At 72.2% G+C, this 205,721-nt stretch carries 180 protein-coding genes; 85 read left to right on the top strand and 95 right to left on the bottom strand.

What is annotated here, in order from left to right; translation table 11 throughout:
* Positions 1–178: 178 nt before the first annotated feature.
* Positions 179–1,417 (top strand): cytochrome P450, encoded by a 1,239-nt coding sequence (locus ACFYL4_RS05450; RefSeq protein WP_387516594.1) that lies wholly within the window; start codon positions 179–181, stop codon positions 1,415–1,417.
* A 43-nt stretch (positions 1,418–1,460) separates the two neighbouring features.
* Here the strand turns inward: ACFYL4_RS05450 and ACFYL4_RS05445 are convergent, their stop codons facing one another.
* Positions 1,461–2,219 (bottom strand): methyltransferase domain-containing protein, encoded by a 759-nt coding sequence (locus tag ACFYL4_RS05445; RefSeq protein ID WP_357761032.1) that lies wholly within the window; start codon positions 2,217–2,219, stop codon positions 1,461–1,463.
* A 298-nt stretch (positions 2,220–2,517) separates the two neighbouring features.
* On the opposite strand from ACFYL4_RS05445, the gene ACFYL4_RS05440 reads away from it, so the two are divergent.
* Both ACFYL4_RS05440 and ACFYL4_RS05435 read left to right on the top strand, forming a co-directional pair.
* The gene (locus tag ACFYL4_RS05440) at positions 2,518–3,129 is read left to right on the top strand and encodes a hypothetical protein (RefSeq protein ID WP_387516592.1); all 612 of its coding nucleotides are present in this window, start codon (positions 2,518–2,520) and stop codon (positions 3,127–3,129) included.
* 100 nt (positions 3,130–3,229) lie between these two features.
* Complete coding sequence (locus ACFYL4_RS05435; RefSeq protein WP_357761027.1) at positions 3,230–4,117, top strand: dihydrodipicolinate synthase family protein; 888 nt, start codon at positions 3,230–3,232, stop codon at positions 4,115–4,117.
* On the opposite strand, the gene ACFYL4_RS05430 is transcribed toward ACFYL4_RS05435, so the two are convergent.
* Both ACFYL4_RS05430 and ACFYL4_RS05425 read right to left on the bottom strand, forming a co-directional pair.
* Positions 4,118–4,693 carry an NADPH-dependent FMN reductase gene (locus tag ACFYL4_RS05430; protein WP_387516590.1) on the bottom strand — a complete coding sequence of 192 codons (576 nt, stop codon included), beginning with the start codon at positions 4,691–4,693 and terminating at the stop codon, positions 4,118–4,120.
* Positions 4,694–4,786: 93 nt separating this feature from the next.
* Positions 4,787–5,755, bottom strand: a complete 969-nt coding sequence (locus tag ACFYL4_RS05425) for a TIGR03557 family F420-dependent LLM class oxidoreductase (RefSeq protein ID WP_387516589.1) — start codon at positions 5,753–5,755, stop codon at positions 4,787–4,789.
* A gap of 217 nt (positions 5,756–5,972) precedes the next feature.
* On the opposite strand from ACFYL4_RS05425, the gene ACFYL4_RS05420 reads away from it, so the two are divergent.
* The 4 genes from ACFYL4_RS05420 to nrfD are packed head-to-tail and all read left to right on the top strand — an operon-like array spanning position 5,973 to position 12,190.
* On the top strand, positions 5,973–6,827 hold the full coding sequence (locus ACFYL4_RS05420) for an SDR family oxidoreductase (protein WP_387516587.1): 855 nt from the start codon (positions 5,973–5,975) through the stop codon (positions 6,825–6,827).
* Between the two features lie 52 nt (positions 6,828–6,879).
* The gene (gene fdh, locus ACFYL4_RS05415; protein ID WP_387516585.1) at positions 6,880–10,134 is read left to right on the top strand and encodes a formate dehydrogenase; all 3,255 of its coding nucleotides are present in this window, start codon (positions 6,880–6,882) and stop codon (positions 10,132–10,134) included.
* Positions 10,134–11,060, top strand: coding sequence for a 4Fe-4S dicluster domain-containing protein (locus ACFYL4_RS05410; protein ID WP_387516583.1), 927 nt, complete (start codon positions 10,134–10,136; stop codon positions 11,058–11,060). Before fdh ends, ACFYL4_RS05410 begins: the two co-directional genes overlap by 1 nt.
* Entirely contained in the window at positions 11,057–12,190 is a 1,134-nt protein-coding gene (gene nrfD, locus ACFYL4_RS05405) for an NrfD/PsrC family molybdoenzyme membrane anchor subunit (RefSeq protein WP_387516580.1), read from the top strand. Before ACFYL4_RS05410 ends, nrfD begins: the two co-directional genes overlap by 4 nt.
* Positions 12,191–12,408: 218 nt before the next feature.
* Here nrfD and ACFYL4_RS05400 read toward each other — a convergent pair whose 3' ends face one another.
* From ACFYL4_RS05400 to ACFYL4_RS05390, 3 genes are all read right to left on the bottom strand, one after another.
* On the bottom strand, positions 12,409–14,217 hold the full coding sequence (locus tag ACFYL4_RS05400; RefSeq protein ID WP_387516578.1) for a thiamine pyrophosphate-requiring protein: 1,809 nt from the start codon (positions 14,215–14,217) through the stop codon (positions 12,409–12,411).
* Between the two features lie 64 nt (positions 14,218–14,281).
* Positions 14,282–14,719 (bottom strand): ChaB family protein, encoded by a 438-nt coding sequence (locus ACFYL4_RS05395; protein WP_357761004.1) that lies wholly within the window; start codon positions 14,717–14,719, stop codon positions 14,282–14,284.
* Between the two features lie 136 nt (positions 14,720–14,855).
* Positions 14,856–15,254: a winged helix-turn-helix transcriptional regulator gene (locus tag ACFYL4_RS05390; RefSeq protein ID WP_387516576.1), complete on the bottom strand. Its 399-nt coding sequence runs from the start codon at positions 15,252–15,254 to the stop codon at positions 14,856–14,858.
* Positions 15,255–15,327: 73 nt separating this feature from the next.
* On the opposite strand from ACFYL4_RS05390, the gene ACFYL4_RS05385 reads away from it, so the two are divergent.
* Entirely contained in the window at positions 15,328–16,215 is an 888-nt protein-coding gene (locus tag ACFYL4_RS05385) for an SDR family NAD(P)-dependent oxidoreductase (RefSeq protein ID WP_387516574.1), read from the top strand.
* Positions 16,216–16,362: 147 nt separating this feature from the next.
* On the opposite strand, the gene ACFYL4_RS05380 is transcribed toward ACFYL4_RS05385, so the two are convergent.
* From ACFYL4_RS05380 to ACFYL4_RS05370, 3 genes are all read right to left on the bottom strand, one after another.
* The gene (locus tag ACFYL4_RS05380) at positions 16,363–16,971 is read right to left on the bottom strand and encodes a CPBP family intramembrane glutamic endopeptidase (RefSeq protein WP_387516572.1); all 609 of its coding nucleotides are present in this window, start codon (positions 16,969–16,971) and stop codon (positions 16,363–16,365) included.
* 65 nt (positions 16,972–17,036) lie between these two features.
* Positions 17,037–17,756 (bottom strand): ABC transporter permease, encoded by a 720-nt coding sequence (locus ACFYL4_RS05375; RefSeq protein ID WP_357760993.1) that lies wholly within the window; start codon positions 17,754–17,756, stop codon positions 17,037–17,039.
* Between the two features lie 57 nt (positions 17,757–17,813).
* On the bottom strand, positions 17,814–18,707 hold the full coding sequence (locus tag ACFYL4_RS05370) for an ABC transporter ATP-binding protein (protein WP_387516570.1): 894 nt from the start codon (positions 18,705–18,707) through the stop codon (positions 17,814–17,816).
* A 162-nt stretch (positions 18,708–18,869) separates the two neighbouring features.
* On the opposite strand from ACFYL4_RS05370, the gene ACFYL4_RS05365 reads away from it, so the two are divergent.
* The 4 genes from ACFYL4_RS05365 to ACFYL4_RS05350 all read left to right on the top strand — a co-directional run bounded on the left by ACFYL4_RS05365 (position 18,870) and on the right by ACFYL4_RS05350 (position 24,290).
* Positions 18,870–19,994, top strand: a complete 1,125-nt coding sequence (locus ACFYL4_RS05365; protein WP_387516568.1) for a sensor histidine kinase — start codon at positions 18,870–18,872, stop codon at positions 19,992–19,994.
* Positions 19,991–20,593 carry a DNA-binding response regulator gene (locus tag ACFYL4_RS05360; protein WP_387516566.1) on the top strand — a complete coding sequence of 201 codons (603 nt, stop codon included), beginning with the start codon at positions 19,991–19,993 and terminating at the stop codon, positions 20,591–20,593. The genes ACFYL4_RS05365 and ACFYL4_RS05360 overlap by 4 nt, the downstream gene beginning before the upstream one ends.
* A gap of 96 nt (positions 20,594–20,689) precedes the next feature.
* The gene (locus ACFYL4_RS05355) at positions 20,690–23,593 is read left to right on the top strand and encodes a protein kinase (protein ID WP_387516564.1); all 2,904 of its coding nucleotides are present in this window, start codon (positions 20,690–20,692) and stop codon (positions 23,591–23,593) included.
* Between the two features lie 10 nt (positions 23,594–23,603).
* Positions 23,604–24,290, top strand: coding sequence for a haloacid dehalogenase-like hydrolase (locus ACFYL4_RS05350; RefSeq protein WP_387516562.1), 687 nt, complete (start codon positions 23,604–23,606; stop codon positions 24,288–24,290).
* Positions 24,291–24,384: 94 nt separating this feature from the next.
* On the opposite strand, the gene katG is transcribed toward ACFYL4_RS05350, so the two are convergent.
* From katG to argG, 3 genes are all read right to left on the bottom strand, one after another.
* Positions 24,385–26,580: a catalase/peroxidase HPI gene (katG, locus tag ACFYL4_RS05345; RefSeq protein WP_357760977.1), complete on the bottom strand. Its 2,196-nt coding sequence runs from the start codon at positions 26,578–26,580 to the stop codon at positions 24,385–24,387.
* Positions 26,581–26,613: 33 nt separating this feature from the next.
* Positions 26,614–27,045: a Fur family transcriptional regulator gene (locus ACFYL4_RS05340; protein WP_357760974.1), complete on the bottom strand. Its 432-nt coding sequence runs from the start codon at positions 27,043–27,045 to the stop codon at positions 26,614–26,616.
* A gap of 446 nt (positions 27,046–27,491) precedes the next feature.
* Positions 27,492–28,940, bottom strand: coding sequence for an argininosuccinate synthase (argG, locus tag ACFYL4_RS05335; protein ID WP_357760969.1), 1,449 nt, complete (start codon positions 28,938–28,940; stop codon positions 27,492–27,494).
* Between the two features lie 172 nt (positions 28,941–29,112).
* Here argG and ACFYL4_RS05330 point away from each other — a divergent pair, with 172 nt between their 5' ends.
* Complete coding sequence (locus ACFYL4_RS05330) at positions 29,113–30,315, top strand: anhydro-N-acetylmuramic acid kinase (protein ID WP_387516560.1); 1,203 nt, start codon at positions 29,113–29,115, stop codon at positions 30,313–30,315.
* Positions 30,316–30,362: 47 nt separating this feature from the next.
* Complete coding sequence (locus ACFYL4_RS05325; RefSeq protein WP_387516558.1) at positions 30,363–31,919, top strand: sodium:solute symporter; 1,557 nt, start codon at positions 30,363–30,365, stop codon at positions 31,917–31,919.
* Between the two features lie 40 nt (positions 31,920–31,959).
* Here the strand turns inward: ACFYL4_RS05325 and ACFYL4_RS05320 are convergent, their stop codons facing one another.
* Positions 31,960–33,039, bottom strand: coding sequence for an RNA ligase (ATP) (locus ACFYL4_RS05320; RefSeq protein ID WP_357760960.1), 1,080 nt, complete (start codon positions 33,037–33,039; stop codon positions 31,960–31,962).
* Between the two features lie 167 nt (positions 33,040–33,206).
* The gene (soxR, locus tag ACFYL4_RS05315; RefSeq protein ID WP_357760958.1) at positions 33,207–33,656 is read right to left on the bottom strand and encodes a redox-sensitive transcriptional activator SoxR; all 450 of its coding nucleotides are present in this window, start codon (positions 33,654–33,656) and stop codon (positions 33,207–33,209) included.
* A 91-nt stretch (positions 33,657–33,747) separates the two neighbouring features.
* Here soxR and ACFYL4_RS05310 point away from each other — a divergent pair, with 91 nt between their 5' ends.
* On the top strand, positions 33,748–34,380 hold the full coding sequence (locus ACFYL4_RS05310) for a DsbA family oxidoreductase (RefSeq protein WP_357760955.1): 633 nt from the start codon (positions 33,748–33,750) through the stop codon (positions 34,378–34,380).
* Between the two features lie 211 nt (positions 34,381–34,591).
* On the opposite strand, the gene ACFYL4_RS05305 is transcribed toward ACFYL4_RS05310, so the two are convergent.
* Complete coding sequence (locus ACFYL4_RS05305) at positions 34,592–35,530, bottom strand: TauD/TfdA family dioxygenase (RefSeq protein ID WP_357760952.1); 939 nt, start codon at positions 35,528–35,530, stop codon at positions 34,592–34,594.
* A 373-nt stretch (positions 35,531–35,903) separates the two neighbouring features.
* Between ACFYL4_RS05305 and ACFYL4_RS05300 the strand changes: the two genes are divergently transcribed.
* The 7 genes from ACFYL4_RS05300 to ACFYL4_RS05270 all read left to right on the top strand — a co-directional run bounded on the left by ACFYL4_RS05300 (position 35,904) and on the right by ACFYL4_RS05270 (position 42,905).
* A complete protein-coding gene (locus ACFYL4_RS05300) occupies positions 35,904–36,899 on the top strand; it encodes an ABC transporter substrate-binding protein (protein ID WP_357760949.1) in 996 nt (331 codons plus the stop codon).
* 158 nt (positions 36,900–37,057) lie between these two features.
* Positions 37,058–37,624 (top strand): type I-E CRISPR-associated protein Cas6/Cse3/CasE, encoded by a 567-nt coding sequence (locus tag ACFYL4_RS05295; protein WP_357760946.1) that lies wholly within the window; start codon positions 37,058–37,060, stop codon positions 37,622–37,624.
* Between the two features lie 246 nt (positions 37,625–37,870).
* The gene (locus ACFYL4_RS05290; protein WP_387516554.1) at positions 37,871–39,514 is read left to right on the top strand and encodes a glycoside hydrolase family 10 protein; all 1,644 of its coding nucleotides are present in this window, start codon (positions 37,871–37,873) and stop codon (positions 39,512–39,514) included.
* 117 nt (positions 39,515–39,631) lie between these two features.
* A complete protein-coding gene (locus ACFYL4_RS05285; protein ID WP_387516551.1) occupies positions 39,632–40,159 on the top strand; it encodes a hypothetical protein in 528 nt (175 codons plus the stop codon).
* A 114-nt stretch (positions 40,160–40,273) separates the two neighbouring features.
* Positions 40,274–40,939: a DUF305 domain-containing protein gene (locus ACFYL4_RS05280; protein ID WP_357760938.1), complete on the top strand. Its 666-nt coding sequence runs from the start codon at positions 40,274–40,276 to the stop codon at positions 40,937–40,939.
* A gap of 86 nt (positions 40,940–41,025) precedes the next feature.
* Positions 41,026–41,928 carry a F510_1955 family glycosylhydrolase gene (locus tag ACFYL4_RS05275; RefSeq protein WP_357760935.1) on the top strand — a complete coding sequence of 301 codons (903 nt, stop codon included), beginning with the start codon at positions 41,026–41,028 and terminating at the stop codon, positions 41,926–41,928.
* A gap of 128 nt (positions 41,929–42,056) precedes the next feature.
* Positions 42,057–42,905 carry an alpha/beta fold hydrolase gene (locus ACFYL4_RS05270; RefSeq protein ID WP_387516548.1) on the top strand — a complete coding sequence of 283 codons (849 nt, stop codon included), beginning with the start codon at positions 42,057–42,059 and terminating at the stop codon, positions 42,903–42,905.
* 32 nt (positions 42,906–42,937) lie between these two features.
* Here ACFYL4_RS05270 and ACFYL4_RS05265 read toward each other — a convergent pair whose 3' ends face one another.
* On the bottom strand, positions 42,938–43,786 hold the full coding sequence (locus ACFYL4_RS05265) for a MetQ/NlpA family ABC transporter substrate-binding protein (RefSeq protein ID WP_387516546.1): 849 nt from the start codon (positions 43,784–43,786) through the stop codon (positions 42,938–42,940).
* A 224-nt stretch (positions 43,787–44,010) separates the two neighbouring features.
* Positions 44,011–45,009 (bottom strand): GNAT family N-acetyltransferase, encoded by a 999-nt coding sequence (locus tag ACFYL4_RS05260; RefSeq protein ID WP_387516544.1) that lies wholly within the window; start codon positions 45,007–45,009, stop codon positions 44,011–44,013.
* 215 nt (positions 45,010–45,224) lie between these two features.
* Here ACFYL4_RS05260 and ACFYL4_RS05255 point away from each other — a divergent pair, with 215 nt between their 5' ends.
* Both ACFYL4_RS05255 and ACFYL4_RS05250 read left to right on the top strand, forming a co-directional pair.
* Positions 45,225–45,533 (top strand): hypothetical protein, encoded by a 309-nt coding sequence (locus tag ACFYL4_RS05255; protein WP_357760923.1) that lies wholly within the window; start codon positions 45,225–45,227, stop codon positions 45,531–45,533.
* Between the two features lie 113 nt (positions 45,534–45,646).
* Entirely contained in the window at positions 45,647–46,861 is a 1,215-nt protein-coding gene (locus ACFYL4_RS05250) for a hypothetical protein (protein WP_387516542.1), read from the top strand.
* A 23-nt stretch (positions 46,862–46,884) separates the two neighbouring features.
* On the opposite strand, the gene ACFYL4_RS05245 is transcribed toward ACFYL4_RS05250, so the two are convergent.
* Positions 46,885–47,247, bottom strand: coding sequence for a GNAT family N-acetyltransferase (locus ACFYL4_RS05245; RefSeq protein ID WP_357760917.1), 363 nt, complete (start codon positions 47,245–47,247; stop codon positions 46,885–46,887).
* Positions 47,248–47,420: 173 nt separating this feature from the next.
* Positions 47,421–47,693 (bottom strand): SDR family oxidoreductase, encoded by a 273-nt coding sequence (locus ACFYL4_RS05240; protein ID WP_387516540.1) that lies wholly within the window; start codon positions 47,691–47,693, stop codon positions 47,421–47,423.
* 32 nt (positions 47,694–47,725) lie between these two features.
* Between ACFYL4_RS05240 and ACFYL4_RS05235 the strand changes: the two genes are divergently transcribed.
* The 3 genes from ACFYL4_RS05235 to ACFYL4_RS05225 all read left to right on the top strand — a co-directional run bounded on the left by ACFYL4_RS05235 (position 47,726) and on the right by ACFYL4_RS05225 (position 49,480).
* Positions 47,726–48,142 (top strand): hypothetical protein, encoded by a 417-nt coding sequence (locus ACFYL4_RS05235; protein ID WP_387516538.1) that lies wholly within the window; start codon positions 47,726–47,728, stop codon positions 48,140–48,142.
* 68 nt (positions 48,143–48,210) lie between these two features.
* Positions 48,211–49,017 carry an SDR family oxidoreductase gene (locus ACFYL4_RS05230; RefSeq protein WP_387516536.1) on the top strand — a complete coding sequence of 269 codons (807 nt, stop codon included), beginning with the start codon at positions 48,211–48,213 and terminating at the stop codon, positions 49,015–49,017.
* 112 nt (positions 49,018–49,129) lie between these two features.
* Positions 49,130–49,480, top strand: a complete 351-nt coding sequence (locus ACFYL4_RS05225; protein ID WP_357760909.1) for an antibiotic biosynthesis monooxygenase — start codon at positions 49,130–49,132, stop codon at positions 49,478–49,480.
* Positions 49,481–49,570: 90 nt separating this feature from the next.
* Here ACFYL4_RS05225 and ACFYL4_RS05220 read toward each other — a convergent pair whose 3' ends face one another.
* Positions 49,571–50,344, bottom strand: coding sequence for a class I SAM-dependent methyltransferase (locus tag ACFYL4_RS05220; RefSeq protein WP_357760906.1), 774 nt, complete (start codon positions 50,342–50,344; stop codon positions 49,571–49,573).
* A gap of 280 nt (positions 50,345–50,624) precedes the next feature.
* On the opposite strand from ACFYL4_RS05220, the gene ACFYL4_RS05215 reads away from it, so the two are divergent.
* A complete protein-coding gene (locus tag ACFYL4_RS05215) occupies positions 50,625–51,599 on the top strand; it encodes a GNAT family N-acetyltransferase (RefSeq protein WP_387516533.1) in 975 nt (324 codons plus the stop codon).
* Between the two features lie 46 nt (positions 51,600–51,645).
* Here ACFYL4_RS05215 and ACFYL4_RS05210 read toward each other — a convergent pair whose 3' ends face one another.
* From ACFYL4_RS05210 to ACFYL4_RS05200, 3 genes are all read right to left on the bottom strand, one after another.
* A complete protein-coding gene (locus ACFYL4_RS05210) occupies positions 51,646–52,290 on the bottom strand; it encodes a TetR/AcrR family transcriptional regulator (RefSeq protein ID WP_387516531.1) in 645 nt (214 codons plus the stop codon).
* A gap of 10 nt (positions 52,291–52,300) precedes the next feature.
* A complete protein-coding gene (locus ACFYL4_RS05205; protein WP_387516529.1) occupies positions 52,301–52,897 on the bottom strand; it encodes a hypothetical protein in 597 nt (198 codons plus the stop codon).
* A gap of 86 nt (positions 52,898–52,983) precedes the next feature.
* Positions 52,984–53,748, bottom strand: a complete 765-nt coding sequence (locus ACFYL4_RS05200; protein WP_387516527.1) for a nucleotidyltransferase domain-containing protein — start codon at positions 53,746–53,748, stop codon at positions 52,984–52,986.
* 100 nt (positions 53,749–53,848) lie between these two features.
* On the opposite strand from ACFYL4_RS05200, the gene ACFYL4_RS05195 reads away from it, so the two are divergent.
* Entirely contained in the window at positions 53,849–54,688 is an 840-nt protein-coding gene (locus ACFYL4_RS05195; protein WP_387516525.1) for a phosphotransferase, read from the top strand.
* Positions 54,689–54,699: 11 nt separating this feature from the next.
* Here ACFYL4_RS05195 and ACFYL4_RS05190 read toward each other — a convergent pair whose 3' ends face one another.
* Positions 54,700–56,391, bottom strand: a complete 1,692-nt coding sequence (locus tag ACFYL4_RS05190) for a BCCT family transporter (protein WP_387516523.1) — start codon at positions 56,389–56,391, stop codon at positions 54,700–54,702.
* A 387-nt stretch (positions 56,392–56,778) separates the two neighbouring features.
* Between ACFYL4_RS05190 and ACFYL4_RS05185 the strand changes: the two genes are divergently transcribed.
* Positions 56,779–57,378 carry an HAD family phosphatase gene (locus ACFYL4_RS05185; protein WP_357760884.1) on the top strand — a complete coding sequence of 200 codons (600 nt, stop codon included), beginning with the start codon at positions 56,779–56,781 and terminating at the stop codon, positions 57,376–57,378.
* 60 nt (positions 57,379–57,438) lie between these two features.
* Here ACFYL4_RS05185 and ACFYL4_RS05180 read toward each other — a convergent pair whose 3' ends face one another.
* Positions 57,439–58,326: an alpha/beta fold hydrolase gene (locus tag ACFYL4_RS05180; RefSeq protein WP_387516521.1), complete on the bottom strand. Its 888-nt coding sequence runs from the start codon at positions 58,324–58,326 to the stop codon at positions 57,439–57,441.
* On the opposite strand from ACFYL4_RS05180, the gene ACFYL4_RS05175 reads away from it, so the two are divergent.
* Together ACFYL4_RS05175 and ACFYL4_RS05170 are read left to right on the top strand one after the other, a co-directional pair.
* Positions 58,325–59,140, top strand: a complete 816-nt coding sequence (locus tag ACFYL4_RS05175) for an endonuclease/exonuclease/phosphatase family protein (protein WP_387516519.1) — start codon at positions 58,325–58,327, stop codon at positions 59,138–59,140. The two genes, ACFYL4_RS05180 and ACFYL4_RS05175, sit on opposite strands and share 2 nt — an antisense overlap.
* Before the next feature lie 90 nt (positions 59,141–59,230).
* Complete coding sequence (locus ACFYL4_RS05170) at positions 59,231–60,055, top strand: TIGR03619 family F420-dependent LLM class oxidoreductase (RefSeq protein ID WP_387516517.1); 825 nt, start codon at positions 59,231–59,233, stop codon at positions 60,053–60,055.
* A gap of 16 nt (positions 60,056–60,071) precedes the next feature.
* On the opposite strand, the gene ACFYL4_RS05165 is transcribed toward ACFYL4_RS05170, so the two are convergent.
* Entirely contained in the window at positions 60,072–60,308 is a 237-nt protein-coding gene (locus tag ACFYL4_RS05165; protein WP_357760873.1) for a hypothetical protein, read from the bottom strand.
* Between the two features lie 108 nt (positions 60,309–60,416).
* Between ACFYL4_RS05165 and ACFYL4_RS05160 the strand changes: the two genes are divergently transcribed.
* Positions 60,417–60,866 (top strand): GNAT family N-acetyltransferase, encoded by a 450-nt coding sequence (locus tag ACFYL4_RS05160; RefSeq protein WP_357760870.1) that lies wholly within the window; start codon positions 60,417–60,419, stop codon positions 60,864–60,866.
* Between the two features lie 105 nt (positions 60,867–60,971).
* Here ACFYL4_RS05160 and ACFYL4_RS05155 read toward each other — a convergent pair whose 3' ends face one another.
* Entirely contained in the window at positions 60,972–62,477 is a 1,506-nt protein-coding gene (locus ACFYL4_RS05155) for an MFS transporter (protein WP_387516514.1), read from the bottom strand.
* A gap of 100 nt (positions 62,478–62,577) precedes the next feature.
* Between ACFYL4_RS05155 and ACFYL4_RS05150 the strand changes: the two genes are divergently transcribed.
* Entirely contained in the window at positions 62,578–63,330 is a 753-nt protein-coding gene (locus ACFYL4_RS05150) for a TetR/AcrR family transcriptional regulator (RefSeq protein WP_357760865.1), read from the top strand.
* Between the two features lie 44 nt (positions 63,331–63,374).
* Here ACFYL4_RS05150 and ACFYL4_RS05145 read toward each other — a convergent pair whose 3' ends face one another.
* The 3 genes from ACFYL4_RS05145 to ACFYL4_RS05135 all read right to left on the bottom strand — a co-directional run bounded on the left by ACFYL4_RS05145 (position 63,375) and on the right by ACFYL4_RS05135 (position 66,807).
* Entirely contained in the window at positions 63,375–65,177 is a 1,803-nt protein-coding gene (locus ACFYL4_RS05145; RefSeq protein WP_387516512.1) for an alkyl/aryl-sulfatase, read from the bottom strand.
* A gap of 135 nt (positions 65,178–65,312) precedes the next feature.
* Positions 65,313–65,798, bottom strand: a complete 486-nt coding sequence (locus ACFYL4_RS05140) for a DUF1269 domain-containing protein (RefSeq protein ID WP_387516510.1) — start codon at positions 65,796–65,798, stop codon at positions 65,313–65,315.
* Positions 65,799–65,994: 196 nt separating this feature from the next.
* Entirely contained in the window at positions 65,995–66,807 is an 813-nt protein-coding gene (locus ACFYL4_RS05135; RefSeq protein WP_387516508.1) for a class I SAM-dependent methyltransferase, read from the bottom strand.
* Positions 66,808–67,624: 817 nt separating this feature from the next.
* Between ACFYL4_RS05135 and ACFYL4_RS05130 the strand changes: the two genes are divergently transcribed.
* The 3 genes from ACFYL4_RS05130 to ACFYL4_RS05120 all read left to right on the top strand — a co-directional run bounded on the left by ACFYL4_RS05130 (position 67,625) and on the right by ACFYL4_RS05120 (position 71,294).
* Positions 67,625–68,260 carry a TetR/AcrR family transcriptional regulator gene (locus ACFYL4_RS05130; protein WP_387516506.1) on the top strand — a complete coding sequence of 212 codons (636 nt, stop codon included), beginning with the start codon at positions 67,625–67,627 and terminating at the stop codon, positions 68,258–68,260.
* Positions 68,257–70,488 carry a glycoside hydrolase family 3 C-terminal domain-containing protein gene (locus tag ACFYL4_RS05125; protein ID WP_357760851.1) on the top strand — a complete coding sequence of 744 codons (2,232 nt, stop codon included), beginning with the start codon at positions 68,257–68,259 and terminating at the stop codon, positions 70,486–70,488. Before ACFYL4_RS05130 ends, ACFYL4_RS05125 begins: the two co-directional genes overlap by 4 nt.
* Positions 70,489–70,667: 179 nt before the next feature.
* Entirely contained in the window at positions 70,668–71,294 is a 627-nt protein-coding gene (locus ACFYL4_RS05120) for a hypothetical protein (protein ID WP_387516504.1), read from the top strand.
* 21 nt (positions 71,295–71,315) lie between these two features.
* Here ACFYL4_RS05120 and ACFYL4_RS05115 read toward each other — a convergent pair whose 3' ends face one another.
* Both ACFYL4_RS05115 and ACFYL4_RS05110 read right to left on the bottom strand, forming a co-directional pair.
* Positions 71,316–72,005 (bottom strand): response regulator, encoded by a 690-nt coding sequence (locus ACFYL4_RS05115; RefSeq protein WP_387516502.1) that lies wholly within the window; start codon positions 72,003–72,005, stop codon positions 71,316–71,318.
* A complete protein-coding gene (locus ACFYL4_RS05110; protein ID WP_387516500.1) occupies positions 71,998–73,302 on the bottom strand; it encodes a sensor histidine kinase in 1,305 nt (434 codons plus the stop codon). The genes ACFYL4_RS05115 and ACFYL4_RS05110 overlap by 8 nt, the downstream gene beginning before the upstream one ends.
* Positions 73,303–73,470: 168 nt before the next feature.
* Here ACFYL4_RS05110 and ACFYL4_RS05105 point away from each other — a divergent pair, with 168 nt between their 5' ends.
* Together ACFYL4_RS05105 and ACFYL4_RS05100 are read left to right on the top strand one after the other, a co-directional pair.
* Positions 73,471–74,568: an ABC transporter permease gene (locus ACFYL4_RS05105; RefSeq protein ID WP_387516498.1), complete on the top strand. Its 1,098-nt coding sequence runs from the start codon at positions 73,471–73,473 to the stop codon at positions 74,566–74,568.
* On the top strand, positions 74,565–75,257 hold the full coding sequence (locus ACFYL4_RS05100; protein WP_357760836.1) for an ABC transporter ATP-binding protein: 693 nt from the start codon (positions 74,565–74,567) through the stop codon (positions 75,255–75,257). Before ACFYL4_RS05105 ends, ACFYL4_RS05100 begins: the two co-directional genes overlap by 4 nt.
* 8 nt (positions 75,258–75,265) lie before the next feature.
* On the opposite strand, the gene ACFYL4_RS05095 is transcribed toward ACFYL4_RS05100, so the two are convergent.
* The 5 genes from ACFYL4_RS05095 to ACFYL4_RS05075 form a co-directional block, all read right to left on the bottom strand.
* Positions 75,266–76,081 carry a putative hydro-lyase gene (locus tag ACFYL4_RS05095; protein WP_357760834.1) on the bottom strand — a complete coding sequence of 272 codons (816 nt, stop codon included), beginning with the start codon at positions 76,079–76,081 and terminating at the stop codon, positions 75,266–75,268.
* Positions 76,082–76,131: 50 nt separating this feature from the next.
* A complete protein-coding gene (locus ACFYL4_RS05090) occupies positions 76,132–77,010 on the bottom strand; it encodes a biotin-dependent carboxyltransferase family protein (protein ID WP_387516495.1) in 879 nt (292 codons plus the stop codon).
* Complete coding sequence (locus ACFYL4_RS05085) at positions 77,007–77,618, bottom strand: allophanate hydrolase subunit 1 (RefSeq protein ID WP_357760828.1); 612 nt, start codon at positions 77,616–77,618, stop codon at positions 77,007–77,009. The genes ACFYL4_RS05090 and ACFYL4_RS05085 overlap by 4 nt, the downstream gene beginning before the upstream one ends.
* A gap of 28 nt (positions 77,619–77,646) precedes the next feature.
* Positions 77,647–78,414, bottom strand: coding sequence for a LamB/YcsF family protein (locus tag ACFYL4_RS05080; RefSeq protein WP_387516493.1), 768 nt, complete (start codon positions 78,412–78,414; stop codon positions 77,647–77,649).
* Positions 78,415–78,487: 73 nt separating this feature from the next.
* Positions 78,488–79,741, bottom strand: a complete 1,254-nt coding sequence (locus ACFYL4_RS05075; RefSeq protein ID WP_387516491.1) for an NRAMP family divalent metal transporter — start codon at positions 79,739–79,741, stop codon at positions 78,488–78,490.
* Positions 79,742–79,923: 182 nt separating this feature from the next.
* On the opposite strand from ACFYL4_RS05075, the gene ACFYL4_RS05070 reads away from it, so the two are divergent.
* Together ACFYL4_RS05070 and ACFYL4_RS05065 are read left to right on the top strand one after the other, a co-directional pair.
* Positions 79,924–80,646 (top strand): GntR family transcriptional regulator, encoded by a 723-nt coding sequence (locus ACFYL4_RS05070; protein ID WP_387516489.1) that lies wholly within the window; start codon positions 79,924–79,926, stop codon positions 80,644–80,646.
* Between the two features lie 61 nt (positions 80,647–80,707).
* Positions 80,708–81,493, top strand: coding sequence for an aminotransferase class IV (locus ACFYL4_RS05065; protein ID WP_387516487.1), 786 nt, complete (start codon positions 80,708–80,710; stop codon positions 81,491–81,493).
* 230 nt (positions 81,494–81,723) lie between these two features.
* On the opposite strand, the gene ACFYL4_RS05060 is transcribed toward ACFYL4_RS05065, so the two are convergent.
* The 3 genes from ACFYL4_RS05060 to ACFYL4_RS05050 form a co-directional block, all read right to left on the bottom strand.
* The gene (locus ACFYL4_RS05060; RefSeq protein WP_387516485.1) at positions 81,724–83,877 is read right to left on the bottom strand and encodes an MMPL family transporter; all 2,154 of its coding nucleotides are present in this window, start codon (positions 83,875–83,877) and stop codon (positions 81,724–81,726) included.
* Positions 83,878–84,005: 128 nt separating this feature from the next.
* Positions 84,006–85,520 (bottom strand): SDR family oxidoreductase, encoded by a 1,515-nt coding sequence (locus tag ACFYL4_RS05055; RefSeq protein WP_387516483.1) that lies wholly within the window; start codon positions 85,518–85,520, stop codon positions 84,006–84,008.
* Complete coding sequence (locus ACFYL4_RS05050) at positions 85,517–86,098, bottom strand: DUF4383 domain-containing protein (protein ID WP_387516482.1); 582 nt, start codon at positions 86,096–86,098, stop codon at positions 85,517–85,519. Before ACFYL4_RS05050 ends, ACFYL4_RS05055 begins: the two co-directional genes overlap by 4 nt.
* A gap of 93 nt (positions 86,099–86,191) precedes the next feature.
* Between ACFYL4_RS05050 and ACFYL4_RS05045 the strand changes: the two genes are divergently transcribed.
* On the top strand, positions 86,192–87,121 hold the full coding sequence (locus ACFYL4_RS05045; protein WP_387516480.1) for a MerR family transcriptional regulator: 930 nt from the start codon (positions 86,192–86,194) through the stop codon (positions 87,119–87,121).
* Here the strand turns inward: ACFYL4_RS05045 and ACFYL4_RS05040 are convergent.
* Complete coding sequence (locus tag ACFYL4_RS05040; RefSeq protein ID WP_387516478.1) at positions 87,090–88,346, bottom strand: lycopene cyclase family protein; 1,257 nt, start codon at positions 88,344–88,346, stop codon at positions 87,090–87,092. The two genes, ACFYL4_RS05045 and ACFYL4_RS05040, sit on opposite strands and share 32 nt — an antisense overlap.
* Before the next feature lie 64 nt (positions 88,347–88,410).
* Between ACFYL4_RS05040 and ACFYL4_RS05035 the strand changes: the two genes are divergently transcribed.
* Both ACFYL4_RS05035 and ACFYL4_RS05030 read left to right on the top strand, forming a co-directional pair.
* Positions 88,411–89,145, top strand: coding sequence for a class I SAM-dependent methyltransferase (locus ACFYL4_RS05035; protein ID WP_387516476.1), 735 nt, complete (start codon positions 88,411–88,413; stop codon positions 89,143–89,145).
* 8 nt (positions 89,146–89,153) lie between these two features.
* Positions 89,154–90,728, top strand: a complete 1,575-nt coding sequence (locus tag ACFYL4_RS05030) for an FAD-dependent oxidoreductase (protein WP_387516474.1) — start codon at positions 89,154–89,156, stop codon at positions 90,726–90,728.
* Here ACFYL4_RS05030 and ACFYL4_RS05025 read toward each other — a convergent pair.
* The 4 genes from ACFYL4_RS05025 to ACFYL4_RS05010 are packed head-to-tail and all read right to left on the bottom strand — an operon-like array spanning position 90,692 to position 95,333.
* Positions 90,692–91,699, bottom strand: coding sequence for a DUF5914 domain-containing protein (locus ACFYL4_RS05025; RefSeq protein ID WP_387516472.1), 1,008 nt, complete (start codon positions 91,697–91,699; stop codon positions 90,692–90,694). The two genes, ACFYL4_RS05030 and ACFYL4_RS05025, sit on opposite strands and share 37 nt — an antisense overlap.
* Positions 91,700–91,747: 48 nt before the next feature.
* A complete protein-coding gene (locus ACFYL4_RS05020) occupies positions 91,748–92,704 on the bottom strand; it encodes a phytoene/squalene synthase family protein (RefSeq protein ID WP_387516470.1) in 957 nt (318 codons plus the stop codon).
* Positions 92,701–94,167 (bottom strand): phytoene desaturase family protein, encoded by a 1,467-nt coding sequence (gene crtI, locus ACFYL4_RS05015; RefSeq protein ID WP_387516632.1) that lies wholly within the window; start codon positions 94,165–94,167, stop codon positions 92,701–92,703. The genes ACFYL4_RS05020 and crtI overlap by 4 nt, the downstream gene beginning before the upstream one ends.
* Positions 94,168–94,220: 53 nt before the next feature.
* Positions 94,221–95,333, bottom strand: a complete 1,113-nt coding sequence (locus ACFYL4_RS05010) for a polyprenyl synthetase family protein (RefSeq protein WP_387516630.1) — start codon at positions 95,331–95,333, stop codon at positions 94,221–94,223.
* Positions 95,334–95,504: 171 nt separating this feature from the next.
* Here ACFYL4_RS05010 and ACFYL4_RS05005 point away from each other — a divergent pair, with 171 nt between their 5' ends.
* The 3 genes from ACFYL4_RS05005 (at position 95,505) to ACFYL4_RS04995 (ending at position 98,418) form a co-directional block, all read left to right on the top strand.
* Positions 95,505–96,014: a MarR family winged helix-turn-helix transcriptional regulator gene (locus tag ACFYL4_RS05005; protein ID WP_387516468.1), complete on the top strand. Its 510-nt coding sequence runs from the start codon at positions 95,505–95,507 to the stop codon at positions 96,012–96,014.
* 247 nt (positions 96,015–96,261) lie between these two features.
* Positions 96,262–97,887, top strand: a complete 1,626-nt coding sequence (locus ACFYL4_RS05000; protein ID WP_387516628.1) for a BCCT family transporter — start codon at positions 96,262–96,264, stop codon at positions 97,885–97,887.
* Positions 97,888–97,932: 45 nt separating this feature from the next.
* On the top strand, positions 97,933–98,418 hold the full coding sequence (locus ACFYL4_RS04995; protein WP_357762441.1) for an Hsp20/alpha crystallin family protein: 486 nt from the start codon (positions 97,933–97,935) through the stop codon (positions 98,416–98,418).
* A gap of 94 nt (positions 98,419–98,512) precedes the next feature.
* Here the strand turns inward: ACFYL4_RS04995 and ACFYL4_RS04990 are convergent, their stop codons facing one another.
* From ACFYL4_RS04990 to ACFYL4_RS04975, 4 genes are all read right to left on the bottom strand, one after another.
* On the bottom strand, positions 98,513–99,847 hold the full coding sequence (locus ACFYL4_RS04990; RefSeq protein WP_387516466.1) for a M16 family metallopeptidase: 1,335 nt from the start codon (positions 99,845–99,847) through the stop codon (positions 98,513–98,515).
* A gap of 113 nt (positions 99,848–99,960) precedes the next feature.
* A complete protein-coding gene (locus ACFYL4_RS04985) occupies positions 99,961–102,273 on the bottom strand; it encodes a polyribonucleotide nucleotidyltransferase (RefSeq protein WP_357762436.1) in 2,313 nt (770 codons plus the stop codon).
* Positions 102,274–102,558: 285 nt separating this feature from the next.
* Positions 102,559–102,828, bottom strand: coding sequence for a 30S ribosomal protein S15 (gene rpsO, locus ACFYL4_RS04980; RefSeq protein WP_017542637.1), 270 nt, complete (start codon positions 102,826–102,828; stop codon positions 102,559–102,561).
* 252 nt (positions 102,829–103,080) lie between these two features.
* On the bottom strand, positions 103,081–104,028 hold the full coding sequence (locus ACFYL4_RS04975; protein WP_357762432.1) for a bifunctional riboflavin kinase/FAD synthetase: 948 nt from the start codon (positions 104,026–104,028) through the stop codon (positions 103,081–103,083).
* Positions 104,029–104,335: 307 nt separating this feature from the next.
* Between ACFYL4_RS04975 and ACFYL4_RS04970 the strand changes: the two genes are divergently transcribed.
* Positions 104,336–104,596, top strand: a complete 261-nt coding sequence (locus tag ACFYL4_RS04970) for a CopG family transcriptional regulator (protein ID WP_387516463.1) — start codon at positions 104,336–104,338, stop codon at positions 104,594–104,596.
* Complete coding sequence (locus ACFYL4_RS04965) at positions 104,597–105,010, top strand: type II toxin-antitoxin system VapC family toxin (protein ID WP_387516461.1); 414 nt, start codon at positions 104,597–104,599, stop codon at positions 105,008–105,010. It abuts the gene before it with no gap.
* Here ACFYL4_RS04965 and truB read toward each other — a convergent pair whose 3' ends face one another.
* From truB to rimP, 7 genes are all read right to left on the bottom strand, one after another.
* On the bottom strand, positions 105,011–105,889 hold the full coding sequence (gene truB / locus ACFYL4_RS04960) for a tRNA pseudouridine(55) synthase TruB (RefSeq protein ID WP_387516459.1): 879 nt from the start codon (positions 105,887–105,889) through the stop codon (positions 105,011–105,013).
* Positions 105,890–105,951: 62 nt separating this feature from the next.
* Complete coding sequence (gene rbfA, locus ACFYL4_RS04955; protein ID WP_357762422.1) at positions 105,952–106,392, bottom strand: 30S ribosome-binding factor RbfA; 441 nt, start codon at positions 106,390–106,392, stop codon at positions 105,952–105,954.
* 2 nt (positions 106,393–106,394) lie between these two features.
* Positions 106,395–106,691, bottom strand: a complete 297-nt coding sequence (locus tag ACFYL4_RS04950; RefSeq protein ID WP_357762419.1) for a DUF503 domain-containing protein — start codon at positions 106,689–106,691, stop codon at positions 106,395–106,397.
* An 86-nt stretch (positions 106,692–106,777) separates the two neighbouring features.
* On the bottom strand, positions 106,778–109,846 hold the full coding sequence (gene infB, locus ACFYL4_RS04945; RefSeq protein WP_387516457.1) for a translation initiation factor IF-2: 3,069 nt from the start codon (positions 109,844–109,846) through the stop codon (positions 106,778–106,780).
* A gap of 212 nt (positions 109,847–110,058) precedes the next feature.
* Positions 110,059–110,388: a YlxR family protein gene (locus ACFYL4_RS04940; RefSeq protein ID WP_357762413.1), complete on the bottom strand. Its 330-nt coding sequence runs from the start codon at positions 110,386–110,388 to the stop codon at positions 110,059–110,061.
* Between the two features lie 13 nt (positions 110,389–110,401).
* Positions 110,402–111,424, bottom strand: a complete 1,023-nt coding sequence (nusA, locus tag ACFYL4_RS04935; RefSeq protein WP_357762497.1) for a transcription termination factor NusA — start codon at positions 111,422–111,424, stop codon at positions 110,402–110,404.
* Between the two features lie 24 nt (positions 111,425–111,448).
* Positions 111,449–111,931 (bottom strand): ribosome maturation factor RimP, encoded by a 483-nt coding sequence (gene rimP / locus ACFYL4_RS04930; protein ID WP_357762410.1) that lies wholly within the window; start codon positions 111,929–111,931, stop codon positions 111,449–111,451.
* Positions 111,932–112,286: 355 nt separating this feature from the next.
* Between rimP and ACFYL4_RS04925 the strand changes: the two genes are divergently transcribed.
* Positions 112,287–112,850 (top strand): hypothetical protein, encoded by a 564-nt coding sequence (locus tag ACFYL4_RS04925; protein ID WP_387516454.1) that lies wholly within the window; start codon positions 112,287–112,289, stop codon positions 112,848–112,850.
* A gap of 75 nt (positions 112,851–112,925) precedes the next feature.
* Positions 112,926–113,411 (top strand): ferritin-like domain-containing protein, encoded by a 486-nt coding sequence (locus tag ACFYL4_RS04920; protein WP_387516452.1) that lies wholly within the window; start codon positions 112,926–112,928, stop codon positions 113,409–113,411.
* A gap of 81 nt (positions 113,412–113,492) precedes the next feature.
* Here ACFYL4_RS04920 and ACFYL4_RS04915 read toward each other — a convergent pair whose 3' ends face one another.
* Positions 113,493–115,226, bottom strand: a complete 1,734-nt coding sequence (locus ACFYL4_RS04915; RefSeq protein WP_357762494.1) for a proline--tRNA ligase — start codon at positions 115,224–115,226, stop codon at positions 113,493–113,495.
* A 165-nt stretch (positions 115,227–115,391) separates the two neighbouring features.
* On the opposite strand from ACFYL4_RS04915, the gene ACFYL4_RS04910 reads away from it, so the two are divergent.
* The 6 genes from ACFYL4_RS04910 (at position 115,392) to ACFYL4_RS04885 (ending at position 121,707) form a co-directional block, all read left to right on the top strand.
* Entirely contained in the window at positions 115,392–116,243 is an 852-nt protein-coding gene (locus ACFYL4_RS04910; RefSeq protein ID WP_357762402.1) for a fused MFS/spermidine synthase, read from the top strand.
* A 136-nt stretch (positions 116,244–116,379) separates the two neighbouring features.
* Positions 116,380–117,573: a sensor histidine kinase gene (locus ACFYL4_RS04905; protein WP_357762399.1), complete on the top strand. Its 1,194-nt coding sequence runs from the start codon at positions 116,380–116,382 to the stop codon at positions 117,571–117,573.
* Positions 117,570–118,244, top strand: coding sequence for a response regulator (locus ACFYL4_RS04900; RefSeq protein WP_387516450.1), 675 nt, complete (start codon positions 117,570–117,572; stop codon positions 118,242–118,244). Before ACFYL4_RS04905 ends, ACFYL4_RS04900 begins: the two co-directional genes overlap by 4 nt.
* Positions 118,245–118,460: 216 nt before the next feature.
* The gene (locus ACFYL4_RS04895; RefSeq protein ID WP_357762395.1) at positions 118,461–119,828 is read left to right on the top strand and encodes a cytochrome ubiquinol oxidase subunit I; all 1,368 of its coding nucleotides are present in this window, start codon (positions 118,461–118,463) and stop codon (positions 119,826–119,828) included.
* A gap of 60 nt (positions 119,829–119,888) precedes the next feature.
* Positions 119,889–120,812, top strand: coding sequence for a cytochrome d ubiquinol oxidase subunit II (locus tag ACFYL4_RS04890; RefSeq protein WP_387516447.1), 924 nt, complete (start codon positions 119,889–119,891; stop codon positions 120,810–120,812).
* Positions 120,813–121,434: 622 nt separating this feature from the next.
* Complete coding sequence (locus ACFYL4_RS04885) at positions 121,435–121,707, top strand: hypothetical protein (RefSeq protein WP_357762389.1); 273 nt, start codon at positions 121,435–121,437, stop codon at positions 121,705–121,707.
* Positions 121,708–122,254: 547 nt separating this feature from the next.
* Here ACFYL4_RS04885 and ACFYL4_RS04880 read toward each other — a convergent pair.
* The 3 genes from ACFYL4_RS04880 to ACFYL4_RS04870 form a co-directional block, all read right to left on the bottom strand.
* A complete protein-coding gene (locus ACFYL4_RS04880; protein WP_357762386.1) occupies positions 122,255–122,524 on the bottom strand; it encodes a DUF6406 domain-containing protein in 270 nt (89 codons plus the stop codon).
* 180 nt (positions 122,525–122,704) lie between these two features.
* On the bottom strand, positions 122,705–125,011 hold the full coding sequence (secA2, locus tag ACFYL4_RS04875) for an accessory Sec system translocase SecA2 (RefSeq protein ID WP_357762383.1): 2,307 nt from the start codon (positions 125,009–125,011) through the stop codon (positions 122,705–122,707).
* Between the two features lie 132 nt (positions 125,012–125,143).
* Positions 125,144–125,779 carry an ATP/GTP-binding protein gene (locus ACFYL4_RS04870; protein WP_357762380.1) on the bottom strand — a complete coding sequence of 212 codons (636 nt, stop codon included), beginning with the start codon at positions 125,777–125,779 and terminating at the stop codon, positions 125,144–125,146.
* A gap of 818 nt (positions 125,780–126,597) precedes the next feature.
* Between ACFYL4_RS04870 and hisS the strand changes: the two genes are divergently transcribed.
* The 4 genes from hisS to ACFYL4_RS04850 all read left to right on the top strand — a co-directional run bounded on the left by hisS (position 126,598) and on the right by ACFYL4_RS04850 (position 134,456).
* Positions 126,598–127,911 (top strand): histidine--tRNA ligase, encoded by a 1,314-nt coding sequence (hisS, locus tag ACFYL4_RS04865; RefSeq protein ID WP_387516444.1) that lies wholly within the window; start codon positions 126,598–126,600, stop codon positions 127,909–127,911.
* 151 nt (positions 127,912–128,062) lie between these two features.
* Entirely contained in the window at positions 128,063–130,513 is a 2,451-nt protein-coding gene (locus ACFYL4_RS04860; RefSeq protein ID WP_387516442.1) for an ATP-binding protein, read from the top strand.
* A gap of 164 nt (positions 130,514–130,677) precedes the next feature.
* Positions 130,678–133,194, top strand: coding sequence for a LuxR C-terminal-related transcriptional regulator (locus tag ACFYL4_RS04855; RefSeq protein ID WP_357762491.1), 2,517 nt, complete (start codon positions 130,678–130,680; stop codon positions 133,192–133,194).
* 413 nt (positions 133,195–133,607) lie between these two features.
* On the top strand, positions 133,608–134,456 hold the full coding sequence (locus ACFYL4_RS04850) for an AMP-binding protein (RefSeq protein ID WP_357762372.1): 849 nt from the start codon (positions 133,608–133,610) through the stop codon (positions 134,454–134,456).
* 72 nt (positions 134,457–134,528) lie between these two features.
* Here the strand turns inward: ACFYL4_RS04850 and ACFYL4_RS04845 are convergent, their stop codons facing one another.
* Complete coding sequence (locus ACFYL4_RS04845; RefSeq protein WP_357762369.1) at positions 134,529–135,065, bottom strand: ATP-binding protein; 537 nt, start codon at positions 135,063–135,065, stop codon at positions 134,529–134,531.
* 715 nt (positions 135,066–135,780) lie between these two features.
* On the opposite strand from ACFYL4_RS04845, the gene ACFYL4_RS04840 reads away from it, so the two are divergent.
* From ACFYL4_RS04840 to ACFYL4_RS04825, 4 genes are all read left to right on the top strand, one after another.
* The gene (locus tag ACFYL4_RS04840) at positions 135,781–137,385 is read left to right on the top strand and encodes an ABC transporter substrate-binding protein (protein ID WP_387516439.1); all 1,605 of its coding nucleotides are present in this window, start codon (positions 135,781–135,783) and stop codon (positions 137,383–137,385) included.
* Between the two features lie 46 nt (positions 137,386–137,431).
* Positions 137,432–138,367: an ABC transporter permease gene (locus tag ACFYL4_RS04835; protein WP_357762363.1), complete on the top strand. Its 936-nt coding sequence runs from the start codon at positions 137,432–137,434 to the stop codon at positions 138,365–138,367.
* Positions 138,364–139,248 carry an ABC transporter permease gene (locus tag ACFYL4_RS04830; RefSeq protein WP_357762360.1) on the top strand — a complete coding sequence of 295 codons (885 nt, stop codon included), beginning with the start codon at positions 138,364–138,366 and terminating at the stop codon, positions 139,246–139,248. The genes ACFYL4_RS04835 and ACFYL4_RS04830 overlap by 4 nt, the downstream gene beginning before the upstream one ends.
* Positions 139,249–139,316: 68 nt before the next feature.
* Entirely contained in the window at positions 139,317–140,927 is a 1,611-nt protein-coding gene (locus tag ACFYL4_RS04825) for an ABC transporter ATP-binding protein (protein ID WP_357762488.1), read from the top strand.
* 66 nt (positions 140,928–140,993) lie between these two features.
* Here the strand turns inward: ACFYL4_RS04825 and ACFYL4_RS04820 are convergent, their stop codons facing one another.
* From ACFYL4_RS04820 to ACFYL4_RS04810, 3 genes are all read right to left on the bottom strand, one after another.
* A complete protein-coding gene (locus ACFYL4_RS04820) occupies positions 140,994–142,223 on the bottom strand; it encodes a multidrug effflux MFS transporter (protein ID WP_357762357.1) in 1,230 nt (409 codons plus the stop codon).
* Between the two features lie 112 nt (positions 142,224–142,335).
* Positions 142,336–143,175, bottom strand: coding sequence for a GNAT family N-acetyltransferase (locus ACFYL4_RS04815; RefSeq protein WP_357762354.1), 840 nt, complete (start codon positions 143,173–143,175; stop codon positions 142,336–142,338).
* A 107-nt stretch (positions 143,176–143,282) separates the two neighbouring features.
* Positions 143,283–144,959: an alpha/beta hydrolase gene (locus tag ACFYL4_RS04810; RefSeq protein WP_357762352.1), complete on the bottom strand. Its 1,677-nt coding sequence runs from the start codon at positions 144,957–144,959 to the stop codon at positions 143,283–143,285.
* Between the two features lie 104 nt (positions 144,960–145,063).
* Here ACFYL4_RS04810 and ACFYL4_RS04805 point away from each other — a divergent pair, with 104 nt between their 5' ends.
* Positions 145,064–145,558: an Lrp/AsnC family transcriptional regulator gene (locus ACFYL4_RS04805; protein WP_357762349.1), complete on the top strand. Its 495-nt coding sequence runs from the start codon at positions 145,064–145,066 to the stop codon at positions 145,556–145,558.
* Positions 145,559–145,573: 15 nt separating this feature from the next.
* On the opposite strand, the gene ACFYL4_RS04800 is transcribed toward ACFYL4_RS04805, so the two are convergent.
* The 7 genes from ACFYL4_RS04800 to dxr form a co-directional block, all read right to left on the bottom strand.
* A complete protein-coding gene (locus ACFYL4_RS04800) occupies positions 145,574–146,176 on the bottom strand; it encodes a hypothetical protein (RefSeq protein WP_357762346.1) in 603 nt (200 codons plus the stop codon).
* 174 nt (positions 146,177–146,350) lie between these two features.
* Positions 146,351–148,072 carry a flavin monoamine oxidase family protein gene (locus ACFYL4_RS04795; RefSeq protein WP_387516435.1) on the bottom strand — a complete coding sequence of 574 codons (1,722 nt, stop codon included), beginning with the start codon at positions 148,070–148,072 and terminating at the stop codon, positions 146,351–146,353.
* Between the two features lie 82 nt (positions 148,073–148,154).
* Positions 148,155–148,961 (bottom strand): carbon-nitrogen hydrolase family protein, encoded by an 807-nt coding sequence (locus tag ACFYL4_RS04790; protein ID WP_357762341.1) that lies wholly within the window; start codon positions 148,959–148,961, stop codon positions 148,155–148,157.
* A gap of 277 nt (positions 148,962–149,238) precedes the next feature.
* Complete coding sequence (locus ACFYL4_RS04785; protein WP_387516433.1) at positions 149,239–150,699, bottom strand: amino acid permease; 1,461 nt, start codon at positions 150,697–150,699, stop codon at positions 149,239–149,241.
* A 410-nt stretch (positions 150,700–151,109) separates the two neighbouring features.
* On the bottom strand, positions 151,110–152,264 hold the full coding sequence (gene ispG / locus ACFYL4_RS04780) for a flavodoxin-dependent (E)-4-hydroxy-3-methylbut-2-enyl-diphosphate synthase (protein WP_357762335.1): 1,155 nt from the start codon (positions 152,262–152,264) through the stop codon (positions 151,110–151,112).
* Between the two features lie 273 nt (positions 152,265–152,537).
* Positions 152,538–153,893 (bottom strand): M50 family metallopeptidase, encoded by a 1,356-nt coding sequence (locus ACFYL4_RS04775; RefSeq protein WP_387516431.1) that lies wholly within the window; start codon positions 153,891–153,893, stop codon positions 152,538–152,540.
* Between the two features lie 28 nt (positions 153,894–153,921).
* Entirely contained in the window at positions 153,922–155,124 is a 1,203-nt protein-coding gene (gene dxr, locus ACFYL4_RS04770) for a 1-deoxy-D-xylulose-5-phosphate reductoisomerase (RefSeq protein ID WP_387516624.1), read from the bottom strand.
* Between the two features lie 337 nt (positions 155,125–155,461).
* Between dxr and ACFYL4_RS04765 the strand changes: the two genes are divergently transcribed.
* The 4 genes from ACFYL4_RS04765 (at position 155,462) to ACFYL4_RS04750 (ending at position 160,911) form a co-directional block, all read left to right on the top strand.
* Entirely contained in the window at positions 155,462–157,132 is a 1,671-nt protein-coding gene (locus tag ACFYL4_RS04765) for a CocE/NonD family hydrolase (protein WP_387516429.1), read from the top strand.
* A 192-nt stretch (positions 157,133–157,324) separates the two neighbouring features.
* Positions 157,325–158,401: a trypsin-like serine peptidase gene (locus ACFYL4_RS04760; protein WP_387516427.1), complete on the top strand. Its 1,077-nt coding sequence runs from the start codon at positions 157,325–157,327 to the stop codon at positions 158,399–158,401.
* Between the two features lie 249 nt (positions 158,402–158,650).
* Positions 158,651–159,073: a hypothetical protein gene (locus ACFYL4_RS04755; RefSeq protein WP_357762324.1), complete on the top strand. Its 423-nt coding sequence runs from the start codon at positions 158,651–158,653 to the stop codon at positions 159,071–159,073.
* 47 nt (positions 159,074–159,120) lie between these two features.
* Positions 159,121–160,911, top strand: a complete 1,791-nt coding sequence (locus tag ACFYL4_RS04750) for a hypothetical protein (protein ID WP_387516622.1) — start codon at positions 159,121–159,123, stop codon at positions 160,909–160,911.
* 24 nt (positions 160,912–160,935) lie between these two features.
* On the opposite strand, the gene ACFYL4_RS04745 is transcribed toward ACFYL4_RS04750, so the two are convergent.
* Positions 160,936–161,532 (bottom strand): HD domain-containing protein, encoded by a 597-nt coding sequence (locus ACFYL4_RS04745; RefSeq protein WP_357762321.1) that lies wholly within the window; start codon positions 161,530–161,532, stop codon positions 160,936–160,938.
* 51 nt (positions 161,533–161,583) lie between these two features.
* Between ACFYL4_RS04745 and ACFYL4_RS04740 the strand changes: the two genes are divergently transcribed.
* Entirely contained in the window at positions 161,584–162,468 is an 885-nt protein-coding gene (locus ACFYL4_RS04740; protein WP_387516425.1) for a 3-methyladenine DNA glycosylase, read from the top strand.
* A 2-nt stretch (positions 162,469–162,470) separates the two neighbouring features.
* Here ACFYL4_RS04740 and ACFYL4_RS04735 read toward each other — a convergent pair whose 3' ends face one another.
* Both ACFYL4_RS04735 and ACFYL4_RS04730 read right to left on the bottom strand, forming a co-directional pair.
* Positions 162,471–162,911, bottom strand: coding sequence for an SdpI family protein (locus ACFYL4_RS04735; protein ID WP_387516423.1), 441 nt, complete (start codon positions 162,909–162,911; stop codon positions 162,471–162,473).
* A gap of 10 nt (positions 162,912–162,921) precedes the next feature.
* Positions 162,922–163,341, bottom strand: coding sequence for a thiol-disulfide oxidoreductase DCC family protein (locus ACFYL4_RS04730; protein WP_387516421.1), 420 nt, complete (start codon positions 163,339–163,341; stop codon positions 162,922–162,924).
* Between the two features lie 105 nt (positions 163,342–163,446).
* Between ACFYL4_RS04730 and ACFYL4_RS04725 the strand changes: the two genes are divergently transcribed.
* Both ACFYL4_RS04725 and ACFYL4_RS04720 read left to right on the top strand, forming a co-directional pair.
* On the top strand, positions 163,447–164,733 hold the full coding sequence (locus ACFYL4_RS04725) for a sensor histidine kinase (protein ID WP_387516419.1): 1,287 nt from the start codon (positions 163,447–163,449) through the stop codon (positions 164,731–164,733).
* Positions 164,733–165,476, top strand: a complete 744-nt coding sequence (locus ACFYL4_RS04720; protein WP_387516417.1) for a response regulator — start codon at positions 164,733–164,735, stop codon at positions 165,474–165,476. Before ACFYL4_RS04725 ends, ACFYL4_RS04720 begins: the two co-directional genes overlap by 1 nt.
* Positions 165,477–165,481: 5 nt before the next feature.
* On the opposite strand, the gene ACFYL4_RS04715 is transcribed toward ACFYL4_RS04720, so the two are convergent.
* Positions 165,482–167,104 (bottom strand): serine hydrolase, encoded by a 1,623-nt coding sequence (locus ACFYL4_RS04715; protein ID WP_387516415.1) that lies wholly within the window; start codon positions 167,102–167,104, stop codon positions 165,482–165,484.
* 140 nt (positions 167,105–167,244) lie between these two features.
* Here ACFYL4_RS04715 and ACFYL4_RS04710 point away from each other — a divergent pair, with 140 nt between their 5' ends.
* The 3 genes from ACFYL4_RS04710 (at position 167,245) to ACFYL4_RS04700 (ending at position 169,632) form a co-directional block, all read left to right on the top strand.
* The gene (locus tag ACFYL4_RS04710) at positions 167,245–167,835 is read left to right on the top strand and encodes a GNAT family N-acetyltransferase (protein ID WP_387516413.1); all 591 of its coding nucleotides are present in this window, start codon (positions 167,245–167,247) and stop codon (positions 167,833–167,835) included.
* 115 nt (positions 167,836–167,950) lie between these two features.
* Entirely contained in the window at positions 167,951–169,078 is a 1,128-nt protein-coding gene (locus tag ACFYL4_RS04705; RefSeq protein WP_387516411.1) for a helix-turn-helix domain-containing protein, read from the top strand.
* Positions 169,075–169,632: a hypothetical protein gene (locus ACFYL4_RS04700; RefSeq protein WP_357762298.1), complete on the top strand. Its 558-nt coding sequence runs from the start codon at positions 169,075–169,077 to the stop codon at positions 169,630–169,632. Before ACFYL4_RS04705 ends, ACFYL4_RS04700 begins: the two co-directional genes overlap by 4 nt.
* A 117-nt stretch (positions 169,633–169,749) precedes the next feature.
* Here ACFYL4_RS04700 and ACFYL4_RS04695 read toward each other — a convergent pair whose 3' ends face one another.
* The 5 genes from ACFYL4_RS04695 to ACFYL4_RS04675 all read right to left on the bottom strand — a co-directional run bounded on the left by ACFYL4_RS04695 (position 169,750) and on the right by ACFYL4_RS04675 (position 175,878).
* Entirely contained in the window at positions 169,750–170,856 is a 1,107-nt protein-coding gene (locus tag ACFYL4_RS04695; RefSeq protein WP_357762295.1) for an oligopeptide/dipeptide ABC transporter ATP-binding protein, read from the bottom strand.
* Positions 170,853–171,941, bottom strand: coding sequence for an ABC transporter ATP-binding protein (locus tag ACFYL4_RS04690; RefSeq protein ID WP_387516408.1), 1,089 nt, complete (start codon positions 171,939–171,941; stop codon positions 170,853–170,855). The genes ACFYL4_RS04695 and ACFYL4_RS04690 overlap by 4 nt, the downstream gene beginning before the upstream one ends.
* A 2-nt stretch (positions 171,942–171,943) precedes the next feature.
* Entirely contained in the window at positions 171,944–172,972 is a 1,029-nt protein-coding gene (locus ACFYL4_RS04685; protein ID WP_387516406.1) for an ABC transporter permease, read from the bottom strand.
* Entirely contained in the window at positions 172,972–173,976 is a 1,005-nt protein-coding gene (locus tag ACFYL4_RS04680) for an ABC transporter permease (RefSeq protein ID WP_387516404.1), read from the bottom strand. The genes ACFYL4_RS04685 and ACFYL4_RS04680 overlap by 1 nt, the downstream gene beginning before the upstream one ends.
* 234 nt (positions 173,977–174,210) lie before the next feature.
* Positions 174,211–175,878: an ABC transporter substrate-binding protein gene (locus tag ACFYL4_RS04675; protein WP_387516402.1), complete on the bottom strand. Its 1,668-nt coding sequence runs from the start codon at positions 175,876–175,878 to the stop codon at positions 174,211–174,213.
* Positions 175,879–176,235: 357 nt separating this feature from the next.
* Here ACFYL4_RS04675 and ACFYL4_RS04670 point away from each other — a divergent pair, with 357 nt between their 5' ends.
* Entirely contained in the window at positions 176,236–176,640 is a 405-nt protein-coding gene (locus ACFYL4_RS04670) for a hypothetical protein (protein ID WP_387516400.1), read from the top strand.
* Positions 176,641–176,730: 90 nt separating this feature from the next.
* On the opposite strand, the gene ACFYL4_RS04665 is transcribed toward ACFYL4_RS04670, so the two are convergent.
* A complete protein-coding gene (locus ACFYL4_RS04665; RefSeq protein ID WP_387516398.1) occupies positions 176,731–177,225 on the bottom strand; it encodes a hypothetical protein in 495 nt (164 codons plus the stop codon).
* A 262-nt stretch (positions 177,226–177,487) separates the two neighbouring features.
* On the opposite strand from ACFYL4_RS04665, the gene ACFYL4_RS04660 reads away from it, so the two are divergent.
* Positions 177,488–177,898 carry a hypothetical protein gene (locus tag ACFYL4_RS04660; protein WP_387516396.1) on the top strand — a complete coding sequence of 137 codons (411 nt, stop codon included), beginning with the start codon at positions 177,488–177,490 and terminating at the stop codon, positions 177,896–177,898.
* 55 nt (positions 177,899–177,953) lie between these two features.
* Here ACFYL4_RS04660 and ACFYL4_RS04655 read toward each other — a convergent pair whose 3' ends face one another.
* A complete protein-coding gene (locus tag ACFYL4_RS04655; RefSeq protein ID WP_387516393.1) occupies positions 177,954–178,469 on the bottom strand; it encodes a gluconokinase in 516 nt (171 codons plus the stop codon).
* Between the two features lie 130 nt (positions 178,470–178,599).
* On the opposite strand from ACFYL4_RS04655, the gene ACFYL4_RS04650 reads away from it, so the two are divergent.
* Complete coding sequence (locus tag ACFYL4_RS04650) at positions 178,600–179,307, top strand: FCD domain-containing protein (protein WP_357762270.1); 708 nt, start codon at positions 178,600–178,602, stop codon at positions 179,305–179,307.
* Positions 179,308–179,311: 4 nt separating this feature from the next.
* Here ACFYL4_RS04650 and ACFYL4_RS04645 read toward each other — a convergent pair whose 3' ends face one another.
* Positions 179,312–180,688, bottom strand: coding sequence for a GntP family permease (locus ACFYL4_RS04645; RefSeq protein WP_387516391.1), 1,377 nt, complete (start codon positions 180,686–180,688; stop codon positions 179,312–179,314).
* 317 nt (positions 180,689–181,005) lie between these two features.
* On the opposite strand from ACFYL4_RS04645, the gene ACFYL4_RS04640 reads away from it, so the two are divergent.
* The 5 genes from ACFYL4_RS04640 (at position 181,006) to ACFYL4_RS04620 (ending at position 186,493) form a co-directional block, all read left to right on the top strand.
* On the top strand, positions 181,006–181,638 hold the full coding sequence (locus ACFYL4_RS04640; RefSeq protein WP_357762264.1) for a DJ-1/PfpI family protein: 633 nt from the start codon (positions 181,006–181,008) through the stop codon (positions 181,636–181,638).
* A 93-nt stretch (positions 181,639–181,731) separates the two neighbouring features.
* Positions 181,732–182,736, top strand: coding sequence for a threonine aldolase family protein (locus tag ACFYL4_RS04635; protein WP_387516389.1), 1,005 nt, complete (start codon positions 181,732–181,734; stop codon positions 182,734–182,736).
* Between the two features lie 149 nt (positions 182,737–182,885).
* Positions 182,886–183,674: an IclR family transcriptional regulator gene (locus ACFYL4_RS04630; protein ID WP_387516387.1), complete on the top strand. Its 789-nt coding sequence runs from the start codon at positions 182,886–182,888 to the stop codon at positions 183,672–183,674.
* A 377-nt stretch (positions 183,675–184,051) separates the two neighbouring features.
* Positions 184,052–185,551 (top strand): glycerol kinase GlpK, encoded by a 1,500-nt coding sequence (gene glpK, locus ACFYL4_RS04625; protein ID WP_357762255.1) that lies wholly within the window; start codon positions 184,052–184,054, stop codon positions 185,549–185,551.
* Between the two features lie 180 nt (positions 185,552–185,731).
* Complete coding sequence (locus ACFYL4_RS04620) at positions 185,732–186,493, top strand: MIP/aquaporin family protein (RefSeq protein WP_357762252.1); 762 nt, start codon at positions 185,732–185,734, stop codon at positions 186,491–186,493.
* A gap of 71 nt (positions 186,494–186,564) precedes the next feature.
* Here the strand turns inward: ACFYL4_RS04620 and ACFYL4_RS04615 are convergent, their stop codons facing one another.
* Positions 186,565–187,419 carry a helix-turn-helix domain-containing protein gene (locus tag ACFYL4_RS04615; RefSeq protein WP_387516385.1) on the bottom strand — a complete coding sequence of 285 codons (855 nt, stop codon included), beginning with the start codon at positions 187,417–187,419 and terminating at the stop codon, positions 186,565–186,567.
* A gap of 457 nt (positions 187,420–187,876) precedes the next feature.
* Here ACFYL4_RS04615 and ACFYL4_RS04610 point away from each other — a divergent pair, with 457 nt between their 5' ends.
* Positions 187,877–189,445 (top strand): glycerol-3-phosphate dehydrogenase/oxidase, encoded by a 1,569-nt coding sequence (locus ACFYL4_RS04610; RefSeq protein ID WP_387516383.1) that lies wholly within the window; start codon positions 187,877–187,879, stop codon positions 189,443–189,445.
* A 255-nt stretch (positions 189,446–189,700) separates the two neighbouring features.
* Here ACFYL4_RS04610 and ACFYL4_RS04605 read toward each other — a convergent pair whose 3' ends face one another.
* The 11 genes from ACFYL4_RS04605 to ACFYL4_RS04555 form a co-directional block, all read right to left on the bottom strand.
* Positions 189,701–189,904: a cold-shock protein gene (locus ACFYL4_RS04605; RefSeq protein WP_014912876.1), complete on the bottom strand. Its 204-nt coding sequence runs from the start codon at positions 189,902–189,904 to the stop codon at positions 189,701–189,703.
* A gap of 279 nt (positions 189,905–190,183) precedes the next feature.
* The gene (locus ACFYL4_RS04600) at positions 190,184–192,697 is read right to left on the bottom strand and encodes a glycoside hydrolase family 2 protein (RefSeq protein WP_387516380.1); all 2,514 of its coding nucleotides are present in this window, start codon (positions 192,695–192,697) and stop codon (positions 190,184–190,186) included.
* Positions 192,698–192,776: 79 nt separating this feature from the next.
* Positions 192,777–193,685 carry an ATP-binding cassette domain-containing protein gene (locus ACFYL4_RS04595; RefSeq protein ID WP_387516378.1) on the bottom strand — a complete coding sequence of 303 codons (909 nt, stop codon included), beginning with the start codon at positions 193,683–193,685 and terminating at the stop codon, positions 192,777–192,779.
* A 4-nt stretch (positions 193,686–193,689) separates the two neighbouring features.
* The gene (locus tag ACFYL4_RS04590) at positions 193,690–194,643 is read right to left on the bottom strand and encodes an ABC transporter ATP-binding protein (protein WP_387516376.1); all 954 of its coding nucleotides are present in this window, start codon (positions 194,641–194,643) and stop codon (positions 193,690–193,692) included.
* Positions 194,643–195,554 (bottom strand): ABC transporter permease, encoded by a 912-nt coding sequence (locus ACFYL4_RS04585; protein WP_387516374.1) that lies wholly within the window; start codon positions 195,552–195,554, stop codon positions 194,643–194,645. The genes ACFYL4_RS04590 and ACFYL4_RS04585 overlap by 1 nt, the downstream gene beginning before the upstream one ends.
* Positions 195,551–196,546: an ABC transporter permease gene (locus tag ACFYL4_RS04580; protein ID WP_387516372.1), complete on the bottom strand. Its 996-nt coding sequence runs from the start codon at positions 196,544–196,546 to the stop codon at positions 195,551–195,553. Before ACFYL4_RS04580 ends, ACFYL4_RS04585 begins: the two co-directional genes overlap by 4 nt.
* Before the next feature lie 67 nt (positions 196,547–196,613).
* On the bottom strand, positions 196,614–198,314 hold the full coding sequence (locus tag ACFYL4_RS04575; RefSeq protein ID WP_387516370.1) for an ABC transporter substrate-binding protein: 1,701 nt from the start codon (positions 198,312–198,314) through the stop codon (positions 196,614–196,616).
* Between the two features lie 174 nt (positions 198,315–198,488).
* On the bottom strand, positions 198,489–199,535 hold the full coding sequence (locus ACFYL4_RS04570; RefSeq protein WP_387516620.1) for a LacI family DNA-binding transcriptional regulator: 1,047 nt from the start codon (positions 199,533–199,535) through the stop codon (positions 198,489–198,491).
* 189 nt (positions 199,536–199,724) lie between these two features.
* Complete coding sequence (locus ACFYL4_RS04565; RefSeq protein WP_387516368.1) at positions 199,725–200,603, bottom strand: Fpg/Nei family DNA glycosylase; 879 nt, start codon at positions 200,601–200,603, stop codon at positions 199,725–199,727.
* A 115-nt stretch (positions 200,604–200,718) separates the two neighbouring features.
* Positions 200,719–203,817, bottom strand: a complete 3,099-nt coding sequence (locus ACFYL4_RS04560) for a DNA helicase (RefSeq protein WP_387516366.1) — start codon at positions 203,815–203,817, stop codon at positions 200,719–200,721.
* A gap of 189 nt (positions 203,818–204,006) precedes the next feature.
* Positions 204,007–205,611 carry a PucR family transcriptional regulator gene (locus ACFYL4_RS04555; RefSeq protein ID WP_387516364.1) on the bottom strand — a complete coding sequence of 535 codons (1,605 nt, stop codon included), beginning with the start codon at positions 205,609–205,611 and terminating at the stop codon, positions 204,007–204,009.
* Positions 205,612–205,721 lie beyond the last annotated feature (110 nt).

Below are 205,721 nucleotides of genomic sequence, written 5' to 3'. Positions count from 1 at the left end.
GGCCTCCACCTTCCTGGCCATGCTCGGCATCGCCTGCATCCTCATCTGCTACAAGCACCTGGCCAAGCATGCCGATGGCTTTTGAGATGAGCTCTAAGGGCGTCGGTATTTCATCGCGCTTCGGGCCCGTACACCCCTGCCGGGGGTACGGGCCCCCTCCCGGAACGGACCTCACGCGGTGACGGCCACGCACCCGGCCCCGCCCGGCCCCCACGGCGGACGCGGCACCTCCAACGTGGCGGACTTCGCACTCGACCCTCTCGCCTTCCTCACCCGGGCGGCCCGCGAGTACGGCGACGTCGTCTCCCTCACCCCGACCAACGTGCTCCTGGCCCACCCCGACGACGTCCACCGGGTTCTGACGGACCGGGGCGGGAACGTCGTCAAGGTCAGCGAGGCGGTACGGCGCGGGCCCACCGGATTCCCTCTCGCCATGATGAACAGCGAGGGCGCGGACTGGGAACGCAAGCGCGCCCGACTCCGGCCGGCCTTCCGCAGCGACCGTCTGGGACACCTGGAACGCGCGGCCCGGGAGGGGGTCGCCCGTACCGTGGACGCCTGGACCGACGGGCAGGTCGTCGACGTGCACCGGGAGATGTCGCTGCTGGCCATGCGGATCGGTGCCGAGCACATCGCCGGACGCGAACTCGGTGAACGGGGGGAGGACCTGGCCGCCGCCGTGGCCGCGATCATGCGGCTGACCTCCCAGCCGCGCCTGCCGGCCTGGGTACCGACGCGCGTGAACCGGAAGCTCCGCCGGTCCCTGCGGACGCTCGACACGGCGCTGGCGGCGCTGATCCGCGAGCACCGGCCCAAGGGCGGGGATACGGCGCTTGACCGGTTGCTGTCCGACGACCCCCCGTTCGAAGAGGTCAGAGACGAGCTCGCCACCCTGCTGATGTCGGGCTACGAGACCACGGCCGATGCCCTCACTTGGCTCTTCTTCGCCTTGGGCGAACACGGCTCGGCCGACGGGCGGATGGCGGACGACGGCTACGCCCTCGCGGCGGCCAAGGAGTCCCTGCGCCTGTACCCGCCTGCCTGGGTCATCAGCCGCGAGACCGTGCGCCCCTTCGAGGCGGGCGGGTACGTACTTCCACCCAGGACGGTCCTGGGGCTCAGCCAGTGGGTCACCCACCGCGACGTGCGATGGTTCCCGGACCCGGAGGAGTTCCGTCCCGAACGTTGGTTCGGTCGTGGTCCGGCCCACCGCAACGCCTACTTCCCGTTCGGGGCGGGGCCGAGGGGGTGTGTGGGGGCGTCGATGGCCCTGCGCGAGACGGAGGTCATCGCCAGGGAGCTGCGTGCGCGCGTACGGCTGGAGCTCGTCGATCCGCGGGCCGTCCGGCCGCACCCGGCGCTGGCCCTCCAGCCCCGGGGTGTGCGAGCGATCGTGCGCAGGGAACGCCAGGTATGAGCCTCCCGGTGGAGCGTGCGTACGTCCGGGGACGGGGCCCGGTTCAGGGCCGGACGGCGCTGACCACGATGAAGGGGACAGCGGCGAAGAGTCTCCCCGTCCTGGCCCGTTCGCGCTGGTCCCCGACCCACGACGCGGCCTGCCGGTCGGTGATCGCGCCTGCCTGCTCCGCCGCCTCGGCCATGGCCGTGAGCATCGGCAGGACCTCCGCGTCCGTGAACGCGAGCACGCTCCCCTCCACCGCGACGCGGGTGAACCCCGCGTCGAGCAGTAGCGCCCGCTGCCGTCGGGGCGCGCGGGGGTCGGGCATCCGGTCCGCGTAGGACCGGAGAACGGCTCGGGTGACCTCCGGTTCGTCCGCGTCCACCATGTAGGCGTCCCAGTCCTGGCCGGTGAGGACGACGCGGCCGCCGGGCGCCAGGACCCGGCGCGCCTCCACCAGCGCGCGGGCGGGGTCGTGCAGTGAGTGGTAGACCTTCTCCGCCCGATAGCCCTGGGCACTGGCGTCCGCGAGAGGAAGGGCGTAGGCGTCGCCCGATCGGTAGTCCGCCCCGGGGTGGCGTGCCCGCGCGACGTCGAGCATCCGCTGGTCGAGGTCGACGCCCACGGCGCGCACGCCCTCAGCGGCGAGCTCGGCCACGGCCAGGCCACCGCCACAGCCGACGTCGACGACCGTGTCGCCGGGGTCGCAGCGCAACAGGGCTCGCACCCGCGCGCGGAGTCCGCGAGCGAAGGGGCCGCGGTCGAAGTGGTCCAGCCGTGCGAGGAGGTGGTCCGTGTCAGTGGTCCGGGGGGTCTGCATAGGGGATTCCTGCCCTCCGCGCCGGGGGTTCAACACCGGTCGTCTTCGGCCCGGTCCCCGCTTTCGTGCACGGGCCTGGCGCGAGGCGCTTTCGCTCCGTCCCGACGGGCGCGCGGGAGACGGCTCCGGGGCCACATGCGGCCAGATCTCCGGGAGGCGGATGCGCTCCGTGGGCGCTAGGCTTCGCCAAGGAGATCCGGCCCCGTGGAGACCACCGCTCCGGGGCCCGGCGCACGCCCGTGGCGAGACTCCTCGCCGAGCGGTCTCCCGCACCCCTTCCCCCTTCGCAGAGGCAAAGATGCACCCTCCCTTCTCCCCGCCGGGTCCGATCACCGACCTGGGGCGGCCGCCCGGACCGGTGCGCGGACTGGCCGTGACCCTCTGGATCGCCGTCGGTCTCTCCTCGCTCCTGGTCGCCTTCTCCATGTTCGTGGCGGCGATGGTCGGGGGCTCCCCCGCCTACGCGTTCGGCTACACCCTCCCCCGCGCTCTCCCCGGCCTGCTCCTGGCCGTGGCCGCCACCCCCATGACACGCGGGCGCCCGTGGGCGCGCATGATGGTCAAGGTGCTGCTCATCGTCCAGATCGTCTTCCAGTCGTTGATGTTCCTGGGCGGGAACAGTCTCATGGCGCTGCTCCTCATCCCGCTGGCGATCACCGGCTTGGTCCTCCTGCACCGGCCGATGTCCGTCTGGTTCTTCACGGTCCACAGGCAGATCGCCAGAGGGGAGTACGCGGGGCAGCCGTACGCAGCCCACCACCCCCAGACGGGCTACGGACACCAGGATTACCAGGGACATTACGGACATCAGGGATACCACCCTCACCAGCAGTCTCCGCAGCATCCGCCGCAGTCCCACGGGCAACAGCAGCAGGACGGTTCCTGGGGCCAGGGGCCGCACCCTCGGTAGTCGCCCGCCGCGCTCCGCGTGGTGACGCCACCCCGGGCGGAGGTCCGCCCGGGGTGCTGTGCGAGTCTGGTGCGCCGACGCGGACGAACGGGAGTGGACCATGGGTGACCTGATGAGAGCCGGTGTGTGGGGCGTGCTGGCCACGCCGTTCCGGGGCGGGGCCCTGGAGGTCGACACGGCGGGCATCAGGCGGTTGGTCGAGCACGCCGAGGGTGCCGGGGTCACCGGGTTCACCGTGCTGGGGGTGTTCGGCGAGGCCGCGCAGCTCAGCCGGCAGGAGCGCCGACTGGTCCTGGAGACCGTCCTGGCCGCCACCGACCTGCCGTTGGTCGTGGGCTGCACGGGGCTGGGCACCGCACCGACCATCGAGGAGGCGGCGCTGGCCGTCGAACTGGTCGGCGACCGGCTCGCGGGCGCCATGGTCCAGGTCAACAGCGCCGACCCGGAGGTGCTCGGAGCCCACCTGAACGCCGTGCACGAGGCCACCGGCGCCGATCTGGTGGTCCAGGACTACCCCGTCGTGAGCGGTGTCCGGATCTCCTCCGCGGTGCTCGGCGACCTCGTGGCGCGGACGCCCTTCGTCAGCGCGGTCAAGGCCGAGGCGCCGCCGACCCCCGCCGCCGTCGCGGAGCTGACGGCCCGGTGCGACGTGCCCGTCTTCGGCGGGCTCGGCGGGATCAACCTCCTCGACGAACTCGCCTGCGGGGCGGCGGGCGCGATGACGGGTTTCTCCTACCCCGAGGCCCTGGTGGCGTGTGTCGGGGCCTGGGACCCCGCCGACCCGGGCCGCAGTCGCGCCGCTCTGCTGGAGTACCTGCCTCTCATCACCTTCGAACAGCAGGTGGGGATCGCCCTGGCCATCCGTAAGGAGTGCCTGCGCCAGCGCGGCCTGATCGACGAGTCGGGCGTGCGCGCCCCGGCCCGGAGCCTGCCCGAGTCGCTGCGTCCGCTGTTGACCAGCCACATCGCCCGCGCCCAGGCGCTCTAGTCACACGCCCAGGGTGCCGTTCGCCCGCTTCACCGAGGCGTACCGCAGGGCCTCCTCCAGCTCGGCGACGGCCAGCCGGGTCCGCTCCACCACGGACGGATCGGCGTAGCGTCCCGTCGCGTCCACCCGGGACCCGGCGCGGGAGACCACGACGCAGTCCACGAGCACCGCGCCCAGCAACGTGAGCGTGGGCATCAACGGTGTGTGGGCGCGCATCCCGCCCGCCTGCCCGGGGGAGGCGCTCATCAGTAGTGTCGGCCTCCCGACGAGCCCTCCGGAGCCCACCAGCCAGTCGATGGCGTTCTTGGTGACCCCGGCGGGCCCGTGGGCGTACTCCGGGGTCGCGATCACCACTCCCTCGGCCCGCTCAGCCAGGGCCCGGAACTCCCGCACCGGCTCCGGCCAGGCGTCCTCGTCGTTCTCCAGGTCGGGGTTGAACAGAGGGAGCCGCCCCGCCAGCTCCGCGCCGACCACGGTGGTCCGCTCCCCCACCCTTTCGACCAGCTCCAGCAGGGCCGCGTTGAACGAGCCCCTCCGCAGGCTGCCGCAGATACCCAGTACGACGTGGTCTGCCACGTGTCCGCCCTCCGGGACGCTCCCTCGGGGCACGTCCGGCCGGTCGTGCCCTCGGAAGGCGAGTCTGCCAGCCCCGCCGGGGCATCGGCGGGGCTACCGGTTCTGGGTCAGGTTCCGGACCGGCCCGGCGAGCTCGGACTCGAAGAACGCGAAGAAGCCCTCCGGGTCGGGTCCCGCGTTGATCAGCGCCAGGTGGTCGAAGCCCGCCTCGGCGAACCGCCGCACGACGTCGAGGTGGCGCTCGGGGTCGGGTCCGTAACCGAAGACGTCCGCCATGTCGTCCGTTCTGACCAGGGCGGTGGCGGCCTCGAAGTTGACGGGGTTGGGCAGCTCGGACTGGACCTTCCAGCCGGTGAGCCCGAACCGGAAGAGTTCCCGCGCGGACTCCAGCGCCGTGCGGTCGTCGGCGGCCCAGGCCAGGGGGACCTCCCCGTAGCAGGGGCCGTTCCCACCGCGCTCCCGGTAGGTGCCGGTGAGCGAGGGGTCCGGGTCGGTGGCGAAGAGCCCGTCACCGATCTCCGAGGCCAGTTCGGCGGCCCGCGCACCGCCCGCGGCCACCACCACCGGCGGCGGACGCTCGGGCAGGTCGAAGACGCGCGCGTCCTCCAGAACCAGGTGCTCTCCCCGGTAGGAGTGGTAGCCGCCCGACCACAGCAGCCGCATGATCTCCACGGCTTCGACCAGCATCTCGTGGCGCACCGCCACGTCGGGCCATCCCCGGCCGACCACGTGTTCGTTGAGGCGCTCCCCCGCGCCGACGCCCAGCGTGAACCGGCCGTCAGAGAGCAGGGCGGTGGTCGCGGCGGCCTGGGCGACGATGGCCGGGTGGACGCGCAGGAACGGGCAGGTCACCCCGGTGGCGATCTCGATGCGCCCGGTGCGTTCGGCGATCGCCGCCAGCATCGACCACACGAACCCCGAGTGGCCGTGGCCGAACAGCCACGGGTGGAAGTGGTCGCTGATCTCCACGAAGTCGAACCCGGCCCGTTCGGCGCGTACCGCCTGCTCCACGATCTCGCGGGGCCCGTAGCCCTCCGCGAAGAGCTTGTAGCCGATCCGCATGCGCGCCTCCCCGCTGTCGTGACCGGGTCGTACCGACCCTGGTCTCCACTCGTGGCCCTCACCTGTCCGGCCTCCACGGAAACCCCGCCGACCGGAAATTCGCCGTGCACTGAACGGATGCCCGGGCAAAGGATGGCGCTCGGCGACGCCGGGCACGTGTGCGCGACCGGCCCGCTGGGCAGGGCGGACGGAGAACGTCCACGGAAGGGGAGGACCCGTGAACGAGAGAACGCCGCCCGCGCAGAGTCAGCCGCACCCGGGCCGTACCGAGCCGATGGAGCCCCGGCCCAGGGACGAGATGCGCGACTACGAGGGAAGGGGCTTGCTCAGGGGACGCCGGGCCCTGGTCACCGGGGGCGACTCCGGGATCGGCCGGGCCGTGACGGTGGCCTTCGCCAAGGAGGGCGCCGACGTCGTCTTCGGTTACCTGAGCGAGGACGCCGAGGCGCAGCACACCGCCGACCTGGTCCAGGCACAGGGGCGCCGTGCGGTGGGTGTGCGGGGCGACCTCGCCGACGAGGCGCAATGCCAACACCTGGTGCGGCGGGCCGTGGAGGAGCTCGGCGGCATCGACGTCCTCGTGGAACACGCCGCCACCCAGACACCGGTGGACAACTTCACCGACCTGACCACCGAGCAGCTGCGCCGCACCTTCGACGTGAACGTGATGGGGGTGTTCTGGACCCTGCGTGAGGCGCTTCCGCACATGTCCGACGGCGGGTCCGTCATCGTCACGGGGTCGATCAACGGGCTGCGGGGCAACACCTCGCTGATCGACTACGCGTCGAGCAAGTCGGCGGTCATGAACCTGTCGCTGTCGCTGTCGCAGGCGCTCATGGACCGCGGCATCAGAGTGAACTGCGTGGCACCGGGGCCGGTCTGGACTCCGCTGATCCCGGCCACCCTCGGGGAGAGGGGCAGTGAGGGCTTCGGCCAGCAGGCCCCGATGGGGCGGGCCGCCGACCCCGACGAGATCGCGCCCTCCTACGTGTTCTTCGCCAGTGAGCGGCTCTCGTCCTACTACACCGGCGAGACCCTCACCCCGACCGGAGGAGAGATCCAGGGCAGCTGACGTTGGTCGAGGAACGGGCCCGGGGCGGCGCCCCGGGCCCGAGGGGGGTCGCATGAGCGTGTGGAGATGGCTGCGGTCGTGGCCGGTGCTGAGACAGGCCACCGGAGAGGACCGGTGGGGGCTGGGCTCGGCCGCGAGGTCCGAGCGCACGGAGGGGCTCCGTCCGCGCACGGCGCTGGCCGACCGGGTGGTCAAGTCGGTCTGCCCGTACTGCGCGGTGGGCTGCGGGCAGAACGTGTACGTGCGCGACGAGCGGGTCGTGCAGATCGAGGGGGACCCGGACTCCCCCGTGAGCCGGGGTCGTCTGTGTCCCAAGGGGTCGGCGAGCCTCCAGCTCACCACCGGGTCGTCGCGTCGGGACCGGGTGCTGTACCGGCCGCCGTACGGCGCCGACTGGGAGGAGCTGGACCTGGACACGGCCCTGCGCATGGTGGCCGACCGGGTCGTGGACACCCGGGAGGACACCTGGGAGGAGGAGTCCGAGGGGCGCAGGGTGGCGCGCACGCTCGGCATCGCGAGCCTGGGCGGGGCGACCCTCGACAACGAGGAGAACTACCTGATCAAGAAACTCCTCACCGCGCTGGGGGTGATCCAGGTGGAGAACCAGGCACGGGTGTGCCACAGCTCGACGGTGGCGGGCCTGGGAACCTCCTTCGGCCGGGGCGGGGCCACCATGTTCCTCCAGGACCTCCAGAACTCCGACTGCATCGTGATCGAGGGGTCCAACTTCGCGGAGGCGCACCCGGTGGGGTTCCAGTGGGTGATGGAGGCCAAGGCGCGCGGTGCCGTGGTGATCCACGTGGACCCCCGGTTCAGCCGGACCAGCGCCCTGGCCGACCTGCACGTGCCGATCCGGGCGGGCACCGACATCGCCTTCCTGGGCGCGGTCATCAACCACGTGCTCTCGGAGGACAAGTACTTCCACGAGTACGTGCTGGAGTACACCAACGCGGCGACCATCGTCGGTGAGGAGTTCCAGGACACCGAGGACCTGGACGGGGTGTTCTCCGGGTTCTCCGAGCGGGACCGCACCTACGACGTCTCCACCTGGACCTACAAGGGGGCGACGGTGGCGGCCGCGGCGGGTGACCGCCAGCAGCTGCCCCGGACCCGTGAAGGGGTCACCGGGGACACCACCCGGTCGGGTCGGCCGGAACAGCAGGGTTCGGGCGGCGCGGTGATCCGCGAGCGCCCGGAGGAGGACCGCACGCTCACGCACCCCCGCTGCGTGTTCCAGGTCCTCAAACGGCACTACGCCCGGTACACGCCGGAGCTGGTGGAGCAGGTGTGCGGTGTCCCGAGGGACGTGTTCCTGCGGGTGTGCGACCACCTCACCGAGAACTCGGGCCCGGACCGCACGAGCGCGTTCTGCTACGCGGTCGGCTGGACCCAGCACACCGTGGGGTCGCAGTACATCCGCACGGCGTCGATCCTCCAGCTGCTGCTGGGCAACGTCGGGCGGCCGGGCGGGGGCATCCAGGCCCTGCGGGGGCACGCCAGCATCCAGGGGTCGAGTGACGTCCCGACCCTGTTCGACCTGCTCCCGGGCTACCTGCCGATGCCGCACGCCCACGAGGAGCAGGACCTGGAGGGGTACGTGCTGGCGGCCGGGTACCCGCGCAAGGGGTTCTGGTCGGACATGCGCTCCTACACGGTCAGCCTGCTCAAGGCGTGGTTCGGCGAGCACGCCACCGCCGACAACGACTTCCGCTTCGGGCACCTGCCCCGGTTGACCGGGTCGCACAGCACCTACGACACGGTCATGGCGCAGATGGAGGGGGTGTGCAAGGGGTACTTCCTCATGGGGGAGAACCCCGCCGTGGGGTCGGCCAACAGTCGTGCGCAGCGGTTCGGCATGGCCGCCCTGGACTGGCTGGTGGTGCGCGACTTCTCGCTGATCGAGAGCGCCACCTGGTGGAAGGACGGCCCGGAGATCGAGTCCGGAGAGATGCGGACCGAGGACATCGGCACGGAGGTGTTCTTCTTCCCAGCCGCGGCGCACACGGAGAAGTCGGGCACGTTCACCAACACGAACCGCACCCTCCAGTGGCACGACCGCGCGGTGGAGCCCTCCGGCGACCAGCGCAGCGACCTGTGGTTCATGTACCACCTGGGGCGGCTGGTCCGGGAACGGCTGGCGGATTCGCGGGACCCCAAGGACCGACCGGTCCAGGAGCTCACCTGGGACTACCCGTTGGAGCCGGACGGCGAGCCCAGTGCCGAGGCGGTGCTGCGCGAGATCAACGGGCACGACGACCAGGGGCGACCGCTGTCGGGCTACACACGGCTGCGGGACGACGGTTCCACCTCGTGCGGGTGCTGGATCTACTGCGGTGTGTTCGCGGACGGGGTCAACCAGGCGGCGCGCAAGAAACCGGGCCGGGAGCAGGACTGGATCGCCGCCGAGTGGGCGTGGTCGTGGCCGGACAACCGCCGCGTGCTGTACAACCGGGCCTCGGCCGACCCCGAGGGGCGGCCGTGGAGCGAGCGCAAGGCGCTGGTGTGGTGGGACGAGGAGGAGGGTCGGTGGACCGGGTACGACGTCGCCGACTTCGAGGCCGACAAGGCCCCCGGCTACCGGCCCCCGGAAGAGGCGACCGGGGTCGCGGCCCTGAGCGGCGTGGACCCGTTCATCATGCAGGCGGACGGCAAGGGCTGGCTGTACGCTCCGGCCGGTCTGCACGACGGTCCGATGCCCACGCACTACGAGCCGCAGGACACCCCGTTCACCAACCCGCTGTACGGGCACCAGCGCAACCCGACCCGGCTGTTGTTCCAGCACGAGCTGAACCGCTACCACCCGGCGCCGGGCTCCCCCGGCTCCGAGGTGTTCCCGTACGTGGTGACGACCTACCGGCTGACGGAGCACTTCACGGCGGGCGGGATGAGCCGGTGGACGCCCTACCTGTCCGAGCTGCAACCGGAGTTCTTCTGCGAGGTCGGTCCGGAGCTGGCGGCAGAGCGCGGCCTGGAGCACGGCGGCTGGGCGACCGTGGTCACGGCGCGCAACGCCATCGAGGCCCGTGTGCTGGTCACGGACCGGATGCGGCCGCTGCGGGTCCAGGGGAGGCCGGTCCACCAGATCGGCATGCCCTACCACTGGGGGCCCAACGGGTACTCGACGGGCGACTCGGCCAACGAGCTGATGTCGCTGGCCCTGGACCCCAACGTGCACATCCAGGAGGTGAAGGCGCTGACCGCCGACATCCGGGCGGGGCGGCGTCCCCGGGGGCCCGACCGGGTGGCACTGGTGCAGGAGTACCGGCGCCGGGCCGGAGTCACCGAGCGGACCGGAACGGAGGACTGATGAACGACGACCCGCGGCCCTCTCGCAAGGGGTTCTTCACCGACACCAGTGTGTGCATCGGCTGCAAGGCCTGTGAGGTGGCGTGCAAGGAGTGGAACTCGGTACCGGAGGACGGGCTGGACTTCCTGGCCTCGTCCTTCGACAACAGCGGCCGGTTGAGCGCCGACACCTGGCGCCACGTGGCCTTCGTCGAACAGCGGCTGCCGCTCGGGCACCAGGAGCCGGGCGTGGGCCGACCGGAGGGCGCCGCCGGGGGCACGGCGGCCGCGACGGGGGCCGGGACGGTCGACCTCGGCATGCCGTCGTTCGATCTGCCCGGCCAGCGCGCGGGTGACGACGACGGCACCCAGGGGCGCGGCGACTTCCGCTGGCTGATGTCGTCCGACGTGTGCAAGCACTGCACGAGCGCGGCGTGCCTGGACGTGTGCCCGACGGGCGCGCTCTTTCGCACCGAGTTCGACACGGTGGTGGTGCAGGAGGACATCTGCAACGGCTGCGGCTACTGCGTCTCGGCCTGCCCGTACGGGGTGATCGACCGCAGGGAGGTCGACGGCCGGGCCTGGAAGTGCACCCTGTGCTACGACCGGATCGGGGAAGGGCTCGAACCCGCCTGCGCCAAGGCGTGCCCCACCGACTCCATCCAGTTCGGCGACCTCGACGAGCTGCGCGAACGGGCCCAACGGAGGGTGGAGGACCTCCACGAGGCCGGGGTGTCCTCCGCACGGCTGTACGGGGAGGACCCGGACGACGGCGTAGACGGCGCGGGCGCCTTCTTCCTGTTGCTGGACGAACCCGAGGTGTACGGTCTGCCACCCGACCCGGTCGTGACCACCCGCGACCTGCCCTCGATGTGGCGCCACGCCGGTGCGGCCGCGATGGTGCTGCTCGCGGGCGGCCTGGCCGCGTTCGCGGGGAGGCGGTCATGAGCAACCCCGAACACACGGGTGAGGGCGCCCGCGATCACGGACGCGACGCGGTGACCGGCGCGGCCGGCGTGGTGTCCGACGGACAGCGCGAGGAGACGGGGAGGCGCGGCGGCGCGGGACGGTCGGGGCGCCGGGGCCGCGGGAGCGGACGGCGCGGGGGCGAGCCCACCCGGGTGCCCGACGCCGACTTCCGCTCCTACCACGGCAGACCGGTGCTCAACCCGGTGGTGTGGGAGGCCCGTGACATCGGGGGCTACCTGTTCCTCGGCGGGCTCGCCGGGGCCTCGTCCGTGCTCGCGGCGGGGGCCGAGGCCACCGGACGCGCCGAGGCGGCGCGCCCGCTCAAGTACACGGCGTTGGCGGCGATCTCCGGTTCTCTGGTGGCGCTGGTGCACGACCTCGGGCGGCCCGAGCGCTTCCTCAACATGCTGCGGGTGTTCAAGCCGACCTCACCGATGAGTATGGGGTCCTGGCTCCTCATGGGCTACGGGCCGCTGGCGGGAACGGCCGCGGTGACCGCCGCCACGGGGTGGTTTCCGCGGCTGGGGACGGCCGCCACCCTGGGCGCGGGGCTGGTCGGCCCGCTGGTCGCCACCTACACGGCGCCGCTGATCTGCGACACCGCCGTACCCTCCTGGCACGAGGGGTACCGGGAGATGCCGTACGTGTTCGCCTCCTCCGCCGTCGCGGCCGCCGGGGGCGTGGGGCTGGCCACCGCACCCCCGGAGCGGAGCGGGCCGTTCCGCCGGGCGGCGGTGGGCGGCGCGCTGACCGAGCTCGCGGTGTCCACCCTCATGGAGAGGCGTATGGGGCTCGCGGGGGAACCCTACGGTCGGGGCCGGGCCGGGGTGCTCACCCGGAGCGCGAAGGCCCTGACCCTGGCCGGGGCCGTCGGCGCGGCGATGGGACGGCGCTGCCGGACGGTGTCGGTGCTCAGCGGTGCCGCGCTGGTGGCGGGTTCGGCGCTGACCCGGCTGGGGGTGTTCGAGGCGGGCGTGCAGTCGGCCGAGGACCCCCGGTACACCGTCGTTCCGCAGCGCGAGCGCCTACGGGAGCGCGAACGGGAGCGGGGGTTGGCGGACGCCGCGGAACGGGAGGGGGAGGAGGCGCGCGAGGGGGAACGCGCCTGACCAACGCGTGCGCCGGGGCCGCACGGGTGGCCCCGGCGCCCGTGTGCCGTCCTCCCCGGTGCACGGCCCGCGCGTGCACGGCCGCGCAGGTGCGGCCCGCACTCGGCGGTGGACACGACAACCGCACACGGGAGCGCGCCCGATCGTCGGGCCCCCGATGGCCGTCGATCGGGCGCGCGGCTCCCGAGTGCTCCCGGCGGGTCGGCGGCCGCCACGGGTCAACGACCGTGCGGCAGGAACTCCTGGACCTTGGTGGCCAGACCGCGTGCGGCCACGCCCGCCGCGTCGGGATCGCCGCTGAGCAGCGCCCGGAGGGTGTCGGTGACCTGACCCCACTCGACCTGGGGCGGGATCGGCGGGACGTCGGCGTCACAGTGCACGTCCAGCACGACCGGCCCCCGAGCGGCGAGCGCGCGGTCCCAGGCGGGACCGACCTCCTCGGGCCGCTCCACCGTGATCCCGGTGAGCCCCACCGACGTGGCGAAGTCCGCGTACGACATGTTCGGGAGGTCCTGCGAGTACGGGGTCCTCGGCGAGCCGCCCATCGCCCTCAGCTCCCAGGTCACCTGGTTGAGGTCGTTGTTGTGCCACACGCACACCACCAACCCGGGGTCCTCCCACAGGTGCTGGTAACGGCGGGCGGTCAGCAACTCCATGAGCCCGTTCATCTGCATCGCCCCGTCCCCCACCAGGGCGACCACCGGGCGGCCGGGGTCGGCGAACTTGGCCCCCACCGCGTACGGGACCGCGCACCCCATGGTGGCCAGGGTGCCCGAGACCGAGCCGCGGTTGTGCTTCCCCATCCGCAGGAACCGCGCGTACCAGTTGGTGGCCGAGCCCGAGTCGACGGTCACCACGGCGTCGTCGGGCAGCCTCGGAGAGAGCTCGCTGACGACCCGCATCGGGTTGACCGGGTCGGCGGCGACCTCCGCCTGCGCCTCCAGTACCTCCCACCAACGACGTACGTTCTCCTCGACGTCGGCGCGCCAGCGCTCCCTCCCCTCGCGGAGATCCTCGGGCGGGTCCAACCGTCCGAGGAGAGCGCGCAGCGTGCTCGCCGCGTCCCCCACGAGGTTGACCTCGGTGGGGTAGCGCATCCCGATGAACCGGGGGTCGACGTCGATCTCCACCGCCCTGCGGCCGAACGGCGGCAGGAACTGGGAGTAGGGCAGGTTGGAGCCCACGATGAGCAGGGTGTCGCAGTCGCGCATCAACTCCCAGGAGGGCCGGGTCCCGAGCAACCCGATGGCCCCGGTGACCTGTGGCAGGTCGTCGGGGAGCACGTCCTTGCCCAGGAGCGCCTTGGCGATCCCCGCGCCGGTCGCGTCGGCCAGTGCCAGGACCTCGTCGGCGGCACCGCGCGCCCCCTGACCGACCAGGATCGCCACCCGCACTCCCGCGTCGATCACCCGCGCCGCCCGGTCCAGTTCGGTCTCGGGTGGCAGTACCGTCCCGCCGCCGACCACCCGGTCGGGTGCGCTGGAGGGGACGTGCTTGAACGCGTGCTCCGGCGGCGCGTAGTCGAGTTCCTGCACGTCGGCGGGGACGATCACGGTGGCCGGGGCGCGTTCCGCGAGGGCCGAACGCACGGCGCGGTCCAGGACGTTCGGCAGCTGCTGTGGCACGTTGACCGTTTCCAGGAAGGCCGACGAGACGTCCTTGAACAGACTGTGCAGATCGATCTCCTGCTGGTAGGAGCCGCCCATGGCGGTGCGGCTGGCCTGGCCCACGATCGCGAGCACCGGGACGTGGTCCAGCTTGGCGTCGTAGAGCCCGTTGAGCAGGTGCACCGCCCCCGGCCCGCCAGTGGCCATGCACACACCGAGCCGACCGCCGAACTTGGCGTAGCCCACAGCGGCGAAGGCGGCCATCTCCTCGTGGCGGCTCTGGACGAACCTCGGCCCGTCCTCCACCTTCGCCATCTGGGCCACCAGGCCGTTGACGCTGTCCCCGGGGTAGCCGAAGATCTCGGTGACACCCCACTGCGACAGTCGGCGCAACAGGTGGTCGACGACGTTCTGGGCCATGTCCCCTCCTTCGTCGGGGGCGGAGCCCGGCACCGAACGAGCACCGGGCCAGGTGCCGTGCGGTTCAGCGGGAGCGGCTCCGTGAGGAGCGCCCGCTCCCCGACGTGCGGCGCTCGCTCTCCTTCTGGAGGGCGTCCACCAGCTCGCCCTTGTTCATGGAGGACCGGCCCGGCACGTCGAGCTGCTGCGCCCTCTTGTAGAGGTGCGCCTTGGTCGCCTCGGCGTCGACGCCCCCGGCGGTGGGCCGATCGGCTCCGCGACGTCGTCCGGACCTCGGGTTCCTCGCCTGTGCGTCGGAGGGGCCGCGCCCGTTGCCCTCCTTGGGCTCCCAGTGGTCGCCGACCTTCTCGAAGCTGTGCTTGACGGCGGCGAAGGCGACCCTGTGGGCGCGCTCTCCCTCCCCGTACTCCTCGACCGCGCTGTCGTGTGCCTTGATCCAGGTGCGCTGGGCCTTCCTGGGCGACCGGCGCAGGGTGTCCGGCAGTTCGCTCACTCCGGGCATCGTTCCCATCTCCTGTCGGTTCGGGTGTCCGCGCGGGCCGGTGGTCCCACCGGCCCTCTCACCTCCCCTTGCCGGTCACGGCCAGCGCAAACTCCCCGCGACCGGATCGACCGGGGCCGGGGTCGGGACGGGCGGGTCACGTGGAACGGCGCGAGGCGGCGATCTCCTCGTGGTGCTCCATCGCCCAGGCGGCCAGCGCCGACAGCGGTTCCAACAGGGTCCGGCCGAGCGGGGTGAGGCTGTACTCGACGCTCGGCGGCACGGTGGGGAACACCTCCCGGTGCACCAGCCCGTCCTCCGTCAACCCGTGCAGGGTCCGGGTCAGCATCCGCTGGCTGATGCCCTCGATCGCGCGGTGGAGCTCGTTGAACCGGTACGCGCGCCGACCGAGCAGCACCACGACCAGGACCGTCCACTTGTCACCGACCCTGCGGAGCACGTCCGACACCGGGCACCGCGCGTGCTCGTCGGCCGGGACCGGCGTGGGCAGGGGCGCCGCCACGACGAGGGGCACATCCGTGTGCGTACCTGACATCAGAATGCCTTCTTTCCAGGTGGGGCGCGGTTGCCGAGAATGGGGGCACGAACCGAAGGTAGCCGGGAGGGTCATGGGTGTGAAGGACGGATTCGACGACCGGGGCCGCCGACGCGTGGTGGTCGTGAGCGGTGGGACGAACGGCATGGGACGCGCGTTCGCCCTGGCCCGGGCGCGAGCGGGGGACTCCGTCGTGGCCCTCGGCAGCGACCCCCAGAAGGGGCGGCGGCTCCTCGACGAGGCGGAGGAGGCGGGCGCGGCGGGCCGGACGGAGTTCCTGCGCGCCGACCTGTCCACCGTCTCCGGGACGCGCGAGGCGGTCGCGCGGATCGCCGCCGGCCACGACACCGTCGACGCGCTCATCCTGTGCGCCAACCGCCAGCACCCCCGGCACACCCTGACCGAGGAGGGTCTGGAGCGCACCTTCGCCCTCTACTACCTGAGCCGCCACGTACTCGGGGAGGGGCTCGGCCCCCAGCTGCTGCGCTCCCCCTCCCCCGTGATCGTCAACGTCGCCGGGGTGGGTGCCCGTGCGGGGCGGGTCCACTGGGACGACCTGCGGCTCGAACGCCGCTACAGCACGGTGCGGGCCCAGCTCCAGGCCGGTCGCGCCAACGACCTGCTGGGGGTGGCGCACGCCGCCCGCACCGGAGGGGCGGTCCCGTACGTCCTCTACCACCCCGGGTTCACCCGCAGCGGCGATCTCGGCCCCCTCTCCGCACCGGCGCGGTTGCTGCTCCGGGTGCTGGCCCGGATCGCCGCCCGCCCGGTGGAGCGCTCCGTGGCACCGCTCCACGGGTTCGTCGACGACCCGCCGAGGGCGCCGCTGACCGCCGTCGACCGGGGCCGGACGCTCCCTCTCGACCTGCCCACGCTGGACCCCGGGAACGCGGACCGGCTGGCCGAGGTCACGCGGGCACTCCTTCGGGAGGTCGACCTCGGGGTCCCCGGGGAGGGCTGACCGCCGTCGACCGGGGCCGGGGACCGACAGGGGCGGGGCGGGGTCAGGCGGGGAGGGCGGCGCCGGCGAACAGCACCAGCGTCGGCAGCGCCAGGTTGTTGACCGAGTGCACGGCCACGGCGGGCCAGACCGATCCGCTGCGGCGCATCACCTCGGCCGCGACCACCCGACCACGAAGGCGGCGGGCAGGATGACGTTCACCCCGTGGAAGACCGCGAAGATCGCCGAGCTGCCCAGGACCCCGACCCAGGGGCCGAAGCGGAGCAGCGCGTTGGCGACGACACCGCGGAACAGCAGCTCCTCCCCGATGGGGGTGAGCACGGCCAGGAACAGGAAGGTGAGGGCGAGCGCGACCGCGCCGCCGCCCGCCGTCTCGTGGTACACGCCCTGGGGGTCGCTGTCGTAGCCGGTCAGCGTGGTGATGCCGAGGACCACCAGTCCCTTCACCAGGAGCGCCACCAGCCCCCATCCGGCACCGGCGAGCATCCAACGCCAGGTGGTGCGGCGGACCCCGAAGGCCGCGAGGGAGCGCGGGCGCACGGCGTACGCGACGCCGAACCCCACGAGACCCCCGACCCCCGACCACGCGGACACGATCAGGCCGTACACCAGCGGGTCCGGGTCCAGCCCGACCGGGCCGAGGAACACGAGGACGACGACGCTGATCGCCATGCCGAGCAGGCCGAGGACGACCTCGGGCCACCCGGGGCGGAGCGGTTCCGCTTCCGGGGCCGGGGCGGTGTGCGGGGTGGTCATGACGGTCTCCTCGGCTGCGGTGTCGATGTCGTACGTGCTGGACCGGTGTCGTCCGCGACGGCTTGTCAGCGGCGCGGTTCCCAGCGGAAGATCCGGGCGGCGAGGGCGACCGCGACGACGACCCACGCCAGGCTGGGCGCCAGGAGCAGCAGGGACTCCCCGAGGGGCGTCCCGCCGTTCCACGCGCCGACCACCAGTTCGGCGGCCGACCCGCCCGGGAGCAGGCGCTTGACCAGCGTGAGTTCCTCGGTGCCGGTGAACCCCACCCAGCCGGAGACCACGAGTACGCCGAGCATGACGGGCAGTGTGGTGACCTGCGCGTGTTCGGGCGAGTGGGTCACTCCGGCCGTGGCCAGCGCCAGGCCGAGCATCATCGCGACGGTCACGAGGACCGCCGCCACCAGCAGGAGGGGGTCGGCGGGCGCCCCGGCGACCACCGACAGCACGCTCAGGACCATCGTGACCTGGACGAGGGTGATGGCGGTGACCGGCAGCAGCAGCCCGGTGAGGATGCGTACGTCGTCCACGGCCGTCGAGCGCAGCCGCTTGAGGAAGAGGTTCTGGCGGCGGGAGGCGAGCGTGGTCACGGCCGTCGTGTACAGGGCCATCACCACGACGAGGAACATGAGTACCGAGGCGACGACCCCGAGGTCGAGCAGGTCGGGTGCCCGGTCGTGCAGGTACATGTAGAGGGCGCTGCCCGCGAGGGGCACCGCGAGCATGGTGACCAGGACGAGCCTGTTCCGGAGAATCTGGATCAGCTCACTTCGAGCGATGGCGAGCATGGCGGGTTCCTTCGCGTGTGGGATGGTTCGAGTCCGGGGCGGGAGCGGGGGTGGACGCTACTTGGAGCCGATGGCGCGGAACACGTCGTCGAGCCGGGTGGGCCCGGCCTGGAGGTCGCCCAGGGCGACGCCGTGGTCCCGGGCCCAGTCCAGGAGCGCGTGCAGGTCCTTCTGGAGGGCGGTCGTCTCGACGAGCAGGGACCCGTCGCCCTGCCGTACCGCGCTGGGCGGCGGCTCCGGGGCGGAGGCCTCCAGGGTGAACCGCACCGTGGCGGGCAGGGCCCGGGTGAGTTCGGAGACGGTCCCCTCCCGGTGGAACACCCCCTGGTGCATGAGCCCGATCCGGTCGGCGCGCTGCTGCGCCTCCTCCAGGTAGTGCGTGGTGAGGACGATGGTCGACCCGTCCTCGCGCAGGCGGTCCACGGCGTCCCACAGGTCGTCGCGGGACTGGATGTCCAGGCCGGTGGTGGGCTCGTCCAGGAAGACGAGTTCCGGGGCGCCGTACACGGCGGTGGCGAAGTCCAGCCGCCGCTTCTCGCCCCCGGAGAGCTGTGAGACGCGGGTTCCGGCCTTCGCCGAGAGACCGACCACGCCCAGGAGGCGTTCGACCCGGTCGGCGCGCCCGGAGAGAGCGCCGATGAGGCGCACCGACTCCCGCACGGTCAGGTCCGGGGAGAAGCCGCTCTCCTGGAGCATGACGCCGGTGCGGGGGCGCACGGCGCGGCGGTCGCGCGGGTCGTGGCCGAACACCCGGACGCTGCCCGAGGTGGCGGCGCGGTGGCCCTCGACCGTCTCCAGGGTGGAGGTCTTGCCCGCGCCGTTCGTGCCGAGCAGGGCGTACAACTCTCCCCTGCCCACCTGGAAGGTCAGGTCGCGTACGGCGTGGAAGTCGCCGTACCGCACGTTCAGGCCCCGGACGTCGATGACGGGTGTCGCTGTTGTTGAGGTCATGCCCCCATTCCAGCGGCGTGGGCGGTCCGGCGGCAGTGCGGCCGCGTCACCACCTGGCCGTGACATCCGCCCGGTCCGGAGGTGACGTGGTGTCACTGGTGCGCGGCCGGGACCCGCGCCGATACTGGGACGGTCCGCGCCGTCCTCCCCGAAGGGGTCCGTATGCCGTCAGAGCCCGCCGAGGTGACGCAGGGGCAGTTGCGCGTGCTCAACCTGGGCATCGTGTTCGGTTCGATCTCGGCGGTCGGCGCGCTGCTCATCTCGATCAACGCCCAGAACCTCGCACAGACCCTGGTGTTGGGGCTGGCTCTGGCGGCGGCCCTGGTCTCGATCCGCGAGTGGACCGGTCGGGTCTTCTGGGCCGTGGCGCTCACGTGCCTGGCCGTCAGCTCGACCGCGCTGGTCGTCGGGGTCCTGGTGCTGGACAGCGCGTCGGCCTCCTTCGGAGTGTCCGTCGTGGGCACCGTCGTGGTCCTGCGGCTGCCGGACCGGTACCGGCGGCCGGTGGCCTGGTCCCTGGTCGCCCTCGTGGTCGGCGTCGTCACCCTGAAGGTGCTCACCGCGCCCGGCGGTCTGGGCGACGCCCTGAAGGAGTACGTCGTGGGCGCGGTGAGCGTGGCCGTGGTGGGCGTGGTCTTCGCGACCCTCAACCACCTGGTGGCCGGGTTCGTCTCGGAACTGGAGCGGGCGGGTGAGCGCGAGGCCGAGTTGGCCGTGGCCAGGGAGCGGGTGCGCTTCGCCGGGGACCTGCACGACATCCAGGGCCACACGCTGCACGTGGTGAAGCTGAAGGTGGCGTTGGCCCGCAAGCTGGTGCACTCGGACGCCGACCAGGTGGAGCGGGAGCTCGACGAGGTGTACTCCCTGGTGGGCGAGACCATCGCCGAGACCAAGGAGCTGGCGCACGCGCAGCGACGGCTCAACCTCTCGGCGGAGCTGGAGAACGCCCGGAACCTGTTCGAGGCGGCCGGGATCACGGTCCGCGTCGAGCACGCGGACGGGGACGAACCGGACAGTCGGGTGGCGGAGACGCTCGGCCAGGTGCTGAGGGAGACGACCACCAACATCCTGCGGCACGCCCGGGCCGAGCACGTACGGGCCACGCTCACCGGTACCGGCATCACCATCGTCAACGACGGCGCGGACGGCGAGGAGCCGCCCGCGCTGGGAGGTCTGGCCGCCCTGCGTGACCGGGTGGAGCGCGACGGCGGCACACTGACAGTGGAACGGGGGGACGGGCGCTTCGTGACCGCCGCAGCGTTCCCCGGACGGAGGGACGACCGATGACCAGTGTGGTGCTCGCCGACGACGAGGCCCTGTTGCGCAAGGCCCTGGCGGCCCTGTTGCCCCTGGAGGGGGAGGTCACCGTACTGGCCGAGGCGCACGACGGGGAGTCCGCTGTGGCGGCGACCCTGGAGCACCGCCCCGACGTGCTCGTCATCGACCTGGAGATGCCGGGTGTGGACGGTCTCGGCGCCGTGGCGCGCATCCGCGGGGAGCTGCCCGACCAGGTGATCCTGATGCTGACCCGGCACGCCCGCCCCGGTGTGCTGCGCCGGGCGCTCCGGCTGGGTGTGCAGGGCTTCGTGAGCAAGTCCGCGGAGCCCGCGCACATCACGACCGTCATCGGCGCCCTGCACGAGGGCCGCAGGTGGGTGGACCCGGACGTGTCCGCGCTGGCGGTGATCGACGACTGCCCGCTCACCGAACGGGAGGTCGACGTGCTGCGGGCCACCAGCGACGGCTACTCCGCAGTGGAGACCGCGGCCCGACTGCACCTGGCCGAGGGCACGGTGCGCAACTACCTGTCGAACGCGATGCGCAAGACCCAGACCCGGACCAGGCACGAGGCGGCGCGCTACGCCCGGGAGCACGACTGGCTGTGACCGGACGGGGCGCGGGCGCCCCGGGGTACCGGGTCCCCGTACGGCCCGATTCCGGTAAGATCCCGTGCGAATCCACCCGCCCTCGGAAACGGCCCCATGCACCCCCTGCGTCCAGAGGACCCCCGACGTCTCGGTCCGTACCGCCTGCTGCGGCGGGTCGGCGCCGGAGGTATGGGCGTGGTGTTCCTCGCGGTCGCGGCCGACGGCGACGGGGACGACCTGGCAGCGGTGAAGGCGGTCCGCGCCGAGTACGCGGAGGACGCCGAGTTCCGGGCCCGGTTCGCCGGGGAGGTGGAGCTCGCCCGCCGGGTGCGCGGCCCCTACACCGCGAGGGTGCTGGACGCCGACACCGAGGGCCCGCGCCCGTGGCTGGCCACCGAGTACGTGTCCGGTCCCTCCCTGCACCACGCGGTACGCGACGGCGGCCCCTTCCCCGAGGACTCGCTGCGGGCCCTGGCGGCAGGGCTGGCGCGTGCGCTGGACGCCATCCACTCGGTGGGGTTGATCCACCGGGATCTGAAGCCCTCGAACGTGCTGCTGTCCCCGCGCGGACCCCAGGTGATCGATTTCGGGATCGCCCGGGCCACCGACGCCACCGCGCTGACCAGGACCGGACAGACGCTGGGGACCCCCGCGTACATGTCGCCCGAGCAGGCGACCGGAGCCCACCTGGGGCCGGGCAGCGACCTGTTCGCCTTCGGTGGTGTGCTGCTCTTCGCGGGGACCGGTCGGCAGCCCTTCGGCACCGGCGACCCCGCCGCGCTGCTGTACCGGGTCGTCAACGAGGAGCCGGACCTGGACGGGCTGCCGGAGGGGCTGGCGCCGCTCGTGGACGCCTGCCTGGCCAAGGCTCCGGCCGACCGGCCCGCGTTGGCCGAGGTACTGGCCGAGCTGTCGGGCACCGCGCTGCCCGAGGCCGGTGCGGACGACCCCACCGCCTGGCTGCCCACCGCGATCGCCACCCGGGTGATGGGGACGGTGGCCTACACCCGTGCGCAGGCGGTCGCCCCGGACGTCTCGGGCACCGAGGAGTCGCTGGCGGAGGGTGGTTCCCGGGAGGCGCCCGGGGCACCGGAGGCCGCTGGAAACGAGGACGAGGACGCCGGAGCGGACGGGCCCATCGGGAGCGCTGGCGCCCTCGGGACCACCCGGGCGGGCCGGTCCACGGACGACACGGACTCCCCCGGAACCGCCGGTGCGGGAGACGCTGCGCCGACTACGGAGCCGCCCGGGACCGACGACGCGCGAGCGGTCGCGACGGGGCACGGGGACCACGGGGAACGGGAGTCCCGCGGGGCCGTCGGGACCGAGGCCGCCTCCGGCGGTTCCGGGATCTCGGGTGGCGAGGGCACCGGCGGGAACGGCGAGGGCACCGGGACGGCCGGTGTCGTCGGCGCCCCCGGAGCGGACCGGGAAGACGGGGCGCCCGACGCACCGAACGGGGGCGATGCGCACGGGGACCAGGTCCTCAGCGAGCTGCCCAGTTGGGCGCGGACCGGGGGTTCCTCCTCCGCGCTCCCCTCCACCGGCGCGGCACGCGGGGTGGGGAGCACCGAACGCCCCGTGCCGGACGCGGAGTCCCCCGCCGAGGGAACTCCCGGAGCGGTCAGAACCGACGCGGGAGACGCGCCCGGCACGGGACGCGCACCCGGAGCAGGAGCCACACCCGACGCGGCAGGCACACCCGGCACTCGCCGCAGGTCCGGAGCCGCGTCCGCGCCCGTACCGTCCACCCGGGACGCCGCACGACCGGCGCCCGGGTCGCCCGCGGGTCCCGCCGCCCCGGCGGCCCGTCGCGACGTCGACGCCCCCGACCCGGCGTCCGGGAAGGTCCTCTGGGGCACCGCCGTCACGGCTCTGGTGCTGGTGGTGGGGCTCGTTCTGGCCATCGACGCGCGCGACGCCGCGGACGAGGAGCGGGCCGAGGCCACGACGCCGTCCGCACCCCGAGACGCCGCTCCGACACAGGAGGCCGCCCCTGAGGAGGAACCGGCGGAGATCGAGGACGTCACCTTCCTCGACGGGGACCGGTTCGCCATCCTCACCAACGCGGGCGTGCACCTCTACGAGACGGACGAGAGCGCCCCGGTCAGACGGCTGGACGACGAGTCCGACCCCCGCAGGCTGGGCCGCTCGGAGCTGGTGTCCGACCCCACGGGTTCGTCGGTGGCGGTGCAGCGCGGAAGCCCGACCCGTTCCACCGTCTTCGTCTGGGACCTCGACGACGACGAGGAGTACGAGGTGACCCTGGCCGAGGGGTTCGGCGGCGGGGAACCCCTGGCGCTCTCCCCCGGTGGCGGGAACCTGTACGCGGGCCCGGGCCTGGTGTCCGGCCGCGAGCGCGAGGAGGTGATCGCCTACGACACGCGCAGCGGCGAGGAGGTGTACGCCGTCGACATCCCGGAGAACGGGGAGGGGCTCAAGGGAACCGTGTCGGCCCTGGGCACCACCCCGGACGGCACCCTGCTGATCGCGGCCCTGACCACCGGGATCGCGGTGTGGGACGCCGGAACCGGCGAGCCCGTGCCGGGCGTTCCCGAACTGCGTGAGTGGTCGACCAGCGTCTCGGGCCCCATGGCGGTCTCGGACGGACTCGTGGCGGCCGCGTCCTACGAGCAGCTCCTGCTGGTGGACCCCCGCTCCGACCGGGCTCCCGAGAGCTTCACGGTGCCCTTCGACGGAGACCCGGCCTCCCCGGAGTCCGAGCCCTGGATCACCTCGCTGTCCTTCGGCGAGGACGGCGACACCATCGTCGCGGCGGGCCATGTCGGCCAGCAGCAGGGCTACATCCAGGTGTGGGACCGTGACGGCACTCCCGTGAACGAGCGCTGGTCCTCCTCCGAGCAGTACAGGGCCGTCCGCGCGGCGCCCACCGGAGGGGACGTGCTGGTGGCCCCCCACCTCCTGGGGAACGAGCGGCCCCATCCGCTGCGGCTGCTGGACGGCGACCTGAGCGTCGCCATGGAGTACGAGCTCCCCACCGTGACCGACGACGCCTGAGGAGCCCCGCGTGGCCTGGGCCCTGTTCGACCTCGACGACACTCTGCTGGACCACGACTCGTTCACGCGCCTCACCCTGCGTCTGCTCGCGCGCTCACCGATGCGCGCGGCCGGGGCCCTGATCGTGGCACCCCTGGTCGCGGTGGCGTTCGCCCGGCGCTCCTGGCGCGTACACGCCGGGTCGCTCCTGCTGTGGGTGGGCACGGTGGGCGTGGACGACGCCCGACTGCGCGGGATCGTCCGCGACCACGTGGCCGACCTGGACGTGCGCTCCCGGCTGAGGCCGGGCGGCGCCGCCGCGCTGTCGCACCACCTCGACGCCGGGGACGACGTCGTCGTGGTCACCGCCTGCGCGGACCTGCTCGCGACGCCCCTGTGCCGGGAGATCGACCCGCGTGTGCGGGTGGTCGCGTCCACGCTCCGGCGGCGCTGGGGCGGTCTGGTCGCGGACCGCCACTGTCACGGTCCCTCCAAGGCCGCGATGATCGCGGCGGCCGGGGTGCGCGGCGGCGTCGGCCACGCCTACGGCGACAGCGTCTCGGACGCGCCGATGCTCGACCTGGCCGACACGGCCCACCTGGTGAACATGTCGGACGCGGACACCGCGCGCACGCGCGGACTGCTCACCGGCCCGGGGCTCGTGGTGCGCGCGGAGTGGCCCGTGCGAGGGCGGACACGAAACCGGCCCGACCGGTGAGGGTCGGGCCGGTGACGCGGGCGGCGTCCGAGGGGTGGGTCCCCGGGGGCTCCGGGAGCCCGGGACCAGCCCTCGGGACGCGCCCGGGGTCGAACTAGACCAGGTCGAACCGGTCGGCGTTCATGACCTTGTTCCACGCGGCGACGAAGTCCTGGACGAACTTCTCCTTGGCGTCGTCGGAGGCGTACACCTCGGCGACGGCGCGCAGCTCCGAGTTGGAGCCGAACACGAGGTCCACGCGGCTGCCGGTCCACGTGACCGCGCCGGAGGCGTCCTTGGCGACGAAGGTCTCCGAGGTGGCGGAGTCGTCACCGGTCGCGTACCAGTTGGTGTTCAGGTCGAGCAGGTTGACGAAGAAGTCGTTCGTCAGCGCGCCCGGCCTGTCGGTGAACACGCCGACCTCGGAGTTGTCGAAGTTGGCGCCCAGCACACGCAGGCCGCCCACCAGGACGGTGGTCTCCGGGGCGCTGAGGCCGATGAGGTTGGCGCGGTCCAGCAGCAGGTACTCGGCGGGGAGGCGGTTGCCCTTGCCGTAGTAGTTGCGGAAACCGTCGGCGACCGGCTCCAGGTAGGAGAACGACTCGGCGTCGGTGTGCTCGTCGGTGGCGTCCACGCGGCCCGGGGTGAACGGGACGGTGACGTCCTGGCCCGCGGCCTTGGCCGCCTGCTCGACGCCCACGCCGCCCGCGAGGACGATCACGTCGGCGACGGAGACCTTCTTCGCGGAGGAGGCGTTGAACTCGTCGACGATGCCCTGGAGCTTGGCGAGCACCGTGCGCAGCTCGGCCGGGTTGTTGACCTCCCAGTCGACCTGCGGCTCCAGGCGGATGCGGGCACCGTTGGCGCCGCCGCGCTTGTCGCTGTCGCGGTAGGTCGAGGCGGAGGCCCACGCGGTGGACACGAGCTCGGCCACGGACAGACCGGACTCGGCGATCTTCGCCTTCAGGGCGGCGATCTCGGCGTCACCGATGACCTCGCCCTCCTGGGCGGGGAGCGGGTCCTGCCAGACGAGGTCCTCGGCGGGGACCTCGGAGCCGAGGTAGCGGGCCTTCGGGCCCATGTCGCGGTGGGTCAGCTTGAACCAGGCGCGGGCGAAGGCGTCCTTGAAGGCCTGGTGGTCCTCGTAGAAGCGGCGCGAGATCTGCTCGTAGACCGGGTCGACGCGCAGCGACAGGTCGGTGGTGAGCATGGTCGGCTTGTGCTTCTTGCCGGGGATGTGGGCGTCGGGGATGATCTCCTCGGCGTCCTTGGCGACCCACTGGTGGGCGCCGGCCGGGCTCTGGGTGAGCTCGTACTCGAACTCGAACAGGTTCTTGAAGAAGCCCTCGCTCCACTGCGCGGGGGTGGTGGTCCAGGTGACCTCCAGGCCCGAGGTGATGGCGTCGGAGCCCTTGCCGGTGCCGTGGTTGTTCTTCCAGCCCAGGCCCTGCATCTCCAGGCCGGCGCGCTCGGGCTCGGCCTCCAGGTTGCTGTCCGGGGCGGCACCGTGCGTCTTGCCGAAGGTGTGGCCGCCGGCGATGAGGGCGACGGTCTCCTCGTCGTTCATGCCCATGCGGCCGAAGGTCTCACGGATGTCGCGGGCGGCGGCCAGCGGGTCCGGGTTGCCGTTGGGGCCCTCGGGGTTGACGTAGATGAGGCCCATCTGCACGGCGGCGAGGGGCTTCTCCAGGTCGCGGTCGCCGCTGTAGCGCTTGTCGTCGAGCCAGGTGGTCTCGGGGCCCCAGTAGACGTCGGCCTCCGGCTCCCACACGTCCTCGCGACCGCCGGCGAAGCCGAAGGTCTCGAAGCCCATGGACTCGAGGGCGACGTTGCCGGTGAGGATGAACAGGTCGGCCCAGGAGATGTTCTGGCCGTACTTCTTCTTCACGGGCCAGAGGAGACGGCGGGCCTTGTCCAGGTTGCCGTTGTCGGGCCAGCTGTTGAGGGGGGCGAAGCGCTGCTGTCCGGCGCTGCCGCCGCCGCGGCCGTCGTGCGAGCGGTAGGTGCCCGCGCTGTGCCAGGCCATGCGGATCATGAGGGGGCCGTAGTGGCCGAAGTCGGCGGGCCACCAGTCCTGCGAGTCCGTGAGCAGGGCCGCGATGTCGGCCTTCACGGCGTCCAGGTCGAGGGCCTCGAAGGCCTTCGCGTAGTCGAAGCCCTCACCGAGGGGGTTCGACACGGGGGTGTTCTTGGCGAGGATGCGCAGGTTGAGCTGGTTGGGCCACCACTCGCGGTTGCCGTCGCCCTGCGTGGGGTGGGTCAGCGCGTCACCGTGCGCGACGGGGCAGCCACCGGTGTTGTTTTCAGACATCGACTTCCTTACGGGAAGAGGTGAACGTGTGGTTCAGGAGCTGTGCGCGCCGTAGCACTCGGCGCACTCGCCCCAGTAGACGACCTCGGCCTCGTCGATCGAGAACCCGTGGTCAGCGGAGGCGGTCAGGCACGGCGCGTGACCGACCGCGCAGTCCACGTCGGCGATGGCGCCGCAGGACCTGCACACGACGTGGTGGTGGTTGTCCCCCACCCGCGTCTCGTAGCGGGCCACGGAGCCCTGGGGCTGGATGCGTCGCACCAGACCGGCCCCGGTCAGCGCCTTGAGGACGTCGTAGACGGCCTGGGCGGACACCGCGCCGAGTTCCGCACGCACGTGGTCGATGATCGACTCCGTGTCCGCGTGTGGGTGCTCGTGCACGACGGAGAGGACAGCTAACCGCGGGCTCGTCACCCTCAGAGCGGACTCGCGCAGCATGTGCTCGAAATCCGAGGAGGTGGGCATGGGAAGGAGTCTGCCGCCTTTTCTGGAATTAGTCAAATATTGGAGCCAGTCAGGTATCACCGGGGCGCGTCACAAGCGGGCACCTCTCGGGCGGGGAGGGGCCGGGTCAGCGGCCACCGGGCGGGGGGACCGGCGGAGTCAGGGAGCGAGAAGGCGATGTGGGCGTCGTCCTCGAAGAGCACCTCGTGCTCGAAACCCGGAACCCCGGCCACCGGGGAACAGACGAAGCAGAGTGCCGTTGCGGGTGCGTTCGGTGGGGGCGGCGATGTCCATGGGGCGCCGTTCCACGCGGGCGCCCCTTCCTTCGGGGCGGGCGGACACAGGGTGGTCCGCCACCGCGCTCACGCCCTCGCGCCGAACCCGCCCGGACGCACGACCGCCCCGCCCGGAGATCCGGGCGGGGCGGGGTGGCGCGGAGGCGGCCGGGGTCGGGGGCCGGTCCGCGACTAGTCGGTCCCGGCCTCCATGGCCGCGTAGTCGAGCAGGTCGTCGTCGGAAACCTCACCACGCGAGGCGATGGTCTCGGCTCCGCCCTCGGGCATCGCGCCGATCAGGCCCGTGGACGCCGCCTGGGCCGCGCCGATCGAGGTCGACGGGGTGCTGTCGCCGACCATGCCCAGCGCCGCGTACTCCTCCAGCTTGGCGCGGGAGTCGGCGATGTCCAGGTTGCGCATGGTGAGCTGGCCGATGCGGTCGCTGGGACCGAACGCGGAGTCCTCGGTGCGCTCCATGGACAGCTTGTCCGGGTGGTAGCTGAACGCCGCGCCGGTGGTGTCCATGATCGAGTAGTCGTCGCCGCGACGCAGCCGCAGGGTCACCTCGCCGGTGACGGCGGTGCCCACCCAGCGCTGGAGGGCCTCGCGCTGCATGAGGGCCTGGGGCTCCAGCCAGCGGCCCTCGTACATGAGGCGGCCCAGGCGACGGCCCTCGTTGTGGTAGGTCGCGAGGGTGTCCTCGTTGTGGATGGCGTTGACCAGCCGCTCGTAGGCGGCGAACAGCAGCGCCATGCCCGGGGCCTCGTAGATGCCGCGGCTCTTGGCCTCGATCACCCGGTTCTCGATCTGGTCGGACATGCCCATGCCGTGGCGGCCGCCGATGGCGTTGGCCTCCAGGACCAGCTCGACGGAGGTGGCGAAGGTCCGGCCGTTGATGGTGACGGGGCGGCCCTTCTCGAAGCCGATCGTCACGTCCTCGGTGGCGACCTCGACCTCGGGGTCCCAGAAGCGCACGCCCATGATCGGGTCGACGATCTCGATGCCGGTGTCGAGGTGCTCCAGGGCCTTGGCCTCGTGGGTGGCGCCCCAGATGTTGGCGTCGGTGGAGTAGGCCTTCTCGGTGCTGTCGCGGTAGGGCAGGTCACGCTCCTGCAGCCACTCCGACATCTCCTTGCGGCCGCCGAGCTCGGTGACGAAGTCGGCGTCGAGCCACGGCTTGTAGATGCGCAGGGAGGGGTTGGCGAGCAGACCGTAGCGGTAGAACCGCTCGATGTCGTTGCCCTTGTAGGTGGAGCCGTCGCCCCAGATCTGGACGCCGTCCTCCAGCATGGCGCGGACCAGCAGGGTGCCGGTGACGGCGCGGCCGATGGGGGTCGTGTTGAAGTAGACGCGGCCGGCGGAGCGGATGTGGAAGGCACCGCAGGCGAGGGCGGCGAGCCCCTCCTCCACGAGGGCCTCGCGACAGTCGACCAGGCGCCCGATCTCCGCGCCGTAGTCGGTGGCACGGCCCGGCACCGAGGCGATGTCGGGTTCGTCGTACTGGCCGATGTCGGCGGTGTAGGCGCAGGGCACGGCGCCCTTCTCGCGCATCCACGCGACCGCTACGGACGTGTCGAGGCCTCCGGAGAAGGCGATTCCGACACGTTCACCGACAGGCAGGGAAGTGAGCACCTTGGACATGCAAAAAGTATGCGCCTAAATGTATGAACATGCAAACTGGGGGCGTGACCACGCTCGGGAGACTCCCCGCACCCGGACCGCGACCGTTCGGGGACGGGTGACGGCACGGGCCCCTCGGGGTACCTTCCACGCACGGGCACCCGCCCGCCCCGCCCCCTGCCTCAGGAGCCGCATGATCGTCATCGGAGTGTCCTCCGGGACCTCGGCGGACGGTATCGACGTCGCCGCCGCCCGCATCGACCTGGAGGACGGCGGCGCCGTGGTCCGGCTGACCCCCCTGGGGTTCGGCACCACCCCCTACTCCGCGTCCCTGCGCGAAGCCGTCCGCGCGGCCCTGCCGCCCGCCGCCACCACGATGGAGGCCGTCTGCCGACTGGACACCCGGATCGGCCAGGAGTTCGCGGCGGCGGCCCTCCGGGGGATCGAGGAGTTCGCCGGAGGCCACGCCGACCTGGTCGCCTCCCACGGCCAGACCCTCTACCACTGGGCGGACGGCGCCACCGTGCACGGCACCCTCCAGCTCGGCCAGCCCGCCTGGATCGCCGAGGCCACCGGGCTCCCCGTGGTGTCCGACCTGCGGGCCGCGGACGTGGCCGCCGGGGGCCAGGGCGCGCCGCTGGCCAGCACCCTCGACCTGCTGATGCTCGGCGGCCGCGCGGAACCGACCGCCGCGCTCAACCTCGGCGGCATCGCCAACGTCACCGTCGTCCGCGAGGGCCTGCCGCCCCGCGCCTTCGACACCGGCCCCGCCAACGCGCTGATCGACGCCGCCGCGCGTCTGGTCACCGGGGGCCGGGCCGACCTCGACGCGGACGGTGCGATCGCGCGTACCGGCCGCCCCGACCCCGTCCTCCTGGAACACCTGCTGGCCGAGCCCTACTACCGGCTCCCCGTGCCCAGGACCACCGGCCTGGAACTGTTCGGGCCCGGTTACCTGGAGGCGGCCCTGCGAGACACGTCCCGGGCCCGGGACGGCGGCCGCCCCTCCGACGGCGACCTGCTCGCGACCCTCGTGGAACTCACCGCCGTCACCGTCGCCGACGCCCTGGAACCCTTCGGGGTGACCGAGGTGCTCGCCTCCGGCGGCGGGACCCGCAACCCGGTGCTGATGGAGCGGCTGGCTGCCCGGCTCGCCCCCGCCCGGCTGGACTCCTCCGAACGGATCGGTCTGGACGGCGACGCCAAGGAGGCCTACCTCTTCGCGCTGATCGGGTTCCTGAGCTGGCACGGGCTGGCCGGCTCCGTGCCGGACTGCACCGGCGCCCGCCGGGCCCCGGTGGCCGGGCGGCTGACCCCGGGCACCGCCCCGTTGCGCCTGCCCGCCCCCTCCCCCGTGCCGCCGCGTCGCCTGTACGTGGAGGCACCGGGCGGCTGAGGCGACGGCCTCGCCCGTACCGCTCCGGACACCCCCAGGAGGACGCAGTGCAGACCATCGACCTCGCCGTCATCGCGGTGTACCTGCTGGCCTCGGCCTGGCTGGGCCTGCGGCTGTCCGGGCGCCAGCGCGACGTCAAGGACTACTTCATCGGCAACCGCCAGCTGCCCTGGTGGGCGGTGTGCCTGTCGGTGGTGGCCACCGAGACCAGCGCCCTGACCGTGATCAGCGTCCCCGGGGTGGCCTACCTCGGCAACGTCACCTTCCTCCAGGTGGCGGTCGGCTACCTGATCGGGCGGGTGGTCGTGGCCTTCCTGCTGCTCCCCCGGTACTACCGGGGCGAGATGACCACCGCCTACGCCTACCTGGGGCTCCGGTTCGGACGCGGCATGCAGGCCACCGCCTCGGTGGCGTTCCTGTTCACCCGGCTGCTCGCGGACGGCGTGCGGCTGTTCGCGGCGGCCATCCCCATGAAGATCATCCTGGACGCGCTCGGGCTGGAGGCCTCCTACTTCGCGATCGTCGCGGCCCTGGGCGCGGTCACGGTCCTGTACACGCTGGTGGGCGGGATCAGGGCGGTGGTCTGGGTCGACGTGCTCCAGATGGGCGTGTACGTGGCGGGCGGCGTGGTCACCCTGGCGGTGATCGCCACCAGCCTGGACGTGAACTTCCTGGCGGTGGCGGCCGACGCCGGGAAGACACAGTTCCTCGACTTCGCCTCCAACCCGGTCTCCGCCCCCTACGCCACGGTCACGGCCCTGGTGGGCGGCGCGCTGCTGTCCACGGCCTCGCACGGCGCCGACCAGATCGTGGTGCAGCGCCTGTTGGGCTGCCGGAGCCTGCGCGACGCCCAGCGGGCCGTGATCGTCAGCGGCGTGGTGGTGTTCCTCCAGTTCGCGCTGTTCCTGACCGTGGGCCTGGCGCTGTACTCGTACTTCGAGGCGGCGTCGGTGGAACGGCTCGGGCTCGCCAGCTCCGACGAGCTCTTCCCGGTGTTCATCGTCGAGGGCCTGCCCGCGGGGGTGTCGGGGCTGCTGCTGGCCGGGATCATGGCGGCGGCGATGAGCACGCTGTCCTCGTCCCTGTCGGCGCTGTCCTCCTCGACCATGGCCGACCTGTACGAGCGGTTCGCCCGCCATCGGCTGTCCGACGCGCGGGCGCTGCGGCTGAGCCGCCTGTTCACGCTCGGCTGGGGCCTGGTTTTCGTCGGGGTGGCCGCGTTCTTCACCGGCACCGACAACCCGGTCGTCGAGCTGGGACTGTCCGTGGCCAGCCTGACCTACGGCGGTCTGCTCGGCGCGTTCCTGCTGGGGTTGTGGGTGCGCCGGGCCCGGCAGACGGACGCGATTCTCGCCTTCGCCGCGGCGGTGGCCGCCATGTCCTGGCTGTTCCTCTTCCAGCCGGGGCTGGTCGGGTTCACCTGGTACACGGCGATCGGGACCGGGATCGTACTGGGCGCGGGGTACCTGCTCTCGCGGCGCCACCCGGACGCGTCCCCCACGGCGGACGCCGGCGGGCCCGGCGCCCCGGAGGGGGCCGACCCCTCCGAAGCGCCCGGACCCGCGCACCGGGGCGGGCGCGCCGAACACACGCCTCCCGCCTGAGCCGCCCGACCCGCCGCGCGGGCGGCGGACCCCGGTCCGGCTACTCGAACTCGGTACCGCCCCTGCGGGTCAGGTAGGCGTCGGAGACGAACTTGACGATCGTCCGGCCGAGCAGGACCCCCGAGAACCGCTCCCGCGCGGGCCGGACGACCACGCCCTCACGCAGGTGGAGGCCGGAACCGCTCCAGGTCTCCGTACCGGAGGCGAGGGCCAGGAGCGCGGCCTCGTCATAGGGCCCCTCGTACAGGACCGGCGCCGACGGGAGGCCGACCTCCGCGAGCAGGGCGGGCAGCTCGGCGGCGTCGATCCACCGGGTGGCGCCGCCCGCGTCCAGCCGGACGTCGAAGACCGCGTAACCGGGCCGCTCTCCGCGACCGGTCTCGCCGTACCCGAGGTCCTGCACGCCCGTGCCGAACACCTCGCCGAACACGCCCACCCGGTCGGCTCCGAAGCGCTCCGCGAGGACGCGGGCCGCCTTGCCGACCCCGTGGGCGGTCACGGCCCTCCAGTAGAGGTTCTCCTCGGAGGGCACCAGCGCGAGGTTCTTCGCGCCCTGCCCCTTGGAGGAGACGAACTCCTCCCCGGTCCCGGCCACGAACGTGTACAGACAGGCAGAGCCGTGGATCTTCTCGGTGGCCACGACCGGCTCCCCCGGGGTGAGGGCGTCCGGGTGGCGCTTGACGTTCTCGACCTCGATCCACCGCAGCAGGTCGGGGGCGGGCAGCATCTCACCGCTCATGTGGAGCGGGATCTCCGGCACCCACTTGGTCACGCCCAGCTCGGCGGCGAAGTCGGTCCCGGCCCCGTGCTCGGCGGCCAGGTCGCGGTCGGCGAGCACCGCTGGGCGGCAGACGATGCCCTGGGAGACCTCTCCGCGCAGGCGGACCGGCCTGACCCTGTTCTTCTTGGAGCCGCCGAGCTTGCCGGTGAGCCCGAGCTCGTCGACCAGCGGTTCGGGAAGGACCGCGTTCTCCGGGATGTAGACCGCCCAGTCCCCGGTGCGGTAGGCGCCTTTGGCGACGACCGCGTGGAAGAGCCCGACCTTGGCCAGTTCCAGCGCGTCGGCGTTGGGGTGGGGCAGGATCGTGAGGCGCTCGGCGGTGACCCGGAGGGTGGACATGTCTCTCCCTGGTTGCGGGGGCACGCGGTCTCGTGCCCGGAGTGTCCGAGTCAGTGTGGACGAGGCCCGCCCGGGCCACAACGCCTTTTTCCCCGGGGTTGCGGCCCCGGTGCCGCCCGCCTCGGGTGTGACATCCGGACACGGCGCTCGCGGCCACCGGGTGGCGCTCAGGGGAAGCGCCGAGGCCCCGGGCCCTCCAGGCCCAGGACGTCCTCCGGGTTGGAGTAGGGACAGGCCACCAGGGACAGGCATCCGCAGCCGATGCAGTTGGAGAACCGGTCCCGCAGGGCGGTCAGCTCCTCGATCCGCCGGGTCAGGTCGTCATGCCACCGACGTGAGATCCGGGCCCAGTCGCGCTTGGTGGGCAGACCGTCCTCCGGAAGCTGGTCGATGGCCTCCTTGATCCGATCCAGGGACAGGCCGAGGCGCTGGGCCGTGCGGATGAACGCGATGGTACGGAGGGTGTCCCTGCGGTACTCGCGCCGGTTGCCCGCGGTCCGGCGACTGCTGATCAGGCCGAGGCTCTCGTAGTAGTGCAGGGCGGACACCGCCACCCCGGCCCGGTGTGCGATCTGTCCAGGCTTGAGCCAGGTCGCCTTGGGGTCCGGATTCGGCATCGGGCTCCTCCACCAGGCGGGTTGACATCAAGTGAACTTGATGAAGTGGACTCTACGCGAACGACTCGGGCGAGGAAATCGGAGCGTGCACATGTCCGTCATCACGATGTGGGGCGACATCAGGTGCCCCTGGTGCTGGATCGGGCGGCGACGGCTGACCGCCGCGCTGGAACGGGTGGGAGGTGAGGTGACCGTGGTGCACCGGAGTTTCCTGCTGGAGCCGGAGGGACCCCGGTCCCGGGACCGAACGGTGCGCGGGGCGGCGCTGAACTCCTGGGGCCTGAGTCCGCAGCGGTGGGAGGCCACCCGGCTCCGGGTGGCCGAGGCGGGCCGCGCCGACGGGCTGTCCATCGACATGGACGGGGTCTTGAGCATCGACTCCCGGCCCGCCCACCGGCTGGTCAAGCTCGCGGTCGCACGGGGGGTCGCCCCGGACCGCGCGTGGGACCGCGCCTTCTCGGGGCACCTGGAACGCCGTGAGGACCTGGCGGACCCCGTGACGCTGCGCGGGATCGGGACCGAACTCGGGCTCGACGGCTCGGAGGTGGACTCCCTGCTGGGCTCCGACCGGTACGCGGACGAGGTCGAGGACGACCACCGGGCCGCCGTGGCGAGGGGAATCGGCACGATCCCCTCCCTGGTGCACGGGGACCGCGTACTGAGCGGGGCACGGAGCGTCGACGAACTGGTGGACTTCCTGACCGGCGTGGAGGCCGTGCGATGAACACCGCCGACGCGGGCGAGGGCGGTCGGCGCGATCGGAGCACCGGGCACCCCTCGTGCGGGAGTTCCCGCCCCGTGGCCGGGGTGAGGTGGTGATCCGGGCGGGGGAGTCGGGCGTCCGGCGGTGACGACGGCCGCCTCCGGCCGTGCGCGCCGGGAGAGAACTCCGGTGCCACCGACCGTGGTTCGGTGGCACCGGGTCGGACCCGGGGTCAGAAGGGGCGGTCTCCGACGATCGCGACGCGCTCGGCCACGCGAGGGTGCGGGTGGTAGTCGTTCACCGCGTAGTGCTGGGTGGCCCGGTTGTCCCAGAACGCGACCGAGTTCGGTTCCCAACGGAACCGCACCTGGTACTCGGGGGTGTGCGCCTGCTGGAAGAGGTGGCGCAGCAGTGCGTCGCTCTCCTCCTTCTCCATCCCGACGATCCTGGTGGTGAAGGAGACGTTGACGAAGAGCGTGCGGCGGCCGGTCTCCGGGTGGACGCGCACCACGGGGTGCTCGACCGGCGGGAAGCGGTCCTGCCACTCCAGGAGCCGGTCGCGGTCGAGGAACCGGACGAACCCGGGGATCACGTCGTGGACGGCGGTGCGCCCCTCGATCCGTCGCTTGACCTCCTCGGGGAGGTTGTCGTAGGCGGCGGCCATGTCGGCCCACAGGGTGTCGCCGCCGACCGGCGGGACCTCCACCAGACGCAGGATGGCGCCGAGGGCGGGCGCCTCACGCCAGGTGACGTCGGTGTGCCAGACGTTCTCGTAGCTGGGCGGGGCCTCGCCCTTGGCGAACCGTGCCACGTGCGCGTCGTCGCCCTGGTCGATGAACGGGTTGGTCTCCAGCTCGCCCCACAAGCGGGCGATCTCCTGCTGGCGGACCGCGTCGATGGGCTGGTCGCGGAAGAAGATCACCTTGAACTCCAGGAGTGCGCGGTTGAGCTCGTCGCGCAGCTCCTCGTCGATCGTGTCGCGGAGGTCGATCCCGTGGATCTCGGCCCCGATGAGGGCACCGAGCGGGCGGACCTCGAACCGCTCGTAGGGGCGGGAGACGACGCCCTCGGGGAGGCGGCGCAGTGTGCGCGGCCCCTCGACCAGCGCGGTGTCCACGGCGGAGGCCTCCCGGAGGGTGCGGGTTGCCGCGGAGTCGGCGGTCAGGGTCATTTTTCCTGCCTTTCTGGTCGGAAATAACGACAAACTGGAGCGTCGGGCACGGGGCCAACGGCGGGTGCTCTGGCGGGGTGTCGGTCGTCGCCTGCCCCCGGCAGGGCGCCATCGTCGCGTCGGACGTCACGGGCCCGGCGGGCCCGGAGGGTCAACGGCGCGGAGGGGAACCCAGACGGCCACGGCGCTGGATCAGGCCCGGCGTTCCGCGACGGGCCCGCGCGGACCGGCGGGCGGTCGGGCGGCTCGGCAAGGGGGTTCCCATAGGAGCGAGGGTGCGGCACCGGAGGCGCCCTGTCAACCACCCGAAACCACGGGAAAGCCACCGATCCGGCTAAGGTAGGCATGCCTTACCTCAGCCGAACGGAGTCCCATGTCCCCCGGTCCCACCCCGCGCGTCCTCGCGTGCGCCCTGGCCCTCCTCCTGCCCCTCACCGCCTGCGGGACCTCCGACGACTCCGCCGGTGACGGCGCCGCGTCCGCCTCCGCCGACGGGGCCTTCCCCGTGACCGTCGAGCACGCGTTCGGCAGCACCACCATCGAGGAGGAGCCCGTCAACGTGGTCACCCTCGGTGTCACCGACGCCGACGCGGTGCTGGCGCTGGGCCTGGTCCCGGTCGGCAACACCGGCTACACGTTCTACGAGTCCGGTCTGGGCCCCTGGACCGACGACCTGGTCGGGGACGCGGAGCTGACCCGGATCGACTCCGACTCCGAGCCCAACGTCGAACAGATCGCCAACCTCGCCCCCGACCTGATCATCGGCGTCTCCGCCGGGTTCGACGAAGGCACCTACGCGACCCTCTCCCAGATCGCCCCCGTGGTCGCCCGCCCCGAGGGCGTGGCCTCCTACACGGTGCCCCGCGACCAGGCGACGGAGATCATCGCCACCGCACTGGGGCGCCCGGAGGAGGGCGCGGCGTTGAACGCGGCCACGGACGAGCTCCTCCAGCGCGCCCGCGACGAGAACCCCGGGTTCGAGGGTCTCACCGGCGCCGCCGTCCTGCCCTACGACGGGAAGTACGGCGCCTACCTGCCCGGTGACGCCCGGGGCCGGTTCCTGATGTCGCTCGGCTTCACCGTCCCGGAGGCCATCACCGAGCGGGACGGCGGCGGCGACTTCTTCGTGGAGCTGTCCACGGAGCGGGTGGACCTGCTCGACGGCGACCTGCTGCTGGTGATGAGTGACGACGCCGACTACGACATCACCGAGGGAGCCGCCGTCTTCGAGTCGTTGGACGTGGTGCGCGACGACGCCGTGGTCACCACGTCGTTGGACGAGCGGGGCGCGGTCACCTACAACTCCGTGCTCTCGGTGCCCTACGCCCTGGAGCACCTGCTCCCGCGTATCGGCGAGGCCGTCTCCTGAGGGGCGCGGCCCCGACGCCCTCGGAGGCGGGCGCCCCGGGTCGGCCCTGGTGGGCGCGGGGCCGACCAGGCTCCCGCCCCTCATAGGCTGGAATCTCCGGGGCGCTCCGCGCCCGTCCACCCCGCCCGCCCCGTCGGCACGTCCCAGATCGGAACCCCTTGTACCTGTCCCGCATCAGCCTCGACCCCAAGCGCAGCGCCGGAATGGAACAGTGGGCGGTGATGGGCCGGGCGATCCGCAGGGCCCTGGACCCCGATCCCGAGGCCGAGGCCCGCCTGCTCTGGGTACGCCTGTCTCCCACGATGCTCGTGGTCAGCTCCGACACCGCTCCCGCCTGGGGCAAGATCCCCGGTGCCGTGTCGGCCTCGATCCAGCCGTCGGTCCGGCACACGGAGGGTGAGACGGTCCGCTGGGAGCTGGTCACCGCACCGACCGCCCAGCGCGAGACGGCCCCGGCCGAGGAGGGCGGGAAGCCACGCAGCAAGAAGGTGGCCCTGCCCGAGGAGGAGTTCCGGTCGTGGCTGGACGCCAAGCTGGGTGAGGCCCTCCAGGTGACGTCGGCGCAGTGGAAGAGGTTGGGCGGTCGGCCCGCGCGCCACCACTTCACCGGTGAGGCCGTGGTGCGGGACGGCGAGGCCCTCCAGGAGCTGGCCCTGAACGGGATCGGCGGGGGGACCGCGACCGGGGCGGGGCTACTCCTCACCTCGCCGCTGGAGAGCCGCTGACCGTGTCGAGGAGGCGTGGGTCGGTGACACGGCCACAGAAAGCCCCATTGCGGGATTTCTACGAAAAAGCTCTCATTCCGCCCATCTGTCGCAACCTCGTGTAGGAGTGTTGCATTCGGCGGGCAAATCATGAAGGTTTTCTCCTAAGCCCGAGCTGACCGCCGCACACGGACACCCGCAGGAGCGCCCCGACCGGGGGCGCCTCCCGTGTCCCCGGCCGTGCGGCGCAAGCCTGAAGGAGCAACCTTGGCGTACCCGAACCGGAACCGGCCCTCCACCGACCACGAGACCTCGGCTCCGATCCCCCGCACCGCCGCACCGCGCACCCGGCCCCGGACCGCGCTCCTGGCCGGAGCCCTGGCCACGGCGCTCACCGCGGCTCTGGTCCACGCGCCGCAGGCCGTCGCCGCGCCCGCGCCCCTGAACCCGCCGACCTGCGAGACCGACCCGGAGGCCCCGCCCAAGCACCGGATGCGGGCCGAGTGGATCGCCGGAGTGCTGAACATCGACTGGCCCTCCCGGCAGGGCCTCACCCCCGCGGAACAGCAGGCCGAGCTCACCGACCTGTACGACGGGGCCGTCGACAACGGACTCAACGCGGTGTTCGTCCAGGTCAGGCCAACCGCCGACGCGTTCTGGCCGTCGCCGTACGAGCCCTGGTCCGAGTGGCTCACCGGCGAGCAAGGCGGCGACCCGGGGTACGACCCGCTGGAGTTCGCCGTGGAGCAGGCGCACGAACGCAACCTGGAGTTCCACGCCTGGTACAACCCGTACCGCGTGGCCATGCACAACGACGTCGACGCCCTGGTCGAGGACCACCCCGCGCGCCAGAACCCCGACTGGGTGTTCGAGTACGGCGGGAAGCTGTACTACGACCCCGGCGTCCCCGAGGCACGCGAGTTCGTCATCGAGGCGATGATGCACTCCGTCGAGAACTACGACATCGACGGCGTGCACTTCGACGACTACTTCTACCCGTATCCGGTCGCGGGGGCGACCATCCCCGACCAGGACACCTTCGCCGAGCACGGGGCCGGGTTCGACGACGTCGAGGACTGGCGGCGCGACAACGTCGACCTCATGGTCGAGGGCATGAGCGACGCGATCAACGCCGTCAAGCCGCAGGTGAAGTTCGGGATCAGCCCGTTCGGGATCTGGCGCAACTCCAGCACCGACCCGAACGGCTCCGACACCAACGGCTCGCAGTCCTACGACAACCAGTTCGCCGACAGCCGCAAGTGGGTGCTGGAGGGCTGGCTCGACTACATCAACCCGCAGGTGTACTGGGAGATCGGTCTGCCCGTCGCGGACTACTCCGTGCTCGTCCCCTGGTGGGAGGAGGTGGCGGCGGGCACCGACACCCACCTGTACATCGGGCAGGCGGCCTACAAGGCGGGCAACGCCGGAGCCTGGGAGGACCCGAACGAGCTCTCCTCCCACCTGGATTTCAACCGCGACCACCCGGGTGTCCAGGGCGACGTGTACTTCAGCGCCACCTCTTTGCGCACCAACGCGAAGGAGGCCATGGACATCGTCGTCGAGAACCACTACTCGAGCCCGGCCCTGGTACCGGTGAAGGAGGACCTGGGCGGCACCGTCCCGGCCCCTCCGAGGGTGGGGGTGAACGGCGCGGGTGCCCTGGAGATCACGCCGGGGCCGGGTGAGGCACCGGCCTACTACGCGGTGTACGGCTTCGACGGCCGGCCCGCCCGGGGCCAGGCCCCCTGCGGGATCGAGGACCCGCGCACCATGCTCGGCACCGTGCGCGCGGGCGACGACGGGTCCGCGACGTTCGCGGTCCCCGAGTCCGGTGACACCACGTACTACGTGACCGCCGTGCACCGGCTGCACCACGAGAGCCGCGCCAGCAAGCCGCAGTACCTCCCGTAGGAGCTCTCCGACGGGGCCCGGCACGCGCACGTGCCGGGCCCCTACCCGTTCGACCTCGGGTGATCGCCCGGGCACCCCGCGTTCGTACCCCATCGGGGTAGGGGTATGCTGGCGCACATGTCGCCGTGGGAACCGAGCAGCCGCACGGGACCCGCCTGGGCGCGGGCCCTGCTCATCGCCGTGCTGTTGTTCGGCTTCGCCGCCATGCACACGCTGGGCCACCTCCAGCACGACGGGCACGCCCCGTCGGGCTCCCCCGCGATCCAGCTCGGCCAACCCGTCCCGGCACCGCACGCGGTGCCGCTGTACGCCGAGACCGACGACGGCCGCCCCTCGGCCCTCCCCCACGTCGCCGAGGTCGCCGGCACCCCGTGGGACCACGGTGACGGCGCTCCCTCCGGTTCGGCCCACGCGGCGATGGCCGCCTCCGCGAGCGCACCGGACCTGCCCGAGCTCGACCCGACCTCGGTGTGCCTCACCCTCGGCTCCTTCGCCGTGGTGCTGCTCGGAGTGGCCGCCATCGCCTTCGCGCGCTGGCCCGGCCCCCCGGCCGACCCCTCCACCCCGTTGCGGCGGGCGCCCCTGCCGCCCGTCCCCACCCCCGACCAGCCCTCCCTGGCCCGTCTCCAGGTGCTGCGCGTCTAGATGCCCGCGCGGGACCGGCACCCACCGTGCCGACCGCGCGCCCCCGCGCCACCCCACGGCCGCGCCGGACCCGGTTCCCGCGCGGCGAGGAGACATCACAGAGGAAGGGTCGACATGACCTCGTACCAGCGTGCCCTGAAGAAGCGAGCCCTCACCGCGGCCGCCGCCGCGCTCGCCACCGCCCTGTTCGCCACCGCCTGCGGGGACGGGGGCGACGGCACCGCCGACACGACTCCCGAGAGCGAGGAGCGGGTGGCGGAGTCCAACGACGCGGACGTGATGTTCGCGCAAATGATGATCCCCCACCACGAGCAGGCGGTCACGATGGCCGATCTGGCCCAGACCCGGGCCGGCGAGGAGGTGCGAGAACTCGCCGTGGAGATCCGTGACGCCCAGGGCCCGGAGATCGAGCAGATGGAGGCGCTCCTCGACTCCTGGGGCGCCGACCGGGAGCCGGAGACCGACCACTCCGACATGGACGGCATGCTCTCCGAGGACCAGATGGCCGAGCTGGAGGCCGCCGAAGGCGAACGGTTCGACACCCTGTTCCTGGAGTTCATGGTGCTGCACCACGAAGGAGCCGTGGACATGGCCCGGGCCGAACTCGACGACGGTGTCAACCCCGAGGCGCGCGAGCTGGCCCAGGAGATCATCGACGCCCAGGAGGGCGAGATCCGGCAGATGAACGAGATGCTGGGCGTCGACGGCTCCGGCGACCAGGGCTCCGAGGACGCGGGCCCGAGCGAGGACGGCGGCGACGGCGACCACTCCGGTCACTGAGGTCCGCGCGGGGGCGGTGCGCCGCGCCGCCCCCGCGCCCCGGACCGGATCGGACGGATCGGAACCGAGAGCCTGGAGACGAGAACATGCGACACGGAACACACGGCCGTGCCCGCCCCCTGTCCGCGCTGGCGGCCGCGGTGCTGGTGGCCGTCGCCTCGGCGTGCGGGGCGGCGGAGGGCGACGGCGGAGCGCCACCACGGACCGCGGACGGGGCGACGAACACCCTGGGCGTGGCCCTGCCGGAGGAGGCCCAGCACGTGCACGGCGCCGGGGTGGACCCGGAGTCGGGCGAGGTCCTGGTGGCCTCGCACGCGGGCCTGTACACACTGCCCGCCCCGGACCGGCCCACCCGGGAGGCGACCGTCCCGGCGCACGTCGGACCCGCCGTCGACCTCATGGGGTTCACCGTCCGGGGCCCGGGCCACTACCTGGCCAGCGGACACCCGGAGGGCGACACCGACATGCCCGACCCCGTCGGGCTGATCGAGACCCGTGACGGCGGCCGGAGCTGGGAGGCGCTCTCCCTGGCCGGTGAGTCCGACTTCCACGCACTGGCCTCCGCTGGTGAGCTGGTGGTCGGGTTCGACGGCACGCTGCGCGCCACCGGGGACGGGGTGACCTGGACGGACCTGGACCCGGGTGTGGAGGCGGCCGACCTGGCCGTCTCCGACGACGGTGCGACCGTCGTGGCCGCCACCCCGCGTGGACCCGCGCGCTCGACCGACGGCGGGGCGGGGTTCTCGGCGGTGCCGGACGCCCCGCCGCTGGCCCTGGTCGACTGGGTTCCCGGCGGGTCGACGGTGTTCGGTGTGGCCGTGGACGGCGGGGTGTACCGCAGCGACGACACCGGGCAGACCTGGGAGCGCACCGGAGAGCTGCCCGGCTCGCCGGAGGCGCTGCACGCGGACGACGACCAGGTCATCGTGGTGGCCGACCTGCGGGTGGCGCGTTCCACGGACGGTGGCGCCACCTTCGGCGCCTGGTAACGCGCACCGGGGCTCGCCTCCCCCGGGAGGCGAGCCCCGACCCGCCCTTCGGGGCACCGGACTCCGTTGGCCCCCGAAGGGCGGACCGCGCCGCGACCCGGTGACGGCGGGGCTGTCAGACTCGGGGGATGGGAGAATTCGTCACCGTCCGGGACCGCCCCGAGGTCACCCTGTTCCTGTCGTCCCTGGGACCCGATACCGGGACGCCCCTCCTGGTGGTCCACGGCGGCCCCGACTGGGACCACAGCTACCTGCGCCAGCCGCTGGACCGCCTGGGCCGACGCGTGCTCATGCCCGACCTGCGGGGCTGTGGGCGCTCGACACGGGGGCTGGGGCCGGGCGGCTACTCCTTCGAGGCCGCGGCCGAGGACCTGGTCGTCCTCGCCGACCGTCTGGAGCTGGACCGCTTCGACCTGCTGGGGTTCTCGGCGGGAGGGCAGATCGCCCAGCGGGTCCTGCTGGCCGTCCCTGACCGGGTGCGGCGGACCGTGATCGCGTCGAGCACCCTGTGGCCGGTCACCGACGACGACTTCGGGCCCTGGCCCGAGCGCACCGCCCTGCGTGCCGCCGAGGCCAGGGTTTGGGCGGAGTCGGACCTGTGCGGCCCCGCCCTGGTACACGAGGCGGCCGTGGCGGGGGCCGAGGCCAACGTCCGCGACCCGGAGCGGCTGCCGTCCTACCTGTCCCTGTTGGAGCGGGTCACGTGGTCGGCGGAGTGGTTGAACCGCTTCGTGGCGGGCGCGCTGGACTCGCCCCGGCCCCCCGAGGGCCCCGAACGGCTGCGCGCCCTGGCCGCCCCCTTGTTGTTCCTGCACGGGCGGGAGGACATGACCTTTCCCGCCTCGTCCGCGGAGCGCGCCGCCGATTACCTGCCCAACGCGCGGGCGGTGGTACTGGAGGGGGCGGGGCACATGACCCACGTGGACCGGCCCGAGGCCTGGCTCGACGCGCTGGAAGCGTTCCTGTCGGAGCCCTGACCCCGGGCCGTCGGCGGTGTCCCCGCGCCCGGTTACGCGGCGGCGGGGATGACGCTGCCCTGGTACTCCTCCTCGATGAAGCGGACCGTCTCCGGGGAGTTCAGCAGCTCGACGAGGGTGGCGACGCGCGGGTCGTCGGCGTTGTCGGAGCGGGCCGCGAGCACGTTCACGTAGGCGTTGCCCTCGACCTCCTCCAGCAGGATGGAGTCCTCCTCGAAGTCGAGTCCGGCCTCCTGCGCGTAGTTGTTGTTGACGATGGCCGCGTCGACGTCGTCCAGGGAGCGGGGCAGCTGCGCCGCCTCCACCTCACGGAACCGCAGGTCGAGCGGGTTGTCCTCGATGTCGGACAGGCTGAAGGTGGCCTCGTCCACATCGTCGGCGAGCGTGATCAGCCCGCCCTCCTGGAGGAGCAGCAGCGCACGGAACTCGTTGGTGGGGTCGTTGGGGAGCGCGACCTCGGCGCCCTTCTCCAACTCGTCGACGGCGTCGACCCGGTTGGAGTACAGGCCGAGCGGCGGCAGGTAGATCTTCTCGACGGCGACCAGGTCCGTGCCGTTGCCCTCGTTGTACTCCAGCAGGAACGGCTCGTGCTGGTAGAGGTTGACGTCCAGCTGCCCCTCCGCGAGCGCCGCGTTGGGCGCGATGTAGTCGGAGAACTCCCGGACGTCCAGGTCGAGGCCGGCGTCGGCGGCCAGCTCCTCCTGGACGAACGCGAGGATGTCGCCGGCCGGAACGGCGGTGGCCCCGACGACGAGGGTGCTGAGCTCCTGGGAACCTGCCGCGTCCTCGGTCGGACGCGAGGCGTTCTCGGAGGGGGCGCCGCAGGCGGTCACCGCGAACAGGGCCAGGGCGGCGGGGACGGCGAGGGTGGCGCGACGCATGAGGGTCCTTTGCATACTGCGGACGGGTGAACTCGGGGAACACGAGAGGACGTTCCCCGTATTTCCTATTAACCCGATCTTAAATCAGAGATAACCGGTAATCCCAGCGCTCGTGACCAACCGCACAGGCCCTGACCAGCCCGAAGACAGGTCACGCCTCCGGAAGGATCGCACACGCCGGGCCGCGCGCCCACACCGGGGCCGGTTCCCTCCCGACAGGGCGTCTAGGCGGCCGGTCCGCCGCCCGGGCGCTGGAGTTCGAGGTGGCGCTCCTCGACCCGGAACCCCAGTCGCAGGTTGATGGCGCGCATGTGCTCGTTGCCCACCGCGTTCCAGGTGCGCGCCGCGGGGTAGTCCGGGAAGTCGCGGGCCAGCCGCTCCAGGTTGTGGACCTTCAGCGCCAGACCCAGGCGGTGGCCCCGGTGCGCGGACGTCACCAGGGTGTCCTCCTGCCCGGCGACGGCTTCACCCCGCACCAGGGAGATCACCGTGAAGCCAGCGAGCTCGCCCGAGGGCGCCTCGGCGACGGTGACCAGGCAGACCGTGCCCGCCCGCTCCCTGCGCTCCTCCAGGGCGCGGACCCGCGCCGTGTCCCACACCTCGGGCCGGTACGTCATGTCGCCGGTGGGCATGTCCCGCTGCATGACCGTGTACAGGTCGGCGAGGGAGCCGACGAGGTCGTCGGGGCAGGCCCCCGTCCACGAGCGCAACCGGTAGCCGCCGGTGTCGGGGCGCAACCGTGCGAGGAGCACCGGGTCCACGGGCAGGTCGAGGAGGAGCGAGTCCTCCTCCAACCCGACCGCGAACCCGTGCCGGAGGGCGAAGCGCGCCCCCGGCCAGGTGTCCCTCGACCGCCCCCGGGGCAACGGGACCTCGGCGACCGCGACCCCGCGCCCGTGCGACTCCATCACCCGTTCGGCCTCGGCGAGCAGCCGGGAACCCAGGCCCCGGCCGCGACGGTCGGGGAGCACGGTGACGACGATCTCGGCGTTCTCGGTGTTCTGGGCGGACAGCTCCAGCATGAGCGTGCCGACGACGCGGTCGCCCTCCCAAGCGGCGTGGAGCAGGTAGGCGACATCGTCGCGGTCGGCCGTCACCGCGCCGCGCAGGGCCTCGCGCGGGATCACCGCCGCGTTCTCCCGGTCCGCCAGCCAGGCCCTCCGGTACGCCGAGTACCAGGAGTCGAAGACACGGGCGTCGTGGGGGTCGATCCGACCGATCATGTGCGGGTACCTCCTGGCTGTCACGGCACCGTCATCATGCACGGCCCGCTCACCCCGCGCCACGGGTTTTCCCGCCCGGCCGGACACCACGCGGAACGCGCGTCCCGGCGACCACCCGAGGCGCTGGAATCCCTTACGGGGTACTTACTCCGGCCGGGTAGAAGGGTTCCTACGACTCCCAACCGGGCCTCGGCCCACGGAAGAAACGAAGAGCGATGATCAGTGACGTGATCGACTGGTTCAAGGGTCTGTTCGGCGACACGGCGGAACAGGTCACCGACGGGGTGAGCCAGACCCTGGACCAGGTCGGCGGCGGGGCCGAGGAGGCCGTGGGCACCTTCCAGGAGGTCGGCCAGGACTACGGGCAGGGCGTCGCGGAGGAGGCCCTGGGCGGGGTGACCGACAGCGTGGCCGAGGGCGTCCAGGGGTTCCAGGAGCAGGCGGACACGATCGGCGGCATCGTGGAGGACCCGATGGGCGCCGCTGCCGACGAGGCCCGGAGCCGCCTGACCGGCGAGGGCTGAGCCGTCACCTGAGGTGCCCCCGGGCGGCCGGGACACCGCGAAAACCCGGTGACACCGCCCTACCGAGCCGAATAGCGTCCCCTGGAACGACCGCGATCAGGGGACGGTGACGGATGGGCTGGCGTGCCTGGCTGCTGGTCGGCGGACTGTTCTCGGCGACGATGGGTCAGCGGTTCGCCGACATCGCCTTCGCCCTGCACGCCGTCCAACTGGGCTCCAGCGCCTTCCTCGCCGCCGTCCTGCTCGCCTCCGCGATCCCGGGCCTGCTGTTCGGCCTGGTCGGCGGAGTGGTCGCCGACCGCTCCCCGCGCTGGTGGTGGTGGCCGCTCGGCCTGACCCTCCAGGCCGGGGTGTTCCTGACCCTGGCCCGGCTCGACGCCCCCTGGCACCTGGTGGCGGGCGTGGCCGTCTCCAGTACGATCGGAGCGGTCCTGGGGCCGGTGGGCAGCAAGCTGCTGGGATCGCTGGCACGGGGCCACGAGAACCGCGCCGCGCGGGCCAACACGGCCGCGACCGGTACGGCGGCCGTCCTGGGCACCGCGTTGGGCGGAGTGTCGTTCGCCCTCGGCAGCCGGGGGACGCTGCTGGCCGTGACCGGCTGTGCCCTGCTCGTCCTCGCCCTGTGCGGGGCGGTCGCGCACCACCGGGGCTCGGTCACCACCGAGCGGGCCGCGTCCGACGCGGGGGCCTGGGTCGGCTTCCGGCGGCTGGCCTCCCCGGCCGTGTTCGGCACCGCCGGAACGCTGTGCGTGGTGGGCGTGGTCCTGGGTACCTCGGTGGAGGCGGTGTCGGGGGTGTTCGTGCTGACCGGCTTCGTGGGTGTGGGCGAGGCGGGCTACGGCTTCGCGGTCGCCTCCTGGGCGGCCGGGATCGTCGCGGGCGGGGCGCTCTTCGGCGGCTTGGCCCCGCACCGGCTGTCGATGCCGCTGAGCGCCGTGGGCATGGGAGCGATGATCGCGCTGCCCGCCGTGGTGGCCGTCCCCTGGGCGGCCGTGGCGTCTTTCGGAGTGGGCGGCGTGTGCAACGGGGTGTTCAACACGGCGCTGGCCACGGCGATCTGGACCCGGGTGGCGCCCTCGGAACACGGCCGGGCCTGGGCGGCGTTCCGGTGGACGGTCACCTGCTGCCTGTTGGCGGGGTACGTGGCGGGAGCCCTGGCCGGGACCGGGGGCGCCCGGCTTCTGGTGTTGACGTCGGGCGGTGCGGCGGCGCTCGCTGGTGCGGCCTTCCTCGCAGTCCGCGTCCGCGACGGGCGCGGGCACCCGCCCGCGCCGTCGACGGACTCCGTGTCCGGTGCGACCGCACCCGGCCTGAGGCGCCACGGGTAGGGCGCTTCCGGCCAGGACCCCTGTCAGTCCAGGAACCTTTCCCCGACCACCTGGTCGGCCACCACCTCGCCGGTCGGGGTGAAGCCCGCGCCCCGGTAGAAGCCCTCCGGACCGCCCTCCCCGGGAACCCAGAGGACGGTGAGCCGGGTGTTCCCCCGGCGCCGGGCCTCCCGGGCCACCGCCTCGACCGCGAACCGTCCGTAGCCGCGGCCCTGGTGCGCCGCGGACACGTTCAGACGCCAGATCCCGCAGCGGAAGGCGTCGACCTCCGATCCGGGGTCGAAGCCGCCCATGACGAACCCGACGGTCTCCTCTCCCACCAGGACGAGTCGCGGCCAGGCGATGTCCGGTCCGGCTGCCCAGGCCTCGGCCAGCGAACGCTCCACCGGGGCGACGGCGACGAACCGTTCCTGGTGCGGATGGACACGCAGGTCGCAGGCGGCTCCGACGTTCTCCGGAGTGATGTCGACGAGACGGGGGGGGTGTGGTGTGCATGGGCACGACCCTAGAACGGCTCCGCGAGCGTACAAGCCGCTGTGGACGGACGGGGGTCGGCGGTTCAGCGGCCGGGCAGGGCGCCGCCGTTCACGCCGAGGACCTGGCCGGTGGTCCAGGAGGCGTCGGGCGAGGCCAGGAACTCGACGACCGCCGCCACATCGTCCGGGGTACCCGCGCGGCCCACCATGGTCTCGGCGGAGAGGGCGTCGTGCCGTGAGGAGCGACCGTCCCGCGCGCAACGTCTTTTTCCGTGTTCGGAGGAGGCGATCCCCCGACACCCGCGCGCGGGGACCGGAACACGGCGACCACCACGCGTAGCATTCCCCCTACTCAACGTCGTCGACGATTCTCCGCGGAGCCCACGTGATGCGTCACCCGAAGCCCCACCAGCTGGTCCTGCGCGCCGCCACCGGCGCCTCCATCCTCAACTCCGGGCTGGACAAGCGCGGAGCCGACGAGGACACCGCCATGGGACTGCACGGGATGGCCGTCGGAACCTACCCGTTCCTCGACAGGGTCGACCCGGTCACCTTCGCCCGTCTCCTGTCCGCCGGGGAGATCGCCCTGGGGACCGCACTCCTGCTCCCCCTCGTACCGAACCGACTGGCGGGCGCCGGACTGACCGCGTTCGCCGCCGGTCTGCTCGGCATGTACCTGCGCACGCCCGGCATGCACCGGCCGCGCAGCCTGGCGCCCACACCCGACGGTGTCCCGCTGTCCAAGGACCTGTGGCTGCTCGGCGCGGGCCTCTCCCTGGTGCTGGAGGACTGCCGGAAGGACTGAGCGCGGCCGCCCGGACGGGTACGGCTACTGTGGTGCGCGCCCCGTCCCCGAACCGAAGGGCCGCCCCCATGTCCTCCTCCGCCCGCCGCACCGCCCTGGTCACCGGCGCCTCGTCCGGGATCGGCGCCGCCGTGGCCGCCGTCCTGGTCGGGCGCGGCTACCGCGTGTTCGGAACCAGCCGTGACCCGGAGACCGTCCCCACCCCGGTTCCCGGCGTCGAGTACCTGGCCCTGGATCTGACGGACTACGCGTCGGTCGAGGCCTGCGCCCGGGCGGCGGGCCCCGTGGACGTGCTGGTCAACAACGCGGGCGAGAGCCAGAACGGCCCGATCGAGGAACTGCCGATGGAGGCCGTGGAGCGAGTGTTCCGGCTCAACGTGTTCGGCGCGGTCCGCCTCACCCAGCTGGTGCTGCCGGGGATGCGGGAGCGCGGGTACGGGCGCGTGGTGATGGTGGGGTCGATGCTGGCCAGCTTCCCCCTGGCCTACCGGTCGTCGTACGTGGCGACCAAGGCCGCGTTGAAGGGCTTCGCCGACGCCGCGCGGCGTGAGGTCTCCCCGTACGGGGTGGCGGTGACCACCGTGGAACCGGGGTCGATCAACACCGGGATCAGTGAACGGCGCACCCAGTACGTGGGCGACGAATCCCCCTTCCTGGACGAGTACCGGACCATGGTGGGCACGCTCAACGCCAACGAGGCCCGGGGGATCTCGGCGGAGCGGGTCGCCGGGACGGTGCTGCGCGCCGTCGAGGCCCGGCGGCCGCGCCCCCTGTACGCGGTGGGCAGCAACGCCCCGTTGGTGTTCGCCCTGCGGCGGCTGCTGCCCCGGGCGGCGATGCTGGGGATCGTGGCGCGCAAGCACGGTCTGCGCTGACCGCGCCCCGACGCGCTGGGCGGACACGGGGTACGGGGTGCCCGCCGCCATCGGGCGTTCGGGGTCCCTTAGGTTGGCCCTGACAGGCAACGATCCGTCCGGAGGTACACGCGTGACCAGTGTCGTGAAGTTCAACGTCCTGACCGTTCCCGAGGGTGGGGGTTCCACCCTGGAGGAGAGGTTCGCCAAGCGGGCCGGGCTCGTGGAGAACCAGGAGGGGTTCGAGGAGTTCCAGCTCCTGCGTCCGGTCGAGGGCACCGACAAGTACCTGGTCTACACCCGGTGGCGGTCCGAGGAGGACTTCCAGAACTGGGTGAACGGCCAGGCCTTCCGCACGGGCCACGCACAGGCGGCGGCCGACGCACGGCGGGATGGCCAGGCCCCCGGCGGCCACGGCGGGCCGGCGGCGAGCAACAGCGAGATCTGGGGCTTCGAGGTCGTCCAGCACGTCAAGGCCGGCTGACTCCCGGGCCGCCCGGGTGGGAAGACCCTCGCGGGGCCCGGCGGGGTCACGGGCGTGGACACCGCCCGGGGTCCCCGGCGGGCCCCGCCCTCACTCCTCGGGCCGCTCCGGTCTGCGCGCCTCGACGAGGTGGCGGGCCGAGTGAGCCACGAACGGCCCCCGCTCCCGAATCCGCTCGTGCAACTCCCGGAGCCGGTCCAGGTGGCCCTCCACCGTGAAGCCCGGGACCATCCACACGACCTTGCGCAGGAAGTACACGACCGCGCCGACGTCGTGGAACTCCATCCGGAGCCGTTCCGACCTCAGGTCGACGACCTCCAGCCCGGCCGCCTCCGCCCCGGCCCGGTCGTGGTCCGGATGGCGGGCCTCGCGTGTGTCCCGGGGCTGCGGGCCGAGGAAGTACTCGACGAGCTCGAAGACGCTCGACGGTCCCACGTGCTGGGCCAGGTAGGTGCCACCGGGCGTCAGGACCCGGCTGATCTCGTCCCACCAGACCGTGACGGGGTGGCGGCACACCACCAGGTCGAAAGAGGCGTCCGCGAAGGGCAGCGGGGGCTCGTCGGGGTCGGCGACCACCGCCACGCCCCGGGGGTGCAGCAGGCGGGCGGCCCGGGAGACGTTGGGCGGCCAGCCCTCGGTGGCGACGGTGAGCGGCGGGTGGGTGGGGACTCCGGCGAGGACCTCACCACCGCCGGTCTGGATGTCGAGGGCGGCGGTGGCCCGGGCCATCCGTTCACCCATCAGTCGCTGGTACCCCCAGGTGGGCCGCTCTTCGGTGGCGCGGCCTCCGAACCACGAGAAGTCCCAGCCCTCGGTGGGTTCGGCGGCGGCCTCGGTGACGAGGTCCTCGAATGCTCGGCTCATACGGGCATGGTGACCCACCGGAACCGTACGGGTCCACCCGGTTTCGTCCCGCCTGTGGACAACCCGACGCGCACACGCACCGGAACACGCCTCGCCCAAAAGGGACTTGTGGGCGAGCGAAAGCCACCGGTATACATGCCAGGGCCGCGCCGACCCCCGACGCGGCGACGAGAAGGAAGGTGCGGGCGGCGTCCCCCCGCGAACACCGCGACCGCCCCTTCCGGAGTCTGCGCCCGCCACTGACCCTACCGGCGCAGGCACACACACCGAAAGCGCAGATGTGACTGTTCTTCCGAACGCCCTGACCATCCGCCCCATCACCGGCCCCGAGGAACTCGACCTCTTCAACCGGTTGCCGTACACGCTCAACGACGAGCTCGCCAACGACCTCGCCGAGGGGCGTCGGCGCCCCTCCTGGATGTGGGTGGCCCTCGACGGCGACCGCCTCCTGGCCCGCATGTCCTGGTGGTGCCGCACCCAGGACGACACCCCCTTCCTCCTCGACCTGTTCGACGTGGACGACGACGCGCGCGACGTCGACCTCACCGCCGTCGCCGAGGAGCTGCTGCGCACCGCGAACACCAGCCTCTTCCCCGGTGGCGAGCCCGTCGCCCTGGGCGACACTCCCCCGCCGGAGTTCCTTCGCTTCGACGTGGCGGACTGGCGCGGGGACGAGACCTCCCGGCGCCGGGTGAAAACCCGCCTGAGAGTGATCGAGGGGTCGGGAGCCGTGCCCCTGGTCGAGCGCCTGCGCTACGAATGGAGGGCCGACAGCCCGCTCCCCCGCGACAGCGGCCGTCTGTCCTTCCGCGGCATCGAGGGCGAGGAGGACATCCTCGGCCTCATGACGCGGGCCCTGGAGGGCACACTGGACGCGCACGACCGCCTGGACCTCCAGAAGAGCTCCGCCGCGGAGGTGGCGGCGGCCAACTTCGCCGACGAGTTCGCGAACTACACGACGCCCCGCGAGTGGTGGCGGGTCGCGACGCTCCCCGACGGAGCCCCGGTGGGCTTCGTGATTCCGGCGCGGAACGCGTATCACCCCATCATCAGCTACGTCGCGGTGCTCCCCGAGCACCGGGGCAAGGGCTACATCGACGACCTGCTCGCCGAGGGCACCCGTGTGCTCAGGGACGCGGGCGCGACCTACGCGCGGGCCGCCACGGACCTCGGGAACGTCCCGATGGCCGAGGCCTTCACCCGGAGCGGGTACGACGCCATCAGCGGCGTGGTCAGCTACACCTGGTCCACGTAGGCCCCGGGCAGCGGGTAGCGAGGCGCGGCCTCGCCCCCGCCCCGCGTCATCCGTCCACCGCGTCGCGGGGCAGGACACGCAACGAGCTGACGAGATCGGCGGCGAACCGGTCCAGCGGCGGGAGGCCCTCGGCACCGCCGCCGAAGGCCTCCAGGAAGCCGCGCTGGAAACAGGCGCCGACGAGCAGTGCCGCCGTCGCGTCCGGGTCGGTGTCCGGCGTCAGCCGGCCGAGGTCGCGCTCCGCACCCAGATACCCGGCGACGGCGCGGTTGACGTTGTGCGGTCCCGCGCCGTGGGCGTCCAGGCCCTCGCGGTGGCGCCGAAGCAGGGCCGGTTCGGCGAAGAGGGAGCCGAGCATGGGCGCGCCGTGCCGGAAGAACGGCACGGCGCCGACGACGACGTCGCACAGGGTCGCCCGGACGTCACCGCGTCCCACACGCTCGGGGAGCGCGGCGAGTTCGGCGACGAACGGCGGAAACCGGTGCCGCAGTACCTCCAGGAAGAGCTCCGACTTGTCGGCGAAGTGCTTGTACAGCGTCGCTTCGGAGTAGCCGCTGGAGCGGGCGATCTCCTTGGTGGTGGCGTTGGCCAGGCCCAGGCGTTCCATCACCTCGGCCGCCGCGTCCAGGATGCGCTGCCGGGTCTGGGCCGTGGTGGGCCTGGGCCCGCGCTTCCTGGTGTGGTCCTGCACTGCGCGGCTCCTAGGGAGTGGTCGTCGGCCGTGGTGTCGGGTCGGTCGTGCGCCCCGTGAGCGCCCGGCGCAGGCGCACCAGTTCTCCGGCGACGTACGGTCCTGCGAGGAAGACCCCCGTCACGGTACCGAAGGCGACCCAGGCCAGGAGGGCCGCCCCGGGGTCCGCGATGGTCGCGGCGCGTTCGTACACCCAGTACAGGGAGGCCGCGTAGGCGGCGGCGCCCGCGAAGAGGACCGCGCCCCGTGGTGCCCCTTGGAGCGCGGCGGTGAAGAGGGCGAACATCGGCGCGAGGAACAGGCCCGGTTCGTGGCCCAGGAGGAGGAAGGCGGCGTAGGCGCCCGTGGCGGCGAACAGCACGGTGAGCGGGCGGGTACGGGACCAGTACAGGGCGGCGCAGCCGATGCCGACCAGTACGAACGTGAGGGTGTCGGCCGGACGGGTGGCGCCCCATCCGGCGACCGGTGCGAAGGCGTCGCCGCCCACGGAGGCCAGGGTGGCGGCGAGTTCGAGCAGGAGGACGAGGCTGGCGGCGACGGGGACGAGTGCTCGTGCGCGTGGGTTCCGGGTGGGAGCGGGAACGCCGGGGGTCGCGAGGGGGCTCACGGGACTCCTTGTGGTTAGTGGGTACTTACTAACCATAGGGTCCCGGCGGAGGGGGATCAAGGCCGGGACGGGCGCGCGGTGCGGGGTCAGCGGGCCCCGGCGATGATCCGGCCGGTCTCCGCGACCGCCGCCAGCAGGTCCTGGGGGTCGGCGGTCATCCCCGCGACCACGAAGTCCACCTCCTCCAGACCGGCCGAGGACAGCAGCTCCTTGTCGTTGGTCACCCACTGCCCCCTCGCCGCGAGCACGGCGTGCGCCGCGTGGGAGGCGGCCTGGGCCAGCAGCCCCGCGCACTGGGCCACCCGCCCGTGCGGCGCGTGGGCGCGCTCGGCGTAGTCGAGGGTGGCCGACGCCATCCCGCGCCAGCGCGGCGGCGCGCTCCGTCTGAGCGCCTCGGGGTAGGTGGGGCGCGGCAGGTCTCCGACCAGCACCCGGCCCAGGGCCAGTTCGGCCACGACCAGATAGGTGGGGATACCCACCAGGTGGAACAGGAGCGGCTCGACGCGGAACCGCCCCTGTTCGGCCTCGGCCAGCTCGTGCTCCAGCACGTCGAGGTCGCGGTAGTGCACGTCCACCCGACGGCCGTCGATCCTCAGCCAGGCCCCTCCGTCGAACACGCCCCCGCCCCAGCCGCCGAGCTCCGAGACCTCCCCCTCCCAGCCCGTGTCACGCAGGGCCCGGGGAGTGAACTCACCTCGGGAGCCCCGGTAGTGGACGGCGAGGTCCCAGTCGCTGTCGGGTCGGTGCGTGCCCCGGGCCCGCGAGCCGCCGAGGCTGACCGCCTCCACCCCCGGGAGGGCGGCGAGCCGGTCGGCGGTGGAGGCGAGGAAGTGTTCGTCGGTGAGGGTCATGGTTCCCATCATGACCGCGCCGGGAGGGTCCGCCCACCGGTTGCGGCCGCCTGTGGACCACCGTTGGCGCGACGGTTCCGGCCGCGCCTAGGCTGCGGGCATGAGGCTGCCGCTCTTCGACGACCCGGCCCTGAACGCGCTGCGCCCGGAGGAGGTCCACGTGGGCCTGTCGGGCGCCCGCGTCTTCCGTCTGCGCGACGACGCCGGCCGGGCGGCAGCCGTCCTCAAACGGGTGCCGGACGATCGCCCCGACCTCGCCGACGCGCTCGGCGACGAGGTCTCCCGGGCCACGTGGCTGCGGAGGTCCGGGTTGACCGTCCCCCGTGTCCTGGAGCGGGAGAGGAGCGCGGCGGGCCCGCCCCGGTGGGTGGTCTTCAGTCACCTGCCGGGCACCCCGGCGCACGAGCCGGGGGTGGCGCTCGAACACCCCCGGCTGGTGGAACTGCTGGCCGAGGCGGCGCGCACCGTGCACGACTCCCCCGTCTCCCCCGTCGGCGGCGTCGTGTCCCACGAGGGGTTGGGGGAGGAACTGGAGCGGGCCTGGGAGCGGGTGGACTCGGGCCTGGTCCGACGCTCCTGGAAGGGGAGCAGGTACGAGGGGACCGACCCCGCCCGAGCGCTCGCCGAGGTGGAGCGCAGGGTGGAGCGGGCCGGTCCCCTGCGTGAGGTGGTCACCCACGGCGACTTCTGCCTGCCCAACGTCCTGGTCACGGCGGACCGGCGCTGGGGGCTGGTGGATCTGGGCCGGGCCGGGGTGGCCGACCCCCACCGTGACCTGTCGGCCATGGTGGGGAGCCTGCTGAGTCGGCTGAACCCGCACTTCGGTCGGACCGACGCGGACCGCTTCCTGGACGCCTACGGGCGGGACCGCGTCGACCCCGAACTGATCTCCCTGCATTTCGGGGTCGACGACTTCTTCTGGCCCGTGCCGACGCGTTGACGGTGGCCGGTTCAGTCCTCCAGCGCGTCGTCACCCCGCCTGCTCGGCCTGACGTTGCCGTTGCCGTTGCCGTTGCCGTTGCCGTTGCCGTTCGCGGAACCGTTGCGGCGCTGTTGGCGCCGGAGCCTGCGTGAGCGGGCGGAGAGCGGCGCCCGGCGCCCCCGCTGGGCGCCCGAACCCTCCGCCGTCTCCGCCTGGAGCGCCCGCACCAGCGCGAACATCATGAAGAAGCCGATCACGAAGAACGGCAACCCGAACACGATGATGGTCTGTTGCAGGGCGTCCAGGCCGCCCACCCCCGAGGCGGTGAGGACCGTCGCGGCCACCACCCCCTCGGTGACACCCCAGAACACGCGCTGCCGGGTCGGTGACTCCTCCGTGCCCGAGCACAGCATGTCTACCACCAGGGACGCGGAGTCCGACGAGGTGGTGAAGAAGATGATCACGATGACGATGCACATGGCGGAGACGAAGGTGGTCCACGGGTAGTGCGTGAGGAAGGCGAACAGGGCGCCGGGGATGTCCCCGTCGACCACGACCTCCTCGACCAGGCCACCGCCCTGGTTCATCTCGATGTCGAAGGCGGAGAGGCCGAACACGCTGAACCACACGATGCTGAAGGCGGTGGGCAGGCCCAGCACGCCCAGCACGAACTCGCGGATGGTGCGCCCCCGCGAGATACGGGCGATGAAGATGCCGACGAACGGGGACCACGTGATGGTCCACGCCCAGTAGAAGACCGTCCAGGTGCCCTGCCATCCGGTGTTGCCGAAGGTGTCGTTCCAGAACGAGAGGGGGATGAGCCACTGCGCGTAGACACCGGTGGTCTCGATGACGCCCTTGGCCAGGTAGAGGGTGGACCCGGCCAGGAACACGAAGACCAGCAGCGCCACCGCGATGACGATGTTGATCTGGGAGAGCCATTTGATGCCCACGTCCAGCCCCGTCGCCACCGAGATGACGGCGACGCAGGTGACGATGGCGATGAGGATGACCTGGTTGACCCGGCTCTCCTCGATACCGAACAGGGTGTTGAGTCCACTGTTGATCTGCATGGTGCCCAGGCCGATGGTCACGGCCACGCCGAACAGCGTGCCCAGCACCGCGAAGACGTCGATCGCCCGGCCGAAGGGACCGTTGATCCGGTCGCCCAGGAACGGGTGGAAGATCGAGCTCACCCGGAACGGCAGCCCCCTGCGGTACACGAAATAGGCGAAGGCCAGCGCGGGCAGGCAGAAGATGGTCCAGGTGTGCAGCCCGAAGTGGTACAGCGTGAAACCCATGGCCTGTTGCGCGGCCTCGACGGTCTCGGGTTCGACGTTGCCCTGCGGAGGATTGGCGTAGTGGCTGATGGGTTCGGCGACACCCCAGAACATGAGGATGCTTCCGATTCCGGCCGCGAACAGCATGCAGAACCATGAGGTGTTGCTGTAGTCGGGTTTACTGTCGGGCGGCCCCAGGCGAATACGGCCGAAACGGCTGGAGGCGATCCAGATGAGGAAGACGAGAAAGGTGGTCACGCCGAGGATGTAGAGCCATCCCAGGTGGGACAGAATCCACGTGGACGTGGCACCGAAGACCAGGTCCACCGTGTCCGTGAAGGTGATCGCGCACACCACGAAGAACACGGTCAACGACGCCGAGGCGAAGAAGATCGCCGGGTTCGTCTCCAGACCCATCTTCCGTGCCAGTTTTTCGAACATACCGGCTGCTTTCTGGTGGTTCGGGCTGGTTCGTCCGGTGGGGCCCCGCTCCTTTCCCCACGAATCGACTCGGGGCAGGGACACACAAAGGGAAGACGACTTCCCTTCCGTCACATGCCCACATTCTGGCAGCGAAACCAGCCCTCACAGGACAAAGAACCACCACTACGAGAAACCCCGCAAAAAACGGCCGACAAAGCCTGACAAAACTTCACTGGCACATTTATCACCAAAAATACTGACAAACTACGCCTCGTAGAACACCGTTCACAGCGGCCACAGCGCGTCGGCCCCGCGCCCGACTCACAGCAGAGCGGGGTTCGTCCCGGAGCGCTCGGGGAAGGAGGGCCTGCGAACCGGAGCCCGAACCGACCCTGGGAGTGCCTCGTGGACGCAGTGCTGTTCGACATGTTCGGAGTGGTCGCGATGGACCAGTCCCCGACGGTCCGCGCCATGATGGTGGAGTGCTCCGGCCACGGCCACGACGCCTTCTGGACGGCCTACTGGTCGCCGCGCCAGGACTACGACCGGGGCGACCTGGACGGCCCGGCCTACTGGCGGGCGGTGGGCGAGCTGCTCGGCACCGGCTTCTCCCCGGAACGGGTGGAGCGCCTGATCTCCCTGGACCTGGACAGCTGGTCGCGGGTGAACGACGCGTCCGTGGCCCTGGTGCGGGAGCTCTCCGACGCGGGCGTGCCGCTGGGGCTGCTCTCCAACATCCCCCCGGAGCTGGCGGCGCGCTTCGAGGAACGGCACCCCGACGTCCTGGAGCTATTCCCGACGCTGGGGCTCTCCTGCCGCATCGGGCACGCCAAACCCGAGGCCGGGGCCTACCGGTGGTGCCTGGAGCGCATGGGCGCCCGGGCCGGGGACGTCCTGTTCGTCGACGACAACCGCGCCAACGTGGAGGCCGCCGGAGAGCTGGGCCTGCGGGGCCACGTGTTCACCTCGGCGCCCGACCTCCGCCGGGCGCTGGGGCGGGACTGAGCCCGTCCCCGGCGGCGGTCGCGTGAGCGCCCCCGAGTCCGGGTGCGACGGGAGGGCCCGTCAGGCGTCGAACTCGCGCAGGAGCTCGGCGACCCTCTCGGGCTGCTCGTAGAGGGACAGGTGACCCGCCCCCTCGATGGTCCGCACGTCGGTGTCGAGGAACCGGCGGGCCGGGCCGTGCAAGCGCGCGGGCGAGAAGAACGGGTCGTGGGACCCGGTGGCCACCCGGACCGGGGTACCGGACCACGCCAGGAAGGCCTCCGCGTGCAGCGGGGTGGGCGTGGAGTGGGTACGGCAGTGGCGGGCCACCAGTGTCAGCCACTCGGCCTCGGTGCGGTGCTCCTCGCACCCGGTGTCCGTGGACGGTCCGCTGAGGAACTCGATGAGCCGGGTGCTGGTCTGCTCGTTGGGGTGGATCATCCACGGCAGGGTGGCGCGCATCGACTCCGAGCTCAGCCCCGCCGCGGTCAACCCGGCCGGGTTGAGCAGGAGCATTCCCGCGACGAGGGGGTTCGGGGTCGAGGACAGCGCGATCGCGGCGCCCCGGGAGTGTCCCAGCAGGATGACCGGCCCGTCGGCGATCTGGGGCAGGAGTTCGTCGAGCCACGCACCGTAGGTCTCGATCCGGGCACCCGCGGTCCGCTGGTTGCAGCTCAGACCGGGCTGCCCCGGAGGGTCGACCAGCAGGACCGGCCGGTCCGCGGCGAGCGCGCGGGCGGCGGGAACCGTGGTGGCGGCGTTGAAGTTGGTGCCCGACAGGACCAGGACCGGGGTACCGGTCCCACCCGAGGCACGGAAGGCCTGCGTGGGGCCCAGCCGTGTCTCCACGGGCGGAAGGGGCCCGAGGTCGGGCCACTGGCTCAGGGCCTTGTGACACCAGGCGTGGACTGACCGCTCGGCGGTTTCGGAGCGGTACACGCGCGCTGTGCGCAGGGGGACGACGGTCATGGATCTGGTTTCGCGTAGAGAGAGATGTGGTGTCCGCCGCGTGAACTTCCCGGCGCACCAGAGAGGACTGTACGCCTCTGTTCGGCCCCCCGCCACTCCGGAGCGGGGGTCCTCGGTGTGGTGTCGCCGACCCGGCGTCCGCAGCCACCGTTCACCCCTCCCGATCTGTCACCGATTGTGGGTGTTTGCCCTGGTGTGGACCATGATGATCCCGGCCGAAACCGGCCGTCGGCGGGGTGCGGACCGATGCGGAATCGTCGCCGTCCCCGGCGTTCGCGGTCCGGTGTCGGCCCCCGCCGTCGGCACCGCCTCCGGGGGCCGGGCACGGAGGGCGACCGAACGCCTCGGGTCCGCCGGGCGGCGCTCGGCGGACCCGAGGCGGGGCGACCGTGACGAGGAACACGGCCGATCGCGCCGCCCCGGAGCCTGTCGGGTGGATCGTTCCCCGTCCTCCCGTCGCCCCCCGATGTCCCCCCGGCGCCCCTCCAGCATGTCCTCCTGGCGGGACGGGCTGCGCGCCCTCCCCTCGGCTTCCGACGACACCGTTCGAGTGCTGGCGGGCGATGTCAACGCCACGCTCGACCACGCGGAGACGCGCCGGGTCCTCGATCGGGGGTACACCGACGCGGCCGCGCGCCTCGGGCGGGGCCTGACCGGGACCTGGCCGGTGGGCGGCCCGCTCCCCATGGCCGCCATCGACCACGTCCTGGTGGACGAGAGGGTCTCCGTGGACGGGCTGGAGGTCCTGGACGTGCCGGGTACGACGCACCGGGCGCTCGCGGTCCGGTTGACCCTTCCCGGCGGGGCGGTGTGAGCCCGCGGCAGGACACGCGGATCGGCCACGCTCCGGAACGGTTGTCTCACTCTTAGGTATCCCACAGGTCGGGGTGGGTACGGTCGCCGCATGAGCGAGCCGACCGCACCCCGCCTCCAGGTGGTCCTGCCCAACGAGTCTCCCGACACCCCGCCGGAGGCCCTCGTGGACCTGGGCGTCCGCGCCGAGGACCTGGGCGTCCACACCGTGTGGCTGCCGGACCACCTGCTGCCTCCCTCTCCCTACGGCTCCGTGTTCGGGGGCGTGTACGAGCCCCTGGTGACACTCGCGTACCTGGCGGCCCGCACGGAACGCATCCGGTTGGGCACGTCCGTCCTGGTACTGCCGATGCGCGACCCCTTCGTGCTGGCCAAGCAGGTGGCCACCCTGGACCGCGTCTCGGGCGGCCGGTTCACGCTCGGCGTGGGCGTGGGCTGGTCACGCGAGGAGTTCGCGTCGGTGGGGGCGGACTTCTCCGCCCGGGGAGCCCGGGCCGACGACGCGCTGGCGCTGCTGCGGCACCTCTTCGAGGGCGAGGGCCCCTTCCACGGAAGGTTCCACTCCTTCGAGCACGGTGTGTTCGAGCCCCGCCCTCGGCAGCGGGTGCGGGTGATGGTCGGCGGAGGCTCGGAGCCCGCCCTGCGCCGCGCGGCCCGGTGGGCCGACGAGTGGCAGGGGGTGGACCCCGACCCCCGCGTGTTCGCGGCGGCGCGGGACCGCCTGCGGGATCTGACCCGGCGCCCCGTGGACACCGGGGCGCGGATCGCGTGGACCGGCGGAGAGGAGGGGTTCGCGCACGCCGTGGCACGGTTCCGCGGGCTCGCGGAGGCGGGCGCGGACGCCGTGGCGGTGTGGTTCGGCGAGGCCGAGGGGTTCGAGGCGCGTATGGTGCGGTTCGTGGCCGCACTGCGCTGAGCGGCACCGCCCGGGTCTACTCCTGTCGGCCCAGCAGACGGCGCCCGCCGTACTTCTTGTGGATGGCCTGCTTGGACACTCCGAGGACCTCGGCGATCCGCGCCCAGGTGGCCCCCTGGTTGCGGGCGCGGCGCACCAGGACGGCCTCGGACCGCTCCGCCTCCGCCCGGAGCCGCACCACGGCCTCCAGGCCGGTGAGGGGGTCGTCGCCGTCCAGGGCACGGGCCAGCGCGGTCAGGTGTTCGGCGTCCATGGGTCAACAGTAGGTGACCGCACCCGGGATCGGGAGAGTTCACGACCAACCGGGGGGAACCGGTTCAAGCTTCCGGGGCCTTCGGAAACGGGTCGCTAGGTTGGGCCCATGCTCACCATCGAACGCGCGCTGAAGACCGACGTGGAGGCCATCGTCTCCCTGCTGGCGGACGACCCCCTGGGCGCCCGCCGGGAGACACCCGACGACCTGACCCGCTACGTCGAGGCCTTCGAGGTCATCGACGCCGATCCCCACCAGTACCTGGCGGTGGCCCGCCGCGCCGGACGGGTGGTCGGCACCCTCCAGCTCACCGTCGTCCCGGGCCTGTCACGACAGGGGGCCACCCGCGCCCAGATCGAGGCGGTGCGGGTGCACTCCGACGAAAGAGGCGGCGGACTGGGGGCCACGCTCCTGGAATGGGCCGAACGCGAGGCCCGGGGCCGGGGATGCGTGATGCTGCAACTGACCTCGGACGTCAAACGACAGGACGCCCACCGCTTCTACCAGCGGCTGGGCTACGAACCCAGCCACATCGGCTTCAAGAAGAGACTGGTCTGAACCAAGGTGACGACGGGCGGCGGTGCACCACCCGCCACTCCCTCCAGGAGGGACTGGCCCACCGCCGTCCCCGATCCCGGCCCCGAGCCGTCTCCCGGGGGCGGGTCAGCTCCTGCGCAGCAGCACCGCGAGGCCGAGGGCGAGGGCGAACAGCAGTCCCGCCCCGACCCTGCCGGTGGCCGCCATCCCGGACACGAACGCCTCACGTGCCGTCTCGGCGAGGTCCCGAGCGGCGTGGGGCAGCCTCTCGGCGACGGCCAGGGCGGCGCCCAGGCTGGAACCGATCACCTCCACCCCCTCGGCGGGAACGTCGTGCGGCACGCCCGCCTCGACCCTGAAGCGGTACACCGCGGCACTGACGGTGCCCAGGACCGCGATCCCCAGCGCGGCCCCGAACTCGTTGGCGGTCTCCGACACCGCCGAGGCGGCCCCCGCCCGGTCCGGGCTGACCGCCGCGACCACCACGTCCACCGCGAGAGCGACCACCGGCCCCACGCCCATGCCGACCGTCGCGGACCCGACCAGGACCCACCAGGTGGGCGGGTCGGCGGGGGTGAGTCCGAGCGCGAGCATTCCCGAGGCCGAGAGCAGGGCCCCGGTCACGAACACCGCCCGGTGCCCGTACCTCCTCGCCGCACCGGCGGCGAGCGCGGAGGTCACCGCCACCGCGGCCAGGACGGGGAGCAGCAGGAGCGCGGCGCGCAGGGGTGAGAACTCCCGGACCAGCTGGAGGAACTGGGCGGTGTGCAGCATCATGCCCACCAGCGTGAACATCATGAGCGCGCCGGCGAGCACGGCCCCGGTGAAGCGCCGCTCGGCGAACAGGGAGACGTCGACCAGCGGGACGGGCAGCCGTCGCTGGCGCCGCACGAACACCGCCCCGCAGCAGAGCCCGACCAGCAGCGCCGCGGTGTTGGCCGGGGTCACCGCGAGCCCCTCAGCAGCGTCCTTGACCGCCCACACCACGGGCAGCACGAACGCGAAGGAGAGGACCACGCTCGGAGCGTCGAGCGGGGCGGGGTCCTCGGCCCGGTACTCGGGCAGGACGAGGGCCCCCACCACCACGAGGGCGATGACGACGGGAACGTTGACCAGGAACACCGAGCCCCAGTCGAAGAACTCCATCAGTCCGCCGCCGACCACGGGCCCGAGCGCCGCTCCCCCGGCGAAGGCCGCCGTCCAGAGCCCGATGGCGCGGGTGCGTTCGGCGGGGTCGGTGAAGACGTTGCGGATCAGCGCGAGCGTGGACGGCATGAGCGCGGCCCCGCCGACGCCCATGAGGGCGCGGGCGGTGATCAGCGCCTCGGGGGTGGTGGAGAGCGCGGCCGCGAGGGACGCGGCGCCGAAGAGCGCGGAGCCCGCCAGGAGCAGGCGCCGCCGCCCGATCCGGTCGCCGAGGCTGCCCGCGGTGATCAGCAGTCCGGCCAGGAGGAAGCCGTAGGCGTCGAGAATCCAGAGGGTCTGGCCGGTGGTGGGAGCCAGGTCCGCCGTGATGGCGGGGACGGCCATGTACAGGATGGAGATGTCCATCGAGGTGAGGAGCACGGGGACGACGAGGACGACGAGGGAGAGCCATCGCCGTGTGTGGTCGCGTCTGGTCTGCGCGGTCATGACGGTCTCGGTTCACTAGGGGGTGGGTACGCTGTACGCACCTGACGGGTACACCGTACGCAAGTGTTAGCGTGACCGCAACGGCCGAGCAGGGGTGAACGTGGCGGCACACACGCTGAGCAGGGAACGGATCGTCGAGGTCGCGATCGGCCTCGCCGACGCCGAGGGTCTGGACGCGGTCTCCATGCGCCGCGTCGCGAAGCACCTCGGCGCGGGGACCATGTCGCTCTACCGACACGTCTCCGACAAGGAGGAACTCCTCCGGGAGATGCTCGACTCCCTGCACTCCCGTCACGCCTACCCCGACCCGGGCGACCTGGACTGGCGCGCGCGCATGCGCCTGCTGGCCCGACACGACTGGGAGATGTACACGGCCCACCCCTGGATGCTCACCGCCGCCGCGACCCTCGCTCCGCCCGTGGGCCCGCACATGCTCGCGTCGATGGAGTGGGCGCTGACCGCCCTGGAGCCCCTCGGACTCAGCCCGGGGCAGGCGGGGCGCGCGATCATGGCGGTCACACACCACCTCCAGGGCAGTGCGCGGATGGCCCTGGCCCCCTCGGAGACCCATCCGCGGAACCCCGACGGCGGAAACGCGGCCACGGGCCCGGCCCCCGGGGACGCCTGGCGCGGCAGGCTCGGTGGCGACGACCTCTCCGCCTTCCCCCGAGTGGCCGCACTGGTCGGGTCCGCCCCGGAGGACGACGAGACCGGAGGCGAGGACTGGGTCATGACCGGCCTGGAGATGGTCCTGGACGGGATCGCCGCCCAGTCGGGCACGAACACGGCGGCTCCGGCCGGGACCACCCGGTCCGCCCCCGGCCCCGGTCCGACCGGGCGGGCCCGGGCGTGAGACGACCCGCCGGGCCGCGAGCGCCCCGGCCCCGGGGCCCGCCGTCAGGGCGTCACGATGTCGAACGAGGGGTCCGGCCGGTCCAGCACTCCGAGCAGCCGGTCCAGCAGCTCCGCGTCCCCGGCGAACGCCATACCCTCGGTCCCCTTGCCCGCGAGCAGACGCAACAGGCGGAACTTGTTGAGCGTGACCGTCAGCCCGGGCTCTCCCCGACGCGGCTTCTCCCTGGTGGTGAGCGCACCGTTGGAGAGCGTGGTCCGGTACGTGGTGTCCAGGTCGGTGAACACCCAGTCGACGGCGAACCGCTCGTCCCAGGCGCGCGGCCCGTTGACCCGGATCGCCAGCGACTCGAAGAGCTGGTCCACCGACAGCGCCGCGGCCATCCCGGTACCCAGGTTCGACGGCAGGTCCGGTCTGCCCTGCCGCAGCTCGGCCGCTCCCTGTAGGTAGAAATTGCGCCACGTGCCGTTCTCCGAGCCGAACCCCAACCGCTCGTACACCCCGGCCAGGGCCTCCCGCGCCCGCTCGTCGCCCGGCTCGGCGAACACCGCGTGGTTGAGCAGCGTCGCGGCGAACCTCAGGTCGCCCCGGTCACGGAACTCCGCCGCGCGCGACAGCACCTCGTCCACGCCGCCCATGCACTCCACGTACCGCAGCGCGGCCTCCTCGGGAGGGTGCTCCCACAGATGGGCCGGGTTGCCGTCGAACCAGCCCATGTAGCGCTGGTAGATCGCCTTCACGTTGTGGTTGACCGAACCGTAGTAGCCCCGGGTGTGCCACTCCCGCTCCAGTCCCGGGGGCATCCGCAACTGTTCGGCGATCTCCGCGCCCACCCACCCACGGTTCATCAGCCGCAGCGTCTGGTCGTGCAGGTAGGCGTACATGTCGCGCTGCTGGCACAGGAGCTCCACCAGCTTCTCCGTGCCCCAGGTGGGCCAGTGGTGGGACGCGAAGAGCACGTCCGACTCGTACCCGAACAGCTCCACCGACTCGTCCAGGTAGCGCGACCACACGCGGGCGTCGCGCACCTGGGCGCCGCGCAGGGTGAGGATGTTGTGCAGGTTGTGGGTGACGTTCTCCGCCATGCACAGGGCACGGTGGTCGGGGAAGTAGAAGTTCATCTCCGTGGGGGCCTCGGTCCCCGGGGTCATCTGGAACACGATCCGCACCCCGTCCACCACCTCCTCCTGCCCGGTGCGGGTGATCTCCCGGTTGGGCGCGATCAGGGTGACGGTGCCCATCGACCTGGTCTGGCCGAGCCCCACACCGATCTGCCCGCGCGGCCCGACCTCCAGGCGGGACCCCGTGTGGAAGAGATTGCGGCGGGCCATGGCGGGACCCGCGTGCACGTTCTCCGCCACGGCGTTCTCCAGGAACCCGACCGGGGCGAGGATCGGGACCGTGCCGTCGGTGACACCGCCGACCCCGCCGAAGTGGTCGACGTGCGAGTGCGAGTAGATGACCCCGCTGACGGCCCGGTTCCCCCGGTGCTCGCGGTATAGGTCGAGCCCGGCGCGCGCCGGCTCTGCGGAGATCAGGGGGTCGATGACCAGGACGCCCTGGTCGCCCTCCACGAGGGTCATGTTCGACAGGTCCAGGCCCCGGACCTGGTAGATCCCCTCGGTGACCTCGAACAGCCCCTGTTTGGCGCACAGCTGGGACTGGCGCCACAGGCTCGGGTTGGCGGTGTCGGGGCACTCCCCCTGGAGGAAGGCGTACGCGTCGGCGTCCCACACCACACGCCCGTCCGCGTCCCGGACCTGGCCGGGAGAGAGCCGCGCGACCAGGCCGCGCTCGGCGTTGGCGAAGTCGGTGTCGTCGGAGTGGTCGGGCCCGTGACCGGTCATCACTGCTCCTCGTCGTACGGACGCGGCTCGTCCGGCCGGGGGCGAACCGCGTGCCCGGCCCGGTGGAGACGCCGGTGCTCGGCGTCGGCGGCGTGGGAGCGGCCGGTTCCCCCAGGGGGTCGGCCTCGGCGGCGCCTACTCGGAGCGCAGGGCCTCGACGAGCTCCCGCTCGTTGTCCTTGGACAGGTTGGTCTGGATGACCGTGGGGTCGAGCGGACGGAACGCGTCGACGACCCGGTCGATGGTGGCGTCGGCCGCGAGCAGGAAGACGGCGGCCCGGTCCTGCTGGAGCTCGGAGCCGATCTCACGGATCATGTCGTCGTCGATACCCACGTCGCTGAGGCGTCCCGCGATGGCGCCCGCGCCCGCGCCGACGGCCAGACCGAGGAGCGGGTTCAGGAAGAGCAGGCCGATGAGCGTCCCCCACAGGGCGCCGCCCGCCGCCCCGTACCCGGTGAGGTTCACGGTCTGGTGGATGCGGGGACGGCCCTTGTCGTCCTTGTAGGCGTAGGCGGCGTCCTCCAGTTGGAGGAGCTCCTGCTTGTTGAGCTCCGAGGCGATGTCGAGCGCCTTCTCGGCGGTGTCGCGGTCGGCCACCCCGAGTACGATCAGCTGCGCCATGGGTGCTGGTTCCCCCCGTCGTCGTCCGGCCCGCCGTGAGCGGGCCCGATCTGCGGGAGCGTTCCCCGGGCCGTCTCAGGCCAAGGCCAGTGGGAGGGAGCGATCCCGCAAAGCCCCGAACGGGCCGACCGGGACCTGTACCGGCGGCCCGGACGGGCGCCCGGACTCCGACCCGGCCCGCGCGGCCGTCAGGCGGTCACACGCGGCGGGCCACCACCAACTGGGTGGTGTAGGGCATCAGGACCCGGCCGTCGGGGAAGTGGCGGTCGGCGACGGCCCTGATCTCGGCGCGGGTGCGCTCCTCGCCGAGTTCGCGGACCACGGCCGCCGTCCGGCTGGAGGAGAGCGCCGTCCCCAGGTACTCGTCGGTGGTGAGCTCCCGGGTCCAGGGGTGGGTGTGCTCGACCGCCCCGGTCAGGCCAGGGGTCCCCGCGAGTTCCCCGACCAGGTCGTACCGGCGGTGGTGGCGGTCGTAGCCGGGGCTGTACCGCTCCAGGAGCCCCTCGTGGTCGTCGACGAACGCGCTGCCCGAGAGGTCCCGGTTGTTGTTGAGCACGGCGAGGGTGCCGCCGGGGGTGAGCAGGCGGACGGACTCGGCGTAGAAGGCGGGGCGGTCGAACCAGTGCAGGGCCTGCGCGGTGAGGACGAGCACGGCGGAGCCGTCCGCGAAGGGGACCTCCTCCGCGCGGGCGGCGACGTAGTCGACCCCGCCGCCCTCCGCCTGGGCGGCGCGGAGCATGTCGTGACCGGGTTCGACGCCGACCACCCTGGGACCGGGACCGAACAGCGCGCGCAGGGCCCGGGTGGAGATGCCCGTGCCCGAACCCGCGTCGAGCAGCAGCCAGGGGGCGGGCCAGGCGTCCGTGGCCCCGGCGCGTACGTGTTCGCGCAGGGTGTCGAGGACCCGTTCGGGGTAGCCGGGACGGAAGGCGCGGTAGTGGTCGGTGAGACCGGCGAAGGCCTGGGTGCGGTCTGCGGCGCGCCCGCGCCCGGTGTGGTCGTCGCTCATCTGTGACCCTCTCGTCGGGGTGGGGGGACCCTCCGAACGTAGCCGAGGGTGCGCCGGAGGGGGGCCCCATGACGGTGCGACGACCGGTGTGGACGGGATCGGAAGGGGCCGCGCGCACCCTGGTCCCGAGCGACGGTGGGGGTGCTGTGGGGTCGGAGCCCACACGGTGCCCGAACCGAGGCGGGAACGGCGGGTTGTCCACAGATGCACGGCCGGGGCTGGCGCGGGCTCCCCCGGCCTGGTGTCCTGGGAGGGTCTCGCCGTTCCCGCCGCGCGCAGGAGGCCTCCGATGCGATGCGCCACCCGTCACCCGTCACCGCCACCCGTCACGCCCAGGCGATCCGACCTGTGCACACCGGGGCGGTCGCCGTGTCCGCGCCAGCCCGGGACGGCCGGGCCTGCCCGGGATGTCGCCCTCGGCCCGGCCGCCGCCCGGTGCCCCAGCCGTGGCAGACGGCACCCCTGGGCGAGGCGTGCCGGCCGGCGCGGCCGGTCGGGCTCGTCGGGCGGGCCGGGCGGGTCGGGCTCGTCGGGCGGGCCGGGCTCGTGGGCTCGTCGGGCTCGTGGGCGGGTCAGGCTCGTGGGCGGGCCGAACTGATCGGGTTCGGGGAGTCACCGGTGTCGGTGTACCGACGAGAGGAGGTCGTCATGTGTCTTGTGCCACAAATTAACCAAGTGGTAAATTCTCTGCGTCCCCTGTACGACGCGGCCCCGCGTACCGGGGCGACGGCGGCACCCGACCGTAGTCTCGGAGCGAACCAGGACTTCGCCGCCCCGGTGGAATCCGTGGCGCGACCGACCGCGAGGAGACCGACCAGTGGCGGACGCACACCGCACCCGGCCGAGCAAGGGTGAGCGCACCCGGCAGCGCATCATCGACTCCGCCACCGAACTGTTCTCGCGGTCCGGCTACCGGGCGGTGTCCCTGCGCGACATCGCCGCCCACGCCGGGATCACCCACGCCGGGGCACTGCACCACTTCCCCAACAAGGAGGCCATGCTCCTGCACGTCCTGAGCAGGCGTGACGAGGCCGACGCGCCGCTGGTCCTCAGCCCCGACCTGAGCCACCGCGAACTCGTCGACAACATCGTGCGGATCGTGGAACGCAACACCGCGACCCCCGGGCTGGTCTCCCTCTACGTGAACCTGTCGGCCGAGGCCACCGACCCCGCCCACCCCGCCCACGCGTACTTCGTCCGCAGGTACCGCGTCCTGCGCGAGCACCTCACCACCGCGTTCGCCGGGCTTCTCGACGCACGTGCGCACCCCGCTCCGGAGGTCGCGGCCCGGCAGTTCGTCGCCCTCCAGGACGGACTCCAGGTGCAGTGGCTCCTCGACCCCGACTCCGTGGACATGCGGACCGTGGTCACCTCCTTCCTCCGGGGCCTCGGAATCACCGTCACGGCCCCCGACGACAGCAGCACCGACCCCTCGGAAGACAGGACCGTATGAGCACCGCACCACGACCCGACCTCGCCGCGAAGGCCTCGGCCACCTCCGGTTCCGACACCTGGCACAGCACCGGGGTGGAGGGCGTGCTGCGCCCCCTCCACCTGGCGGACGGCCCGCACGGGCTGCGGCACCAGCCCGAGGAGGGCGACCACCTGGGCATCGGCGGGAGCGTCCCGGCCACCTGCTTCCCGCCCGCGGTGGCCCTCGGCTCGACCTGGAACCCCGACCTCGTCCGCCGGGTCGGCGCGGCCCTGGGCGGCGAGGCCAGCGCCCAGGGCGTGGACGTGGTGCTGGGCCCGGGCATGAACATCAAGCGCTCACCGCTGTGCGGGCGCAACTTCGAGTACGTCTCCGAGGACCCGCACGTCACCGCGCGCATCGCCGCCGCCCTGGTGAGCGGCGTCCAGTCGCGGGGGGTGGGCGCCTGCGTGAAGCACTTCGCTGCCAACAACCAGGAGACCGACCGGCACCGGGTCAGCGCCGAGGTGGACGGGCGCGCCCTGCGCGAGATCTACCTGTCCGCCTTCGAGGAGGTCGTCCGTACGACGTCGCCCGCCATGGTGATGAGCTCCTACAACCGGCTCAACGGGGTGTACACGAGCCAGGACCCGTGGTTGCTGACCGAGCTCCTGCGCGACGAGTGGGGGTTCGAGGGCGTGGTGGTCTCCGACTGGGGCGCCGTGGTGGACCGGGTGGCCGCGGTACGCGCCGGACTCGACCTGGAGATGCCGCCGAGCGGTACCGACCGGCTCGTCGTGGAGGCGGTGGAGCGGGGCGACCTGGACGAGTCCGTACTGGACACCGTGGTGGACCGGCTGCGGCGCCTCCAGGAGCGGGTGTCCACCGACCCCACCCTCCCCCTGGAGCACGAGGCGCACGACGCGCTGGCCCGGGAGGCGGCCCGCGAGGCGCTGGTCCTGTTGAAGAACGAGGGGGGAGTCCTCCCGTTGGCCCCCACGCGTTCGGTCGCGGTGATCGGTGAGTTCGCCCGGAGCCCCCGTTACCAGGGCGGCGGCTCCTCCCGGGTGGTACCGACCCGGGTACACAGCGCGTGGGAGGCGTTCGAGAGCGCCCTGGCGGACGTGCGGTTCGCGCCCGGCTTCACCGTGGACGGGACGACCGACCCGTCCCTGGCCGAGGAGGCGGTGACGGCCGCCCGCGAGGCGGACACGGCGGTGCTGTTCCTGGGGCTTCCGGACGAGGCCGAGTCCGAGGGCTACGACCGGACCACCCTGGACCTGCCCCGGAACCAGCTGGAACTGCTGGCCCGGGTACGCGAGGTCAGCGAACGGGTGGTGGTCGTGCTCTCCAACGGCGGCGTGGTGTCCGTGGCGGGATGGCGGGGCCTGGCCGACGCCGTGGTGGAGGGCTGGCTCCTCGGCCAGGCGGGCGGGGCCGCCACGGTGGACGTCCTGACCGGGGCGGCCTCCCCCTCGGGCCGGCTCACCGAGACCGTCCCCCTCAGGTTGAGCGACCACGCCACCTACCTGAACTTCCCGGGTGAGAACGGCGTGGTCCGGCACGGGGAGGGGGTGTTCGTCGGCTACCGCCACTTCGACACCCTGGACGTGCCGGTCGCCTACCCCTTCGGGCACGGGCTGACCTACACGACCTTCGCGTACTCGGAACTGGAGGTCGCCCCGGCCGGGGACGGGGCGTGGACGGTGACGTTCACCGTGACCAACACCGGTGACCGATCCGGGCAGGAGGTGGCCCAGCTGTACACGGGGATCGAACAGGACTACCCGACCCGGCCCCGGCACGAACTGCGCGGGTTCGCGAAGGTGGACCTGGAACCGGGCGGCAGCACCCGGGTGGAACTGCCGCTGACCGGTCGCGACCTGTCGGTGTGGGACACCCGGGACCAGCGCTGGTCCCTGGCGGCGGGCACCTACACCGTCTCCGTCGGGGCCTCGTCCCGGGACCTGCGCCTGCGCGGGGAGATCACCACCGACGGAGACCGTTACGTGCGTCCGCTGACCAAGTACTGCACCGTGGGCGAATGGCGCTCGCACCCGATCGGCGGGCCGGTGATGGAGGAGGTCATCGCCGCGTTCCCGGGGATGGACGACCTCGCGCCCGAGATGCTGGAGATGGCGCGGTCGTTGCCGGTCGTCACGCTGCGCACCTTCGGGTTGGGCGTCACGGAGGAGATGGTGGACCTGTTGGTGGACGATGTGGAGACACGCAGAAGGGCGGCCGTGGCACGCGGCGAGTTCACCGGCTAGGCATCACGGGCGGTCCGGTTCCTCGCGCACCGGGTCCAGGGCCCCGGCCACCACCGGGGCGCGCCCCGGTGGTGGCCGGAGACGGGTGCGCGCGGGTGCGCCCGAGTGAAAACGGGTACGGGCAAGCGGGGCCCCGCGCCCCGCTCCCCTCCTTCCTCCTCACCCCCCAGGAGCCCCCCGTGAAGCTCTACGCCGACACTCCCGTGCGCGCCGTACTCCAACTCGTTTCCGACCTGTTCGCCCTGGTCTGGGTCTGCGCGTGGGTCTACGCGGCCCTCACCCTGCGCGAGGCCGTCCTGACCCTGAACCGCCCCGGCGAGCTGATGGCGAGCACCGGGGCGGGGTTCACGGAGCACATGGGGACGGCCGCGGAGAACGTCCGCCAGGTGCCCTTCGCCGGTGACGCCCTGGCCACGCCCTTCGACAACCTCAGTGACACCGGTGCCACGATGAGCCAGGCGGGCGAGTCCTTCCAGGAGACCGTGGGTACGCTCGCCGTCACCCTGCCGCTGCTCGTGGTGGCGATCCCGCTGTACCTGGTCGCGGCGACCTGGCTGCCCATGCGGGTGCGGTGGATTCGCCGGGCCACCGGAACGCGCCGCCTGGACCGGCTGGCCCCGGACGCCCGGGCCCGGCTCCTCGCGCTGCGGGCGCTGTCTTCGGCCTCCACCAGCCGGTTGCTGGAGGTGCACGCCGACCCCGCCGGAGCCTGGCGCGCCAACGACCCCGCCACGGTGGCGGGCCTCGCCGACCTGGAACTACGTCGCCTGGGCCTGCGTCCCCGGCCCGCCCGCTCCGCCACCTAGACGCACGGCCGGTCGGACGGCTCAGTCGACTCGGATGAGCCCGCGCCTGAGGGCCGTGGTGATGGCGGCGGTCCTGTTGTCGACGCCGAGCTTGTCGAACACGTGCACCAGATGGGTCTTGACGGTCGCCTCGCTGATGAACAGCTCGCGTGAGATGGCCCTGTTGGACAGCCCCCGGGCGAGCAGGCCGAGGATCTCCAGCTCACGACCGCTCAACACGGGGCTCGGCGACCGGAGCCGGTCCATCAGCCGGTTGGCGACACCGGGGGCGAGCGCGGTCTGACCGCGTGCCGCCGCGTGCACGGCCTCGCACAGCTGGTCCGGGGGCGCGTCCTTGAGCATGTACCCGGTGGCGCCCGCCTCGACGGCGGCGAGGATGTCGCCGTCGGTGTCGTAGGTGGTGAGCACGAGGACGGGCGGCGGTGGGTCGAGCTCGGTGACGCGCCGGATGGCGGCCACGCCGTCCATCCCGTCCCCCAGTCTCAGATCCATGAGCACGACGTCCACCCCCGCCGCTCCCCCGCGCCGGGTGAGGGCTTCGAGGGCGGCGCGGCCGTCCTCGGCCTCGGCCACCACCTCCAGGTCGGTGCGTTCGGCGAACATGGCCTTGAGCCCGTGCCGGACCACCGGGTGGTCGTCCACCAGGAGGATGCGCAAGGGGCGCTCCCCCGGCACCGGTCCTCGGGTCGGACGTCCGTCGCGGTCACCCATCGTCCTGTCCTCCACCGTGTGCTCGGGGTCCGTCATCGGTGTCGCCGGGTCGGCGGTCGGCGGCGCCGTTCGCCCGTTGTTCCCGTGCCAGGGGGAGGCGCACGGCCACGGCGGTGCCCTGCCCGGGCGCGGACTCGACCTCCAGGTGGCCGCCGAGGTCGGTGACACGTTCGCGGAGGGCGACGAGCCCGTAGCCGGTGCCGTCGTCCCTCGGACCGGTCCGCCCCGGGACGAACCCCCGCCCGTCGTCGTACACGTCCAGGGTGACCTCCCCCTCCAGGTAGCCGAGGGTGACGACGGCTCTGTCGGCCCGGGCGTGCGCGCCGACGTTGGCCAGACTGGACTGGGCCGCGCGCAGGAGCGCCACCTCGTAGCCGGAGGGGAGTTCCGTGGGGGCTCCGTCCGTGCGGAACCGGCAGTCGATCCCCTCCGTGCGGCCCACCCGTTCGCAGAGCCTCCCCAACGCCTCCGGCAGGTTGGCGCCGGTCAGTGAGGGCGGTGCGAGGTCGCGAACGAACCGGCGGGCCTCGGCGAGGTTGGCGGACGCGCTCTCCCGAGCCTCCGCCACCCGGGTGGCGGCCAGCTCAGGGTCCCCGGGCAGCGCGTTCTCCGCCGAGCGCAACAGCAGGATGACACTGGACAGACCCTGGGCGAGCGTGTCGTGGATCTCCCGGGACAGTCGCTCCCGCTCGTCGAGGACCCCGGTGCGGCGCTGGGAGGCGGCGAGCTCCCCTCGTGTGCGGGTCAGGGTGTCGATGAGCGCGCGGTGCCGCTCGCCCTCCCGTCGCAGGGCCGAGTAACCGACGGCGATCGCCACCGCGAAGACCGCCCCCAGGACGGGGCCGAGCACCATCCCGGCGGTCAGGTGCGCGGTGTGCAGCGCTTGGCCGAGGACCACGGCGGCGGTGATGACGACGACCGCCAGGACCGAGTGGAGCCCGCGCAGCAGGTGCAGGTGCAGGAAGTACAGGGGGAACGCGAGCCACACGAAGTCGGGCCCGGCCCAGGCGAGGGCTCCCCAGAGGCAGGTGACCGCCGCCAGCCACACGAGGGAGCGGGTCCGGTGGAGGTCGTGCCGGGCGGCCAGCGCCCCGGCGCAGTAGACGGCGCCGAGCAGCACGGCGCCGCAGAGCACCGTCCAGTACGCGCCGTGGGCTTGGCCGGTGTGGGTGAGCGCGTACCGGGCGGCGCCCACGGCGAGCAGGAACAGGAAGCAGGCGTGCAGGAGCAGGCGCAGCGTCCAGAGCACCCCGGTCACTCCGGGCGGTTCGTGTCCGCGCACCTCTGCGTTCCGCATCAGTGCAGCGTACGCGGCTGTCGGGGCTGACGGTATCCATCGTTCGACGGATGTCGGGGTCCGCCCTCCGTGCTCCGAACGGGCTCCGTTCACCCGATGTGCGCGGCGGCGCGGGGGCGCGAGTGTGGAGGCACACCACATCCGAGTCACCAGAGAGAGGGGGCCGCCGTGTTCGTCGCGCTTCGGGACATCCGATTCGCCCGGGGGCGGTTCGTGCTGATGGGTGCCGTCGTCGCCCTGATCACGCTGTTGATCGTCCTGTTGTCGGGGCTGACCGCCGGGTTGGCCGACCAGTCCACGTCGGCGGTCGCGCGTCTGCCCGCGGACCGCGTGGCCTTCGGGACCACCGGTGACGGCGTACCGGAGGAGTCCTTCGGAGACAGCGCCGTCACCCGCGACCAGGTGGACGCCTGGTCCCGCGCCGAGGGGGTCGAGTGGGCCGAGCCCCTGGGGGTCACGCAGACCCGGGCCGAGCTGGGCGGCGGTGACGGCGCGGCGGTCGCGCTGTTCGGCGCGGTCCCGGGCGGCGCATTGGCCCCCGACGGTCTGGAACCCGGCCCAGGGCTGGTCATGAGCCAGGACGTCGCCGGGGAGTTCGGGGTGGGCGTGGGGGACGAGGTGTCCGTCTCCGGTACCGGGTTGACGGTGACCGCCGTCGCGTCCACCGGCCACCACAGCCACCTGCCCGTGGTGTGGACCGACCTCGACGTCTGGGAGGGGATCGACCCCCGGGCGCGGCACGCGGAGGGGGACGACGCCCCGATCGCCACGGTGGTGGCGGCCCGGGGTGTGGACACGACCGCCGCCGTGCGGGCGGACGAGGAGGCCGCGACGGTGTCCACGACCCTGTCCGGCAGCCTTCGGGCGATCGGTTCCTTCTCTTCCGAGAACGGTTCCCTGGTCACCATGCAGGCGTTCCTGTACGTGATCTCCGCGCTGGTGGTCGGCGCGTTCCTCACGGTGTGGACCGTCCAACGCGGCGGTGACATCGCGATCCTGAAGGCGTTGGGGGGCTCCACCCGCTACCTGCTCAGGGACGCCCTCGCCCAGGCCCTCGTGGTGCTGCTCGCGGGGTCCGCCGTGGGCGGGGCGCTGGGGGTGGGTCTGGGCGCGCTGGCCGGCGCGGTGCTGCCGTTCTCGCTGACCGCCGCGACCACGCTCGGACCGGTGGCCGCCATGGTCGTGCTGGGAATGCTCGGCGCGGTCCTGGCCGTCCGCCGGATCACCTCCGTTGACCCTCTGACCGCCCTGGGAGGCGTGCGATGAGCCTGGAACTGCACGACGTGACGTTGACCCACCCCGACGGCGACGGGGTGGTGACCGCCCTGGACCGTGTGTCGGTCGAGGTGGCCGCCGGAACGATGACGGCGGTCGTGGGCCCCTCCGGTTCGGGCAAGTCGAGCCTGTTGGCCGTAGCCGCCACGCTGGTGGGTCCGGACTCGGGCCTGGTGACGGTGGGCGGGGTCCGTACACGGGGCCTGTCCCCGGGTGACCTGAGCCGGTTGAGGCTGGAGCGGGTCGGGATCGTCTTCCAGCAACCCAACCTGCTCGGTTCCCTCACCGCGGTGGAGCAGCTGATGGTGGCCGGGCACATGCGTTCGCGGCCGCCGCGCGAGACACGCGGGCCCTCGATGGAGACCCTGGCCGCGGTGGGGCTCACCGGCAAGGAGCACCGGCGTCCGCACCAGTTGTCGGGGGGCGAGCGCCAGCGCGTGAACATCGCCCGGGCGCTGGTGGGGCGACCGAGCGTCCTGTTGGTGGACGAGCCCACCGCGGCGCTCGACCACGAGCGCGGCGGCCGCGTCATGGATCTGTTGGCGGAGGCGACCGGAACCTTCGACGTGGCGACCCTGTTGGTCACGCACGACACCGAGTACCTGGGCACGGCCGACCGGGTGCTGGAGATGCGCGACGGACGTCTGGGCCCCTTCGCGGTCGGCCCGGGGGCGGGCTGATCCGGGGGTCAGGGCACCTGGTAGACGGTGTCGCGGACGTCGGTGACGGCCATGTGGCCGGGGGCGTGGCCGATCGCGAACTCCGGCGCGGACGCCGCCACCGCCGCCTGCGGGGTGACGCCGCAGGCCCAGAACACCGGTACCTCGCCGTCCCGCACCTCCACGGGGTCACCGTAGTCGGGCCGGTCCAGACGGGTGATCCCCAGGGCCGAGGGGTCTCCCACGTGGACGGGTGCCCCGTGCACGGCCGGGTAGCGGGAGGTGATCCGGACGGCGTCCGCGACCTGCCCGGCCGGGATCGGGCGCATGGACACCACGAGCGGCCCCGAGAGGCGTCCCGCCGGCCGGCACTCCCGGTTGGTGCGGTACATCGCGACGTTGCCGCCGGTCTCGATGTGGCGGACCGGCACCCCGGCCTCCAGCAGCGGGGTCTCGAAGGTGAAGCTGCATCCGATGAGGAAGGACACCAGGTCGTCGCGCCACAGGTCGGTGACGTCGGTGCGCTCCTCGGTGAACGCGCCGTCGCGGTACACGCGGTAGGCGGGCAGGTCGGTGCGCAGGTCCCCGTCGAAGATCGACGCGGACACCTCGCCCGGCTCGGTGACGTCGAGGACCGGGCACGCCTTGGGGTTGCGCTGGGCGAACAGCAGGAAGTCGAACGCGAGGTCGCGCGGGAGCGAGATCAGGTTGGCCTGGGCGTACCCGGAGCTGTAGCCCGAGGTGGGCACGCGCAGCCCCGCGCGGAACAGGGCGCGTGCCCGGGCCGGTGGGAGGTCGGCGGGGGACGCCTGCTCGGGGCGGGCCTGGTCGGTGTCGTCGGTCATCGGTTCGTTGCCTCTCTCTTCTCCGTACGGTCACTCTCGGGCGCGCGACCTCACGGGACGAATCGGACGCGGGTGCCGGGTCGTGCCTGGGCCGCTCGGGGCAGGTCGGTCGAGCGCACCACCGCGATGACGGGGTACCCGCCGGTGACGGGGTGGTCGGCGAGGAACAGAACGGGTTCGCCGCCGGGCGGTACCTGGAGTGATCCGGGGACCATGCCCTCGCTGGGGAGCTCGCCCTCGCGGGAGCGCTCCAGCACCGGCCCGGAGAGCCGGGCGCCGACCCGGTCGCTGCGGGAGGTCACCTCGTACTCCCCGGAGAACAGGGTCGTGAGGGCGTGTTCGGTGAACCAGTCGTCGCGCGGGCCGAGCACGACCCGCAGGTCGACCGTGTCACCGCCGACCGCCGCCACGGGGGCGTGGTCCACACGGGGCAGGGCCGCCGGGGCGGGTCCGACGGGCAGCAGGTCCCCGACGGCGGGGACGTCGGGCCCCAGGCCGGCGAGCACGTCGGTGCTGCGGGAGCCCAGGACCGGCGGCACCGCCACTCCCCCGCGCACGGCCAGGTAGGAACGCAGGCCCCGGGCGGGGACGCCGAGGGAGAGCTCGGCGCCGTCCGGGAGGTGGAGGACCTCGTTGAAGGCGGCACCGCGCCCGTTGACCCGGACCGGCGCCTCGGCCCCGGTCAGCGTCACCGTGACCGCGCCGCGTGCGCGGACCCGCAGTCCGCCGAAGGTGACCTCCAGCGCGGCGGCGCCCCCGGGGTTGGCGAGCAGCCGGTTGCCGAGGGCGTAGGAGTCGGCGTCGGCGGCGCCGGAGCGGCCCACGCCGAGGGAGGCGTGCCCGAAGCGCCCGGTGTCCTGGACGGTGGTCATCGGTCCGGTGGCCAGGACCTCCAGGGCTGCGGCGGAGCCGCCGGTCACCGCGCTCACGCGACCTCCTCGAAGCGCACGCGGACACCGGGGCGCAGGAGGCCCGGGGGGTCGCGGTCCAGGTCCCAGACCGCGGCGTCGGTGCGGCCGAGCAGCTGCCAGCCGCCGGGGGAGCTGCGCGGGTACACGCCGGTGAACTCCCCGGCCAGCGCCACCGATCCCTTGGGGACGCGGGTGCGGGCCTCCCCCCTGCGGGGCACGTTCAGGCGCGGGTCGTCGCCGACCATGTAGCCGAAACCGGGGGCGAACCCGCAGAACGCGACCGTCCAGGTGGCGGCGGTGTGGGCCCGCACCACCTCGAGCGGGCTGAGGCCGGTGAGGGCGGCGATGTCGTCGAGGTCCTCCCCGTCGTAGTGCACGGGGACGGTGACGGTCTCCCCCGTGCCCAGGTCGGCGGCGGCGCCGAGCCGCAGACCGGTGACGGCCTCGGCCACCCGGGCCGGGTCGGCCCCGGGCTCCAGCCGCAGCAGGACGGTGCGGGCGGCGGGGACGACGTCGGCGACGCCGGGTAGCGGCTCCGCCTCCAGGGCGGCACCCAGGGCGATCACCTGGGAGAGGTCGGCGACCTCCACCAGCACCCCGGTGTCGGCGCAGTTCAGGACGCGCACGGACGGCTCCAAGTCGGGACGGGCTCGGTCAGGCGGACGGGGCGGTGAAGGGGGCGATGGTCACGCCCTCGGCGCGCAGCAGTTCGGCGACCGCGCGGGCGATGTCCACCGCGCCGGGGCTGTCGCCGTGCACGCACAGGGAGTCGGCCCGGACCAGGATCTCGGTGCCGTCCACGGCCTCGATGGGCTCGCCTCGGGCGATGCGCAGACAGCGGGCGGCGATGGCCTCGGGGTCGTGCAGGACGGCTCCGGGTTCGCGGCGCGAGACGAGCGTGCCGTGCGGTGTGTAGGCGCGGTCGGCGAAGGCCTCGCGGTAGGTGCGCAGACCCGCGCCCTCTGCCTGTTCGAGGAAGCTCGACCCGGGCAGGCCGAGGACGGGCAGGTCGGGGTCGAAGGCGCGGACGGCCTCGACGACCGCCGCCGCCTGCTCCTCGTGGTGGACGATGGCGTTGTACAGGGCGCCGTGCGGCTTGACGTAGCGGATGCGGTCGCCGGTCAGCGCGGTGAAGGCGGACAGCGCGCCGAGCTGGTAGAGCACCTCGTCGGTGAGTTCGGAGGGCGGGACGTCCACGAAGCGGCGGCCGAACCCGGCCAGGTCGCGGTAGGCGACGTGTCCGCCGACGGCGACGCCGCGCGCGGCGGCCTCGGCGGTGGTGCGCCGCAGGACCGAGGGGTCACCGGCGTGGAATCCGCAGGCGACGTTGGCGCTGGTGACGAGGGACAGCAGTGCCCGGTCGTCGCCGAGCTCCCAGCGGCCGAAGCTCTCGCCGAGGTCGGAGTTGAGGTCGATGCGCACGTGTTTCCTCCAGTTTCTCGTACCCGCGGGTGGTACCGCCGCTGCCGTGCGGCGGCACCACCCGGTGTCCTGTCTACTGCCAGAGCGAGGCGATGCCGCTGAGGGACCTGCCCGCCATGTAGATGGTGAGGCCCCAGGCGGCGACACCGACGACCAGCAGCCAGCGCGGGTAGCGGTAGCCGTTGAGCAGGGTCTTCGAGTGGCGCGCGGCCACCCACAGCAGGAGGCCCAGGCCGACCGGGAGGATGACGCCGTTGAGGGCGCCCGCCATGACCAGCAGGGTGCCCGGGGCCTGTCCGGAGACCAGGTAGATGGCCAGGGAGATGCCGATGAAGCCGGTGACCAGCTTGCCCTTGTGCCGTTCCAGCCACGGGGAGAACGTGGTGACGAAGGAGATGGAGGTGTACGAGGCGCCGATCACGGAGCTGACCGCCGCCGCCCACATGATCATCCCGAACAGGCGCATGCCGACCTCGCCCGCGGCCTGGTAGAAGGCCTCGGCGGGCGGGTTGGGGGCGTCCATGATGGCGACGCCGCCCGCGACCACGCCGAGGATGGCGAGGAAGAGCAGGACCCGCATGATGCCGGTGACGATGATGCCGGTGACGGAGGTCTGGGTGATGGCGGCGACGTTCTCGCGCCCGCCCATGCCGTTCTCGATGAGCCGGTGCGCGCCCGCGTAGGTGATGTAGCCGCCGACCGTGCCGCCGATGATGGTGATGGTGGCGAGGAAGAGGTCGTTGGTGGCCGCCTCGGGCAGCACGGACTGGCGCAGGGCCTCGCCCACGGGCGGGCTGGACACGAAGGCGACGTAGGCCGTGAGGGCGATCATGATGACGCCGAGGAACACGAGGATGCGGTCCAGGGCCACGCCAAGTCTCTTGACGGCCAGGATGACGATGGCGACGAGCGCGGAGAGCACCGCGCCGATGCGCGGGTCGAGGCCGATCATGGCGTCGAGGCCCAGGCCGGTGCCGGCGATGTTGCCGACGTTGAAGATCAGGCCGCCGAAGACGATGAGGACGGCGAGCAGGTAGCCCGCTCCTGGGAGGACCTTGTTGGCCAGGTCCTGGGCGCGCATGTTGGCGACGCCGATGACCCGCCAGATGTTCAGCTGCACGGCGATGTCGACCAGGATCGACACGAGGATCGCGAAGGCGAACGCGGCACCGAGCTGCGCGGTGAAGGTCGTGGTCTGGGTGATGAAACCGGGGCCGATGGCGCTGGTGGCCATCAGGAACATGGCTCCGAGGAGGCCACTGCTCAGCGTGATCCGACCGAGCCTCGGACGCACCTTCTGCTCCGGTGCGGGGGGCGCTTCGCCCATGGCTGACTCTCCAGGTGTCCGGGAGGGGTGTGACGCCAACCTCATTGTTGGATTGTTGAACAATACTTCAATCTTGAGCCGCAGGTAAGGCACGGATCAGTAAAATCCCGACCCCCCGGTACGTAACATTGGTGGGACCACCCCGTCTCCGGAGTGGCCCACGAGACGGGTGGAGGACTCACGTGACGGCGACCGAGGACCACATCGACCGACTGCCCGAGCCCGCGCTGTCCCGCCCGACCAGCCAGGCCGAACGCGTCGCCGACCTCCTGCGCACCTTCGTCATCGACGGAGAGCTGGCCCCCGGCGTGCGCCTGTCCGAGGAGAAGCTCAGCCGCAAGTACGAGGTCTCCCGCAACACCCTGCGCGAGGCGTTCCGGCTGCTGGGTCACGAGCGCCTGCTGGTGCACCACATGCACCGAGGCGTGTTCGTCAACCGCCCCACCAGCGAGGACGTCCGCGACCTGTTCAATGCGCGGCGCTCTCTGGAACTTCCCGCCGTGCGCGGCGCGGCCACCTCGCCCGCCGACCGGGTCCGCGCCGTGGGCAGCGCCGTCGACGAGGGCGAACGGGCCCGGGCCGAGCGGGACTGGTGGCGCATGGGCAGCGCGAACATGCGCTTCCACGAGGCGCTCGCGGCCCTGGCGGGCAGCACCCGGGTCAACGAGTTCATGCGCCAGATCCTGGCCGAGACACGGCTGGTCTTCCACGTGATGGACGCGCCCCGCGAGTTCCACGACCCCTACCTCAAGTGGAACCGGCGCATCCACCTCGCGCTGGCCGAGGGCGACGCCGAGACGGCCGCCGCGGAGCTCACCGCCTACCTGGACACCTCCGAGCGCCAGCTGGTGACCGCTTTCGTCGCCATGGAGGAGGGCTCCAGGAGCGCGCGGCCCCCGATCTGACGGGGGCGGGCCTCGCGAACTCCCCCTGCCACAGGTCCCGAAGTGCCAGAATGAGCCCGTCATGGAACTGAACGGACGCCCCGTCAGCGCGGGAGAACTCTCAGGCCTGGCCCTGTACGGTTACGGGCACTTCACGACCATGCTCGTCACCGACCTGCGCGTGCGCGGACTCGGCCTGCACACGGAACGGCTCACCCGCGACTGCGCGGAACTCTTCGACGCCGAACTCGACGTCTCGCGCGTGCGCGAGCTGGTGCGCCGTGCCGCCCGCTCCCACACCTCGCCGTGCGTGGTCCGGGTGACCGTGTACGACCCGGCACTGGACCTCGGCCGCCCCGGGGCGCGGTCCCTGCCGCAGATCCTGGTCACCACGCGACCGGCACCGACCGCAGCCCCTCCACCGGTCCGCCTCGGCACGCGTGAGTTCACCCGGGACGCCCCGGGGGTCAAGGGCACCGGCCTGTTCGGGGCGGTACGACAGCGACGCGCCGCCCAGCGGGACGGCTACGACGACGCGCTCTTCATGGGAGTGGACGGGCGCGTGTCCGAGGGCCCCACCTGGAACATCGGGTTCCTTGACGGCGAGGAGCTGGTCTGGCCGCAGGCGCCCGCCCTGGAGGGGGTGACCTCCCGGCTGGTCGGCGGTGCCGCCCGGGCGCTCGGGGTCCCGGTCTCCACCCGTCCCCTCGCGGCGGTCGCCGCCACCCGTATGCGGGGCGCCTTCCTCACCAACGCCGTGAGCGGGGTGCGCCCGGTGGCCTCGATCGACGGGGTCGACCTGCCCGCGCCCGAGCTGGTGCCGAGGATCGCCGAGGCCTACCGGGAGCTCCCGGGCGACCCGCTCTAGGGTGTGTTTTGTGGATGCTTTCGCCTACTGGCGGCGGAGCCGCCAGCACCGCGAGCGGCCGCCAGGCCATCTCTCGCAAGACGATGAGCGACGGTCAGCCCGGGTTTGGCTGTCCGAGCTCCATCGGCGCAGCGAGAGGCAGCCTGGCACCGTGAGAACACCGCGCCGCCAGGCGTCCCTTGAGGGTGGTGGAGGGCGACGGGCGGGCGGAATGATCCACAAAACACGCCCTAGCGGCTCCGGGCCGCGCGTCCGGGCCACCACAGGCGCGGCCCCGCGTCCAACGACAGGGCGGGGACGAGCAGCGTCCGCACCAGCAGGGCGTCGACCAGCACGCCGAAGGCGACGAGGAACGCCAGCTGCAACAGGAACAGCAGCGGGATCACGGCCAGCGCAGCGAAGGTGGCCGCCAGCACCACGCCGGCCGAGGTGATCACCCCTCCCGTCACCGTGAGCGCCCGCAGGATTCCCTCACGCTGCCCGTGCGCGAGGGTCTCCTCACGGGCACGGGACATCAGGAAGATGCTGTAGTCGATCCCCAGTGCCACCAGGAAGACGAAGGCGAAGAGCGGCACCACCGGATCGGCGCCGGGCAGGCCGAGGACGTGGTCGAACACGAGGGTTCCCACCCCCAGGGCCGCGGCGAACGAGAGCACGTTGGCGGTCATCAGGAGCAACGGGGCCACCAGTGACCTCAGCAGCGGGATCAGCACCAGGAACACCACCAGCGTCACCAGCGGAACGACCACCACGAAGTCCCGCTGCGCGGTGTCCAGGGTGTCGAGGTTCGTGGCGCTCACCCCGCCCACCAGCGCGTCGGCCCCCTCGACCGCGCCCAGCTCGGCGCGCAGGTCGCGGACGGCCTCCACCGCCTCGGGGGACTCCGGGTCGGCGGCCAGCACGACCTCCACCAGGACTCGACCGTCCTCCACCAGCGGCGGGGCCTGCGCGCCGGGCGGGCCGGGTTCGGTCACCGGGGCGGCGCCCTCCACCCGGGGAACCCGTTCGGCCGCCGCCACGACCTCGTCCAGGTGGCTCTCCGCGGTGACCACGAGGGCGGGCGCCGCGCTGGAGTCGGCGCCGAACCCCCGGGTCAGCGTCTCCTGCCCCTCGACGGCCTCGACCTCGGTGCGGAAGACCTCCGCCTGCCCGGTTCCCTGCGCGCTGAACTGGGGCGCGAAGACGGCAGCGGCCAGCAGGAGCGCGGCCGTGCCGAGCCAGAGGGCGCGGGGTCGGCGGGCCACCGCGGCGGCGATCCGCCCCCAGAAGGGGTGCTGGCGCAGGACCTCGTCGGTGGTGTTCCCGGCGGCCTCACGGGCGCGGTGCGGGGCGGTGGGCCAGAAGGCGGCGCGGCCGCACAGCGCGAGGGCGGCGGGCAGGAAGGTCATGGCGGCGAGCATCGCGGCGACCACCCCGATGGCGACCACCGGGCCGAGGCTGCGGGTGGAGGCGAGGTCGGCGGCGAGCAGGCACAACACGCCGAGGATGACGGTTCCACCCGAGGCCAGGACCGGGCCGGTGACCCCGCGCACCGCCGCGAGCACGGCCTCGGGCGCCGTCTCCCGGGCGGCCAGCTCCTCCCGGTACCGGGCGACCAGGAGCAGCGCGTAGTCCGTGCAGGCGCCCACCACCAGGATGAACAGGATGCCCTGGCTCTGGCCGTTGAGGCTGACCAGCCCGGCGTCGGCGGCGGCGTAGACCAACGCGCCGGAGAGACCGAGCGCGAGCAGCGAGGCGACGATCACCAGGACCGGGAGCAGGGGCGACCGGTAGACGGCGACGAGGATGACCAGGACCGCGACGACCGCCACGAGGAGCAGGGTGGAGTCGATGCCACCGAAGGCCGCGACCAGGTCGGCGGCGTATCCGGCGGGCCCGGTGACCTGCGCCTGGAGCCCGGGAACCGGGTGGTCGGCGAGCAGTTCACGGAGCTCGGCGACCGAGTCGCCGGTGTCGTGACCACTCCCGATCGGGACGATGAGCTGGGCCACCGAGGGGTCCTCGCTCCCCGGGATGGGGCCGATCACCGGCCCGATGACCCATTCCCGCTCCCCGATCCGTTCCGCGAGAGCGCCCACCTCGGCGCGTTCGTCCCCGGTGAGCTCCTGATCGCCGGACAGGACGACGATCGCCGGGACGGTGTCGCCCCGGTCGAACCGCTCGGCCAGCGCTCCGGCCTCGGTGGACTCGGCGCCGACCGGAAGGAAGGCGGAGGGGTCGTTGGTCTGTACCTCGCCGAGACGGCCGAGGAAGGCGCCGAGGGGTCCCGCGCCGAGCAGCCACACGAGGCTGACCAGCAGCGCGGCACCGATCCACAGGCGTGGGCGCCGGGTCCGGGGGGCGCGTGGTTCGTCAGGTCGGCGGGGGACGGATGGTGTCGGCACCGTGGGAAGCCCTTTCGAGACCGCGGCCGGGACGGCGCGGCTCCTTTGACTCGGAATCCGAGTCTCTTGGATTTCTAGCTACTTCTCCGCACACGTTATCGCGGTCCGGCACCCGCCCTCCACCGGGGTCAGGTACCGCCCGTCACCCCGTCGTCCGGCCGCTGCGCGTCCCGCTCGTCCGCCTCCGCGCGGCCAGCGATGTTGTCGGCCATCGAACCGAACACGACCCCGTGGAAGGGCGTGACCGCCTTCCAGTACAGGTGCCCTGCCAGTCCCCTCGGGTGGAACAGCGCCCGCTGGCAGTAGACCGTGCGCCCGTCCGCTCGGCCCACCCGCAGTTCGAGCCAGGCCGGACCCGGCAGGCGCATCTCCGCGCGCAACCGGAGCAGCTCACCCGGGACGATCTCCTCCACCCGCCAGAAGTCCAGGGAGTCCCCCACCCGCAGGCGTTCCGGGTCGCGGCGCCCCCGCCGGGGCCCCACCCCGCCCACGGCGAGGTCGATCCACCCGCGGGCCGCCCACGCCAACGGCCACGAGTACCAGCCGCGCTGACCCCCGATCCCCTCGATCACGCGCCACAGGCTCTCCGGGGACGCGTCCGTGTACCGGGCCCGCCGGTCCGTGTACAGGCTCCCGCCCGCCCAGTCGGGGTCGGTGGGCAGCGGGTCCGAGGGGGCGCTCGGCCAGGCCGCCGAGGACCAGCGCGTGTCCACCCGGTCCTCGTCGATTCGCCGCAGGGCCAACCGCACCGCCTTGTCGAACGGTATTCGGCCGTGGTCCGGGAGCGTCCGCGCCAGGTCGTCCTCACCCGCCACCGCGTCGTGCCGCAACGACTCCACCAGCGGCCGCGCCACCGAGGGCGGCACCGGCGTGATGAGACCCACCCACAGACTGGACAGGCCCGGCGACAGCACCGGGACGGGGACGATCAGCCTCCGGGCCAGCCCCGCCACGGAGGCGAAGCGCTGGATCATCTCGGCGTAGCTGAGCACCTCGGGGCCACCGATGTCGAAGGTGCGGTCCGTCCCCTCGGGCAGCTCGTCCGCGCGCACCAGCAGCCGGAGCACGTCCCGCACGGCGATCGGCTGCACCCGGCTGCGCACCCAGCGGGGCGTGGTCATCGCCGGAAGCCGCTCCGTCAGGTGGCGGAGCATCTCGAAGGAGGCCGACCCCGAACCGATGATCACGGCGGCCCGCAGCACCACGGCCGGGACCGGCGCCTCCACCAGGATGCGCCCGACCTCTTCCCGGGAGGCCATGTGGGCGGACAGCTCGACGTGCTCGGGGGCCAGGCCGCCGAGGTAGACGATCCGGCCCGTACCCGACCGCGCCGCCGCCCCGGCGAAGGTGCGGGCCCCCTGCGCGTCGGTGCTCGCGAAGTCGCGGCCACCGCTCATCGAGTGCACGAGGTAGTACGCCACGTCGACGTCGGCCAGCGCCTCCGCCAGCCCCTCCCCGGAGACCACGTCACCGCGGACCACCTCCACGCGCTCGCGCCAGGGGTGGTCCCGCAGCTTCTCCGGGCTGCGGGCCAGGCAGCGCACCCGGTACCCGGACGCGAGCAGTTCGGGGACGAGCCGTCCGCCGATGTAGCCGCTGGCCCCGGTCACCAGGGCCAGCCGTCCCGAAGGCGCGGTGCTCATCCCCGGCTCTCCTCACTGGTGTCCTCGCGTTCGCGCGCCGACCGCGGGCCCGGTACCGCGTTCCCGCCCGGAGCCCCGGCGGCGTGCGCCCCCGTGTCGGTCCCGGCGTCGGTGCCCTCCTCGGGGTGCCGGTACCGGCGGAACGGGTTGTCGCTGGGGAGGTTACCGGTGAACCGGCCGTACATCCCGATGGTGAGCAGGACCAGGCCCACCACGTAGCTGAAGATCACGTTGGGCACGCTGAAGGCCAGGACGTTGAAGTCGGTGCTCATCAGGATCAGGTTCACCAGGCCGCTGACCAGGAAGGCCCCGCCGACCGTCACGCACACCGTCGACGCGAACTTGCCGCCCAGGATCGCCGCACCCAACAGCAGCGAGCCGATCGCGATGGACAGGAAGCTCAGCGCGCCGTTCGTGGACAGCCCGGCGACCACCTCGCCCCGCGTGTCGAACAAAGGAAGCCGGATCATCATGCCGGCGCTGCCGAAACCCACCAGGACCAGACCGGTGAACCCGGCCCCGATCCGGTAGACGCGGTCCAACCGCCGGTCGGCCCGGCGTGTGGTGTCCAGATCCATGTCGTCGCCCCTTTCGGTGCTCTCACGCTCTAGAGTCGGAGGTCAGCGGCCCGCGTCACAAGTCGCACCGCTTTCGCAACGTGTTGGGGTGCCATGACCGACGCACTCGGCCCGGGGGCCGTGGCCCGACTCCTCGGTGTCGCGCCGACCACCCTGCGCAGCTGGGACCGGCGTTACGGCGTCGGCCCGCGCGAGCGCAGCCCCGGCGGGCACCGGCGCTACTCCCCTACGGACGTCGCACGGCTGCGCACCCTGTGCCACCTCGTCGGCGAGGGCGTGCCCCCGGCCGAGGCGGCGCGGCGCGTCCTGTCGTCGGCCGACCGCTCCGTTCCGGGGCCGCGGGCACCCGCCGCATCGGCCGCTCCCCGCTCCTCCCCCGCCCTACCCGTACACGGAAGCGGGCACACTCCGACCCTCCGGGGCGTGGCCAGGGCCGCCATGCGCATGGACTCCGACCTCGTGGAGCGCCTGCTCCAGACCGCCGTGGAGCGGCACGGGACCGTCGCCGCCTGGGAAAACCTCGCGAAACCCCTGCTGTACGGGATGGGCCGACGGTGGGAGGACACCCGGCGGCACGTGGAGGTGGAGCACCTGCTCTCCTGGAGCGTGTCGACGGTGCTGCGCCGCGTCCCCGCGCCGCTCGCGGCTCCCGGGCCCCGTCAGCGCCCGGTTGTCCTGGCCTGCCTGCCGCACGAGATGCACAGCCTCCCGGTGGAGGCCCTGGCCGCCTCCCTGCGCGAGGCCGGGCTGACCCACCGGGTGCTGGGCCCCTGCACCCCCACCGAGGCCACCGTCCGCGCCATCGCCCGTGTCGGCCCGCGCGCCGTGGTGCTGTGGTGCCACGCCAGCGGGGACCGCGACGCGGAGACCCTGCGCGCCGTGGCCCGCACCGCCGCCTCGGCGCCTCAGCGCACCGCCGTGTACACCGCCGGGCCGGGCTGGCGGGGGGTCGGGGACACGCTGCGGGTCGCCGACGGGCACCTGGACTCCCTCACCGAGGGCGTGCGGGTCCTCGGCGGCTGACCACCGGAGGCCGCCGCCGGGAGGCGCCGCCCGGGAGGGCCCCGGCGAGGGACGAGCGCAGCGTGTACCAGAGGTGGTCGGCGCTGGTCAGCGACATCGCCGCGACCGGGGTGGTCAGGCCCATGGCGAACTCGCGGACCGGCCCCGTGTCGCCGTCCAGGAAGGCCAGGACGTCACCCAGGCGGTTGGCCGCGAAGAGCCGCGCGAAGAAGTCCGCGCCCGACACCCGTCCGCTGTCCAGGGCCCGCAGCAGGACCGCGTCCATCGCCAGGTGCCGCGCGCGGTGCGGAACCGGCGGCACCGGGACCCGGCCCCGCTCCAGCGCCCACGCGACGGCGGCGGCCTGCCGCGACGCGCCGCTGAAGGTGTACCCCGTGGAGGGCCGGGTGGCGCCCCCCGCGGCGCCGATCCGGAACAGCCGCCGTCCGGCCCGGGTGGGCAGGGACTCGTCGGTCATCGGGATGGCGCCCTGCTCGGACGCGGTGACCTCGGCCCCGTGGAGCCCGCAGCGCTCGCAGTAGTCGGCCAGCGCCCGCTCGTACTCGGCGGTGGTGAGCGCGGTCCGGCCGAACTCGGTGTACTCGACCAACGCCTCGCGTCGGGACAGCGGCAGCACGTATCCGAAGGCCACACCGCCGGGGGGCTGGGGCGGACGCAGGTCCATGAGCACCGCGGAGCCCGGGTCGAGGGCGTCCTCGGGCAGGCGCACGAACCACCCCCGGAAGTGTTGGAGGAGGCGCGTACGCCCTCCGTGCGGGGGCCGGGGCGGGCGGGTGTCGAACACCCACCGGGCGGTGAGCTCCGACCGTTCGCCGTCGGGCCCCACGGCCTGGACGGTGGCGTGTTCGGGGCCGTCCCGTGTCGTCCGCGCGTACAGCGGGCGGAACTCCACCCCCGGGCCCGCCGAGGCCCGCACGTGCGCGTCCACGTCGGTCGAGCGCAGCATCTTGTAGACGTAGGGGCGGGCCGGGGAGCGGTGCCGGGCCCCGTCCGGACCGACGACCGACAGGTCCCGCCACGAGGCCGTGAGCAGCGGGTCCCACGGCCCCGGCCCGGCCTCCCAGAAGCACCAGGTCCTCGGCGGCGGGGTCCACGGGCCCGGAGGAGGCTCCAGGACCGCCGTTCTCAGCGCTGCGCCGCGCCGATCGTTGCTTTGCCCGATGCGATGGGCCAGGGTGAGCCCAGCGGCCCCCGCTCCGATGATCACCACGTCGTAGTCGGCCATCACCCCAGCATGGCCCCTGCGGCGGTCGAAGTCCCCCGTCCACCCCGAACCGCCCGGAGGACCGATGACCACAGCGACCGAACGAATGAAGGCCGCCGAGGTGACCGAGGAGTTCGACCTCGCGGCGCCCGCCTACGACCGGCTGGTCTCCCGCAGCCCCGGCTACCACCGGGACCTGCGTGCGTCGGCGATCCGCCTGCGCCTCCCGGATCGCGGCGCGGGGCGCCTCCTGCTCGACCTGGGGTGCGGCACGGGGGCCTCCACCGCCGCCCTGGCCCGCGAGTACCCGCTGGCCCGGATCGTCGGGGTGGACTCCTCCGAGGGCATGTTGCGCGAGGCCCGCGCCAAACGGTGGTCGGACCGCGTCACCTTCCGCCAGGCCCGCGCCCAGGACCTCACCCCGGAGTGGGCCGGGGAGACGCTCGGCGGCCCGGCCGACGCGGTGTTCGCCGCCTACCTGGTACGCAACGTGCCCGATCCGGACGCCTTCCTGGCCGGGGCGCTGGCCCTACTGCGCCCGGGTGGGCGGATGGCGCTGCACGAGTACTCCGTGGCGGACTCCGCCGCCGCCCGAGCGGTGTGGACCGCCGTGTGCTGGGGCGTGGTCGTGCCGTCCGGACGAGTGCTCGTCGGCCGCGACGACCTGTTCCGGTACCTGTGGCGCAGCGTCCTCGACTTCGACGGCCGCGAGGCCCTGCTGGAGCGCATGCGCGCCGCGGGACTGGTGTCCGTGGCCAGCGCGCCGATGCCGGGCTGGCGCTACGGGATCACCCACACCTTCGTCGGCGCCCGCCCGTGAACCCGGACGTGAACCCCGACGTGAACGACCCCCGCGCCGAACGGATCGACCCGCCCGCGCCGGACGGGTCCCGACCGGGCCGCGTTCCCCGTGTGGCGGTGGTGGGCGGAGGCATCGCCGGTCTGGCCGCCGCCTGCGGGCTGGCCGAGCGCGGCGTGGGCGTGGTGGTGTTCGAACGCGAGGACGGGCTGGGCGGGCGCCTGCGGGGGTGGGACACCACCCTCGCCGACGGCAGCGCGGCCACCATGAGCCGGGGGTTCCACGCCTTCTTCCGGCAGTACTACAACCTGCGGGGACTGCTCCGACGGTCCGACCCGGGCCTGGAGGCGCTCGTGCCGCTGGCCGACTACCCGCTGGTGCACAGTTCCGGGGCCCGGGACCGCTTCTCCGGCCTGCCCGCCACGCCGCCGTGGAACGCCTTCGCGCTGGCCGCCGTGAGCCGCAGCTTCCCGGCGTCGGAGCTGGCCGGGGTGAACGTCCCGGCGGTGCTCCAGCTGCTGGACGCCGACGTGCCGGGCGTGCACGAGCGCCTCGGCCACCGCAGCGCCCGGGAGCTGCTGGAGGTGACCCGGTTCCCGCGCACCGCGCGCCACCTGGCCTTCGAGGTGTTCAGCCGCAGCTTCTTCGCGGCGCCCGAGCGCCTCTCCGCCGCCGAGATGGCGGTCATGTTCCACGTCTACTTCCTGGGGTCGTCGGAGGGGCTCGTGTTCGACGTGCCGCGCTCGCCGTTTCCCCAGGCGCTCTGGAATCCGTTGGAGGCGTACCTGCGCGGGCGGGGGGTCGAGTTCCGCACCGGGGCGTCGATCGACCGGATCGCGCCGGGTGAGCGTCCGGGCCACGCGGTGTTCTGGAGGGGCTCCGAAGGGGTGCGGTGCGAGGAGTTCGACGCGGCGGTACTGGCGGCGGACCCGCCGGGGCTGCGCTCACTCGTCGCGGCCTCGCCCGAGCTCGGCACGGCGGAGTGGCGGGCGCGGGTCGCGGGCGTCGCCTCGGCGCCCCCGTTCCTGGTCTCCCGCTACTGGCTGGACCGCCCCGTCCGGCCGCACCGGCAGGCCTTCCTCGGCACCGCCGGATACCCGACGCTCGACAACGTGAGCGTCCTGGACCGCTACGAGGACCAGGCCCGGGAGTGGGCGGCGCGCACCGGGGGCTCGGTGGTGGAGCTGCACGCCTACGCCCTGCCCGAGGAACACGACCCCTCGGTGGAGCGGGCGTCCCTGTGGAAGCAGGCCGTGGCGGTCTACCCGGAACTGGCCGGGGCACGCGCGGTGGACGCGCGACACGAGCTCCATGCCGACTGCGCGCTGTTCCCTCCCGGTGGCTACCGGGACCGCTGCACGGTGACCACCCCCGACCCCACCCTGGTGGTGGCGGGCGACCACGTACGCGTCGACCTGCCGGTCGCCCTCATGGAGGGGGCCGCCACCACCGGGCTGAGCGCCGCCAACGCGCTGTTGTCGCGGTGGGGGCTGCCGGGACACGCCCTGTGGACGGTGCCCCGGCGGGGGCGCGGCGCGTTCCTGCGCGCACTGGCCCGCGGCGCCCGTCAGCCCGGCCAGCGACCGGTGGTCCGCAGCAGGTAGCGGCGTTCCGCGTAGGCGAGGTCGTCCCGCCACAGACGGCGCGCCACCGTCCGCACGGCGGGGCGTACGGCCGCCGCCACCCTGCGGGCCAGGGCGAAGCCGGTGCGGTCGGACACCGCGACCGTCGCCTCGATGACGGCGGTGCGGGGAACACCGTCGCGATCGGTACCGAGCGGGGTCGCGTGGGTCTCCACCACGCTGCCCACGCCCTCCCCCTCGATGATGCGCATGACCACGGTGCGGGGTTCCGGGCAGGTGAACTCGGCCCGGACCGGGACCCCCCACCGCCCCGCCACCCGGAAACCGAGGTCGGCGACCAGCCGGTCCGGGTCGGGGTCCGGCCCCTGCGGCACCTCGGTCACCCGCAGCCCGACGAAGGAGTAGGGGTGGAACCAGGCTCCGTGCCAGGGGTCGAGACGGTTGGCGACCACGTCCTCGGGTTCGCACCGCCCCGCCAGGCTCTCCACCGCGGCGATGCTCCGCTCCGGGCGCGGGCGCTCCGGGACGACCGGGGCGCCGGTCGGCGGCTCACCGCCGATCGCGTCCAACCGGACCCACACGAGCACGCCGTCGTCGTGCACCGGCAGGGGGCTCCAACCGGGCATCCCCTCTGAGCCGAGCGAGAGACCGTGCCACCGGCACACCAGGCGCCCCTCGGACACCGCGCCCCGGCACAGGGGCGCCCCGAGGTGGGGGCAGGCTCCCGGTCCGGCGTGCGCGCTCCCATCCGGGGTACGCCAGGCGACGAGTTCCGTGCCGCCGACCACCCGGCCGAAGGGGCGGTCGGCGCGCACCTCGGTACTGGCGGCCAGCACGAACCAGTTCCCGGAGGGGCGGGCCAGGGCCCGCTTGAGCGCACCGCCGATGACGGCGGGCGAGGCCTCTCGCCAGGTCGGCTCCTGCCGGGCCCAGGTGCTCCTGGGCATCCGCCGCAGCGGAAGCCGCCGTGGCTCGGGGGCGGGCATCGTCATGGGGCCTCCTCAACTGCGGTGTGCGCCCGGTCGCCGCGCGACCGGGGGTCAGTCGCCGGCCCTCGGGCCGGGCACGGTCCGCGCCCAGAGCGCGCGGGCCAGGGCGGGTGCGGCGACCGCGAGCTTGCGGGCGTCGGAGACGCGGTGGCGGACCCGCCACACGTCGAAGTCGGCGTCGGCGATCTCGTCGAGGATCTCCCGGTACAGGCGCAGGGCCGTCGCCACGCACGGGCGGGCGACCGGGGAGAGCATCGCGACACCCGGTTCGGCCTCCCGGTAGAACCCCTGGTTGACCTCCACGAGCGCCGCGAGGGCGTCGCGCACGCGCCGGTCGGACCGCCGGGTGCTGGCGCAGTGCTCCAGGAGCGGGCGGTCCACGCCGTGTGCGTCCAGGACGTCGGCGGGCAGGTAGACCCGCCCCCTGCGCAGGTCCTCGGCGACGTCGCGCAGGAAGTTGGTGAGTTGGAAGGCCTCCCCCAGCGCGGCGGCGTGCGGCGCCGCCTCCTCCCTCGGAACGCGGGTCCCCAGGACCGGCAGGACCTGGAGCCCGATCACGGCGGCCGACCCGTACATGTACGCGCGCAGGTGGGCCAGGTCGCGGTAGGCCGTGGTGTCCAGGTCCATGCGCATCGAGTCCATGAACGCGGTGAAGTAGTCGGCCGGCAGCCCGTACCGCCGCACGGTGTGCGCGAGGGCCCGCAGAAGGGGTTCGTCCGGCCGCCCGCCCGAGAGCGCGGTGTCCAGATCGGCACCGATCGCGTCCAGCCGGGCGCGCTGGTCGGCGGTCGTGGTGCCCGGCGCGGGCTCGTCGACGATGTCGTCCACCCAGCGCGCGAACCCGTAGAGGGCGTGGACGCCGGGGCGGCGCCCGGGCGGGAGCACCCGTGTGGCCGTGTAGTAGGTACGGCCGTGGCGCGCGTGCAGCGCGCGGCAGCGGAGGTAGGCGGAGCGCAGCGGCTGTTCCGCGATCCCGGCCGCGTCCAGCTCTCCCGTGGCGGAGGTCATCGTCGCGCACCCGTCCTCGTCGCGGCCACGACCCGCGCGGCCGCGATCTTCCCCGAGATCAGGACCGTGGGCAGCCCCACCCCGGGTGAGGTCCCGCATCCCGCCAGGAAGGCGTTGTCGACGCCCGGTACGGTGCCGCGGGGCCGGAAGGGTCCGGTCTGCGCGAACGTGTGGGCCAGGGAGAAGGGTGTGCCGCGCGCCAGGCCCTGACGCGCCCAGTCGGCGGGCGTCACCAGGCGTTCGGCGCGGACCGAGGCGTCCAGTCCGGTGAGGCCGCGCGCTTCGAGCACGGACACCAGGTGGTCGCGGTAGCGGGGGCCCGCGCGGTCCCAGTCGATGTCGGCGCAGGCCAGGTTGGGCGCGGGTGCCAGGACGTACAGGAGGTGGTGGCCGTCGGGCGCCAGGGAGGGGTCGGTGACGGTGGGTTGTGTGACCAGCAGCGAGGGGTCGCTCATGGTCCTGCCTCCGTCGGTGATCTCGGCGAAGGTGCGCCGCCAGGCCGCGCCGAAGGAGATCGTGTGGTGGGACAGCCGCTCCCAGGTGCGGTCGGTGCCCAGGTGGAGGACCACGGCGGAGGGCGAGTAGCGGTGCGGCACCGGCCGCCGGGAGCGGTGGTCGAGCAGCCGGTGGGCGGCGGGCAGGTCGGCGGTGACCACCACGTGGTCGCAGGGCAGGCGCTCCCCGTCCTCGGTGATGACGGCGGTGACCCGGTTCCCCCGGCGTTCCACGCGGCGCGCGGACTCCCCGAAGCGCAGGACCGCCCCGGCCTTGGCCGCCGCCCCCGCCATGGCCTCGGCCACGGCGCGCATCCCGCCCTGGGGGAAGTGGACTCCGGCGACGGTGTCCATGTAGGCGATGACACCGTAGGCGGCCAGGGCCCGGTCGGGCGCGACCCCGGCGTAGAGCGCCTGGAAGGAGAAGACCCGGCGCAGGCGCTCGTCCTTCAGGTGGCGGCCCACCGCCCGGGACCACCGGCCGAACCCGCCCATCGCCGCGAGACGCACGAGGTCGGGGCCGAGGAGGTCGAGCGGGGAGTCGAGCCGCGCGTCGATGAACGAGCGCATCTCCACCTCGTACAGGCGGGTGAGCCATTCCCGGAGCCGCAGGTAACCGCGGGCCTCCCGGGGTCCGGCGACCCTGGCCACCTCGGCGGCCATCCGCTCGCGTTCGGTGTGGACGTCGACGGTGGAGCCGTCAGCGAAGGACGCCCGGTAGGCGGGTGTCAGCGGCCGCAGCTCCAGCCGGTCGCGGACGGACTCCCCCACCGCCGCGAAGGCCTCGTCGAGGAGGTCGGGCATGGTGAGCACGGTCGGTCCGGTGTCGACGCGGAAGCCGTCCATGTCCAGGCGCCCGGCGCGCCCCCCGGGGTGGTCCTCGCGTTCGACGACCACCACCTCGCGTCCGGCTCCGAGCAGGTGGAGGGCGCAGGAGAGGCCGGACAGTCCGGCCCCCACCACGACCACGGGGTGCCTTCCCTTCCTCGCGGTCACGTTCTCGGGTCCCTTCTGCGCGGTGGTCACGTGCGGGCGGCGGTGTCGGCGAAGCGGTGCAGTCCGTCGGCGACGGCCGGGTCGAGGTCGAGCGAGCGCAGGCGTTCCCGCCCGCGCTCGGCGAGGCGGCGGCACCGGCGCCTCACCTCCTCACGAGCGCCGACGCGGTCGAGGGCGGCGGCCGCCTCCTCGGGGTCGACCCGGTTCGAGGGGTGGCCGGCCCGGGAGAACAGGTCCTGGGCCGCGGTGTCCCCCGCCTCCCCCGCCAACCGGACCCCGCTGGCCAGGAGCAGGGTGCTCTTGCCCTCCCGCAGGTCCTCGAAGGCCCGCTTCCCGGTGCGGTCGGGTGCTCCGAAGGCGTCCTGGAGGTCGTCCCGGAGCTGGAAGGCCACGCCCACGTCGGTTCCGTAGGCTCGCAGCGCCGACACCGTCGACGCGTCGGCCCCCGCCATCGCGGCCCCCATGTGCAGGGGGCGCTCGACGGTGTAGGTGGCGGTCTTGAGCCGGTCGATGCGCACCGCGGTCTCCTCGGAGCGGTCGCCGAGGGCCTGGGCGGTGAGGTCGAGGAACTGCCCGGCGACGACCTCGGTGCGCATGTCCCGCCACACCGCGTGGGCCGCCGCCCCGGTGGACAGGGCGGCGAGGGACTCGTGGAGCAGGTCGTCGGCCCAGAGCACGGCGAGGTCGCCGACCAGGACGGCCAGGGACTCCCCGTAGCGGCGCGCGTCCCCGCGCATCCCGCGCTGCCGGTGCCGGGCCGTGTACACGGCGTGGAACGACGGGGCACCGCGTCGGAGCGGCGCGGCGTCCATGACGTCGTCGTGGGCGAGGGCGAAGGTCTGGAGGACCTCCAGGGCCGAACAGGCGCGCAGGGCCGCGCGGGCCCCGCGCCCCGTGGCGGCGCCTCCCCCCGCGAGCCAGCCCCACCAGGCCAGGACCGAGCGCAGACCCTTGCCGCCGTGCAGCGTGAACGCGGCCATCCGCTCGCAGAGTTCCGTCGCGAACTCCCCGTCGGCCGCACCCGCGTCGGCGACCCGTTCCGCGAGGTAGGCGGCCAACTGGTCCCGTACCGCGTCCCGAACCCCGCCGAAGTCGGCGGGCAGGGGTTCCTCCCGTGTGTCAGCTGGCGAGACGGTGATGGCCACCCCCGGTGAGTGTCCGATTTTTCGTCAAATACCTTGGAGACAAAGCATCTTGCTAAGGCGATCATTTCATGTGGCCCCCTCCGGGGCCACGCGACACTTGGAGGGCGTCCTAGACTCGGACGACGGGTGGCCGGAGGGACCGTTCACCGAGCGGTAGGGAGACCCATGGACACCGTGCCCAACACCGAGCCCTCACAGAAGGCGCTCGGAGACGGCCACGGTCCCCGCACCCGCGAGGAGCTGTACGAGGCCCTTCAGGGCGACGGGCAACAGCTCGCCGTACGCCTGGTCCGCCTCCTGCACCGCATGGCCGACCGCTCCGGGATGAACCCCACCGACTTCCAGTGCTTCACGCTCCTGCGCGTGACCGGCACCATGACCCCCGGTGAGATCGCCGACAGCCTCTGTCTGTCCACCGGTTCCGTGACCGGTGTGGTGGACCGGCTCGAGGCCCACGGACTGGTCGAGCGCGCACCCCACCCGCTGGACCGGCGCAAGATCGCCGTCCGGCTCCTGGACGGCGCCGAGGGCGCTCTGCGCAGTCCCCTCCCCGGGATACGCCAGGCCATGACCGACCTGCACTCCGTCTACTCCGAGCGGGAGCTGGAGGTGATCGCGGACTGGCTGGACCGTACCGGAGCCGTCCTCGACCACCTCGTCGAACCACGGGACTGACCCCGGCCGCCGTTCCGCGCCCCGGCCCGCTCCGCCCTCGCGCCCCACCCGGCCGCAGGAGCCCACAACCGACATGGCACACCCTGACGGAAACTCTCCGCAATGTGACGGTTGCTTTACTACCCGGGACGAAAGCCTCTACCATCCCACGGGACATGTCAGCAGCCGGTGGCAGGAACCGGCACTCCAACCCCCGTAGTTTCAGTGGGGCTGGGAAGGAGCAACCATCTCATCCCTGCGCACGTACATAAAAGAAAAGACGAACCCGACGGTCTTCGGCGTCTCGGGCCTGGTGATCATCGCCTTCATCGTCATGGGCGTGGCGTTCACCGGCCCGCTGCTCGCGGCCACCGAGACGACCCGCAACTGGATCGGTGAGCGGATCGGCTGGATCTACGTCCTGGCGACGGTGTTCTTCGTGGGCACCGCCGTCTTCCTCATGCTGAGCCGCTACGGCAACATCCGGCTGGGCCCGGACGACTCACGGCCCGAGTTCAGCACGCTGGCATGGTTCGCGATGCTCTTCACCACGGGCATGGGCATCGGCCTGGTGTTCTGGGGCGTGGCCGAGCCCATCGAGCACCTGCACTGGCCGCGCGACGCCGCGCTGAACCCCGACTCCGAGGGTGTCCCCCAGCCCGAGGCCGCCTCGGAGTCGCTGGCGCTCACCTTCTTCCACTGGGGGTTCCACCCCTGGGCCGTCTACATCGCCCTCGGCCTCTCCCTGGGATACTTCGCCTACCGCAAGGGCCTCCCCCTGCGACCGGCGTCCGCGCTCTACCCGCTGCTCGGCGACCGCGCGTTCGGCTGGCCCGGCAACATCGTCGACATCCTCGCGGTGTTCGGCACGATGTTCGGCCTCGCCACGTCACTGGGGCTGGGCACGCTCCAGATCAACGGCGGGCTCACCGAGATGTTCGGGGTCCCGAACAACCCGCTGGTCCAGACCGTCATCATCGCGGTGATCTCGGCCGTGGCGCTCTTCAGCGTGCTGTCGGGCATCGACAAGGGCCTGCGGCGCCTGTCGGTGATCAACCTGTGGCTGGCCTTCATCCTGCTGGCCTTCGTGTTCCTGGTCGGCCCCAAGCTGTGGATCATCGCGAGTACCACCACCGCGACCGGCGAGTACCTGAGCAACCTCGTCTCCTGGAGCCTGTCCTTCCCCAGCCCCCGCGTCGAGCCGCAGGCCGCCGCCTGGACCCAGGCGTGGACGGTCTTCTACTGGGGCTGGTGGATCTCCTGGGCGCCGTTCGTCGGCATCTTCCTGGCCCGCATCTCGTACGGACGCACCATCCGCGAGTTCGTGATCGGCGCCCTGTTCGCACCGACCGCCGTCTGCGTCCTGTGGTTCGGCGTCTTCGGCGGCTCCGGTCTCTTCTACGACCTGTCGGGCCGGGCCAACTTCGTCGAGGGCGACGAGGCCGACGCCGCGTTCACCCTGTTGGACGCCCTGCCCATCTCCGGTGTGGTGGCCGTCATCGCGGCCGTGTGGCTACTGGCCGTCGTGGCGATCTTCTTCATCACCTCGGCGGACTCCGGCTCCCTGGTCGTGGACATGCTCACCAACGGAGGCACCCGCAACCCGAACCGCTTCCAGCGCGGCTTCTGGGCGGTCTGCCTGGGCGCCGTCACCTGGATTCTCCTGGTGGCGGGGGGCGACGACGCGCTGTCGGCGCTCCAAGCGGCCTCGGTCATCACCGGCCTACCGTTCGCGGTGATCCTGCTGTTCATGGCGGTGGGCCTGTTCAAGGGACTGGCCAGCGAACGCGCGCCGGGCGAACCGAAGAGGGCCCGGGCCGAGGACCGCCCCCGGGCTGAGGACCGCCCCCGCTCCGGGGACGGTCACGGTCACAGTCACGGTGGAATGCACTAGGTCCGTCGGACCGACCGACACCGACGTCGAACTGAGGAGGTAACGGTGGCACCCAAGAGGTTCAGCAACCCCTTCCACGGGGTGGTGGACATGATCACCGAGATGAACAGGATGTCGGACACGATCTCCACCATCGAGACGACCCAGGTCGGTGAGCGGGAACGCACGTTCGCCGACGCCTGGAGCCCGTCCACGGACATCCTCGCCAAGGGGAACGACCTCGTCATCCGGGCCGAGCTGCCCGGCGTGAACGAGACCGACGTCTCCGTCAGCCTGACCCACGGCGTGCTCGTCATCAGCGGTGAGCGCCACCGCGAGGAGGAGGACACCACGATCTACTACACGTCCGAACGCTTCATGGGTTCGTTCCGGCGTGAGATCAGCCTGCCCGAGGGCATCGAGGACGAGGACGTGGAGGCGGCCTTCGGCGACGGCCTCCTGGAGGTCGTCGTCCACGGCGGCGCGCACACCGGCGGCCCGCGCCAGATCGCGATCAAGAAGCGCGGTCGGCCCCGGGGGCGCCCGCTGTAGGCGTCGGCGCACGTCACCGTACACGGGGAGCCCGTGACCGGCCCCGGTCACGGGCTCCCCGTTCGCGTCCCCGGACCCGCCGGGGAGCGGAGCCTCAGAACATCCGGTCGGCCGTGTACGGCCCGATCACCGCGAGCGCCCTCGGGCGGGACAGGAGTTCGGCCGCGACCGCGGCCACGTCCTCCAGGGTGACGGCGTCGAACCGGGCCAGGTCCTCGTCGATGGAGAAGTGGCGCGGCTGGGTGAGCTCGTGCGCGAGCAGGCGCCCCATCCGGGCGTTGGTGCCCTCGCTGCCGAGCACCATGGCCCCCTGGATCTGTCCCTTGGCTCGGGCCAGCTCCTCCGGGGAGATCCCGGACGCGGCGACCTTGGCCAGCTCGTCGCGGCAGACCCCGACGACCTCGTCGGCCTTCTCCGGCAGGCAGCCCGCGTAGATCTGGAACGTACCGGTGTCCGCGTAGGCCGTGTGGTAGGCGTGCACCGCGTAGGCCAGACCGCGCTTCTCGCGCACCTCCTGGAAGAGGCGGGACGACATGCCGCCGCCCAGGGCGGCGCTGAGCAGGCGCAGCGCGTGCCAGCGCGGATCGGTGCGGGTCAGCCCCTCCGAACCCAGGATGATGTGCGCCTGCTCGGTCTCACGCGGCTGCACGACCGTGCCGCCGAACGTGCGCACCGGCTCCCCGGCCCCGCGCGGACGCGAGGGGCGGGCGTCACCGGCCGCCGCGAGGCGGTCGGCGAACATGGCCCGGACCTGCTCCACCACGGTGTCGTGGTCCAGGCTGCCCGCCGCCGTCACGATGAGCTCGGAGGGGACGTAGGCGTCCCGGTACTGCTCGGCGATGCGCTCCCGCGACAGCGCGCGGATCGTGTCGGTGGTGCCCAGGATCGGGCGGCCCAGCGGGGTGTCGCCGAAGAAGTGCTCCGCGAAGACGTCGTCCACCAGGTCGGCGGGCTCGTCCTCGTACATGGCGATCTCCTCCAGGATCACGCCGCGCTCGGTCTCCACCTCGCCCTCGTCCAGCACCGAGTTGGCGACCATGTCGCCCACCACGTCCACCGCGAGCGGCAGGTCCCGGTCCAGGACCTTCGCGTAGTAGCAGGTGTGCTCCTTGGTGGTGTAGGCGTTGTGGTCGGCGCCCACCCCGTCCAGGAGCGCGGAGATCTCCAGAGCAGAACGGGTCCCGGTCCCCTTGAAGAGCAGGTGCTCCAGGAAGTGCGCCGACCCCGCGTGCGCGGAGTCCTCGTCACGGGAGCCGGTGGTCGCCGAGATCCCGAAGGCGGCGGAACGCCCCCCGGGAACGTTCTCGGTGACCACGCGCAGGCCGCCGGGCAGCACCGACCGGCGCACCAGACCGGAGCCGCCGTCCGGCTCCAGCAGCGTGACGGTGGTACCCGGCTCCTGCTCGGCGGCGATGGGGACAGAACTCATGAATCCTTCTTCTTCGCGTCGGGACGTCCAGCAGAGCATACGCCCCGGGACGACGGCGGGGCGGCCGCGTCGTGCAGACGCGACCGCCCCGTACAGGGTCACACAGGTGTGGATCAGGTGTTCTCGGAACGCCCGCCCGAGCTGCGACGACGGCGGCGGCGCGGGGCCTCGGCCTTGTCGTCGCCCTTGTCGGAGTCCTCGTCCGGGGCCGCGGGGGCCTCGGCCTTCTCGGACTTGTCCGTCTTGGCGGCGGCCTCGGACTCCACCACCTCGACCGGCACCAGGGAGAGCTTCCCGCGGTCGTCGATCTCGCGGATCTCGACCTGGATCTTCTCGCCGATGCCGATCACGTCGTCGAGGTTCTCGATGCGCTGGCCGCCGTGCAGCTTGCGGATCTGCGAGATGTGCAGCAGACCGTCCTTGCCGGGCAGCAGCGAGACGAACGCGCCGAAGGCGGTCGTCTTGACGACGGTGCCCAGGTAGCGGTCGCCCACCTCGGGCATGGTCGGGTTCGCGATCTGGTTGATCGTGTCCCGGGCCGCCTCGGCGGAGGGGCCGTCGGTGGCACCGATGTAGATGGTGCCGTCGTCCTCGATCGAGATGTCCGCGCCGGTGTCGTCCTGGATCGAGTTGATCATCTTGCCCTTCGGGCCGATGACCTCGCCGATCTTCTCGACGGGCACCTTGACGGTGAGGATGCGCGGAGCGTTCGGGCTCATCTCGGCCGGACGCTCGATGGCCTCCTGCATGACGTCGAGGATGGCCAGACGGGCGCCGCGGGCCTGCTGGAGCGCCAGGGCCAGCTGCTCCGCGGGGATGCCGTCGAGCTTGGTGTCCAGCTGGAGCGCCGTGATGAGCTCACGGGTACCGGCGACCTTGAAGTCCATGTCGCCGAAGGCGTCCTCGGCACCGAGGATGTCGGTCAGCGTGACGAACTGGTCGCCCTCGCTGATCAGACCCATGGCGATACCGGACACCATCTCCTTCAGGGGCACACCGGCCGCCATCAGGGACATGGTGGAGGCGCAGACCGAACCCATCGAGGTGGAGCCGTTGGACCCGAGGGCCTCGGACACCTGGCGGATGGCGTACGGGAACTCCTCGCGGGCGGGCAGGACGGGCAGCAGGGCCCGCTCGGCCAGGGCGCCGTGCCCGATCTCGCGCCGCTTGGGCGAGCCCACCCGACCGGTCTCACCGGTGGAGTAGGGCGGGAAGTTGTAGTTGTGCATGTAGCGCTTGGTCTTGTCCGGGTTGAGCGTGTCAACCGTCTGCTCCATGCGCAGCATGTTCAGCGTGGTGACACCCATGATCTGGGTCTCGCCGCGCTCGAACAGGGCCGAACCGTGCACGCGGGGCAGGATGCCCACCTCGGCGCTCAGCTGGCGGATGTCCTTGGGACCGCGACCGTCGATACGGACCTGGTCGCGCAGGACGCGCTCACGCATGAGCTGCTTGCTGAGGCTGCGGAAGGCGGCGCTGACCTCCTTCTCGCGACCCTCGAAGTCCTCGGCCAGCTTCTCGGCGGCCGACGCCTTGATCTTGTCGAGCTCGGCCTCGCGGTCCTGCTTGTCCGCGATGGTGAGAGCCTTGGCGAGCTCCTCGCGCACGGCCCCCTCGACGGCGGCGTAGGCGTCGTCCTCGTAGTCGAGGAAGATCGGGAAGTCACCCTGCTCACGGCTGGCCTGGTCGGCGACGGCCTGCTGGGCCTTGCACAGCACCTTGATGAAGGGCTTGGCGGCCTCGAGGCCCTCGGCGACGGTCTGCTCGTTGGGGCCGACGGCGCCCTCGGCGACCAGCTTCAGGGTCTGGGTGGTGGACTCCGCCTCGACCATCATGATCGCGACGTCGCCGTCCTCCAGGACACGGCCGGCGACGACCATGTCGAAGGTGGCGCCCTCGAGCTCACCGTGGGTCGGGAAGCCGACCCACTGGCCGTCGATCAGCGCGACGCGGACGCCGCCGATCGGGCCGGAGAAGGGAAGGCCGGCGATCTGCGTGGACATCGAGGCCGCGTTGATGGCGACGACGTCGTACAGGTGCTCGGGGTGCAGCGACAGGATCGTCTCGACGATCTGGATCTCGTTGCGCAGGCCCTTCTTGAAGGAGGGGCGCAGCGGACGGTCGATCAGACGGCAGGTGAGGATGGCGTCCTCGGAAGGACGGCCCTCACGCCGGAAGAAGGAGCCGGGGATGCGGCCCGCGGCGTACATGCGCTCCTCGACGTCCACCGTCAGGGGGAAGAAGTCGAGGTTCTCCTTGGGGCGCTTCGAGGCGGTGGTCGCCGACAGGACGACGGTCTCGTCGTCCAGGTAGACCGTGGCCGAACCGGCGGCCTGACGGGCCAGGCGGCCGGTCTCGAAGCGGATGGTGCGGGTGCCGAACTTGCCGTTGTCGATGACGGCCTCGGCCGAGTAAACGCCCTCCATGGGCGACCTCCTGTTACACGTTGCGGGCGCGGCGCCCGGACCCGACGGCCCGCGGCGCGGCGATGTTCTGCCCGTGTCGTGCCCCGGAAGGTGATGACGGCCGGTCATCGATCGAAGCCCACGGCACGCCCGAGACGGGCGGTGTCCGGAGACCACTACCGAGGACCGACCCCTGGGTCCGGGTGGCGGCACGGGTGGTGCGGGTGGCGTCCTGTCCCGGACACCACTCTGGTCACACCTTACTAACAAAGAGGGAGCGGCCGAGGCCACTCCCTCCCGAAAGACCTAGCGGCGCAGGCCCAGACGCTCGATGAGCGAGCGGTAGCGGGTGATGTCCTGCTTGGCCACGTACTTGAGCAGACGGCGGCGACGGCCGACCATCAGGAGCAGGCCACGACGGCTGTGGTGGTCGTGCTTGTGGTCCTTGAGGTGCTCGGTGAGCTCGGTGATGCGGTGCGTGAGCAGCGCGATCTGGACCTCGGGGGAGCCGGTGTCACCTTCGACGGTGGCGTACTCGGCGATGATCTTTTCCTTGGTGGCGGTGTCGATCGACACGACGCTCCTTCATTGAGAAGTCGGTACGCAGGGCGAACCCCGGTACGTGACAGGGTTCAGACGCGACGACCGCGCGTACGAGCAGTCGCCGTCGCGTGTGGTGCGCGCGGCCCGCCGCCGATGGCGTGGGTACGCCGCGCTCCCGCCGAGTCCGCCCCCGAAGGGACGCACCTCGCTGCGGGCACACGTGGACGGACCCACCCTACAGCAGGCGGAGCGGGATCGGGACCCGGTTCCGGGGTGACGGCGGCCTCAGGACACTCCCAGGACCTCGCGGCAGCGGTCCACGTCACGGCGCATCGCCGCGATGAGGGCGTCGATGTCGTCGAAGCGTTCCTGACCCCGGATGCGCGCCGTGAAGTCGACCGCCATGCGCAGGCCGTACAGGTCCAGGTCGTCGCGGTCCAGGGCGTAGGCCTCCACGGTGCGCTCGGCACCGTCGAAGGTGGGGTTGGTGCCCACGGAGATCGCCGCGGGCCAGCGCGACTCGTGCCCCGGCACCGGCTCGAGCCGGGTCAGCCACCCCGCGTACACGCCGTCACCGGGAACGGCGGTGTCGGGGGGCAGGTCGGCGTTCGCGGTGGGGAACCCGAGGAGTTCACGTCCTCGCGCGGCGCCGTGCACGATCTCCCCCGAGACCCGGTGCGGACGCCCCAGGAGTGCGGCGGCGGCGGCCACGTCCCCCTCGTCCAACAGGGCCCGCACCCGGGTGGAGGTGATGGTGTCGCCGTCCGCGACCAGGCGCACGCCGTCGGCGGTGAAGTCGAGCTTCTCCCCCAGTTCCGCGAGCACGGTGACGTCTCCGGCCGCCCGGTGCCCGAACCGGAAGTCCTCACCGACCACCACGGCGGCGGCGCCGAGCCGGTCGGAGAGCACGCGCCGGGCGAACTCCTCGGGAGCGAGGGCGGACAGCGCCTCGTCGAAGGGCAGGACGCACACGGCGTCGACTCCGAGCGGTTCCATGAGTTCCACCCGGCGCTCCACCGGGGTCAGGACCGCCGGGGTGGTCCCGCGCAGTACCCGCTCGGGGTGCGGGTCGAAGGTGACCGCGACCACCGGGAGGCCGAGCCGGTCGGCGCGGGCGCGCGCGGCGGCCAGGATCGCGCGGTGTCCTCGGTGCACGCCGTCGAAGACGCCCACCGCCACCACGGACCGCCCCCAGTCGGAGGGGATGTCCCCCAGCCCGTCCCATCGCAGCACGTTCGGTCCCCTTCGGTCACGTTGTCTCGGTCCACGTCAAGCCTGCCACGTCGCTCCCCCGCTTCCGCCACGGGCGGGGTGTCACCCGGCGCACCCGACCGCTCGCCTCGTCACCAGGGCGGGCCGTGTGGAGGCACGCGGGTGGGATGTCCGAGAAAGTACGGAGGACTTTCGTGAAACCCGCACGCACCCGGTGACGCGGCGCTATCTTCGCTCATGCGAACAACACGCCGACATCGGACTTCACCCGAGACGTCGCCGAAACACCGCCCGACTACGTGGTGGCATGCTGGGTAGCATAAGTGTCATGAGCAGCCTTACCCAGAAGTACTCCATCACCATGCCTAGAGACATCGCCGAGCAGGCACGCTCCAGAAGCGGCCCCTCGGGCCTGTCCTCCTACGTCGCCGCCGCCGTGGCAAGGCAGTTGGAGCGGGACAATCTCAACGACCTCATCGAGGCGATGGAGGCCCACCACGGTCCCATCACCGACGAGGAGATCCAGCGAACGCGCGAGGAACTGAACCGTGCCCGTGAGGAACAGGGCACACCTGGAGCCATGGAATAGATGAGTCCCAACCCCCACAGGCCGAATGGCACTCTCGTCCTGGACAGCGAAGGGCTGGCCAGAGCAGTACTCCAGGATCGGGACATCACACGTTGGCTCGTCCTCGCCCGGGCCGATGACAGCAGAGTGATCACCAGCTCCGCGACCCTTGTCGAGATCATCCATCCGCGTATCAACCGAGCGGCGTTGGAGTGGCAGCTCTCCCGATTGACGATCGAACCGGTGACCGAGTACGTCGCCAGGGAGGCAGCCCGGCTGCTGAGCTCAGCGGGTCTACACGGCCACAGGCACGCGATCGACGCGATGCTGTGCGCGACCGCGCTCACCGCGCCAGGTCCGGTCACCATTCTCACTTCCGACCCCGACGACCTACGGAAGCTCTGCGGAAACAAGGCGACCGTCATCAAGATCTGATCAGGCCGGGGAGAACACCACGACCGGCTTCATGTGGTCCGGGCGGTTCTCGCCCAGGGCGATCACCGAGCCGTCCGGGGCGAACAACCCCACCGGCCCCTCCCCCAGCGAGCTCTCACTGATCCGGTTGCCGTGGCGGATCGCCCTGGTCTCGGCCTCGTCCATGGTGCGCACCGGGAAGGCCGCGGCGACCGCGTGGGCCAGCGGCACCAGGGTGAACTCCGTGGCGAGCTGGTCGAGCGTGCGGGCCTGGGACAGGTCGTAGGGGCCCACGCGGGTGCGGCGCAGGGCCGTGAGGTGCCCGCCCACACCGAGGTCGGCGCCCATGTCGCGGGCGAGGGAACGGATGTAGGTACCGCTGGAACCGGTGATCACCGCGTCCACGTCGACGAAACCGTCCGGGGTGTGCCGGATCGCGGTCACGTCGAACTGGGAGACGGTGACCGTCCGCGCCTTGAGCGCGACCTCCTTGCCCTCGCGGGCCGACTTGTAGGCGCGCTTGCCGTCCACCTTGATCGCGCTGACCTGCGGCGGGACCTGCTGGATCGGGCCGGTGAGCTTCGCGACGGCCGCGTGTACACCGGCGTCGGTGACGGCGGACGCGTCCACCCGGGCACCGGGTTCGCCCTCGGCGTCGTCGGTGTTGGTGACCAGCCCGAGGCGGATCGTCGCCTCGTAGGTCTTCTCGGTCAGGGTCAGGTGACCGAGCAGCTTCGTGCCCTTCTCGATCCCCAGGACCAGGACACCGGTGGCCATCGGGTCCAGGGTGCCCGCGTGGCCCACCCTCCGGGTGCGCGCGAGCCCCCGGGTCTTCGCGACCACGTCGTGCGAGGTCCAGTCGGCGGGCTTGTCGACGACCACGACACCGCTGTCGGCCATGGGGTTCCTTCCGGAAGGGGAGAGAGGGGCGGCGACCGCTGCCGCCGCCCCGGGGTTGCTGGTTACTCGTCGTCCTCGTCGTCCTCACGAGGAGCCTTGTACGGGTCGGCTTCACCCGCGTGCCGGGCACCGGTGGCCCGCTGGGCCACCTCCTCGTCGGACTTGCGCGCCTCGACCAGCAGCTTCTCGATGTGCTGGGCGTTCTCCTGCACCTCGTCGATGACGAAGGTCAGGCTGGGCGTGTGACGGATACCGGTCTGGCGGCCGACCTCGCTGCGGATCACGCCCTTGGCGCTTTCCAGGGCGGCGGCGCTGGCCGCCTTCTCCTCAGGCGTGCCGAACACCGTGTAGTACACCGTGGCGTCCCGCAGGTCGGCGGTGATCCGGGCGTCGGTCACGGTGACGAAACCCAGGCGCGGGTCCTTGATGCGCCGGTCCAGCATCTCGGCGACGATCCGCTGGATACGGTCGGCGATCTTTCGCGCGCGTGCGGCGTCAACCATCGTCAGTCTTCCTCTTCGTTGAAGAGCCGCTGCCTCGCGGAGAGCAGCTCCAGTTCGGGACGGCCCGCGACGAAACGCTCGCAGGTGTCCATCTGGTCCCGGGCGTGGGCCGCGGTCGGCGCGACCACGGCCACCCCGATCCTGGCCCGACGGTAGAGGTCGTGTTCCCCGACCTCGGAGACCGACACCGAGAACTTCCGTCGTAGTTCGGCGATGACCGGCCGGACCAGCGAACGCTTCTGTTTGAGCGAGTGGACGTCTCCGAGGAGCACGTCCAGGGTCAGCGCCCCAACGTACAAATGATCACCTGTGGTGTTGTGTGAGCCGTCAAAGGCGGGGCCCCGGACAGGATCGTCCGGGGCCCCAGGTGGATCAGTCCTCGCGACTAGTCGCGGGGCTTCTCCTGCATCTCGTAGGTCTCGATGACGTCCTCGACCCGGATGTCGTTGTAACCGACACCGATACCGCACTCGAAGCCCTCGCGGACCTCGGTGGCGTCGTCCTTGAACCGGCGCAGCGACTCGACGTTGAGGTTCTCGGAGATGACCTTGCCCTCGCGGATGAGCCGTGCCTTGGTGTTGCGACGGATGAGACCGTCGCGGACGATGGCACCGGCGATGTTGCCGATCTTCGGCACCTTGAAGACCTCGCGGACCTCGGCGCTGCCGAGCTGGACCTCCTCGTAGATGGGCTTGAGGAGACCCTTGACCGCGGCCTCGACCTCGTCGATGGCCTGGTAGATGACCGAGTAGTACCGGATGTCGACGCCCATGCGGTCCGCCAGCTGGCTGTTCTTGCCCTCGGGCCGAACATTGAAGCCGACGATGATCGCGTCCGCGGACGACGCCAGGTTGATGTCGTTCTGCGTGATGGCACCGACGCCGCGTCCGATGATCCGGATGCTGACCTCGTCGCCACCGGCGTCGATCTTGAGCAGCGACTCCTCGAGCGCCTCGACCGAACCGGACATGTCGCCCTTGATGAGGAGGAGCAGCTCGGAGCGCTCGCCCTCCTTGATGGCCGACTGCCAGTTGTCGAGGGTGACCCGGCGGGCCGACTTCGCCTGCTGGGCGAAGCGCTCGCGCGCCTCGCGCTGCTGGGCGATCTGACGGGCCACGCGGTCGTCCTTGACGACCAGGAAGCTGTCACCGGCGCTGGGCACGTTGGTCAGACCCAGGACCTGGACCGGACGGGACGGCTCGGCCGACTGCACGTTGTCGCCGTGCTCGTCGAGCATGGCGCGAACGCGACCGAAGGCGTCGCCGCAGACGATGGAGTCACCGACGTTGAGCGTGCCGCGCTGGACCAGCACCGTGGCCATCGAACCGCGACCGCGGTCCAGGTAGGCCTCGATCGCCAGACCCTGGGCATCCATGTCCGGGTTGGCCTGGAGGTCCAGGGCCGCGTCGGACGTGAGGACGATCGACTCCAGCAGGGCGTCGATGTTGTCGCCCTTGAGCGCGGAGATGTCCACGAACTGGACGTCGCCGCCGTACTCCTCGGCCACGAGACCGTACTCGGTCAGCTGGGCGCGCACCCGCTGCGGGTCCGCTCCCTCGACGTCGATCTTGTTGACCGCGACCACGATCGGCACCTCGGCCGCCTTGGCGTGGTCGATGGCCTCGGCCGTCTGCGGCTTGACGCCGTCGTCGGCCGCCACGACCAGCACGGCGACGTCGGTGACCTTCGCACCACGGGCACGCATGGCGGTGAACGCCTCGTGACCGGGGGTGTCGATGAAGGTGATCTTGCGCTCTTCGCCGTCCACCTCGGTCGCGACCTGGTAGGCGCCGATGTGCTGGGTGATACCGCCGGCCTCGCCGCTGACGACGTTGGACTTGCGGATGGTGTCCAGCAGTCGCGTCTTACCGTGGTCGACGTGACCCATGACGGTGACCACGGGCGGGCGCGGACGCAGGTCGGCGTCGCCGCCCTCGTCCTCACCGAACTCGATGGAGAAGGACTCCAGCAGCTCGCGGTCCTCGTCCTCGGGGCTCACGACCTCGATCGTGTACTGCAGCTCCTCGCCGAGAAGCTGGAGCGTCTCGTCGGGCAGCGACTGGGTCGCGGTGACCATCTCGCCCAGGTGCATCATGACCTGGACCAGCGACGCCGGGTTGACGTCGATCTTGTCGCCGAAGTCCGAGAGCGAGGCGCCACGGGACAGGCGGATGACCTGGCCGTTGCCGCTCGGGATCTTGACGCCGCCGAAGGACGGGGCCTGGAGGTCGTTGAACTCCTGACGCCGCTGCTTCTTGGACTTGCGGGCACGCCCGGGACGCCCACCCGGACGGCCGAACGCACCGGCCGTGCCGCCACCGCGACCACGGCCGCCGCCACCGGGACGACCACCGAAACCGCCGGGACGACCGCCGCCGCCACCGCCGGGACGCGGACCCGCACCGGCGGGAGCGCCACCACGGCCACGGCCTCCGCCGCCACCGGGGCGACCGCCGCCGCCACCGCGACCGCCGGCCGGAGCGGCCGGGCGGGACGAGGGCATGTTCATCGGGCTGGGACGCGGACCGCCGGGACGCGGAGCGCCCGCACCGCCCGGTCGCGGAGCACCGCCACCGGGACGCGGAGCACCCGCGGCGCCACCGGGACGCGGGGCGCGCTGCTCGCCGCCGCCCTGCGGACCACCGGGACGGGGGCCCGGACGCGGGCCGCCGGCACCGCCGGGACGCGGAGCTCCGCCGCCCGGACGCGGAGCGCGCTGCTCGCCGCCGCCCTGCGGACCACCGGGACGGGGGCCCGGACGCGGGCCGCCGGCACCGCCGGGGCGCGGGGACGCGGGCTTGGAGCCCATGCCCGAGGCGTTGGACGCGAACGGGTTGTTGCCCGGACGCGGGCCCGGACGGGGACCGCCGGGACGCGGGCCGCGGCCGCCGTCGCGACCACCCTCGCGGCCGCCGGAACGCTCCGGGCGCTCACCGCGCTGGGGACGGTCGCCACGGGCGCCCTGGGCGCCGCCCGGCTTGGGGCCGCCGGGGCGCGGGGCCTCGCCGCGGGCAGCCCTCGGAGCCGGCTTGGGGCCGGGCTTGGGAGCGGACTCGGGCCGCTCGGCGGGCTGCTCGAAATGCGGGACCGCGGGCTTGTCCACCGGCGCGGCCGGCTTCTCCACCGGCGCGGCGGGCTTCTCGGCCTTGGGCGCCGCGGGACGCGCGGCGGGGCCGGGCTTGGGACCCGGCTTGGGCGCGGGGCCGGGCTTGGGAGCCGCGGGACGCGCCGCACCTTCGGCGGGCTTGGCGGCGGGGCCCGGCTTGGGGGCTCCGCCCTTCTTGCCGCCGTCGGAACCGTTGTTGAAAGCTTCCTGCAGGCGTCGAACGACGGGGGCCTCTATCGTCGAGGACGCCGATCGGACGAATTCGCCCATCTCGTTGAGCTTGGCCAGCACGGCCTTGCTCTCTACACCGAACTCCTTGGCGAGTTCGTACACCCGGACCTTCGCCACACTTCTCCTTCAGCTTCGGTCCGGGACATGGGCTTGTGCCGGACCGTCGTTAGCTTGAGTTACTCATCGCTGCGTACTCATCAGGCGCTCATCGCAATCTCGACCTGCTTCCTCATCGCTACACAACAATGGGCCAGCTCATCCGTGCCGACACAGCACTACACGCCGACCTCGATCACTTCAACCACGGGGTCGGCGCGGACATTCCAACCCTATCCGGAACCGAGTCGCGCTCGATCACGCGGGGCCTCACCAAGAAGGGACGTCACAAGTGAGACGTCCCACCCGGTGGCTCCGCCGCCGTTCCGACTCCGGAAGGCGCGGGACCATGCTCTGCGGCGTTCGGCGAGCTCCAGGCATCGCCGATCGTGGTGCAGATAGGCGCCGCGCCCCGGGAGTCGGCCTCGGGTGTCGGGCGTGATGACCGTGCCCACGGCCACCAGCCGCACGAGGTCGGACTGGACTGTCCGCGACCGACAACCCACGCACGTACGCACGGGGCGGTCAGGACCGTCAACGGCCACCCTATCGCGTCGGGACATGGGCGCGACCCGATTAACCGGCCGAAGGGGTGTCTTCGTCCCCCCGGACGGTCTCGTCGGTGTCCTCGGCCGCGGCCGCCACGGGCTCGGCGTCGGAACGGATGTCGATGCGCCACCCGGTGAGGCGCGCGGCGAGGCGGGCGTTCTGGCCCTCCTTGCCGATCGCCAGCGACTGCTGGTAGTCGGGGACGACCACGCGGGCGACCCGCGCGGCCATGTCGAGGATCTCCACGGAGTTGACCCGGGCCGGGGAGAGCGCGTTGGCGACGAACACGGCGGGGTCCTCGGAGTAGTCGACGATGTCGATCTTCTCGCCGTGGAGCTCGGCCATGACGTTGCGGACGCGGCTGCCCAGCGGGCCGATGCAGGCGCCCTTGGCGTTGACGCCGCCCCGGTTGGAGCGGACCGCCATCTTCGTGCGGTGACCGGCCTCCCGGGCGATCGCGGAGATCTCGACGGTGCGGTCCGCGATCTCGGGGACCTCCAACTCGAAGAGCTTGCGCACCAGGTTGGGGTGGGTCCGCGACAGGGTCACCGAGGGACCCCGATGGCCCTTGCGGACCTGCACCACGTAGGCGCGCAGGCGCTCGCCGTGGGTGTAGTCCTCGGTGGGGACCTGCTCCTGCGGGGGCAGGATCGCCTCCAGCTTGCCGAGGTCGACCAGCACGTTGCGCGGGTCCTTGCCCTGCTGGATGATCCCGGAGACGATGTCGTGCTCGCGTCCGGCGAACTCGCCCAGGGTCAGCTCGTCCTCGGCGTCGCGCAGACGCTGGAGGATGACCTGCTTGGCGGTCGAGGTCGCGATGCGGCCGAAGCCGGTGGGGGTGCCGTCGAACTCGCCGACGACCACGCCGTCCTCGTCGGTCTCGGTGACCCACACGACCACGTGGCCGGTGGAGCGGTTGAGCTCCACGCGGGCCTTCTTGTCGGGGCCCTCCTCGCGGTGGTAGGCGATGAGGAGGGCGTCCTCGATGGCCTTGGCCACCAGTTCGACGGCGATGTCCTTCTCGCGCTCCAGGCTGCGCAGGACGCTCATGTCAATATCCACGGGGCTCCCCCTCTAGTCCGCCGCGTCGGTGTCGGCTTCGCGACGGAATTCCACCTGGACCTTGGCCTTGGCGACGGAGTCGTAGGCCAGGGTGCGGGGCCGTCCCCTGACGTCCAGGGTCACGCCCTGGTCGTCGGAACCGGTGACACGACCGGTGAGGTCGCCGCCCTCGACGAGGGAGACCTTCACCAGGCGGCCCTGGGAGCGCCGCCAGTGGCGCGGCAGCGTGAGCGGGCGGTCCACCCCCGGGGAGGTGACCTCCAGCACGTAGGGCTGCTCGCCCATGACGTCGGAGGCGTCCAGGCTCTCGTTGACGGCCTGGCTGACCTCGCCGACGGTGTCCAGGTCGACCCCGTCGTCGGAGTCCACGACCACGCGCAGCACCCGGCGTTTGCCCGCGGGTGTCAGCTCGACGGCCTCCAGGTCCAGTCCGGCCTCGGCCAGTACCGGCTCAAGCAGCTCGGCGATGCGCTCGTTGCGCGCCTGCGCTCCCATGCGTGATTAGCCCCTCAAACGGCGAAATCCCGCCCGCTCGGCCGTGTGCCGTCGAACGGGGCGGTCCAGCTCTGTACGTAGTCTGCGTTGATTCCGCTCCGCGCCCCGTGAGGGGAGCCGAGCGCCGCGCGCCGCGTGCGGCGGCGGTCGTGGTGCAAGGGTATCCACACCTGAGCGCCGCCCAGGTCGGTACACGCGGGCGGGGCGGCCCGGGGAGGGGGCGGGGGCCCACCGGAACACCGTTCTGGCATGGGGTGTCGGCCCGGCCCGCGACCGTCTCGGGGCGTGGAAAGATGGGGGCTGACCGTCGGCGACGGCGGTCCTGTGGACACCGCGGGGCACGGGAGGAGAGCGCGTGGACCAGGGGTATGCCAGCGGTCGCACGCCGCCCGGGCTTTCGAGGAGGTCCTTCACTGCCGGGGGCCTGGCGCTCTCGGGCGTGGCCGTGACCGGAGTGGTCGCGGGCGCCGTCGGGGTGAGCGGGTGCGGCGGGGCCGACTGGTACCCGTACGACGTGACTCCGGACGTCGCCGTGCTGCGCGCGCTCATCCGCGAGAAGGAGCGGGCGGTCGTGCGCGTCGAGGCGGCGTTGGCCGGGGGGACCGGCCCCGGAGACCTCCTGGAGCGGCTGTTGGAGGACCACGCCACCCACCTGGACGCCCTGCTGGACGCCCTGCCGGAGGGGGTGGCCGCGCACGCGGAGGACGCGGAGGACGACGACGCGGACGGTGCCCCGCCCGGGGAGGACGTCCCCGTGGAGGGGGTCGCGGACACCGCCGGGTTGCGTGCCCTGGCGGCGGCCGCGACCAGTGCCCGGCTCGACCAGGCGGCGGCGGTGACCGACCCGGGCCTGGCCCAGCTCGTGAGCGCGATCGGGGCGTGCGAGGCCGGGCACGCGCACCTGCTCGCCCGGGCCTGAACGACGGCGGTCGAGCGGTCGAGGAACAACCCAGCGGCGTCCGAGCGACGTGAGGCGGAGAAGGCAGGTAGTCAGGTGAGCGAGAGCCCCGCGCCCGCACAGGGCACCCACGGCCCGGGCGCCGCGGCGTCCCCGTCCGAGGGGGGTGACCCGTCCGGCGCGGCCCTGGCCGAGGCCCTGAGCGCCGAGCACGCGGCCGTGTACGGGTACGAGTTCGTCGGCGGGGCCGCCGACGACAAGAAGCGGCGCGAACGCGCCTCGTCGTCCGCCCACGAACACAAGGCGTTGCGGGACGCCCTGCACGCGGCCTCGGTGGAGCGCGGGATGGACCCGCCCGCCGCGCTGGCCTCCTATCCGCTCCCCGAGGGGCGCGGTGACGGCGCGATGGACGGTTTCGCCGTCGGCCTGGAACACACCACGATGAGCGCCTACCTGTGGCTGAGCGCGTCGGACGACACCGACCTGCGCGTCACCGCGGCGCGCGCCCTCCAGGAGGCGACGGTGCGATCGCTGGAGTGGGACGCCGCGCTCGACCCCCTTCCCGGCTTCGAACGGGGCTGACCGCGCCCCGCCGGCGACGAACGCGGAGAAGGGGGCTCTCGCGCACCGGCGCGGGAGCCCCCTCTCGGTCCGTTCGGCACCCTACGGGGCGCAGGCGGCCACGGTGCTCTCGACGATCTCGCCGACCGGCACGTCGGTGCGCTCACCCGTGCGGCGGTCGCGCAGCTCGACCAGGCCGTCCTTGAGCCCGCGGCCGACGATGACCACGGTGGGCACGCCCAGCAGCTCGGCGTCGTTGAACTTCACGCCGGGGGCCGCCTTGCGGTCGTCGACCAGCACGCGGAGCCCGCGCGCCTCCAGTTCGCGGCCGATCCTCAGGGCCTCCTCGACCTCGCCGCCCTTGCCGGTACCGACCACGTGCACGTCGGCCGGGGCGATCTCGCGCGGCCACACGATGCCCTTGTCGTCGTGGGACTGCTCGACGACGGAGGCGACGGCGCGCGAGACGCCGATGCCGTAGGAGCCCATGGTGACGCGCCGGGGCTTGCCGTCGGGGCCGAGGGCGTCGAGCTTGAAGGCGTCGGTGTACTTGCGGCCCAGCTGGAAGATGTGCCCGATCTCGATGCCGCGCGCGGTGTACAGGGTGCCCTGGCCGTCCGGCGAGGCGTCGCCGTCGCGCACCTCGGCGACGTCGATGGTGCCGTCGGGGGTGAAGTCGCGCCCGGCCACGAGGTCGATCACGTGGTGGTCGGGCCGGTCGGCTCCGGTCACCCAGGAGGTGCCGGTGGCCACACGCGGGTCGACGAGGTAGCGGACCTTGTTGTCGAGCAGGGCGCGCGGGCCGATGTAGCCCTTGGCCAGGAAGGTGTTGGCGGCGAAGTCGGCGTCGTCCAGGAGCGCCACCTCGGTGGGCTCCAGGGCCGCCTCCAGGCGCTTGAGGTCGACCTCGCGGTCGCCGGGCAGGCCAATGCCGAGGAGCTCCCACTCCTTGCTGCCGGGGGCGCGGGTCTTGACCAGGACGTTCTTGAGAGTGTCCGCCTCGGTGAAGTCGCGGCCCAGCTCGGCGCCGTTGAGGAAGTCCACCAGGGTCTGGATGGTGGCGGTGCCGGGGGTGTGGTGCACCCGGGCCTCGGGCAGCCCGTCGACGGGGAGTTCCGCGGGGGCCGGGGTGCGCACGGCCTCGACGTTGGCCGCGTAGTCGGAGCCCGTGCTGCGGACGAAGGTGTCCTCGCCGGTGGGTGCGACCGCCAGGAACTCCTCGGAGGCCGAGCCGCCCATGGCGCCGGAGGTCGCGGAGACGATGACATAGTCCAGGCCGAGCCGGTCGAAGATCCGGATGTAGGCGGCCCGGTGCCGGTCGTAGGACTCCTGGAGGCCCTCGTCGTCCACGTCGAAGGAGTAGGAGTCCTTCATGTGGAACTCGCGGCCGCGCAGCACCCCGGCCCGGGGGCGGGCCTCGTCGCGGAACTTCTCCTGGATCTGGTAGAGCACGACCGGGAAGTCCTTGTAGGAGGAGTACTCGCCCTTGACGAGAAGGGTGAAGAGCTCCTCGTGCGTGGGGCCGAGCAGGTAGTCGGCACCCTTGCGGTCCTTGAGACGGAAGAGGGTCTCGCCGTACTCCTCCCAGCGCCCGGTGGTCTCGTAGTACTCCCGGGGCAGCAGCGCGGGCAGCAGCACCTCCTGGCCGCCCATGGCGTCCATCTCCTCGCGCACGACGCGGGCGACGTTCTCCAGGACGATCTTGCCCAGGGGGAGCCACGTGTAGACACCGGGGGCGGCGCGGCGCACGTAGCCGGCGCGGACGAGGAGCTTGTGGCTCGGCACCTCGGCGTCCGCCGGGTCCTCACGCAGGGTGCGCAGGAACAGGGTCGACATCCGCAGTAGCACGGCCACTCCTCGGTGATCGCGCCCGACAGGGGCGCGGGTTGGGACTTCTGGGGAACCCCAGGCTAGCGCTCCTTCGAGGGGGAACGCGCGCCCGTTTCCGAAGGCTCCCGGCTGCGCCTAACGTTGGGGGATCGTGGGAAGTGAGGCGGGGGCATGGGCAGACGTGTGCGTGACAGGGTCGAGGCCGAGGAGGAGGTCTCGGTGGTACCCGGGGTGGACCTGCTCGCCGACGCGGACCGGCCCAACTCGTGGTTCCTGCTGGTGGAGGGCACGCCGCAGTCGCACGTGGACCTGTCCGACCCCGGCTACCTCGACTTCTCGTACGTACGGCGGATCGCGCACGCGGCCGACCTGGTGGCCCCCGAGGGCGAGCCGGTCGAGGCGATGCACCTGGGAGCCGGGGCCCTGACGGTGGCGCGGTACGTGGCGCACACCCGGCCCGGGTCGCGCCAGCGGGCGGTCGACGTGGACGCGGCCCTGGTGGAGACGGTGCGGCGCCGGCTCCCGTGGGACCGCAGGGCCCAGCTGAGGGTGGGGATCGGCGACGCCCGGGACTGGATCGCCGCCAGGCGCGAGGACAGCGCGGACCTCATCGTGTCCGACGTCTTCTCCGGGGCCCGGACCCCGGCCCGGCTGACCTCGGCGGAGTTCTACGCGGAGGCGGCGCGGGTGCTGCGGCCGGGCGGCTTCCTGGTGGTCAACGTCGGGGACGGCTACGCGCTGGAGCACACGCGCACCCAGGTCGCGACGGTCCGCTCGGTGCTGCCGCACGTGGTGATGACCGCCGAACCGGGCATCCTGCGGGGGCGCCGGTTCGGCAACCTGGTGCTGGTGGCGGGCCACCGGCCGCTGCCCGTGGAGGAGCTGGGCCGCCGGGCCCACCGGGACCCGGAGATGGCCCGGTTGGTGGAGGGCGGGGACCTGGACCGGTTCGCGTCGGGCCGCTCCCCCGTGGCGGACGCCGACGCGGTGGACTCCCCCGCGCCGCCGACCGACATCTTCTGAGCGTCCCACCGGAGCGGAGGCCCCTGGTCCGACCGCGGACGCCTCCGGGCGTACTCCGCGGGGAGTAGGGCCCTACCCCGAAGTGTCGCCGTGGGGAGGACGGACGCGGCGGTGTGTCGGACGTACCGTCGGTGGGGTGCCAGCACTACTCTCCCGCGTCCCGCGCCCCACCCGCACCGACCTGTGGCTGGCCTCGGGCCTGCTGTTGCTCTCCTGGGGCAGCACCGCCCTGGTCGGGGTGGTCGACCCGGTCCCCGACGACCGTGACCCCTGGCCCTGGGGGTACGCGCTCGTCGTGGCGGCCTGCCTGCCGCTCCTGTGGCGTACCGCCCTGCCGCGCACGGTCGCCGTGGTCTCGGTGGTGGCCGCCACCGTCTACTACCCGCTGGGCTTCCCGGACGGCATGGTGATGCTGTGCACCGCCGTGATGCTCTACAGCGTGGTGCGCTGGGGGTACCGGGCCTTCGGCTGGACCCTGGGCATCGGGCAGTTCGTCGCCGTGAACGGTTACGAGTACCTGTCCACGGGCACCTACCGGCCCGAGGCGGTCGGCATCGTGGCCTGGGTCCTGCTCCTTCTGTGCGCGGCCGAGGTGGTGCGCTGGCGCCAGGAGTACCTGCGGGCGGACCGCGAGCGGGAGGAGGAGGCCGCCCGGACCCGTGAGGAGGAGCTCCTGCGCAGGGCCTCGGACGAGCGGCTGAGACTGGCCCGGGACGTCCACGACACGGTGGCGCACAACATCTCGCTGATCAACGTGCAGGCGGGCACGGCCCTGTACCTGATGGAGAGCCAGCCGGAGCGGGCCGCCGAGGCGCTCTCCACCATCAAGCAGACCAGCAAGGACACGCTGAGCGAACTGCGGTCCATGCTGGGTGTGCTGCGCGCGGTGGACGAGGACGGGGCCGCGCCCCGCTCGCCCGTTCCGGGGCTGGACCGCGTGCCGGACCTGGTGGAGGCCGCCCGAGGCGCGGGGCTGGACACCGGGGTGGAGGTGACCGGAGAGCCGCGGCGGTTGTCGGTGGGGACCGAGGGAGTGGCCTACCGGGCCGTCCAGGAGGCGCTCACCAACGTGGTGCGCCATGCGGGGGCGGACGGCGTCCGGGTGCGCATCGGCTACGGGCCCGACGAACTGACGGTGGAGGTCACCGACGACGGGCGCGGGACCATGGGCCCACCCGCCGAGGGCAACGGCATCACGGGCATGCGCGAACGGGCCGCGCTCGTCGGTGGGACGGTGGACGTCGGGCCCGTGGACGGGGCAGGATTCCGGGTGCGGGTGCGGCTGCCGATCGACGGTGGCCCCGCGACCGAACCGGGGGGAACGGGTTGATCCGAGTACTGCTCGCCGATGACCAGGCACTGGTGCGGGCCGGGTTCCGGGCCCTGTTGGACAGCGCGCCCGACATCCAGGTCGTCGCGGAGGCCGCGGACGGCGCCGAGGCGGTGCGGCTCACGCGCACCGAGCGGCCGGACGTGGTGCTGATGGACATCCGGATGCCGGGGGTCGACGGGCTCGAAGCCACCGGTCTCATCCTCGCCGAGCCCTCCCTGAAGCACACCCGGGTCGTCATCCTCACCACGTTCGACCTGGACGAGTACATCTTCGAGGCGCTGCGCGGCGGGGCCAGCGGTTTCCTGGTCAAGGACACCGAACCGCGCGACCTGCTCCAGGCGGTGCGGGTCGCGCACGAGGGCGAGGCGCTGCTCTCCCCCGGTGTCACCCGGCGGCTGATCGCCGACTTCGTCCGCCGTCCGGGCGGGTCCGCGACGCCCTCCACGCGGTTGGACGCGCTCACCGCGCGGGAGCGCGAGGTGCTGGCCCTGGTGGGACGCGGCATGTCCAACGAGGAGATCGCCCTGGAACTGGTGCTGAGCCCGGCCACCGCCAAGACCCATGTGAGCCGCGCCATGGTGAAGCTGGGCGTGCGCGACCGCGCCCAGCTGGTGGTGCTCGCCTACGAGACGGAGCTGGTCACCCCCGGGTGGTCTCGGGACGCCTGACGGGAGGGACGGTCGTCCGGGCCCGGGACGGAGCCGGTCGGGGCCCGGGGTGCCCCGAGGGCGCCTCCGGGGCATCCCGTACACCCCGGGGAGTAGCCGCGCCGCCCGGCTACCGCCCGGGGCGGCGCCCGGATGCCGCCCCGGAGACGATGTGCGGCACGGGGCCGTCGGCGGATGCTGTGGAGCGTTCCCACCGCCGACCGCAGAGGCACCCCGATGTTGGAAGACCCCCTCGTCCTGGCCCGGCTCCAGTTCGCGCTGACCGCCGCCACGCACTACCTGTTCGTGGCCCTTACTCTCGGCCTGGCTCCGTACATCCTTGTCACGCAGCTCGTGGCCACTCTTCGAGGGGACCGTTCACGCGTGGTCGCCGTGCGGTTCTGGGGCGGGCTCTACCTGGTCAACTACGGCATGGGGGTGCTGTCCGGGATCGTGATGGAGCTCCAGCTCGCGCTCAACTGGAGCGGGCTGCACGAGATGTTCGGCTACACGTTCGCGGCGCCCCTGGCCGTCGAGACGATGACGGCCTTCTTCGTCGAGTCGACCTTCCTCGGCCTGTGGGTCTTCGGCTGGGACCGTATGGGCCGGTGGTCGCACCTGTTCTGCTTCGCGGTGGTGACGGTGACGGCCTACTCGTCCGCGTGGTGGGTGCTGGTCTCCAACGGGTTCCTGCGCCACCCCGTGGGCTTCGAGATGGTGGACGGGGTGGCGCACCTGACCGACCCGGTCGCCCTGGTGACCAACCCGGCGGCGGTCTTCGCCTTCCTGCACGTGACCAGCGGCGCCCTGCTGGTGGGAGCCCTGGTCGTGGCGGCCGCCAGCGCCCACCACCTGTTGCGCGGGAACGATCCGCACGGGATCTTCCGGCGCGGGATGCGCTTCGCGGCGGTGACCATGACGGTGATGCCGATGGTGGTGGTGAGCTTCGGCGGCGCGCAGTTCCAGATCTTCGGTCAGGACCCGCCCACCAGTGGGCTGACCTACTCGGCCGAGGAGATCGAGGCGATCGAGAGCGCCGGGGAGAGCGCGTTCGTGTCCGCCGCCAACACCACCGGCGACGCGGTGATGATGACCGCGTGGGGCGTCATGTTCTTCCTCGGACCGGTCATGCTGCTGGCCCGGTTCGGGGGCTGGCTCGACCCCCGGCGCTGGCTCCGGAACCGGCGCTCCCCCGCCGTCACCGGCGCGGACGTCCACGGAGGGATCGCCGTCCGCACGCCCGTGGCCGCCCTGGTCCGGCTGGTGCCGTCCTGGTTCAGGCCCGGGCGCTGGGGGCTGGCGGTGCTCCTGTTCTCCCCCTTCCTCCCCTATCTGGCGAGCGTCGGCGGCTGGGTGTTCCGGGAGACCAACCGGCAGCCCTGGGTGGTGGTGCACCACCTGACCACCGCGGACGCGGTGACCCCCATGTCGCCGGTGACGGCCCTGGTGTCCTTCACGCTCTTCACGGTCGCCTTCGCCGTCCTGGCCTGCGTGACGTACTGGCTCCTGGTCCGCTTCACCCGGCTCGGACCGGAGGGCGGCCCGCTCGCCGAACCCCGCGAGGAGGAGCGGGGCGGGACCCCCGACCCCGTTCCCACGTTCTGAGCCGCGCACGCACCTTCCGACAGTCACGAGAGTCAACGGGAATCAGAGGGATCAGCCACCATGGAACTCCTGTCCGCAGCGCTCCTCGCCCTGTTCGTCGTGGGCTACCTGGTCCTGGCCGGGTCCGACGTCGGCCTGGGCATGCTCATGCCCCATGTGGCGCGCACCCCCGAGGAGCGCCGCCGCGTGGTCTCCGCGATCGCCCCCTACTTCCTGGGCTCCGAGGTGTGGCTCGTCGCGGCCGTGGGTGTCCTGGCGGGGCTCTTCCCCGCCCTCGAACACGAGATCGTCGTCGGCCTGTGGCCGGTGTTGGCCGCGCTGGCCCTGGGCTGGCTGGTCCGGGACGCGGGGTTGTGGTTCCGCGCCCGCGTGGACGGGCGGCGGTGGCGGTCCGTCTGCTACACCGCCGTCGTCGCGGGCAGCTGGACGCTGGCCCTCACCTGGGGGCTGGCACTGACCGGGTTGGCGGGCGGCGGGCTCGCGGCGGACCCGTTCACCGTTCTGGGCACCATCGCGGTCGTGGCGCTGTTCGCGCTGCGCGGCGCGGCCTTCGGAGCCGAGCGCCTGGTGGGTTCCCGGGAGGCGGAGAGCGCCGACGCGGCCGCCCGGGCGACGCGGACGCTGTCCCGCGTCGCGCTGGTCGCGGTCGCCTCGACGGCCCTGGTCGCGGTGACCGTCGACGGGCACGCTCCGGACCGGCCCTGGGTCGCGGCGGTGCTGGCGGTCGTGCTGCTGGCGCTGCTGGCCGCGACCAGCGGACTGACCGGACCGATGCTGTCCCGGCACACCTCGGCCCTGGCGATCTCGGTCCCCGGCCTCCTGGTGGCTCTGGCGACCGATCTGCCCGTGTCGGGACCGCCCGGCATGACCGGGGCGTTCGTGTGGTCCATGCTGGTGCCCGTGGTTCCGGTCATGCTCCTGGGCCAGGTCTGGCTCTACCGAATGACACGCCGACCGGCCGCGTCCCCCACGTTCTTCGCCTGACCGCCAGGAGAGGACGGTGCTGGTCAGCCCGGGGACCGCCACGGGCGCCCCGCCCCGGTCCCCGCGGGTCACGGTAGGGCAAGGTTCCCGTCTTCGATTGGAAAAGCCGGACAGCGGGCACCTTCTGGGACGGGAAACTCTCCCGTGGTGCCGAACCCGCCCCCGGGTCCGGCGCGATCGCGCACGGGTGACGGCGTCGAGCCCTTGAGGAGGGACTGTGACCGACCCCCTGACCAGACCACCGAACCTGAGCGGTTGCTCCTGCGGATCGGGTTGTGGCTGCGGCTGCCAGAGCGGCGGCTCCTGCGGGTGCGGCGGCAGCTGCGGCTGACCGGTTCCGCAGGGTGCCCCGTCCGCGCGGCGCCCCCGCCGACCTGCGGGCTGTCCCTCCCCTTGGGGACAGCCCGCTCCCCCGCCCGTGGTGGGCGTCCCGGGTGAAGAGCGGACCACACCGCCGAGTCGCGACAATACGCAACGGAATGTGTACTCTATGTCACAGTGCTTTTCCTTGGGGATGAGCCGCTGCGTATCCACCCGATGGGGGCGATCAGCGATGCCGCCGTTCACGAGACCCGCGACTCGGAGGGGCCACGCCTTCGAACACGCCCGTCTGCTCAGGTGCGTGCAGGAGATAGCGGAGCGCTCCGACCGCGCCGTACCCTGGGAGCCGGATACCGTCGGGCTCCCCGAGGCCCGCTCCGACAGCGCCCTGGCGCGCATCAACGACGTCGCCTTCTACGCCAACGCGCGCAACGAGGTCTCCGCCCTGGCCGGGGTCTGTGTGGACCTGCTGCGCCTGCACCGCCCCGACGAACGCGACCAACCGCGCTGCCAGGGGTGCCGCCTGGCCTGGCCCTGCCCCACGTTCGGCGAGATCTCCCGCCTCCTGGGCTGAGCCCGCACGGGCCCACACGCCCACATCCCGCCCCGACACCGCAACCTGATCCTCCGGACCCAGGACACGAGGGGAACGGAGCACGACACGGGAACGGGTCAGGCCCAGGGGCGGGCCGCGCGCCGCCCACGACACGGGAACGGGTCAGGCCCAGGGGCGGGGGACAGCCCCTGGGACCGACGGTGGCTGACGCGACCCACCCGCGACCGGGCGGACGATGGACCCTCCCACACGTACCGGGGCGCGCCTACACACCAGACGTTAACGAGGCGCCGGTCACGCGAACACCCCCCTTCGGGTAACCGGAATGTCTCGATTACCACCGGGGAATCCCGCACGCCCGCACCGAACCGCGACCAAACCGCACCGCACGGCACTCCCGCACACGCACACGCGAACCGGATAAACGGGATAAGGGCGACGGAGAAGCCCCACCGGGAAAACCGAAGAACGCGGACGCACGGCCGCGACCAGCGAAAGGGGCTGGTCGCGGCGTTTTCGGTGGGGCTGCTACACGAACTCCCCGGGGCGCCCCCGGGGAGTCACATCAGCTAATCCGCGTAGCGATCAGATACGCACTCGGCGAATCGGCGTCAACGATTTCCGTGACCCGCCAAGCCTGACCACCGACGCTGAAAACGTCATTGACGCGCACGTCGATCATGGGCGTGGGGCGCCACTCCCGCGGACCGCCGATCTTGGCGACCGGCTCGCCGTCGTCGTCGGTCCAGAAGCTGCCTCCGCCCACGGGCCCGCCCGCGAAGCGGTCGTTGCGCCCGTAACTGATCTTCTCCTGCGCGCCGATCTCGTGGACCACCGTGGATTCAGTCCCAACCGTCTCGAATAACCTGGAAAACGCATCCATATTAACCCGCGTCCACCAATTACACCGGCAACCAGCGGGATAGATTAGCGCTTCAGCAGACTAGCCGACAAAAGTAATGCGCGGGCCGGGACTTTGGTCCCGACCCGCGCGAGTGGCGGTTGAGCGAATTAATCAGTCACCGCTCGACGTACCCCGGCCGCCCTTGAGCCTGCCCACAAGCGTCTCCAGGGCCGAGCTGAACGGGTGGTCGTGCACCATGTAGGTCCAGGTCATCGACGGACGCTTCACACCGACCGAGCTCACGTCCAGCTCGCCGTCCACCACCTCCAGCTCCTCGAAGCTCTCGGCGGCCCGGGCCCGGGCGTCGTCCAGGAAGCCCTTGAAGACCGGAACCGCCTCACGGTTGAACTCGTCGAGCGGGTCCCTGCGACCCAGGTACCTCAGGTGGATGCCCTCACGCAGCTCCGACAGGAACGCGTTGTGGTCCGTCCACCCCCGGTCCAGGTGGTAGAGCGTGATGAGCGTGGCGGCCCGCGCGACCTCGTCGGGGTCCAGCTCCTCCACCAGCTCCCCGTGGCGCTCCGCGCGGTCCGCCGCGACGTGCCGGTCGCCCTGTCCGTCGGTGAGGACCAGCTCCCGGTGTTCCAGGACCACCTCGCGCTGCACGTCGATGAGCTTGTTGTAGCGCCAGGTGTTGCGGTGCACCTCCAGCAGCTGTCCCTCGGAGACCCGCTGCGCGTGGTCGACCATGGCCAGCCAGCCCTCGTCGGTGATCTCGCCGTCGGCCGAGGTCTGGTACCCGGTCGTCTCGGGAGCGTGGTTCACCAACAGGTCGTCGTCCATGCTGACGAAGAAGATGGAGTCGCCCGGGTCGCCCTGACGGCCCGCCCGGCCCCGCAGCTGACCGTCCAGGCGGCTACTGGGGTAACGGCCGAAGCCCATCACGTACAGGCCGCCGGTCTCCACCACGCGCTCGCGGTCGGCCATGTCGCTGCCGCCCAACCGGATGTCCGTGCCCCGGCCCGCCATCTGGGTGGAGACGGTGATCGCGCCGTAGGTGCCCGCCTCGGCGATGACGGTCGCCTCGTCCGAGTCGTTCTTGGCGTTGAGGACCACGCACTCCAGCCCTGCCTCGCGCAGCCGGTCCGCCAACAGCTCGGACTCGGCGACGTCCTGGGTACCGATCAGGATCGGCCGTCCGGTCTTGTGGATCTCCTCCACCCGGGCGACCAGGGCGTCCTCCTTCTCCTCACGCGTCGCGTACAGGCGCGTGCCGTGGTCCTCACGGACGTTCGGCTTGTTGGAGGGAACGACCGCGACCTCGAGCTCGTAGAACTCGCGCAACTGCTCCGCGACGCTCATGGCCGTGCCGGTCATACCGGCCAGCGTGGGGTAGCGCAGGACCAGGGACTGGACCGTGATCGAGTCCAGCACCTCACCGGTCTCGCTCACCGCCACCTTCTCCTTGGCCTCCACCGCCGCCTGGAGCCCGTCCGGCCAGCGCTGGAGGAGGGCGATCCGCCCCCTGGACTCGTTGATGAGCCGCACCTCGCCGTCGCGCACCACGTAGTGCACGTCGCGCTGGAGCAGCACGTGGGCGTGCAGGGCCAGGTTGACCTGGGGCAGCACCGAGGTGTCGTCCTCGGAGTACAGGTCCACCCCGTCCAGGGCCTTCTCCACCGCGTCGATCCCGGCGTCGGTGAGCTGGACGTTGCGCCCCTCGCCGTCGACCTCGTAGTGCAGGCGCGGCTTGAGGGCCCGCACCACGTCGGCCATCTCCACGTCGGCGGCCACCGCCTCGGCGGCACCGGCCAGGACCAGGGGCACCCGGGCCTCGTCGACGAGTACGGAGTCGGCCTCGTCGATGATCGCCACGTGGGGTTCGGGCACCACACGGTCGTCGACGTCGGTCACCATGCGGTCGCGCAGTACGTCGAAGCCGAGTTCGCTGACCGCCGCGTACGTGACGTCGCAACCGTACGCGCTCTTGCGCTCGGCGACGGTGGAATCCTCGCCGACGGAGCCCACCGTGACGCCGAGCATCGTGTAGAGGGGGGACATCCACTCGGCGTCACGCCGGGCCAGGTAGTCGTTGACGCTGAGCACGTGGACCCGCTTGCCGCGCAGGGCGAACCCGGCGGCGGCGAGCGTACCGGCGAGGGTCTTGCCCTCACCCGTGGCCATCTCGGCGACGTGGCCGTCGAGCAGGGCCATCACACCGAGCAGCTGTACGTCGAAGGGGCGCTCGTCGAGGGTGCGCAGGGCGGCCTCACGGCCGACCGCACACAGACTGACGAGGTCGTTCTGGGAGTAGGGAAGCTCGGCGTAGCCGAGGTTGATGGCCTTCTCCGTCAGCTCGCCGTCGCTGAGTTCTCGCAGACCCTCCTCTTCGGCCTCGATCGCCGGCAGGAGCTTGGTATAGGGCCGCAGGTCCACCGCACCGGGCTTGCCCAGTAGGCGGCGGACGCTTTCCGCCATTCGTCCGAACACCACGCCAGGGTAACGCCGGACACAAGCGAATGCTTCCCCTCGGGTGCCCGCTTGTCGGATGCAACGGGGACAGAACACCCGGCGGCGCGGACCCGTGCGGTACTCCCCCGAAGGCCCGGTCTAGTTGACGAGCTGGCGCTGGCCGCGCTGGTCGCGCTGGTGCCGCTGCCGGGCCTCCAGGGCCATGCCGTGCTTGACGAGGGTCACCAGCACCTTGACCACCGACCTGCGGTCACGCGCGTCGCAGTAGACCACCGGGACGTCCGGGGTGAGGTCCAGGGCGTCGCGCAGCTCGTCGGCGCTGTAGGCGGCCTCCGGGTCGAACTCGTTGACCGCCACGACGAAGGGCAGCCGGTACTGGCGCTCGAAGTAGTCCAGTGCCTGGAACGTGTCCTCCAGGCGCCGGGTGTCCGCGAGGATCACCGCGCCCAGGGCACCGCGCACGAGGTCGTCCCACATGAACCAGAAGCGCTGCTGGCCCGGCGTACCGAACAGGAACAGGGTGAGGTCGGTGTCCAGGGAGATACGCCCGAAGTCCATGGCCACCGTGGTGCTGGTCTTGTCCGGGGTGTGCGAAAGGTCGTCCACACCCGCGCTCGCCGCGGTCACGGCGGCCTCGGTGCGCACCGGGGGGATCTCCGACACAGCCCCGACGAACGTGGTCTTGCCGACCCCGAAACCCCCGGCAACGATGATCTTGGTGGACAGCTCGGTGGGCGCGTGAACGGTGTTCGTACTGTTAGCTGAGTGGATCACTGTTAGTCCTAGCGAGAGTGCCGGGCCTGCACGGACGGACGGAGCACACGACCCGGGCTGGAGGGGCGCGGCGTTCCCGGATGCGAACCTCCACGGAAACGACCGCAACTGGAACCTAACACCGGACGGCACTGGAATCCGGGTTTTCGACACAGTGGGGGAAGACGTCACATCCCCGACCAGTGGGCGCATACGGGCCGACGGCGGCCGACAGGGCCCCGAGGGCGCATGTCCGCCTCGTGTCAGGGAGTCCGTACTGTCCGACGAACCGTAGTCAGACAAGCACACTCCTGTACCCCGGCAGGTCGACTTTACGACATTGTGAGGGGTCATTTTCGGCCGCTTTCGGCCGCGCCGAGCCCTGTCCGGCACCGCCCCCGCCATCTACGGTGGAGAACAGGGCACCCGACCAGCGCGGCCGCAACGGACTCCTGGCACGAGGACGCGGCCGCCACGGGGCCCTGGCGGCGCCCCGGGGCGCACGACCGCCGCCGACGTCTCGCTCTTCGACGTCGGACCGGCCGTACACCCACACTCGGGCGCTCCCCAGCCCCACCGGCCCACAACCGTCCACGTGGGCCGGTGGGAGCGGTATCGTCCCGTGTCCGCCGCCGCGCCTCGACCGGGGCCGAGCTCGGCGAACGGGTGGTGCGCACCGGCGTCCCCCGCCGTCGGCGGATGCGAAAGGAAACGACCCGGGTGCGTAGGATGGTCGGCGTCCTCCCCGTGCCGCGTCGGCCGTGGTCCGCGCGGGAACACGGGTCGAGGGACGCCTTCCGAAGCACGCCGCACACTCCCAAGGGAGCCGAGAACCCCACATGTCCGATCAGCGCGTCGTCCGCCCCACTCCCATCAGCGGTTTTCCCGAGTGGACCCCACAGGTCCGGGCCGTGGAGCAGCGCTGGCTGGACCATATCCGCGCCGGTTTCGAGTCCTTCGGCTTCGCGTCCGTGGAGACCCCCTCCGTGGAGAACCTGGACGTGCTGACGGCCAAGGGCGAGACCTCCCAGGAGGTCTACACGCTGCACCGGTTGCAGGCCGACGCCAGGGACGACTCCGACGCCAGGCTCGGACTGCACTTCGACCTCACCGTGCCCTTCGCCCGGTACGTCGCCCAGCACTTCAACGAGCTGACCTTCCCGTTCAAGCGCTACCAGATGCAGCGCGTCTGGCGCGGGGAGCGCCCCCAGGAGGGCCGCTACCGCGAGTTCACCCAGTGCGACATCGACGTCATCAACGTCGACTCGGTGCCGCTGCACTTCGACGCCGAACTGCCGCGGATCGTCCACCGGGTGCTCAGCGGGCTCGACATCCCGGCGTGGACGCTCAACGTGAACAACCGCAAGGTGCTGCAGGGCTTCTACGAGGGCCTGGGCGTCAAGGACCCGATCGCGGTGATCCGCGCCGTGGACAAGCTGCACAAGATCGGTGAGGACGGCGTCCGCCAGATCCTCACGGGCGAGGGCCTCACCACCGGGCAGATCGACCCCTGCCTGACCCTGGCCCGCATCCGGGGCACCGGCGTCGTCGAGGAGGTCCGGGCGCTCGGGGTCACCTCCGATCTGCTGGAGGAGGGCCTCACCGAACTCGCCTTCGTCCTGGACGACCTCGCCGACCTGCCCGAGGGCAGCGTCGTCGCCGACCTGTCCATCGCGCGCGGCCTGGACTACTACACCGGCACGGTGTACGAGGCGTCGTTCGACGACGACCCCGGGTACGGCAGCATCTGCGCCGGCGGCCGGTACGAGGACCTCGCCGGACAGTTCATCCGCAAGCGGCTGCCGGGCGTGGGCATCTCCATCGGTCTCACCAGGATCTTCGCCAAGTTGGTGGCGGAGGGCCGCATCGAGGCGGGCCGGGTCTGCCCCACCGACGTGATGGTCGTGGTACCCGGCGCCGAACGCCGCGCCGAGGCCCTGCGTACCGGAGAGCTCCTGCGCGCGCGGGGGTTCAACACCGAGGTGTTCCACTCCACCGCCAAGGTCGGCAAGCAGATCCAGTACGCCTCCAAGAAGGGCATCCCCTTCGTGTGGTTCCCGCCCTTCGAGGAGGGCGGCGAGCACGAGGTGAAGGACATGGCCCGGGGCGAGCAGGTCACCGCCGACCCCGCCGCCTGGTCCCCCACCGCCTAGCAGGTTCCGTTCCGGCACGGGCGGTTTCCGACCTCCCGTGCCGGAACCGGCCATTCGCGAGACAGTTCCGGGTCCGGGTGCCAGACTGGGACAGGCTGTACTCCGTGCCGTACCTCAGGCACGGCCGATTGGTGTCCTAGTAATCGAGGCCATGTCTCCTCCTCGCCACAACCTGCCCCTGTCCGCTGGTGAGTTCATCCAGTTCGTCGGACGTGAACGCGACATCGTCGACCTGAGCCGTCTCATGGGCTCGGCCAGGATGATCACGCTGACCGGCACCGGCGGGATCGGCAAGACGCGGCTCGCGCTCCACCTCGCCGAGCGCGTCCTGCGCCGGTTCCCCGACGGTGTGCGGTTCATCGACCTGAGCGAGGCCACCACCCGCGAACAGGCGCTGCGCGCGGTCGCCTCCGGTATCCAGGCGGTCACCGGTGACGCGACCACGCTCATGGACAGCGTCATCACCGCGCTGCGCACCCAGCACCTGCTGCTGGTACTGGACACCTGCGAGCACGCCGTGGAGCCGATGGCCGAACTCTGCGAGGCGGTGCTGCGGGACTGCCCCCGGGTGCGCGTCCTGGTGACCAGCCGCCAGCCCCTGCACGTGCCGGAGGAGAACATCTGGCGGGTGCCACCGCTGTCGCTGCCCGCGCGGCCCACCCCGACCGACCCCTACGCGGCGGTACCCGCACCGATCCCCCGGCGCGACGCCCAGCGCTACGAGTCGGTGCGCCTGTTCCTCACCCGGGCCCACGCGGCCCGTTCCGGGTTCGAGATGACGCGCGAGAACTCGGGGTACGTGGCGGAGATCTGCCGCATGCTCGACGGCATGCCGCTGGCGATCGAGCTGGCCGCGGCCCGGGTCCGGGTGCTGTCGGTCCAGCAGATCCTGCGCCGCCTGGATGACCGTTTCCAGCTCCTGACCAGCGACGGCACGGGGCACCTCCCGGCACGGCAGCGGACCCTGCGGGCCGTTCTGGAGTGGAGCCACGACATGCTCGGCGACACCGAGCGGTTGCTGCTGCACCGGCTGTCGATGTTCTCCACGTGGTACCTGGAGGCCGCCGAGGACGTCTGTTCCGGCGAGGGCGTGGACGCCACCGACGTGCTCTCCCTGCACTTCTCGCTGTTGGACAAGTCCCTCGTGGTGATGGACTCCGAGATCAACGGGACGGCCCACTACCGGCTGACCGAGACCGTGCGGGCCTACGCCGCCGAACACCTGGGCGCCGACAGCGACCGGCGCTGGGACCGCTACCTGCGGTTCACCGTCGACCGGCTGGAGGCGGCGGCCAAGAGCGCCACCACCCCCCAGGCCTGGGAGGAGTGGCTGGGGCGGCTGCGCATGTACGACCACCACCGTGAGAACCACGCCCGGCTGGTCGAGTGGGCGCTCTCGCGGGGGCGCGTCGACGACGCCCTGCGGGTGTGCGTGGCGCTGCGGGCCTACTGGCTGATGCGGGAGCTGTCCGCCGAGGGCAGCAGGCTCCTGGAGGGGGTGCTGGCGCACCGGCCGGACGAGCAGGTGCCCGCGCTGCGGGCCAGGGCCCTGGCCCTGCACGCGGAACTACGGCTGGACGTGGACCCCGCACCGAGGGTCGAGACGCTCGCCTCGTGTGCCCTGGAGGCCGCACGCGCGTGTCGCGAACCGGTGGCCGCGGCCTCGGCGCTGGCCACCCTCGCCACGCTCTCGCTGCGCACGGGCGCCCTGGAGGAGGGCGAGCGGCAGGCGGCCCGGGCCCTGGACTGGGCGGGCCAGTCCGGCGACCCCATGACCGAGGCCAGCACCCGGGGCGTCCTCGCCGAGCTGGCGCGTCGGCGCAACGCCGTGGGCGAGGCGGTCGCGCACCTGGAGGGGAGCGCGAGCGCCTCGCGGGCGCTGGGCAACCGCTGGAGCGAGGCCCGGGCCCTGTACGGGCTGGGCGGGATCGCCGCCGACGAGGGCGACCACGACCGGGCCCGCGCACTGTTCTCCGAGGCGCTGGAGGTCTTCGTCGAGCTGCCCTCCGCACCGCACGCCGCGCGGTGCGCCGCGGACCTGGGCCGTCTCCACCTGGCCGCTCGGGACACCCTGTCCGCGCGCGAGCCGCTCAGCCGCTGCCTGCGGGTGAGTTTCGCCTCGGGCCGCCGGATCGCGGTGGCCGAGGCCCTGGAGGCGCTGGCCGAGCTGGCCCTGGCGGAGGAGGAGCCCACACGGGCCGCCGCCCTGGCGGGAGTCGCGGCCGACCTGCGGGCCTCGCTGGACCACCCCTCGGCCGAGACCGTCCGGCTGCGTTCGGCGGTGGAGCGCCGGGTGGGCGCGGGGCGGGCCACGGAGGCGTGGAGCGCCTGGCGTTCACTGCCCCTGGAACAGGTGCGCGACCGCGCCCTGGCCTTCCCCCGGCCGCCCACGCCCCGCCTGACCGGCCCGGACTCGCTGACACCACGGGAGCGGGAGATCGCCACGTTGGCCGAGGGGGGTCTGTCCAACCGCGAGATCGCGACGCGCCTCACCATCAGCCAGGCCACCGCAGCGCGCCATATCGCGAACATCTTCAGAAAACTCTCGATTTCCTCCAGGACGCAGTTGACCGGCTGGGCTTCCACCGGTGAGACCGGCTGAACCGGGGGTGTTCGTGCCGAAGCACTTGCACAGTGCGCGTGCACCCGCTAAACCAGGAAGCCCAAGCCCTCCTCCCGAACCGATGTCTCCCGTCCCCCCGTATCCCTCGAATCCTCCGAGGTAAGCCCCCCCGACAGCCCCTACTTGTGAAGGCCATGGCACCTCTGACCGCGCCCGCGCGGCACAATCTCCCCCTGCCGGGCACCAGTTTCGTGGGCCGGGAGCGAGATCTCAGCGATCTGCTCCGCCTACTCGGCTCCAGCAGGTCCGTCACGCTCAGCGGCGCGGACGGCATCGGCAAGACGCGGCTGGCGCTGCGTGTGGCCGAACAGTCCACCGTGTCGTTCCCCGACGGAGTGTGGATCGCCGATCTCACCGACGTGCGTACGGCTCTGGAGGTGTACGCGCGTGTCGCCCAGGCCGTGGGGGTCGTCGAGGAACCGGGGCTGCCGCTCGGGGCGACGGTGACCGAGGCTCTGCGGGATCGCAGGCTGCTGTTGGTGCTGGACTCCTGTGAGCACATCGCGGACGAGGTGACCGAGGTCGGGGAGACCCTCCTCGCGGAGTGCCCCGCGGTGTCGGTGCTGCTCACCAGCGAGGTCCCGGTGCGGTTGGCCGGCGGGACGGTGTGGCGGGTGCCCGCGATGGCGCCTCCGATGGCCCCGCGCAACGCCCCGCCCCCGGACCCCGAGGACTCGGAGCCGGTGCGGTTGTTCCTGGACCGGGCCCGCTCCCGCGACCCGCGGTTCGCCGTCGCCGGCCCGGAGCTGGAGGCCGTGGCGACCCTGTGCGACCTGGGCGGCGGGGTACCGCTGGGCATCGAGGTGCTGGGCGCCCTCGCGCCGGAGCGGGGCGTCGCGGCGCTCACGGAGGAACTGCGCGACCACCTGTCCTCGCCGGTGTTCCGGCCCGGTCCGGGCCAGGCCGTCTCGCGCAGCGAGGTGCTGCCGCTGGTGTTGGACTTCGCCTACCGGGGGCTGCCCGAGCCCGAACGCGTCCTGCTGCGCCGCCTGTCGGTGTTCCGGGGCTGGGACCTGGAACTGGCCGAGCAGGTGTGCGCGGACGAGTCCCTGCCCGAGCAGAGCATCCTGGACCTGCTCACGTCGTTGCTGGACCGCTCCCTGATCACGGTGACCGGTGAGTTCGAGGGCCGGGTGCGCTACCGGCTGCCCGAGGCGGTTCGCCGGTTCGCGCGGGAGCGGCTGGTGGCCGCGGGCGAGTCCGAGCTGTTCCAGGAACGCCTGCTGGCCCGCATGCTGCGGCTGGCGGAGGACCTGGGCCGGCGGCTGGAGTCGAGCCGCCCCATGCCGTGGTCCGAGCGCGACTCCGGGCGCCAGCGGGTGATCGCCGAGTACGACACGCTCCGGTCGCTGCTGCGCTGGTCCCTCCAGAAGGGCGCCGCCGAACCCGGGCTGCGGCTGTGTGTGAGCCTGGTGGCGCACTGGGTGAGCCACAACAGCTACTCCGAGGGCGCGCACTGGATGGACCGCCTGCTGGCCCTCGAGGAGAGCGCGAAGGCGCCTTCGAGGGCCCGGGCGCTGGTCGGCCGGGCCCAACTGGCGCGTGTGCGCCGGGACCACGCGCTGGCGCTCGAGGCGGGCGAGGAGGGGCTGCGGCTGTGCCGGGAGGCGGGCGACGACGCGTTCGTGCGCACCGCGCTGAGCCTGCTGGCCCTGGTGGAGGTCCGCGAACGCAACCTGGACCGGGCCTCGGTGCGGGTGGAGGAGGCGCTCCGGCTGTGCCGGGAGGCCGGCGACCTGTGGGGCGAGGCCATCGCCCTGGGATGTAGGGCGGCCCTGGTCGCGCAGCAGGGCGACTACCCGACCGCCGACCAGCACTACAACGCCGCGTTGGCGCTGTTGCGGGGCATCGACCACCGTTGGGGTGTGGGCGTGACCCTCATCGGCCAGGCCCGTACCGCCGAGGTGAACGACGATCTCATCACGGCCGACCGCTGCTACCGGGAGGCGTTGGACACGCAGCGGCTGATCGGTTCGGTGTCCGAGGAGGCCCGCTGTCTGGCCGGGATCGGCCGGGTGGCGCACGCCCAGGGGTACACCGGCCAGGCCTACGACTACCTGAGTGAGGGGCTGCTGCTGAGCCACGCCAGCGGGCAGCGGGCCGAGGCGGCTCGGAGCCTGGTGGCGCTGGCCCGGGTGGCGTTCGGTTCGGGGCTGCGTGAGTCGGCCTGCCGTCTGGCGGGCGCGGCCACCGCACTGCGTGCGCGGGTCGGGCTGCCGGAGCGCGAGGCGCCCTGGCCGTTCGCGGGCGCCGAGCGGGGGCGCCGCCGCCACCGCCAACTGGTGGACTGGTGGGAGCGGGGTCACGCGCTGGGGCATTCCGAGGCGGTCCGCGAGGCGGAGCTGTTGGCCGAGGAGGCGCGTCACCCGGCTCCCCGGTCGGCGCGCGGGCGGCGCGCGGGCGAGGGCCGCACGTCCCCCGCCCGGCGCAAGCCCTCCACTCCCCTGCCGGAGTCCACCAGTCCCGAACAGCTGCTGACCCGGCGGGAGCTGGAGGTCGCCCAGCTGGTGAGCACGGGCCGGAGCAATCCCGAGATCGCTCGGAAGCTGTTCATCACGTCGTCGACGGCGGCCCGGCACGTGGCCAACATCAACCGGAAGATGGGCTTCCACTCGCGCACGCAGATCGCGGCGTGGATCAGGCGGCACCGGCCGGGTTGATCGCAGGCGCGAGCGCACGGCACGGGTGGACGGGTGAGCCCGCCCGGGTGGTGTAGTTCGCACCCGACCCTGAATCTACATATGCATCTGCATGGCCAGATGCATGTGCATATGGCCATGAACGCGCTAGGGTCGAAGCCATGGGACCACGGGCTCCCGGCATCGTGCGAACGGCGCCCGAGCCGGTCCCAGAAACGGCCGTCGGAAGCCCGGGCCGAACACCGGGCCGCCGTCGGGCCGTCGGTCACGGGAGGGTTCCCGGGGCCGGTGGGCAACCGCGTCGGCGCGGGGGGACCTGGGGAGGCCCCTCGCGGTGAACGTCCGGCGCGGCGCTTCCGGGCTCGCCACGTGGAGGGGGCGTGACGAGCCCGGTTAGCGGGCCCGCACGACAGACCGTTCGAGTGGGGGAGCGCATGGGGGTTGGGCTGAGTTCAGGAACCGGACGACCGGGTCGTCACCTGCCGCGTCGGGACGACCCGATCGGCTCACTCACGGGCGGGTTGTGCGAACGGCTGCGGCTGCGGACCGGGCGCGGCGGAACCATCCGCGGCGCCTCCGGGCGCACCGACGCGCTGACCTTCGCGGCCACGGTCGAGCAGGCCGCCGCGGGGCTCAGCCGCCGTGGACTGTGTCTGGGGGACGTGGTCGGCGTGCTCGCCCCCGTCTCCCCCGACCGTTTCCTCGCCTCGTACACCGTGATGGCCGTGGGCGGCCGGGCGCTGACCGTCCACCCCGAGTCCGACCTGCGCACCCAGTGCCGCGCGCTGGCCGAGACGGACGCCCGACTGCTGATGGTGAGCGAGGACCTCGCCGAGCGGGGACTGGAGCTGGCCGAGCGCTCACGGGTGCGGCAGGTCATCACGTTCGGCACCGCGCTGGGCACGACCCCGTTCCGGGATCTGCTGCTGCCGAGCCCCGACGGGAACGGCTACAGCCCCGCGCGCGGTCTCTTCGACAACGGGCACCTGGGGTACGAGCCCGCCGGAGACGACATCCTCACCACGCTGCACACCCACCACGACCTGCTGGCGCGCTTCACCGAGCTGCGGGACGACCTCGCCCTGACCGCCGACGACGTCGTCGCGGTGGGCGGGTCCGGGGACGAGGCGACCCGTCTGGCCCTGGTGGCGCTGGCGCTGTGGACCGGCACGTGTGTGGTCGCGGGCGAGGGCTGCCCGGCCCCGGAGGGGCGCCAGGTGACGGTCACCTGCGATCCGGTGCCGACCCGGATCGCCCACCCGCGGTCGGACCTCGCGGGCTAGCGTCCACGCGGCCGGGGCGGCCGTCACCCCGGGAGGGGCCACGGGATGATCCGTGGCCCCTCCCCCGCTTTCTCAGACCTGTTCCGACGCCGTGTCCGCGGCCGCCTCGTCGTCGATCTCGAACCAGGTCACGTGGGTGGCCTCGCTCCAGTACTCACCGCTGCGCGTGGCACAGCTGTCGACGATGAACTTGCCACGGCCGAAGTCGTCACCGTCCTCGCGGGTGTGCACGCCGTCGGCGTCGACCGGGTCGCGCTCGCCCTGGTCGGCCACGGCCACCCGGAGGCGGTTCGCGTCGGAGCGGATGAACAGCGTCATCACGCCCCCGCTCTGGCCCGAACGCGAGTGGAGCAGGGCGTTGGTCGCCAACTCGCTCACGGCCAGCTCCGCGTCGTCCAGGGCACCCGGGCCGTGCCCGTTCCTGGTGAGGAACTCGCGTACCCGTGCGCGGATGGACCGCACGGCGGTCAGGTTCCCCGCGCAACTCCACACGGTGTGGTCGGTGACCCCACCCGTGAGATCGCCGACGTCGATGCTCGGTGCGGTCGACGTCGCGGCGTCTGCGGCTTCCGCGGGCACGTAATCCCGGAGTTGCCTCGCCTCAGCCATCCGGTCACTCCAATCACCCGCGACGGGCGCGCGGGTTGCGCCGCCTGCACTCACCTTAGACAAGGGTGTGCCGGGTCCAGAACAGCACACCTCGCTTCTTCACGCCGGGGATTGGCCACAAAACCCCGTCCCGTGTCCTCCCCGATGTGAACAAAGGAAACGGTCCGGACCTCAGGGCCACCCATGTGAGGTGCAACACGCGGGCAACGGTTGGCCGTATCCGGCCGCGCGCGGCGCCCGTGCTCCGCTCGGCGGCGGGCGCGGCACCCACGGGGACCCGTCCAGGACACCCCAAGGAAGTCACCCTACGTGATCGCGCGCCCGGTAAAGACGGAAAACAAGCGACTAAACGCCACGTTTTCACTACCCACAGACAACGATGAGGACACAACAGGGAGCGCCGGAAACCCGTGCGGGACCCCTACCACGGCTCGGAAGGCGTGCGCGCCCGGACACGCGGAAGGCCCACCGATTCGGTCGGAAACCCCCAGGCCACAGCAGATTCCATCAGCCCCTCAATTCCCATCCCGGGCCGTCCGTAAGTGCGGGCGGGAGCGGCCCCGATCCCGCCCCGACCTCGTTTGACGCTTCCTGTGGGGCGAACAAGTATCGATTGGGGCCGATCCCGACATCCCCTCCCGGGGGCACCCCCAGCCACCGTCTGTCACAGGGTCCCGGCCTCTCCGAAGTCCACGTACCCACACGAGGTGTCCCCGTGCCTGCCCAGTCCGAAGACCCCACCACCGCCCTGAACCACCTCACCTCCCGCCGCAGCCTCCTCAAGGCGGGCGCGGCCGGTGCGGCCGTCGCCCCCGTCCTCGCCGCGTGCGGCGGCGGAGGCTCCGGCTCCGGTGGTTCCGGCGACGGCGAGCCCCAGACCGGCGGCCGTCTCAAGGTGGGTGTCGCGGGAGGCGGCGCCAGCGACACCCTGGACGCGCACGACCCCACCGACAACGTCGACATCGCGCGCAACCACGCCCTCTACGCGGCCCTCATGCGCTTCGACAACGACGGCACCATCGAGCCCTACCTCGCGGAGTCGCTGGAAGCCAACGAGGACGGCACCGAGTGGACCCTGGTCCTCAAGGAGGGGCTGACCTTCCACGACGGCTCCACGGTCACCACCGAAGCCGTCCTGTACTCCCTCAAGCGCATCCTCGACCCCGACAACCCCATGCGCGGCGCGGGTGACATGCCCGGCGTCGACCCGGAGCGGATCGAGATCGTCGACGACCTCAGGATGACCATCCCCGTCGACGAGCCGCTGGTCACCCTGCCCGAGGCGCTCGCCGAGTACTACAACTGCGTCGTCCCGGTGGACTACGACCCGGAGAACCCGATCGGCGCCGGGCCCTTCAAGTTCTCCGAGTTCAAGGTCGGCGAGTACAGCGTCTTCGAGCGCCACGAGGGCTTCCACATCGACGGCCTGCCCTACGTGGACGAGCTGGAGATCGTGAACTTCCCCGAGGACGACGCCCGCGTCAACGCGCTCAACAGCGGCAACGTCCACGTCATCAGCCAGGTTCCGCACGTGCAGGTCGCCATCATGGAGGGCGACCCCAACGTGAGCATCCTGGAGTCCGAGACCGGCATGTGGCTGCCGTTCACGATGAACATCGAGGAGAAGCCCTTCGACGACGTCCGCGTCCGTCAGGCCTTCCGCCTCATCGTGGACCGCCAGGAGATGATCGACCAGGCCCTGGCCGGGTACGGACAGCTCGGCAACGACATGTACGCGCGGATGGACCCCTCCTACCCCGAGGACATCGAGCAGCGCGACCAGGACATCGAGGAGGCCAGGCGCCTGCTCGCCGAGGCGGGTTACGAGGACGGCCTGGAGGTCGAGCTCGTCACCTCCGACATCAGCGCGGGCGTGGTCGCCGCCGCCGAGGTCTTCCAGGAGCAGGCCCGCGAGGCCGGGGTCACCGTGACCCTGCGCCGGGTCAACCCCAGCGACTACTGGAACCCGGAGGAGGGCTTCCCCTACGCCTTCGGCCAGGACTTCTGGAGCGCCCGCAACTACATCACCCAGACCGCCCAGGGCTCGGTCGTGGGCGCCCCCTACAACGAGACCATGTGGGGCGAGCACGAGGAGTGGCTGGAGTACCTGGAGGAGGCGCGCCGGACCGCGGACGACGACGAGCGCAACGCGCTCATCCGCAAGGCGCAGGAGATCGAGCACGAGGAGGGCGGCTACATCGTGTGGGGCTTCGTGAACCTGCTCGACGCCCACCACATCACGGTGCACGGCCTGACCCCGGCGGTCTCGGGCCACCCCCTGGGCTCCTACGCCTTCCACACGATGTGGCTGGAGCAGTAGCGGACACCCGGTTCCCGCACCTCCAGACCGCTACCGAAAGCTCACCATGACTCGACTCATCGTCGTCCGCCTCCTGTTCGGGGCGCTGACACTCTGGGCGGTGTCCCTCGTGGTCTTCGCGGCCACGCAGGCGCTGCCGGGCGACGCGGCCCAACTCATCCTGGGCCGCGACGCCACCCCGGAGCGGCTGGAAGCCCTCCGCGACCAGCTGAACCTGCACCAGCCCGTGGCCGTGCAGTACGCGCAGTGGCTCCAGGGCCTGCTCCAGGGCGACCTGGGCACGTCCTTCTCCAACCGGCTGCCCGTCGCCGACTACCTCGCCGACCCGGTGCGCGGCTCGCTCACCCTGATGGGCCTGTCCGCTCTGGTCGCGACCCCGGTCGCCCTGTTCGTCGGGGCGTTCAGCGCGCTGCGCCGCGACCGGGCCTTCGACCACACCTCGTCCATGGGCACGCTGGTCCTGGCCTCCGTCCCCGAGTTCGTGGTCGGCATCCTGCTGATCCTCCTGCTCGGCCCGGGCGGCCTGGGCGTCTTCCCGTCCGTGTACTCCCGTGACGGCGGCCCCGAACAGTGGGTCCTGCCGGTGCTGACGCTCGCGCTGGCCGTGGCCCCGCCGATCGTGCGCATGATGCGGGCGACCATGATCGAGGTCCTGGAGAGCGAGTACGTGCAGCAGGCACGCCTCAAGGGCATGGACGAGCGCACGGTGCTGTGGCGCCACGCCGCCCCCAACGCGATCGGCCCGGTCGCCCAGGTGGTCGCCCTCCAGTTGGCCTGGCTGGCCGGCGGCGTGGTGGCGATCGAGTTCCTGTTCAACTTCCCCGGTGTCGGCAAGGTCCTCATGGACGCCATCAGTAACCGCGACGTGCCGCTGATCCAGGCCGTCGTGCTGCTCATCGCGGGGATCTACATCCTGGTCAACCTGGTCGCCGACGTGATCGGGCTGGCGGCCAACCCGAAGGTGAGGGTCGCGAACCGATGACTGGACCCTCGACGAACACGCCCGTCACGGCGGCGCCCCGCCGCCGTCCGGGGCTGTTCCGGACCGCGTGGCGGTTCGGCCGTACCAAGGTGGGCGTGGGCCTGACCGGCCTCATCGTCCTGATCGCCGTGCTGGGGCCGTTCGTGGCCCCCTACACCGCCACCGAGTTCGTGTCCAAGCCGTTCGAGACGGGTGTGGACGGCACCCTGTTCGGCGGCGACAACCGCGGGCGCGACGTGCTCACCCGCTTCCTGTGGGGCGGTTGGACGCTGCTCCTGCTGGCCGCCGCCTCCGCCGGGATCGGCGTGGCCGCCGGTACCGTCGTCGGCGTCATCGCCGGCTACCGCCGCGGCTGGGTGGACGACGTCCTCATGCGGACCAACGACGTGCTGCTGGCCTTTCCCCAGCTCATCGCCGCCCTGTTGGTGATGTCGATCCTCGGCCCGCAGGTGTGGCTGATCGTGGCGGTCATCGCCGTCTCGCACATGCCGCGCGTGGCCAGGGTGATCCGCGAGGCCACCCGCAAGGTGATCGAACAGGACTACGTGAAGGCCGCCGAGGCGATCGGTCTCCCCCGCTGGCGCATCATGACGGTGGAGATCCTGCCGAACGTGACCAGCCCGCTCCTGGTGGAGCTGGGCCTGCGCCTGACCTACTCCATCGGTGTGGTGGCGGTGCTCGGCTTCCTCGGCATGGGACTCCAGCCGCCCACGGCGGACTGGGGCCTGATGATCAACGAGAACCGGGGCGGCATGGCCATCCAGCCGTGGGCGGTGGCGCTGCCCGTGACGGCGATCGCGGTGCTCACCGTCGGCGCCAACCTCATCACCGACGGGCTCTCCCGAGCGGCGATCGGCATCGACCGGGGGGTAGAGAAGTGACCTTGGACGAGAACACGGGGGCCGGGGACACCGGCCGCGAGGAGCGCCGCGACGGCGAGACCGTACTGGTGGTCGACGGGCTCACCGTGATCGGGCGCCCCTCGGACGTCGAGATCATCAGCGGCGTGTCGGTGACGGTGCGACGGGGCGAGATCCTCGGCCTGGTGGGAGAGTCCGGTTCGGGCAAGACCACCCTGGGCCTGTCACTGCTGGCGCACTGCAAGCGCGGCACGGAGATCGTCGACGGCCACGTGCTGGTCGACGACCAGGACCTGGCCACCCTCAACCCGCGCGAGGTCCGCCAGCTGCGGGGCCGCGCGGTGGCCTACATCCCGCAGTCACCCGCCTCGGCGCTCAACCCGGCCCTGCGGCTGGGCACGCAGCTGGCGGAGGCCCTGCACGACGGGTCGCTGTCGGCCGCGCGGGTCCGGGAGCGGGTCCGCGAGGTCATGCGCGAGGTGGCGCTGCCCGACACCGACGCGTTCCTGCGCCGCTACCCGCACCAGCTGTCCGGCGGGCAACAGCAGCGGGTGGCGATCGCGATGGCGTTCGTGGGCCGCCCGGACGTGATCGTGCTCGACGAGCCGACCACCGGCCTGGACGTCACCACGCAGGCTCACGTGCTGGAGACCATCCGGTCGATGACCCGCGACTACGGGACCGCCGGCGTGTACATCAGCCACGACATGGCCGTGGTCGCCGACCTGGCCGACGACATCGCGGTGATGTACCGGGGCGAGCTCGTGGAGCACGGACGCGCCGACGCGGTGCTGGCCGACCCTCGGCACGAGTACACGCGCCGACTGCTGATGGCGGTTCCGCTCCTGCGGACCTCGGGGCACGAGGAGCCGGGGACCGGGGCCGAGGAGGAGCCGCTGCTGCGGGTCCGCGGTCTGTCCGCCGGGTACGGGCGCACGCGGGTGCTGGAGGGGATCGACGTGTCGGTCTCCCGTGGGGAGTGCGTGGCCCTGCTGGGCGAGTCCGGCTCCGGTAAGACGACCCTGTCGCGCTCGGTGGCGGGCCTGCACCACGAGTTCACCGGTGAGATCCTGTTCGACGGCGAACCGCTGGCCACCAGCAGTTACCGGCGGACGGCGGAGCAGCGCCGCCGGGTGCAGTACGTGTTCCAGAACCCGTACGAGGCCCTGAACCCGCGCAAGCGGGTGCGGGAGCAGATCCTGGGCCCCTACCGTCACCTGGTGGGCCGCCCCGACGACCCGGACGCCGTGGTGGCCCGGGCCCTGGAGCGGGCCGCGCTGCCCGCCTCCTACGCGGACCGCTTCCCCGAGCAGCTCAGCGGCGGCGAGCGCCAGCGCGTGTGCATCGCGCGAGCGGTGGCCACCGGCCCGGACCTGCTCGTGTGCGACGAGATCACGTCGGCGCTGGACGTGTCGGTGCAGGCGGAGATCGTGAAGCTGCTGCGCGAGCTCCAGGACCAGGGCATGGCGCTGTTGTTCGTGACCCACAACATCGCGCTGGTGTCCAACATCGCCGAGCGGGTCGCGATCCTCAACAAGGGCGAGATCGTCGAGTACGGGACGGTGGGCGAGGTGATGTCGTCGCCGAGCCACGAGTACACGCGCGCGCTGATCGCCGACACCCCGGACTTCGAGTTGTCCTTTCCGGGCGCCCCCGCGCGCCTGGGCCTGGACGCCGAGGACCGCGTGACCGAGGGCTGACCGGGCCCGACGGACGGGGGCCGGGCGCGCACGACGCGCACCCGGCCCCGGTCCGCGTTCCCCCGCTCATGGGAGGGGGTCGGCCTCCGGCACCGCGGCCTCCGCGCGCGGCCTGGCCAGCGTGAGCAGGACCAGCAGGCCCAGGGCCGAGCTGGCGCACAGGAGCAGGCCCATGGGCACGGCCGTGGTCTCGTCCAGGCCGACCAGCGGCGCGACGACGGCGCCGATGGTCATCGGTAGGGCTCCGAGCAGGGAGCTGGCGCTCCCGGCCCGGTTCTCCTGCCCCTCCATGGCCAGGGCGAAGGAGCCGGTGAGGACCACGCCCATACAGGTCATGTAGACGAAGATGGGCACGACCAGGAGCACCAGCGGTCCCTGGAGGAGCGCGGTGGCGAGCACCACGGAGGTGGCCGCCACCGCGACGGCCACGGCCGCCGCCAGCAGGCGCCGCTCGCCGTAGCGGCCGCTGAGCCGGCCCACCGCGGAGCTGCCCAGGATGATGCCGATCCCGTTCACCCCGAAGAGGAATCCGAAGACCTGCGGGGACACCCCGTACAGGTCCTGGTAGACGAAGGGCGTCCCGGCCACGTAGGCGAAGCTGCCGCCGTGCAGCAGGCCGACGATCAGCGTGTAGCCGAGGTAGCGGCGGTCCCGGAACAGCGCTCCCATCGTGCGCAGGCTGCCGCCCAGGGTGCTCGGGATGCGCCGCCGAGGGTGGAGCGTCTCCGGCAGGCGCACCGCCACGACCAGGACGATCAGGGCGCCGAGCAGGGCCAGCGCCCAGAACACGCTCCGCCAGGTGGTGGAGGGCAGCATGAGGACGCCGCCGCCCACCACGGGGGCCACCATGGGGGCGACCGCGACCACCACCATGATGAGGGCGAAGAACCGGGTGAGCGCCGGGCCGTCGAAGACGTCGCGCACCACCGCGCGGGAGAGCACCACCCCGGCGCTGGCGGTGAAGCCCTGGAGGAACCGGCCCAGCACCAGCACCCCGGTGTCGGGGGCGAGCGCGCACAGGGCCGAGGCGAGCACGAACAGCGCCACGCACACCAGGAGCGGCCCCCGCCTACCCCGGGCGTCGCTGATCGGGCCGATCACCACCTGGCCGACCGCGAGGCCGACCAGGCAGGCGGTGAGGCTCAGCTGCACCTGGGAGGCGTTGGCGCCCAGATCGTCGGAGATCTCGGGAAACGCCGGAAGGTACATGTCGATGTTGAGCGGGCCCAGCACGGTCAGCAGGGCGAGCAGCAGGGCCAGCCCCAAACGCGCGCGGCCGGTCGGGTTGTGGAGCATGGGGCCTCTCTGCGGCACGGGTGAGGGAGCCCGTCCACGGTACCCAGCTCCACCCGGCCGGTTGCCGGACCGGTCGGCAATCTGACGAGGACCCGTCAGTTGGGTCCGCCGGTCAGAAGAGGACCGACATGACCTCCCCCACCTGCCGGAAACCGACGCGCTGGTAGGTGGCCCGGGCGGGGGTGTTGAAGTCGTTGACGTAGAGCGTCACGCGGGGGGCGATCTCGGCGAGCGCGTAGTTGACCACCGCGGCCATACCCGCGCTGGAGTACCCGCGTCCGCGCAGCTCGGGGTGGACCCACACGCCCTGTACCTGACAGGCCTGCGGAGTGACGGCGCCGATCTCCGCCTTGAACACCACCTGCCCGTCCTCGATCCGGGCGAAGGCGCGGCCCGTGCGGACCAGCTCCTCGACGCGGGCCCGGTAGAGGGCGCCACCGTCACCGGAGTCCGGCGGGACCCCCACCTCCTCGGTGAACATGGCGACGCACGCGGGGACGAGGGTGTTGAGCTCCTGGACGCGGACCCTGCGCACCAGGGGGTCGGGCGTGACGGCGGGCGGGCCGTCGATCTCCAGGACGGGTTGGCTGGCCCGGATGGCGCGGGCGGGCCCCCAGGCGGGGGTGACCTGCTGCCAGAAGTCGTTGACCGCCTCGACCGGCCCGACGATCGAGGAGCAGCGGCGGCCGCGCCAGCGCGCGTGGTCGGCGAACCCGCGCACGGCGGCGGGTCCGGCGTTGACCGGGACGAGGTTGGCGCCCGAGTAGCACAGGGCGGTGAGTCTGCCGCGTTCGGTGTGTCCCCACAGCTCGGCCCCGGCTCCACCGGACATGCCGGTGGCCATCAGCCGTGAGGCCACGAAGACGTTGCCCACGGGGTCGGCGTCCAGGAGCGCGCGAACGGCGTCCCGGTCGCGGGCTCCGAGAATCCGTACGGCCGAGGTCCGCAGCATCGCATCTCCCCCTCTTCCCGATCACCGTCTCCGGCTGGACACCGGGTCAGTTCGTGGGCCCACGGCGGTTCGCGCCGGTTCCAGCCTATTCGACGGCCTGTCCGGACTCACCTGGAGGTTTCGAGTCCGACCGGTCCGAGCCGCTCGACCGGGGTGAGCTCGGCCCCCTGCGCGGTGCGCGGGCTGGGCTCGGGCCGGGCGTCACAGGTCAGGTCGGGTCCCTCCGCCATGCGCTCGGGCAGGGTCCCCTCGCGGAGGTAGGCGACAACGGTCTCGTCCACGCAGGCGTTCCCGGTGAGGGCCACGCCGTGGGTGATGCCGCCGTCCTCGATCACCAGCGAGGAGCCGGGCAGCCGGTCGCGCAGGGAGCGGGCCCCCTCCACGGGGGTGGCGCCGTCGCCGGTGGCGTGCACCAGGAGCACGTCGCCGTCGTAGGCCGGGTGCTCGTAGGGGCCGTCGCCGACCTGGAACCAGGGCTCCGACTCGCCGGACCAGGAAGCGCACGGAGCGTTGTACCAGGTGTTGTGCCAGGCCAGGAAGGGGGCGTCCTTGTGGGCCCGGTGGGCGTCCGCGCTCCACGTGTCCCAGTCGTGGGGCCACCGGGAGTCGGTGCACTGGACCGCGAGGTATCCGCCGTAGCCGGGGTCGCTGCCCGCGTCGTCGCCGTAGGTCGCGTTCAACTCCAGCAGCGGAGCCGGGTCGGCGTCGTTGACCTGCGCGGACAGCGCCGCTGCGACATCGGGCCAGGTGTTGCCGCTGTAGGCGACGACGGCGGCCGCGCTCTCCAGTTCGCTGGGCCCGACCGTGTCCTCCAAAGGCGCGTCCCGGAGCTGGGAGCGCAGGCGGTGGTAGGCGGACGCGACGGACGCGCCGTCGGCGCCCAGGCCGAAGACGGCGTCGTGGCGGGCGGTCCAGTCGAAGAAGTTGGCGGCGGCGCGGTCGAGGGAGCGGGTCTGTCCGAGGTTGCTCTCGTACCAGGGCAGGTTCGGGTCGACGACGCTGTCGAGGACGACGGCGCGCACGCTGTCGGGGTAGAGCGAGGAGTAGACGGTACCGAGGTAGCTGCCGTAGGAGTAGCCGAGGTAGTCGATCCGGTCGAGGCCGAGGGCGACCCGGATGGCGTCCATGTCGTGCGCGGTGTCCTCGGTGCGCATGTGGTCCAGGAGCGGCCCGGCGTTCTCGGCGCAGGCGTCGGCGTAGGCGCGGGCGTCCTCGCGCAGCGCCCTCTCCTCGGCGGCGTCGGCCGGGACGGCGTCCTTGCGGACCGGGGCGAAGTACCCGGGGTCGCAGGTGACGTTGGGGGTGGATGCGCCCATGCCGCGCGGGTCGAAGGCCACCACGTCGTAGATCTCGCGCAGCTCCTGGGGCATGCGGTTGTGGGTGACCGCGGCCCACCGGCGTCCCGCACTGCCCGGGCCGCCGGGGTTGACCAGCACGGTGTGCTCGGCCTCGCCGGTGGCGGGGACCCGGGACAGGGCGATCCGGAGGGTCTCGGCGGTGTCGCCGACGCGGTCTCCCCCGGTGGTCCGGGTCATGGGGACGGTGAGGGTCGCGCACTCCATCTCGGTGCCGCCGACCGGGGCGAGGTCCTCGCAGGGCCGCCAGTCGAGGGACCGCTGGTCGAGCCGGGTGATCGGCGCGACGGCCTCGACCGGCGCGGCGGCCCGGGCCGCGGGAACGGCGACCAGTGAGGCCAGGAGCACCCCAGCGGAGACCGCTGCCCACTGTGTGCAGGTTGAACGCACGCTCTTACCCCCGATACCGGCCAGGACGTCCACCTGCATTCTCACCGCTACGCGACGTGACACCGGGAAACGACACGGACCCCGGTCGGGCACTGCCCGGTAACATGTGCCCTGGTCAGATCAGACGGGGACGAAGGGGCACCATGCGGCTTGATCGTGTCGACGAGCGGATCATCGCGATGCTCGGCGCGGACGCGCGGACCAGCTTCGCCGAAATCGGCGGCGAGGTCGGTCTGAGCCCCTCGGCGGTCAAACGCCGGGTCGACCGGCTGGTCGACTCGGGCGCCGTACGCGGCTTCACCGTGGTCGTCGAACCCCGGGCGATCGGTTGGACCACCGAGGCGTTCATCGAGCTCTACTGCCGTGCCCGCACGTCCCCGGGCGAGATCCGCCTCGGCCTGTCCGGGTACGCCGAGGTCACCTCGGCCTGCACCGTCACGGGCGACGCCGACGCGATCGTGCAGGTCCGCGCACGCGACACCCAGCACCTGGAAGAGGTCATCGAGCGGATCGGCGCCGAGCCGTTCGTGGTGCGCACCAAGAGCACCCTGGTGCTCTCCCGGCTCGTGGACCAACCCATCCTCGCGGGTGCCGCCGGAGCCGAGCCCTCCGACGAGGGCGACGGGCGGGCGGAATGATCCGCACAACAGGCCCTAGAGGTACCAGTTGGCGGCCAGGAACGACCCCCACCAGGTGAGACCGTAGGCGACGGGCGCCATCAGCACGGGTATCGGAGACCAGGAACGGCGTACCCGGGACAGGCCGTCGTCGTGCCACACGCGCTCCTCGCGGACCGCGTCGGCCCGCGCGGCGATCCGCTCTGCCATGCGTTCGGCCGGGCCGGTCCCGAGGAACATGGTGGGCCTGGAACGCCAGTAGGTCCGGACCACCACGAGTCCCCCGTCCCTCGTGCGTATCTCGATCAGCGCGTCCTCGGTGACCCGCACACGCTCGACGTCGATCCACCTGACCCGGGTGAGGGTCCGAAAGCCCCCCGTGACGAGCCCGTCCTCCCGCACCAGGGTCACGTAGCCGACGGCGCTCACACACCAGGCCCACAAGAGGAGCAGGACGAGGACGAAACCCCCGACGCCGAACCACAGGGAGATCTCCCACGCCAGCTCACCCAACTCGAGGAGCAGGACGAAACAGGCGACGAGAACGACGGGCGCCATCAATGCCGTCGCCGGTGACCAGTGGACGCTGCGAAGGGGGTCGCGCGCGGGGGTGGGCATGGAGGCGTCGGGGGTACGCATGGGGGAATCCCGTCGGGAGGTCTCGGGCCCGGAGCGGGAACCGGGAGGGGTACCGGACCGATACCCGCCGGAAGCGCCGGAACACGCGTATCCGCAGGCCGGAAGCGGCCACCCCCCGACCAGGACGGGAGGCCCGGCGGCGGCCCCGTACGCGCCCCGGACCCCCTCGAACGGTCAGTCCTCGGGCAGCTCCACCGGGGCCAGCTCGTCGAACAGGTCGCCCGGCCCGGGGTTGGTCGGGTCGGTCTCCCCGCCGAAGTGGCGCATCACGCCCCACACCGCGTTGAGGGCGGTCTGCACCGCTCCCTCCGCCCATCCGGCGGTCCAGGACACGTCGTCGCCCGCGAGGAACAGGCCCCGGTGCCGCTCGGCCAGATCGTCCTGGTGGAAGTGCGTGAACAGGCGACGCTGGTACCGGTAGTGGCCGGGGAGGTTGGCCTTGAACGCGCCCATGAAGTAGGGCTCGTCCTCCCAGGAGACCGTGACCGGGTCACCGGTGATGTGCGAGCGCACGTCCACGTCCGGGTAGATCTTGCCGAGCGAGGCCAGCATGACCTCCATGCGCTCGTTGGGCGACAGCGGCAGCCACTTGAGCGAGTCGTCGCACCAGGTGTAGGACAGGCAGATCGCGGCCGGGCCGTCCGGGTCCTCGCCCTCCAGCAGGTAGGTGCCCCGGGTCATGCGGTCGGTGAGCGTCATGCTCATGACGTCCCGACCGGTCTCGGGGTCGCGGTCGCGCCAGAACGCGCGGTCGACCGGTACGAACAGCTTGGACGACTCCATGTAGTGGGTCCGCTCGATCGCCGTCCAGTGGTCGATCGGCAGCAGGTCGTCGTCGCAGTCGATCTTGGACAGCAGCATCCACGACTGCGCCGTGAAGACGGCCGCCGGGTAGGTGCGGGTGGAGCCGGAGGAGTCGGTGACGGTGATGTTGCCCGCCGGGGAGTCCTTGGACGCCGTCCGGCGCAGCGCCGTCACCGCCGGACGCGGCTGCCCGCCGTGGAGCGAGGCCAGGGAGGTCCCCCGCGCCCAGTGCACCAGCTTGTCCGGGGCCGCCTCCCACAGTCGGCGCGGCAGCTGGTCCACACCCCCGACGATGCCCAGGTGGTCGTCGTCGGCGCCGGTGTAGGTGACCCGCAGGATCTCCAGGATGGAGTTGGGGAAGTCGGTGTCCCAGCCTCCGGTGCCGAACCCGACCTGCCCGAAGACCTCGCGGGCGCGGAAGGACGAGAATCCCGGGGACTCGCACAGGAACCCGTAGAAGGTCTGGTTGTCGAGCCGCTCGACCAGCGCGTTCCAGATCTCCTTCTGGGTGGCCACGTCGCGCTCGCGGATCGCCCGCTGCATGCGGGTGTGCTCGACGCTCTCCAGGGTCCGCTCCCAGGCGCGCGCCACCTCGCGGTAGGTCTCGGGGAGGTCGTCCAGACGCGTCGCGTAGTGCGACTCGCCCTTGAGGTCCACGACCGTGCTCGGGGTGGCGGGCGAGAGCGGGTTGGGGAACGGGCTGGTGCGCAGCCCCATGAGGTCGGCGTAGTGCCAGAACGAGGTGGAGGTCGGCGGGAAGCGCATCGCGCCCATCTCCGCGACGACGTCGTCGGGGGCCCCGGGCAGGCGCTCGGTGCGCAGGCGGCCGCCGATCCGGTCGGCCTCGTAGACGACCGGCCGCAGCCCCATCCTCATGAGCTCGTAGGCGGTGACGACGCCGGACAGGCCGCCGCCGATGACGGCCACCTCGGTGCCGTGGTGCCCGGCGGGAACCTGGCCCAGACCGGCGGGGTGCGCCAGGAACGCGTCGTAGGCGAACGGGAAGTCGGGCCCGGACATGGTCAGCGGACGGTGGTCGGGCCGGTCGGACACGGGCGCGGTACCGGCGGACGTGGGTACGGCGGACGTCATGGGGTCCTCCTTCACTGGGGCGGGAGCGGGCGCCGCGTGAGCGGCGGTGGTCGGGTGGTGCGGTCGTCGCGGAGAGGGTGCGTCAGGGGGCGCCGGGAGCCGGGTACAGGTCGGTGCGGCGGTCCCCCAGGTACGAGAGCTCGGAGCGGGAGGCGGCCACGTCGGCGGGGTGCACCTCGCCGACGAGCAGGGCCTCGGCGGCCCCCGCGCGCAGCAGTTCCGCGCCGTCGGGTCCCACCAGTGCGCTCAGCCCGACGTAGTCGAGGTCGCCCTCGGCGTCACAGCGGTTCGCGTAGGCCAGGTGGATCTGGTTCTCCATGGCCCGGGCCGGAACGAGGAGCGTGGCCACCGAGGTGGTCGGCGCCATCAGCGCGGTGGGCACCACGAGCAGGGTGGTCCCGGCCCGGGCGTGGGCCCGGACCGTCTCGGGGAACTCCACGTCGTAGCAGACCAGCAGGCCGATCCGGTGGCCGTCGAGGTCGGCCTGCACGACCAGGTCGTCACCGGCGCGGAAGTGGTCGCGGTCCAGAGCGCCGAACAGGTGGGTCTTGCGGTAGAGCGCGCGGGAGACCCCCGTGGCGTCCACCAACCGCACCGCGTTGTACACGTCGCCGCCGTCCAGCTCGGGAAAGCCGTAGACGACGGCCACTCCGGTGTCCGACGCGATCCGGGAGACCTCCGCGAAGAGGGGGCCGTCCGCCGGTTCGGCCAGCTCCCTGAGGCGATCCCCGATGTTGTAGCCGGTCAGCGACATCTCCGGGGTGACCAGCAGGGCGGCGCCCCGGTCGGCGGCGGCGCGGGCACGCTCTCGGAGGCGACGGAGCGAGGAGGCGGGGTCGCCGCTGCGTCCGGTGCCCTGGTCGAGGGCCACGCGCAGGGGTGCGGGCATGACTGGCTACCTCCCGAGGTGTGCTGGTGCGCCGACGCTGTCCGGCCGCGTCCACTCTAGGTGGAGGGAGGCGTGGGAACCGTGTGTGGAACCTGCGCCGTGTTGCGAGTTCGCACTGATCAGACGCGCATCTTTGCGTCCGAGGGCGTCTTCACGCTCCGTTCGTTCGCGTATCCGCGACGGTCACCCGTGGGAACGCGCGGCGGGGCCGGGGGATTCCCCCGGCCCCGCCGTCCTCACTCGCCGACCGCGCCCGGCGCCCCGGCCCCGTCCGGGGTCAGGCGCGGACCTCGGGAACGGTCTCGGCCTCCAGGGCGGAGCGGCGCATGCCGTAGCCGAAGTAGATCGCCAGCCCCACCGCGAGCCAGGCACCGAAGGCCGCCCAGACGCTCACCGGCATGCTCGCCATCAGGTAGGCGCAGGCCAGCACGCCCAGGACCGGGGTGATGGGCGCCCCGGGCATCCGGAAGGCCCGCCTGAGGTCGGGGCGGGTCCTGCGCAGTACCAGCACGGCCACGTTGACCAGGGCGAAGGCGAAGAGCGTGCCGATGGCCGTGGCGTCGGCGAGCGGCCCGAGCGGGATGAACGCGGCCAGCACGGCGATGAACACCGACGTGATGACCGTGTTGGCGCGCGGGGTGCCGTGGGCGTCCACCCTGGAGAAGGCCGCGGGGATCAGGCCGTCGCGTGACATCGCGAAGAGGATGCGCGTCTGGCTGTAGAGGACGACCAGGACGACGCTGGCCAGGGCCAGCACCGCACCGGCGGCGAAGATGACCGCCCAGACCGGTGTTCCGGTGACGACCGTGAGGATGCCGGCCAGGGAGGTCCGCCCCTCGGCGAACTCGGTCCAGTTGAGGGCGCCGACCGCGCTGAAGGCCACCAGGCAGTAGAGGGCGGTGACCACGATCATGGAGAACATGATGGCGCGCGGCAGGTCGCGCTGCGGGTCGCGCGCCTCCTCACTGGCGGTGGAGGCGGAGTCGAAGCCGATGTAGGAGAAGAACAGGGTGGCACCGGCGGCGGACACACCGGCCATGCCCATCGGCATGAACGGGGCGAAGTTGCCCCGCTGGACGGCGGTGACCGCGATGGCCACGAACATCACCAGCACGGCGACCTTGACGGTCACCATCACGGCGTTGACGCGGGTGCTCTCCCGCACCCCGACGAGCAGGGCGAACATCGACAGCAGGACCACCACGGCCGCGGGCACGTTGACCAGGCCGCCCTCCAGAGGACCGGCCAGGAGCGCGCCCGGCAGCGACAGCCCTGTGGTCAGGTGCAGGAGCTCGTTGATGTACTGGCCCCAGCCGACGCCGACCGCCGCGACGGAGACCCCGTAGGTGAGCATCAGACACCAGCCGCACACCCAGGCCGTGAACTCGCCCATCGTGGCGTAGCTGTAGGAGTAGGCCGACCCGGAGGCGGGGATCATCCCGGCCATCTCGGCGTAGGCCAGCGCGGAGAACAGCGCCGTCACACCGGCCAGGACGAACGCGAGGATGACGGCGGGCCCGGCGATCGGGACCGCCTCACCGAGCACCACGAAGATTCCGGTGCCCAGGGTGGCGCCGATACCGATCATGGACAGCTGCCAGAAACCCATGGTGCGGCGCAGGCCGTGGTCGCCCTCGGTCTCGGCCACGAGCTTCTCGACCGGCTTGCGCCGGCTCAGACGCCGCCCCAGGGTGGACTCGGACGCGTCCGCCCCCACGGGGCTCCTCTGCTGCACCACGAATGGACTCCTCGACGTTCTGCGGGTGGGCACACCGGTTCGGCTCCGTCTCGAACCAACGCAAGCCCACCTGTGCCTCGGGCAACGTTAATGGCGCCGCGCGAGTAGCATGACCCACATTCATTGCCTCTGTCCGCTTTCCATGGCCGAATCATGCGCACTGACGCAAGAAAACGCACACCGTGGTGATCCGTGCCACGTGACGTGACTCATCGCGGACCTGCCCCCCGACCGGCGGTGGCGCCGGTCCGGGCCACCGGTGGGTGTAAGCCTCCGGCGGTCCCGCGTGTTCCCGAACGGGGCACACGGGTGCCCACCCCCGAGTCGGACGCGGGTCCGGGCACGGCAAAGGGGGCACGGCGCACGCCGTACCCCCTCCGATCGGTGGCCCCCTCAGGGGGCGGTGCGGATCAGCCCGCCACGGACACGCTGGGCTCGCCCTGGACCCCGGCCTCGCCCATCTCCTCGGCGATGCGCATGGCCTCCTCGATCAGCGTCTCGACGATCTTGGACTCGGGGACCGTCTTGATGACCTCGCCCTTGACGAAGATCTGGCCCTTGCCGTTGCCCGAGGCCACGCCCAGGTCGGCCTCGCGCGCCTCACCCGGACCGTTCACGACACAGCCCATGACGGCCACCCGCAGCGGCACCTCCAGGCCCTCCAGACCGGCGGTGACCTCCTCGGCGAGCGTGTACACGTCCACCTGGGCGCGGCCGCAGCTCGGGCAGGAGACGATCTCCAGGCCGCGCTCGCGCAGGCCCAGGGACTCCAGGATCTGCGCGCCCACCTTGACCTCCTCGGCGGGCGGCGCCGACAGGGACACGCGGATGGTGTCGCCGATTCCCTCCGACAGCAGCGCGCCGAAGGCCACGGCGGACTTGATGGTGCCCTGGAAGGCCGGTCCGGCCTCGGTGACGCCCAGGTGCAGCGGGTAGTCGCAGGCCTGCGACAGCAGCCGGTAGGCGTTGACCATCACGACCGGGTCGTTGTGCTTGACGGAGATCTTGATGTCCTGGAAGCCGTGCTCCTCGAACAGCGAGCACTCCCAGAGCGCGGACTCCACCAGCGCCTCGGGGGTGGCCTTGCCGTACTTGGCGAGCAGCCGCCTGTCGAGCGATCCGGCGTTGACGCCGATACGGATCGGGGTCCCGGCAGCCGAGGCCGCCTTGGCGATCTCGGCGACCTTGTCGTCGAACTTCTTGATGTTGCCCGGGTTGACGCGCACCGCCGCGCACCCGGCGTCGATCGCGGCGAACACGTACTTGGGCTGGAAGTGGATGTCGGCGATCACCGGGATCTGCGACTTCTTGGCGATGATCGGCAGCGCGTCAGCGTCGTCGTTGGTGGGGACGGCCACACGGACGATCTGGCAGCCCGAGGCGGTGAGCTCGGCGATCTGCTGGAGGGTCGCGTTGATGTCGGAGGTGCGGGTCGTCGTCATCGACTGCACGGACACGGGAGCGTCGCCGCCCACCGGGACGTTCCCGACCATGATCTGCCGGGTCTTGCGCCGGGTCGCCAGCGGGCGCGGCGGGGTGGCGGGGATACCGAGATCAATGGTCACGCTAGGTTCACCTCGTCTGCCGCCGGAGGGAGGGGCGGCACTTGATGTCGTCCGGTCGTGGAGAAACGGGGCGCGCACACCGCGCCCGCGCGGGCGTCTTCCGGGAGATCCGTCCCGGTGGCCTCGGCCACGGCGGCGATCCCGGTACGCGACCCCCAGGTTACCCGCCCTTGGGGCGGCGCTCGGCCCTTCGTGGCCGCGCTCACACCAGTTCAACCGGTGTTCACCCCCTCAGGGGGCGCGGGGGGGCGCTCCTGAGGGGGCGGCCGGAGGTCATCCGAAGAGCCGGACCGGGTTGATGAGGTCGGCGACGAGCAGGATCACGCTGAACACCAGGAAACAGGCCACGATCACGTAGGCCACCGGTGTCAGCAGCGCGACGTCCACCGGACCGGGGTCGGGGCGTCTGAACAGCCGCGCCGTCCACTTCTTGACCGACTCCCAGACCGCCCCGGCCATGTGCCCGCCGTCCAGCGGCAGGATCGGCAGCATGTTGAAGGCGAAGAGGAAGAGGTTGACGCTGGCCAGGATGCTGATCATGATCGCGACGGTGTCGACCACGGGCAGGCCCTGCGACATGATCTCGCCGCCGATGCGGGAGATGCCGACGATGCCCACCGGGGAGTCCTCGGTGCGCTGTTCGCCCAGGAACGCCGCGCCGAACACCTCGGGGACCCGGCTGGGCAGGGCGATGATCGCCTCTCCGACCCCGACCAGCATGGAGCCGACCTCGGAGACCGACTCCCCCACGCTCAGCGGCTGGCGCTCCTGGACGAACACCACGCCGAGGAACCCGACGACCTCGGTTGCGGCGACCCTGCGGCCCTGGTCGTCGTAGACGAGGTCGCCGTTCTCGTCGGTCTCGTAGACGATGTTGCCGTCGGCGTCCCGGGCGGGCAGTTCGTTCTCGACGATGTCGACGTCGGTGGTGAGGCGCTCACCGTCGCGCTCGACCACGAACTCGGTGCTGCCCAGGGACTGGCGGATCTGCCGGTTGACGGTGGCGCCCGTCACGGGCTCGCCGTCGATTGAGACGATGACGTCGCCGGGCTCCAGGCCCGCCTCGTGGGAGGGGGTGGGGGCGAACGCGTCGGTGCACTCGGTGGCGGTGACCCCGGCCGGGACGACGCACTCGCGCACCGACCCGATCTGCGGGGTCTCCTTGTGCACGCCGATGCCCATGAAGAGCACGCCGAGGAGGATGACCGCGAGCACGAGGTTCATGCCCGGCCCGGCGAACATCACGATCAGGCGCTTCCAGGGGGCGCGCTGGTAGAACTGCCGGTCCTGGTCCTCGGGAGACAGCTCCACGAAGGAGGCCTCGCGGGCGTCCTCGGCCATCGCCCGCCACCGGGACATCTTCTTGGCCCCGGTGTCGGCCCGCTCGCGGGCGGGCGGCAGCATGCCGACCATGCGCACGAACCCGCCCAGCGGAATGGCCTTGATCCCGTACTCGGTCTCGCCCCTGCGCACCGACCAGAGCGTCTTGCCGAAGCCCACCATGAACTCGGTGCACTTGATCCCGAACGCCTTGGCCGCGGTCATGTGGCCGAGCTCGTGCCAGGCGATCGAGAGCAGCAGTCCTACGACGAACAGGACGATCCCGACCACCGTCAGCAGAACGACCATGCACCACTCCTCAAGCCGATGTCGGTCCTCAGCCGCGGGTGAGCAGCTCGCGCGCGCGGGTTCGGGCCCAGGTGTCAGCGGCGTACACGTCGTCCAGGGTCAGGGTCGAGGCTCCCGGACGGTCCGCCCTCTGGTGTTCAGAGACTACCTGGGACACGGTGTCCATGATCGCCGGGAACGCGAGGTTTCCCTTGAGGAAGGCGTCCACCGCCTCCTCGTTGGCGGCGTTGTACACGGCCGGGGCGGTGCCGCCCGAGGCGCCGACCTCGGCGGCCAGCCGCACGGCGGGGAAGGCCTCGTGGTCCAGCGGCTCGAAGGTCCAGCTCTGGGCGCGGGTCCAGTCCATGCCGGGCGCGGCGTCGGGGACGCGTTCGGGGGCGCTGATGCCGTAGGCGATCGGGATCATCATGCTGGGCGGGCTGGCCTTGGCCAGGGTGGTGCCGTCGACGTACTCGACCATGGAGTGCACGATCGACTGCGGGTGCACGACCACGTCGATCCGGTCGAAGGGCATGTCGAACAGCAGGTTGGCCTCGATCACCTCCAGGCCCTTGTTGACCAGGGTCGCGGAGTTGACGGTGATGACCGGCCCCATGCTCCAGGTGGGGTGGGCCAGGGCCTGCACTGGGGTGACGTCGGCGAGTTCCTCGGCGCGTCGGCCGCGGAAGGGGCCGCCGCTGGCGGTGACCACCAGGCGTCGCACGTCGGAGCGGGCGGCGTGCACCAGGCCCTGGGCGGGGCTGGTGAGCTCGCCCTCGGGCAGGTGGGGGAAGCACTGGGCGAGGGCGTAGTGCTCGGAGTCGACCGGGACGATCTGGCCGGGGGCGGCCAGGTCGCGCACGAGCGGCCCGCCGATGATGAGGGACTCCTTGTTGGCCAGTGCGAGGGTGGTCCCGGCGCGCAGCGCGGACAGGGTGGACTCCAGGCCCAGGGCACCGGTGATGCCGTTGAGGACGACGTCGCAGGGGTGCCCGGCGAGCGCGGCGACGCCCTCGGCGCCGACCAGCACCTCGGCCTCGGAGCCCTGCTCGCGCAGGAGGCGGGTCAGGTCGGCGGCCCGGGCCGGGTCCGCGACGGCCACGCGCTCGACCCCGAGCTCGACCGCCTGCTTGGCGAGCAGGTCGGTGCGGCCGCCCCCGGCGGCCAGCCCGACCACCCGGAAGCGTCCGGGGTTGCGCTGGACGATGTCGACGGCCTGGGTCCCGATCGAACCGGTGGAGCCGAGGATCACTACTGTTCGCTGCTGTTCTTCTCGCACCCGCCCATTGTCGCGCACCCGGCGCGCCGCCGCCGGGGCCTGTGGACAACCCGCGAGGAACGCGGGGCGAACCCCGGGGACGCTGTCACGGCGCGGCGGCCCGGGCACGGGCGCGCGCGGTACGGCACGGGCGCGTCCGTGTGACGGGGTCTTTACAACGGGCTCCGGATCACCTAACTTGACTGGCGAGTAAGTTACCTCACAGTAGAGTGCGGTGCCGATCACGTTCGGCGCCCCCGGCCCCTTCCGACGGCGTCGGCGCGAGCGACCGTCGGAGCCTCCCCGCCCCCACCCCTCCGAGGTTCCCGCCATGCCCCCAGCCAGCACGCGCTCCGTCAGTACGCGCTCCCCCTCCCCCGCGCGCGTCCCGTTCCGCGCGCGGTTCCACACCCTGTCCGCCGTGGCCGTGGCCGCCGCCGTCGCGGTCGCCGCGCTGTCCCCCGCCCCCGCCTCCGCCGTCACCGTCGCCTCGACCATCGGCTACGAGACGATCGTCAGCCACGACGGCACCGAGCTCAAGGCCAAGGTCATCACCCCCACCGGCACCGAGGGCCCGCACCCGCTGCTCGTGATGCCCTCCGCCTGGGCCACCCCGCACATCCTCTACGTCGGCGCGGCCAAGAAGCTGGCGGAGGAGTCCGGATACCAGGTCGTCGCCTACTCCTCACGCGGGTTCTGGGACTCCGGCGGCGGCATCGAGGTGGCGGGGCCCGAGGACCGGGCCGACGCCAGCGCCGTGATCGACTGGGCCCTGGAGAACACCGGGGCCGACCCCGACCGGATCGGTATGGCCGGCATCTCCTACGGCGGCGGCATCAGCCTGCTCACCGCCGCCGAGGACGACCGGGTCCGGGCGGTCGGCTCCATGAGCGGCTGGGCCGACCTGGAGGCCTCCCTCTATCCCAACGCGACCATCGACGTGCAGTCCGCCGAGCTGCTGCTCCTGGCCGGGAACCTGCTCGGCACCCCCGGGGAGTCCCTCAGGGAGATGGAGCGCGAGTACCGGCGCGGCAACGTCGACCCCATCCTGGAGATGGCCCCGGACCGCTCCGCCGCCACCAAGGTGGACCGGATCAACGCCAACGGCACCGCCGTGATGATGGCGCACGGCTGGAACGACGGCATGTTCCCCGCGGGGCACATCGCCGACTTCTACGAGGAGCTGACCGGCCCAAAGCGGCTCATGCTCACCCCTGGAGACCACGCCACCCCCGAGGCCTTCGGCGCGGTCGGGCTGCCCAACGAGGTGTGGGAGGACCTGGCCCGCTGGTTCGACCACCACCTGAAGGGCGAGGACAACGGCGTCGACGCCGAGGAACCGGTACGGGTGAAGCCCAACAACGGCTCGGGCGGGTGGACCTCGCACGCGGACTGGCCCTCGGTGACGGCGTCGGCCGACGAGTACCACCTCGGTGAGCCCAGCTCCAGCTGGGGTCGCTGGCGGAGCGAGGGCGCGATGGGCACCGAGCCCGCCACGGGCTGGGAGTACGGCTTCCGCACCGGGATCGGCACGACCGCCGAGAGCGGCACGGTGATCCTCTCCGGGGCCCTCCAGCAGTTCTTCGACGTGCCCACCGGCGTACTGCTGCCCACCGTGGACCGGTACCGGGCCGCCGTGTGGACCAGCCCCGTCTACCCCGAGGGCGCCCGGGTGGCCGGGACCCCCGAGGTGACCTTCACCGTCACCCCGACCGTCGCCGACCAGTCGGTCTTCGTGTACCTGTACGCGATCAACGACCGGGGCACCGGCTCCCTGCTCAGCCACGCCCCGTACACCCTGCGGGGCGCGACCCCGGGCGAGCCGGTGACGGTCGACACCGAACTGTCCTCGGTGGTCTGGGACGTCCCCGCGGGGCAGCGGCTGGCCGTGGTCGTGGACAGCCGGGACGCCCGGTACGTGAACGAGAGCCGGATCGGGGACAGGGTCACGGTGAGCTCTCCGGAAGAGGCGCCGACCCGGGTCACCATCCCGCTCGGGTAGACACCGGTGCCCCCGGACGCGGGGTTTCGGCGCTCATCGGCGCCGAAACCCCGCGTTCCGGTCAACGCACCGCCACGTGTCGGGCGGCCCCGCCCGACTCCGCGCGAGGTCGGGCGGCCGTCTTCCCGAGAAAGCCGCGACACAAACCCAAAGTAGTTATCGTGTTACTCCAAGTGTGCGAAGATCAGGGGCATGACCTCGCCCACCGCACGCAGGATCTTCGCCCCGCTGGCCGCAGCCGCGGTCGCCCTCGGGGGTCTCGCCCTCATCGACCACCTGCCCGCCCCGGCCGCCGCCGTCTCCCACGCCGTCCACTCCTCCGCCGCCCTCCCGGACGCCCTCGCCCCTGGGGGACCCGCTCCACAGGGCGCCGCACCCCATTCCCGTATGGACGGGGTCGTCCACCAGACCGGGGCCGTGACCAACGAGCAGCGCACCGCCGTCCTGGACTACTGGACGAGCGACCGCATGGCCGCCGCCCAGCCCATCACCAGCCTCGTCGAGTCCACCCTCGGGCTGACCGAACCGCTCCAGAGCTCCGCCGGGACCGAACCGCAGGCCTCCAGCCCCAACAGCGACGGCGACCGCTGGAACGACGGCGGGAAGGTCACCAGGACCACCGGCAAGGTCTACCTGACCATGGACGGCCGCGACTTCACCTGCTCGGCCTCGGTCGTGGACTCCGCCAACCGCAGCACCCTGGTCACCGCCGGGCACTGCGCCAAGGATGGGAAGGGCTCCTGGGCCCAGAACTGGACCTTCGTCCCCGGCTACTCCTCCGGGGACAGCCCGCACGGCAAGTTCACCGCCCGCGACCTCATGGTCGTCCCGCAGTGGTCCAACCGGGCCGACGACAGCTACGACTTCGCGATGGTCGTGCTCAACGAGGACGGCGGGACCGCGGTGCAGGACCGCGTCGGCGCCCAACGGATCTCCTTCGACACCTGGACCGAGCAGAGCGTGTCCAGGGGCGTGCAGGTGTACACCTTCGGCTACCCGGCCGCCTCCCCCTACAACGGCCGCGAACTCCACTACTGCTCCGGCCGGACCGTCCCCGACACCGGCGGCACCACCGCCAACGGGGTGCGCTGCACCATGACCCAGGGCTCCAGCGGCGGACCCTGGTTCTCCGGCTTCGACCCGGCCACCGGCACCGGCACCATCTCGTCCGTGGTGAGTTTCAAGTACGCCGACGACCGCGGCACCCAGTACGGGCCCCGCCTGGGCACCGAGGCCCGCGACCTCTTCGACCACGCCTCGAAGCTGTAGGACGCCGCGCACGAGGGGTGCCACGGGGCGGCGGCCGCACACCGGCCACCGCCCCCGTGCGCGTCGCGCCGTGGCCCCTACGGATCGATCCCGGTCAGCACCGGCGCCCGCTCGTGGGTGCGGTCGGTCATCGCCGCCCGCCGTCCCTCCGGTGGAGGGGTTGCGGACGGTCATCCCGGTGGCGCACACGCACGGGAAGTGTCGGCCCCGCCGACCATCCTGGGAGCAGTCGACCCACCAGGAGCCCCCTTGAGCGTCAGCCTGTACTACAGCGCCCGCCGCGACACCCCGCTCAGCGACACCGAACGCGCCGCCGTGGACCGGATCACGGCCGAGGGCGAGCGGGCGCTGGCCGCCCACGCCGAACGCCTGCTGCCCGAGTGGATCGCCCTGGGAGAGGTCACCGACCCGGCCCTGGGACCCCCCGAACTCTTCGAGCCCCTGGCCCCGTACGCCGTGTACGCGGGCGCCGGAGAACTGTTCGCCGGGGCCAGCAAGCTCTCCCACTCCGCGAGCGGCCCCCTGCCCGTCATGGCACACCTGCGCCACTACCTGGCCGCCCTCGCCCGGCTGCGCGAGGAGATCCCCGGAGCGCACTGGCGTGTGGCGATTGATGACTTGGCCGTTCCTTGGGTAAACGGAGAGTACGACCTGGAGGCCGCGGGGCGGTGACCCGCACCCCCGGGTCCGCAGCAGCCGACGGGAACCCGGGGGTGCCCTTGCCGCTCGTCTACCGCACGATGGTCGCGGTCCACCACGACGGCGACCTGGTCTCGGTCGCCTCCTCCGTCCTGTCCCGCTGGCTGAGCAAGCGCGGCAACTCGGGGGCGCGGGTCGACTTCACCGCTCCGGGCCGGTACGAGCTGAGCAACCGCTCCCGTGCGCTGGTGGTACGCCACCACAACGCCGACGAGGGCCTGACCTTCCTGCGGCTGACCACCGAGTCCGACAAACCCGAGGGTGTGTGGCGCACGCTGGCCACGGTGGTCGTGGACCCCGAACTCTCCCCGTGGAGCCACGTGTGGATCGACATGACCGTCGACCCCGCCGGCCCCGCCGCCCCGAACGCCCCCCGCCCCGACGTGATGCCGCCCGAGGTCGCGCGCATGCTGCTGGAGTCGGTCGACGCCCACGACGGTGCCCATCCCCTGCCGTCCTCTCCCCGGATCGTGCGGGGACGCGACGACGGGGACGTGGCCGCCCTCCTCTCGACCATCCACGACCCGCTGCGCCGTCTGGCCATCGTGGCCACCGGCGCGCCGCGCGACGTCACCGTGGCCGACTGGCGCGCGTCGATGGCCGGGGCCCTGTCACGGTGCACCGGCATGTGCGCCGGATACGTCCTGGACGGGGCCGCACTGGACCGGGTGGGCGCGCTGCTGCCCCGCGGCCTCGACGTGCCCCCGGGCGGAGTGCGCACCCTCCTGCCGGGCGTGGACCCGGCCGACGCCTCGGACGCCCGGCGCCACCCCCGGATGAGCCCCGGCACCCTCGACACGGCACGCGACGGCGAACGCGTGCGCAACTGGGTGGGCGCGGCCCTGTCCAGGCGGGTGCGCGACAACGCGCTCGGCCTGGGCCTGCCCGACGCGCTCCGGGCGATCGACGGCCTTCTCACCGAGGAGACCGAGGACCTGCGCCGGGGTCCGCGCACCCGTGCCCCCGTTCCCCCACGGGCACCCACAGGATCGGGGAACGTCATCGCACACCAGTCGGAACACGACTCCGCCTCCTCCCTGGAGCGCGCCGCCGCCCAGGCCCAGGAACACCAGGTGCGGCGGCTCCGCGAGGAGGTGCGCAGGCTCAACGCGCGGATCGGGGAGCTGTCGGAGGAACACCAGGCGGCGCTCGCCGAGAACTCCGACCTGGCCGAGGAGCTGGCGCTGGCCCGGGAGGAGCGTCGGGCCGCCCGGTTCGAGGCGCGGTGGCTGCGCGACCGTGTGCGGGAGGAGGGCCTGTTCCGACTGGCCGCCGAACCGGCCCCGCGCGACACCGAGCTGCGACCGCCGTCCAACGTCGTGGACCTACTGGAGCGCATCACCGACGGTTCCGCGCTGCCGCACCTGTTCTTCACCATCGAGGACCAGACGGTGCGCGAACTCTCCGACAGCCGCAAGGAGGGGCTGTGGGTGACTCGCGCCTGGGAGGCCCTGCTGGCCCTGAACGACTACGCCCGCTACCAGTTCGACAACCCCGGGAGCGGACTGGGGTTCCACTCCTACCTGCGCGAACCGCCGAACGGGTACCGGGTCATCCCGGTGAAGCGGCTGGCCTCGCAGGAGTCGGACCACGTCCGCAACCGGGGCAAGCTCCACGAGAAGCGGGTCTTCCGGGTACCGGCCGAGGTGGAGCCGGACGGCCGGGTCCCGATGTACGCGCACATCAAGCTGGACACCGAGTACGGCATCTGTCCGCGGCTCTACTTCTTCCCGCACCTGGGCCCGGACACCACCAACCGCGTGTACGTGGGCTACCTGGGAAGGCACCTGCCGGTGCAGCAGTCGAACTGAGCGCCGCGCCCCGCGCCGGAGCGGTCAGACCAGGGCGTGCCCGTGGGCGCGGGACAGGGCGGCCAGGTCCGGTTCCCCGTAGCGCTCGACCAGCTCCCGGAAACGGCGTTCCTTCTCCGGTCCGAAGCGGCGCACCTTGGCGGCGTAGGTCGCGGCGGTGAGGAAGACCGGCGGTTCGCTCTTGCTGTGGAACTTGTCGGCGTACATCACCAGCTCCTCCTCCGGGGTCTCGGCGAGGTAGTCCGCGACGGGGACCGGCAGGCCCTGGGAGACGACGTCCTCACGGGTCACACCCACGCCCGTGTGGTGCGAGCAGAACCGGCACAGGGTCCGGGACCACCCCTCCTCCGCCAGCAGCCCGTGGCCCAGCACCCCGTGGCTGACGTAGCGGGGGCCGTCGATCACCCCCCGCGCGTCCATCAGCCGGTAGACGCCGACGTCGTGGAGCAGACACCCGGCACGGACCAGATCGGCGTTCACACCCCGGTCCCCGCGGTCCAGGAGCAGTTCGGCCACCTCGCACACCGCCCGGCAGTGGGAGTACACGCGCTCGAAGGCCTCGGCCGTGGGCGCGTGGCGCTCGTGGAGGGCGCGGATCTGTTCGTCGGTGGGAATCTGCACCCCAGCAGCCTAGGGCAGGGCCGGGGACCGGCCGCGCGTACCCTGGGTGCCGTGACGGGAACGAGGACCGCGGCCGTGGCAGACCTGGCGGAGACGGAGTGGCGCGAGCGCGCCGAGCTGCACGCACGGCGGGTCGACGCCCTGGTCGGCGACCACGTCCGGCGCCGGAGCGCCGGGGAGCGCCACCCCGTCGAGGACTTCCTGTTCACCTACTACAACCTCAAGCCCGCACAGCTGCGGCGCTGGCACCCCGGGGCGGGGACGGTACTGCTGGGCGGGGGCGCCCGCGAACGGCTCTCCGAACGCTTCTACGCCGAGCGCTCGGGCGGGGTGGGACTGGACGTCCCCGCCTTCCTGGCCGCCCGGCCCGTGCTGGACTTCGTGGAGCGGCTGTTGTCGGCGGTGGCCGAACGCCCCGCCCACCTGGGCTGCTTCGGGCTGCACGAGTGGGCGATGGTGTACCGGACCGAGGAGGTCCGACACGGGCAGGTCCCCCTCCGGCTCGGGCACGCGGGCACCGACCGGGTCGTGGAGTCGCACCGGGTCCAGTGCTCGCACTTCGACGCGTTCCGGTTCTTCACCGGCCCCGCGCGCCCCCTCAACGTCCTCCAGCCCTCCCGGGAACGCCAGACCGAACTCGACCAGCCCGGCTGCCTGCACGCCAACATGGACCTGTACAAGTGGGCGTACAAGCTCACCCCGGCGGTCCCCTCGGAACTGGTGGCCGACTGCTTCGAGCTGTCGAAGGAGATCCGCGTACTGGACATGCGCGCCTCCCCCTACGACCTGCGCGCGTGGGGGTACGACCCGGTACGGATCGAGACCGCCGAGGGCAAGGCCGCCTACATGGAGTACCAGCGGGACTTCGCCGAACGCGGCGCGGTGCTGCGCGGACGGGTCCTGGACGTGTGCCGGGCCCTGCGCGCGGCGGCCTGAGCTCAGGGCAGGTCCGCCCGGCCCGCCTCACGCGCCTCGCGTTCCCGCGCCACCCGGTGGGCCCGGAGCACACCGGTGAGGAGCACCACCGTGGAGGCTCCGATCGGGACGAGCACGGCGGCGGCCTGGCCTTCGGGCGTGGCAGCCAGCGGCAGCCAGAACAGTCCGGGCAGACAGACCAGACCGGCGGCGACGTTCCAGCGAGCCGCGGCCTTGTGCACCGCGTACCAGGCGGACTCGCTGGAGCGGGTGTAGGCCGTGCGGATACCGACGAACGGGCTGGGACGCAGCCCGCGCCGCCCCCCTTGGACACCGACGTACACCAGGACGGCCGTGACGAGTAGTAGGCATCCCGCCATGGCCAGGGCCGCGAACGGGGGCATCATCTGGTCGGTCGCGGCCTGGAGCGTCGTCGGCCCCGGGGCCGGAGGCGGGTGGCGCACGGGGTGGTCCTCACTTCGCGGTCGGCAGGGTACAGGAGGAGGTTCCGCCGGGCAGGCGGTGCCGGTTCGCGGCCACGACCCGGTAGACGGCGCGGTTCACGACCCGCGCACCGGGCAGCAGAAGGAACCGGCCGAGGACCCGGGCCGGGCGCCCGCCCCCCAGGAGCACCCCGGCGACGGCGTCGCCCCCGGCCAACCGCCGCCCGTCCGGATAGACGATCCAGGCACGCGCGTCGGTCTGCTCCGGCGTCAGCCCCAGAGCGGGCAGGTCGCAGTCCTGCCAGGCCGCGAAGGCGGTGCGGGTGCGCAGGCGGTCCCGGGCGAACGCGACCGCGCGCTGGCAGAAGCCGCAGTCCCGGTCGTACAGGAACAGCCCGGAACCGGACGGTGCGTGCGCGCCCGACCCGGATGTCGGCGATTCCTCTCCCATACCCCCATCCTTACCCCCCGAGGACCCCGTGGACAGTCACCGGTGTCATGGGACATCCGTCATACTCCCTTCGCGCGGGGACGCCGCCTTTGGGAGGGTGGGGCCATGACCGATCTCCCTCGGCGGTCGCTGGTCGACCTCCTGGACCCGCGCGGCCCCCGCCCGCGTCCCGTCGCGCACCTCGTGTTCGGGTCCGTGGTGCTGAGCTACGTCCTGGTGCGCTCCCTCAACGCCCTGGCGGAGGGCCGGTTCGTCCCCGCGCACTTCGCGTACCCCGACCCCGTCTTCCTCCTCATGCTGGGAGCCCTGGTGCCGGTGTGCGCGCTGTGGCCGTTCACCGCGTGGGAGCCCGGCGCCCCGGCACCTCGACGGGCCGCGACCGTGGCCTTCCTGGTCTCCTGCACGGTGGTCATGCCGCTCACCGCCGAGTTCGGTCTCCACGGTCTGGTCGCCGTCGCCCTCACCCTGGCACTGTGCGCCTTCGGCCTACCCGGCGGCCTGGCCATGGCCGTGGTGTTCGCGCTGCTCAACACCGTCCTGGGCCTGGCCGGTCTGCCGTTCGGCTACGCGCTGTTCAACGGGGCCCTCTTGCTGCTCTACGGACTCGGGGTGCTCACCGCCGTGCGGGCGCTGGTCGGCGCGGCCCGGCAGGCCCACCGCACCCGCGAACTCCTGGAGGAGCTGGAACAGGCCCACGAGCTCCTGCGCGCGCACGCCGCCCGCGACCGGGAGCGCGCGATCGCCGACGAGCGGGACCGGATGGCCCGGGAGATGCACGACAGCACCGGCCACCACCTCAGCGCCGTCCACCTGTGCCTGGTCAACGCCGAGCGGGCGGTCGCCGCCCTACCCCCGGACCTGCCGCCCGACCTCCTGGACGGCCTGCGCGAGGACGTCGGCCAGGCCCGCAGGCTCACCAAGGAGACCCTGGCCGACACCCGCCGCTGGGTGCGGGCGCTCAAACCCGTCGCGCTCACCGAACGCTCGGGGGCGGCCGCCCTGCGCTCGCTCACGGACTCCTTCGGCGAACTCGGAGTGGCCACCTCCTTCACCAGCGGCGGCGCGTGGCCCGAGGACCTGGACGCCGAAGCCGAGCTGGTCGCCTTCCGGTGCGTACAGGAGGCGCTGACCAACGCGCTGCGCCACTCCGGAGCCAGCCGGGTCGACGTGGACGTGCGCACCGGAGCGCGGGCGCTGGAGTTGGTCGTGGCCGACGACGGGAGAGGACCGGACGACGGTGCCCCCGGCTTCGGGCTGACCGCGCTGCGCGAGCGCCTGGCCGCACTGGGTGGGACCCTGGAGACCGGGCCCCGGGCCGGGGGCGGGTTCGAACTCCGTGCCCGGCTCCCGCTCACGACCAACGAACGCGCACGGGAACTGGAGGCGGCGTGATGTCGAGGCCCCACCGCGAAGGGGAACGGGTCCGGGTGCTCCTGGTGGACGACCACCGGATCGTCCGCCGGGGCATGGCCCGGCTGCTGGCCTCGGAAGCGGACATCGAGGTGGTGGGCGAGGCTGAGGACGGGGTGGCCGCCCTGGAGCTGCTCGACTCCCCCGAACTCGCCCGACCGCCCCACGTGGCCCTCGTCGACGTGCACATGCCGCGCATGGACGGCACCGCCCTGCTCGCGCGGCTGGCCGAGCGCCACCCCGACGTGGCGGCTGTCGTGCTGACCAGCTTCGACGAGGACGAGCACCTCTTCGCCTGCCTGCGGGCGGGTGCGAAGGGGTACCTGCTCAAGGACGCCGAACCCGAGGAGGTCGCCGAGTCCGTCCGCCGCGCGGCCCGGGGCGAGACCCTCCTGCTCGGGCACGCCGCCGCCCGGATGGTCGCCGCACTGACCAGAACCCCGGGGGCGGCGGAACCCGGTGCGACCGGGACCGGGTCGGCCGGGGCCCGCCCGGCCCCCGCCCGGCGCGGCGGCGCGGACGACCACGGTCTCACCGGACGCGAACTCGACGTGGTGCGCCTGGTCGGGTCCGGGGCCAGCAACCGCGAGATCGCCCGCGCCCTGTTCCTGTCCGAGGGAACCGTGCGCAACCACGTCACGCACGTGTTGCGCAAGCTCGGTCTGCGGGACCGCACCGCCCTCGCCCTCTGGTTCACCTCGTGGGAGGGCGACCGGGACCGCTGAGGCCGTCAGCCCCAGGCGACCGCGGCACCCCAGGCCATGAGGCCGCCCAGGGCGAGCGAGAACAGCACCGACACGGCGAACACCGGTACGTGCAGCCAACGCCACCGTCCCGCCTCCACCGGAACCCGGCTCCAGTGCCAGGACCCCACCACGACCGACGCCGCGATCAGCCCGACCCCCAGCGCCCACACGACCACGGGGGTCGCCACCCAGCCGCCGAGCCGCGCCGCGAACAGGCTCCAGGCCACGGCCCCGAGAGTGAGCGACACCAGACGCAGCCGGTCGAGCGGCCGTTGCGTGACCAGGGTGCGACGGCGCAGCGTCAGGGACAGCAGGAGCAGGGCGGGCAGCAGCACCATGAGCAGGGTCTGGGACAGCGCGATCCACGCCGGAACCCCCTGCACCCTCTGCGGGTCCTCCCCCAGCAGCTGGAAGCCGAGCGCGGGCGCCTCCACACCGAAGCTGTTGGCCATGATCACCACCGAGCGCTCCCCGTCCGTGGCGACCATCGTGCGGGTGCCGTTGGTGCCGCCGCTGTGCCAGGTCACCAGGCCGACGTCGGGGACTTCCAGCAGATGCCAGCCCAGTGCCATACCCAGCCCCTCCATGCCCGTCCCCGGAGCGGCGGCCTCCACCTCCTCGTAGACCGGTTCCAGTGCTCCGATGCCCGGGGCCTCGCCCTCCGCCACAGCGGTCATGAACCGGACCAGGTCCTCGGGGGTGCTCCAGGTCGCGACCCCGGCGGCCGCGTAGTCGGTGTTGCGCCAGTCCTCGTTGCGCGCCCCCGGCTCACGGTGCGGACCCGCGGCGCCCTCGGGCACCCCCGAACCGCTGATCACCGTGGCGTCCATGCCGAGCGGCTCCAGCACCCGCTCGCGCACGAGCTCCGGGTAGGGCGTCCCGGACTCGGCGGCCAACGCCTCCCCGAGGAGCGCGTACCCGGCGTTGCTGTACATGTGGCGGCCCGGGGCCAGGGGCGCGGCGGAGGCCGCGAACTCCAGCGGCGGGTGCGCCATCCGGTAGGTGTCACCCGTCGCCAGGCCCCGCAGCGTGCCGAGCCATCCGGTCTCGACCTGGGTCACGAACCCGGCGTGGTGGGTGGCCAGGTCCTCCAGGGTGGCCTCGGCGAAGGCCGGGTCGCCGAACTCGGCGTCGGGGAACACCTCCTCCAGGGTGCGGTCCAGTGAGGTCTCCCCTCGGTCCACCATGTCCGCCAGGGTCATCGCGGTGAGGGTCTTGAACACCGACGCGGTCTCGAACCGGGTGTCCGGAGTGATCGGGGCCGCGCCGTCGGCGGTCCCCGCCGTCACCCACTCGACCCGGTCCGGGGCGTCGTTGCGGAATCGGGCGACCGCCAGCCCCTGGATCTGGCCCGTGTCCAGGGCGGCGGCCACGTCGGCGGCCAGGGCGTCGTCACCCTCCAGCTCCACCGCCGCGACCGGCGCCCGGTGCGGGAGCAGGGGAAAGAGCAGGTGGGCCGCCAGGGCCGCGGCGGTGCCGATCACGAGGGCCGTCAGCAGCACTCGGCGGGGCGCGGCCTGCGCCCTGGGCCGTCGGTGGCGCTCGGGAGCGGGCGGGTCGGTGACCGGCCGGTCCTGCGGGGGGTGCTGCGTGTCAGAGGAGGTCATGGTCCCGATTCTTCGGCCGGACCCCCTGCGGGCGACAGTCACGGAGGTCATGCCCGTGTCACGCCCCGCACCCGTGACACGGGGAACGGGTCCGGGAAAACCGGTGGTGCCCGTGGCGGAGGCCGCACAGAATGGGCCGGATGGCCCCCTTGGAGATCCGCCCCTACCGTCCCGCCGACGAGGAGGGGTGGTTGCGCTGCCGGGTGTTGTCCTTCCTCCACACCGCCTACTTCGACGACGTGAAGACGGCCAAGCCGGAGTTCGACCGGCCCTGTGTGGAGCTGGTGGCCGTCTCCGGCGCCACCGTCGTCGGTATCCTGGACGCCGAACGGTCCGGGGCCGGCGCCACGATCGACACCGTCGCGGTCCACCCCGACCACCGGGCGCGGGGAATCGGGACCGCCCTGTTGGAGGCGCTCCTGGCCCGGCTCCGGGGCACCGGGGTCCGCGCACTCGACGCCTGGACCCGCGACGACGCCGACACCCTGGCCTGGTACCGGGCGCGGGGCTTCACCGACCACGACCACTACCTGCACGTCCACGCCGAGGGGGACGAGGCCGCGGAGGCGGTGACCCCCCGCGTCGGGTTCCACGTGGGCGGGGCCTTCCTGCACGCGGACCCGGCCGAGGAGGCACGGCTGCGCGCCGCGTTCGCCCGCGTGTACGTGTGCCGCCGCTTCACCCGCCCCGTGGCCCCGCGGGGAACGGACGGGTCGGCGGCCGCCCGGTAGGACCGGCTCCACGAGGCACCTTGCCGCTGCCATGACGTGCGGCGAAGGCACATCGCGACGGGCTCGCCCCGACTGTCACGGGAGCCCGCCGCCGACGTGTTCTATTATGGAACACATGGTCCTCACCTCTGCCGAGCTGGGTCATCGCGTGGCCCAGGCCCGCCAACGCGCGGGTCTCACACAGATCGAGCTGTCCCAGGCCATCGGCGTACACCGGTCCGTACTCGCGAAGATGGAGAGCGGCAACCGTCGGCTGACGGCGTTGGAGCTCGCCGAGGTTGCCGATGCCGTCGGTGAGAGAATCGAGTGGTTCGTCCAGGAGGCCCCGCCCGCGATCGTGTCGCACCGCAACGTCACGGACCCCGGTGAACCCAGCCCCCGCATCGACACCGAAGTGGAACGTCGCGCCCGCGACGTGGAGTTCATCGCCCGCAATGACAGCGGATTCCGGGACAGAGTGCGGCGCCCCCCCGAACATCCGATGCCCGAAAACGGGGAAGAGGCCGACGAGCTCGCCGAACGGGCCCGTGTGCTACTCGGCGCTGACCCGGAGGGGCCGTTGTGCGACCTCGGCAGAACGGTGGTTCGAGCCGGGCTGCTCCCGTTCGTCATCGACCTTGGCACCGACGCCGCCGACGCGGCCAGCGTCCTTCTGGAGACCGGCGCGGTCGCGGTGGTGAACGGCGATCGCCGCGTGGGACGTCGACGCCTGTCCCTGGCACACGAGCTGGGACACCTCCTCGTCGCCGACGAGTACACGGTCGACTGGCGCATCGACGGAAGTTCGAGCCGGGACTCGCGCGAACAGCTGATGGACCGGTTCGCCCGCTCCCTGCTGCTCCCGGACGCCTCCCTGCGAGAGGCCTGGCGAACGTGGGCGGGACACGAGGACGACAGCCTCCGAGCGGCCACCGTTCGAACGGCCAGCAGGTTCCGCGTGGACATGTCCACACTGGCACGTCGACTCGCCGAGCTCGGTCTGGTCAGCGGCGCGCAGGCCGCTCAGGTGCGCATGACCAGAACCACCAGAGCGGACATCGTGCAGTACGACCTCGTCAACGCGGACGAGCTCGCCGAGAGCCAGCTCCCGCGCGAGTACGAAGCGGCCGTGCTGCGTCTGTTCACCTCCGAGAGAATCAGCGAAGAGCGCGCCTTGGACCTGTTGATGGGGACGTGGTCAACAGCGGATCTTCCGGAGCTGCCACGATTGAACGAGTCGGCCATATGGCAGTTCGTTTCATGAGCGGACCGCCATCGGAGGAGATCGTCCTCGACACCGGCCCTCTGAGTCACCTCACCGAAGCCGGATGGCTGGGTGTGCTGCGCACGGTCGCGGGCCCGCGCACCGTCGTCATCACCGGCGAGGTCGAACACGAGTTGCGCCAGGGTGCTCACACCAGACCGTACCTACAGCAGGTCCTCGGAGCCGAGTGGCCGAAGAGGCACACCCTGGAATCCGGTGCCGAGATCGAGTCCTTCGCCCGCTTCTCCGAGTTCCTCGTCGCGGGAGGTCGAAATGTCGGAGAGAGCTCGGTCCTCGCCTACGCGCAGGTACACAAGGCCACGGCGGTGATCGACGACCGCGCGGCCCGGCGCTTGGCCCAGGACGCGGGCATCCCCTTCCAGGGAACTCTCGGTCTGCTCTGCGAAGCCATCCGCGCTGGCCTGCTCACCACGGCCATGGTCGGCAGCCTGGCGGACCACCTTCTGGAAACCGCTTACCACCTTCCCTTCCCCGCGGGCGGTTTCGAACGCTGGGCGAATGACCACGGGATCATCTCCCCGCGAGGGGGCTGAGCGGGTTCCGCAGGGATCGCGCGGACGACACCGGTTCCGGACCGGCGCGCCGATGGCGGCTCCGCACACGCGCGTGCGCGGGGCCCCGCTGACGGGACCCCACACACGCGTTCCGACTCAGCCCGCCCCGTGCACGATCCGCTCCGCCAGCTCCTCCCGGGGCTGGATCTGCCCGGACAGGATCTGCTCCGCGTAGTGGCACGCCACCCGGTGTGTGCCGCCCTCGGCGCCCTTCAGCGGGCGCAGCTCCGGGCGTTCGGTGTCACAGCGCTCCTCCTGGCGCCACGGGCACCGGGTGTGGAACCGGCAGCCCGCCGGCGGGTTCGCGGGCGAGGGCAGGTCGCCTGCGAGCAGGATGCGCTCCCGGCCATCCTCCACCGTCGGGTCCGGCACCGGGACCGCCGACATCAACGACCGCGTGTACGGGTGCAGTGGGGTCTCGTACAGCTCGTCGCTGGAGGCCTCCTCGACCATCGACCCCAGGTACATCACCCCCACCACGTCGCTGACGTGCCGCACCACCGCGAGGTCGTGCGCGATCACCAGGTAGGTCAGGCCCAGCTCCTCCTGGAGCTCCTCCAACAAGTTCAGCACCTGCGCCTGGATGGACACGTCCAGGGCCGACACCGGCTCGTCGCAGATGATCAGGTCCGGCTCCAGGACCAGCGCGCGGGCGATCCCGATCCGCTGGCGCTGGCCGCCGGAGAACTCGTGCGGATAGCGCTGGAGCGCCTTGGCCGACAGCCCCACGCGCTCCAACGCGTCCACCACCCGCCGGCGCTGGTCCTTCCTGGTCTCGGCGGCCCGCTCCGCCCGGCTCGCCTTCTGGGCCGACGCGCCCTCCGGACCGCCGATGCCGTGGGTCTGGAGGCCCTCCAGGAGGATCGACCCGATGTTCTGACGCGGGTTGAGGCTGCCCAGCGGGTCCTGGAAGACCATCTGGAGGTTGGCGCGTTCACGGCGCATCGACTCCGAGTCGAGCCCCGCCAGGTCGCGCCCGCCGAACCACACCTCGCCCTCGGTGATCTCGTTCAGCCGCAGCACCGCGCGGCCCAGGGTGGTCTTGCCGCAGCCCGACTCCCCCACCAGCCCGTAGGTCTGGCCCTTCTCGATACTGAGCGAGACCCCGTCCACGGCGCGCACGTGCCCCACCGTGCGGTCGACGATCACGCCCCGCCTGATCGGGAAGTGGACCTTGAGGTCCTTGATCTCCAGCAGGCTCATCCCCGCTCCTCCTCGTCGTCGCCCACCACGGCCGGGCTCTCCAGCACGGCCCGGTCCACCACGTCGGCGTGGCTGATGGGGTTCACACAACGGTGGACGTGTCCGGGGTCCCCGTCGCCGACGCCGACGAGCTGGGGCGGCCCCTGGAGGCACTCCATGGTGTAGTGGTCGCAGCGCGGGGCGAACGCGCACCCGTCAGCCCACGCGATGTTGTCGTTGACCGAACCGCGCACCGGGGTGAGCGGTTCGCCGCGCGGCGCGTCCAACCGGGGGATGGACCCGAGCAGACCCACCGTGTAGGGGTGGGTGGGGTCGCTGAACAGCGGCGCCCGCTCGGCGGTCTCCACGGCGCGGCCCGCGTACAGCACGTTGATGTCGTCGCACAGCCCGGCCACCACACCGAGGTCGTGGGTGATCATCAACAGCCCGGTGCCCTCCTCGGTGACCAGGTCCTTGAGCAGCTCCAGGATCTGCGCCTGGATGGTGACGTCCAGAGCCGTGGTGGGCTCGTCCGCGATCATCAGACGCGGCTTGCACGCCACCGCCATGGCGATGAGCGCGCGCTGGCGCATCCCGCCGGACAGCTGGTGCGGGTACTCGTTCAGGCGCCGGGTGGGGTCGGGGATGCCCACCCGGTACAGCAGTTCGGCGGCTTCCTTGCGCGCCGCCGCGCCGCGCATCCCCCGGTGCCGCTTGAGGATCTCGGTGACCTGGACCCCGATCGGCACCACCGGGTTGAGGGAACTCAGCGGGTCCTGGAAGATCATCGCCAGCTGCGAACCGCGCAGGTCGCGCATCCGGCGCTGGGAGACCCGCAGCAGGTCCGCCTCACGGACCTCCTCGCCCCGGTCGGACAGGCGCATGACGGCGCTGCCGCCGACCTCCACGCCCCGGTCCGGGAGCAGGCCCATGAGGGCCAGGGAGGTCACGCTCTTGCCGCAGCCCGACTCGCCGACCAGCCCGGTGACGCGCCCCTCCTCCAGGGTGAAGGACACCCCGTCGACGGCACGGGTCGGTTTCTGGCCCTTGCGGCGGAACACCACGGACAGCTCGTCCACCGCCAACAGCGGCGTGCTGGAACTCATGGTCACTTCCTCAACTTCGGGTCGAGCGCTTCCCGCAGCGCCTCACCCAGCAGGGTGAAGCCGAGCGCGGTGATGATGATGCCCAGGGCCGGGTAGACGGCCAGGGACGGTGCGCTGGACAGGAACCGCTGGGCCTCGGACAGCATCGTGCCCCACTCGGGGTAGGACGCGTCCGGGTTGCCCAGGCCCAGGTAGGACAGGGCGGCCGCGTCGATGATGGCGGTCGCCAGGGTGAGCGTGGACTGCACGATCACCGGCCCCATGGAGTTGGGCAGGATGTGCGTGAGGGCGATCCGGTGCTTCTTCACTCCCAGGGCCTGCGCGGCCAGCACGTACTCGCGGTTGCCCTGGGAGATCATCGCGCCGCGCAGCAGGCGGGCGAAGATCGGGACCTGGGCGATACCGACCGCGATCATGACCGTGGTCAGGCTCGGGCCGACCAGGGCCGCGACCGTGACGGCCAGCAGCAGGGTCGGCATGGCCAGCATCATGTCGATCACACGCATGACGACGTTGTCGACCTGGCGCCCCCAGCGACCGCCCAGCACCGAGCACGCACCGGCCATACCGCCCAGGAGCGCGCCGAACAGGAAGCCGACCAGGGTGGCGACCACGCCCACCATGAGGGTCTGGCGGGCGCCGATCACCATGCGGGAGAACATGTCCCGGCCCAGGTGGTCCAGGCCCAGCCAGTTCTCGGCGCGCGGCCCGACGAACTCGTTGCGGTTCGGGAAGACCTCGTTGCCCCAGGCCTGGGAGGTGGGGCTGTAGGTGGCGATCAGGGGCGAGAACAGCGCGATGACGAGGAACAGCGCGACGATGACCGCGCCGGTGATCGCCATGGGGCTGCGCCGCATCCGCTGGAAGGCCTCGCTCCACACACCCGCGCCGTGGGTGCCCGCGTCCCGGTCTCCCATGAGTTCGGCGAGCCGGTCGATCTTGTCGGCCCGGCGCTTGTGGAAGGGCACCTTCTCGTCGGTCCCCGCGGTGTCCGGGGCCTCGGACGGGTTCTGACTCGGTGTCGTAGGCATCACTGGGCCCGCACTCTCGGGTCGAGGAGGCTGTACGAGATGTCGACCAGGAGGTTGATGAACACGTACATGGTGGCGATGAGGAGGATGAAGCCGGTGAGCACCGGGTAGTCACGGGTCTGGGTCGCCGCGTAGACGAACGAACCGATCCCCGGGAACGCGAAGACGCTCTCGGTGAGGACCGCTCCCGCGAAGAGGCTTCCCGCGAGCAGGCCGACCGCCGTGACCACCGGCAGCAGCGCGTTGCGGAGCACGTGCCGGGTGCGCACCGTGGTGCGGTGCAGGCCCTTGGCGTTCGCGGTGCGCACGTAGTCCTCGCCCATGACCTCCAGGACGCTGGCGCGGGTCATCCGCGTGATGACCGCCAGCGGGATGGACGCCAGGGCCAGACCCGGCAGCACCAGGTGGGCGAGGGCGTCCATGACGACGTCCCACTCCCGAGTCATGAGGCCGTCCAGGACCACGAACCCGGTGATGTCGGTGCGACTGAGCCCCGGGGAGAGCCGGAACGCCGACGGGAACAGCCCGAGGTTCTCGGAGAGCACGACCTTGAGGATGAACGCCAGGAAGAAGACCGGGGTGCAGATGCCCAGGAGCGATCCGCCCACCGCGGCGAAGTCCAGGACGGTGCCGCGCTTGCGGGCGGCGAGGTAGCCGAGTGGCAGGCCGACGGCGACGGCGATGATCATCGCGGTCACGGCCAGCTCGAACGTGGCGGGGAAGCGGAGGAGGAACTCGTCCAGGACCGGTCGGCTGGTCTGGAGGGAGGTCCCCAGGTCGCCCTGCACGATGTTGCGCAGGAAGGTCAGGTACTGAACCGCGAGGGGTTCGTCCAGACCCAGGGAGCGGCGCAGGGCCTCACGCTGCTCCGCTGTCGCGTCGTCGGGGAGGAGGGCGTACTCGGGTCCGCCCGGCAGTCGTTGGAGCCAGACGAACAGCAGGATCGACAGACCGCCGAGTGTCGGGATCAGCTGTAGGAGTCGCCTGACGATGAATCGCAGCACCTGCGCCGCCTTTCGCCAGTGGTGGTAACGATGGACGCGGAGCGTCCCCCGCCGGTGTGCGGCGGGACGTACGGATGGGGTGGGGAGTCCCGGGGGGGTGCGGCGCGGTGTGCCGTGTGGCAGTGGGCCGCCGGGGTGGCCGGGCGCGGGGTCGGCCGCGCGGCGGGCCCGACCGGTCAGGACCGGACGGGCCCGGCACGGTTCCCCTCTCGGGTCAGGGAGGGGTGCCCGTGTCTACTTCCAAGAGGCCTCGGCGAAGTTCTCCTGGGTCAGGGGGCTCACGTTCGGCGGGTTGACGTCACCGGAGAACGCGATGGAGGGCGGGGAGCTGGAGATGGGCAGCCCCGGCAGGACGTCCATCACCATCTCGTTGAGCTCCTGGTACCCGGCGACGCGCTCGTCGTTGTCGGGGTTGGTGCTCACTTCCTCCATCTTGTCGAAGAGCTCCTGGTCGTCCATGCCCCAGGCGCTGTTGGGGGTGGAGAACCAGGTGCCGATGAAGTTGTAGGCGTCGTTGTAGTCGCCGGTCCAGCCGAGCAGGTACAGCGGGCAGTTGCCGCTGTCGGTCTGGTTGATGTACTCGGCCCACTCGTAGCTCTTGGCCTCGACCGTCACGCCGGCCGCCTGGAGGTCCTCCGAGATGACGTCGAAGATGTCCTTGGGCGCGGGCATGTACGGGCGGGTGACCTCGGTCGGGTAGCAGAACTCGAGTTCGAGGTCCTCGTAGCCGGCGTCGGCCAGCTTCTCGGCGGCCAGCTCGGGGTCGTACTCGATCTCGCGCACGTCCGGGGACCAGCCGTCGAGGGTGTCCGGGTGGAACTGCGTGGCGACCTCGCCGCCCTCGGGCAGGATGGTGTCGACGATGCGCTGGCGGTTCACGGCGTTGGAGAGGGCCTCGCGGACCTCCAGCTCGGCCAGGGCCTCGTTCTCCTGGTGGTAGGCCAGGTAGAGGACGTTGAACACGTCACGAGTGGGGACCTCGAACCCCTTGTCCTGGAGCGGGGCGACGTCGGCCGGGGCCACCAGGTCGTAGCCGTGGATGTCGGTGGCCTCCAGGGCCTGGCGGCGGGCGTTCTCGTCCGGGATGGCCCGGATGATCATGTTCTCGAAGCCCGCGGGCTCGCCCCAGTAGTCGTCGAACCGCTCGAAGGTGATCTCACCCTGGTCCTGGTTCCACTCCTCGACCGTGAAGGGACCGGTGCCGGCGACCGTGCCGGGGACCTGGGTGTACTCGGGCAGGTTGGGGTTGCCCTCCTCCCCCGTGATCTCCTGGCCCTCCATGGCCGCGATGCTGGTGGGGCTCATGATGCCGAAGGCCGCGAGGCTGAACCCGCCCGGGTAGAGCGAGGAGTACTCGGTGACCTCGATGACGGCGGTGAGCTCGTCCTCGGCCTCGCAGGACTCGTAGCGCGCCTCCGGCGGAGCGTACGTCTCGTCGTTCTCCGCGAATCCGCCGAAGATCTTCTGCCAGTAATACGAGTTGTTCGAGCTCTGGTACGCGCCGGTCAGATTGAACCAGCGGTCGAAGTTGGCGCAGACCGCCTCGGCGTTGAGTTCGTCGCCGTCGTGGAACGTGACCCCGTCCCGGAGGTGGAAGGTCCAGACGGTTCCGTCCTCGGACTGGTCCCAGGTTTCGGCCAGTCCGCCGACGATTTCAGAACCACCGGATTCGTGTTCGAGAAGGGTCTCGAATACCTGGCGGCTGTAACGGAAGGTCTCGCCGTCACTGGCGAGGAAGGGGTCCAGCGCGGTGATGTCACCGGCGGAGGCGAAGACGAACGGCTGGGAGTCGTCGTCGCCTCCTCCGGCACGGTCACTCTCCGCGCAGGCCGTCGCCACGAGCGTGAGCGACGCCGCGACGGCCAGGAGGCCGAGCGGCTTACGGGAAGACTTCGTGAACATGGTCCACCTCAGTGATGGGGGACGGGGCTTGGGTCCCGGAACGATTGTGTTGGACCCTAAACCGCGCCACGACTACCTGGGAAGGTAGACGGCTGGGTATTAATACAACCGTTTCAGATCTGTGCCGTGATCCATAGATCGCCTATTGGCCCGCACGTGTTTAACTGTGAAAGAACTTCGGCGGTATCTCGCGTACTCGAAATCGATCACCAAGGGTATTCACCCGAACACCCATTCCCCTTCTTTATCCCATCATGGGATGAATGAACTTTCTTGTCGAATGTCCGTTTTCCGGACCCCCTTCCGGAGGTCGGACCCGCGGCGCCGACAACGCGCGGTTCGTCCTATGATCTGCGGATGGACACTCCCCTTGACGACGCGGAACTCACCGCGTTCCTCGAAGGCCAGGACACCGCCTGGCTGGCCGAGCAGCTGATGCTCGTCGCCGACGAGGACCCCATCACCCGCATCCGCCTGAGCGCGGCCGCCGGAGCGGAGAGCGCGGTGGAGGAGGCCCGAGGCGTCGTGCTGACTCGGGTCACCGAGCACTCCCCGCAGGAGGCCGCGGCCGACCCCGACGACGGGGACCCGCTGCACCGCTCCCTCGACCTCCTGGACGACCTGCTCGACTACGGATTCGAGGACGAGGTCGGCGACATCGCCGACGAGGCCCGCGAGATCTACGTGAACCGCCACGGGGAGGACGGCAGCGAGCACCTGGCCCGCCTGCACGTCCTGGCGGACGGCGAGGAGGAGGACTGACCGGCGGAGCCTGAGGGACTCCGAAGGGGGCCCGGGGACGCGCCCGAGAACACGCACGGGCCGCGCACCCCGGGCCCTCGGCGTACCCGGCTAGACCGCGCACCAGCGGCGCACGCTCGTGCTCCACAGGGCGATGGCGGTGACGATGGAGAACATGACCACCACCAGGGCGACCAGGAGCGTCGGGGTGTCCGCCAGCCGGGCCGCCGTGTGGAGCACGGAGACCGCCACACCGAGGGCGACCAGCGCGCCGAGCTGGGCGGCACGCCACAGGACGTTGCCCCCTCGGCGCACCGGCAGGGCGAGCGCGACCAGCCCCAGGGCGACCAGCGCGGCCAGGACCAGCTGCGCCCACAGCTCGTTCACGACCGGGGCGGGCGGGTCCGTCTGGAGCGTCGTCCAGGACTGGTAGGCCAGCCCCACGAAGACGGCGGCGGTGACGAACATCAGGACACAGGTCTGTCGAACGTCCTGCGGGGGCCGCACGCCCGGGCGGCGCGCGGCGAGCATGCTCGGCCGGGGGGTCGGCAGCTCGCTGAAGGGCCGGGACGCGGAGGATGCGGGGGACGTCTGGGTGTCGTGCATGACCACCAGGGTCGCGTGCCGGGGCGTACTACACAAGTGGAGCCGAATCCGCGCACACACGGTGATATCACCGTCACAGGATCGCGAACCAGTCGGCAACGGAGAGTGGACCCCGTGGATCGGTGGCCGCGGCTCATGGCGCTCGGCCGCTCAACGAGCACGGTGGCGCTGAGGACGCCGTACACGGACACGGCTCGAACGGAACGGAACAAGGATGTACGGCAGCCCCAGGGGTCACATGGGCCCGGCGGAGGAGAACGAGGTGATCTCGCGGATCGCCTCGGACATGGCACGCCACCTGCCCGACGGTTGGAGGACGGGAAGGCTCGTCGTCACACTCATCGGCATGTACGGAATCATGACCACCGAGTTCGAGAACGAGGCGGGAGAGCACGGCAGGGTCAATCTGCCAGGGAGGCTCTTCCCCAGGATCATGGACCTCAGATCCGGCGCGTACAGGGAGGGTCAGGGAACCTGGTTCACCTGGAGGTTGGAGATCCGGAGCGAGGGGGAGTTCGCCTCCTTCTTCGACTATGAGAGTCAGCCACCGTTCACCTTCGCCCCGGGCGCCGAGGACTACGTCGACGAGGCGAATCTCTACCCCAGGAGTGACGAGTTCACTCCCGACTGGCTGCGGGAGGGACTCGAGGAGGCCCGTCGGCAGCTGGGGTGAACCCTCATCACGCGGGAGCGCCCCACGGGTTCGACCCGGCCAGAAGCCGCCGGGCTCAGGCCCGGGCGGCTCCCAGCCGCTCGGACACGTACTCCAGGGCCCGGCCGCTGAGCGTGTCGAGGTCGGCCCGGACGTCGAGCTCCAGCCCCTCCTCGTCCGGCCCCAGGCGCTCCAGGGTCTCCAGCTGCGAGCGCAGCAGCGCGGGCGGCATGAAGTGGTCCGTGCGGGCCTCGATCCGCTTCCAGATCACGTCCTCCGTGCCGTGCATGTGCACGAAGTACACGCCCGGGGCCGCGCCGCGCAGCACGTCCCGGTAGGAGCGCCGGAGCGCGGAGCAGGCCATCACGGTCGACTCCCCCAGCGCCTCGTGCGCGGCGATCCAGTCCGCGAGCTCGGCCAGCCACGGCCAGCGGTCCTCGTCCGTCAGCGGTACACCCGCCGACATCTTCGTGATGTTGGCCTCCGGATGGAAGGTGTCGGCCTCCGCGAAGGGCAGCCCCAACCGCGCGGCGATCCGCTCGGCGACACTGGTCTTCCCGCTGCCGGATACGCCCATGAACACGAAATGCATGCTCTCTCCGAGTCCTGGCACGCCGCTACGCCGCGACGCCGCCACCAATAGTGATATCAATCAATCCGACTAGGCTGCTCCCTGACCCCGACCGGAAGAGGTCGAACACACGGAGATTCCGAGGGACGCGATGGCCACCGAGCACCGAACGCTGCACAACCGGGTGCTGGCGGTACTCGGCCCCGCGATCGCCGCCGGGGAGTACGCCCCCGGGCACGCCTTCACCCTCCAGGGCCTGGAGGGTGACTTCGGCGTGTCGCGGACGGTCGCCCGCGAGGCGGTGCGCGTGCTGGAGTCCATGGGCCTCGTGGTGAGCCGCCCCCGCACCGGCATCCGGGTCCGCCCCCAGGGGGACTGGAGCGTGTTCGACCCCCAGCTGATCCGCTGGCGCCTGGCCGGATCGGGCCGGATGGAACAGCTGCGGTCCCTCAACGAGCTCCGTGCCGCCGTGGAACCTGGCGCCGCCGCCCTGGCCGCCGAACGCGGCCCCGCCGCCGAGCGGGCCCGGCTGGTGGACGTCGCGGAGGAGATGACCGTCACCGGCCAGGCCGGAGAGCTCACCACCTTCATGGAGCTCGACATCGCCTTCCACCGCGCCGTCCTGGAGCTGTCCGGAAACGAGATGCTCTCCGGACTGGCCGAGGTGGTGACCGAGGTGCTCGTCGCCCGGACCTCCTACGACCTGATGCCCCACAACCCCCGCCCGGAGGCCCTGCGCCTGCACACGACGGTGGCGCGGGCCGTCCGGGACGGGCTGCCCGACGTGGCCGAGGCGGCCATGCGGGCGATCGTGACCGAGGTCGCGGACGCCCTCAGGGACGGGGCCCCCGGCCGCTGAACCCCTACAGCACCAGGTGGAGGGCGAACGCGAACCCGAAGCCGACGAAGCCGATCAGGGTCTCCATGACCGTCCACGTCTTCAACGTGGTGCGCACGTCCATCCCCAGGAAGCGGCCGACCAGCCAGAACCCCGAGTCGTTGACGTGCGACAGGGCCGTGGCCCCGGACGCGATGGCGATGACGATCAGCGCGAGGTCGACGGAGCTGAGCCCGGAGGTGGCCTGCACGGCGGGGGCGACGAGCCCGGCGGCCGTGGTGATGGCGACCGTGGCCGACCCCTGAGCGACCCTCAGGGCGAGCGCGATGACGAACGCGGCGACGATGACCGGCATGCCCGTGGACTCCAGGCTTCCGGCGAGGGCGTCACCGATCCCGCTGGTGCGCAGGACGCCGCCGAACATGCCGCCCGCGCCGGTGATGAGGATGATCCCGCAGACCGGGCCGAGCGCCCCGCCCACGATCTCCTCGACCCTCTGACGGGTGAAGCGTCCCCGGCTGAGCACGACCATGGCGTAGAGCACGGTGACCAGGAGCGCGATCGGGGTCTCTCCGACGAGCCGCAGCGACTGGACCCAGACCGCGTCGGCGGGTACCGCACCGATGGCGGCGAGGGTGGTCGTGCCGGTGTTGGCGAAGATGAGCAGCATCGGCAGCAGGAGGACGCTGACGACCGTGACCAGCCGGGGCGGGTTCTCGTGGGTGACGTCGCCGTTGGACATGATGTCGTCCGGGACGGGGATCTCGAAGCGCTTCCCGGCCCACAGGCCGAACAGGTAGCTGGCCAGGTACCAGGTGGGGATGGCCAGGAGCACGCCGAGAAGCAGGACCAGGCCCATGTCGGCGCCGATCTCCACGGCGGCGGTGACGGGGCCGGGGTGGGGCGGCACGAAGGCGTGCATGACCGCGAAGGCGCCCGCCGTGGGCAGGGCGTACATGAGCACCGAGCCGCCCACGCGGCGGGCCACGCTGAAGACGATCGGCAGCATCACGATGAGACCGACGTCGAAGAAGATCGGGAAGCCGAAGAGCAGGGAGGCCACGCCGAGGGCCATCGGGGCGCGCCGCTCCCCGAACAGTTTGATCAGGGCGCCGGCCAGGACGGCGGCGCCGCCGGTCACCTCCAGCATGCGGCCGATCATCACGCCCAGGCCGACGAGGAGGGCGACGTTGGCGAGTGTGCCGCCGAACCCGCCGAGGAGGGTCGGGACCACTCCGTCGACCGGGATGCCGGCGGCCAGCGCGGTAAGCACGCTGACCAGGACCAGCGCGACGAACGCGTGCATCCGGAATCGGATGATCAGGAGCAGCAGGAGCGCGATGGCTCCCGCCGCGATCCCGAGAAGGGGACCCGTGCCGTAGACGGGTACGAAGTTCTCCATCGCGGAGCCTTCCGGTGGGCGGGACGGTGGGGCTGGCGGCGCGGGGACACGCCCTTGACCTGCTCTTGGACCAGGCTCAGAGAATGGTAATACCATTTGTGAGGTTCTGTGAACACCCCTTGTCGTTTTTGTGAGGGCGGCGGGACCGCGCACCGCGGTCCGGCACGCGCGGAACCGGCCCGGGCCGGGGCGTACGGAGCGCACCCGAGCGGGATCTTCGCGGCACCCTCGGATAAAACCGGTGGCCCGGGGAACCGATGTGACGACTCGGGCGCGCGGACATTGACACCCCGCCGCCCAGACCCCAACCTCATGCCATGAGCGCTGAGCCCACCCCCTCTCTGCACCTCGCCGTCTACGACCGGATGGTCGACTGGCACTACGGCCACGCCGTCGCTCAGGTGCGGGAGGGGATCGGTCCGCACCGGACCGGCAGCCTCCCCGTCGTCACCGTGGGACTCACCGGCACCCCGATCACCACGGCGGGCGGGCTCACCGTCCTCCCGGACCTCACCCTCGCCCAGCTCAAGCCCTCGGCCAGCGCCATGTTCCTCCTCCCCGGATCCTCCGACTGGGACACCGAGCCGGAGCTGCTGGCCCCGATGGCGTCGGCGTCGGGCATCCTCCTGGACACGGGGGTGCCCGTGGCGGCGATCGGGGGCGCCGTGGCCGGACTGGCCAGGGAGGGCCTGCTCGACCAGCGCGACCACACCGGCTCCGCCCCGGACTACCTCCTGGGAACGGGGTACGCGGGTGCGCACCGCTACCGGGACGAGCTGGCCCTCACCGACGGGGACCTGGTCACGGCGGGCGAGAGCGCCCCGGTCGAGTTCGCCCGGGCGGTCCTGGCCCGGCTCGACCTGCTGAGCCCGCGCGCCCTGGACGCCTGGTACCGGTTGCACGCCCTGCACGACACGGACGCCTACCTGACCCTGGTGGAGGAGGCCTGACCGGCGGACGGCGGCTCCCGGCCCCGAGGCCCCGCGACGGCCCGAGTACGGCCCGAGTATCGTCGTGGACACACACCACGTCGAGGAGAAGCCTTGATCGACCTGCGCTCGGACACCCTGACACTGCCCACTCCGGCGATGCGTAGAGCCATGGCCGAGGCCGAGGTGGGCGACGACGTGTTCGGGGAGGACCCCACCGTCAGGGCGCTCGAAGAGGAGACCGCCGCCCTGTTGGGCCGCGAGGCCGCCCTGTACGTGCCCTCCGGCCACATGGCCAACCAGCTCGGCCTGTACGTGTCGGTCCGCAGCGGGGAGGAGGTGTGGGCGCACGAACACCACCACCTGATCGGGGACGAACAGGGCGCCGTCGCCGTCCTCGCCCGGGCCCTGCCCCGCCTGTATTCGGGCGAACCGTTCCCCTCCCAGCCCCTGCTGGAGTCGTGGATCGCGGGCGCGGGCGACGTCCACCGGGCCGACCCCGCCCTGGTGTGGTGGGAGAACACGTTCTCGGGCCGGGTCGTGCCCCTCACCGAGCAGCGGCGGGTGACCGGCTTCGCGCACGCGCACGGGCTACGCGCCCATCTGGACGGGGCCCGGCTGTGGAACGCCGCGATCGGACTGGGGGTCTCCCCCGCCGAGGTCGCCGAGGGCTTCGACACGGTGTCGGTCTGCTTCTCCAAGGGCCTGGGCGCCCCGGTCGGCTCGGCGCTGGTCGGTGACGCGGACACGGTCCGGCGGGCCCGGCGCGGCCGCAAGATGCTCGGCGCGGGCATGCGGCAGGCGGGCATCGTCGCGGCGGGCGCCCTGCACGCCCTGCGCCACCACCGGGAGCGGCTGGCGGAGGACCACCACCGCGCGGCCCGGCTGGCCGACCTGTTGGAGGGCCTGCCCGGTGTGTCGGTGGTGGCCCAGACCAACATGGTGCTGATCACGACCCCCGAGGGTCGGGCCGGGCGCTACCTGGAGGCCCTCGCGACCGAGGGGGTCCGGGCGCTGGGGGGAGGCGACCGCGTGCGGCTGGTCCTGCGGCAGGAGGTCACCGACAGCGACGTCGAGGAGGCGGCGAAGGCGATCGTCCGGGCGGTCTCGTCCCTCTGACTCCCTCCGATCCCAGGTCGGCGCGGTGCCGCCGTCGGTAGACTCGGTCGGTCCCGCGCGACCTCAGGGAGGCGACAGGTGTCGGGCGTCACATCGCGTAGTAGGATCGGGCGTATGACATTGTCGTACTAGAGAGTGGTAGCACCGCAATGCCGGGAAGAATCCAGTCCATCGAACGCGCCGCCGCGATCCTCCGGCTCCTGGCCGGTGGCGCCCGCGGACTGAGCCTGGCGGAGGTCTCCCGCTCGCTGGAACTTCCCAAGGGCACCGCCCTGGGCATCCTGCGCACCCTCCAGCACGTGGGCTTCGTGGAGCAGGACCCGGAGTCGGGACGCTACCGCCTGGGCGGTGGAATGCTCAGCCTGGGAACCCGGTACCTGGACGGCAACGAACTCCGAACCAGGGCCCTGAACTGGGCCGACACCCTGGCCTCGCGCAGCGGTGAGAGCGTGCGGATCGGCACCCTGCACAAGCACCAGGTCCTCGTGGTGCACCACGTCTTCCGCCCCGACTCCTCCCGGCAGACCCTGGACGTGGGCACCCTGTTGCCGCTGCACGCCAGCGCGCTCGGCAAGGTCCTGATGGCCTTCGACCCCCTGGCCGTGCCCGAGGAGGTCTCCGCCGTGCAGACCGACTCCCCGGTGGAACTCACCTCCTTCACCCGGCACACCGTCACGTCGATGGCCGCCCTGGAGGGCCAGCTGTCGACGATCCGCGACAGCGGCTGGGGCTGGGAGGTCGAGGAGCTGGTGGACGGCGAGGTGTCGATCGCCGCGCCCATCCGCGACCGGCGCGGCGTCACCGTGGGCGCCATCGGGGTGCGCGGCGCCGTGGAGCGGCTGCGCGCCGAGGACGGCAGGCCCGACATGGAACAGGTCTCCTACGTGCGCGACGCCGCCCGCGCCATCTCCCGCGAGTTGGGCGTCACCCCCTACTGAGCCGGAGGTCACACGCCTCCCGCCACGGCCCCGCCGAGCATCCGCGACGACGGACGGCCGGCTCCGCGCGGCCTTCACACGCCTTCCCACACCGTGCCGGGCAACGGTCGGCCCAACGGCGTCCACCGTTTGGTCCCGCTTCGGGTCAGGGCCCGGAGTGGTGCCTTTCCGTGCGCTCGCCCGGCTTGAGACAGTGTCCGCCCGACCGCGTGATCCACGCAACACGATTGCGTCACACGGCCTTGACATGGGAAGGAGAGACGGTTGAAACTATCGGCTATTCATACGTCAATGTCGTACATCGTTCGGTGAGCATCGCCGATCACACCGTTTCCCATCCCGTTCCAGAGCCGTCCAGCACCTGAAGGCGAGCACCGATGAGTCAGCAGTACGTCGCCGCGATCGACCAGGGCACCACGTCGAGTCGCTGCATCCTCTTCGACCGGGACGGACGCATCGTCTCGGTCGACCAACGAGAGCACCGACAGATCTTCCCGAAGCCGGGCTGGGTCGAGCACGACGCCCTGGAGATCTGGACCAACGTCGAGGCCGTGGTCCAGGAGTCGCTCCGCAAGAGCGACATCACTCCCGACCAGATCGCCGCCATCGGGATCACCAACCAGCGCGAGACCACGCTGGTCTGGGACCGGGAGACCGGTGATCCGGTCTACAACGCGATCGTCTGGCAGGACACCCGCACCGACGACATCGTGCGCGAGCTCGGCGCCGAGGAGGGCCAGGACCGGTTCCGCGCCCAGTGCGGGCTCCCCCTGGCGACCTACTTCTCCGGCCCCAAGATCCGCTGGCTGCTCGACAACGTGGAGGGTGTCCGCGAGCGGGCCGAGCGCGGCGAACTGCTGTTCGGGACCATGGACACCTGGCTCATCTGGAAGCTCACCGGACGGCACGTCACCGATGTGACCAACGCCAGCCGCACCATGCTCATGAACCTGGCCTCCCTGGACTGGGACCCCGAGGTCCTGGCGGCCATGGGCATCCCGGCCAGCCTGCTGCCGGAGATCCGCTCGTCCTCGGAGGTCTACGGCGAGTCCACCGGCTACCTGGCGGGCACGCCCGTGGCCTCGTCCCTGGGCGACCAGCACGCCGCCCTGTTCGGGCAGACCTGCTTCGACCCGGGCGACGTCAAGGGCACCTACGGCACCGGCACGTTCCTCGTCATGAACACCGGCACCGAGCCCGTGACCTCCGAAAACGGCCTGCTCACCACTCTGGGCTACAAGATCGGCGACGCGCCCGCCGTGTACGCCCTCGAAGGCTCGATCGCGGTCACCGGCGCCCTGGTGCAGTGGCTGCGCGACAACCTGGGCCTGATCTCCTCCGCGCCGGAGATCGAGACGCTCGCGCGCACCGTCGACGACAACGGCGGCTGCTACGTCGTCCCGGCCTTCTCCGGCCTGTTCGCCCCGCACTGGCGCAGTGACGCCCGCGGCGTGATCGCCGGTCTCACCGGCTACGTCAACAAGGGGCACATCGCCCGGGCCGTCCTGGAGGCCTCCGCCTGGCAGACCCGCGAGGTCGTCGACGCCATGAACGCCGACGCCCGGATCGATCTGACCACCCTCAAGGTGGACGGCGGCATGACCGCGGACAACCTGCTCATGCAGATCCTGTCCGACGTGCTCGACGCCGAGGTCGTGCGGCCGATGGTCGCCGAGACCACGTGCCTGGGCGCGGCGTACGCGGCCGGGCTCGCGGTGGGCTACTGGCCGGACATCGAGACGCTGCGCGCCAACTGGCACAAGGCCGCCGAGTGGAACCCCCGCATGGAGCCCGAGGTCCGGGACCGCGAGTACCACAACTGGAACAAGGCCGTTCAGCGCACCCTCGGCTGGGTCGAGCACGACGACGCCGGGTAGCACCCGGTCGGCGCGGGACCCGGGCGCGGCGCACGGTCGCCCCGGCCCTCGCGCGACCGAACCGCACGACGACCGCGCCCCGGGGGGTCCCACCGACACGGCCCCCGGCGCGCGTGCCGGGGGCGCCGGGAGGCGCCCCGCCCATCCATCTCGGCAGCCCCGCTCGGGGCGGAGGTCTCCATGGAAAACATGTCGATGTACCTGGCGGAGTTCGTCGGTACGGCCATTCTGATCCTGCTCGGCGGCGGTGTGGTCGCCGGCGTCTCACTCGCCCGTTCCAAGGCCCTCGCCGGAGGGTGGATCGTGGTGACGTTCGGCTGGGGTATGGCGGTCGCGATGGCCGTCTACGTCGTCGGCACCGTCTCCGGCGCCCACATCAACCCGGCGGTCACGCTCGGCCTGGCCAGCATCGGCGAGTTCGAGTGGGCCCTGGTCCCCGGGTACGTCGTCTCGCAGCTGCTCGGCGCCATCGTGGGCGCGTGCCTGGTCTTCCTCGCCTACTTCGCGCACTGGAGGATCACCGACGACCCCGAGGCCAAACTGGGCGTCTTCAGCACCGCCCCCGGGGTGCGCAACCCGGTCGCCAACCTCACCACCGAGGTCATCGGTACCGCGATGCTGGTACTGGGCATCCTCGGCATCGGAGCCAACGAGGGGTCGGTCACCAAGGGAGACGCCGACCTGTCGTCGCTGTTCGCGCACGGTCTGGCCCCGCTGCTCGTGGGTCTGCTGGTGCTCGCGATCGGCCTGTCGCTCGGTGGCCCGACGGGCTACGCCATCAACCCCGCACGTGACCTCGGTCCCCGCATCGCGCACGCGCTGCTGCCCATCCCGGGCAAGGGGCCCTCCGACTGGGGGTACGCGTGGATTCCGGTGGTCGGCCCGCTCGTGGGCGGTGTGATCGGCGCCTGGATCTGGCACCTGACCGGCTTCGGCACCTGAGCCACGCCCGTCACCGCCGCTCGTAGGGGGCGCCCGGCCAGGCCGGGCGCCCTGCGGCGTTCACGGGGCCCTCACGGACCCAGGTGGACCTCCTCCAGGTAGTCGATGGTCTCCCCGGGCCGCAGCGCCACCAGCCTGAGGTGGTTGACCAGCTGCTGGTACCGGGCGACCTCGTCCGGCTCCTCCAGGTAGATGCCGTCCGTGGCGGTCTCCAGGTAGACGACCGTGGGGTCGATGACGTGGGGGAACTCCAGGATCACGCAGGAGCCCCCGGCCCCGGGGTTGAGCTTGGCCGCCCGGGTCAGCTGGACGGTGACGTTGGGCCGTTGGGCCATCTCCAGGAGGTGTCTGACCTGGGACCTGCGGACCTCGGGGTGGTCGCGCAGGCGCAGGAGCGCCCCCTCGTCGAAGATGGCCCACAGCTCGGGCGGGTCCTGGTCCTCCAGGATGCGCTGCCGGGTCATGCGGGCGTCGATGTCCCTGCGGATCTCCTGGGGGTTGGCCAGGCACGCCTGGGCCGCGACCCTCATGTACTCCGGGACCTGGAGGAGTCCGGGGATGACGACGGGCTGCCAGGACGTGATGCGTCTGGCCTCCGTCTCGAAGCCGACGAAGCGCGCGGCGAGCACGTCCCGGTACCGGGACCACCAGCCGCGTTCGAGGGACTGGCGGCACAGGTCGATGATCTCGTCGAACTCTCTGCCCCGGGGGACCTCGCAGGCTTCCAGGACCGCCCTGATCTCCTGGACGCTGGGGCGCTTCTTGACCCCCGACTCGATGTTGGAGTAGGTGGACCTGGACAGGCCCGCGGCCGCGGCGGCCTCTTCGCTGGTCTTGCGGGCGGCGAGCCGGACCCGCCGCAGTTCGGCGGAGAGCCGGCGCCGCCGGATCGTGGGTGAGTACCTAGTGGCCATGATGTGGTTCATCGTAGGACCGGAGATGCCTCCCAAGCGGGACAATCCGGGGAACTCGAAGTCCAGACTTTCTTCTGGCGCTGGGACCCGGGAAACCACCTTCCCGAATCCTGGATTCCAGTCAGAAAAAGGGGCGAACCGCGCCTGTCAGGTCTTGAACCGACATGTCGGCGCGACGGACCCCGCCGCCCCGCGCGTGCGGCTCCCCCACCGGCTCGGACACCAGCCTGGTTCGACAATGCCGAACCTCAACACACAGCAAGCGACTACTCAAACCCCCAGAGTCACACCAGGCATCACGAACCCCCTCGCGCACCCCCAAGCACCGAGGGAGAGCGCCCGAACGGTGGCGCCGAACTCCCCTAGCGTTCGGCATTGTCGTATTATGCGTACGACACCCACCTGAAACGTGGAGCCCGTTCAGGTACGTGCGGTAACGCCCCCCTTCCCAACGGACGGAGCACCAGCCATGACCGCCAGCGCACACCGAAGCGACGCCCGCTCGCACCGAGCGCGCACGCGCGACGAACTCACCCGGGGCACCTTCGACCTCCTCGTCATCGGCGGCGGCATCCTCGGCACCTCCGTCGCCTGGACCGCCACCCAGGCGGGCCTGCGCGTGGCCATGGTGGACGCGGGCGACTTCGCCGGCGCCACCTCCAGCGCCTCGTCCAAGCTCGTGCACGGCGGTCTGCGCTACCTCCAGACCGGCAACGTGCGCCTGGTCGCGGAGAACCACAAGGAGCGCCGTTCCCTCGCCTCCGACGTGGCCCCCCACCTGGTCAACCACCGCCCCTTCCTTGTCCCGGTCTACTCCGGGGGACCGCACGGCGCCGCGAAGATGGGCGCGGGCGTCTTCCTCTACTCCGCGCTGTCGGCCTTCGGCGACGGCATGGGCCGCCTGCTCTCCCCCCTCCAGGCCAAGCGCCTGGCCCCGGGGCTGCGCACCGAGGGGCTCAGGTCCGTGGCCGCCTACAGCGACCACCAGATGAACGACAGCCGCATGGCGGTGATGACCGTGCGCGCCGCCGTGGACGCCGGTGCCGTGGTGCTCAACCACGCCGAGGTGCGGGGTCTGCGCACCACGCGCGGGCGCGTGACCGGCGCCGACCTGCACGACCGGGTCGCGGGCGAGGACTTCGGGATCGACGCGCGGTTGGTCCTCAACGCCACCGGGCCCTGGGTGGACCACCTGCGTCGTATGGAGGACGCGGCCGCGAACCCCAGCGTGCGCCTGTCCAAGGGGGCGCACCTGGTGCTGAGCACCCCCGACCCCTGGCGGGCCGCGCTCACGATCCCGGTGGACAAGTACCGGGTGTCGTTCGCCATCCCGTGGGAGGGGCACCTGCTCCTGGGTACCACGGACGAGGCCTTCGATGGCGACCCCGCCGACGTGGGCGTGGTGCCCGGTGACGTCGACCAGATCCTCGCCGAGGCCGCGCTGGGCATCGACGCCCCCTACCTGGACCGCGACCGCATGACCTACTCGTTCGCCGGGCTGCGCGTGCTGCCGGGCGGCCCCGGGGACACCAGCTCCGCCAAACGGGAGACCGTGGTCAGCCAGGGCCGGGGCGGCATGCTCTCGGTGGCGGGCGGTAAGTGGACGACCTACCGGCACATCGGCCGGACCGTCCTGGAGGAGCTGCGCAGGGTGTCGGCGGTGCCGCTGGCCGAGGACATGGCCGACCCGCTGCGCACGGTACCGCTGCCCGGTCTGGCCAGCCCGGACGCGGTCGCCCAGCGCCTGATCATCGACCGCGACCCGGGAGCGCGGCTGGACCCGCTGGTGGCGCGCCACCTGGCGTCGCACTACGGCAGCCTCGCCATGGACATCGCGGCGTTGGTGCGCGACCAGCCCGAGCTGGGCGAGCGCGTCCACCCGGACGGCCCCGACATCTGGGCGCAGGTGGTGTTCGCCCGCGACCGCGAGTGGGCGGTGACCGTCGACGACGCGCTGCGCCGCCGCACCACCGTCACCGTTCGCGGGCTGGACACCGCCGAGGTACGCGAGCGCACCCGCGCCGTCCTGGAGGCCTGAGCCCCGGCTGGGCCCTTCGGGCACGCCGGGAGCCACCACAGCGACACGAGGACCCCGGGGCCGTCGGTGACGGCCCCGGGGTCCCGCGCGTACGGACCCGTCCGCTCCTCGGGCGCCACCGTGCCCGGAGGCGGCCCGATCCCGGAGGACGGCCCCGGCTCCGGACACGCGAAAGCCCCCGGAGAGGCGAACTCTCCGGGGGCTCTCAGCGACGTTCACGCCCACGAGGGGCGACATCGCTACGTCTATGCGGTCTTAGATCGCGACGACGTTCTCGGCCTGCGGGCCGCGGGTGCCAGCGACGATCTCGAACTCCACGCGCTGGTTCTCCTCCAGGTTACGGAAGCCCGTGCCCTGGATGGCGCTGTAGTGAACGAAGGCGTCGGGGCCACCGTCGTCGGGGGAGATGAAGCCGAAGCCCTTCTCGCCGTTGAACCACTTCACAGTTCCCTGAGCCATGTTTTCTCCTTCAGCTCGGTGTACACGGACGCATACTCACACGCCCGAAAATTGCCGCGAGCCGACTCCATGAGAAACCGCCCGCCGGTCACAAACTCCGCGGGCAAGACACCAACTGCGAAATTCAACGACTAACAATCACTACTGAACGTACCACAGCCGGGCCCGGTGGCGAGGGTTTTCGGTGTGGCAACCCGCACGGCCCGCCGAGGAATACCGGCGGGCCGGGCCGGGTACGCGTGTGACGCCCGTGACGGCCACCCGCGTGTCACGGAACGATCACCGGTCGTTCGCGAGGACATCGTTGACGCACCTCAGGACGGGTGGGGTCGTTACGGCGGCACCATCGAGGCCGGCGCCTCCCGGCACCGTGAACGTGTGCGACTCGCCGGGCAGCAGCGTCACGAGGGCGCTGTCCGCAGCCGCCCCGGGATCGAGTCGGTCGACGTTCAGGACCAGATCCCTCAAGAGCACGCGGGCGCGGACGGTCACCCGCAAATCCGCGCCCTCCACCCGTGTTTGCGCGTCGAATTCCGGCTTTCGGTAGTCCAGGTCGAGATCGCGGAGGAAGAACCACCACGCCCGCTCCCCCGCGCCGTCGACGGTCACCACCTCACCGGCGGGTTCCGACGGCTCGGCGACCACCGTGGGCACCGGAACCCGCAGCGCGCCGCGCGGCGCCACCCGGACCTCGTGCGCGGACGCGGCCAGGGCCCGCCCGGTGTCCGTGCTCCGCCGCGCCAGGGTCACCTCGGTGACCCACTCCTCGTCGGTGTCGTTGCCCAGGACCACCACCAACCCGTCCGGGACGGGCTGCACGGTCACCACCCGGTCCGCGTACACGCGCCGCAGCGCGTACCACAGGGGCTTGCGCCGTCCCGCCCCGTCGACCGCCGCCCACGAGGTGACCGGCCAGCAGTCGTTGAGCTGCCACATCACCGTGCCCGTGCAGTACGGCCAGGTGGACCGGAAGTGCTCGATCCCCACGGTGAGGGCGCGCGCCTGGTTGACCTGGGTGAGGTAGTGCCAGTCGTCGTACCCCCACTCCCGGTCGCCGAAGTGCGCTTTCAGTCCCCGAGCGAGCTTTCCGTTGCCGTCGACGGCCTTCTGGTGGTGCAGCACGCCCGGCGAGACGGGGGTGAGCGGGTCGTCGGTCACCGAGGCGCGCAGGGTGGCGTGGGTCGGCGGCGCCTGGTACCCGAACTCGGCGGCGAACCGGGGCCGGTGGTCGCGGTAGACGGTGTAGTCGGCCTCGTTCCACACGTCCCACAGGTGCATGGTGCCGTGCTCGGCCGCGTTGGGGTGGGTGCCGGCGTCCCCGGACCACGGGCTCCCGGGCCAGTAGGGGCGGGTGGGGTCCAGCTCTGCCACCACGCGCGGCAACAGGTCCAGGTAGTACCCGGCGCCCCAGGCACGGCCCTCCAACCGCTCCTTCCACCCCCAGTCCTCGTGCCCCCAGAGGTTCTCGTTGTTGCCGCACCAGACCGCGAGGCTGGCGTGCGGCGCCAGCCGCACGACCGCCTCGCGCGCCTCGGCCTCGACCTCCGCGGCCGTCGCGGCGTCCTCGGGGTAGGCGGCGCAGGCGAAGAGGAAGTCCTGCCAGACCAGGACACCGCGCTCGGAGCACAGTTCGTAGAAGTCCTCGGACTCGTAGATCCCGCCGCCCCACACCCGCAGCAGGTTGATCCCGGCGTCGCGGGCCTGGTCGATCCGCTCCCGGTAGCGGTCGCGCCCGATCCGGCTGGGGAAGGCGTCGTCGGGAATCCAGTTGGCGCCCCGGACCAGCACGTCGCGGCCGTTCACACGCACGGCGAAGCCCGTGCCCTCGTCGTCGGGCGCGCTGCGCACCGCCACGCTCCGGAACCCGATCCGCCGTCGCCACGAGTCCAGCCCGCGACCGTCGGCGGCACCCGAGGAGAGTTCCACTCCGAGGTCGTACCGGGCCTGGTCACCGTGCCCGCGCGGCCACCACAGCGCGGGTTCGGACACCACGAGGTCGAGGACCGCCTCCGTCTCCCCCGCGGCGAGGGTGGCGGTGGCGCGGGCCCCCGCCACCGTCGCAGTGAGGGTGAGCGGCGCCTCGGAACCCGGCCCGGTCCGCTCCACCCGCACGTGGGCGCTGACCCGGCCCAGGGAGCCGTCGTCGGTGACCGTCACCAGCGGCCGCACCGAGGCCAGCCGCGCCGTGGACCACGCGTGCAGCCGGACCGGCCGCCAGATGCCGGAGGTGACCACGGTCGGCCCCCAGTCCCAGCCGAAGTTGCAGGCCATCTTGCGGATGTACTGGTAGGGCTCGTCGTAGGCGCCCGGCAGTGGGCCCAGGCGCTTCCGGCGCTCCTCCGCGTACCGGTAGGGGGAGGCCAGGTCCACTTCCAGGGCGGGGTCCGGACCGCCCTCGGCCAGGGCACGGGTGACGTCGAAGCGGTACGAGCGGTGCGCGTTCTCGGTCCGACCGACCTCCCTGCCTCCCACCCGCACGACCGCGACGGTGTCCAGGCCCTCGCAGACCAGGTCCACCCGCTCCGCCGCCGCGACCTCGGGAGCGCGCTCCGGGACCAGGTCGGCGAGGGAGCGCGCGTACCTCCAGTCCGTACGGCCGATCCAGCCCGACCGGTCCTCGTTGTCGTCGAGGTAGGGGTCCTCGATCAGTCCCTGGTCGAGGAGGTCGGTGTGGACGCAGCCCGGCACGGTGGCCGGGACCGCGCCCAGCGCGGCGGCCGGGCCGGGCAGGGTGCCCTCGTGGGGCTCCGCTGTCAGGGTCCAGCCCTCGCACAGGTCGAACCAGGAGGTCATGCGCGCTCCCTCTCACTACTGCTCACTACTGTCTGTCTCTTCGGTCGGGCCGTCCTCCCGGCCCCGGGGGCCGCCGGGATCAGCCCTGGTCGATACCCACGAAGTGCCCCTCCTCGACCTCCAGCAGCGGCGCGGTGTCGTCACCGTCGGCCACGGGCAGCTCCACGTCCTCGGGCGGGTTCGCGGCCAGCTCCGCGTCCACCTCGGCCCAGGTCCGGTGCAGCTGCGGCACGCACGAGAGCAGATGGCGGCTGTAGGGGTGCAGCGGGTTCTCGAACACCCGGCGGGTGGGCCCCATCTCGGCGATCGCCCCCTTGCGCAGGATCACCGACCGGTCGCTCACGTAGTTGCCCAGGGAGAGGTCGTGGGTGACGAACAGGATGCCCAGGCCCCGTTCCTTGAGGTCGCCCAGCAGGTTGAGCACGTCAATCCGGGTGGAGGCGTCCAGCATGCTGATCACCTCGTCCGCCACCAGCATCCGGGGGTCGAGCAGGAGCGCGCGGGCGATGAGCAGGCGCTGCAACTGCCCGCCGCTGAGCTGGTGCGGGTACTTGTCCAGCACGTTCTCCGGGTCGAGGCGGACCGTGCCGACCACGTCGAGGACCCGCTCCCGCCAGTCGGCGTTCGACACCTCGGGAAAGTACGAGGAGCGGATCATCGCGAAGACGCGGTCGGCCTTGAAGATGGGGTTGAAGGAGCTGAACGGGTCCTGGAAGACCCCCTGCACGCGCCGGTAGTACTCCTTCTTCGCGGTGAAGCCGCGCAGCCGGGTGACATCGCGCCCCTCGAAGCGGACGCTGCCGGAGCTCACTCCGGTCAGGCCGAGCACCATCTTGCCGATGGTGCTCTTGCCGCTGCCGCTCTCGCCGATCAGCGACACCACCTCGCCGGGGGCGACCGTGAGGCTGACGTCGCGGACCGCGCGCAGCCGGGAGCCGCCGAACGCGCCCACCCGGTACACCTTGTGCACGTGGCTGAGTTCCAGCACGGCGCTACCTCCCCGTCTTCCAGCAGGCGGCCCAGTGGCCGGGTTCGATCTCCACCAGCGGCGGTACCTCGGCGCACTCCTCCGAGGCGAGGGGGCAGCGCTCCCGGAACCGGCAGCCCGAGGGCGGCCGCAGCAACCCGGGCGGCGTGCCGGGGATGCCCTCCAGGCGGGTGCCCTCGGTGGTGGTGCCGACCTCGGGCAGCGCCCCGATGAGCATCCGCGTGTAGGGGTGCTGCGGGTCGTTGATGAGAGCGGACGCCGGTCCCTTCTCCGCGATCCGGCCCGCGTACATCACCATCACCGAGTCGGCCATCTGGTAAACGAGCGAGATGTCGTGGGTCACGAAGATCATGCTCTTGACGTATCCGCGGTCGCGGAACTCCACCATGGACTCCGCCACCGAGCGCTGGGTGGACACGTCCAGCGCCGAGGTCGCCTCGTCGGCGATGAGCAGGGACGGGTTGAGGAGGGTGGCCATGACCATGACCACGCGCTGCTTCATGCCGCCGGACAGCTCGATCGGGAAGCGCCGGAGCACGTCGGGGTCCAGGCCCACGAGCTCCAGGCGCCGACGGAGCTCCTGGGCCACCGAGGCGGGCCGTACCCCGCGCGCCCGCAGCAGCTCGTCGATCATCCTCCCGATCCTGCGGGTCGGGTTGAGCGCGCTCATCGCGTACTGCGGGACGAGCGAGATCTCGTGGTACCGGAAGGGGTCCATCGCGCGGTCGTCCGCGATGGGCACGTCCTTGCCGTCCAACTCGATCGTGCCGTCGACGTGCCGCATCCGGCCGTCCAGCCGGATCAGGCTCTTGCCGAGGGTGGTCTTGCCGCAGCCGGACTCCCCGGCCAGGCCCATGATCTCCCCGTCCGCGAGGTCGAAGCTCACCCCGTCGAGGGCGTGGACGTCCCCGCGCAGGGTCTGGTAGTAGACCTTCAGGTCCTTGACGCGCAGGGTCATCACAGCTCCCGCAGCTTGGGGTTGAAGACCTCGTCCAACCCGACGTTGAGGATGTACATCGAACCGACCAGGGCGGTGATCCCGGCACCGGGCGGGACGAACCACCACCACATGCCGAGTTGGAGGGCGCTCCAGGACGCGGCGTTCTCCAGCATCAGGCCGAGGGAGACGCCGCCCGCCGGGCCCAGGCCGATGAAGTCGAGCCCGGCCGCGATGAGGATGGCGCCACCGAACAGCAGGATGAACGACATCACCAGGTAGGAGCTCATGTTGGGGGCGATCTCGCTGGTGATGATCCGCCAGGTGCGCCGTCCGCTGAGCCGGGCCAGGTCCACGTAGTCCCGGCTGGCCAGGCTCAGGGCCTGGGAGCGGACCGCTCGCGCGGCCCACGGCCACGACGTCAGCCCGATGAACAGCGCCTGGACGACCAACCCGCGCACGTCGAGGTAGGCGACGGCCACGATCAGCACGACCATGCCGGGCAGGACCAGCACGACGTTGGTGAGCATGTTGAGGACCTCGTCGACGATCCCGCCCTTGTATCCGGCCACGAACCCGACGGTGGTGCCCACGAGGAACGCGATGCCGCCTCCGAGCAGCCCCGTGAGGAAGGTCGAGCGCATCCCGAACACGAACTGGGCCCAGATGTCCTGGCCGAACGTGGTGGTGCCCAGCCAGTACTCGGAGTTGGGGGGCTGGCTCTGCGGGCCGACGTAGGCGTTGGGGGCGTGGTCGATGAACAGGGGCCCGACCAGACCGATCGCCAGGAGGGCGAGCACGATCCCCGAGCCGATGAGCAGCTTGGGGTTGCGCCGGGCGAAGTGCAGCGTCTCGGACACCCGGCGTTCGCCGGTCGCCTCGGGTGTGCCTCCGGGGTCGGTGGCCCCGGGGGTGCCGGGGATGCTGGTCATGAGGCGCCTCCCGTCATCTGGACGCGCGTACGCGGGTCGACCATGACGTAGATGATGTCGATGATGAAGTTGGCGATCAGTACGCCGACGACCACAAACAGGAAGATCCCCTGGAGCAGGAAGAAGTCGCGGTTGTTCAGCGAGTTGAGGATCAGGGTGCCCAGGCCCGGGTAGTTGAAGACGATCTCGGTGAGCAGGGCCCCCGCGATCAGCGTCCCCAGCTGCACGGCGAGCCCGGTGATCTGCGGCAGCATCGCGTTGCGGAACGCGTAGCGGCGGATCAGCCGACGGGGGGCGCCCAGGGCCTGGAGGTAGTTCGAGTAGTCCGCCTCCAGCTCGTAGATGATCATGTTGCGCATACCGATCGCCCAGCCGCCCAGGGCCACGACGAACATGGACAGGAACGGCAGGAACCAGTGGGAGATCAGGTTCGAGACGAACACCCACGACCATGAGGGCGTGAGCGCGAAGCTGTACCCGCCCGCCGTCGGGAAGAACCCTCCGACCACCGACAGCGAGTAGGCCAGCAGCAGCGCGATCCACATGTAGGGCATCGCGGTGAGGATGTAGCCGATCGGCAGGACGGTGTTGTCCAGCACCTTGCTCCGCGCCGCGAAGGCGCCGAAGCGGTTGCCGACGATCCAGCTGAGAATGATTGCGGGAAGCAGCAGGCCCAGAGTGAAGGGCACGTGCCGCAGGATGACGTCGGTGACGGGCTCGGGGTAGAGCCAGACACTCAGACCGAGGTCACCGCGCAGGAGCCCGGCCCAGAAGCTGAGGTACTGCTGGTGCAGCGGGGTGTCGAGGCCGAAGACCTCGTTGTAGTAGGCGGTCATCCGCTCCAGGGCCTCCGGGTCGGAGACCGAGGCCCTGCTCAACATGCTCCGGACGGGGTCGCCCGGCATGAATCGCGGGATCATCCAGTTGATGGTGACCGCCACGACGAAGGTGATGCCGTAGATGCCGATCTTGCGGCCCATGTAGCGCCACACGGGTGTCCTCCAGGTGTGGGGGCGCGGAGCGTGGGGCGTCCCCTCCCGGGAACGCCCCACGTGTGCGCTATTCGGCCAGTTCGATCTCGGCGAGGGTACGGATCGCGCCCATCTGGTACATGTTGTTCCACATGGTGGCGAAGTTGTCGGGGGTGCCCTCGTCCTCACTGGGCCAGTTGGTCCACACCTGGTTGCTGGCCTGGGACCACATGCCGTTGTACCAGAGCGGGATGATCGGCAGGTCCTCCAGGAAGATGCCCTGGATGTCGGAGGTGATCGCGGCCATGCCCTCCACGTCCTCGGCGGGGGTCGCGGCGAGCTGTTCGGTGAGCTCCCACGCCTCCTCGTTCTCGTACCGGGCGTAGTTGGCCGTGGTCTGCTGGTCGCGGATCGGCAGCTGGAAGATGAAGTCGTAGTACGTCCAGGGCGTGTTGCTCAGGCTCCGGTCGTTGTTGATCATCAGGTCGAACTCGGCCTTGCGGAAGTTCTCGATGAGCAGTTCGTGTTCGGGGAAGGCCGGTTCGACCTTGATCCCGGCCTCCTGCGCGTTCTGGGCGATGACGTTGGCCGCCTCCATCCAGTCGCTCCAGCCCGAGGGGACCTCCAGCTTGAGGGCGATCGGCTCACCGTCGGGGGTCTCGACGAAGCCGTCGCCGTCCTCGTCCAGGTAGCCGGCCTCCTCCAGGATGGCCACCGCCTCGGTGGAGTCGTAGGTGAAGCCCTCGTCCGCGACGAGTTCGTGGTCGATGAACTCCTCCCACTGCGGGAGCAGGCCGGTGGGGTCGGCCGGCTCGACGAGGTTGGTGTAGGGGCCCTCGACGATCTGGTCGATGTCGATCGAGTGGGCCAGCGCCCGCCGGAACTCGGGGTCGCCCAGGGCGGGGTGCTCGTGGTTGGGGACGAGCCAGGCGGTGTTCGCGGACTGCATGTACGGCGGGCCCGCGAAGTAGCTGGTGATGTTGTTGTCGCTGCTGATGACCTGGTCGATGCCGGGGAGGAAGTTGTTGGAGAGGTCGACCTCGTGGTTGCTCAGCATGTTCATCGTGACGTCGTTGGACGCGTTGACGATGTCGACGATGTAGGTCGGCTTCATCTCCAGGCCGAGGGCGTCGGTGCCCCACCAGTCGTCGTTGCGCTTCCAGACCATGCGGTCGTCGGCGTGGTTCTCGTAGACGTAGGCGCCGGTGCCGACCGGGTCGGAGTTGGGGTCGTCGTTGACCTGTTCCTGGGACTTCTCCGCCCAGAGGTGGTCGGGGACGATCGCGCGGTTGGCCACCCAGTTCATCCACTCCTGCGGGCGCGGTTCCGAGAAGGTGAGGGTGACCTCGCGCTCGCTGGTGGCCTCGGCGGTCTCCAGGTAGTCCCACACGTTGCTGTAGTGGATGTCGAAGTGGCCGAGCTCCAGGGTGGTGACGACGTCCTGGGCGACCAGGGGCTCACCGTCGGTCCACTCGACCCCGTCGCGAAGGGTGATGACATGCGTGTTCTCGTCGGGCCACTCGTCGCTCTCGGCGAGCCAGGGCGTGTACTCGCCCTCGTTGGGGTCGAAGATGAAGAGGGGTTCGTAGACCAGTCCCACGGTCCCGACCGCGTAGTTGCCCTCCATGATCGGATTCCAGTTGGTGGGGGGTCCCCAGGCGGTTCCGGTGGTGTACAGCGTCTCGTTCCGGGGGTACCCCCCGGCTCCGCCCTCCGCGCCCTCGCCCGAGCACGCGCTGACGACCAGCGCCAGCGCCGCCAGAGCGGCGGGAAGCCTCAGAGATCTCATCTCGACTCCTTCTTTCACCCGGTCGGCCCTGGGAATGGGGGGAAGCCGATCCTGGAAACAACAGGGGCTGGGAGCGCTCCCAATAGTGGGAGCGAAGGACCGTTGCTGAACCGGGTAAGTGACGTTAACAACAACACGGACCGACGAACCCCGTCAATCCCCGACACTTCGGTGTTATCCGCTTGTAACAGCGTTCTCGGGGTGTCCCACCAGCGGCCCCGTGCTCCCCCGGGGGTGCAGTTCCCCCGTCGGAGTCTCCTCGCTCTCCACCCGGTCCCCGTCCAGGACCCGGCCGAGCATCCGGGCGACCTGCCGACCGTGACCCGCCACGTCCCGGCTGATCGCGGTCAGTGAGGGTCGCACCAGGCGGCACAGGGCGGAGTCGTCCCAGGCCACGATCGACAGCTGGGCGGGCACGTCCACACCCATCTCCGCGGCCACCCCGAGCCCCGCCACCGCCATCAGGTCGTTGTCGTAGACGAGGGCGGTCGGCCGGTGCGCGGAGGCCAGCAGCCGCCGCGTGATCCGGGTGCCGCCCTCCCCCGTGTAGTCGGCGTGCACCGAGTACGCCCCGGTCAGGCCCGCCTCGGTCGCCGCCTCATGGAAGGCCGCGCCGCGCACCCGGGTGTGCACGAACTCCTCCGGGCCGGCGATCCTGGCCACACGGCGGTGGCCAAGGGCCGCGAGGTAGTGCACCACCTCCCGGACCGGGGCACCGTCGTCGGTGTACAGGCAGGGCAGGCCGCCGACGCCGTCCGGACCGCCCAGGAACACGGCGGGCAGCCCGAGCGAGCGCACCGCCTCCGGCCGGAGGTCGTCCACCCGCAGGTCGACCATGACCACCCCGTCCACCCGGCGCTCGGAGGCCCAGCGCCGGTAGACCTCCAGTTCCGCGCCCGCGTCGTCGGTGACCTGGAGCAGCAGGTCCACCCCCGACGACGCCAGCTCCGTCTCGATGCCGGAGACCAGCTGCATGAAGAACGGTTCGACGCCGAGCGAGCGGGCCGGACGGTCCACCACCAGCCCCACGGCGCCGACCCGGCCGCCCGGGGACAGCGCCCGCGCCGCCTTGCTGGGTGCCCACCCCAGGTCACGGGCGATGCCCAGGATGCGTTCCCGCGTCTCCTCCGAGACGCCGGGTCGCCCGTTGAGCGCGTAGGAGACCGCCCCCTTGGACACGCCCGCCGCCCGGGCGATGTCCATGATCGTCGGCCTGCGCATCAGGGCGCCCATGGTGTTCCCCTCATGAACCCTCCTCGTGTCCGCCGCCGGGATCGGGGCTCCGCGCACCCGAAACACTGAACCGGTTCAGCGGTCGACTCGGGATTGTACCCACGGGGCACACGGGACCTCCCGTGCTTTTCGGGAGGGCGGCCTGCCCGGAGAACCGCTGCGGGAGGGCGTTCGGGGCTACCGCTGGCAGCCGCGACACCAGTAGAGCGTGCGCCCGGACAGCTCGGTGGCCGCGACCGGCGACGAGCACACGCGGCAGGGGTCACCGGTCCGGTAGCAGACGTACAGGGTGTCCGGCCTGGGCACCGGACGTGCTCCGGGGTCGGGGCGGTCCTCCGGACGGGTGGTGATGATGAAGCCGTCCCGGACCCCGTCCCGCAACAGCCCGACGAGGTCGTCCCACAGGGCGTCCCAGCGTTCCCGGGTCAGTTCGCGACCGGGCGTCAGGGGGTCGATCCCGGCGCGGAAGAGGGACTCGGCCCGGTAGATGTTGCCGATGCCCGCGATGACGTCCTGGCGCATGAGCAGCACCGCCAGACTGCTGCGCGACCGGCTCACCGTCCGCCACGCGCGTTCGGGGTCGGCGTCGGGGCGGAGCGGGTCCGGTCCGAGGCGCGCCTGGACGGCGTGCTTCTCCTCGACGGTGATGACCTCGCAGGCGGAGGCACCGCGCAGGTCGGCCCAGCCCGACGTGTTGACCAGGCGGGCACGGACCGCGCCCACCGGCTCGGGCGGGACCACGAAGCCGTCCGGGTCGCGCTCCAGGTCGAGCCGGTCGGCCCCCTCGGCGCGCGGCGCGCCCAGGTGGCGCTCTCCGTCCGCGTCTCCGAAGGTCCACGCGCCGTAGAGGCCGAGGTGGACCCGGAGCCAGTCACCGGAGTCGAACCCGAGGAACAGGTGCTTGCCGTGCGCCTCGCTCTCGGTGAGCACGCGGCCGTCGACGCGTGCCGCACCCTCGGAGAAGCGCCCCTGGGGACTGCTGGCCCTGACCGTGCCGCCGCCGAAGGCCTTCTCGAAGTGTGCGGCCAGCCGGTGCAGCGTGTGACCCTCAGGCACCCGTGTCCCCTTCTGTGAGCATGTGTCCGTCGGTCCCAGAATAGGGCGCGGATGGGGGGCGGCCGTCGGCGGAGCGGCACGACGGACCCGGCAGCCGATGACGGGGATGCCGGGTTCAGCGGGCGGACAGGATCTCCTCCACCAGGGCTCGCGGGTCGGTCAGGCAGCGCCAGGCGGGAACGACCACCACGAGGTCGTCGGTGGCCTCGTTGAGCGCGTCACCCCTGGTGAGGAGGCGGCGCAGGGCCGGGCCGTCCGGTGCGTCGTCGAGCAGCAGGACCACGCGACGCGCACCGTAGCCGACCACCAGGTCGGCGGTCCAGCCGTGGACGCGACGGCCCGCCTCCACCGCCGCCCCGGCCGCGCGCAGGGCGTCCGCCAGGGCGGCGGAGGCCGGGGTGGAAGCGGGACGGCCGGGTCCGGCGAGGAGCTCCCCGAGAGGGCCCTCGCCGCCGGACCAGTGCGACCGGTCCCCCACCACCAGGAGGCGGTTCCGGGTCCGGGTGAGCAGCGACGACCACAGGTGGGTCGCCTGGCGCACCCTGCGCTCCGCGATGGCGGGGGCGCCGGAGGAGAGCATCGGGGAGAGCACGGTGACGTCGGCGCGCGCGGAGTCGGAGTCCAGCAGGTCGGGGCCGCCGACGCGGACCCGGTGCCGCAGGTCGCGCTGGCGCAGCAGGCGGCGCACCAGCGCCACCTGCGGTTGCAGGGGCGCCACCACCGCCACGTCGCTGTCCTCGGGCAGGTCGCGGTCGAGTTCGGCCACGACCACGGCCACCCGGTACGCCTCCTCACGGTTGACGTAGGACGAACCGGGCGCCGCCTCGCACTCTCCCTCGACGTCGCGCCACTCGAACACGGGCCCCCCGCCGCCCCGGGGCGGACCGGTCACGACGAGCCGTCCGCCGTAGCAGTGGCGTGAGGCGGCCGAGCCGAGGTCCTCGGGGGCTCCCTCGTGTTCGTCCAACCAGAGCGCGGGCGGGGCCGCCGCACGCGCGGCCCGCAGCGCCGAGCCCGCGCCGTACCGCAGCGCGCGTTCGTCCAGCTGGTCCGCGGCCAGTCCGGCGGCGGCCAGGGCCCGCCGCTCCTCCTCCGGTTCCATGACACTGGCCGGACCGGGGTGGGCGGGGTCGCCCACCACCACCGCGCGGCTCGCCCGGTAGAGCACCGGAAGAAGCTCGCTGACCGGGGTCCGTTCGGCGCCGAGCACGACGACCAGGTCGAACGTCCCGGCCTCGGACGGCAGGGTCCGGGCCCGGTCGGTGCGGCAGGCCCACACGGGCAGGGCGTCGAGGAGAGAGGCCGCCCCGGTCCAGCCGCCGTGGTGCCAGTTGAGCGCCTCCACCCGGTTCTCGACGGCGGTACGGCCCCGAAGGAGCCGCGGGACGGTGGCCGAGGCCAGGCAGGCGGCGCTGGCCCCACGGTGCGCCGACCAGGCGTCGGCCAGTTCCTCGGTGAGCTCGTTCAGCGGCGCGCACCGGGTCCTGCGGTCCACCGCCTCGCGCCACTCGCTCTCCAGACGGGCCACGGAGCACAGCTGGTCGAGTCCCTCGGGGTCGGTGGCCACTCCCAGTTCACGCCGGACGGCCGCCCGGTGCCCCAGGCCGCCCAGGCCGCCCGCCGACGCGCGTTCGGCCCGGTGCAGCCAGTACTCGGGGCCCCCGTGCTCGAGGGTGAAGAGGGCGTCGGGCGACCACCCCCGGGCGATGGCGCGCCCGCGCTCCTCGGCCAGTCCGGCGAGCACGTGTCCGTCGGCCGCGAGGGTGTCCATGGCCGCCCAGACCCGGCGTATCCGGTTCCAGGCGGCGGCCAACTCGTCGCGGTGACCGGCCCCCTCTCCCCCCGGAGGGGGCGGTGCCGCGAGCTCCCGGGTGCCGGTGTGGCGTGCGAGCAGGTGGGTGAGCTGGCGCTGTTCGGCGGCGCGCCCGTGCGGTGCGTCCACACGCACGACCGGGTGCGCGGGGGCGGCGTCGGCCCGGGCCAGGACCGCGTCGAGGTCGTCCTCGGAGCGACCGCACACCAGGACCCGCTGCCCACTGGTGACGGCGGTGCGCACCAGGGAGTCGACCAGCTCGGGCACCCCGCTGCCGGGCGGGGCGGCCACGGCGGTGAGCTGTTCGCGCATCGCGGCGCGCAGGACCGCGTACTGGGACTGGCTGAGGTCCGTGGCGGAGACGGGGACGGGGGCGGGCGCGTGGTCGTGTTCCCCGTGACCCGCCCGGTGCCCGCGAGCGCGCCGGAGGAGCGGTTCGGGGACCGGCCAGGCCTCGGCCGCCCCGGTGGCGCGGGGCGCGGTGGGCGGCGCGCCGCCGAGCAGGGACTCCAGCGCGGTGCCGGGGACGGCGGCCGGGTCGATCCCGTCGCGGTCGGTGGGGTCGAGGTCGGCCAGGACGGCCTCCGCCCCGCACGGTGTGCCGTCGGCCCGGGTGTTCGCGCCCAAAGGGCCGGCGCGGAAGAGCACGGCGGTGTTGTGCGCTCCGGCGACGAGCGGGTGGGGTCGGCCGCGGGTGCCCAACGGCGCGATGTCGTCGATCCGTTCGATCTCCAGCCGGGTGAGCAGGGTGCGCACCTTGGCGGCGAGGTCGGCGACGGCGGCGGGCCGGTGGGCGGGGTCGGGGGCGTCGGAGCGCAGCCTGGCGCGCAGTTCGAAGAGGTCCTCCGGATCGGTGACACCCAGTCGGGTCAGGAGCGCGGTGTTGACGTCGGGCCTGCCCACGGCCCGCAGCCGGGGCCCCGGCTGCGCGCCCGGCCGACCGCCCCCCGCCTCCCCCGCGCCCGTGACACGCAGGTCCACGGTGAGCAGGGGCAGTGCCGCGCGTTCGGCCCCCTCCCCCAGGATGACCAGGGGGTAGCCGTACCGCAGTGCCTGACCGCGGCGTGCGGCCAGGTGCGCCACCCCGGCGCTCCCGGGGTGCGGGGGCAGGGTGTCCCGGGCCCCGCTGAACAGGAGTTCGGGCCCGGCGGGCAGGCAGACACAGGCGTCGCTCTCCAGGAGTTCGGCGCGCACCGTGTGGGAGAGCACCGCCTCACGGCGCAGGCAGGACCTCAGGTAGGCCAGGTAGGAGCGGACGTCGCCCCGGTCCGCCCGCAGCGCCCAGCGCACGGGCGTGGACCCGGCTCCGGCCGCCGGTCGACCACCGTCGGCCGGCGGTCGTCCGGTGGCCGGGTAGTACCCGAGGCCACCGACCTGCTCATCGTCCCGTAACGACCTCACGACTCCCCCTGACCACCGCCGACCCCTCGTGGTCGACCGGCTACCCCCCGCTGTCAAGGGCCCATTCTGGTGCATCGTCCGCGTCCCCGCCCGGAGAACGCCGGAACCGGCACGCGTCGGCTCGAGGGTGACCGGCCCGAACTCCCGTACCCGGGCCGGGCTCCCTGCGGGTGTTCGGCCCCGCCCCCGTCAGCGCTGGTCCCGCAGCGAGTCCAGGGACAGCAGGGCCACGTGCAGCGACAGGCAGGTCTCGACCGACTCCAGGTCGGTGTCGAGCACGTTGGAGATCCGGCGCAGCCGTTCGTAGAACGCGGGCCGGGACAGGTGGGCCCGGCTCGCGGCCAGCGCCTTGTTGCGCCCCGCCCCGAGGTAGTGCCGGAGCATGTCCGCGAGGTCGCCTCCGTGCCGGGCGTCGTGGTCCAGGAGCGGGCCGAGCTCGCGCTCCACGTAGGTCTGGAGGCGCTCGTCGTCCCGGAACAGGTGCAGCAGCCCGCGCAGGTGCAGGTCGGGCAGCCGGTAGAAGGGGCGCCGGTCGCTCTGCTTGATCGCCACGTCCCCGACCTGGCGGGCCTCGAGGAACGAACGTCGGACCTCACGCACGTCGTCGGCGGCCGACCCGACGGCGAGGACCGCGGCGTCGCCCACGGCGCCGCGCAACCGGTCCGCGAGCAGGTGCAGGGTGGCGTCCAGCCGTCTGCGGTCCGGCAGGGCCAGCAGGATACCCACGCGCAGGTCGTCGAGGGAGCCCACCAGCGCGGGCAGGCGCAGCTCCCGACAGGCCCGGGCGGCGCCCTCGGCGGTGTCGGAGAGGCGGGCCTGCGCGGCCAGGCCGGTGCCGCTCTCACGCAGCCGCAGGACCAGGCCGACCATCTCCCGGTTGTGCAGGGTCACCCCAACGGCGCGGGCCCGGACGAGGGCCTCCTCCGGATCGGAGTACGCGCGGTCGATGATGCCCGCGATGATCGTGCGGTGGGTCTGGCGTTCCAGGCTCTCCTGGTGGCGTTCGAGCAGGCGGCCGAGGGCCAGTGTGGTGGCGGCGCGTTCAATGAGCACGGTCTGGCGCCCGGTCGGGCCGGCGCCGACGATCAGGATGAGCCGCCCCCAGTCCTGACCCCGGGCACCGACGGTGGTCACGAGCCAGCCGGAGGCGGGCGCGTGGACGGTCCGGGTTCCGGTGCGGATCGCGCGCGATCGGCTCTCCCAGGAGGTGAGCAGGGTTCCGGGGTCCTCGCCGTTGAGGTCGCAGGCCAGGACCTGGTGGGCGAGGTTCTCCAACACGACCGGGCAGCCGGAGAGCTGGGTCACCTCGTGCAGGATCTGCCCGACGTCGGCCCCCTCCACGGACAGCTGGGTGAAGACCGAGTGCAGCTTCTCGGACTCGCGCAGTTCCTCCAGCTGCTCGTTGACCACCCGGATGTGCACGGCCTCGGTGATCTCCACGAAGCGGGCCTCGCGGTCGAGCAGGATCACGGGGATTCGGGCGTCGCGGGCGGCTTCGAGGAAGGCCGGGGGGAGTTCGGCGTGGTACTTGCGGCCGAGTTCGACGGCGATGCCGCTGACTCCGGCGTCGGCGATGTCCTCGATGTAGCGGCGCAGCGCGAGGGGGTCGTCGGGCATGGCGATGCCGGTGCTGAGCACCAGTTCGCCGCCCCGCAACAGGTGGGCGAGGTCGGTGACCTCGGCGATGTGGACCCAGCGCACGGCGACGTCGAGGTACTCGGAGCCGGCCACCACTCGGGGCCGGGCCTTCTGGAGCGCGGGCAGCTGGAGGACCTCGGCAAGGGTGGGAAGCACAGGCGACAGTCTAGGACGCTCTGTCAGGTTCGAAGGCGGTTTGCTTTACACCGTGCCGAGCCGCCCGGTCTGTGAGTCCCGGTCCGGCCGCCACCCCCCTTCTTTACACT

The sequence above is a fragment of the Nocardiopsis sp. NPDC006938 genome (assembly GCF_042869555.1).
In the GTDB taxonomy this organism is placed as follows: Bacteria; Actinomycetota; Actinomycetes; order Streptosporangiales; family Streptosporangiaceae; genus Nocardiopsis.
The sequence above is the reverse complement of the archived record's forward strand: the minus strand, read 5'-3'. Positions and strand labels throughout refer to the sequence as shown.

What these genes read in the sequence shown, in the direction of transcription:
- ACFYL4_RS05035 (WP_387516476.1), top strand. Translation starts at nt 88,411, where the DNA reads ATGACCACAGCGACCGAACGAATGAAGGCCGCCGAGGTGACCGAGGAG.
- ACFYL4_RS05165 (WP_357760873.1), bottom strand. Translation starts at nt 60,308, where the DNA reads ATGGACGCCGAACACCTGACCGCGCTGGCCCGTGCCCTGGACGGCGAC.
- ACFYL4_RS04805 (WP_357762349.1), top strand. Translation starts at nt 145,064, where the DNA reads ATGCGGCTTGATCGTGTCGACGAGCGGATCATCGCGATGCTCGGCGCG.
- ACFYL4_RS05025 (WP_387516472.1), bottom strand. Translation starts at nt 91,699, where the DNA reads ATGACGATGCCCGCCCCCGAGCCACGGCGGCTTCCGCTGCGGCGGATG.
- ACFYL4_RS05170 (WP_387516517.1), top strand. Translation starts at nt 59,231, where the DNA reads ATGAGCGAGCCGACCGCACCCCGCCTCCAGGTGGTCCTGCCCAACGAG.
- ACFYL4_RS04850 (WP_357762372.1), top strand. Translation starts at nt 133,608, where the DNA reads ATGGGGGTTGGGCTGAGTTCAGGAACCGGACGACCGGGTCGTCACCTG.
- ACFYL4_RS05370 (WP_387516570.1), bottom strand. Translation starts at nt 18,707, where the DNA reads ATGACCTCAACAACAGCGACACCCGTCATCGACGTCCGGGGCCTGAAC.
- rbfA (WP_357762422.1), bottom strand. Translation starts at nt 106,392, where the DNA reads ATGGTTGACGCCGCACGCGCGCGAAAGATCGCCGACCGTATCCAGCGG.
- ACFYL4_RS05180 (WP_387516521.1), bottom strand. Translation starts at nt 58,326, where the DNA reads ATGACCGTCGTCCCCCTGCGCACAGCGCGCGTGTACCGCTCCGAAACC.
- ACFYL4_RS05110 (WP_387516500.1), bottom strand. Translation starts at nt 73,302, where the DNA reads ATGCGGAACGCAGAGGTGCGCGGACACGAACCGCCCGGAGTGACCGGG.
- ACFYL4_RS04985 (WP_357762436.1), bottom strand. Translation starts at nt 102,273, where the DNA reads ATGGAGGGCGTTTACTCGGCCGAGGCCGTCATCGACAACGGCAAGTTC.
- ACFYL4_RS05435 (WP_357761027.1), top strand. Translation starts at nt 3,230, where the DNA reads ATGGGTGACCTGATGAGAGCCGGTGTGTGGGGCGTGCTGGCCACGCCG.
- ACFYL4_RS04710 (WP_387516413.1), top strand. Translation starts at nt 167,245, where the DNA reads ATGGCCCCCTTGGAGATCCGCCCCTACCGTCCCGCCGACGAGGAGGGG.
- ACFYL4_RS04800 (WP_357762346.1), bottom strand. Translation starts at nt 146,176, where the DNA reads ATGCGTACCCCCGACGCCTCCATGCCCACCCCCGCGCGCGACCCCCTT.
- ACFYL4_RS05355 (WP_387516564.1), top strand. Translation starts at nt 20,690, where the DNA reads ATGCACCCCCTGCGTCCAGAGGACCCCCGACGTCTCGGTCCGTACCGC.
- ACFYL4_RS05310 (WP_357760955.1), top strand. Translation starts at nt 33,748, where the DNA reads ATGTCCGTCATCACGATGTGGGGCGACATCAGGTGCCCCTGGTGCTGG.
- ACFYL4_RS05445 (WP_357761032.1), bottom strand. Translation starts at nt 2,219, where the DNA reads ATGCAGACCCCCCGGACCACTGACACGGACCACCTCCTCGCACGGCTG.
- ACFYL4_RS04650 (WP_357762270.1), top strand. Translation starts at nt 178,600, where the DNA reads ATGGCCACCGAGCACCGAACGCTGCACAACCGGGTGCTGGCGGTACTC.
- ACFYL4_RS04890 (WP_387516447.1), top strand. Translation starts at nt 119,889, where the DNA reads ATGGAACTCCTGTCCGCAGCGCTCCTCGCCCTGTTCGTCGTGGGCTAC.
- ACFYL4_RS05020 (WP_387516470.1), bottom strand. Translation starts at nt 92,704, where the DNA reads ATGACCTCCGCCACGGGAGAGCTGGACGCGGCCGGGATCGCGGAACAG.
- ACFYL4_RS04620 (WP_357762252.1), top strand. Translation starts at nt 185,732, where the DNA reads ATGGAAAACATGTCGATGTACCTGGCGGAGTTCGTCGGTACGGCCATT.
- ACFYL4_RS05280 (WP_357760938.1), top strand. Translation starts at nt 40,274, where the DNA reads ATGACCTCGTACCAGCGTGCCCTGAAGAAGCGAGCCCTCACCGCGGCC.
- truB (WP_387516459.1), bottom strand. Translation starts at nt 105,889, where the DNA reads ATGGCCGACAGCGGTGTCGTGGTCGTCGACAAGCCCGCCGACTGGACC.
- ACFYL4_RS05385 (WP_387516574.1), top strand. Translation starts at nt 15,328, where the DNA reads ATGGGTGTGAAGGACGGATTCGACGACCGGGGCCGCCGACGCGTGGTG.
- ACFYL4_RS05135 (WP_387516508.1), bottom strand. Translation starts at nt 66,807, where the DNA reads ATGAGCGACGACCACACCGGGCGCGGGCGCGCCGCAGACCGCACCCAG.
- ACFYL4_RS05005 (WP_387516468.1), top strand. Translation starts at nt 95,505, where the DNA reads ATGGACACCGTGCCCAACACCGAGCCCTCACAGAAGGCGCTCGGAGAC.
- ACFYL4_RS05300 (WP_357760949.1), top strand. Translation starts at nt 35,904, where the DNA reads ATGTCCCCCGGTCCCACCCCGCGCGTCCTCGCGTGCGCCCTGGCCCTC.
- ACFYL4_RS04585 (WP_387516374.1), bottom strand. Translation starts at nt 195,554, where the DNA reads ATGACCAGCATCCCCGGCACCCCCGGGGCCACCGACCCCGGAGGCACA.
- rimP (WP_357762410.1), bottom strand. Translation starts at nt 111,931, where the DNA reads ATGGGAGCGCAGGCGCGCAACGAGCGCATCGCCGAGCTGCTTGAGCCG.
- ACFYL4_RS04700 (WP_357762298.1), top strand. Translation starts at nt 169,075, where the DNA reads ATGAGCGGACCGCCATCGGAGGAGATCGTCCTCGACACCGGCCCTCTG.
- ACFYL4_RS05375 (WP_357760993.1), bottom strand. Translation starts at nt 17,756, where the DNA reads ATGCTCGCCATCGCTCGAAGTGAGCTGATCCAGATTCTCCGGAACAGG.
- ACFYL4_RS04715 (WP_387516415.1), bottom strand. Translation starts at nt 167,104, where the DNA reads ATGACCTCCTCTGACACGCAGCACCCCCCGCAGGACCGGCCGGTCACC.
- ACFYL4_RS04835 (WP_357762363.1), top strand. Translation starts at nt 137,432, where the DNA reads ATGACTCGACTCATCGTCGTCCGCCTCCTGTTCGGGGCGCTGACACTC.
- nusA (WP_357762497.1), bottom strand. Translation starts at nt 111,424, where the DNA reads ATGAGCGTCCTGCGCAGCCTGGAGCGCGAGAAGGACATCGCCGTCGAA.
- ACFYL4_RS04940 (WP_357762413.1), bottom strand. Translation starts at nt 110,388, where the DNA reads ATGTCCCGACGCGATAGGGTGGCCGTTGACGGTCCTGACCGCCCCGTG.
- ACFYL4_RS05145 (WP_387516512.1), bottom strand. Translation starts at nt 65,177, where the DNA reads ATGACCGGTCACGGGCCCGACCACTCCGACGACACCGACTTCGCCAAC.
- ACFYL4_RS05140 (WP_387516510.1), bottom strand. Translation starts at nt 65,798, where the DNA reads ATGGCGCAGCTGATCGTACTCGGGGTGGCCGACCGCGACACCGCCGAG.
- ACFYL4_RS05125 (WP_357760851.1), top strand. Translation starts at nt 68,257, where the DNA reads ATGAGCACCGCACCACGACCCGACCTCGCCGCGAAGGCCTCGGCCACC.
- ACFYL4_RS04590 (WP_387516376.1), bottom strand. Translation starts at nt 194,643, where the DNA reads ATGACCCTGCGCGTCAAGGACCTGAAGGTCTACTACCAGACCCTGCGC.
- ACFYL4_RS04820 (WP_357762357.1), bottom strand. Translation starts at nt 142,223, where the DNA reads ATGCTCCACAACCCGACCGGCCGCGCGCGTTTGGGGCTGGCCCTGCTG.
- ACFYL4_RS04670 (WP_387516400.1), top strand. Translation starts at nt 176,236, where the DNA reads ATGGACACTCCCCTTGACGACGCGGAACTCACCGCGTTCCTCGAAGGC.
- ACFYL4_RS04760 (WP_387516427.1), top strand. Translation starts at nt 157,325, where the DNA reads ATGACCTCGCCCACCGCACGCAGGATCTTCGCCCCGCTGGCCGCAGCC.
- ACFYL4_RS05250 (WP_387516542.1), top strand. Translation starts at nt 45,647, where the DNA reads ATGGGCTGGCGTGCCTGGCTGCTGGTCGGCGGACTGTTCTCGGCGACG.
- fdh (WP_387516585.1), top strand. Translation starts at nt 6,880, where the DNA reads ATGAGCGTGTGGAGATGGCTGCGGTCGTGGCCGGTGCTGAGACAGGCC.
- ACFYL4_RS05190 (WP_387516523.1), bottom strand. Translation starts at nt 56,391, where the DNA reads ATGTTCGAAAAACTGGCACGGAAGATGGGTCTGGAGACGAACCCGGCG.
- ACFYL4_RS04915 (WP_357762494.1), bottom strand. Translation starts at nt 115,226, where the DNA reads ATGTCGACCCTGTTCCTGCGCACCCTGCGTGAGGACCCGGCGGACGCC.
- ACFYL4_RS05320 (WP_357760960.1), bottom strand. Translation starts at nt 33,039, where the DNA reads ATGTCCACCCTCCGGGTCACCGCCGAGCGCCTCACGATCCTGCCCCAC.
- ACFYL4_RS05220 (WP_357760906.1), bottom strand. Translation starts at nt 50,344, where the DNA reads ATGAGCCGAGCATTCGAGGACCTCGTCACCGAGGCCGCCGCCGAACCC.
- ACFYL4_RS04895 (WP_357762395.1), top strand. Translation starts at nt 118,461, where the DNA reads ATGTTGGAAGACCCCCTCGTCCTGGCCCGGCTCCAGTTCGCGCTGACC.
- ACFYL4_RS05040 (WP_387516478.1), bottom strand. Translation starts at nt 88,346, where the DNA reads ATGGCCGACTACGACGTGGTGATCATCGGAGCGGGGGCCGCTGGGCTC.
- ACFYL4_RS05400 (WP_387516578.1), bottom strand. Translation starts at nt 14,217, where the DNA reads ATGGCCCAGAACGTCGTCGACCACCTGTTGCGCCGACTGTCGCAGTGG.
- ACFYL4_RS04610 (WP_387516383.1), top strand. Translation starts at nt 187,877, where the DNA reads ATGACCGCCAGCGCACACCGAAGCGACGCCCGCTCGCACCGAGCGCGC.
- ACFYL4_RS04795 (WP_387516435.1), bottom strand. Translation starts at nt 148,072, where the DNA reads ATGACGTCCGCCGTACCCACGTCCGCCGGTACCGCGCCCGTGTCCGAC.
- ACFYL4_RS04575 (WP_387516370.1), bottom strand. Translation starts at nt 198,314, where the DNA reads ATGAGATCTCTGAGGCTTCCCGCCGCTCTGGCGGCGCTGGCGCTGGTC.
- ACFYL4_RS05155 (WP_387516514.1), bottom strand. Translation starts at nt 62,477, where the DNA reads ATGACCGCGCAGACCAGACGCGACCACACACGGCGATGGCTCTCCCTC.
- ACFYL4_RS05195 (WP_387516525.1), top strand. Translation starts at nt 53,849, where the DNA reads ATGAGGCTGCCGCTCTTCGACGACCCGGCCCTGAACGCGCTGCGCCCG.
- ACFYL4_RS04860 (WP_387516442.1), top strand. Translation starts at nt 128,063, where the DNA reads ATGTCTCCTCCTCGCCACAACCTGCCCCTGTCCGCTGGTGAGTTCATC.
- ACFYL4_RS04810 (WP_357762352.1), bottom strand. Translation starts at nt 144,959, where the DNA reads ATGCAGGTGGACGTCCTGGCCGGTATCGGGGGTAAGAGCGTGCGTTCA.
- ACFYL4_RS04690 (WP_387516408.1), bottom strand. Translation starts at nt 171,941, where the DNA reads ATGAGTTCCAGCACGCCGCTGTTGGCGGTGGACGAGCTGTCCGTGGTG.
- ACFYL4_RS04990 (WP_387516466.1), bottom strand. Translation starts at nt 99,847, where the DNA reads ATGAGTTCTGTCCCCATCGCCGCCGAGCAGGAGCCGGGTACCACCGTC.
- ACFYL4_RS04630 (WP_387516387.1), top strand. Translation starts at nt 182,886, where the DNA reads ATGCCGGGAAGAATCCAGTCCATCGAACGCGCCGCCGCGATCCTCCGG.
- ACFYL4_RS05340 (WP_357760974.1), bottom strand. Translation starts at nt 27,045, where the DNA reads ATGCCCACCTCCTCGGATTTCGAGCACATGCTGCGCGAGTCCGCTCTG.
- ACFYL4_RS05065 (WP_387516487.1), top strand. Translation starts at nt 80,708, where the DNA reads ATGGAACTGAACGGACGCCCCGTCAGCGCGGGAGAACTCTCAGGCCTG.
- ACFYL4_RS04665 (WP_387516398.1), bottom strand. Translation starts at nt 177,225, where the DNA reads ATGCACGACACCCAGACGTCCCCCGCATCCTCCGCGTCCCGGCCCTTC.
- ACFYL4_RS05095 (WP_357760834.1), bottom strand. Translation starts at nt 76,081, where the DNA reads ATGACCGACGACACCGACCAGGCCCGCCCCGAGCAGGCGTCCCCCGCC.
- ACFYL4_RS05055 (WP_387516483.1), bottom strand. Translation starts at nt 85,520, where the DNA reads ATGAGCACCGCGCCTTCGGGACGGCTGGCCCTGGTGACCGGGGCCAGC.
- ACFYL4_RS04685 (WP_387516406.1), bottom strand. Translation starts at nt 172,972, where the DNA reads ATGCCTACGACACCGAGTCAGAACCCGTCCGAGGCCCCGGACACCGCG.
- ACFYL4_RS05380 (WP_387516572.1), bottom strand. Translation starts at nt 16,971, where the DNA reads ATGACCACCCCGCACACCGCCCCGGCCCCGGAAGCGGAACCGCTCCGC.
- ACFYL4_RS04720 (WP_387516417.1), top strand. Translation starts at nt 164,733, where the DNA reads ATGTCGAGGCCCCACCGCGAAGGGGAACGGGTCCGGGTGCTCCTGGTG.
- ACFYL4_RS04790 (WP_357762341.1), bottom strand. Translation starts at nt 148,961, where the DNA reads ATGCCCGCACCCCTGCGCGTGGCCCTCGACCAGGGCACCGGACGCAGC.
- ACFYL4_RS05175 (WP_387516519.1), top strand. Translation starts at nt 58,325, where the DNA reads ATGGATCTGGTTTCGCGTAGAGAGAGATGTGGTGTCCGCCGCGTGAAC.
- ACFYL4_RS04675 (WP_387516402.1), bottom strand. Translation starts at nt 175,878, where the DNA reads ATGTTCACGAAGTCTTCCCGTAAGCCGCTCGGCCTCCTGGCCGTCGCG.
- ACFYL4_RS05230 (WP_387516536.1), top strand. Translation starts at nt 48,211, where the DNA reads ATGTCCTCCTCCGCCCGCCGCACCGCCCTGGTCACCGGCGCCTCGTCC.
- ACFYL4_RS05045 (WP_387516480.1), top strand. Translation starts at nt 86,192, where the DNA reads ATGACCGACGCACTCGGCCCGGGGGCCGTGGCCCGACTCCTCGGTGTC.
- ACFYL4_RS04910 (WP_357762402.1), top strand. Translation starts at nt 115,392, where the DNA reads ATGGGCAGACGTGTGCGTGACAGGGTCGAGGCCGAGGAGGAGGTCTCG.
- nrfD (WP_387516580.1), top strand. Translation starts at nt 11,057, where the DNA reads ATGAGCAACCCCGAACACACGGGTGAGGGCGCCCGCGATCACGGACGC.
- ACFYL4_RS04730 (WP_387516421.1), bottom strand. Translation starts at nt 163,341, where the DNA reads ATGGGAGAGGAATCGCCGACATCCGGGTCGGGCGCGCACGCACCGTCC.
- ACFYL4_RS04615 (WP_387516385.1), bottom strand. Translation starts at nt 187,419, where the DNA reads ATGAACCACATCATGGCCACTAGGTACTCACCCACGATCCGGCGGCGC.
- ACFYL4_RS04645 (WP_387516391.1), bottom strand. Translation starts at nt 180,688, where the DNA reads ATGGAGAACTTCGTACCCGTCTACGGCACGGGTCCCCTTCTCGGGATC.
- ACFYL4_RS04605 (WP_014912876.1), bottom strand. Translation starts at nt 189,904, where the DNA reads ATGGCTCAGGGAACTGTGAAGTGGTTCAACGGCGAGAAGGGCTTCGGC.
- ACFYL4_RS04640 (WP_357762264.1), top strand. Translation starts at nt 181,006, where the DNA reads ATGAGCGCTGAGCCCACCCCCTCTCTGCACCTCGCCGTCTACGACCGG.
- argG (WP_357760969.1), bottom strand. Translation starts at nt 28,940, where the DNA reads ATGTCCAAGGTGCTCACTTCCCTGCCTGTCGGTGAACGTGTCGGAATC.
- ACFYL4_RS04600 (WP_387516380.1), bottom strand. Translation starts at nt 192,697, where the DNA reads ATGACCTCCTGGTTCGACCTGTGCGAGGGCTGGACCCTGACAGCGGAG.
- ACFYL4_RS05100 (WP_357760836.1), top strand. Translation starts at nt 74,565, where the DNA reads ATGAGCCTGGAACTGCACGACGTGACGTTGACCCACCCCGACGGCGAC.
- ACFYL4_RS04845 (WP_357762369.1), bottom strand. Translation starts at nt 135,065, where the DNA reads ATGGCTGAGGCGAGGCAACTCCGGGATTACGTGCCCGCGGAAGCCGCA.
- ACFYL4_RS04775 (WP_387516431.1), bottom strand. Translation starts at nt 153,893, where the DNA reads ATGGTCGTTCTGCTGACGGTGGTCGGGATCGTCCTGTTCGTCGTAGGA.
- ACFYL4_RS05115 (WP_387516502.1), bottom strand. Translation starts at nt 72,005, where the DNA reads ATGGGTGACCGCGACGGACGTCCGACCCGAGGACCGGTGCCGGGGGAG.
- ACFYL4_RS05425 (WP_387516589.1), bottom strand. Translation starts at nt 5,755, where the DNA reads ATGCGGATCGGCTACAAGCTCTTCGCGGAGGGCTACGGGCCCCGCGAG.
- ACFYL4_RS05285 (WP_387516551.1), top strand. Translation starts at nt 39,632, where the DNA reads ATGTCGCCGTGGGAACCGAGCAGCCGCACGGGACCCGCCTGGGCGCGG.
- ACFYL4_RS04705 (WP_387516411.1), top strand. Translation starts at nt 167,951, where the DNA reads ATGGTCCTCACCTCTGCCGAGCTGGGTCATCGCGTGGCCCAGGCCCGC.
- ACFYL4_RS05200 (WP_387516527.1), bottom strand. Translation starts at nt 53,748, where the DNA reads ATGACCCTCACCGACGAACACTTCCTCGCCTCCACCGCCGACCGGCTC.
- ACFYL4_RS04830 (WP_357762360.1), top strand. Translation starts at nt 138,364, where the DNA reads ATGACTGGACCCTCGACGAACACGCCCGTCACGGCGGCGCCCCGCCGC.
- ACFYL4_RS04815 (WP_357762354.1), bottom strand. Translation starts at nt 143,175, where the DNA reads ATGCTGCGGACCTCGGCCGTACGGATTCTCGGAGCCCGCGACCGGGAC.
- ACFYL4_RS04970 (WP_387516463.1), top strand. Translation starts at nt 104,336, where the DNA reads ATGAGCAGCCTTACCCAGAAGTACTCCATCACCATGCCTAGAGACATC.
- katG (WP_357760977.1), bottom strand. Translation starts at nt 26,580, where the DNA reads ATGTCTGAAAACAACACCGGTGGCTGCCCCGTCGCGCACGGTGACGCG.
- ACFYL4_RS04725 (WP_387516419.1), top strand. Translation starts at nt 163,447, where the DNA reads ATGACCGATCTCCCTCGGCGGTCGCTGGTCGACCTCCTGGACCCGCGC.
- ACFYL4_RS04695 (WP_357762295.1), bottom strand. Translation starts at nt 170,856, where the DNA reads ATGAGCCTGCTGGAGATCAAGGACCTCAAGGTCCACTTCCCGATCAGG.
- ACFYL4_RS04965 (WP_387516461.1), top strand. Translation starts at nt 104,597, where the DNA reads ATGAGTCCCAACCCCCACAGGCCGAATGGCACTCTCGTCCTGGACAGC.
- secA2 (WP_357762383.1), bottom strand. Translation starts at nt 125,011, where the DNA reads ATGGCGGAAAGCGTCCGCCGCCTACTGGGCAAGCCCGGTGCGGTGGAC.
- ACFYL4_RS04765 (WP_387516429.1), top strand. Translation starts at nt 155,462, where the DNA reads ATGCCCCCAGCCAGCACGCGCTCCGTCAGTACGCGCTCCCCCTCCCCC.
- ACFYL4_RS05330 (WP_387516560.1), top strand. Translation starts at nt 29,113, where the DNA reads ATGATCGTCATCGGAGTGTCCTCCGGGACCTCGGCGGACGGTATCGAC.
- ACFYL4_RS05275 (WP_357760935.1), top strand. Translation starts at nt 41,026, where the DNA reads ATGCGACACGGAACACACGGCCGTGCCCGCCCCCTGTCCGCGCTGGCG.
- ACFYL4_RS05440 (WP_387516592.1), top strand. Translation starts at nt 2,518, where the DNA reads ATGCACCCTCCCTTCTCCCCGCCGGGTCCGATCACCGACCTGGGGCGG.
- ACFYL4_RS05160 (WP_357760870.1), top strand. Translation starts at nt 60,417, where the DNA reads ATGCTCACCATCGAACGCGCGCTGAAGACCGACGTGGAGGCCATCGTC.
- ACFYL4_RS05360 (WP_387516566.1), top strand. Translation starts at nt 19,991, where the DNA reads ATGACCAGTGTGGTGCTCGCCGACGACGAGGCCCTGTTGCGCAAGGCC.
- ACFYL4_RS05235 (WP_387516538.1), top strand. Translation starts at nt 47,726, where the DNA reads ATGCGTCACCCGAAGCCCCACCAGCTGGTCCTGCGCGCCGCCACCGGC.
- ACFYL4_RS05255 (WP_357760923.1), top strand. Translation starts at nt 45,225, where the DNA reads ATGATCAGTGACGTGATCGACTGGTTCAAGGGTCTGTTCGGCGACACG.
- ACFYL4_RS05270 (WP_387516548.1), top strand. Translation starts at nt 42,057, where the DNA reads ATGGGAGAATTCGTCACCGTCCGGGACCGCCCCGAGGTCACCCTGTTC.
- soxR (WP_357760958.1), bottom strand. Translation starts at nt 33,656, where the DNA reads ATGCCGAATCCGGACCCCAAGGCGACCTGGCTCAAGCCTGGACAGATC.
- ACFYL4_RS05395 (WP_357761004.1), bottom strand. Translation starts at nt 14,719, where the DNA reads ATGCCCGGAGTGAGCGAACTGCCGGACACCCTGCGCCGGTCGCCCAGG.
- ACFYL4_RS05305 (WP_357760952.1), bottom strand. Translation starts at nt 35,530, where the DNA reads ATGACCCTGACCGCCGACTCCGCGGCAACCCGCACCCTCCGGGAGGCC.
- hisS (WP_387516444.1), top strand. Translation starts at nt 126,598, where the DNA reads ATGTCCGATCAGCGCGTCGTCCGCCCCACTCCCATCAGCGGTTTTCCC.
- ACFYL4_RS05265 (WP_387516546.1), bottom strand. Translation starts at nt 43,786, where the DNA reads ATGCGTCGCGCCACCCTCGCCGTCCCCGCCGCCCTGGCCCTGTTCGCG.
- ACFYL4_RS05075 (WP_387516491.1), bottom strand. Translation starts at nt 79,741, where the DNA reads ATGGGCGAAGCGCCCCCCGCACCGGAGCAGAAGGTGCGTCCGAGGCTC.
- ACFYL4_RS05050 (WP_387516482.1), bottom strand. Translation starts at nt 86,098, where the DNA reads ATGGATCTGGACACCACACGCCGGGCCGACCGGCGGTTGGACCGCGTC.
- ACFYL4_RS05390 (WP_387516576.1), bottom strand. Translation starts at nt 15,254, where the DNA reads ATGTCAGGTACGCACACGGATGTGCCCCTCGTCGTGGCGGCGCCCCTG.
- glpK (WP_357762255.1), top strand. Translation starts at nt 184,052, where the DNA reads ATGAGTCAGCAGTACGTCGCCGCGATCGACCAGGGCACCACGTCGAGT.
- ACFYL4_RS04655 (WP_387516393.1), bottom strand. Translation starts at nt 178,469, where the DNA reads ATGCATTTCGTGTTCATGGGCGTATCCGGCAGCGGGAAGACCAGTGTC.
- ACFYL4_RS04570 (WP_387516620.1), bottom strand. Translation starts at nt 199,535, where the DNA reads ATGCGCAGGCCGACGATCATGGACATCGCCCGGGCGGCGGGCGTGTCC.
- ACFYL4_RS05365 (WP_387516568.1), top strand. Translation starts at nt 18,870, where the DNA reads ATGCCGTCAGAGCCCGCCGAGGTGACGCAGGGGCAGTTGCGCGTGCTC.
- ACFYL4_RS05410 (WP_387516583.1), top strand. Translation starts at nt 10,134, where the DNA reads ATGAACGACGACCCGCGGCCCTCTCGCAAGGGGTTCTTCACCGACACC.
- ACFYL4_RS05260 (WP_387516544.1), bottom strand. Translation starts at nt 45,009, where the DNA reads ATGATCGGTCGGATCGACCCCCACGACGCCCGTGTCTTCGACTCCTGG.